The sequence below is a fragment of the Rhodococcus sp. WWJCD1 genome (assembly GCF_002258735.1).
Classification (GTDB): Bacteria; Actinomycetota; Actinomycetes; order Mycobacteriales; family Mycobacteriaceae; genus Rhodococcoides.
The window spans coordinates 57,672-288,357 of record NZ_NOXY01000028.1 but is presented as its reverse complement, the minus strand read 5'-3'; the positions used below and the strand labels follow the sequence as shown (position 1 = coordinate 288,357).

Here is a 230,686-nt window from a genome sequence, read left to right as displayed (position 1 = left end):
GCGAAGAAGTACGCCATCAAGTCGGTTCTCGAAACCGGCAACGCCGGTTTGAGGATCCAGCACCTCTTCGACTCCATCGTCGACGAGTTCGCCGAGAACGAAGATCTGCCGAACACCACGAATCCCGACGACTGGGCGCGAATTTCCGGTAAGAAGGGCGAGCGGATCGTCTACATCCGCACGTTGGTCACCGGTAAGAATGCCAGCGCGAGCCGGGCAATCGACACCGAGGCCAACACCGGCCAGTACCTGTAGATCCTGCACAGAACAACATCGGGGCGCGTCCGCACAGGGCGCGCCCCGTTCTGTGTCTGCGTGCCGTCTAGGCTCGACTCATGCAGCGCATCATCGGTATCGAGGTCGAGTACGGCATTTCTTCGCCCACCGAACCCACCGCCAATCCGATCTTGACGTCCACCCAGGCAGTGTTGGCCTACGCGGCCGCTGCAGGGGTACCGCGGGCCAAGCGCACACGATGGGATTACGAAGTCGAGTCGCCGCTACGTGACGCCCGTGGCTTCGACCTCGGACGCTTCAGCGGCCCTGCACCGGTCATCGATGCCGACGAGATCGGCGCGGCCAACATGATTCTCACCAACGGTGCCCGTCTGTACGTCGACCATGCTCACCCCGAATACTCGGCCCCGGAAGTACGGGATCCGTTGGACGCTGTGATCTGGGACAAGGCCGGGGAGCGCGTCATGGAGGCCGCCGCTCGCCACGCCTCCAGCGTGCCAGGAGCCCCGCGGTTGCAGCTGTACAAGAACAACGTCGACGGCAAGGGCGCGTCGTACGGCACTCACGAGAACTACTTGATGTCGCGCGAGACGCCGTTCTCGGCCGTCATCGCCGGTCTGTCGCCGTTCTTCGCATCGCGGCAGGTGATCACGGGATCGGGACGCGTCGGAATCGGCCAGTCCGGCGACGAGGCCGGGTTCCAGCTCTCTCAGCGAGCCGACTACATCGAGGTGGAGGTCGGCCTCGAGACCACACTCAAGCGCGGCATCATCAACACGCGCGACGAACCGCACGCGGATGCGGACAAGTATCGCCGCCTGCATTGCATCATCGGCGACGCGAACCTCGCGGAGATGTCGACCTACCTCAAGGTGGGCACCACCGCGCTGGTACTCGACCTCATCGAAGCCGGAGTGGATCTGTCCGATCTCCAGCTCGCCCGACCGGTGACCGCCGTCCACCAGATCAGCCACGATCCGACTCTACGCAAGGCAGTGGCTCTCGCGGACGGGCGCGAGCTGACCGGGCTTGCGCTCCAGCGCATCTACCACCAGCGGGCCGCGAAATTCGTGGCCGCCGAGGGGAGCGACGACGCGCGGGCCCTGGACGTGCTCGACAAGTGGGCCATGGTGCTCGACCTCCTCGAACGCGATCCGATGGAATGCGCCCACCTGCTGGACTGGCCCGCGAAGCTGCGTCTGCTGGAGGGTTTCCGCCAGCGCGAGGGCCTGGGCTGGTCGGCGCCGCGCCTTCATCTGGTGGACCTGCAGTACTCCGACGTTCGGCTCGACAAAGGCCTGTACAACCGGCTGGTTGCTCGTGGGTCGATGGATCGACTGGTCACGGAGCAGCAGGTACTCGATGCCGTCGGCAACCCGCCGGAGGATACGAGGGCCTACTTCCGCGGCGAGTGCCTCCGCAAATTCGGGGCCGATATCGCTGCGGCGAGCTGGGATTCCGTCATCTTCGACCTGGGTGGCGACTCACTGGTACGCATCCCGACACTCGAACCGCTGCGCGGTACCAAATCGCACGTCGGTGCGCTGCTCGAGTCTGTCGACAGTGCCGCCGAGCTCGTCGATCAGCTCACCAACTGAGAACCCGGCAACGCAGTCCGACTATTCGATGGTGTCTCGACGACCCGCGCGGCCGGTCTGTCGGTAGGGTAAAGGTCCGTGCACTTTCGGCGGAACGTTCGGTTGCACTTGCACATCCACAACGGTGCATCTCGGATGAATCGATGAACGTGCAGTAGATGTGTTCTCTCGATACACGGAGGAGGTCGGCGACTATGGCACAGGAGCAGACACGGCGCTCTGGCGGCGGCGACGACGATGAGGTCCCAGGCGACACCGGAGCCGGTGGGCAGGAGCGGCGCGAGAAGCTGGCCGAGGAGACCGACGACCTCTTGGACGAGATCGACGACGTCCTCGAGGAGAACGCCGAGGACTTCGTTCGTGCCTACGTGCAGAAGGGCGGCCAGTGACGGTGGATCGTTCGGACCCACGGTCGGCCGGTGACGGCATGACGATCCCGCTCGGATCGAGCAGTTCGTCGTTCTCCGACTACCTCCGTCAGCACGCCCCCCATCTGTTGCCCGAGAGCGGTCTGGCCGCAGACCTGGCGTCCCACGCTGCCAACGGCACCTCCGACAAGTCCGGCATCGCTCCGCACGGGACGACGATCGTCGCCCTCACCTACGCGGGTGGGGTCCTGATCGCTGGTGATCGGCGCGCCACTCAAGGCAATCTGATCGCCAACCGTGACATGCAGAAGGTCTACGTCACCGACGAGTACTCCGCTGCGGGCATTGCCGGAACCGCAGGCATCGCGATCGAGCTCGTACGGCTCTTCGCGGTCGAACTGGAGCACTACGAGAAGATCGAAGGGGTTCCACTCACCTTCAATGGCAAGGCCAACAAGCTGTCGTCGATGGTGCGGAGCAACCTCGGTGCCGCAATGCAAGGATTGGCCGCCGTCCCGTTGCTGGTCGGGTTCGACATCGACATCTCGGACCCGGACAGTGCCGGGCGCATCGTGTCCTACGACGTGGTCGGCGGGCGCTACGAGGAGCGCTCGGGCTATCACGCGGTGGGGTCGGGATCACTGTTCGCCAAGTCGGCACTCAAGAAGCTCTATCGCCCCGGAATGACCGAGGACGAAGCGCTTCGCGCAGCGGTCGAATCGCTGTACGACGCCGCCGACGACGACTCCGCCACAGGCGGACCTGACGTCACCCGAGGGATCTATCCGACGGCAGTGGCAATCACGAGCGTCGGCGCAGACGACGTTGCACACGACCGCGTGTCGGCCGCAGCGCATTCCGTTCTCGCGGAGCGGACCGAGAGTGCCGCGCACACCGGCGGTGCCGAGCATCACACCCGGTCCGGTCAGCAAGTGAGCGAAGGGGGTAGCGCACCATGACAATGCCGTACTACGCATCAGCCGAGCAGATCATGCGCGATCGTTCGGAATTGGCGCGCAAGGGAATCGGCCGTGGCCGGAGCGTCATCGCACTGACCTACGCGGACGGCGTGCTGTTCGTGGCCGAGAATCGCTCGACGGCGCTGCACAAGGTGAGCGAACTGTACGACCGGATCGGCTTCGCGGCCGTGGGGAAGTACAACGAGTTCGAGAATCTCCGGAAAGCCGGTATTCAGCATGCCGACATCAAGGGGTACACCTACGACCGCCGGGATGTGACCGGCAGGTCGCTCGCCAAGACTTACGCACAGGCGCTCGGCACGATTTTCACGGAGCAGCTCAAGCCTTACGAAGTGGAAATCTGTGTCGCGGAGGTCTCGCATCAGGACGAGCCGATCGCAACGCAGCTCTACCGCATCACCTACGACGGGTCCATCGTCGACGAACAGGATTTCGTCGTCATGGGCGGAACGACCGAGCCCATCGTCGCAGCGTTGAAGGACACCTACCGTCCCGGACTCGATCTGGCCGATGCGGTGCGCGTTGCGGTGGATGCACTCACCGCGGGACCCGCGGTACCGCCCGCTGCAGGCGGTGAGCCCGAGAAGAAGGTTCTCGAGGTATCCGCGCTCGAAGTGGCTGTACTGGACCAAGGTCGGCCTCGGCGCGCGTTCCGACGCATCGCAGGAGCTGCGTTGGAGGACATGTTGCCGGCTTCGGCACCAGCCGTACAGGCCACCACCGACACGGTCGACGGTGTGCCCGAGGTGGGTCCCTCGTAGCTGGTTCGCAGATCGCACCCAGACGGCCTCGTGCCCTACCGCTTCCGGTAGAGCGCGAGGCCGTTCTTGTCACTGGTGAACTCGAACCACGTTCCGTCGCCCACCACTTCGCCGTCGGCGGCGAGTGCAACGGGAGCGCCTTCCACCTCCACCGTCAGCTGCTTCACTGCTCGGCGAACGTAGGCCGGTGAGGAGCCCAGGGTGCCCGTCACCGTCGCCCACAGCAATCTGGTTCGCGACGCCTTGGGTTCGGAGGGAAGGAAACGAACGTCCAGGGTGCCGGTGTGAATGCTGCTGCGCGACATGGGAACTTGGTCGGTCGGCACGTAGTTGCCGTTGCCGACGAAGAGCATCCACACCGAATGCCCGGTGCCGTCGAGTTCGATGTTCAGCGGCTCCGCGGCGGCCAGTACCCTCGTCATCGCAACGGCTGCCGCAGGCCATTTGCCGATTCGGCTCTGGAGCTTCTGACGTAACCGCACCGAGTCGGGATATCCGCCGAAGGTAGCGGTGTTGACGAACGACACGCTGCGGCCGTCGATGGCCACCTGGGCAATATCGACCAGTTCGGCCGTGCCCGCCTCGACGGCTGCTGCGGTGTCTTCGACGGCGGTCAGGCCGGTGTCACGGGCGAAGTGATTGAGAGTGCCACCGGGGAACGCGGCGAGAGGCAACCCGCTGCGCGCTGCCGACGCGGCGACGCTGACCACCGTTCCGTCGCCGCCGCAGACGCCGAGTGCCCGCGGCGACGTATCCCGAATTCGTTGTTCGAGTTGCTCGTTGAAATCAAGTTCCGGATCCGGAACGAACAGATCTGCCTCGGGAAGTGCGCGACGGATCGCCTCGGGCACCGACTCGGAGCCATCACCCGACCCTGGGTTGACGAGCACGAGCAGCCCCCGTCCCCCCTGAAGTGGCGGGACCTCGACCGGTGAGCCCAGATCGGCGGGCTTTTCCGAACGCACGGCCCACCATCGGCGGGTGGACAGCGCGATGGCCGAGCCGAGGGCGGCACCTGCGATGACGTCGGTGGGCCAGTGCACACCGACGTGGACACGCGAGTAGCAGACAGCGGCCGCAACGGGTGCCAGAACAATTCCTGCCAGCGGAGATTCGATGGCAACGGCCGTCACGAAAGCCGCGGCAGAAGCCGAGTGACCGGACGGAAAAGATGAGGACACCGGTGGAGCCAGTACCTGACGCAGCACGGGCACCGACTCCGAACCGGGACGAGTCCGTGGGAACAACGGCTTGAGCAGACCGTTGGCGCTGGCACTCGCGCCCGCGAGCGCCACGAGTCCACGAACACCCCCTCGGCGTGCAGGCCCACCAGCGGCAACGAGCACAGCAGCAACGCCGAGCCACAGACGACCGTGATCGGCCGCGTTACTCAGCGCGCGCAGGCCCGCATCCGCTCGGCTGGACCGTAACGCTGCACTTCGTGCCACCAGCGAGAGGTCCCACGCATGAACGGCCGTCGAAACAGAGGTACGCGTGGGTGTCATGACACCCAGCCTAGGCACGCGCGGCAGCATCTTCACGGACGGACGACATCGGGGCGCTCCGGCACATCGAATCGCAGGTTGCGTTGTAGTGTCGAAGTGTGCAGCGACGAATTATGGGCATCGAGACAGAGTTCGGTGTCACATGTACTTTCCACGGACATCGACGCCTCAGTCCGGACGAAGTGGCTCGCTACTTGTTCCGCCGGGTGGTCTCGTGGGGGCGAAGCTCGAATGTGTTCCTTCGCAACGGTGCCCGCCTGTACCTCGATGTCGGCTCGCACCCCGAGTACGCGACGGCCGAGTGCGACAGCCTGCTGCAGTTGGTCACCCACGACCGGGCGGGCGAGCGTGTTCTCGAGGATCTGCTGATCGACGCCGAGCAGCGCCTGGCCGAGGAAGGCATCGGCGGCGATATCTACCTGTTCAAGAACAACACCGACTCCGCCGGCAACTCGTACGGCTGCCACGAAAACTTCCTGGTACAGCGAGCGGGGGAGTTCTCTCGGATTTCGGACGTTCTGCTTCCCTTTCTGGTCACGCGTCAATTGATCTGCGGCGCAGGCAAGGTCCTGCAGACGCCGAAAGCGGCCACGTTCTGCCTGTCACAGCGTGCCGAGCACATCTGGGAAGGCGTCTCCTCTGCCACCACTCGGTCGCGGCCGATCATCAACACTCGCGACGAGCCCCACGCCGACGCCGAGAAGTACCGCAGGCTGCACGTGATCGTGGGCGATTCGAATATGGCCGAGACCTCGACGATGCTCAAGGTCGGAACGGCGGCCCTCGTCCTCGAAATGATCGAGGCAGGAGTATCTTTCCGAGACTTCGCTTTGGACAATCCGATTCGCGCCATCCGCGAGGTCAGCCACGATCTCACCGGACGGCGCCCGGTGAGGCTCGCGGGGGGACGGCAGGCCAGCGCCCTCGATATCCAGCGGGAGTACTACGCCCGGGCCGTCGAACACCTGAAGACGCGGGAGCCGAACACTCAGGTGGAGCAGGTGGTCGACCTCTGGGGGCGGACCCTCGATGCCATCGAGACGCAGGACTTCGCGAAGGTGGATACCGAGATCGACTGGGTCATCAAGCGCAAGCTGTTCCAGCGTTACCAGGATCGGTACTCGATGGAGCTCTCCGATCCCAAGATCGCTCAACTGGACCTGGCCTACCACGACATCAAACGCGGGCGTGGAGTGTTCGACCTGCTACAGCGCAAGGGCTTGGCCAAGCGAGTCACCGAGGACGAGCAGATCGACGAAGCGGTCGACCTCCCTCCGCAGACCACACGGGCCAAACTGCGAGGTGAGTTCATCACCGCCGCGCAGGAGGCGGGTCGCGACTTCACGGTCGATTGGGTGCACCTCAAGCTCAACGACCAGGCGCAGCGAACCGTGTTGTGCAAGGACCCGTTCCGTTCGGTCGACGAGCGTGTGGAGAGACTGATCGCGTCGATGTAAGCCCGGTGGATATACGGCAGCTCGGGTCGCTACCGCTCCGACGACTCGGGTCGCTACCGCTCCGGCACCAGTTGAGCAACTAGGCTCGACAGTCGTGGCCACCACCAAAGTCGAACGCCTGATGAATCTTGTCATCTGCCTGCTGTCGACGCGTCAGTTCCTCACCGCGGAGTGGATCCGTGACAGCGTGGCCGGATACGACGACTCGTCCAGCCACGAAGCTTTCAGTCGAATGTTCGAGCGGGACAAGAACGAACTCCGTGACCTCGGCGTTCCCTTGGAAACCGGAGCGGCAACCAGGTTCGGCGGCGTCGAGGGCTACCGCATCAATCGCGACGCGTACGAGCTGCCCGACATCGACCTCACCAGCGAGGAGTCGGCCGCTGTCGCTGTCGCCGTCAAACTCTGGGAATCACCCGAGCTCACGTCGGCGGCTCAGAGTGCGCTCCTCAAACTTCGCGCCGCGGGTATTCAGGTCGACCAGAACGAGTCCGCGGCGGCGGTGACCGCGGTTCCCGCACGGACCAGGGGCTCCGAACCTGCACTCGGTGCGCTGCTGGCCGCCATCGACGAGGGCAAATCGGTGCGGTTCGAGCACCGACCGTCGTTGACGGATCCGTTCACCACCAGAACCGTCCAGCCGTGGGGTGTCGTCACGTTCCGCGGCCGCTGGTACCTGGTGGGACACGACGTGGACCGAGACGACACCCGAACCTTCCGCCTCTCCCGCATCGGTGACGAGGTCAAATCGTTCGGCTCGCCGCAGAGTGTCCGCAAACCCGACGGTATCGACCTGCAGGACATCGTCCGTCGCGTCGCAGGGACGTCCTCGGTGTCGGGCACAGCACGAGTCTGGTTGCACGATGGCAGGGCACTGGAGCTACGACGGATGGGAACGATCGTGGGCGCGCAGAGTCTGGGCACCCGGAGCGGCACGGTCGTCGAGGTTCCAGTGCGGTCCTGGGATTGGATCTCGCGGTTGATCGCGGGCCACGGGGCTGATGCGGTGGTGCTCGAACCCGCGGAATTGCGGGCCGATGTGATCTCGACTCTTCAGACGGCAGCCGACGTGGAGACCGAGCGATGAGCGCGCGTCTGTCGGTCCGTTTGGCCAGGCTCCTCAACATGGTGCCGTTCTTCATGGCGAATCCGGGGTTGAGCGCCGAGGAGGCCGCACGCGAGCTGGGTGTGTCGACGGCAACGCTGATGGCCGATCTCAACCAACTCTGGATGTGCGGTCTACCCGGCTACGGCCCGGGTGACCTCATCGATCTCTCGTTCTCCGAGGAGAGCATCGACGTGACGTTCTCCGCGGGGATCGATCGTCCACTACGCCTGACGTCGACCGAGGCCACGGCCCTGTTGGTCGCGCTCCGATCGCTGACGTCGATGCCCGGTATGGTCGATCCGTCCGCCGCGCAGCGAGCGATCGCGAAGATCGAAACCGCGGCGGGCTCGGCGGCGGCCAACGTGCCACTCTCGTCCGATCACGACAGCGTCGGCACCGAAGAGGGGGCGGTCTCGAGCACCGTCCGGTCTGCTTTGCGGCACCGGCACGCACTCGACCTGACGTATTATTCTGCGTCGCGAGACGTCGTCACCGAACGAACTGTCGACCCGATCAGGACGGTCGTGGTCGACGACAACAGCTATCTGCAGGCGTGGTGCCGAGGAGCCGAGGGCGTTCGGCTTTTCCGGTTCGACCGCATCGACTCGGCTGTCGAACGGAACGAGCCCGCTGCACCGCCGGAGTCGGTTCAGGACGAGGACGCCTTCGAGATCTTCAACGACGACCCCTCGCTGTCGCAGGCGCGACTGAAGGTGTCGCCCACCTACACCTGGATTCTGGACTACTACCCGATGACACAGGTCGCAGCCGATTCCGACGGATCGATCGAGGTGACGATGCGATTTGCAACTCTGCAGTGGATGACCCGTCTGACACTCGGGTTCGGCGGCGGCGTCACGGTACTTTCACCTGAATCCTTGGTGAACTCCGTCCGCGAACGCGCACGTTCTGCGCTGGACGTGTACTCCGAGCTGGACTCGACCAGCGCAGACGGCACCGTCACGACATGAACGCAGGGCAAACCGCTGCTCGCCGCTGCTGAAGGTGTCACCCGTAGTCGGGTACGCTCGATTCATCTGATCTCAGGAGGTTCACATGGGATTCACCAGTCCCTGGCACTGGGCGATCGTTGCGGTGGTCGTCATCATTCTGTTCGGTTCCAAGAAGCTGCCCGACGCTGCTCGTGGACTCGGCCGCTCGTTGCGCATCTTCAAGAGCGAGGTGAAGGAGATGCAGAACGACGGCAAATCCGACACCGATACCACGACGGCACAGCAGCCGGCCGCGCCTGCTCAGCTGCCTCCGCCTGCGCCCGTTGCCCCTACGAACGTCGACGCACAGCACGACGCGAAGTCTGCCTGAGCGCAGACCGCTCAGCACACCTTCGGTGCCACGTGGGCACCGAAGGTTCACTGCTGTCGGTGACGGCCCGGCGCCGTCGGCCGACCGAAGAAGGCTGACCGTACAACACCATGCGCATTCCGTTCGATCCGCGGCGTAGCAAGCGCCGAGTCAATCCCGACGGCACGATGTCGTTGGTCGATCATCTGTACGAGCTGCGGACGCGGCTCCTGTGGTCGCTCGTTGCCGTCGCCGTCACCACGGCGTTCGGGTTCTTCTGGTACTCGCACACGATATTCGGCGTCGAAAGTCTCGGTGACCTTCTTCGAGGTCCGTACTGCACACTCGATCCGAACCTCCGCGCGAACTTGAGCAACGACGACCAATGTCGACTGCTCGCGACCGGACCGTTCGATCAGTTCCTGCTGCGATTCAAGGTCGCGTTCACCGCCGGGGTCGTGCTTGCCTGCCCCATCTGGCTCTATCAGATCTGGGCGTTCATCACGCCTGGCCTGTATGCCAACGAACGTCGATACGCCGTCTCCTTCGTCACCGGCGCGGCTGCACTGTTCGTCACCGGTGCCATCCTGGCGTACTTCGTGGTGGCCAAGGGGCTGCACTTCTTGCTGTCGATCGGCGACAACGTACAGATCACTGCACTGAGTGGCGATCAGTACTTCGGATTCTTGATCAACCTCCTCATCATCTTCGGTGTCAGCTTCGAGATTCCGCTGCTCGTGGTTGCTCTGAATTTCGTCGGCGTGCTGACCTACGAACGACTCAAGGCGTGGCGTCGCGGTCTGATCTTCGGTCTGTTCGTCTTCGCCGCCATCGCGACACCGGGGCAGGACCCGTTCTCGATGTTGGCGCTGGCGTTGGCGTTGACGGTCCTCTTCGAGATGGCAGTGCAGATTGCGCGAATTCACGACAAGCGTAAGTTGCGCAAGAGAAGAGACGAATGGGGTGATGTGTCAGATGACGAAGCAACACGTATCGAAGGCGCAAGTACGATCGAGTCCCCACACGCTGTCGCTCCGACACCGCCGCCCAGCGGATTCGGTGCTGCAACCCGAACCCAGTCACAGTACGACGACACCATCTGACCTCGGCCGATGCGTGGGGACCAGCGCATGACGGACACTACGACGGACGTCCATCCGAGTCCGAAGCCCACTGAGCTGCAACGTTTCTCGGCAGAGCTGGGTTTCCCGCTCGACCGGTTCCAGGTCGATGCGTGTACCGCGTTGGAGAACGGACACGGCGTCCTGGTCTGTGCCCCTACCGGTGCAGGCAAGACTGTGATCGGTGAGTTCGCCGTCCACCTGGCCCTCGCAGCCGGGCGAAAGTGCTTCTACACCACACCGATCAAGGCGCTCAGCAATCAGAAGTTCGCCGAGCTGACTGCACGGTACGGCCGCGACACGGTGGGCCTGCTCACCGGAGATTCGTCGATCAACCCCGATGCCCCCATCGTCATCATGACGACGGAGGTTCTGCGAAACATGCTCTACGCATCGTCGGACGCGCTTCGCGGACTCTCTCATGTCGTGATGGACGAGGTGCACTACCTGGCCGATCGCTTCCGGGGGGCAGTGTGGGAAGAGGTCATCCTGCACCTGTCCGACGATGTTCGCCTGGTGAGTCTGTCGGCCACGGTCAGCAACGCCGAGGAGTTCGGCGCGTGGATGAGCACGGTTCGCGGTGACACCACCGTCGTGGTGGACGAGAACCGACCGGTACCTCTCTCTCAGCACATCATGGTGGGACGCCGGTTGTTCGACTTGTTCGACACCAGGGCGCAGTCACCCGACGGCAGCCAGAAGGTCGTGGTCGACCGCGAACTCGTTCGGCACGTCAAGCAGCGCCAGTCTCTCGACTCGATGGACCGCTGGCACGCGCCGCACAGCCGAGGCCGGGGCGGTCGAGGGGGCGGAGGAGGCCGCGGTGGCGGTCAGGGCAGCGGGGCCAACAACCGGCCGCTTGCCCGACCCGATGTGATCGCCAAACTCGACGAAGAGGGTTTGCTCCCCGCGATCACGTTCATCTTCAGTCGCGCCGGGTGCGACGGTGCACTCACTCAATGCATGCGCTCGCGTCTGGTGTTGACGACGCCCGAGCAGGCGGAAGAAATTCGGTACATCGTCGAGAAGCACACCTCGGAACTTCCGCGGGAAGACCTGGAGGTTCTGGGCTTCTGGGAGTGGCGCGATGCACTCGAGCGTGGCTTCGCCGCCCATCACGCCGGTATGTTGCCGGTCTTTCGGCACACCGTGGAGGAATTGTTCGTCAAGGGCCTGGTCAGAGCGGTGTTCGCCACCGAGACGCTGGCGCTCGGCATCAACATGCCGGCCCGAACGGTGGTGCTGGAAAAGCTCGTCAAGTTCAACGGTGAAACGCATGCCGAGCTGACCCCGGGGGAGTACACCCAGTTGACCGGTCGAGCCGGGCGCCGCGGTATCGACGTCGAAGGCCATGCCGTCGTGCTGTGGCAGCCGGGCACCGAGCCGACCGAAGTCGCCGGGCTCGCGTCGACCCGTACTTTTCCGCTGCGCAGTTCGTTCGCGCCGGCGTACAACATGTCGATCAACCTGATCGAGCAGTTCGGTGCAGCCGATTCGCGTCTGCTGCTCGAGCGATCCTTCGCTCAGTTCCAGGCCGACCGCTCCGTCGTCGGCATGGTCCGGGGTATCGAGAAGAACATGCAGACGCTGGACGCGCTCGGTGCACGCCTCGGCGGACCCGACGGCGAATACTTCGAGTATGCGCGGCTGCGCGAACGACTCAAAGATCGCGAGAAGACCCTCGAACGCCAGAGCCGCTCCGATCGACGAGACAAGGCTGTCGATTCGCTGCGCGCCCTGCGCCGCGGCGATGTGATCTCGGTGCCGACCGGTCGCCGCAGCGGCCTTGCCGTCGTGCTGGAACCGGACGACGACCGGGCCGATCCGCGTCCGCTGGTGCTGACCGAGGACAAGTGGGCGGGTCGACTCTCCGCAGCGGACTTCCCCTCGCCGGCAACGTCACTGGGAACGATGCGGCTACCGCGGTTCGTCGACCATCGCACCGCGAGGACCCGGCGCGATCTCGCGGCAGCACTGGTCACGCGCGGAATATCGCAGCCGTCGGACCGCATCCGACGAAAGTCGACAGCAGCGGACGACAAGGAGCTGGCCACCCTTCGCCGAGCCATTCGATCGCATCCGGTGCACGCACGACCCGATCGTGACGAACTCGGTCGTACCGGTGAGCGCTACAACCGGCTTGCCCGCGAGACCGAAACGATGCGTCAGAAAGTATCGGCGACGACGAACTCTCTTGCTCGCACCTTCGACCGCATCCTGGCTCTACTCGCCGACCGCGGGTACGTGACGCCGGGTAAGGATCCCAAGGTCACCGACGACGGTGCCAGGTTGAGCCGGATCTACTCGGAGTCCGACCTGCTCGTGGCGGAATGCCTCCGCGGTGGTCTGTGGCAGGGCCTGTCACCTGCCGAGTTGGCAGCGGTCGTTTCGGCCGTCGTCTACGAGTCGAGGTCGGAGGGGGACATCACCCCGCACGGTCCGACGGGTCCCATTCGACATGCACTCACCGAGACGGTCCGGGTGTGGCACGAGCTTCGTTCGGACGAAGTTCGGCACAAGCTCCCGCCGACGAGAGAGCCCGACATGGGTTTCGTGAAGGCCATCTACAAGTGGGCGTCCGATCACTCGTTGGTCGACGCCCTCGTCACGGCCGGGGACAACGGCAAAGCTCTCTCGGGTGGAGACTTCGTGCGGTGGTGCCGACAGGTGATAGATCTGCTCGATCAGGTTCGGCTCGCGGCCCCGGAGCCGGAACTGTCGCGAACGGCGGCGCGCGCCGTCGCAGCCCTGCGCCGCGGCGTGGTCGCCGTCGACGCCGCGTGACAGGAGCGGTGTGATGGAGTGGCCCGGTAGAGATGAACCCGACGCAGTCGCAGCGAATCGGACTGCCGGGTCGGTACAGCGGGACGTCGTACAGTCGGGCTACTGTACCCCCGACGAATCCGAAATTTCAGTGGAGGCGAGATGAGCGGCCCATACGGTCCGACCGACCCCGACAACAGTTGGTCGCGCACACCCGACCAGCAGGACGGTGCCGCGAAAGATACTCCCGAATCTCCTGGTCATTCCGCAGGCTCCACTCCAGCGTCTCCTGGTCATTCCGCAGGCTCCACTCCTGCGTCTCCTGGTCATTCCGCAGGCTCCACTCCTGCACCGGATTCGCAGACCCCGACACCATCCGCATGGGGCCAGTACGGGCAACCGCCCGTAGCGCCGACCACTCCGTACGGAGAGTCCACGCCGGGCGCGTACGGGCAGAATTCACCGCAGCCGAGCGGTCAGTACCCACACGGCCAGTACCCACCGACCGGGTATCCGCAGGGCCAGTATCCGCAAGCGGGCTACCCCCAGGGCCAGTACCCGCAGGGCCAGTATCCACAGGGCGGTTATCCCCAGGGCCCGTACCCACAGGGGCAATACCCACAGGGGCAGTTTCCCGAAGGCCAGAATCCACCGGCCTCGGCGGGTCAGAATCCCACCGCGCAGTACCCGGCCGGCCAGCAGTACGGCGCGCCCTATCCCGGGACGGGCACACCGCCGTCGGGTGATCCGGCTTATCAGAATCCCTATGCCCCACAGCAATTCGGTGGTGGTCAGTACGGTCCCGGCCAGTACGGGCAGCAGCCGTGGAACCCGAATCAGCAGTATCCGAATCAGCAAGTACCCGGTCAGCAGGGCCCCCGGCCGGCCGGATCGCAGTCGAAGAAGCCATTGATCATCGTGGGTGTCGTCATTGCGGTCGTCGCGGTGATCGCATTGGTCTCGTTCTTGGCATTCGGCCGCTCGACCACGCTCGATACTGCGGCCGCCCAAGAGGGCGTCCGTAAGGTGGTCACCGAGTCCTACGGCGCGTCCGATGTCTCCGGGGTGTCGTGCCCCCAGAACATCGAGGTGAAGAAGGGCGCAAGCGTCGATTGCACCCTGACGGTCGACGGGGCGTTCAAGAAGGTGACGTTGACTTTCCTGGACGACGACGCCAACTACGAGGTCTCGCTACCAAAGTAGATCTGCTCGACCGTCGTGTCAGTTCTTCGACGCCGTGGCCGCCATCGCAGTGACGAGGCGGGCCACGGCGTTCTCCACTCCGAGGGTCTCGGCAAGTTCGTTCAGTGCGTCGACGTCGGCGGGCTCGGCCGGGATCTCGTCCGACTTCGACAAGACGACGTCGGCGTCGGTGACCACTCGGACGACGGGAAGGGCCGCATCGAGGTAGTCGCTCGCGTTGGCCAGCTTCGCCCGGATTCCCTTGGCCATGTCCGACGACGGATCGAGTGCCGCGTCACGCAATGCAGCGACCGACTCGTACTGGAGCATCAGGGTGGAGGCCGTCTTCTCCCCGATACCCTTCACTCCTGGCAGGCCGTCCGAGGCGTCGCCTCTGAGTAGTGCGAGCTCGGCGTAGGCCGCGCCTGCGCGGTGCAGAGGAACTCCGTAGCGTTCGGAAACCAATGCGGGGTCGAACAATTCGGCCTTGGCCAACCCTCGCCCCACGTACAACACCCGAACCTCGTTCGGTTCGTCCGCCGCGACCTGCAACAGATCTCTGTCCCCGCTGACCACGACCACCGGGTCCTGTCGCTCGCGCGCAGCCAAGGTGCCAAGCACGTCGTCTGCCTCCAGCCCCTCCGCGCCTGCGGTCGCAATACCCAGCGCGGCGAGAACGTCCATGATCATGTCCACCTGAGGAGTCAACGTCTCCGGAACCTCTTCGCTCTCGGCGACCTCCGGGGCAGCCTCGGCCACACGGTGCGCCTTGTAGGACGGCACGAGATCGACTCGGAACTGCGGCCGCCAGTCCAGATCGAGGCACACGGCCAGCCGACTGGGTTCGGTTCGTGCGATCAGCGCCGAGATCATGTCGAGAAAACCACGGACTGCGTTGACGGGTCGTCCGTCGGGGGCCGTAATCGACTCGGGCAGTGCGTAGTAGGCCCTGAACCACAGGCTCGCACCGTCGAGGAGCAGCAACGGCGACTTTCCGGGGGCGGTCATGGGGCTCATCTTGCCGTACGGCATTAGCCTGGAGGCATGAGTGTCGATTCTTCGGTCAGTTCCTCACGTTTCTCCAGTGACGTCTACGCGTCGCGGCTCGCGCGAGCCGCGCGTCTGACGTCGGATGCGGCATTGGATGCGCTGCTGATCACGCCGGGCCCGGATCTGCAGTATCTGATCGGCTCGAAGGCCAGTTCGTTCGAGCGTCTCATCGCCCTGGTCGTGCCGGCCGACGGCAGCACTCCCAGTATTGTCGTGCCGCGGCTCGAGCTGGCCGCGCTGGGCGATTCCGCGGCTGCGGATCTGTCGCTGAACCTCGTCGATTGGGTGGACGGCGTCGATCCGTACGCGCTGGTGGCTGCGGCGGTTCCGACCGGAACGAAGACTGCCGTCGCCGACGCGATGCCCGCACTGCACTTCGTGCCGCTGGCCGAGGTGTTCGGAACTGTGCCGGTGCTGGCCACGGATGTGCTCCGCGAACTTCGGATGGTCAAGGACGAGGCCGAGATCGACGCGTTACGGCGAGCCGGGTACGCCATCGATCGAGTGCACGCCCGTATGGGGGAATGGCTTCGCGTGGGCCGAACCGAAGCGCAGATCGCTGCAGACATTGCCACGGCCATCGTCGAAGAGGGGCACACTGCACCCGAATTCATCATCGTCGGGTCCGGCCCACACGGTGCCGATCCGCATCACGAGGTGTCCGATCGTGTCGTGGAGGCAGGCGACATCGTCGTGATCGACATCGGCGGGCCCGTTGCACCGGGATACAACTCCGACTCGACCCGCACCTACAGTCTCGGCGAGCCGACAGCGGAGATCGCGGGCCTCTACGCGGTGCTGGAGCGGGCGCAGCAAGCAGCTGTCGACGCGGTGGTGCCGGGGGTCACGGCGCAGTCCATCGATGCGGCTGCCCGCGACGTCCTGGTGGACGCCGGGCTGGGCGAGGCGTTTCTGCACCGCACCGGTCACGGAATCGGACTGTCTGTGCACGAGGAGCCATACATCGTTTCCGGCAACGACATCACCCTGACCGAGGGGATGGCGTTCAGCATCGAGCCGGGAATCTACTTCCGAGGACAGTGGGGTGCCCGTATCGAAGACATCGTCGTCGTTACCGCGGACGGGTGTGAATCGGTCAATCTTCGGCCCCACGGTCTGGCCGTCCTCCCGGTGTGACAACTGTGCGCGAGACCGAGTTCGTGTCGGTCGTAAGGGCCAATCCTGCTGTGGCCGAGATACTTCGACGTGCCCCGCAACTCGGGCTTCCCGGGTGGTACCTGACGGCGGGTGGCCTCTTCCAGACTGTCTGGAACCACCTGGCCGATCGAGATCCACAGGCGGGCATTCGTGACTACGACTTCTTCTACTTCGACGACTCCGATCTGTCCTACGGCGCCGAGAACGAGGTGATCGAGACCGCGGCCTCACTGTTCGCCGACCTCGGGGTGGACGTCGAAGTGCGCAACGAAGCACGCGTACATCTGTGGTACGAGAAGCACTTCGGCAGTCGGATCCCACCGTTCCACAGCACCGAGGACGCGATCGACCATTTCGTTTCCACCACGTGCTGTTTCGGAATCACCACCGATGCGGACGGTGGAGATGTCGTCTACGCGCCACACGGTTTCGAGGATCTGTTCGCGGGAATCGTGCGGCCCAATCCGCGCGTGCCGATGCAGCATGTGTACGAGGCCAAAGCCGCCCGCTGGACGACGGAATGGCCCGACTTGACCGTCCTACCCTGGCCGGCGGACCTCGCCTGACGCGGGAGCCGACTGCGCTTCAGCGGCTGAGTAGCGAACGACTCCCGAGTACCCGTCGCACCTGGATCTCGATGACCACTCGGGTCGGATTCTCCCGCGGAACGCGGTAGCGCTTGGCGTAACGGTTCTCGGCGTCGACGACGGAATCTCGATCGCTGCGGACCGAAGCCGGTCCCTCCATGGTCATCCAGCGGGCGCCGTCGATCTGAGTGACGGCGGCGTAGGCACCGCGGCCGGCGTTGATGGCCTTCTGTGACACGTCGTTGGTGATGACCCGCGCAATTCGAGCATCGGAGTCGTACGTGAAGCCGACTGCAACAACGTGCGGCGTCCCGTCCGGTCGAAGCGTCGTCAGTGTGGCGAGATGCCGCTCGGTGAGGAATTCGAGCGCGTCGTCGGTGAGGGCAGTCGCGTCTGCGGGGGTTGCGGCCATGACCCGACTGTAGTGACGTGCCCCGACTGCCACGAGCTGGGTTCGATCGGCCAGACTGATCGGCGTGAGCAGACGAGCAGAACCCGCACCCGGAACGCTGTTGCTGTTGGGCGGACGAAGCGAGATCGGGCTCGAGGTGGCCACCCGACTGGCACCGGGGCGAACCGTCGTACTGGCCGCGAGACGTAGCAACGAGCTGACAGCAGAACAAGTCCGGGTGCAACGGGCAGGCGCGGGCGCAGTCCACACTGTCGAATTCGACGCGAACGCGATGGACACCCACGCCGAACTCCTGCGGGCGATGGCCCGAGAACACGGTCCGATAGGCATCGTGGTTCTCGCCTTCGGCATCCTCGGCGACCAGGCGCGCGCCGAGAACGACGCCCAGCATGCGCTCGACGTCATCACCACGGACTTCCTGGCGCAGGTCTCCGTACTCACTCACGCCGCGACACTTCTTCGGGCGCAGGGCACCGGCGACCTGATCGTGTTCTCGTCGGTGGCGGGTGTACGAGTGCGCCGCGCAAACTATGTGTACGGGTCCGCGAAAGCCGGCCTCGACGGATTCGCGAGCGGACTGAGCGATTCGCTGCACGGCAGCGGAGTGCACCTGTTGCTCGCCCGCCCCGGGTTCGTCATCGGGTCCATGACCGAAGGAATGGACCCGGCTCCGATGTCGAGTACCCCTGATCAGGTCGCCGACCTCGTGGTGTCTGCACTGAACAAACGACGGAACAGCGTGTGGATCCCCGGCATTCTTCGCCCGGTCTTCTTCGCCATGCGTCTACTGCCACAATGGCTCTGGCGCAGGATGCCCCGCTGATGACGGTTCCGATGCCCCGGCCGATAGTCGTCGTCGGAATCGGCGCGGACGGCTGGGACGGACTGCCTGCGACCTCCCGCGGGGCTGTCGAGAAGGCCGATGTGGTGTTCGGTTCGGTACGCCAGATTGCGAGTGTCCGGCCGCATTGCACCGAGACCAGGACGTGGCCGAGCCCGTTGCTACCGAATCTGCGGTCGATGCTCGACGCCTACGAGGCGTCGAACGTCTGTGTGTTGGCCAGCGGGGATCCGATGTTCCACGGCATCGGGGTGACGTTGGTGCGCGAGTTCGGTGCCGAGCGACTGCGCATGCACCCGGCACCGTCCTCCGTGTCGTTGGCATGCGCGCGGCTGGGGTGGGCACTGCAGGACACCCCGACGGTGTCTCTGGTGAACACGCCGATCGAGACACTGTTGCCGGACTTGGCCGACGGTCGCCGGGTGATCGTGTTGAGTCGGGGGAGCAGTACACCGGGTGAGGTGGCGGGGCTGTTGTCCGGCAACGGGTTCGGAGACTCCGCGATGACTGTGCTCGAACAGCTCGGCGGACCGGCCGAACGAATTGTCCACGGTCGAGCGCGAGATTCGACGTTCGAGGGCACCGACCCGCTCAACGTCGTTGCGCTGGAGTGCGTGAGAGATCCCGACGCACCCCGCCACGCTCGCGTACCCGGCCTGGCCGATTCCGCATACACCGGTGACGGCCAGATGACCAAGCAGGAGGTTCGAGCACTGACCCTGAGCGCGTTGGCACCTGCGCCCGGAGAACTGTTGTGGGACATCGGAGGCGGATCAGGAACCATTGCCATCGAATGGATGCGTACCGACAGATCCTGCCGCGCAGTGACGTTCGAGAGTTCGCAGGCGCGGCGTGATCAGATCGAGCGCAACGCTCGGCACCTGGGAGTTCCGGGACTTATCGTGCACAACGCGGCACCCGAGAGCTTCGGAGGCGTCTCGGCCGTGAACGCGGTGCCCGACGCGGTGTTCATCGGTGGTGGATTGACCGGTGCCGACATGCTCGAGGCGTGTTGGAACGCGGTGCGCACAGGGGGGCGTGTGGTCGCCAATTCGGTGACTGCAGAATCGGATTCGTTGTTGCTGACCGCGGCGGCGAAGTACGGCGGAGAGCTCCGCAGATTCCAGATCTATCGCGGTGAGCCGTTGGGCGCGTTCACGACGTGGAGGCCACACTTACCGGTTACTCAATGGAGTGCGATCAAACCGTGAAGGTTCTGATTCTCGGCGGTACCACAGAGGCGCGGGCACTCGCGGCGGCGCTGGATCGGGTTCGGGACGTCGACAGCGTCACCTCACTGGCCGGGCGGGTCACACAGCCGATACTGCCCGTCGGTCGGACCCGAATCGGCGGGTTCGGTGGACCGGATGCCCTTGCGATGTGGCTGCGAGACAATGCGATCGACGTAGTGGTGGACGCGACACACCCGTTCGCATCCACCATCGGAGCGCACGCCGTGCATGCCACCGAGGCAACGGGAGTCGCACTCCTCGTACTGACGCGGCCACCGTGGACCGAGGGCGAAGGCGATCGGTGGACCACGGTTCCCTCGCTGCCCGACGCGGCGTCGGCGATCACCCCCGGCAGCCGGGTGTTTCTCACGACAGGCAGGCAGGGCGTTCACCATTTTGCGAGGGTCGATCACTCGTGGTTTCTGGTAAGGACGATCGATCCTCCGACCGGTCCGGTACCACCGCACATGACGCTGCAGCTCGGTCGCGGTCCGTTCGACATCGACCACGAGTCGAAGGTGCTCGCAGACAACCGAATCGACCTGTTGATCACAAAGAACAGCGGCGGCGACATGACTCGAGCCAAACTCGATGCGGCGAGGGCAGCATCGATCCCGGTCCTCATGATCGCCCGTCCCGAGGCACCGACCTCGGCACCGATCGTGTACGAGGTGGATTCCGCCGTGGACTGGTTGACGAACCGGCTACGCGTCTACTGACGGGTACCGTCGGGAGGTGAAGACTTTCGGACCGCTTCCGGTCTCCACCACCGTGGTCATCGAGGATCCGATGATGAGCAGGCACCGCATATCGATCGACTCGGGGTCGAGTTCTCCGAGCGTCACAGTGCACACCGATTCCTGCACACTGCCCACCGCGCGTCCGATCACCACCGGCGTCTGTGGTGAACGATGCTCGAGCAGTAGATCTTTCATGGCTGCAACCTGCCAGGTTCTCGACTTCGAAGCGGGATTGTAGATCGCGATCGCCATGTCGGCTGCGGCGACCGCCGACAGACGCCCGGCCACCACGTTCCATGGCTTGAGTCGGTCGGAGAGCGATATCACGGCATAGTCGTGGCCGAGGGGTGCTCCCACCCGGCTCGCGACGGCGTTCGCGGCGGTCATTCCCGGTACCACTCGTACCGGCACCGAACTCCACTGTTGTTCGGCTGCAACCTCTATGACCGCTGTCGCCATCGCGAAGACCCCCGGATCGCCCGAGGACACCACGGCTACTCGCCGTCCTTGTTTGGCGAGGTCGAGGGCGAACGCCGCACGTTCGGATTCGACCTTGTTGTCGCTCGCGTGCCGTATCTGCCCGGGCCTCGGCGGTACCCGGTCGATGTAGGTGATGTAACCGACGAGATCGGTGGCGGCGGCCAGTTCGGCCCGCACCTCGTCCGTCGTCCATGCTTCGTCGCCTGGACCGAGGCCGACGACGACCACTTCGCCCGTGCTGGTGGGTGTTTCGGCTCGGTTGGAGGGGCTCGGCACCACGATCATCGAGAAGTACGGGACGTCGTCCGCGTCGGCGGCATCGAGGACGCGTTGATCGGGTGTACTGGCCCGCTCGACGTATCGCGCCTCGTCCAGTCTGCCCGATCGTTCCAGTGCGTCGAGCACTGTCGGATAAGTTCGCCCGAGTTTCATGATGACCGCGGCGTCGGTACCGCGTAGTCGGCGTGTGAGTTCGTCGGTAGTCAGTGTTCCGGGCAGGACGGTCAACACCTCGTCGCGCTCCACCAATGGAGTTGCCAGCGCCGCCGACGCAGCACTGACCGAGGTCACGCCGGGAACCACCTCGACCTCGAACCGGTGCGCCAGGCGTTTGTGCATGTGCATGTACGAGCTGTAGAACAGCGGATCGCCCTCGGCCAGAAGCGCAACCGACCGACCGGCGTCGAGATGAGCGGCGAGCCGTGCAGCAGCGGACTCGTAGAACTCGTCGATCGCACCTTGATACCCACCGGGATGAGCCGTCGCCTCGGTGGTCACCGGGTACACCAGGTGCTCCTCGAGTTGACCGTCACGCATGTACCCGGCCGCGAGGGCGCGCGAGATGCTGCGGCCGTGTCGAGCGCTGTGGAATGCAACAACATCGGCCTCGGCGATCACACGAGCAGCCTTGACGGTCAACAGCTCCGGGTCACCCGGGCCGACGCCGACTCCCCACAATTTTCCGACAGCGGTCATTCCTGTTCGCTCGCAATGGCATTGACTGCGGCGACGGTGATGGGGCTGCCACCACGTCTGCCTCGGACGACCAGATACTCCACGCCGAGGTCGGCTGCGATCAGATCTTCTTTCGACTCCGCTGCGCCGATGAATCCTACCGGGCCGCCGACGATGGCTGCGGGCTTCGGGGCTCCGGCCGCGAGCATCTCCATCAGGTGGAACAGTGCGGTCGGCGCGTTTCCGATGGCGACGACGGCGCCGCCGAGCTTCTCGCCCCACAACTCCAGCGCGGCAGCGGTTCTCGTGGTGCCCATACTCCGAGCCAAATCCGGTACCCGAGGATCGGACAGGGTGCACAGAACCTCGTTGTCGGCCGGAAGACGGCGACGAGTGATGCCGGCGGCGACCATGTTGGCATCGCACAGCACCGGTGCGCCTGCGCGCAGGGCGGTTCGAGCGGAACCCACCACGTCGGGCGTGAATCCGATGGTCTCGGTCAGGTCGATCTCACCGACAGCGTGGATCATGCGTACGACGACCTGGGCAACATCCGGCGCGAATCGAGACAGATCTGCTTCGGCTCGAATGGTTGCGAAAGACTGGCGATAGATCTCCGCGCCGTCGCGGACGTAGTCGTGCATGCGTGTCACGATAGGGGAGAGGGACCCCTCGTCCGGAAGCCGGTCTCCCGGTGCTCAGGACACCTGGTAGCCGATTCCTGTCGCGATCACGTCGGTGACCTCACCTTTCGGTCGCCCACAGCGCCGCTCGCACCCGGACCAGTGTTGCCGCTCGTCACGCGGAGTCATTCGGGCTTCGACGGCCGCCTCCAGGTCGGATCGGACGTCGGCCAACGACTTCGCACAGCCCGGCGATCCGGTACACGCGCTCACCCGGATCCACGGTGATTCCGCGTCGAAGATCAGGCCCATCGGGGCCAGCACCCGGACAACTTGTTCGGCGGGCTCCTCGTCCAGATCGCACACGATCAGCGACCTCCACGGAGTCACGATCACCGGTCGGTCGATGGCGGCGAGGAACTCGGCCAGTCGTGCGCCGATAACGCCGTTGGCAAGTCCTGCGGCCAGGGCCACCAGTCCGTCGTCCTGGTCGAGCCAGCCGATCGGTGGTACCTCGACAGGTGTGGGCAACGGCAGCGCAGTGCCCGCAGAGAGCCCGAGCAGTTCGACGATTCGATCGACGCCGTTGTCGACTTCGGCCAACCGCCATTCGGATTCTCGCAGTTCCGCGAAGGCTGCGGCGCAGTTCAGCAGCGTCGGCACCACGCTGTCTCGATCCACTCGAACTCCGCTGTCCCGGCCTGCGAGCAGCAGCGCGTACGACCCGTCGGACTGGGCGTAAGCACCGAAATCCGGTTCGAGTCCGCCCATGTCGCCGCGCCCGTCGTCGAGGGCGAACAGCGTTCGCCCGGGCAGTTCGGCCAGGTCGCGACGCGCGCAGAGCCCTTCGTCCAACTCGCGGACGAGCGCACGCACGTCGGTGAGACCGCCGACCCGTCCCGAGAGTGGTGAGGCGAGGATGTTGCGCACCCGCTCGTGCGTTGCGGACGGTAGCAATCCGGCCTCGGCCAACCTGCTCGCCAGGGCGACCGGGTCCGAGACCGCCCGCAGCTGAACGTTGCCCCGGGACGTCAGCTCCACCGTCCCGTCGCCCAGTTCCTCTGCAGCCCGCGCCAGGACCTGCATCTGTTTCGGCAGCACCAGGCCACCCGGCAGCCTGATCCGCGCAAGCGGACCGTCCGCAGCGAGGTGCGTCGTCAGCGCTCCTGGGCAGCCGTCGGGCACCGATCTGTCAGGCGAACTCATGTTCACCAGGCTACAAGCGCGACGGGTGGACCGATGTGCCGCTCGCACCGGTAGCATTCTGTCGACACGGCTCAGGCCGAGAGGAAACCGGCGAGAATCCGGTACGGTCGCGCCACTGTAACGGCCCTGCACTTCGGGTGCACGGGCCGGAGTCAGACCCTCTCGCCGACGAACCGAAGAGAAGATTCACCTAGTTCAGGGGCGCGAAACCCCCGAGGAGGGCGTTACCCGTGTTCTTGTTGCTGTCCACATCGGACACAGATCTGCTCAGTGCCCGTGCCAGTGGAGCCGACTTCACCTGGGGCAACCCATCTCGCCTTCTGGCGCAGGACATCCCGTCGATGGCCGAATCGGCCGAGCTGATCATCGTGCGCATTCTCGGATCGCGCCGCTCGTGGGAGGCGGGCATCGGCGCCGTGCTCGCCACCGGGCTTCCGGTTGTCGTTCTCGGCGGTGAGCAGGCACCGGATGCGGATCTGATGGAGATCTCGACGGTGCCGGCCAACGTCGCCGCGCAAGCACACAACTATTTGGCCGAGGGCGGGTCGGACAACCTGCGCCAGCTGTACAACTTCCTCTCCGACACCGTGTTGCTCACCGGTCACGGTTTCGATGCTCCGCGGCACCTGCCGACGTGGGGGCACCTCGAACGGAACTCCACCCCGCACTCCGACGGTCCGACGGTGGCGATCCTCTATTACCGCGCCCAGCATCTGGCCGGAAACACCACGTACATCGATGCCCTCGCCGCCGCGGTCGAGAACGCCGGTGCCACGGCCCTTCCGATCTACTGTGCGTCGTTGCGCACGGCGGAGTCAGACCTGCTCGAGACGCTGAAGTCGGCCGATGCCCTGATCGTGACGGTGCTTGCAGCGGGCGGGACGAAACCTGCCGGGGCGTCGGCAGGTGGCGACGACGAGGCCTGGGACGTCGCCGAACTCGCGGCTCTCGACGTTCCGATCCTGCAGGGTCTGTGCCTCACGAGCTCACGCGCGACGTGGTCCGAGAACGACGACGGGCTGTCGCCACTGGACGTGGCCACACAGGTTGCCGTCCCGGAATTCGACGGCCGTCTCATCACGGTTCCGTTCTCGTTCAAGGAGATCGACGACGACGGGCTGACCACGTACGTTCCGGATCACGAGCGAGCAGCGCGCGTCGCCGGCATCGCCGTTCGCCATGCACGGCTACGACACATCCCGGCCGCCGACCGCCGAATCGCCCTGATGTTCTCGGCGTATCCCACCAAACATGCCCGCATCGGCAATGCCGTCGGCCTCGACACTCCGGCCAGCGCCATCGCGTTGATGTCGGACATGCGCACTGCCGGCTACGACCTCGGGCCGCTCGACGGCCCGGATTCGGTGCCCGGTCTGGCTGCTCGCGACGGTGATGCACTCATCCACGCGCTGATTGCCCGCGGTGGCCAGGATCCGAACTGGCTCACCGACGCTCAGCTCGAGGGCAACCCCATTCGCATCTCGGCGGCGCGGTATCGCACCTGGTTCGAGCAGCTCCCGTCTGATCTGCGCGACGGCGTGATCGAGCATTGGGGCCCGCCACCGGGCGATCTCTATGTCGATCGCTCTGCCGATCCGAACGGTGAGATCGTCATCGCAGCAATGCAATTCGGCAATGTGGTCATCATGGTTCAGCCGCCGCGCGGGTTCGGGGAGAAGCCCGTCGCGATCTACCACGACCCGGATCTTCCACCGAGCCACCACTACCTGGCGGCCTACCGATGGATTTCCGCTACCGAGACAGACGGCGGTTTCGGTGCCGATGCGATGGTTCATCTGGGCAAGCACGGCAATCTCGAATGGTTGCCGGGTAAGACGCTCGGCATGTCCGCCTCCTGCGGAACCGATGCGGCCCTCGGCGATCTGCCGCTGATCTATCCGTTCCTGGTCAACGATCCGGGGGAGGGGACGCAGGCCAAGCGCCGAGCACACGCCACTCTCGTCGATCACCTCATTCCCCCGATGGCGCGCGCGGAGAGCTACGGAGACATCTCGAGGCTCGAGCAGTTGCTCGACGAGCACGCGAATATCTCGGCGCTCGATCCAGCCAAGCTGCCCGCGATTCGTCAGCAGATCTGGACGCTCATGACCGCGGCGCAGATGCACAAGGATCTGGGGCTCGAGGAGCGCCCCGACGAGGAAGTGTTCGACGACATGCTGCTCAACGTCGACGGATGGCTGTGCGAGATCAAGGACGTGCAGATCCGCGATGGGCTGCACATCCTGGGCCAGGAGCCCGTCGGCGATGCCGAGGTCGAGTTGGTGCTGGCGATGCTGCGTGCTCGGCAGATGTGGGGAGGCGAGCAGACGGTCCCCGGACTTCGCGAAGCTCTCGGGCTCAGCGAGGACGGCGACGAGGAACGCACGCGCGTCGACAGCATCGAGGCCGTGGCGCACGGTCTGGTCGCAGCCATGCAGGCCGCGCAGTGGAATCCGGACGAGGCCGAGCGCGTTGCAGGCGAACACGGTGACGTGGTCGCGGAGATCTTGAAGTTCGCCGCCGCCGAGGTGGTACCGCGTCTGCGCGGAACCGCACGCGAGATCGAGCAAGTGCTGCACGCTCTCGACGGCGGGTTCATCGCGGCGGGGCCGAGCGGTTCACCGCTGCGCGGACTGATCAATGTCCTACCTACCGGGCGCAATTTCTATTCGGTCGACCCGAAGGCCGTGCCGTCGAAACTGGCATGGGAGACCGGTCAGGCGATGGCGGAGTCATTGCTCGCTCGATACCGTCAGGATCACGGGGAGTGGCCGAAGTCGGTGGGCCTGTCGGTGTGGGGCACGTCTGCGATGCGGACCTCCGGCGACGACATCGCCGAGGTGTTCGCGCTGCTGGGCGTGTCGCCGGTATGGGACGAGGCCTCACGCCGGGTCACTCGGCTCGAGGTGATCGATCTCGGCGAGCTCGGTCGTCCTCGTATCGACGTCACGGTCCGGATCAGCGGCTTCTTCCGCGACGCGTTTCCCCACGTGCTCGCCCTGCTCGACGACGCGGTACGGATGGTCGCCGCATTGGACGAGGAGCCCGATCAGAACTACGTCCGCGCACACGCGCAGGCCGATCTCGCTGAACACGGTGACGAAAGACGCTCCACAACAAGAATTTTCGGATCCAAGCCGGGTACCTATGGTGCCGGGTTGCTCCAGTTGATCGACAGCAAGACCTGGCGTAGCGACGACGACCTGGCTCAGGTCTACACCACATGGGGCGGTTTCGCGTACGGCCGCGGCCTCGATGGCGTCCCTGCGTCGGACGATATGCGCACCGCGTACAAGCGCATCGCCGTTGCCGCCAAGAACACCGATACACGCGAGCACGACATCGCCGATTCCGACGACTACTTCCAGTACCACGGCGGCATGGTGGCGACTGTGCGCGCGCTGACCGGAAAGTCGCCCGAGGCATACATCGGCGACAGCACGCGTCCGGAATCGGTACGCACCCGCACCCTCTCGGAGGAGACCGCCCGGGTGTTCCGTGCGCGCGTGGTGAACCCCAAGTGGCTCGAAGCCATGCGCAGGCACGGCTACAAGGGCGCGTTCGAGATGGCGGCCACGGTGGACTACCTGTTCGGCTACGACGCCACCACGGGAGTCGTACAGGACTGGATGTACGAGAAGCTGGCCGAAACCTACGTGCTCGACGAGCAAAACCAGAAGTTCATGCAGCAGTCGAATCCATGGGCACTGCACGGCATCGCCGAACGCCTGCTCGAGGCGGTGGAACGGAAGATGTGGGCCGAGCCGAACGAGCAGGTTCTCGACGGGTTGCGCCAGATCTACCTCGAGACCGAGGGCGAGCTCGAAGGGGAGTAGCGACGTACTCTGAGCGGTATGGCCGCCACGTTCGAAGACATTGCCAAGGGCAAGTACGTACTGCTGACGACGTTCAAGAAGGACGGCACCGGGGTGCCGACGCCGCTGTGGGGTGCGCTCGACGGTAACCGACTACTCATGTGGACGGTTGCCGATTCGTGGAAGGTCAAACGCATTCGCCGCAACCCACAGGTGACGATTGCGGCGTGCGACATGCGCGGCAATCCGCAGGGCGACGCAGTGAGCGCCACCGCCGAGATTCTCGACGCGACCGGCACCGCGAAGGCCCGCGCAGCTGTCGCGTCGAAGTACGGAATCCTGGGCTGGCTCACCGTGAAGGGCAGCGTGCTGCGTCGAGGAAAGAGCGGCTCGGTCGGGCTGTCGATCACCGCAGCCTGAAATCGACACATCGGCACCATCGCTCGCATGCGCGGTTCCGAATACTTCACGAGGCAGCTTCCCCTGCTGCCGGAATGGAGTATCACGTGCCTATCGCAGTGACCGACTACAACCACGTCCGTCTCACCGTTCGCGACATCGAGCGATCGAGGTCGTTCTACGACTCGGTGTTCGGCTTCGAGGTCGCATACGCCTGGGATCCCGACGCCGACGAGGAGACCAAGAAGGCGCTATGGTTCCTGTTCGGTGGAGTCATCTACAAGTTCGGCGGGGGACTGCTCGGCCTGCGTCCGGTCGCACCGAGCGACGACACTTTCGGTGAAGACCGCTGCGGGCTCGACCACTTGAGCTTCACGGTGGACACGCGAGCCGCACTCGAAGACGCCGTCAAAACGCTCGACGATCTCGGCATCGCCCACGAAGGCATCAAGGACGCAGGGCCCGGGCTGTCCATCGTGGAGTTCCGCGACCCGGACAACATCGCGCTCGAGCTCTCCGGACCCGATAAGTAGCCCGGACCTACCTCACTGAGCGGCGCTGACCGAGGACATGTGAAAATCGGGAATGCGCAGCGGCGGCATCGCCGTGCGGGTGAACCAGTCCTTCCACTCGCGCGGCAGTGTCGCTTCCGTTGCACCCGCTTCGGTGACGCGACGCAACAGATCCAGCGGGCTCTCATTGAACCGAAAGTTGTTCACAGCACCGGTGATTCGACCGTTCTCGATGGCGTAGACGCCATCCCTGGTCAGTCCGGTGAGTAGCAGTGAGGTCGGATCGACCTCACGGATGTACCAGAGTGTCGTCAGGATCAATCCGCGTTCGGTGTCGGCCACCATCTTGTCCAGACCGATGTCCGTGCCGCCCGTGAGAACGAGGTTCTCGCCCGGCACCGCGACGGGAGCTCCGTACTTCTCGGCCGACGCGCGCGGATAGGCCAGAGCCGAGACCGATCCGTCCCGTACCCAGTCGACGCGCTCGATGTCCATGCCGTTGTCGAATACCGACACCGAATCGCTGGACGATCCCGCCACCACGAACGGCGCGTACTCGAGACCGTCAGCGCGCGGATCCGAGTACAACGTGAGCGGGAGAGCTGTGAGCTTCTCGCCCACTCGTGTTCCGCCTGCGCCCGAAAGTGCAGTGCGACCTTCCTGCGCGCCACGCCCCTCCATGGTCCACATCAGGTAGATCATCAGATCCGCCACGGCCGACGGCGGTAGCAGCGTCTCGTATCGCCCTGCCGGCATCTCGACGGTGTTCTGCGCCCAGCCGAGCCGAGTGGACAGCTCGTCCAACATGTTCTGGGCCGACACATCACGAAAGTCCGTGGTGCCGGTTCCGACCCAGGCGCTGGCCCCGGATCTTTTGCCGTTGATCTCGACCGATCCGGTCGGCTGCGTGAAAGTTCGACGCAGGCCGGTCGAGGTGCCGAGCCAAACGTTGTCGACCCGATGCTGAGCAAATCCGTACAGGGCGTCGCGACCGTCGAACCCGACGTTCAATTCCGTTGCCAGTGAGCCGAACACATCGATCGACGTGTGTTGCGCTCGGCGGTCCCAGTCTCGAGGATCCGAGTCCGACTCTCGAGGCAGCAAGGGCATCGCGTCGTCGGCGGGCTCCGCCGATCGCGCCGCCGCTTCGCTCGCGCGTACCACGCCCTCGATGTCGTCCGGTTCGACACTCGTCGACGACACAGTGCCCACTCGTGCGGATGTCGAGTCTCGCACGACGGAGATCACCTCCCAGCGCCGCGAGGTCGCAATTCCGTTGGTGGTCATGGAGTTTCCGGCCCACCGCAGTGTTGCGTCGCTGGAGTCGGTGACGATCACAATGGTGTCGTCGACACTCGCGCAGGCGAGTGCACGTTCGATCACGAGCTGCGGCGCGATCATCGACCTGCCTCCGATCGGGTGTTGAGGACGTTGACGCCGCGGAACAGCGCTGACGGGCAACCGTGGCTGACGGCGGCAACCTGGCCGGGTTGCGCCTTGCCGCAGTTGAAGGCACCGCCGAGCCGCCAGGTGGACGGTCCGCCGAGCATCTCCATCGAACCCCAGAATTCGGTGGTGGTCGCCTGATACGCAACATCGCGCACCTGGCCGTCGAGCACGCCGTTGCGAATGCGGTAGAAGCGTTGACCGGTGAACTGGAAGTTGTACCGCTGCATGTCGATCGACCAGGACTTGTCGCCGACGACGTAGATGCCGTCCTCCACCGCACCGATGAGGTCGGCAGTCGTTCGATCGGTGTCCGGGTCCGGCTGCAGCGACACGTTCGCCATGCGCTGGATCGGAACGTGATGTGGAGAATCCGCGTATGCGCACCCGTTGGACCGCTCCAGCCCGAGCCTAGGGGCGAAGACGCGATCGAGTTGATAGCCGACCAGTGTCCCGTCGCGGACCAGATCCCACCGTTGCGAGGCCACTCCGTCGTCGTCGAAACCGATGCTGGCCAGGCCGTTGACTTCGGTCCGATCGGCAGTGACATGCATGATGGGCGATCCGTAGCGCAACGTGCCCAATTGGTCCGGCGTCGCGAAAGACGTGCCTGCGTATGCCGCCTCGTAGCCGATGGCTCGATCGTATTCTGTTGCATGCCCTATGGATTCGTGAATGGTCAGCCACAGGTTGGTCGGGTCGATGACGAGGTCGGTCGGTCCGGCCACCACGGTCGGTGCCTTCACCTTCTCTGCCAGCCATTCGGGAATTCGGGCCAACTCGTCGGCCCAGTCCCAGGTGCTGGTTCGGCCGAGGTATTCCCAACCGCGTCCCACCGGTGGCGCGAGGGTGCGCATGGTTTCGAAAGCACCGACGGACCGGTCGACGGTTGTTGCCTCGAACTGGGGATGCAGTCGCACCCGCTGCTGGGTGATGCTGCTGCCTGCCAGATCGGCGTAGAAGGATTGCTCTTTGACCTGTAGCACCGAGGCGGTGACGTGGTCCACGCCGTCCGACGCGGCCAGGCGGGACGAGTACTCCGCGAGCAACCCCACCTTGTCGGCAGTGGGTACCTCGAACGGATCGATGTCGTAGTCCGATACCCAGGTCGCGTCCAAGTAGACCGGCTCGAACGCGAGCTCGACCCGTTCGCGATTGAGCGCACGCAGTGCCGTGGCCACTTCGACTGCTTGACGGGCCGTCTCGGCAGCCGCGTCGGTGCCGAGTTCGGCATGGGAGGCGAACCCCCAGGTCCCGTCGACCACCACCCGCACGGCGAGGCCGATCTCACCGGCATCGACCGAGGATTGAACCGAGCCGTCGCGCAGCGAGATCGACTGCGTCGTCAAACGCTGCACGCGCACATCGGCATGGGTGGCTCCGGCCGAGCGTGCTGTGCTCAGTGCGGCATCCGCGAGTTCCCGCAGGGGCAGGGCGAGGAAGTCGGCGTCGACCGACCGATCCGGTTGTCTCGTCACACCACCGACGCTAGCCGAACTGTTGCCAGCCGAGTCGGAGAACCATCCCCACCACGACGACGAGCAGGACGATTCGGACGAATCCGGCCCCTCTGGCCACCGCTGTTCTGGACCCGACTACCGCCCCGAGGACGTTGCACACCGCCATGGCAGCTCCGAGTTGCCAGTACACGCTGCCGGTGGCGGCGAAGAATCCGAGGGCCCCGACATTGGATCCGACATTGATCACCTTGGCCATCGCAGCACTGCGCACGAATTCCGTTCCGAGCATCGTGGCGAACACGATGATGAGAAACGTGCCGGTTCCGGGCCCGAGGATTCCGTCGTAGAAGCCGATTCCCGCGGCCGCGAGACCGACGACGATCAGAACTTTGCGATGCGTCGGCGGCGACGACGCCACGGTTCGACCGATGGTAGGGCGACACGTCACGAGTACTGCCACGCCGACGAGAACGACCATGATGATCGGGATGAACAGCTCGCGGTCGATCAGCGAGACTGCGGCAGCACCGGCCGCCGAGGTCACCGCGGCGAGGACACCGGCCGGGACCAGGACTGTCCAGTTCAGCGAGACCTTCCGAGCGAAGGTCACGACTGCAGCGACGGTACCGAATACCGCCGTCGCCTTGTTTGTCGCGAGCGCCGCCTGCTGCGTCATTTGTGGTGCCACGAGCAGGATCGCGGGCAACAGGATCAGGCCGCCTCCACCGACCACGGCGTCGACCCAGCCAGCGGCTGTCGCAGCCACCATCAGCAGTCCCCAGTCCGCGGCAGTCATACGGCAAACTCAATCACATGCGTCGTTTCAGCCTGTGGCTCCGTGGGCAGCCCTTCGTAGCCGATGCATTGCTGGCGGCAGGACTGTTCGTCGTCGAGATCTTGGTGTTCGTCAGTTCTGCCGATGGACTGAACGGGCCGTTGTTTCTCGTGTTCTCGGTCGTGTTGGCGGTACCCGTTGCGTGGCGGCGACGCTTTCCCCGGTCGATCGCGGCTTTCACTCTGGTGGCCACGGGCATCTGCGATATCGCGGGCGCCATGGTGGGCGACGCCGTCAACGGTCACCCGGCGACGCTGGCCCTGCCGATCATGCTGTACACCCTGGTTGCGTACGTAGGACGAGTTCAGGGTGCCGTCTACGCCGTTGCTCTCGCGGCGTATTCGGTAGCGTCCATGCTGCTGTTCGACCAGCCGATCTTCACGACACTGTTGTTCGGTGCGCTTCTCTACGCGCTGTCCTGGCTCGCGGCAGAGTTTCTCGGTGCTCGGCGGGCCTACGACGAGGCGACTCAGGCTCGACTGGTCGTCGCCGAGTACGACCGAGACCGCCGCGCCGAGGAAGCCGTGATCGCGGAACGTACGCGCATCGCGCGTGAACTTCACGACGTCATCGCCCACAGCGTCAGTGTCATGGTGGTTCAGGCCGACGGCGCCTCGTACGCCATCCGGCGCAATCCCGAGCGCGCCGAGCAGGCTGTGGCCAACATTTCCGCGACCGGTCGGCTTGCGCTGGCAGAGCTGCGCCGAACCGTCGCACTGATGCGGACCTCCCCGGACTCGGACGACATGCCTCACTACGGCACAGCAGGCCTCGCCCGGGTGGTCGAGATGATGGGCCGCGCCGGGTTGTACGTCGAGCTCGAGCAGACCGGAAATCTCGACGACATCAGCCCGGCAATCAGCCTGGGAGTGCACCGTGTGGTGCAGGAATCGCTCACCAACGTTCTACGGCACGCCGGCCACGCCCCGCGCGCCGTGGTCAAAGTGGTCCGGGAAGAAAATGTTGTCACCGTCGAGATCTCCGACAACGGCACCGGCACCGGCGCGGTCTCATCCGTGGACGGCGGCGGACACGGACTGCTCGGGATGCGGGAGCGGGTGGCCGTGCTGCAGGGCACGCTGCACGCGGGCCGCACCCCGCACGGCAGCTGGCTCGTGCGAGCGACGCTGCCGATCGAGTGAGGGCTAGGTGAACTTTACAGCTAGGTTGGATCGGTGCCGATCACCGTTGTCGTCGTGGACGACCAAGAGCTCATGCGCATGGGATTGAACATGGTGCTCGAGGCCCAGGACGACATCGAGGTGGTCGGTGAGGCATCCGACGGTGCCGGTGCCATCGAGGCCGTGGACAGGCTGGCACCGGCTGTGGTGTTGATGGACGTCCGCATGCCCGGCATCGACGGTGTGTCCGCCACTCGATCTATCACTGAATCCGGTTCCGATACAAGGGTTTTGGTGATGACGACATTCGATCTCGACGAGCATGTCCTGGGAGCGCTTCGGGCGGGCGCAAGTGGATTCCTGCTCAAGGACACACCACCAGAGGATTTGGTATCCGCAATTCGCAGCGTGGCCGCAGGCGATGCCGTCGTCTCACCGAAGGTCACAAAGCGGCTGCTCTCGCGGTTCGTCGCCCAGTCCGTTTCGACCACCGATGCGTCGGTTCTCGACGCACTGACCGGTCGTGAGCGGGAGGTACTGGTGCACTTGGCGACCGGTCTGTCCAATGCCGAGATCGCGGCGGTACTGCACCTGTCCGAGGCGACGATCAAGACGCACATCGGGCGGATTCTGACGAAATTGGACGTGCGCGACCGAGTACAAGCGGTCGTTCTGGCGTACGAGACCGGTCTCGTACGACCGGGTTCCTGAGAATTTCTCGGCAAACAGGGCACTTCGGGAGCGATTTCGTCGGCTCGAGCGTTGTACCGGTGAAGCGAAGAAAGGACCGTCATGCTCGCTCTGTTCGTACTTTATGTCGTCGTCGAGGTCGCCGCACTGGTCGCCGTCTCGAGCGCGCTCGGTGTGCTGTGGACCGTGGTGTTGTTGATCGGTGGATCGCTGATCGGCTCGCTGCTGGTGCGATCGCAGGGTAGACGCGTATTGGACGGTCTGCGGAGAGCATCGCGCGGTGAGCGGTCGGCCGGCGGCGCAGTGGCCGACGGCGCTCTGTTCGCGGCGGGGTCCGTGGCGATGTTCGTTCCCGGCCTGGTGACCACGGTGATCGGTTTGCTGCTGCTGATTCCGCCGACTCGGTGGCTGTTGCGCCCGGCGGTGATGTGGGCGGCTGCGCGCTGGCTGCCGCAGGTCGCCACTGCGACGCGGCGCATGCGTCCGACCGTCATCGACGGCGAGATCCTCGACGATCGCGTCGAAACCACGGGCACAGCGTCGTCGGCGGCGGGTTCTGCACTCGTCCTCGAAGGTCAGGTGATCGAGGCGGACCGTGACGATCGGCCGACCGGGGATTTCCGGAAGCCGCATCGGTAGGGGCAGACTGGTCGTTCGTGACCACCGAATTGTTCTGCGGCGGACGGATCTACAGTCCGATGGCCTCCGACGCCACCGCCATGGCCGTGACCGATGGAGTCGTCAGTTGGATCGGTGAGGATCGCACCGGCCGTGCGCTTCATCCCGGAGTGCCCGTCACCGACCTGGCCGGCTCCTTCGTGGCACCGGCTTTCGTCGACACACACGTACACGTCACCGATCAGGGGTTGTCCCTGATCGGACTCGATCTGTCTCACTGCCGATCCCTCGACGACTGCATGCGCGCACTCGCCGAGTTCGCAGCGAAGACGTCCGACGCGCTCGTGTGGGGGCACGGCTGGGACGAATCGGAGTGGATCGAACGGCGGTCACCGACGACGTCCGATCTCGATGCAGCAGCTCCGGGCCGGCCGGTGTACCTCACGCGAGTCGATTCGCACTCGGCTGCCGTCTCGACGCCGTTGCGGGCGGCGGCGTCGGGTATAGACACCGCCACGGGGTTCTCGCCACAGTCCCCGCTCACCGCCGACGCACACCACCTCGCGAGGCTGGCGGCTCGCGCCATGCTCACCACGGACACCCGCACCCGGGCCCGTAAGGCGGCGCTGGACGACGCAGCAGCCAAGGGAATCGTCGCCGTGCACGAATGCGGGGGCCCGATCGTGTCGGGAATCGACGACTTCCGTGAACTGATGGCTACCGCACACGGGGTGGAAGTGCGCGGCTACTGGGGCGAGCCGGTCGACACGGCCGAGCAGGCACGGCAGCTGCTCGCTGACACCGGCGCGCACGGCCTGGCCGGCGACATCTTCGTCGATGGCTCGCTGGGGTCGCGAACCGCATGGTTGTCGTCTCGCTATGCCGACGGCCCAGGAACGGGAGTCTCTTACCTCGACGTCGACGCGATCACCGCGCACATCTCGGCCTGTACCGCGGCCGGGGTCCAAGCCGGCTTCCACGTCATCGGAGACGCCGCGGTCACGGCCACCGTCACTGCCTTCGCGCGTGTGGTGGCCGAACTCGGCACACCTGCCGTTGCTGCATGCGGACACCGGCTCGAACATCTGTCGATGGTGACACCGGAACAGTCCGATCTCCTGGCCTCGTGGGGCGTGATCGCCAGCGTGCAACCGCTGTTCGACTCACTGTGGGGCGGTTCCGAAGGACTCTATGCGGCACGGCTCGGTGCCGAACGCGGCGCCGCACTCCATCCGTTCGCCCGATTGGCCTCGGCCGGCGTTGCCCTCGCTTTCGGTTCCGACGCACCGGTCACGCGCCTCGACCCATGGGCGACGGCGAGGGCCGCCGTCAACCACCACACGGCGGGCAGTGCCGTTTCACCCCGAGCTGCGTTCTCCGCAGCGACGCGGGGAGCGTGGCGCGCGGGGGGAGTCCGAGATGGCGTGGCGGGCACGCTGGTGCCGGGTGCGCCTGCATCCTTCGCGGTGTGGGACGTCGACGAACTCGTTGTGCGGGCCCCCAAAGACAGCGTCCAACGCTGGTCGACGGACCCACGTGCCGGGGTGTCACCGCTGCCCAGCCTCGACGCGTCGGCCGAAAGCCCGCGTTGTTCGATGACCGTGCATCGCGGCAAGGTCATCCATGAACAGTGACAGAGTTCCGGCGGTCGCGACGACGCAGTCACGGGGTGATCGTCTACGCAGGGCCACCGTGTCGACCCTGCTCTCGGTCGGTGCCGGTGTACTGATCTTCGCAAGCTTCCCTCCTCGGACCCTGTGGTTCCTGGCACCGATCGGCATTGCGGTACTGGCGCTGGTGTTGACCGGCTTCGGCGGTCGACGATCGGTGTCACTGAAGGCAGGCTTCGGCTACGGGTATGCCGCCGGCCTCGGATTCTTCGTTCCGCTGCTGCCGTGGATCGGTGTGTACGTGGGGCCGATGCCGTGGTTGGCGTTGGCTGCCGCCGAGTCCGTCTTCGTCGGATTGTTCGGGGTTCTCGGTGTGGTTGCAGCGCGAAGTGCCTGGTGGCCACTGTCGTTGGCGTTGGCGTGGAGTCTGACCGAATGGCTGCGGTCGAGTGTTCCGTTCGGCGGCTTCCCGTGGGGTCGGCTGGCTTTCGGGCAACCCGAGGGTTGGTTGCTGCCGTTGGCGAGCGTGGGAGGCGCGCCGCTGCTCACTTTCGGGGTGGCCCTGACCGGAACCGGCCTGGCAGCGCTGATCCTGGCGAGCTGCCGTCCGCGCACTGTGCGATCCTTCGTCGTTCCCGTGGCCGCGACGACGGTCGCGTCCATCTTCGCGCTGGCTCTGCTACCGACTCTGCACACAAACGACGCGGAGGACGGCGAACGCACGGTCACCATCGCGGCCGTGCAGGGGAGCGTTCCGCGATTGGGTCTGGATTTCAACGCACAGCGCCGCGCAGTTCTGGACAATCACGTCCGGGAGACCATGACACTGGCCGCCGATGTCGAGGCGGGCAGACAACCGGCTCCGGATCTCGTGGTGTGGCCGGAGAACGCGTCCGATATCGATCCGTTGCGCAATCCCGATGCTGCGACTCTCATCACTCGAGCATCGGTTGCGGTCGGCGCGCCGATCCTCGTGGGCACGGTGCTCGTCAATGCCGATGGCACGAACTCGAATTCCGTCATTGCCTGGAACGGTGACGACGGCCCCGGCGAGAGGCACGACAAGAAGATAATTCAACCGTTCGGCGAGTACTTGCCCTACCGAAGCTTTTTCCGTTTGTTTTCGGAATATGCCGACCGGGCGGGATATTTCGTCCCCGGCAGTGGTAACGGCGTGGTGCACGCCGCGGGAATAGCCGCCGGAATAGCGACGTGCTACGAGGTCGCATTCGATCGCGCCCTCGAAGAATCGGTCAGGTCCGGCGCGGAATTCATTGCCATCCCCACCAACAACGCGACCTTCGGCGACACCGAAATGACCTACCAGCAACTTGCGATGTCGCGAGTACGAGCCGTCGAACACGGAAGGACTGTCGTGGTGGCCGCGACGAGTGGGGTCAGCGCGATAGTCTCGCCCAACGGCGCCGTGTTGCAACAGACGCCGCTGTTCACCCCCGACGTACTCGTTTCGAGTGTTGCACTGCGTCGAACGCACACCGTCGCCACTCGGCTGGGCTTCGGATCAGAGCTGATCCTGTGCCTTTCTGCTGTCGGTGCACTCGGTGCGACCCTGCTGATCAGGCGGCGCGAGTTGCCACACAAACAAACATGAAGTCGGTAAATGCGGCATTTTACCGATCGCTGCGCCGGATAAATACCGGGACGTGACGCCCCTTCCTCTCGAGAAGTCATTCGTTCGATCGAATAGGGCACGTTCGAGTGGCGAACACGGTCACTCCTGTAACAGGCTGGAAGCGGTCGTCGATGCTTCTTATGACGACTGCACAAAAGGCTCCCGCCAATGTTGTATCTTTGTAAGCCGCTGGAGGTGTTGGAGGCCGATTTTCGGGTGCGGCTTCAGTGGGTGGACGGGCTGGACAGCTCCGGCCACACGTTGTAATGGGATCGAAGGGTCGGCATCGACGTTGCGTTCGTGCCGGACACCTGTTCGGGGAGGGGAAGCTCGTGTCGCAGACACTTATCCAATCGGTCGTCGTCTCACGCTCGTCCTGCGAACTCACAGTTCGGTCGAAGCGGTAGAACCAGGGAGCCGCCCCGTTTCAATCCGGTCGGCGATGCGCGACGAAGCAATACGAGCCCTTTCAGTACATCGAGCGTGTGTGAACCGACACGAACGCAGACCAGAACGGAAGCCAGAATTGCTCAATCGCGCGCACCAGCCGCCGCGGCTCGACACCCCGAACCGGACCGAAACCTTCGAGCCGATGAATTCGGCGTCGGATTTCGCCACCGCGACCGTGCCGCCGAAGGGCAAGTGAATGCGTGCAACAACAACCGGTGGGTCTCAGACGCCCCCGACCGGCACCGGTTTCGAAAACGGCTTCCCACTCTCGTCCGCCCAGCGGGGAATGTGGTTCGCTCAGCAGCTCGCCCCTGATGTTGCAGTCTGCATCGCCCAGTACGTCGACCTGCGAGGCAACCTCGACATAGCAGTGCTGCAGGAAGCGTCGGCTCAGGCCGGACACGAGTTCCAGTCCGCCTACCTCCGTCTGGCCGAAGTCGACGGAGAGGCCGTTCAGCTGGTCGATCACTCCATCGACCAATCCGTGAACTACCTGGACCTGCGCGGCGAAGACGATCCCATGGCCTCGGCGCTGCGCTGGATCGACCACAACTACGTGCAGCCGGTCGACATGGAGAACGATCCGCTGGTCGAGAGCTGGATCATTCAGGTCGAGGACGAGCGCAACCTCTGGTACAGCAAGATCCACCACGTGGCCCTCGACGGCTACGGTGCCATGACCCTCGTCAACCGCACCGCAGCGCTGTACACAGCCGCCGTCGAGCACTCCGAACCCGAGCCCAACAAGGCGGCCGAGTTGCGCCGTCTGTACGAGCTCGATCAGGAGTATCGGACGTCGACACGCTTCGAGTCCGACAAGGAATATTGGGTCGCCCGCGCCGCCGACATTCACGACGGAGCAACTCTGTCGAACACGGACGGCCGCACGATTGCCGCCAGCAAGTTGCGCAGCATCGCTCTGCCCGCCGACGTCGTCACCGCTCTCGAAGACTCCGACTCCACCAAGGGCGGAACCTCGGCCGCGGTGTTCATCGCCGCGTTCGGCTGCTACCTCTCGCGAATGACCGGACGAGACGACGTACTGGTCAACATTCCTGTGTCCGCCCGAACCACGGCGTTGCTCCGCCGATCCGGCGGAATGCTGGTCAACGTCGCACCGATTCCGATGCACGTCCGAGAGGACGCCACCGTCGGTGAACTGGTACAGCAGGTCCAGCTCGAGTTGATGGGCGCGCTTCGGCACCAGCGGTTCAGCATCGAGGACATCCGGCGCGAGCTGGCGGCCTCGGGCAGCGACAAGCAGCTCACCGGGCCGATGGTCAACATGATGCTGTTCCACCAGCAGATCAACCTCGGTTCCATTGTCGGCGAGTTCAACATCGTCACGTCGGGGCCGGTGGAGGACCTTCTGGTCAACGTGTACCAGAGTGGTTCACCTGCAAGAACATTCGTCGATTTCAGGGCGAACCCGAACCGATACGACGACGACGACCTCACGGCGCACCATTCGAGTTTCGTGGATATGGCCGAAGCATTCATTGCGGCCGCCCCCGATGTCGTTGTCGCCGAAGTACATCCGGGCAGCGCCGACGAAGGCCGTCGACGCCGACGCGCCGCCGCTCAGCTCGCCTACTGGACGGATCGACTCTCCGATTCTCCGGACCTGATCGGCATCCCCACCGATCGAGTCCGTCCTTCGCGTATCGGCCATGTTCGCGCATCGCACGAAATCACCCTCGGATCCACGTCCTGGGCCGCAGTCGAACAACTGGCCGCCGACCGGTCGACAACGCCGTTCGTGGTGTTCGAATCCGTTCTCGCCGTGCTTCTTTCACGCCTTGCCAGCACCGACGACGTCTCGATCGCCGTGCCCGCCGACAGCGGCGAAACCGTCGTTCTGCGTACCAACCCGAACGGACGGCAGTCTTTCGGCGACTTCGTCGCTTCGACCGAGGTCGATTTCGACGCTGCACTCGCACACGGTGACGTGTCGTTCGAAGACGTCGTCGACGCGCTCGGTCTGTCTCGGTCCGGCTCGCACAGCCCGTTGGCTCAGGTTGCGCTTCGATTCGGTCCCGCGGCTCTGCCGCACGACGGGGTCGACATGGATCTGGTCGTCACCGTCAACGAGTCCGATTCGGTCGGTGTCGTTTTCGATTACGCCACAGAACTGTTCGACGCCGCGAGCATGTCGCAATTCGGCCGCCGAGTGGTCCGGATTCTCGACGCGCTCACGGATGCACCCGAGCTGCTGATCGGGGACGTGGACATTCTGTCCGCGGCCGAGCGTGCTCGACTGGCTCCGGTTCGTGGGCCGCGGTCTGTGGTGGGTGTGGTGTTGCCGGAGTTGTTGGCTGGTGCGGTGGGTGTGGCTGGTGTCGGTGGTGTTGCGGTGGTGTCGGGTTCGCGGGTGCTTTCGTATGGTGAGTTGGATGCGGCGTCGTCGCGGTTGGCGCGGATGTTGATGTCGTGTGGTGTGGGTCCGGGGTCGTTCGTGGCGTTGGCGTTGTCGCGGTCGGTGGAGTCTGTGGTGGCGGTGTGGGCGGTGGCGAAGGCCGGTGGTGCGTTCTTGCCGGTGGATCCGAATTATCCGGTGGATCGGATCGAGCACATGTTGGTCGATTCGGGTGCTGTGGTGGGTGTGACGTTGGGTGCTCATGTGGGTGCGGTGTCGGGTGTGGGTGGGGTGTCGTGGGTGGTGCTCGATGATCCGGATGTGGTGGCGGATCTGGCGTTTCGGTCGGCTGCTCCGGTGTTGGATGCCGAGCGTTCGGGGGTGCTGCGTCTCGATGATGCGGCGTATCTGATTTATACGTCGGGGTCCACTGGTGTGCCCAAGGGTGTGGTGGTCACTCATCGTGGTGTGGGGAACTTGGCTGCTGAGGAGCGGGTTCGGTTCGGTGTGGGTCCGTCGTCTCGGGTGTTGGCGTTTGCGTCGCCGAGTTTCGATGCGTCGATTCTCGAGTTCGTGTTGGCGTTTTCGGGTGGGGCGACGATGGTGATTGCTCCGCCGTTGGTGTTCGGTGGGGTGGAGTTGGCGTCGTTGTTGGCGCAGGAGCGGGTCTCGCATGCGTTCGTGACGCCTGCGGCGTTGGCGTCGGTGGATCCGGGGGGGTTGGATTCGGTTCAGGTTGTGGTCACCGGTGGTGATGTGTGTGCGCCGGAGTTGGTGGCGCGGTGGGCGCCGGGTCGGCGGATGTTCAATGCGTACGGTCCGACGGAGGCGACGATTTTCTCGTCGATTTCGTCGGCGTTGGTGGTGGGGGAGCCTGTCGATATCGGTTCTCCGACTATCGGTTTCGCGGAGGTGGTGTTGGATGCGCGGTTGAATCCGGTGCCGGTGGGTGTGGTGGGTGAGTTGTATCTGGCGGGTCCGGCGTTGGCTCGTGGGTATCACGCTCGGTTGGGTTTGACGGCGGAGCGTTTCGTGGCCAATCCGTTCGGTGGTGCGGGTTCGCGGATGTATCGCACCGGTGATGTGGTGCGGTGGAATGCGTCGGGTGCGTTGGAGTATGTGGGGCGTAGCGATTTTCAGGTGAAGGTGCGTGGTTTCCGGATCGAGTTGGGTGAGATCGATTCGGTGTTGGCGGCTGTGCCGGGTGTCGATTTTGTGGTCACTGTGGGGCGTGAGAGTGCGGCCGGGGCGACGGTGTTGGTGTCGTACGTGTTGCCCGTGGCCGGGACGGTTCTGGATGCGGCGTCGTTGCGGGAGCATGTGGGGTCGGTGTTGCCGGCGCATATGGTGCCGTCGGCGTTGGTGATGCTCGAGTCGATTCCGTTGACTCCGGCAGGCAAACTCGACCGAAACGCACTACCCGAACCGGAACTCGGATCGCACGGTGCGTTCGAGGCCGCGCAGACGGAGTACGAAGCCGCTGTGGCAGCTGTCTTCTGCGACGTTCTCGAGGTCGATCGGGTCGGTGTGACCGACAGCTTCTTCGATCTCGGCGGAAACTCGCTGGTGGCAACGCGATTGATCGCGCGAGCCAATTCTGCCCTCGGAACCGATCTGAAAGTTCTCGACCTGTTCGAGGCATCGACGGTGCGCACACTGGCAGAACGTGCGGAGGCAAAGGGTGCCTCGTTGCACCGCCGCCCGGCACTCGTGGCTGTCGAACGACCCGAGTCCGTTCCGCTCTCTCTCGCTCAGCAGCGAATGTGGTTCATCAACCAGTTCGACGTGGCCTCGCCCGCGTACAACATTCCACTCACCGTCCGTTTGACGGGTCGCCTGGACGTCACCGCGATGTCCGCGGCCATCGGCGACGTGCTGTCGCGCCACGAATCTCTCCGGACGGTGTTTCCCACCGTGGGAGATCTGCCGAACCAGGTCATCACCCCGGTCGAGGACGTCACCGGACCCAACCTCCCACTGGACTTCGTCGAGGTCGACGCCGCGTCGGTAGACGCACTCGTCCGCACCTCTGCAACAACAGGATTCGACGTCACGGTCGATCTTCCATTCCGGGCCGTGCTGTATCGGACCGGCGCGGAAAGTTTTGTGCTCGCCATCGTGGTACACCACATTGCTGCCGACGGTGCCTCGATGGCACCGCTGGCGCGCGACGTCATGGTCGCCTACGGCGCCCGGTCTGCGGGATCGGCTCCGATGTGGGATCCCCTGGCCGTACAGTATGCGGACTTCGCCTTGTGGCAACATGCCGTCCTCGGCAACGAGAACGACCCCACATCCGTGGCATCGCGGCAGATCGACTTCTGGCAGTCGGCACTGGCAGATCTACCCGACGTGTTGCCGATGCCGCTCGATCGACCACGGCCCATTCGGCAGTCGATGCGTGGCAGCGTCACCCCGTTCACCATTCCGGCCGACGTCGCCGCTCGATTGTCTTCGGTTGCGGCCGAACACGAGTCGACGCTGTTCATGGTGGTCCACTCCGCGCTCGCTTTGCTGCTCGCCCGGTTGAGCGGCACCCGCGACATCGCTATCGGAACCCCGATCGCTGGCCGAGGGGATGCAGCCCTCGACGATCTGGTCGGTATGTTCGTCGGCACGCTCGTGCTGCGTACACAGGTCGAACCGCACGCGACTTTCGGCGAGTTGTTGGCCGGTACCCGACGATCCGATCTCGCTGCCTTCGACAACACCGACATTCCGTTCGAGCGACTCGTCGATGTGCTCGATCCGGCGAGATCGACCGATCATTCACCGCTGTTCCAGGTTCTCCTCGAATTCCAGAACAACGCCGCAGCCACGCTGGAACTGCCCGATCTCACCGTCGAGTTCGAGGAAATCAGCACCGACACAGCGAAGTTCGACCTGCAACTGCGTGTCGATCAGAACCCCGCCGACGAGTCCGGTGCGTTGTCGGCCGCCTTCACCTACGCCACGGATCTGTTCGATCCCGACACCATCGATCGATTCGTCGACCGCTTCCTGCGAATCGTCTCCACCATCGGCACATCGACGGACGTCCGGACCGGCGACATCGACATCCTCTCCGCCGCAGAACGGGAACTCGTTCTGTTCGAATGGAACGACACCGCACGACTGATCGAGTCGTCCTCGGTCCACCAGCAGATCCCGGCCGGAGATAGCGGCATCACGCTGAGCAGCTTGTTCGACCGGCAGGTGCTTCGCAGTCCGTACTCGACCGCGCTGGTGTTCGAGGACGAGCGCATCACGTATCTCGAACTGGACGAGCGTGCCAATCAGCTCGCTCGGCACCTCATCTCGCTCGGCGTGGCTCCGGAATCCCACGTCGGCCTGGCAATGCGACGATCGATCGACCTGCTCGTGGGTATGTACGCCATCGTCAAGGCCGGCGGTGCATATGTTCCGATCGACCCGGACCATCCGGTCGAGCGGTCGTCCTACGTGCTGTCGAGTGCTCAACCGGTGTGCATTCTCACCACGAGCCGCGACTGGATCAACATTCCGGTGGCAACTCCCGTTCTCGCCGTCGATCTGTTGGACGTCTCCGATCGCGATCACTCGTCGATCACCGATGCCGATCGACTGGGCAGCCTGGGTGGCTCGAACACCGCCTACGTGATCTACACCTCCGGTTCCACCGGCCGGCCCAAGGGCGTGGCAGTCACGCACTCCGCCATAGTGAATCGCCTGCTGTGGATGCAGCACGAGTATCGTCTCGAGCCGGCCGACACCGTTCTGCAGAAGACGCCCGCCACCTTCGACGTCTCGGTGTGGGAATTCTTCTGGCCACTTCAGGTGGGTGCCAAACTCGTGGTGGCAGAACCCGACGGACACCGCGACCCTGCGTACCTCTCCCGCATCATCGCCGACGAGCACATCACCACCGTGCACTTCGTACCGTCGATGCTCGCTGTGTTCGCTGCCGGTGCCCGGGCTGCGGAGTGCACATCGCTGCGGCTGGTCTTCTGCAGTGGCGAAGCACTTCCGCCTGCCACCGCGGCACAGTTCGCTCAGTTCTCCCTCGCGGAGTTGCACAATCTCTACGGTCCGACCGAAGCCGCAGTCGATGTCAGCTACTACCACGTGACCGGACGGGATCCGGTCTCCATCCCCATCGGCGCACCGGTGTGGAACACCCGATTGTACGTGCTCGACGCGTCGTTGCGGCTGGCACCGATCGGCGCACCCGGCGAGCTGTATCTCGCGGGTGTCCAACTCGCACGCGGTTATGTAGGGCGCGGCGATCTGACTGCGGATCGCTTCGTCGCCGACCCGTTCGGGGAACCGGGTGAGCGGCTCTACCGCACAGGCGATCTGGTTCGCTGGCGCGCCGACGGTGAGCTCGAGTACATCGGCCGTACCGATTTTCAGGTCAAGTTGCGCGGCCTGCGCATCGAGCTGCCCGAGATCGAAGCCGTCCTGCTGCGGTCCGAGTCGGTCGCTCAAGCGATCGCATTGGTACACAAGGACCCGAACACCGGTGAGACGCTGGTTGCTTACGTCGTGGGCGCACACGGTGCTGCCGTCGACCCCACCGATCTGACGGCCGAGGCCGCGCGCCGGCTTCCGGCCTACATGGTGCCCTCGCATGTGGTGGTGCTCGATTCGCTGCCGGTCAACGCCAGCGGAAAGCTCGATCGAAAGGCGCTGCCTGCACCCGAGTTCACCGTCGCCGCTTCGGAATTCGTCGGTCCCGAGAACCCCGTCGAAGAAATCGTGGCCGGCATCTTCGCTGACCTGCTCGGCATTTCCCAGGTGGGCGTCACGTCGAGCTTCTTCGAGATCGGTGGCAACTCACTGATCGCGATGCGATTGGTAGCGCGGGTCAATGCCGCACTCGGAAGCAATATCGGTATCCGGGATCTGTTCGACGCGCCCACCGTCCGTGCATTGTCCGCAGGCATCGACATCCGCGAACACGACGCCGACGCGGCTCCGCGACTGGTTCCGCAGGAGCGGCCAGACGTAGTCCCGCTGTCGCTGGCGCAGCAACGAATGTGGTTCATCAATCAGTACGACACCGAGTCGGCTGCCTACAACGTCGCGTTCGCGATGCGACTGAGCGGTGCCCTCGACGTCGACGCGATGCGATCGGCCATCGGCGATGTGCTGACGCGGCACGAGTCTCTTCGCACGATGTTCCCGCTGTCCGACGACGGCCCTGTGCAATCGATTCTCGACGTGGCGTCGGCACTGCCGGATCTGACTCCGATCACTGCGGACGACGACCGGCATGTGCACGAACTGATCGGCGATGTCGCCGGCTCGGGCTTCGACGTGGTGGCGGACGTTCCGTTGCGCGTCCGACTGATCCGGGAGCGCGAGAACGAGCACGTACTCGTCATGGTGGTGCACCACATCTCCTCCGACGGCTTCTCCAGCGCCCCGCTGGCCCGCGATCTGATGGTGGCGTACAGCGCCCGTGCCGCAGGGCACGCACCGAGCCAGGAACCGTTGCCGGTCCAGTACGCCGATTACGCACTGTGGCAGCGTCGATACCTCGGCACGGAGTCCGATCCCGAGTCGCTGATGGCACAGCAATCGACCTACTGGGTCGACACACTGTCCGGCAGCCCCGAGGTTCTGCCCCTGCCAACCGATCGCCCCCGACCGGCGGTGGCGTCTCTGCGCGGCGACTCGGTCTCGTTCGAGATCGACGCGGCCGTCCATGCGCGGCTCGCAACTGTTGCTGCCGAGCACAATTCGAGCTCGTTCATGATCGTGCACGCCGCATTGGCCGTTCTTCTCGCCCGACTGTCCGGCACCGAGGACATCTCGGTGGGAACGCCGATCTCGGGTCGAGGGGATGCTGCGCTCGACGAGCTCGTCGGCATGTTCGTCAATACCCTCGTGCTACGCACCCAGGTGCCGGGCTCCACTCGTTTCGAGGATCTCCTCTCGGACGTGCGTGCCACCGACCTTGCGGCGTTCACACACTCGGACATCCCGTTCGAGCGCGTCGTCGATGCGGTCGATCCCGCGAGATCGACCGCCCATGCGCCGTTGTTCCAGGTGATGCTCGAGTTCCAACACACCGACCGACCGACGGTGACGTTGCCCGGCCTGTCGATCGAGGGCATCGAACTGCCCAACCACATCTCCAATTTCGACCTGCAGTTGACGGTCTCGGAAGAATTCGACAAGTTCGGGGCACCGGTCGGCATCGATGCCGGTTTCCGCTACGCCACAGAACTGTTCGATGCCGACACGGTCCGAGTCCTCGCCGACCGCCTCGCGCGAATCCTCGATGTCGTGACGACGGACCCGTCCGTCCGGATCGGGGACATCGACATTCTGTCGAACGACGAATACGCCTCCCTGGCTCCGGTTCGTGGTCCGCGGTCTGTGGTGGGTGTGGTGTTGCCGGAGTTGTTGGCTGGTGCGGTGGGTGTGGCTGGTGTCGGTGGTGTTGCGGTGGTGTCGGGTTCGCGGGTGCTTTCGTATGGTGAGTTGGATGCGGCGTCGTCGCGGTTGGCGCGGATGTTGATGTCGTGTGGTGTGGGTCCGGGGTCGTTCGTGGCGTTGGCGTTGTCGCGGTCGGTGGAGTCTGTGGTGGCGGTGTGGGCGGTGGCGAAGGCCGGTGGTGCGTTCTTGCCGGTGGATCCGAATTATCCGGTGGATCGGATCGAGCACATGTTGGTCGATTCGGGTGCTGTGGTGGGTGTGACGTTGGGTGCTCATGTGGGTGCGGTGTCGGGTGTGGGTGGGGTGTCGTGGGTGGTGCTCGATGATCCGGATGTGGTGGCGGATCTGGCGTTTCGGTCGGCTGCTCCGGTGTTGGATGCCGAGCGTTCGGGGGTGCTGCGTCTCGATGATGCGGCGTATCTGATTTATACGTCGGGGTCCACTGGTGTGCCCAAGGGTGTGGTGGTCACTCATCGTGGTGTGGGGAACTTGGCTGCTGAGGAGCGGGTTCGGTTCGGTGTGGGTCCGTCGTCTCGGGTGTTGGCGTTTGCGTCGCCGAGTTTCGATGCGTCGATTCTCGAGTTCGTGTTGGCGTTTTCGGGTGGGGCGACGATGGTGATTGCTCCGCCGTTGGTGTTCGGTGGGGTGGAGTTGGCGTCGTTGTTGGCGCAGGAGCGGGTCTCGCATGCGTTCGTGACGCCTGCGGCGTTGGCGTCGGTGGATCCGGGGGGGTTGGATTCGGTTCAGGTTGTGGTCACCGGTGGTGATGTGTGTGCGCCGGAGTTGGTGGCGCGGTGGGCGCCGGGTCGGCGGATGTTCAATGCGTACGGTCCGACGGAGGCGACGATTTTCTCGTCGATTTCGTCGGCGTTGGTGGTGGGGGAGCCTGTCGATATCGGTTCTCCGACTATCGGTTTCGCGGAGGTGGTGTTGGATGCGCGGTTGAATCCGGTGCCGGTGGGTGTGGTGGGTGAGTTGTATCTGGCGGGTCCGGCGTTGGCTCGTGGGTATCACGCTCGGTTGGGTTTGACGGCGGAGCGTTTCGTGGCCAATCCGTTCGGTGGTGCGGGTTCGCGGATGTATCGCACCGGTGATGTGGTGCGGTGGAATGCGTCGGGTGCGTTGGAGTATGTGGGGCGTAGCGATTTTCAGGTGAAGGTGCGTGGTTTCCGGATCGAGTTGGGTGAGATCGATTCGGTGTTGGCGGCTGTGCCGGGTGTCGATTTTGTGGTCACTGTGGGGCGTGAGAGTGCGGCCGGGGCGACGGTGTTGGTGTCGTACGTGTTGCCCGTGGCCGGGACGGTTCTGGATGCGGCGTCGTTGCGGGAGCATGTGGGGTCGGTGTTGCCGGCGCATATGGTGCCGTCGGCGTTGGTGATGCTCGAGTCGATTCCGTTGACTCCGGCAGGCAAACTCGACCGAAACGCACTACCCGAACCGGACTGGTCCGCTCAGGTCACCACGGGCGGCCGCGATGCCGACAATGCGGTCGAGAAGACGCTGGCCGGATTGTTCGCCGAGGTCCTGCGGCTGGACCGCGTCGGCGTCGACGATTCGTTCTTCGCGCTCGGCGGCGACAGCATCATGTCCATTCAGTTGGTCTCGCGCGCCAAGGCCGCCGGCCTCGCCCTCTCGCCGCGAGATGTGTTCGAGCACAAAACAGTTGCCGCGCTGGCCGAGGTGGTCGCAGCCGGTGACGGAACCGCAGCGCTCGTGCTCGAAGAACTGCCGGGCGGCGGTGTCGGAGACGTACCGCTGACCCCGATCGTGGCATGGATGCTCGATCGCACGGCAGTGCTCGACAAGCACACCCAGACCGCTGTCCTGACGCTTCCAGCGGACATCGAACTCGACGTTCTCGAAGCCACTGTCCAGACGGTTCTCGATCACCACGACATGCTTCGCGGTGTGCTGCATCGCGGTGAACACCCCGCGATGGAGGTTCTTCCCGTCGGATCGGTGTCGGCGCAGTCGGTTGTCCACCGAGTCTCGTCGACAACCGTTCACGGGGCGGAGTTCTCGGAGCAGGCCAGAACCGAGGCCGCGGCAGCAGTGGCCCGCTTGGCACCTGATTCCGGTGTCATGATCCAGATGGTGTGGTTCGACGCAGGCACCGAGGGGAGCCGTCTGCTGGTTGTCGCCCATCACCTGGTGATCGATGGTGTGTCCTGGCGGATTCTCGTTCCGGATCTCGCGTCGGCATGGGCCCAGATCATCGGCGGAAACACCCCGGAACTGGCTCCGGTCGGCACCTCGATGCGCCGTTGGTCTCACGGTTTGCGTGAGGTCACCGCGACCCGCGCCGACGAGCTGGAAATCTGGCGATCTGTTGTGGCGCAACCCGATCCGCTCATCGGATCCCGTGCACTCGATCGCGAGATCGACGTGTACCGGACCGTGGACAAGATCGAGACGACTCTGTCGACCGACGTCACCGAGGGACTGCTCACCGCACTGCCCGACGCGTTCCACGGCAGCGTCAACGACGGTCTTCTCGCAGCTCTGGCCCTTGCCACCGCCGTCTGGCGACGAGGTCGCGGCGTGGTCGTCGACGACGCGCTGATCTCCCTCGAGGGTCACGGTCGTGAGGACCACGTCGTGCCCGGCGCTGATCTCGGCCGCACCATCGGTTGGTTCACCACGATCTACCCGCTCAGATTGACCCTCGACGGTATCGATCTGGACGACGCTCTCGCAGGCGGCGCCGATGCAGCGCGCCTGATCAAATCGGTCAAGGAGCAGTTGCTGGCCGTTCCGGATCACGGCATCGGCTACGGCATGCTGCGATACCTGGACGAGACGGGTGCCGCTGCGCTTCGCGACTTCCCGGCTCCCCAGATCAGTTTCAACTACCTCGGGCGCTACAGCACCGACATTCCGGACGAGCTTCGCGGGCACGGCTGGTTGCCGGTCGACGATTCCGGTGTCGGTGATTCGCAGGACGACGATCTACCCGTCGCCGCTGTGCTCGACATCAACGCCGTCACCACGGCTACACCGACCGGCCCACGACTGGAAGCCTCGTTCGCGTTCCCGACAGGCGTTCTCGACGCGGCCGAAGTCGCAGAGCTGGTCGAACTGTGGCGACAGGCACTCACCGCGCTGACTCTGCTTGCACAGCGGCCCGGAGCCGGCGGTTTCACTCCGTCCGATCTCGAGCTGGTTCGGCTCGACCAGAGCTCGATCGACGACCTCGAACGCGTCTATCCGACACTGGACGACATCTGGTCGATGACGCCTCTGCAGGCCGGTCTGCTGTTCCACGCCGAGCTGTCGGATCAGTCCGTCGATGCATACATCGTTCAACTCGTGTTGGAACTGCGCGGACACGTCGACGAAGCTCGGTTCCGACGGTCTGCTCAGGCGCTGCTGCGTAGACACGCAAACCTACGTACCGCCTTCGTGCACAACACCGACGGCGAGTCGATCCAGATCGTGCATCACGAGGTGGACGCACCGTGGTCGTCGATCGACCTCACCGGTCTGGACGTCGACGATAGGGCCGCCGAGCTCGAACGCATCGAACACGAGGACCGAGCCACCCGTTTCAACATGGCTCAGGCTCCGCTGTTGCGCTTCATGCTGATCACGGTGGCGCCGGGCGAGTGGCGTCTGGTGATGACCAACCATCACATTCTGCTCGACGGTTGGTCGACGCCGCTGCTGCTCAAGGACCTCTTGACTCTGTACGTGGTCGACGGCGACGAGACCGTGCTCCCGCGCGTCCCCGCCTACCGCGACTACCTGTCGTGGCTCGCAAAACGTGACCGTTCGTCGGCAACTGCGGCATGGACCGACGCGCTCGCAGGACTGTCCGAACCCACTCTGTTGACTCCGGTCGAAAGTCGGCGCCAGGAATCGACGTTGGCCGGCCGTGCGCTGATCTCGTTGGACACCGCACAGACCGACCGACTGCGGGCCGTCGCCCGAGCACGCGGCGTGACGATGAACTCCATGGTGCAGGCGTCGTGGGCCATGGTTCTCGGCACCTTGACCGGACGCTCCGACGTGGTGTTCGGTGCGACCGTGTCCGGACGACCGCCCGAGGTGTCCGATATCGAGTCGATGGTCGGCTTGTTCATCAACACCCTGCCGGTCAGGATCGTGCTCGATCCATCCGAGACACTCGGTGAATACCTCGATCGGGTGCAGGCCGAGCAGGCTGCTCTGCTCGATCACCACTACCTCGGACTCACCGACATTCAGCGCGCCGTGGGACCGGCCGTCGCCTTCGACACCCTGACGGTGTTCGAGTCCTACCCGATGGACCGTGCAGGACTGTCGGCCGAGACCGACCTCGCCGGCATGCACGTCCACGACGTCCACGACGGCAGCGACACGGCGCAGTATCCACTGACTCTGGTCGCGATGGTCGACGACCGCCTGCACATCGAAGCCAAGTATCTGCCAGAACTGTTCGAGGACAGCGTCGTTCGAGCGACAATCGACAGGATCGTCCGGGTACTGGAGGCCATTGCCACCGATACCGATCGGCGCGTCGGATCGCTGTCACTGCTGTCCGAGGACGAACTGGGTCGACTGGCCCCGGTTCACGGCCCGGCGTCGTCGGGTGTTCGTCTGCTCCCCGAGATCTTCACCGGTGCAGCGGCGACGAACACCGACGGCCTCGCTCTGTGGAGCGGGGACGGCAGCCTCGGCTACGCCGAGCTGGACGCGCGGTCCTCCGCTCTTGCCCGCGCGCTCATCGCCCGCGGTGCCGGACCGGAAACTGTTGTCGCACTGGCTCTACCGCGCTCCATCGATTCTGTTCTCGGTATCTGGGCGGTCGCCAAGACGGGCGCGGCATTCCTGCCCATCGATCCGAGCTACCCCCGCGATCGCGTCGAGCACATGTTGGTCGACTCGGGTGCCTCCATCGGCCTCACACTCGCCACGCACGTCCCCGCTGTCGACGGTCTCGGCTCGGCCCGGTGGACCGTCCTCGATCAGGACGAGACACGTGCCGAGCTAGCCGATCTCTCGACCACCCCGGTGCGCGACGACGACCGAACGCGTCCGATGCACGTCGATCAGGTCGCCTACTTGATCTACACGTCGGGCTCGACCGGTGTGCCCAAGGGCGTCACCGTCACCCATCGCGGTCTTGCGAATCTGGCAGAGGAAGAGCGAAGCCGTTTCGAGGTGACTCCCGATGCTCGAGTTCTGGCTTTCGCTTCGCCGAGCTTCGATGCCTCCATCCTCGAACTGGTCATGGTCTTTTCCGGCGCTGCGACAATGGTCATCGCACCGACCTCGGTCTACGGCGGCACCGAGCTGGCCGCACTGCTCGCCGAGCAGAACGTGACGCACGCGTTCGTCACGCCTGCCGCACTGGCATCGGTCGACCCCGAAGGCCTCACCGAGCTGCGCGTCGTCGCCACCGGTGGAGACGTGTGTCCGCCCGAGCTGGTGGCTCGCTGGGCTCCGGGTCGTCTGATGTTCAATGCGTACGGACCCACCGAAGCGACCATCTTCTCGTCGATCAGCGATCCGCTGAGCGTCGATTCCTCTATCGACATCGGTTCGCCGACAATCGGTTTCAGCGAGGTCGTTCTCGACACACGGCTGCATCCCGTTCCGGTCGGAGTTGCGGGAGAGCTGTATCTCGCCGGGCCCGCGCTTGCCCGGGGCTACCATTCCCGATTCGGTCTGACAGCAGACCGATTCGTTGCAAATCCCTTCGCCGAGCCGGGTGCGCGGATGTACCGCACCGGAGATGTCGTGCGGTGGACCGAATCCGGGACACTCGAGTACGTCGGGCGCAGCGACTTCCAGGTCAAGGTGCGTGGGTTCCGTATCGAACTGGGCGAGATCGACGCTGTTCTGACCGACGATCCGACGGTCGAATTCGCCACTACGGTCGGAGTCGACGGTCCGGCGGGAAACACGATTCTGGTCGCCTATGTTCTCCCGCGACCGGGTCGGCAGATCGACGCCGCCGCCTTGCGGACCCATGTGTCGAGTTCGCTTCCCACACACATGATCCCGACGGCCTTCGTCGCGCTGGAGTCGATTCCGTTGACCCCTGCCGGCAAGCTGGATCGAAAAGCACTGCCTGCTCCCGATCTCCATCTCGGAAGCGATTCACGTGCTCCCCGAACCGAGACGGAGCGGATCATCGCCGACATATTCGGCGAGGTGCTCGGAATCGAGGCAGTCGGTATCGATTCGAGCTTCTTCGATCTGGGCGGCGACTCCCTCAGCGCGACCAGACTCACCGCGCGAGTCAACACTGCCCTGGACACTGCGATCAGTGTGCGTGCCCTGTTCGAGGCTCCCACTGTCGAGTCGCTCGCAGAGCGCGTGGACAGCAACCCGCTCGGCACGGTTCGCCGCCCCGCACTCGTCGCGAAGCCGCGGCCGAGTTCGATTCCGTTGTCCTTGGCTCAGCAACGGATGTGGTTCATCAACCAGTTCGACGTGACGTCGGCGGCGTACAACATCCCGCTCGCGGTTCGTCTGACCGGTCGTCTCGATATCGCTGCGATGAGCGCGGCCGTCGGCGACGTTCTGGAACGACACGAGTCGCTGCGCACGGTGTTCCCCACCCAGGGAGAGCGACCCGAGCAGAAGATTCTCGACGTCCGGACTGCATCGACGGAGCTCGACGTCGTCGATCTCGACGCCGGCGAGGTCGTGGCGGCCGTGTCGGCAGCTGCGGCACAGGGATTCGACGTCTCGACCGAGCTGCCCTTCCGCGCGGTTCTGTATCGGTTGGCACCGGACGAGTTCGTGCTCTCGATCGTCGTGCATCACATCGCCGCCGACGGAGCGTCCATGGCACCACTGGCGCGAGACGTGATGGTGGCCTACGGAGCCCGTGCCGCAGCCACAGTTCCGATGTGGGTACCGCTCGAGGTTCAGTACGCCGACTTCGCGATATGGCAGCGCGATGTTCTCGGCGACGAGTCCGATCCGTCGTCACTCGCCGCACAGCAGCTGGACTTCTGGAAAACCGCCCTGGCGGACCTGCCCGAGGTTCTCCCGCTGCCGTTGGATCATCCCCGCCCGGCCCGTCAATCGTTGCGCGGCAACAGCGTTCGTTTCGAGATCGACCGCGACACCCATGCATCACTGGTCGACGTCGCACGCGCCAACGAGGCAACCGTCTTCATGGCCGTACATGCTGCATGGTCGGTCCTGATGGCGCGACTGAGCGGCACCGAGGACATCGCGGTCGGTACCCCCATCGCAGGCCGCGGCGACGCCGCACTCGACGATCTGGTCGGCATGTTCGTAGGTACGCTCGTTCTGCGCACCGACGTGGCACCGCAGCTCTCGTTCACCGACCTGCTCCGTGCCACGCGCACAGCCGATCTGGCTGCGTTCGACAACACCGACGTCCCGTTCGAGCGGTTGGTCGACGTACTCGACCCGACGCGTTCGACCGACCACTCGCCGCTGTTCCAGGTACTGCTCGAATTCCAGAACAACACCTCGGCGACGCTCGAGCTGCCGGACCTGACCGTCCGAGCCGTCGACATCGACGCACACGTGGCGAAGTTCGATCTACAGCTGACCGTTGCGGAGAATTTCGACGAGACCGGTGCGCCGTCCGGGATGACCGCAGCGATCACGTATGCGGTCGATTTGTTCGAGGAATCGTCCGTCCAGGAGTTCTCCGCACGCTTCGGTGCCGTTCTCGATGCAGTCACTGCCGATCCTGACAGCGCCGTAGGCGACATCGATCTGCTTCTCACCGGCGAACTCGATGCGATGACGCACGAGTGGAACCACGCGGGTCTCGAGGCAGACGACTCGACCTTGGCCGACCGATTCGCCGCTGCTGCAGCACGATTCCCGGATTCGCGTGCCGTCGTCTTCGGCGATCGATCGATGACCTACGCCGAGCTGGACGACCGTTCGAGCCGCCTGGCCCGCGTTCTCGTCGGTCGCGGCGTGACGTCCGAATCGCTCGTTGCGGTCGCAATGCCACGTGACGAGCAGCTGATCGTGGCGCTGCTCGCCGTGATCAAATCCGGCGGCGGGTATCTGCCGATCGACGTCTCCTACCCAGCTGACCGACTCGCGTTCATGCTGGAGGACGCCTCGCCTGTCTGCGTCATCTCCACCGTGGCCGACAGCACTGCGGTTCCGGCCTCCGACGTCGATGTTCTCCTGGTCGATTCGCCGGAACTGATCGCGGAGCTGAAGGACGTCTCCGGCGCACCGCTGACCGATGCGGACCGCTCGGGCAGGACCGGTGCAGATTCGATCGCGTACGTCATCTACACCTCGGGTAGTACCGGTCGCCCCAAGGGCGTCCAGATCGCGCACCGCAATGTGGCGACACTGTTTGCGAACACCGCGGATCTGTTCGATTTCGACAGCCGCGATGTCTGGACGATGTTCCACTCGTACGCGTTCGACTTCTCGGTGTGGGAGCTGTGGGGCCCGTTGCTGCACGGCGGAGCCCTCGTCGTCGTCGATTACTACACGGCACGTTCGCCGGAGCTGTTCCGCGAGTTGCTGGTGCGCGAGAAGGTCACGGTGCTCAACCAGACACCGACGGCGTTCTACCAGTTCGCTGAGGCCGACAGGGTTGCCACCGCTGCCGTGGGAGCTGCCGATGACTCGGCAGACCTCTCGCTGCGTTACGTCATCTTCGGCGGTGAGGCACTCGATCTCGGACAGTTGGGCCGTTGGTATGCCCGACACGACGAGTCCGCGCCGACCCTGGTGAACATGTACGGCATCACCGAGACGACGGTCCACGTGAGCCACCTGGCCCTGACCGAGGAGTTCGCCGCCTCGGCGTCCGCCAGCGTCATCGGTCAGGCGATCCCGGCCCTGAACGTTGCCGTTCTCGACGCGCGTCTGAAGCCTGTGCCACCCGGCGTGACCGGCGAAATGTACGTCTCCGGGGCACAGCTCTCGCGCGGCTACCTCGGACGGGCCGGCCTGTCGGCAACGCGTTTCGTGGCTGATCCCTCGGGTCGGGCCGGACACCGGATGTACCGCACCGGTGACACTGCGCGATGGAACCGCGACGGGGCGCTCGAATACCTGGGCCGCAGTGACATGCAGGTACAGCTGCACGGGTTCCGCATCGAACTCGGTGAGATCGAGAGCGCTCTGCTCGCATTCGACGGTGTCGCGGCCTCCGTGGTCTCGGTACGAGACGACGGATTCGGTGACCGATTGATCGGCTACGTCGTTGCCGAGTCCGGTCGAACCCTCGACCATTCCGCCGTTCTCGATTTCGTGGGCACCACGCTGACGTCCTACATGGTGCCTGCCGCGCTGATCGTGCTGGACGAGCTGCCCCTCACCGCCAACGGCAAGCTCGATCGACGCGCCTTGCCGGCACCGGACTTCTCGGCCAATGTCACCGAAAGTCGCTTGCCTGCAACAGAAGTCGAGTCCATTCTCGCCGGCCTGTTCGCAGACGTGCTCGGACTGGACACCGTCGGCGTCGACGATTCGTTCTTCGCACTCGGCGGCGACAGCATCATGTCGATTCAGCTGGTCTCCCGCGCCAAGGCGGCCGGCCTGGTGCTGGCTCCACGCGACATCTTCGAGCGCAAGACCGTGGCCGCGCTGGCCGAGGTGGTCGTTCTCGGAGGCGACGTCGTCGTACTGGAGGAACTCGACGGCGGGGGAGTCGGCCCACTACCCCTGACACCGGTCGTTCGATGGATGTTGGATCGCAGCACCGACTTCGGTCGCTACACCCAGACCGCTCTGCTTCAGCTCCCGGTCGGTATCGACACCACCACGCTCGAGCGCACAGTCCAGGCCGTGCTCGATCGTCACGACATGCTGCGGTCGCGTCTGTTCCAGGACTCGGACGGCACGTGGCACGAGGAAGTCTCTCCGATCGGGACCGTGTCCGCCGCGTCGGTCATCCATGCCGTCTCGGTCGATTCCGTGGACGGTGCCGAGTTCTCCTCCCGCGCCGCAACCGAACTCGACGCCGCGGCGGATCGACTGATCCCCGCCGACGGGGTCATGGTCCAGATGGTGTGGTTCCAGGGCCCGAACGGATCCGGTCGACTTCTCGTCGTCGCACATCACCTCGTCATCGACGGCGTGTCGTGGCGCATCCTCGTTCCGGATCTGGCCACGGCATGGAGCCAGATCGTCGCGGGCGACGAGCCTGTGCTGGCACCGGTCGGCACGTCGATGCGGCGCTGGTCGACCGGATTGACCGAGGTCACCGCGAGCCGCGCCGACGAGCTCGGGTTGTGGCGACGCATCCTCGACGGCGACGATCCGACCATCGGCTCGCGTCCGCTGGACAAGCGGGTGGACGTCGACGCCACCGTGCAGCGCATTCGCACATCGCTGCCGGTCGAGGTCACCGAGCGACTGCTCACGACTGTGCCGAATGTCTTCCGGGGCAGCGTCAACGACGGCCTGCTGGCCGGGTTGGCTCTCGCGCTCACGGCATGGCGTCGCGAACGGGGAGCCGCTGTCCGCAGTGCGCTGATCACGCTCGAAGGCCATGGCCGTGAAGACGCCGTGGTTCCCGGAGCCGATCTCGGCAGAACCGTCGGCTGGTTCACCACGATCTTCCCGGTGCGCCTCGACCTCGGTTCCGTCGACATCGCCGACGCGTTGTCCGGCGGGGACTCCGCAGGCACGCTGATCAAGGCCGTCAAAGAGCAGCTGCTCGAGATCCCCGATCACGGCATCGGCTACGGCATGCTCCGGTACCTCGATCCCGCAGGAACCGAAGCTCTGTCCGATCACGCCGCTCCGCAGGTCAGTTTCAACTACCTCGGGCGCTTCTCGACCGGTTCGTCCGAGGGCATGGAAGACGTGGGCTGGATTCCCGTGGCCGACGCCGAACTGGGCGACGCGCAGAACCCGGACATGCCCGTGCCGGCCGCGTTGGACATCAATGCCGTCACGACGTCGACACCCGCCGGCCCGCAGCTGGACGCCACCTTCGCGTTCCCGTCCGGGATCCTCGGTGCCGACGAGGTCGATCGACTGATCGAGCTCTGGACGCAGGCACTCACCGCGATCACCGAGCACGCCTCGGCCGACGGTGCGGGTGGTCTCACTCCGTCCGATCTCGAGCTGGTCGACATAGATCAGAGGTCCATCGAGGTACTGGAGAACAGATTCCCGGACCTGGACGACGTGTGGTCTATGTCGCCGCTGCAGGCTGGTTTGCTCTTCCACGCGCGCCTCGCGGGCGAGGTCGGCAGCGACTCTGCGGGCGTCGACGCCTACATGGTGCAACTCGGCCTCGAGTTGCGTGGCACCGTCGATTCCGAGCGGATGCACGCCGCAGTCGACAAGCTCGTCTCACGTCATCCGAATCTGCGGGCAGCGTTCGTCCACAACAGCTCCGGCGAATCTCTGCAGATCGTGCAGAGTTCGGTCACGGTTCCGTGGGCCGAGATCGATCTGCGCGGTGAAGCCGATGTCGAGGCTGCACTGGAAGGAGTCCTCGAAGCCGATCGCGGTGTTCGGTTCGAGATGGACTCCGCGCCGCTGCTTCGATTCACGCTCATCACCCTCGCCGACGATCATTGGCGACTGCTGCTGACCAACCACCACATTCTGCTGGACGGGTGGTCGACGCCGCTGGTCGTCAAGGAACTCATCACGCTGTACGTCACCGAGTCCGACGACTCGATGCTGCCGCGGGTGCCCGCGTACCGGGACTACCTGACATGGATGCGGCAACGCGACGTCTCGATCTCGACCGCGCAGTGGGTCAGTGCGATGGCGGGCGTCGAGGAGCCTACGCTGCTGGTCACCGGCGATCGAGGGCGGCAATTGTCCACGGTCTCTCGCGAATCCGAACGCTCGTTGTCGATCGAGACCACCGCTGCCCTACGCGATTTTGCGGCGCGCCGCGGGTCGACTCTCAACACGCTCGTCCAGACCGCGTGGGGCGTCGTGCTCGCGACACTGACCGGCCGAGACGACGTCGTGTTCGGTGCCACCGTGTCGGGACGTCCACCCGAGGTCCCAGGTATCGAAGGCATGATCGGGCTGTTCATCAACACGCTGCCCGTTCGGGTCACGCTCGATCCGAGCGAGACGCTGGGCGCTCTGGTCGATCGTGTTCAGTCCGAGCAGGCGTCGTTGCTGGACCACCACTACCTCGGACTGACCGACATCCAGCGTGCGGCTGGTGCCGGGGTCGCATTCGACACGCTGACGGTGTTCGAGTCGTACCCGGTCGATCGCGCCGGTGCCTCTGCGGCAACGGATTTCGCCGGTATGCAGGTGACCGACATTCTGGGGACCGACGCCGCACACTATCCGCTGACTCTGGTCTCGTCCGTGGACGAGCGCCTGAATCTGAAGGCCAAGTACCTGCCCGAACTTTTCGATGTCGAGGACGTCGATGCCATCGTCGACCGAGTCGAGCGGGTGCTCGGCGCAGTGCTGGCAGACGAGCAGCAGCCTCTGGCCCGACTCAGCCTGCTCGATCAGGCCGAATTCGACTCCCTGGCACCGGTATTCGGAATCGAAGGCCGCTCCACGCGTTTGTTGCCGGAGATCTTCTCCGACGCCGCAGCCATCGATCCGGACGCCATCGCGCTGCGCAGCGTGGACGGAGAGCTGACGTACCGGGAGCTGGACCGACGGTCGAACAGACTCGCTCGGATCCTGCTGAGCCACGGCGTGCACACCGAGACGTTCGTCGCGCTCGGTATCGCGCGGTCCATCGAATCCGTTCTGACGGTGTGGGCGGTCGCCAAGTCCGGTGCCGCGTTCGTTCCGGTCGACCCGAACTACCCCGCCGATCGCATCGAGCACATGCTGGCGGACTCGGGCGCGAGTTTCGGCGTCACCACCCGTGCCCATCTCGACGACCTGCCCTCGACCGTGGCATGGATCATTCTGGACGATCTCGCCACGGACGGCCCGAACGGCGTAGGCGACGAGCCGATAGCCGACAGCGAACGTCACGGTCGCATCACCCTGGACAGTGCTGCGTACACGATCTACACGTCGGGTTCGACGGGCGTTCCGAAGGGCGTCGTGGTCACCCACTCCGGCCTCGACAACTTCGCGACCGAGCAGCGCGAGCGCTACGGCGTCTCGAAAAAATCACGGACACTGCATGTTTCGTCGCCGAGCTTCGATGCCTCCGTGCTCGAATATCTGCTCGCATTCGGTGCCGGAGCAACCATGGTGATCGTGCCACCGACGGTGTACGGCGGCGAGGAGCTCGCGTCGTTGTTGGCATCGGAGGCAGTGACTCACGGATTCATCACTCCGTCTGCCCTCGCGTCGGTGGACCCAACAGGTCTCGACACGTTCGCCGACGTCGTCGTCGGCGGCGAGGCCGTTCCGGCCGAGTTGGTCGGCAAGTGGGCCCCCGGGCGCAACCTGTACAACGGGTACGGACCGACCGAGGCCACGATCATGTCCAACATCAGTGCACCGATGGTCGCCGGCGAGCCGGTGTCGATCGGTGGGCCGGTGCGCGGCGTGCACGAGGTGGTCCTGAACTCACGGCTGCAGCCGGTTCCTGTCGGTGTCGCAGGAGAGCTGTACCTCGCCGGTGTCGGTCTGGCCCGCGGCTACCACGACCGAATGGGCCTGACGGCAGAGCGATTCGTCGCCGATCCGTTCGGTGCACCCGGTTCGAGGATGTATCGCACCGGAGACGTGGTGCGGTGGTCACCGGATCTGACCGTCGAGTACGTCGGTCGGAGCGACTCCCAGGTCAAGGTTCGCGGCTTCCGCATCGAACTCGGCGAAATCGACGCGGCGCTCTCCGCGCATCCTGCGGTGGACTTCGCGGCGACCTTCGGCACTCCGGGGCCTTCGGGGGCGACCGTGCTCGTTGCCTACGTGCGTCTGGCAGGGGAGGCAGTCGACACCTTCGACACCGCTGTGCTGCGCGATCATCTCGCCGCTGCACTGCCGTCTCACATGGTTCCGAGCGCCATCGTCGTGCTCGAGACCATTCCGCTCACCCCCGTGGGCAAGCTCGATCGCGCTGCCCTGCCGATACCGGAGTTCGGTGCGGCCACGTCGTACCGCGAGCCGACCACCCCGGCCGAGCTGACCGTCGCTGCGGTGTTCGCCGAAATCCTCGACATCGACCGAGTCGGTGCCGACGACAGCTTCTTCGAGCTGGGGGGCGACTCGCTCAGCGCAACTCGGGTGATCGCGCGTGTCAACGCCGAATTCGGTACTGCGATCGGCGTTCGCACGATCTTCGAGACGCCGACGGTATCGGGTCTGGCGAACGTGGTCGGTACTGCGGACACCCGATCGCATCGTCCGGCCCTCGTCGCAGTTCAGCGTCCCGAGCACATTCCACTCTCGCTCGCTCAGCAACGTATGTGGTTCATCAACCGGTTCGACACCTCGTCGGCGGCATACAACGTGCCGCTGGTCGTCAAACTGACCGGGCAGCTCGACACTGCGGCACTGGCCGCCGCGGTCGTCGACGTTCTCGAACGCCATGAGTCGCTACGCACGACCTTCCCCGAGGGTCCGCAATTCCCGGTGCAGCTGGTGCATCCGGCCGGCGATGTCGCGCCGACGGTCGAACCCGAACGGATCGATGCCGGGGTACTGACCGATCGCGTGGCCCTGTTGGCGGGTCGAGGGTTCGACGTCACCACCGAGATCCCGGTGCATGTCGAGCTGTTCCAGGTGCTCGACACGACCGGCTCGGCGGCGGACGATCAGGTCTTCGTTCTCGCCATGGTGGTGCACCACATCGCAGCCGACGGCGCATCGATGGCACCGCTGGCGCGCGACGTCGTACTCGCATACTCGGCTCGCAGTGCAGGGCGCGCGCCGGATTGGCGGCCGCTACCGGTGCAGTACGCCGATTACACGCTCTGGCAGCGTTCGTTGCTCGGCGACGAAAAGGACGAGTCGAGCGTGGCTGCGGCACAGCTGAAGTACTGGACGACAACGCTCGCAGGACTGCCGGATCTGTTGCCGTTGCCCACCGATCGCCCTCGGCCCACCACTCAGGATTTCCGGGGTGGCCGGGTGCGATTCACCGTCGACGCCGAGATACACCGGGCACTCGTCGAGGTGACCCGCGAGCAGAACGTCAGTATGTTCATGGTGCTGCACGCCGCGTTCGCCGTGGTGTTGGCACGACTGAGCGGTACCGACGACATCGCGATCACCACCCCGGTGGCAGGGCGCGGCGACGCGGGACTGGACGACCTCGTCGGGATGTTCGTCAACACGTTGGTGTTGCGCAGCCGGGTCGTCGACTCCACCTCGTTCGTGGATCTGCTCACCCAGGTGAAGGCACAAGATCTCGATGCCTTCGATCACACCGAGATGCCGTTCGAGCGCATCGTCGAGGTGCTCAATCCCACCCGGTCGACGGCGTACGCTCCGCTTTCACAGGTGGCGCTGTCGTTCCAGAACAACGAGAAGGCGTCACTCGAGCTCCCCAACCTACGGGTGGAGGGCTTCGATTTCGACGTACCCGTCGCCAAGCAGGATCTGCAACTCCTGGTGTCCGAGAATTTCGGGGACGACGGGCGACCGGCCGGCTTCGAGGCAGCGTTCGATTACGCCACATCACTGTTCGACGCAGCCACCGTCGACGCCATCGCGGCGCGTCTGGTTCGCGTGCTCGACGCCGTCGGGAACGATCGACTCACAGCGGTGGGGGATATCGATATTCTCGGTGCCGACGAGAAGCAGGCTTTGGCACCGGCCCGCGGTTCGGCGGACGTCGCGCTGCGGACATGGCCGGAAATGCTCGCCGCGTCGGTGGCACTCGACCCGTACGCGGTCGCCGTCACCTATCGAGGCGTGAGCCTGTCCTACGCCGACCTCGACAGCTGGTCCAACCGCATTGCTCGGATGCTCATCGACTACGGCGTCGGCCCGGAAACGTTCGTCGCCCTGGCACTGCCTCGGTCGATCGAATCGGTCCTGTCGGTGTGGGCGGTCGCCAAGACCGGCGCAGCTTTCTTGCCGGTCGACCCCAACTACCCGTCCGACCGCATCGCGCACATGCTCGAAGATTCCCGCGCTGCAATGGGATTGACCGATATCGACAGTAGGGAGTCGCTACCCGACACCGTGCCGTGGCTCGTGTTGGACGATCCCGAGACGTCCTCGGAACTGTCTCGTTACCCCGTGGATGCCGTCACCGACTCGGAGCGCACGGCGACGCTGCACCTCGACCACCCGGCATATTTGATCTACACGTCGGGTTCGACGGGTCGGCCGAAGGGCGTCGTGGTGCGACACCGAGGCATGGCCAACTTGCAGGCCGAGGTGATCGAGCGATTCCGACCCACCCGAGATTCGCGGGTGTCTCACATCGCTTCGCCGAGTTTCGACGCGTCGGTGTACGAGCTGACGATGGCATTCGGCGTCGGTGCCACGGTCGTGATCGTGCCGCCGGGTACGTTCGGCGGCAGCGAACTTGCCGACCTGCTCGAGTCCGAACACGTCACGCACGCATTCCTGACACCGGCGGCGTTGTCGTCGATCGACGAGACCCGCCTCGGCACTGTCCGCGTCCTTGCAGTCGGCGGCGAGGCCTGTACTCCGGAACTGGTGGCGAAATGGGCACCTGGCCGCAAGATGTTCAACGGCTACGGTCCGACCGAGACCACTATCCAAGCGAGTGTCGGTGGGCCGTTGGTGCCCGGCGGCACGGTGGACGTCGGCAGCCCTGGGACCGGATTCCGGTTCCTGGTGCTCGACGCACGCCTGCGACCGGTCCCGGCAGGTGTGTCAGGCGAGCTGTACATTGCCGGCCCAGGCACTGCACGTGGGTACCTACGGCGATTCGGACTGACGGCCGAGCGGTTCGTAGCCGACCCGTTCGGTACTCCGGGCGAGCGGATGTACCGCACCGGCGACGTCGTGCGCTGGGGGAGTACCGGTGCTGTCGAATTCGTCGGACGCAGCGACTTCCAGGTCAAGGTGCGCGGCTTCCGAATCGAACTCGGTGAGATCGACTCCGCCCTCACCGAGCACGAACAGGTCGGATTTGCCGCCACGATAGGACACACCGCGGCGTCCGGGGACACGGTGCTCGTGTCGTATGTCCTGGCGGCAGACGGCGAGACGGTCGACACCGAGGCGCTGCGAGATCGAGTAGCCAAAGTGCTTCCACGCCACATGGTTCCGTCGGCGATCATCGAACTCGACGACATTCCGCTCACCCCGGTGGGCAAGCTCGATCGTCGGGCATTGCCGATACCGGAGCTGACGGTCTCGACAACTCCGTACCGAGCACCGAGTACCGACGTGGAGGCTGCCATCGCCGACGCCTTTGCTCAGGTTCTCGGAGTCGAGCGTGTCGGTATGGACGACAACTTCTTCGAGCTCGGCGGCACCTCGCTGGTGGCCACGAAGATCGTGCCGGCCATCGAAGGCGCCATCGGAGTACGAGTGCCGCTGCAAGCGTTGTTCGTCGACCCCACACCGGCCGGGCTGGCCGCACGGGTTGCGTCCGACGCCGATGCCGCGGGTGCCGATCTCGATTCGGTATTCGGAGTGATGATTCCGCTGCGTGGTACCGGGGCGAAGGCACCGCTGTTCTGCGTCCACCCGGGAATCGGGCTCTCGTGGGGATACGCCGGTATCGTCTCGAAATTGACCGACGACCGTCCCGTGTACGGCCTGCAGCTGCCGAGCATCGTGGAAGGTACTACGTTCGGTTCGATTCGTGACCTCGCGCACCGATACGCCGACGAGATCCGCACTGTCCAGCCGGTCGGTCCGTACCACCTGCTCGGTTGGTCGCTGGGCGGCTCGCTCGCTCACGCGATCGCTGTGGAATTGCGCAGCACCGGCAGCGAAGTTCGCACACTCGCGTTGCTGGACAGCTACGTCGACGGCCACGACGACGACAACCTCGACGGAGCGTTGAGCGTCGAGAATCTGCTCGGAGGCCTGGGTCTCGACCTGACGGCGCAGCCGTCGGCCGAGCCGCTGACCTACGAGCGGGGCGTGGAACTGCTGGACGAATCCTTGGGTCAGACGACCGGCGTGACTGCCGATCATCTGCGAAGAATCAACGCAGGATTCGAGAATTCGACAAGAATCATGGCCGAGTTCGTGCCGGACGTCTTCGACGGAGATGTTTTGTTCTTTTCCGCAACGAAGGGTGCGAGCGACGGGATTGTCAGATCACCGCAGGAATGGCGACCGTACGTGACAGGGGATATCGTCATCCACGACGTCGAGGTTTTCCACAACGAGATGACAAATGCCGATGCGGCCGATGTAATCGGGCCGATCGTCGATTCTCATCTGGGTAATACAGCTGAATAACGTTTGGCGTGTTCTTCACATCGAGGAGCACCTGTACGAATACCATCGGCGTTCGGTACCAATGCGGTCGAATGCTCGTCACTACCAACCAGGGGACAGAAGTGAAACTGATCAGAACAGCTACGGTCGCGGTGGCGTTGACCGCTGCGGTAGCCACCGGAGCGGGCCACGCCGTAGCAGATCCGTCGTCGGACACGGTTAACTACCAGACGTCGGTCAACCCGGATGGATCCGTCAAGACCATCCTCGACGCCGGGCTGTTCCGGGTCGATGCGACGAGCGAGACAGTGTCGATCATCGATCAGTCCGGTGCCACGCTCGCATCGGTTCCGCTGGAGTACACCATCAACGGCACGGTCTACTCGATCGCACCCCTGATCGGTGCCGAGGGTCGCGAGCTGACCTTGACTCCGCAGACTGTTCCCGTCGCCGACGCTGTGGGCCCTCGTACCAAGCAGCAGGCGTTCGACAACATGGTCAACCAGCTGGCAATCGGCTGGAACAACGGCGGCGGCGTCGGTACGGCAATCGGTGCAGGCCTCGGCTTCGCCATCGGCTGCGTGTCCATCTTCCCGAACTTCATTTCCGGTTGCATCATCGGAACTGTGATCGGAACCGTCGCCGGCGCGGTCATCGGAACGGCCAACGGCAACCCGCAGGCACAGCCCGCGGTCTTCGAGTACTTCACCACTCCGTAAGACGCGACAAGCGCTTACAGACGCACACGACACGGAGGGTAGGGCGGCAAGCGCCCTACCCTCCGTTTTACGTTCGGCCGGTCAGCGCCCGGCGCATGGACACGGCCTTGACCATCGTTTCCTCGAACTCCTCATCGGGATCGGACAGTGCCACGATCGCACCGCCGACCCCGTAGGTCACCTCGTGCTCGGTGGCGACGATCGTGCGGATGACGATCGAGAAGTCCGCAGTGCCCGTGATCGAGAAGTAGCCGATGGCACCCGAATACACTCCGCGCGGGCCGTCTTCGAGCTTGTCGATGATCGCCATGGTGCGGATCTTCGGGGCCCCGGTCATGGATCCACCCGGAAACGCAGCGCGGATACAGTCCGCCGCCGACGCGTCGTCACGCAGGCGACCGCGAACCGTCGACACCAATTGATGCACTGGGGCATAGGTCTCGACATCGAACAGCTTCGGCACATGCACCGAACCAGGAATACACACCTGAGCCAGATCGTTGCGGACCAGATCGACGATCATGAGGTTCTCGGCCTTGTCCTTCTCGTTCGCGACGAGGTCGGCCTTGAGTGCGTTGTCCTCTTCGGAAGTCGCTCCGCGTGGACGAGTTCCTTTGATGGGCTTGGACTCCACGATGCGGTCTGCGTCGATTCGTAGGAAGCGCTCGGGTGACGCGCTCAAGACCGACACCTCGGGAAAATTCAAGAACGCACTGTACGGAGTCGGGTTGATTTCCCGCATGAACGAATACGTTGCCGCAGGGTCGATCGAACCCGCCAACGTAGCGGTGTTCGTCAAACAGACCTCGTAGGTCTCACCGGAGCGGATTTCGGCGAGGCACTGGGAAATCAAATCGAGGTAGTGGGCGCGATCGTGCCGCAGTCGCGGTTCGAGCGAGTGCTCTGCTCCGAGCAAAGGAGTACCGGACGCGCCCATGTCGGAGCGGGCCGCCTGTGCGGATCGACCGGACAGGCCGCGCAGTGTGGCGGTTGTCGAGTCGAACCACTGCGCCAGGACGGGGTCACCGGGCGTGGTGGCCAATCCCATCAGATAGAGGGTGCCGGCCTCGTGGTCGAAGACCAACGCGCGATCCGCGAAGACCATGGAGGCATCGGGGGTTGCAGCTGTATGCACCAATTGTCCGCCGGTGTCGGCCTTCAACTCGTAGCCGAGATATCCGACGTAGCCGAGTCCGAAGGCAAACGGAAGGTCGTGGCGAGGGGGAGTGGCGCGCTCGCGCAATCGATCGTCGATGTAGTCGAAGAACGTGGAGTGAACGCGCTCCTTCGTACCGTCGGCACCCTGCACGGACACCATGGTCTCGGCAACGGAGTAGGTCACGTACTCGGCGTGCGGCCCCGAGCAATCGCCCATGACGGTGAACCTGCATTCGGGCTCGAGTGCTGCGCTGCCGTCCAGCCAGAAACTCTTCTTACCGTCGGCGTAGAGCGTGGCGAAAACCTGCTCGGGATCGAAAGCCTCGTCGAGAGAGCGAGTTTCGATGGTGAACATCGAATCCTGGGTACCTGCAGCACTCGATGCGTTGGACTGCGCCAATGTCAGGTCTCGGAAGTTGGCGAGCAGCTCGCGTCCGTACTCGGTGCTGATGGACTCGGGATGGAATTGCACTCCCCACATCGGCTTGCTGCGATGCCGAACGGCCATCACCAAGCCGTCGGGTGTCCATGCGACTTCCTCGAAGTCGGCGGGTGTGCGTGTCACGACCAGTGAGTGATACCGAACCACCGAGTAGGGAGACGGGATTCCGGCGAAGAGATCGACACCGGTATGAGTGATATCGGTGATCCTGCCGTGCATCGGTGCCGGTGCGAGATCGACACTGCCACCGAACAGGTGGCACAGCCCCTGGTGCCCGAGGCATACACCGAGAATCGGCAGACCGGATTCGGTGATCACTCGACTGCTGATGCCGAAGTCCTGCTCCAGATCAGGGCGTCCGGGCCCGGGGGAGATGACGACGTTGTCGTAGGCGTCGAAGTTCAGAGACGTCCATTCGACGTCGTTCTTGACCACTGTCGGCGGACGGCCGTTGACCTCGGCCAGCAGGCTGTACAGGTTGTAGGTGAACGAATCGTAGTTGTCCACGAGGAGTGTGTTGATGGTCATCGACGTGCTCTACCGTTCACTCTCGGGGCCGAGCCCGGCAGCCGGAGAGTCGATGATCAAGTCCTCGACACGACATGCTTCGGCAATCATCGATCGGTACAGCTCTTCGAGGAAGTCGGGGGACAGGCCATTTGCGGACGCGAATTCTCGCGCGCGTTCGGTCACCAAACCGACGCGACCGGGTTGCATCATCGGAATGGAATGTTCGCGCTTCACGTGTGCAACTCGGACACACACATCGATACGGTCTCGAATTGCAGCGCGCAGAACTTCGTCTATTCCGTCCAACTCACGCCTCAGCTCGGCAAGCTTCTGCTCACCTGCAGCGCGATGACCTTCGGATTTCGCCTCGGAGGCAGCTACGCGCAGGGCGTCGTTGGAGCGTTGATCAGAATCCTGGCTCACGAGTTACTGCCCCCTGATGTTTCGACTCCAGTGGTGATGATTATCGGAATGCACCGACAATTGTTACGGCAGCCATTGCCGATCTACGTCCTGCGCGGTAATCGATGCTCGATCATGACACCTCGCGCGGTTTCACCGCCACTCAACAGTATTGGAACCCGCGAAAGCGCGACGACAAACACACCGCCCTCATCCGGAACGTACGTCGAGTTGGAATAGCACAAAAAAACTGCACCGCCGGATTGTTTCCAATCAGGCGGTGCAGACGACGATTCTCATGCTCCGCGGCGCTTGACCTTCAACAAATCCAAGCGCTCTTTGAGGAGTTCTTCCAGCTCGTCCACCGAGCGCCGTTCGAGCAGCATGTCCCAATGGGTGCGCGGCGGCTTGACCTTCTTGGCCTCCGGCGCGGTTCCCTCGATCAGCGACCCTTCGAGACCGTTACGGCAAGCCCAGGTGCCGGGGATTTCCGCGTCGTCGGCGAAGGGGACGTCGAACTCCTCACCGTTGTCGCATCGGTAGCGTGCAACGCGGCGAGGCGCCAGGTCGTGATCACGATCGGTCTCGTAGCTCACGGCTCCGAGTCGGCTACCTCGAAGTACACGATCTGCCATGGTGAAGTCCTCTCCATCGATAGTAGGTACGCGAGTCGGTGTCATCGGTCGACACCGAGCTACACCGTCTACCCACTGATCTACAACGTCGCCGCGCGTCGGTTCGTTCCCCGGGCCGATGAGCCCCGGTGCGATGCCATCGGCGCAGCTGGTGAATGCATCCTACCTTCCTGTCGCAGTAGGCTGAACGACCATGTCCGTCAGAACTCGCCGTGACCAGACGTGCACGTGGTGCGGACGCCCTGTCGCCGACTCCGGAACCGGACGCAAGCGACGGTACTGCCGTCAGTCGTGTCGCCAACGTGCCTACGAGCAGCGCAGTGCGATGAAGGAAACCTCGATTCCCGACGACGCCGTCATCTTGACGGCCGAAGAGGCGTCGGCGGCGGCCGATCGCGCGTTCGAGGTCCGCTGCGCCGCCGAGGACGTGAGCACCGCGGTCACAGAAGGTGCCGACATCCCGGAGTTGCACCGCTTGTGTGCCGAGCTGTTGACCAAGGCGCGCGATGCGGAGCGGCTGCGCTGAGTAGAACAGCAGGGTACGGCTGGTGAAGCGCCCTCACCGAACTGTGGTTCCATCCTCGTTCACCGGCACCGTGGACAATGGACGGGGTTCGCGCATGCGCGCGGATGAAAGAACACGAAGAGGAGCTCCATGGCGTTCTGGGATCAACTCAAGTCCAAGGCACAGGAACTGAACGGGCAGCTGCAAACCAAGACCAGCCAGTTCAAGAACAAGGAATTTGCCAACGGCAGCATGGCCATGTGTGCGCTCATCGCGGCAGCAGACGGCACCATCGATCCTGCCGAGCGTCAGAAGACGGCAGCCCTGATCGCCGGTAACGAGGCCCTGCGGGTGTTCGAATCCGACGAACTTCGTCAGAAGTTCGACTGGTACTGCGACAAGCTGCAGGGCGATTTCGACTTCGGGAAGGTCGAAGCAACTGCCACGATCGGCAAGCTGAAATCGAAGCCCGACCAGGCGCGAGCCGTCATTCAGATCGGCATCATCATCGGCGGTGCCGACGGTCATTTCGACGATCACGAGAAGGCTGCCGTCCGCAATGCATGCTTTGCTGTGGGAATCGATCCGGCCGAGTTCGAGCTCTGAGACCTTCCGACCGATAGAGGACGAACACTCGATCGCAGCAACGGCGATCGGCGAAGGTGCACCTTCGCCGGTCGCCGTTGTCGTCCGCGGACTGTGTGCGCTGTGAAATAGCCGGAATGCCGGGATACTTGGGTCACTCCGACTGCATGTGCCGATGTCGTCGATCCGTTGGAGATCCGGTTGCGACCCACCAGCAGAGAGACCGTGCATGACAGTTGCCGCGATCTACCTCGTCATCGCCTTCGGCTTGGGCGGACTCGCCATGGCTGTCCGGCTACCTCCACTGGTCGGCTTCCTGGCGGCCGGCTTCGTCATCAATGCTCTCGACGTCGGTGAGATGCCCCAACTCGAACTGATGGCAGACCTCGGTGTCACATTGCTGCTGTTCGCGATCGGTCTCAAGCTGGACGTGCGGATTCTGCTGCGCCGAGAAGTGTGGCTGACGACGTCGATACATCTGATTTTCAGCGTCGTGCTCGGTACCACCGTCCTGTGGCTCGCGGCCGTCGCCGGAATGGCCATGCTGTCCGGGCAGAGCACAACGACGATTGCGTTGCTCGCCTTCGCCATGTCGTTCTCGAGCACTGTATTCGTCGTCAAAGTTCTCGAAGAACGAGGTGAATCGCACGCTCTCTACGGTCGTGTGGCCATCGGAGTGCTCGTGATGCAGGACATCGTTGCCGTGGTGTTCCTTACCGTCACCAGCGGCACACTGCCCAGTCCGTGGGCGGTGACTCTCGTACTCCTGTGGCCCCTGACACGAATCCTCCGGAGGGTGTGGAGCGGGCTTGGCCACGGCGAGATGCAGTCGCTCTTCGGCATCGTGATGGCCCTCGTTCCGGGTTACGCCTTGTTTTCCGCACTGGGGCTCAAAGGAGACCTGGGAGCGTTGATCATCGGCGTTCTCCTGGCGTCGCATCCGGCTTCCTCCGAGCTGTCCCGATCGCTGTTTCATATCAAGGAACTGCTGTTGGTCGGCTTCTTCGTTTCCATCGGCCTGTCCGGTTTGCCCGATGTTCCCAGCCTGGGCGTCGCCCTGCTGATGGTGCTCCTACTGCCGCTCAAATCGGTGCTGTACCTGGCGCTGTTCGCCATGATGAAACTGCGGTATCGAACCGCGCTGCTCGCGGGACTGAGCCTGATGAACTATTCCGAGTTCGGTCTGATCGTCGTCTCGGTCGGAGTGACGACCGGGCTGCTGGCACCGGCCTGGCTGGTGGAAATGTCGATTGCCGTGGCGTTGAGCTTCGTCGTGTCGGCCCTGGTGAACGGTCGGGGACACCTGATGGTGGAGAAGATCGCGGCGCGATTGCCCGATCAGGACGATCAGAGCCTGCACCCGGAGGAACGCTCCGGGGACGCGGGCGACGCCGAGGTCGTCGTGATCGGAATGGGGCGTGTCGGCTTCGCGGCGTATCAGCGACTCACCGAGCATTACAGACTCAGCGTGGTGGGGGTCGACTACGACGGTCCTCGGATTCGTCGACTCGCCGAACAGGGTCTGCGAGTGTTGGAAGGGGACGCAACCGATCTCGATTTCTGGAATCAGCTGCGGCACTCGGAGTCGGTGCGGATCGCGGTGCTGGCAATGCCACGTCACGGAGCCAACGTCACAGCACTCGCCTGTCTCCGCGAATCCGGATTCAGCGGAACCGTCGCGGCCGTCGCCCGCTACGACGACGAAGTTCAGTGGGCCAAGGAACACGGTGTGGACATCGCGTTCAACGTCTATGCCGGTGCCGGATTGGAATTGGCAGATCAAGTGGGACACGGTGCACCAGATCCCGTGGGCGACGCGGTCGACCCCGAGTCCGACAAGCCCCGCCGTCCGGACAGCGTGACATGACCCAGGGGAGTGAGCCTGTTGCGACGAGTCGATGGACCCGCCCGCATGTACGTGCCGGCAATCCCCTTGGCAGCAATGTCCGACGACAACAGGCCTTGTGGGTCGACACACTTCATGTGACGTCGGTGCTCGTGACCTGCAAGGCCAGCCAGGCTATGGCGAAACGTCACAGTGACGTAATAAGTTCTTCACAGGGGGACTATCGCGGCGACAAAGCAAGAGTGAAGCATCAGTGCGATTACAGCGAAATAGACAACGCAGGCGACTGAAGAACATCGGGTCGGTAGTCCGCAAGCATTCATCGGTACCCACGGACCCACGGACGCACGGACGCACGGACGCACGGACGGTCACCGGGCAAGTCCACGGATGTAGGACGAAGAACCCCAGAGCATTGATGGTGGATCGAAACCGTGAACTCGACGATGATCGACAACGTCGACCAGCTACGTTGTTTTGCCGATAATCAACATTATGTCAACTTAGGCTGACCGATCGTACAGTTCGCGCCCTTACTGGCCTGCCTAGTTTCCGTGCGAGTTCCAACCTTCCCCTGGCACTGCCTCTTCCGTGTCGGTTGCGAGAAGCCCGTCGTCAACCGTGTTGGAATCGGGCCGCGAGTCTTCGATCAGCTCACGGGTCGACGTTGGTTCATCGCCGTCGATGGCGGGTTCTTCCAGGCCGGTGTCGTAGTCGTCGTCTGTCGAGGGGTTTCGATCGCTCACGGTGATGGTCTCCAAGTCTGTTCGTAGGTCTGACGTATCCAAATCGACATGGCCCGACAGGAAACTCAATGACACGGAACGCTACCCCGCTCGCGTTTCCGGGAGACGCGTCGCCGGCGAAATGCAATGGCCCTCAATGAATAAGCAAGTCAACACTAGCGGCGAGGCAACATTTATGTCACTCTGTTCGTATGACTACCGGAAAGGCTGACACAGCCTCCATCGCGTGAGCGCCGTGCGGATCCCCTCGACTTCGTCGTCGCACGGGACATTTATCGAAGACCCCCATTCAGAACTCATTCGCAGTGTCATGTCCAAGCGCGACACCTATCTCGGTTACGGAATGCGCGCCGGACCATCGGATCGACACTCTGCCGAATCTGCTGTGGCACAGTTGTATCGACATGCCGACCTCCCCGTTCCCCGCTTCGTATGGGAACTGTCTCCGGCTGCTGCAGCGGCTCGCATCGCCGAGGACAACCTGGCTTACGCTGCAACCTTTGCCGTCGAGGGCCCCACCTGTGCATCGGCTCGCATCGCGACACTGCTCTCCATTTCACGGTCCCGAATGGACGCATGCATTCGGTTGCCGGTGAGCGAACGGCCACCGCCCCGGTGGCCGATGACGATCCGGTCTCAGGCGCTCAGAGCAGCCCAAGGTCGCACAGCGGCTGCGGTACGAAATCAGCCACCCGAAATGTCGGTCCGCGCGGGCATCGGACTCAACCCGATCATCCGATCGACAGTGTGGGACTCGTTGCGCACCAGCTTGTTCGACGGCGTCGCAGCAGCAATCAGGACACTGATGCCGCCCCTTGTCGGCGGAATCCCCTGGTACGGCCAGCAGGAAGCACACCGCATCGCCTACTACGACATATACCGCCGCCTCGGCCTCGCAACCTTCCAACCACAGGACAACGACCTGCTCGACGCACTTGTTGCCCTGACCGAATCGACGGGATGGTGGTGGGCGTTCGACGACGTCTGCGTCATGTCCGAACGACCGACCGCGCTGCACTCCGAACCCATTCCCGATCGAGTACACGGTGAACGACGGCTGCACCACCACGACGAACCGGCGCTCCAATTCGCTGACGGCAGTGCGGCATACGTCCTGAACGGCACAATTGTGCCGGATTGGGTGGTGCTCGACCCGAGCGTCGAACGCATCACCGTCGAACGCAACGTCGAGATCCGCCGCTCCGCAATCGAACGCATCGGGTGGGACAACTACATCGACGCTGCAGGACTCGCGCTGGTCGACAACTCCGACGATCCAGGCAACGAGGGCTGCATCCTGCAGCTGTTCGCCACCCCCGCCGGCTGGGGAGGCGAGGGTCGAGTGCTTCTCGCTGTCAATGGGTCTCGCGAACGTGACGGCCAGCGCAGACGCTACGGCCTCTACGTTCCAGGTGAATTCTCCTCGGCCCTCGACGCCGCAGGCTGGACCTACGGCCTCAGCGGAGAAAACTACGCCCAATTGCGCCGCCGAACCTGAACCTACTCTCACACAAGGTGACTCAGATGAATCAGAACATGACTCTGTCCGCATTGACATCGATGACCGGCCTCGATGTCTTCGACTATCTCGACAAGGAGATCTCGGTGCCGATCATCGACGGCATGCAAGCCCAAGGCGACCTCATCGTCGTTCCGTATGCGCTGCTCGAAGGCGTCGTCTCCACCGGGATTTGGACGCGCATCGACGCCGTGCCCCTGTCCGGAATCGAGTTGCTGCGCAGCGCAGCGGGCGGAAATCCCCACAGCCTCGTAGCCGACGGCGGCCGATGCACGTGGTCGACACCGGTGAGCGATACGCGGCGTCTGGCACTCGGAATTCTCGACAACACAGTGACCGCCTACCTGATCCACCCCGAACACGGAGCCATCGGAATTGCCCCGGGCCGCTACGTCATCGGCAGACAACGTGAGCGTGCTCGAGGTGGGTACTTCGAGTCGACGCAGTTGGTCGCCGACTGAGTGCGGCTCGGCCGCGCTGCTCCTTGCCCATTCGGAAATACGGGTGGGCAGGGAGCCACGACCTCAACGTCCGGCAGGGCCGCGTACCAGGGTTCTGCATACTGCGATTCTGAGATGATTGCCCGATGCATCGAATCCGGCAGATCTCCGCGCTCGTCGCGCTGACACTGCTCGCGGCAGCATGCGCCGACGACCCTCCACCCGAGCCGACACCGGTGGTCGTGGCCTTCGACGACGGATGGGGCCAGCTGTTCGTCATGAACATCGACGGCTCCGGCTTGCGTCAGGTCACCCCGACCGTGGGCGAAGACAGCCGCGACCCGAACTACGGGAACGACGCCGCCCTCTCCCCCGATGGCGAGCAACTCGCGTACGCCCGAGGCCGGTTCATCGAGATCCTCGACCTCGAGTCGGGTGAATCGAGGTCGGTGCACGAAGGTGGCTACGAACCGTCTTTCTCACCGGACGAATCCAAGATCGCATTTACCTCGAACGGCAGCATCGACATCATGAACGTGGACGGATCCGACGCACACGTCATCGCGCAAGAAGAGTCGGCCTTCGGAGCGACATTCTCCCCGGATGGTTCACGGGTCGTCTACGTCACCGGCGGCTACCTGAACGAAGTGTCTGTCAACGGCGGAGAATCGACAGTGCTTCTGCGCGACCAGTTCTGGAACTCCGACCCGGCCTTTTCGCCCGACGGGTCGACACTCGTCTTCTCCAGTAACCGAGGCGGTAACAACGGCTCCGAGATCTACGCAATGCCCTCCGGCGGAGGGGAGATCACTCCCCTCACCGATACCTACGCCGTACATCCGAAGTTCACGCCCGACGGCTCGCGCATACTGTACGACCGGGCGGTCACACAGGCGGGTGAACTGGTGACCGACGTCGCTACCGGCTCTCAGCCTGAGATTGCATCGATGAACCCCGACGGGTCCGACCAGAAACGGCTGACTCCACGCTCTCTGAGCGGTCAGATGCCGACCGTGGGCGGGGGGCGTTGATCCGCGAGCGACAATCGCTGTTGCTGTGGAGTGACGATGGGCAGGTCGTCGAGGACGACCTGGCCGTCATCACCGTTGGATCGGTCAGTCAGTGCAGCGGACAGGCGGTATCGAATGTGTAATCGGCGAGCTCGGTCAGGCGGGGAAATCCGCGCTACGAGAAAGCGTTTCGTTCGACCGGATGTCGCCCAGGTTCTGTTCCAGCGCGTCGATCACGGCGTCGTACCCGCTGTTACCCAGGATCAGCCGGCGTGGCGGCGGGTCTTGGGCCATCGCTGCGATCACCGCACGGGCACCGCGACGCGGATCGCCCGGTTGCACCCCGTTCATGCCGACGAAAGCGGCACGGACCTCGTCCAGCATGTCGTGGTATTCCGGAATCGCTTCCGCGACGGGCTCGTCGGCGAATCCGGTGTAAGCGTTCGTGCGGAAAGCCCCTGGTTCGACCGCCAACACGGAGAGACCCTGCCCGGCGACCTCCTGGCGCAGCGCGTCGGTGATGGCCTCGATCGCGTACTTCGTGGCGCTGTAGTAGCCGAATCCGACCGCCGCCAGAAGCCCGGCCACCGAGGACACATTGACGATCCACCCGCTTCCGCGGGTGCGCATACCTGGTAGCACTGCTCGCGTGACGGACAGTACTGCAAAGAAATTCAGCTCGAACATCGCCCGAATCGAGGTTTCGTTCATTCCCTCGATCGATCCGTACCAGCCTCGGCCTGCGTTGTTGACCAGCACGTCGATGCCGCCGAAATGCTCTTCGGCTGTTCGTACGGCCCGCAGTACCTGTGCCGCGTCGGTGACATCCATGGGCACGACGAGAATGCTGTCACCGTACTTGTCGGCCCACGAGGCGAGTTCCCCTGGACGCCGGGCGGTGAGTACCACGCGGTCCCCCGCCTCCAGCGCCACCTCGGCGTACGCCATACCGAAGCCGCCTGGTGTGCCACCGGTGATGAACCATCGTCTGCTCATGGCTCGATCACCAACCGGTTGATCAGTGCGCCGTCCAGGGTGAAGCGATAGTGCAGATCGACAACTCCCCCTGGGAAATTTCCTTCCAGGTGCTGCGTGACGTCGACAGTGTTGCCGGTCGTGGTCGCTCCGGTGAACTCTGTTGTGTAGGTGTACTCACTCTCACTGACCGAGGCGGTCAGCCAGGCCTCGATCTCGTCGCGGCCCGAGTGGTCGTGGCCCTCATCGGTCACCACGGCATCTGCGGTGAACACGGTGAGGGCTCGGGTGCCTTGGCGGGCGTCGAGTGCGGTCATGAACTTCTGTACGGTGTCCGGGAGTCCATCCCATTCTGTGGTCATGACATCACGGTGACGCCTCCCCCAGGGGGAAGGTCAACACTGGGTCGGCACACCGGTGAACTTGCCCGACACTCGCCTTCACGTGCCCTGGGAAACACTCCCCGCGGTTGCCGGGACAGACCGCAGAAAACAACGAGCGGACTCCAGCCGATCGGCGTCGTAGTGATTCCATTTCGCGGCAGGGACATCCTGGCGTCCCACTTCACGGAATCCCCGTCGGCCGAAGAAAGCTGCAGCCTCACCGCTGACGGTCACTGCGAACAGGTTCGCGATCCCCCGCTCGCGACAGAGATCCATCAATCCGTCGATCAGTAGGCCCCCAGCGCCGAGACCGGAAAACTCTGCGACCGTGATCAAGCCCGACACCTCGCCGAATCCTGTCCCGGCGTATCGGTCCACCTCGAGTCCGACGATGCCGGCCAGGTGCCCAGTGCGCAGAACCCGAGCACCGAGCCCTCCGGCAGCCATCCTCGCGATCTCGATTCGGCTGCGCCGCTTGAGAACCCCTTCGCGGACTCCCTGCGCGACCAGCGCCTCGATTGCTGGAAAATCGTCCACCTGAAGCGAGGCCAAATGGAGGTACCGCCCCTGGGTCAGGACGGTGCCGCGGCCGTCGAAGGTGAACAGCTCGAATTCGAGATCTTCTGCACGGCAGAGGTTTACGCTGTATGCACCGCCTGCAAGCGCGTCCTGTGCCGCGTACGGGAAATCCTCGAGCCCTCGTTCGGCCAGGTGACTGGACAAACGTTCGCGGTGCACGTCGATATCCGCGAAGCTTCGAGGTGGAGTCCCCCAGCCGCCGCCCGGATCGGTGAGCACCATCTTGGATGCCCGAACGCTTGCAGCTACAGACCCGGCCGTGCGCGCGACGTCGGAAGCCTCGGTCCCGATCACGACGCATTCCGAGTCCGCGATAGCGAGCCACAGACGGGCAACTGCCTCGTCGGTCCACGCCGTCGAACCGTCCATGGCCAGACCACCGATCGCAGTGGCGGTCTTCGAAACGCAGTCGGAAGGAACGACAAAAATGAACCGCGTATCCCCCGTACCGAACTCACCCACCGTGCGGCTGACTGCTTGCAGCCCAGCGGCGCTCACGACGGGTAAGGCAACCACGATGGTGACCCCACGGAACTCTTCGATGAAGAAGTCACGCTCGGAAACAGGTACGCCACTGGACGTCAGTTCGACCGCAGCCTCCAGCGGTGCAGTCCGTCTCGTCCTCACTGTGCGCGGATTTGCTCGAAAGTCGTCGTTCGTCATGATTGCTTCAGTCTGGACTGTTCCCAGTGCACCCCGCAACGCGTCCGAATCTCGGTACCTCTTAGGCGGAGTCGACCGAAACTGATCAGCGATCGTTGGACGGGGCTCGACTCGCCGCAGCGGACGTCGCTTGTGTGCCTGGTTCCGGTGACCAGTACCCGTACCGCAGCGCCTGGGCGTAATTCGTCAGCGCCCACCGGCCGTTCTGAAGGGGCTCGTCGGCTATGTGGTTCACCGCCGTTTCCAGAAGGAGAGCAACGGCAGGCACCGCCTTTCCGGCGCTGGTGAGGGCAAGCGCCAGATATCAGGCGACGAGTGGGTCGTCGGGTCGGTCGTGGCGGGCCTCGCCAGAACGTCGATCGCCTCATCGAAATTCGACGAAAGCTAGATTTCGCGAACGTGTTTCATCGCAAGAGGACGTGACCGCGACTGCCGGGCGTCCGACGGAACAGTCTCCGCTCGAGTCGACGAGAACCCGTGTCCATCTGCGTCATATCCGTTCTGAGCCATCCTGCGCCCTCGTACACACCGACGGCACGTTCGTTGTCGTCGATTACCCACAGCTCGCAGGTATCGCATCCGACGGAACCGGCATGAGTGTCGACCGCGTGCAGCAAGCATGTGGCGATCCCCCGCCCCCACATTTCCGGATCGACTGCCAGATAGAAGACTTCCAGAACGTCGCCCTGAACGGCGCACAGTACGAAACCGACAATGTCGCCCGCGCACTCGGCCACGAGAGCACGGGCATCGTCCAGTTCGATCCTTCGCCGAATGCCGTCCACCGCCCGTGACACGCGTGTCGGTTCCGCGCATCCGTCGCGCAGGTCAGTCGAGCGAACCCAGATCGACGCCAATTTCTGCGGATCATGTACGTCCTTGGCGTCGACCGAGCGGATGACGACGTCGACGGACTCCATGGAATCAGGATATGTGCCGCCGATGCCGCGTGCGCGATATTCTCGGCCCATGGCAACCGACCCCGCAGTCAGAGTCTCACGGCTGCGAACGTTGATCGACCACCCCCGCACAGGCAGCTCGGAACGGGACACGGCGCAGCGCATGCTGAATCGGATACTTCGCACCTCGCGGCCGATCACCGACACTCATCGACAGTACGGTTCGAGCCACGGCCGTCTCGGCCGACATTCGGGACTTGACAGCATCGCCGAGATGATTCGCGACGACATCACGATGGCCCGCATCTACCGTCCCTCCGCTACCGAATCCTCCGGGATCACCCCAGTCGATCCAGTTCGCGACGCACCCAAAGACATTCGGATCGAAGTCGAAGTACACCACGGTTGCGAAATCGTCGTCACGATCAGCTGCATTCCACCCGCTTGGGGCTGGTTCCGCGACAGCGGAATCGATATCTACTCCCCTGCGCTTCGCGCTCTCGTGGACGAGCTCGCATCGATCGTCGCCGGCTTCGACCATTCCGGGGACGACATCACGAACAGATTCTTCGGTCGAGTTCGCGTCGAAGACACCACTGTGGTGTGGTGACACTTCCGTAACTCCCGGAAGTTCTGAGAGGCGAACGACCACATGACAACGCTATCCACCCGAGCGGGGGCGGCCCCGTACACCAAGCTTGTCCTACGACTGTACGACCTGTGGGTGATCCGACTGTCGAACAGTTTCGGATGGCGTTGCAACAGAGCTCATTTCGTCGATCTCTACCGTCGGCACATCGGCCACCGTCACCTGGAGGTCGGCCCTGGATCCGGCTGGGCCCTCGCCAACATCGACCTGCCCACCGATATCGACCTCACCCTCCTCGACCTCAACGCCAACTCGCTCGATCACACGGCATCCCGACTGGATGTTCCGCTTACGCTGATCGAACACGATGTTCTGGTGCCATTGGACAAGAGCATCGAAAAGTTCGACTCGGTGTCGATCAATTACGTTCTGCACTGCCTCCCCGGCGACTGGTCCACCAAGGCTGCTGCCCTGACAAACCTCGCGGAGAAGCTGACGCCAGAGGGAGTGCTGTTCGGATCGACCGTGATCGGTGCGGACCAGAGCTTCACCGTCCTCGGCAAGGCGCTGATGTTCGCCTACAACCAAACCGGCGTGTTCGGAAATCGCCAGGACGATCTGCCCGGCCTTCGCCGGTCACTGTCCGAAACATTCGAGCAAGTCGAGGTGACTATGGTCGGCAATGTCGCGATCTTCGTGGCTCGACAGCCTCGCACACGACCGTAGACCCCGAAGGACCGTCGGCGCGCCTCCGAAGCCGCAACCTTTGCCATCAACTCCGCCTGTGCACGAGTGTTGTCCACTACGCCGGCCGCCGCTCGGTTTCATGCGTGTCGAGCAGATAGTTCGGGGCCCGTCGTGGCAATCGTGCACACGCACCGCACCCGCCGAATAGCATTGGCTCGGCAGTGCTCGGATCACGGGCGAGCCGGATCGGAGGACCGGTGAACGATCTCACGGGCGATCCGGTGAGCCTTCGGTCGTTTCTCGATCGATTCCCGGACTTCGCTTCCTTGTCCGATTTCTCGGGAAAAATCCTCTATATCAATCCTGCAGGCTTGGAACTGATCGGATCGACGAGCCTATCCGCTGCCATGGAGTTGAGTGCGCTCGAATTCCTCACCCCGGGTGGGCTCGATCTCGCGGCAGATATCGGTGACGGTCTGCGCATCGACGGAAGATGGGAGGGATACTGCGAATTACGCCATCAGGTGACCGGTGCCGCAATTCCGGTGATGGTGACCGCCTATTCGATCGATTCCGGCGACGGTGGGCCCGACTTGGTTGCATCCATCATTCGTCATCGTCACACCGCCGAACAGCGCAATGCTCGGATGGCCGCCGATGTCCTCCTCGCAGGTCGGCATGCTCGAGAGCAGAAGGCTCTTGCCGATCTCAGCAGATTCGCCGTCATCGCAGACCTACCGACACTGCTCACCGCCGCCACCGATACCGCCGCAACCTTGATCGGTGTCGGAAACTCGGCGATTTCCCATCTCGAACGCCCGGACGATCCTTACCTGACCATGGACGCAGCAAGCGGCACACTCGGTATACGGCACGATGTTCCACCGGGAGACGGGTCGCTGATGGGGTTCGTCCTGGCGAACTCCGAGCCGGCCGTGTGCAACGACCGCACTGTCGAGACGCGTTTTCGCACCGAGACGATGGCTGCTTTCGGGCTGCGCAGCGGAGTGGGAGTTCCGATCTTCGACGTTGCCGGCGCCGCCTGGGGTGTGCTCACAATCCACAGCGTGGAGGCCCGTCTCTACCGCGACGAGGAGGTGTCGTTTCTCGGGTCCGTCGCTGGGATCGTCTCCGCGGCAATGAGAAGGATCGATCTGGAACGCCAGCTGAGACGACGCAGTACACACGACGCACTCACCGGTCTGCCGAACCGAACGCTCGCCTACGACGTCATCGACGCTGCGCTGGTTCGCGCGCGGCAACAGTTCGGCACGGTTGCGCTGCTGTTGCTCGACATCGACGACTTCAAGATCATCAACGACAGCCTGGGCCACGATGCCGGTGACAGGGCGCTGGTCAAATTCGTCGATCGACTTGCCTCGGCAATTCGGGAAGCCGATACAGTTGCGCGCCTTGGCGGAGACGAGTTCCTGATCGTGTGTGAGGGAGTGGACAGCGTCGAGCATGCGAAAGAACTCGCGCGGCACATCTCGAGTTCGATCGCGGTGCCGTTTTCTGCCGTCGACGTTCCGATTCCCCTCAGCGCGAGTATCGGCATCGCTGTGTCCGACCGGAATTCGACGCGACAGGAGCTCATTCACCGTGCGGACCTGGCCATGTACCGCGCGAAGGACAGCGGTACTGGCGGCCATGCCGTCTTCGATCCAACCGATCTCTACGACGCCGATCGCATCAGGTCACTCTCGATAGATCTCAGGGCGGCCTTGAAAGCGAACGAACTCACGCTGGCTTATCAACCGCTGGTGGAGATCGCGACTCGGAAGGTCGTTGCGGTCGAGGCGCTGGCTCGCTGGAATCACCACCACCTCGGACCGATAGAACCCAGCGAATTCGTCAGCGTCGCCGAGAGAACGGGCCTTGCAACGCCATTGGGCACCTGGGCTCTTCGCACCGCGTGTGCCGCTGCGGCACGATGGCGCACGTTCTCCGACATCGTCGTTCGCGTCAACGTCAGCGCACTCCAGCTTCGAGATCCGGATTTTCCGAAAGAGGTTGCGTCCGTGTTGGCAGACACGGGACTTCCCGCTTTCGCCCTCGGTTTGGAGGTCACCGAAACCGTCTGGGTCGCGGACACCGAACGAGTCGCCGACACCGTCTCCACGCTGCATTCGATGGGTGTCACTCTGCTGCTCGACGACATGGGAAAGGGACACAGTTCCATGTCGTATCTCGACCGCTATCCCATGTTCGAGAGTTTCAAGATCGACAGGTCGTATATCGCCCGGCTGCCGGCCCCACGCGCCTGCGCCATCATCTCGGCGATCGTCGCACTCGCCCGGGCATTCGATGTCACCGTCGTCGGGGAAGGGGTCGAGACCGAGGAACAACTCGAGGCATTGGCCGCTGCCGGATGCGATTTCGCCCAAGGGTTCCTGTTGGGACGACCGGTCGATGCCGACGCGATCGCAGATTTGCTGCTCACCGATCCATGAGTGGCGAGCAGCGACCACGTTCGTGATAACGTGCCGAAGCAGAGCTACTCGCATAGCCACCCCAGCTGCAGCAGGCACCCGCGTCGCCTCCGCCAGCGCTCGACGGGCAAGGTCTTTTACGGATCTGCGATCGAAGACCTTTTTGTTCGTTGCTGCACGCCGTGTCCTCGACCTCCGACCGGTGCAGTGGTGCCGCGGGGCCGCTGCACAGAATTCGGAACTACGGTGACCAAGAACCACGCCGAGAAGCGAGCAGCACGAGCCTACGCACAATCGCACCTGCTCCCCTACCGTCAGGCTCTGACGTCGGTGAGAGCGGCCCGTGCCGATCGCGCATCGTTGTCGCCTTTCGCGGAGCGCCTGCTGATCGAGGCCGTGGAGGGATGCGGAATTCGCCACTGGGCGCGTGTCGAGGAATGGGACGGCGTCGCTCGGGCGGCGATAACCGACCTCGGCGGCGAGCGGTTCGTACTCACCGTCGACAGCGTGCTGATCGTGCTGCGTGAACACCTCGACAACAATCCGACACTGCAGCCGAACGACATCGACAGCTACTTCGCCGACGAGACCGTGCAACGCATCCTGTTCGGCGCAATCATCTACCGACTCGAACTTCATCGCGGCAGAGGTCTCGTAGCGTAATCCTCGAATCGTATGAGTTGTCTCGCAGTCTCTTCGATGATGTTCGCTGCAGACGACGTGTAATCCTGGATTTCCGCGCGGGTTGAACTGCGCCAGCGGCAAGCAAGCCGGTTCCAGCCAAAGGAAGACATCCAGGCAGTAGCACAGACGTGCGATCGGGCCATGGGTTCGGAAAGCGAGGATCACCTCTTTCCACTTTCAATGTATAGCGCACCCCGGGGCTTGCGGCAAGACCCCGTACAGGGCTCAGAATGGCTCGCTACCGTCATGAATCAGTCGATCGGAGTTCTGTGAATCCTGTGCGCCCACGCGTCTTCGACCTGCCCGATAGTCTCTCTCGCAAGCGCGATCCAGAGCTGATCGAGGTTGATCAGCAACACTTTTCAGAAATCTGTTCGAGTATCGAGACGTCTCGATCCGATACGACGGATCGGCTGAACACCATCCAGAAGTCGTCGGGCCGGATGGGCCAGGAGGTGATGGAGCGAGACTTCGAGGTCCATCGTCTGCGCGGGCGTCTTCGTTCACTACATCGCTACGGGATCGATCTGTGCCTGGGTCGCATCGTGCCCGTCGACTCGGACGAGCCCGTCTACATCGGGCGCCTCGGACTGTTGGGGAACTCGGGCGAGCAACTTCTGGTGGACTGGCGCTCCCCCGCTGCCGAGCCCTTCTTCGGTGCCACCCACGCCAACCCCATGGGGCTCCAGAGTCGCCGACGCTATCGATGGACGAACGGCGTCATCACGGATTACTGGGACGAGGTCTTCGACTCGACGGGGATCGACTCCGATGCGGCGCTCGACGATCAGTCGGCATTCATCGCCAGCTTGGGTACCGAACGTTCGGCGCGGATGCGGGACGTACTGGGCACAGTGCAAGCGGATCAGGACGCGATCATCCGAGCAGATGCGCGCGGAGCTCTCGTCGTCGACGGTGGGCCGGGAACCGGGAAAACGGTTGTCGCTCTTCACCGTACTGCCTATCTTCTGTACACGGATTCACGCATAGGACACAACCGGGGCGGAGTTCTGTTCGTGGGCCCGCACGAGCCGTACCTCGCCTATGTCTCCGACGTCCTGCCGAGTCTCGGCGAAGACGGTGTACACACCTGCACCCTCCAGGACCTCGTTTCAGAAGGAACGAACGCAACAGAAGAGCCCGATCCTGCTGTGGCGCAACTGAAGTCCACTCTCGGAATGATCGACGCAATCGCCGCGGCCGTCGCGTTCTACGAGCAACCGCCCACCCAGAACATGATCGTGGAAACAGAATGGGCCGACCTGAGACTCACCCCGGACGATTGGATCGAAGCGTTCGGGGCAGCCGAGCCCGGTACTCCGCACAACGAGGCACGAGAACAGATCTGGGACCTACTCCTCACAATTCTCACGGAGCGATACGACGGCGACGAGTCCACCCAGGAAGTACGACGGTCTCTGCAGCGCAACGAGCATCTACGTCGGACGCTCGAAAGATCATGGACAATCATCGAGGCCGCCGACCTCGTTGCCGACTTGTGGAGCGTGCCGGCGTATCTCCGTCGATGTGCACCCTGGCTGAGTGCCGAGCAGGTGCGCATGCTGCAACGAACCGATCCGACGCGATGGACACTGGCCGATCTACCCCTGCTCGACGCTGCGCGCATGCGGCTCGGAGATCCCGAGCATGCGCGGCGCACGCAACGCCGCGAGGCAGCGTCGGCAGTCGAGCGGACGCGGATGGATCGCGTCGTCGACGAACTCATGGCTGCCGACGACGACGACATGATGGCTGCACAGCTTCGCCAGGACGGAATTCGCGATGCGCTCGTCGATCGAGCCGGATTCGAGGAGATCCCCATCGACCCACTGGCCGGACCGTTCGCACACATTGTCGTGGACGAGGCTCAGGAGCTGACGGATGCGCAGTGGCACATGGTGTGTCGCCGCTGCCCTTCGGGCAGCGTCACTGTCGTCGGAGACCGCGCGCAGTCGCGTCGTGGGTTCTCCGAATCCTGGCTCGAACGGCTCGGACGAGTGGGGATCGACCACATCGACGTTGCCACCCTCGGCGTCAACTACCGCACCCCGCGAGAAGTGATGGCGGTGGCCGAGCCGGTGATCCGTGCAGTGTTGCCGGACGCCAACGTCCCGGTATCGATTCGCAGCAGCGGTGTGCCTGTCGAGTACGGCAACTCGGCAGATCTGTCGTCGATCCTGGAAAGGTGGATGGAATCGAACGCCAGCGGAATCGGCTGTGTCATAGGCGATCCTACGTTCGCGGGATCGGAACGCATACGCTCACTGACGCCCCAACTGACCAAGGGACTCGAATTCGACCTGGTCGTCCTCGTCGACCCGGAGTCGTTCGGGTCCGGAATCGCCGGTGCTGTCGACCGATACGTGGCAATGACACGAGCTACCGGGCGGCTGACAATTCTGACCTCTCAGCTCGAGGCCGGGTTCAGGACGTCCAGTACCGCGTGAATTGCGGGGCTCGCATTCGCACTGTGCCTCCAAGCCGCCTGCACCTCACGTGTGGGAGTGCGTGCCGGTGACACTGCAACGAGGTCGGCGCTCAGAACCGGCCGTGCGAGACGAGGAACGAGCGCAAGAACGTCGTCCCCTTCGACCAGTGCGAGCTGGGTCGAGAAATCATCGACGAGATGGCGAACGACTACGTCGGTGGGTGTGTCGGCGAACAGTCGACGGAACCACTGATGGCACACCGTTCCCGCCGGGCTCGTCACCCACGGGTAGCGGGCGAGTTCGGAATGGGTCAGCGCAGACTCGCGACCGGCGAGTGGATGAGTACGTTTCATGATCACGTCGCCGTAGTCGGTATGGATCGGTCGTCGGACGATCGAGGGCGGCGCCGCTGCCGGTACACCGTCGGCGTCGTGCACCAGCGCCAAGTCGGCGGCACCCGCGTGGACGCTGTGCAGGGCGCGATCGGGATCTTCCTCGCTGATGTGGACGGTCAGATCGGGATACCGCCGGTGAAGTCGGCTCAGCGCAGGTGCCACCAGACCGCGAAGGGCGGTCGAGAAGCCGACGAGGCGCACGACCCCACGAGCGACGCCTTCGTCGGCGGAGCGCGCCGACTCAACGCAGCGCTCGAGGGCATGGAACACCTCGTCCGCAGAGTCGACCACCGCTCGACCGGCCGGGGTGAGTACGACGCCTCGGCCGGCCTGCGCCAGCACCGGCGTCCCGATCTGCCGTTCGAGCCGCTTGATCTGCTGGGAAATGGCCGACGAGGTGTATCCGAGCTCGTCGGCCGCCCTGGCCAGGGTTCCCGTGGCAGCGACCGCGCGCAGGGCATGGAGTGCGTTCACATCGATCATGAAGCAACACTACGCAATAATGCCGATAATCCATCGCTGGACCGTAGGTGTTGGGCGGACCACACTCACCTGGTGACCAATTCCGCGCCTTCTTCCTCGTCGATTTTCGGTACCAATGTCGTCGCCATGGTGACGCCCATGCACCCGGACGGAACTATCGATCGCGTCGGCGTCGATGCACTGCTCGTGCACCTGCTGTCGACCGGATGCGACGGAGTCGTCGTCGGCGGCACCACCGGTGAAGCACCGACACTGACCTCCCACGAGCTGTCGGGGCTGATCACGCAGGCCCGAGAGCACTCGAACGATGCCTTTCGGGTGATCGCCGGACTCGGTACCAACGACACGGCGGCGGGAATGGACATGGCTCGGTCCGCTGCAGCGGCCGGTGCCGATGCACTACTGATCAGTGCTCCCCACTATTCGCGCCCCACCCAGGCGGGCATTGTGGCGCACATCGTCGACATCGCCGGAGCAGGTGGGCTTCCCGTCATGGTGTACGACGTCCCGGCGCGCACGGGCATCGCCATCGAGCAGGCGACGTTGATCGAACTGTCCCGGCATCCCTCGATCAGGGCTGTCAAAGACGCAAAGGGCGACCTCTACGAAGCCATGACCGTCATGGCCTCGACGGAGCTTGCCTACTACTGCGGAATCGACGAGCTTGCCCTCGCTTATCTCTGCTGTGGCGCAACAGGATTGGTCAGTGTCACCGGCAACGCCGTGGCCGACCGGTACGCCGAGATGATCGAAGCCGTCCGGACCGGCGACCTGGATCGGGCAAACGCAGTACAGCGGGCACTGTTGCCGCTCACCGACGCCGTCATGCGTACGACGCAGGGAGCCATCATGGCCAAGGCTGCACTGGTCAGGATCGGTGTGCTGTCCGACGCAACCGTCCGCCGTCCACTTCTCGAATCGTCGACGACCGACCTGAGGCGATTGGACGCGGCACTGCGCGCCACCGGAATCGATCAGGAATCGAGAAGCGTGGGCATTCCGGTGCGACTAGCCTGACTGCTCATGGCGACGAAGAAGGTCACGCAGGTCTCGGAACCGCACGCTGCCGATAGTCACGATGTGATTCGTGTACAGGGAGCACGGCAGAACAACCTTCAGGACATCGACGTGGACTTGCCCAAGCGACGGCTCACCGTGTTCACCGGTGTGTCGGGCTCCGGCAAGAGCTCACTGGTCTTCAGCACTATCGCTGCGGAATCGCAGCGGATGATCAACGAGACCTACAGCGCCTTCGTCCAGGGATTCATGCCGACACTCGCTCGACCCGACGTCGACGTCATGGACGGGCTCACCACGGCCATCATCGTCGACCAACAGCGCATGGGTGCCAATCCGCACTCCACCGTCGGTACGGCCACCGACGCCAATGCCATGCTTCGCATTCTCTTCAGTCGAGTCGGTAAACCGTATATCGGCTCAGCACAAGCTTTTTCGTTCAACGTTGCATCGGTCTCCGGCGCAGGCGCCTACAAGGTGGACAAGGGTGGCCGTCAGACCACCGAGAAGAAGTCCTTCTCCGTCACCGGCGGCATGTGCCCACGCTGCGAGGGCCGAGGTTCGGTCAGCGACTTCGATCTCACCGCCCTGTACGACGCGAGCAAGTCCCTCAACGAGAACGCCATCACAATTCCCGGCTACAGCATGGAAGGCTGGTACGGCCGAATTTTCCGTGGCTGCGGTTACTTCGACCCGGACAAGCCCATCGCGAAGTACACGAAGAAGGAACTCGACGATCTGCTCTACCGCGAGCCCACGAAGATCAAGGTCGAGGGCATAAATCTGACCTACTCGGGACTCGTGCCTCAGATCCAGAAATCGTTCCTGTCCAAGGACGTCGAGGCAATGCAGCCGCATATCCGCGCCTTCGTCGACCGCGCGATCACCTTCACCACGTGTCCCGACTGCGACGGCAGCCGACTCAACGAGGGAGCTCGATCGTCGAAGATCAAGGGCATCAACATCGCCGACGCCTGTTCGATGCAGATCAGCGATTTGGCCACATGGGTTGCAGGCCTGAAGGAACCGTCGGTGGCACCATTGTTGACGACGCTGAGCGAGACCCTGGACTCGTTCGTGGAGATCGGGCTCGGATATCTGAGCCTGGATCGTCCCTCGGGGACGTTGTCCGGTGGAGAGGCCCAGCGTACCAAGATGATTCGCCACCTCGGCTCCTCGCTGACCGACGTGACGTACGTGTTCGACGAGCCCACGACCGGCTTGCACCCGCATGACATCGAACGGATGAACAACCTGCTGTTGCAGTTGCGAGACAAGGGAAATACGGTGCTGGTCGTCGAGCACAAGCCCGAGACGATCTCGATCGCAGATCACGTGGTGGATCTGGGTCCAGGTGCCGGCAGCGCGGGCGGGCACGTGTGCTTCGAGGGCACGGTCGAGGGATTGCGACACAGCGACACGGTCACCGGTCGGCATTTCGACGATCGAGCGTCGCTCAAGGACTCGGTGCGTGGGTTCTCGGAAGTACTCGAAATTCGCGGTGCGAACTCACACAATCTGCGCGACGTGGACGTCGACGTTCCACTCGGAGTGCTGGTCGTCGTCACCGGCGTCGCAGGCTCGGGCAAGAGCTCGCTGATTCACGGGTCGCTCTCGGGCACGGACGATGTGGTGTCGGTGGACCAGGGTGCCATCCGTGGTTCACGGCGAAGCAACCCCGCGACGTACACCGGATTGCTCGAACCGATACGGAAGGCTTTCGCCAAGGAGAATGCCGTCAAGCCGGCTCTGTTCAGCTCCAACTCCGAAGGCGCGTGCCCGACGTGCAACGGAGCAGGCGTCATCTACAGCGACCTCGCGATGATGGCCGGGGTGGCCACGACGTGTGAGGTGTGCGAGGGCAAGCGGTTCCAGGCTTCGGTACTCGAGTACCACTTCGGCGGTCGCAACATCGACGAGGTGTTGTCCATGTCGGTCGCAGAGGCCGAGGAGTTCTTCTCCGACGGCGCAGCCAAACTGCTCCCAGCGCACAAGATTCTGCAGCGCTTGAACGACGTCGGGCTCGGCTACCTGAAGATCGGACAGCCACTGACGACGCTGTCGGGTGGCGAACGCCAACGCCTCAAGCTCGCCACACACATGGCAGGCAAGGGTGGGGTCTACGTGCTGGACGAACCCACCACCGGACTGCATCTCGCCGACGTCGACAAGCTGCTCGGGCTCCTCGACAGACTGGTCGACTCGGGCAAGTCGGTGATCGTGATCGAGCATCACCAGGCGGTGATGGCACACGCCGACTGGATCATCGATCTGGGCCCCGGTGCCGGACACGACGGCGGACTCGTGGTGTTCGAAGGAACGCCGTCCGATCTGGTGGCGGACGGTTCCACACTCACCGGCCGACATCTGGCCGCGTACGTCGGGAGCTGACGTGCAGGCAATCGGACGAGACATCTTTCGGAAGGAATTACCGTGACCACCCTGCCCCACCGACCCGCGACCGCGCTGGTGATCATCGACGTGCAGAACGACGTGATGGTGGGCGTGCACGAGCGAGAACGAGTGATCACCAACATCGTGTTCCTGGTGACCCGCGCACGGGAGACAGGTACGCCGGTGATCTGGGTGCAGCACTCGGCCGACGAGGAACTGCACTTCGGGACGGACGGGTGGAAGCTTCTCGAGGCGCTACCTGTGGTTCCGGGCGATCCGATCGTGCACAAGAAGCACGGAGACGCCTTCGAGGACACGACGTTGGAGGACGAGCTGACAGCGGTCGAAGCCGGGCATGTTCTGATCGCAGGCGCACAGACCGATTTCTGCGTGCGATCCACCCTTCACGGCGCTCTGGTGCGCGGATACGACGTGACGCTGGCGAGCGACGCTCACACGACGGAAGACCTGACGAAATGGGGAGCTCCCCTGCCCGAGCAGGTCATCGCACACACCAATCTGTACTGGGACAACCAGACCGCGCCCGGACGTACCGCGGCGGCAGTGGCGACGAAAGATATCGACTTCACCTGACCGATACCCTGAACCTTCCATGGTGACTTTGCTTCTCGCACTCGTCGGCTTTGCGATACTCGATTCGCTCGATGTCTTGCTGATCGGCGTCACTGCCGCTATTGCGGTGCACTCGAGAACCACTCGGCGGTCGCCGTTCCGAGCCGGGCTGGCCTTCGTCGGCGGAGTGTTCACGGCGACGACGGCCTTCGGCATCGTCACCGTTCTCGGCATCGACTTCGTCACGGATCTGTTCGACTTCACCGTCACTCCCACGGTCCGATATCGCACGGAGTTCGTGGTCGGGCTGGTCCTGATCAGCCTCGGCGCGCTGCGCACCGCCGAGCGTCGCCCACCGGCATGGGCCGCCCGAGCCGGCTCCAGCATTCCCGTGGTCGCCCTGACAGGGTTGACGATCGGTCTGGTGCAGGGCCCGACGGCAGTGCCGTACCTCGCCGGGCTGACGATGCTCTCGACCTATGTTCCCCGCCCGCAGTGGTGGCCGGCCATAGTTGTCGTCTACTGCCTGATCGCACTGATTCCGCCGATCCTCGTCCTGATTCTGGCGTCGAGGAAGAGTCGACGTTCCAGGCGGGCGTTCGTCACCACCGTGCGTGGCTTGACGCGGTACGGCCCGCCGACGGTGCGCGTCATCTTCGTCGTGCTCGGTGTCGCATTGCTCGCCGACGCTCTGATTCATGCTCGAGACCTCCTGTAGGTCGTCGCCTAAGCTTCTGCGCATGGCACTCGATCACGGCGACCCCGGTGACGCTCCGTCCGTTCCCCCTCCCCTGTCTCCCGTGGTCGCCGACCGTCGTCCCTCGGCGGCCGAGGAGGCGCGCACGATCGCCGCGTCCACCAACATCGCGACCCTTGCGAGCCTGACCGCGGACGGCGATCCCTGGGCATCGTTCGTCACCTACGGATTGCACGGCGGCGCTCCGGTTCTGTGTGTCTCGCGGATGGCCGAGCACGGGCGCAACCTCGCCGGCGATCAGCGCGCGAGCCTGTCGATCGTGGCACCGCAATCGCAGACCGATCCGTTGGCGTCGGGCCGAATCACTCTGGCCGGCGTGGTCGAACGGCCCGAGGGAGACGAGCTGGCGGCTGCCCGCGAGGCGCATCTCGCGGGGGTGCCCGCGGCGAAGTACTACCTCGACTACAGCGACTTCACGCTCTGGGTCATGCGCGTGCATCGGGTCCGCTGGGTCGGTGGATACGGGCGGATGGATTCGGCAACTGCCGAGGACTACGCCGAGGCCGCACCCGATCCGGTATCGCCCACCTCCGCGTACGCGATCGAGCACCTCAACGCCGACCACTCGACGTCTCTGATGGCGATGGCCCGCGAACTGGGTGGCTATCCCGATGCCACGTCCGCCGAATGCACCGCCGCAGACCGCTACGGGCTCGACCTGAAGGTGCTCACGCCGCGCGGAGTCGCGTACACCAGGGTTGGCTACGCGGCCCCGATCGACTCGGCTGGGGAGCTACGGGCCGCGACCGTGGAACTGGCGAAGCGAGCGGTAGGCGGGCGGTAGTTTCCGCTGCACTCCCCGCTCTGGACCGGTACAGCCACCTTGCCGAGACGCCGAGAACGATGGCGGCTACCGTTGTGCTTACATCTCAACGTCTAGGGAGCAGGTAATGAGCATCCAACCGGTCGAATCGAAGCGTCATCGTGTCGTCGTCATCGGTTCCGGGTTCGGAGGTCTGTTCGGCGTCAAGGCGCTCAAGAAGGCCGACGTCGACATCACCCTCGTCGCCAAGACGACGCACCACCTCTTTCAGCCGCTCCTCTACCAGGTAGCGACGGGCATCCTGTCCGTCGGCGAGATCGCTCCCACCACCCGCGTCATTCTCCGCAAGCAGAAGAACGCCGAGGTGCTGCTGGGCGACGTGTTGAACATCGACCTCGAGGCCAAGACGGTGACGTCGAAGCTGCTCGAGCGCATCACCGTCACTCCCTTCGACAGCCTGATCGTCGCAGCCGGCGCGCAGCAGTCCTACTTCGGCAACGATCACTTCGCCGAGTTCGCGCCCGGCATGAAGACCATCGACGACGCACTCGAACTGCGTGGACGCATTCTCGGCGCGTTCGAGCAGGCGGAACTCTCCGACGATCAGGAGGAGAAGGACCGCCTCATGACCTTCGTCGTCGTCGGGGCAGGCCCCACCGGTGTTGAACTTGCCGGGCAGATCGCCGAGCTCGCCGATCGCACCCTCGACGGAGCTTTCCGCAACATCGATCCTCGCGACGCCCGCGTGATCCTGCTCGACGCAGCGCCCGCCGTACTGCCGCCGATGGGCGAGAAGCTCGGCCGCAAGGCCGCGGAACGACTCGAGAAGCTCGGCGTCGAAATCCAGCTCAACGCGATGGTCACCGACGTCGACAACGACGGCCTGACCGTCAAGGAGAAGGACGGCACGACGCGTCGCATCGAGGCGCAGTGCAAGGTCTGGTCGGCAGGCGTTCAGGGCAGCCCCCTCGGCAAGCAACTCGCGGATCAGTCCGGTTCGGAGACCGACCGCGCCGGACGTGTGCTCGTCGAACCCGATCTGACCGTCAAGGGCCACCCGAACGTGTTCGTGGTCGGCGACCTCATGTCGGTCAAGGATGTACCGGGCATGGCGCAGGGTGCCATTCAGGGAGCGACGTACGCCGCCAAGCGGATCAAGGCATCGGTGAAGGGCGAGGACGACCCCGCTCAGCGTGCGCCGTTCAAGTACTTCGACAAGGGCTCGATGGCAACGGTGTCGCGGTTCAACGCGGTCGCGAAGGTCGGCAAGCTCGAGTTCGGTGGATTCATCGCATGGCTGATGTGGCTTGCGTTGCACCTGTACTACCTCGTGGGCTACCGCAGTCGAATCACGACCGTCATCTCCTGGTTCGTGACCTTCCTCGGTCGCGGTCGCGCCCAGATGGCATCGACCGAGCAGCAGGTGTTCGCGAGGTTGGCCATCGAACAACTGAATTCCCTCGAACGCGCGGGTGCCGTCGAGACGGACACCGCCGAGACGGAACAGGAACGCGCGAAGGCAGCGGGCTGACCCACCGCTGACCCCAGCTTTCCGACATCGCATCGGCCGACGGGAAACCGTCGGCCGATGCGATGCGTCGTTCGGCGTACCGCTCTCACGTACTCGAATCACTGGGCGGCAGGCGGCGACCCACCGAGGTAGTCAGTGAGCCGCCTCCTGCCAAAGCAAGCCGAACGCTTCCGCCGCGCAGATCGACCTCGGACGCACGATCATCGGGGTACTGCAACGTACTGGACATCGACAGCGGAGCCGACAACGCGTCGTGCGAGATCGATCCGTTGCCCAGTTCCACCCGGTGGCGCAGCAAAGGACTGTCTCCGACGTCGCATCGCATCGCACTGGTCCACCGACCCGACGCCTCCTCGAAACGCCCGATCTGCGTCCGCTCGCGCAACCACAAGGTTGAATCCTGTTGCAGCGCAATAGTATTGACCACCGAATGCGATGCGTCCGACACGACGACCATGGGCTCGGGATCGAAGATCAGAGATGCACCCGCACCCACCTCGACGTGCCACTGCGCCGACGAATGACGCTGCTGCCCACCGGGCATCGCCAGTGACGCCGCGACGCTGCGGACTTCCAGGTGTGCGCCGGCCGCCACAGAGATTCTGACGGTGATAGTGTCACCGCCGAGTGGCGTTGCGGCGGTTCCGATCAGGTGGACCGTATCCGCCCCGGTCTGGCGGCCGGCAAGTCCGCCCACCGAGGTGATGCGTGGGCTGCGATGCAGGCTCGCATCGATGCAGAGCTCGGTGTGCATCGACGCTCAGTGCGTGTGAGCATGCGCGTCGGCGTCGGCAACGACCTCGAGCTGCTCACGAATCCACGCGAGTACCGTGGTCGCGGCCGGGTCGTCGGTGAGTGAGATCAGCGCAGTCGGTCGGCCCTCGCGCACCTGTGCCGCATCGCGTTCCATCACACCCAGATCAGCCCCGACGTATGGGGCCAGATCTGTCTTGTTGACCACCAACAGATCGGAGAATGTGACACCGGGACCACCCTTGCGCGGCACTTTGTCGCCGCCTGCGACATCGACGACGAAGATCTGCACATCGATGAGACCGGACGAGAACGTCGCGGTGAGATTGTCTCCGCCCGACTCGACCAGAATGAGGTCCAGGGGCGGATTGTTCTCGATCAAGTCGTCGATGGCGTCGAGATTGGCGGTGATGTCGTCGCGAATGGCTGTGTGCGGGCAGCCACCTGTCTGTACGGCCGTGATGCGCTCGTCCGGCAGCACCGCATGCCGACGCAGGAAGTCGGCGTCCTCGGTCGTGTAGATGTCGTTGGTCAGAACAGCAAGCGACAGCTCGTCACGAAGCTGGCGACACAGGGCAGCCACCAAAGCGGTCTTTCCGGAACCGACCGGTCCACCGATTCCCACTCGCAGCGCCTCGCCCGCCTCCCGCGCGCGTTTCGGACGATCCAGTCCGTGGTCGTGGGGCTCACCGTCGATCAGGTGCGGGGGCATGACATCTCCTTCGTCGTTCGAGAACAGTCGGTCGAAACAGTGGATCGGAATCTCAGGATACGAACAACGGACGATCGCGGACGGCGTGGGCTTCGGCGAACATGTCCAGCAACGGATCCGACAACTCCATCAGCTCGGGTAGGCACTCGCACACCGAGGCAGTCACATCGTCACAGAAGTCGCCCAAGCGGATGGTGCATGCGGCAACCTCGGCCGGATCGAGCGCCAGCAGACGCTGCGCCGCGATCGCCGACCCGGTCATGGTGATGTACACCTGCACAGCCGCTGCGTCGGCAACCGACAGCCCGCACGCGAGCCCCACATGCCCTGCAGCCACGGGGAGGTGCGGCTTACGGCCGATCGATGTCCAATCATGATGCGGCCAAGCCGATTTGGCCAATCGAAGCAGACCGCGACCCTGTGCGCGTGACGCGGATCTGGCCGCGGGGGACGGCGTCCGAGCGTCACACTCGGCGTCGGCACCCTCCGTGCCGAGAGAGCCGTGGACGATCGCTGCCGCCACCGACGCCATGGTGGCACCGGAGGTCCTTATTCGACGTCGCAAGAAAGCCTCGAGTGTCGCGATGTCTCGGACGAAACCCGATGCGATCGCCTCCTCCACTCCACCGGAATGCACGTGTCCACCGGTGGGCAGACGTGAATCGGCAAGAGAGAGAAGCGTTGTCACCTGCAGACGAGCAGCCGTCATCAGAAAAGGAAGTATCGCTGCGCCATCGGCAGTTCGGTTGCCGGCTGTTCTTTCCACACGTCGCCGTCGATGCGCACCGTGAACGTGTCCGGATCCACCTCGATGTCGGGCATGGCGTCGTTGAGAGCCATGTCGGACTTCCTGATGCTGCGGACGTTCTTGACCGGAACGAGCCGGCGATCGCAGTTCAGGCGGCCGGCAAGTCCATCTTCGATTGCCTGGGGAGCGACGAAGTGCAGCGATGTCGCGGCAGCTGCTTTGGGCGAGGCCCCGAACATCGGACGCGGAAGCTCGGGTTGCGGAGTCGGGATGGACGCGTTGGCATCGCCCATAGCCGCCCAGGCGATCATTCCGCCCTTGACGACCATGTGCGGGCGGACGCCGAAGAACGCCGGGTCCCACAGCACCAGATCGGCCAATTTTCCCGGCTCGATCGAGCCGATCTCGTCGTCCAGCCCGTGGGCCACGGCCGGGCAGATCGTGTACTTGGCGACGTACCGCATGACGCGGTTGTTGTCGGCCCCGTTGTCTCCGGAGAGGAAGCCCCGACGAGATTTCATCACGTGTGCCGTCTGCCAGGTACGCAGAACGACCTCGCCGATCCGGCCCATTGCCTGCGCATCGCTGCCGATCATCGAGATCGCACCCATGTCGTGCAGCAGATCCTCGGCCGCAATGGTCGACGGCCGGATACGACTTTCGGCGAAGGCCAGATCCTCCGGAATGGACGGACTGAGGTGATGGCACACCATCAGCATGTCGAGATGTTCGTCCAGGGTGTTGACGGTATGGGGACGCGTCGGGTTGGTCGAGCTCGGCAGCACGTGCCCTTGCGCGGCCACGGTGATGATGTCGGGTGCGTGCCCGCCGCCCGCGCCTTCCGTGTGATAGGCGTGAATTCCACGGCCGTCGATCGCAGCGAGAGTGGTCTCGACGAAGCCGGCCTCGTTCAGGGTGTCCGAGTGGAGCGCGGCCTGCACACCGGCGTCCTCACACACTCGCAGGCACGCGTCGATCGCAGCAGGGGTCGAGCCCCAATCCTCGTGCAGCTTGAATCCTGACGCGCCTGCGCGCAATTGCTCCCACATGGAGTCGGGGTTGACCGTGTTGCCCTTGCCGAGGAGCACGATGTTCATCGGCCAGTCGTCGAGAGCTTCGAGCATCCGGGACAGGTGCCATGCACCCGGGGTGACCGTGGTGGCCTTGCTTCCTTCGGCGGGTCCGGTGCCGCCGGCGATCACGGTGGTGATGCCTCCGCCGAGAGCTTCCTCCTTGATCTGCGGGCAGATCAGGTGGACGTGACAGTCGATACCGCCGGCCGTGACGATCTTTCCGTTGCCCGCGATGATCTCGGTCGAGGGTCCGATCACGAGATCGGGATGGACTCCGGTCATGGTGTCGGGGTTGCCTGCCTTGCCCAATGCCACGATGCGCCCGTCGCGAATACCGAGGTCGGCCTTGATGATTCCCCAGTAGTCGACTACAACCACCCCGGTGATCACCGTGTCGGGAGCTCCGTCTGCGCGGGTAGCACGCGATTGACCCATCGATTCGCGGATCACCTTGCCGCCGCCGAAGACCGCTTCCTCCCCCGCGTTGCCCGGTCCGCCGCTGCGGTCTTCGGTGACCTCGATCAGAAGATCCGTGTCTGCCAGGCGAATTCGATCGCCCGTGGTGGGCCCGAACAACTGGGCGTAACGACTACGGCTCAGACGCGCCATCAGCTGTCCAACTTTCCGGGAGGTGTCATGCTCAAACCGTGGACCTCGCGCGTGCCACCGAGAGGCACGAGCCGAACTGTCTGTTCGATTCCGGGCTCGAAACGTACCGCTGTGCCCGCCGGAATATCGAGGCGGTGGCCGTGTGCACGCTCACGATCGAACTGCAGGGCGGCGTTGGACTGTGGGAAGTGCACGTGTGAGCCCACCTGAACCGGCCGATCTCCGCCGTTCACGACGACCATCGTGATCACCTCGGCGCCCTCGTTGATCTCGATGTCCCCTGCGACGGTGATGATCTCGCCGGGAATCAGGTGACCGTCACCTCGCTTGGGTGAGATCGGCTCGTGCACGGTGATCAATTTCGTGCCGTCGGGAAAGGTCGCTTCGACCATCACCTCGGGAAGCAACTCGGGAACCCCACCGAGGACATCGTCGGCAGTGAGGATTTCGCGCCCCGAGGACATCAGGTCTGCAACGGATCGCCCGTCCCGGGCACCCTCGAGAAGGTGATCGGTGATGACCGCGATGGCCTCGGGATGATTGAGCTTCAAGCCTCGAGCCTGACGACGCCGCGCGAGCTCGGCCGCATAGCTGACGAGCAGTCGATCCTGCTCGTGCGGAGACAACCGCATTGGAGTTCTCCGTCCCGATCGGTGATGGTGCTCGGCAATTCTGACACGCTCGAGGCAGCCCGGCAGCGGAGCGCCGGTTCGCGCCTCACCCGAGGGGCACGGTCACCGATCGATCGAGCAGTCCCCGCAGGACGTCTCGGTCGATTCCCGAAGCAATTGCCTGCAGTTCGGCGAGGCCGAACGCACCCGCGTCGAGGCCTCGCACCAGCACGCCGGCCAACGCTTGCGCGGTGGCGGGTTCGTCCATCACCTCACCGCCCTGACGATCGAGGTAGCCCCCGAGTCGAGCAGCCGCGACCGGCATGGCGTGGCGGAAGAAACCGAAGGTGGCCAGCCACCGCGTCACCAGATGCCCGGGATGCATGTCCCAGCCCTGGTAGAAACCGCGTTCGAGGGACCTCGTCACCAGATCGAAGTGCCGCCGCGCCGACGCCGAAACCTGCTCCGGGCTGCCGGTGGGAACAACCTGGGTCGAGCCGTCGCACACCCACACTCCGGTCTGCGCGGCTGCCACCAGCATGACGTTCTTCGCGTGGTCCGCCACCGGATGTGCCAGCGACTGCTGCGCGGAAGTGATCCCACACGCGGCGCTGTAATCGTAGGTTCCGTAGTGCAGTGACGTGCAGCGACCGTCCGCGCGAGTGATCGCCCGCGCGAGAGTCGTCGTGCCGTCGGCCCCGATGACCGCCTGGGGACTCTCGATCTGCAACTCGAATCGAAGGGCACGATCGGGCAGGCCGTGCGCGTGCTCGAGTTCCTCACACAACGCGACCACTGCCGCCACCTGCGAGGTGGCCCGCAGTTTGGGCACGGTGAACACGAAACCGTCGGGCACTCCCCCGGCCCCGTCCAGAACGAGCTCGAGGGTGCGAATCCCGCGCCGACGCTCGTGTGCTGCAAGTCCTTTGGAACGAATACCCAACCAGGTCGGACCATCGGCATCTTTCGCCAAGGCTGCCAACGCTGCACCCGCGGCCGTTGCATGACGGTCTTCGACGACGTCCGACCGCCATCCGTACCCGTCCTCGAAATCGATTCGGAGGTCCTGGATGGGGGCCGTGCTCAATCGCTCACGAACCAGGGGCAGAACGTTCGCAGTGTCGAGTTCGTCGAATGCCTCGGGGTGAGCGTCCAGAATCGCCGAGGATGCTGCGCCCCACTCGGCGGGCACGTTCGCCGAGGCGTCCGCCGCCGAGACGTACACGGTGTGGGAAGGCTGCCCGCCGATGCGGTCCCCGGGATAGTGCCGCGCCAGATCCTCGTCGATGGGCCCGAAGAGTGTCTCGAGGCGATCGAGAGCGTCGGGAGTCAGCGCGGTGACCGGTGAATCTGGATGCTGGTTGTGGCCCGTCATGGGCATCACTGTCCCAGATGTGCAGTGTTTTCGATATTTGCCAGTCGGACTCTGCCCTGAGCTACCAAGCGTCCGGTCTCGTCGGCGATGTCCACCTGCCACAGCTGCTGGGTGCGTCCACGATGAATCGGATGTCCGTGTGCGGTCAAGGTTCCCGATCGCGTAGCTCGCAGGAAGTCGGTGTTGTTGTTGGCGCCGACCACGTGTCCACGTGATCCGAACCAGGCCGATCCGCCGATGCTGGCCACCGATTCGACCACCGCGCACAGGACGCCGCCGTGCATGATTCCTGCGGGTTGATGGAGCTGTGGGGTCACTGTCCACTCCGCGCGCACGTCCTCGCCGGACACCGCGAGGTATTTCAGACCGACGACTCCGTCGAATCCACGGTGGCACAGCTCGGTCAACTGTTCCGGCGTCAAGGCGTCGAAAGGCGTCTCTTCCGTGGTGCCGTTCGAGTCCGTCATTGCACTGCCTCCGGTTGCGTCGAAACATGTGAGCCGACTGTGCAGCCGACTTTCCATCAGAATTACACGACGGTCGACCCACGAAAATCGGTGGGCCTCCCGTTCGTGAAGAACGAGAGGCCCACCGTGGCAAGGACCGGGAGTCACTGCAGCCCTCAGGACTCCGGCGCGGTCCGTTGGTACGTGGTCAGCATAGGCAAACCTTAGTAACGGCGCAAGAGCTTCACGACACCCGAAGTCTCGCTCGTCCGGGAACCCCGGCGCGTGACCGGACGGGAGCGCCTGCGTCGACCATGGCGTCGAGCAGCATTTGACCTCGACGAGCTCCGTCGGACGCGCTCGCCCCGGCCAGAATCGGAACGTACGTGGACGCGCCGAGAATCGCATCCCCGACCAGGGCCCAGAAGACTCGAACATCGAGCGGAGCGCGCTCCGATATCGCGCGAAACACCGCACCGAGCGACGTCGTGCAGCGATGCGCGGTCCAGACGAGCAGAGCCTCCTCGCACGGAAGGGTGACGGTGCCGGGCTCACCCGCCGAGGGATCCTCCGGCAGCACCCTCAGGATCGGCGACGCGACACCCGCCCAGTCGATTCCACCATCACTGTCCATGTGGATCCACATGTTGTCGATGCCCGGATCCCACGCCCGGGCCTCCAGGACCAGCAGCGCAGATACTCGGCCGACCACAGCGTGAATCAAGGCAGTGGCCACCTGAACCGCAGCAGCCTCCGGCACATCCAGATCCTCGAGCGAACGGCTGTACATCCGCTCGACACGTCCGTCCGTGAGCCCGACGGCCAACTGCCACCACCGGCGCTTACCTTCGTTCGCCATGGCAGCCACCGCGTACATCCGCGGGTAATCGGGATTGAGCGCGCGAAGAGTCTCACACGAGTCGGCCAACTGGGCCGTCCCATCGGATCGGTTCGAGAATCGATGAACATCGGCCCAGCTGGAGAATGCCGCCGTTGCAACTGACACCTGATCGCTCCTTGAAGTTCGTGGCGGGTGGATGCGTCGCACCCCGACTCGTTATGTAGGTTAGCCTAACCAGATAATTTTGGGAATCAGGTACCGCTACCCTTACCTCACCTCACATTGAAAGCAAGGGTTCCGTAACCTAAACGAGTCCCTTCGATACAGCGAGGAGTCACGACACTGTGACCACAGCTCCGCTACTCGGCCCGCACGGCGCTCGCCGGTCTCCCGATGAGCAGTACGGGACCGAGAACGTGCCCGACGGCCCGCCGCCGCGAAGCTCCTGCATCGCGGCAGGCGCTATCGACGCCCTGATCGTGGTGGTCCCGTTGTTCGTCGGATGGTCGATCGTCGACGCGCTGCGTGACGACAACGGAGGCGGACAAGCGGACCGATTCGTATTCGGTGCGATTTCGGTGTGTGTCGCTCTGGCTCTGTTCGTCTGGAACCGCGGGTACCGCGACGGCAACGACGGCCAGAGCACCGGCAAGCGATGGCTGGGGCTGACGCTGCGAGACACCGTCACCCACGGCCCGATCGGCGCACGTCGAGCGCTGCGTCGCCAGTTTCGGATCGGCTCTGCGTCGTCGGAGGTGGTGCGCGAAAAGGTCGCTGCAGCAGAAGGATTCGAGCCCATTCCCAAGGACGGTTCGGTCGCTGCCATTCGGCGCCGGAGATTGCTGGGCTTGGCCGTACTCGTCGCCGCTCTCGTGGCCGGAATTCTCGCCAGCATCGCCATCGGCGCTCGACCCCTGACCTTCGCCGAGATAGCCCACGCCCTGCTGAATTCGACGGGCACCGACACCGACATCATCGTGCGCACGCTGCGAGTTCCCCGCACTGTGCTCGCACTGGTCGTGGGTATCGCGCTCGGCATCGCAGGCGCTCTCATCCAAGGGCACACACGCAACCCGTTGGCCGACGCCAGCCTGCTCGGCCTCAACTCGGGCGCGGCGTTCTTCGTCGTGATGGCCATCTACCTGTTCCGGTTCACCTCGCCGAGTCAATACCTGTGGTTCGCGTTCGCCGGTTCGGCGGTGGCGAGCGTCGTCGTGTTCGGACTGTCGTCGATCGGGTCGGGCAGATCGAGTCCGGTCAATCTCGCGTTGGCCGGGGCCGGCGTCGCATTCTTCCTCTCGGCGATGACCAACGCCGTCGTCCTGCTCGATCAGACCAGTCTGGACGGCTACCGCTTCTGGGTGGTCGGATCCGTCGCCGGACGCGGCCTGGACGTGTTGTGGCAGGTATTGCCGTTCCTGGTGATCGGCGTCCTCATCGCAGTCGCGAGCACTCCCGGCCTGAACGTCATGAGCCTCGGTGAGGATGTCGCGCGCTCATTGGGGACCAACATTGCGGTCACCCGTACCGTCGGGATCCTCGCTATCACCCTGCTGACCGGGGCAGCGACCGCAGCATGCGGGCCGATCGCCTTCGTGGGTCTCGTCGTACCGCACATCGCCCGAGCGGTGACCGGACCCGACTACCGCTGGCTCGTCCCCTATGCAGGCCTCATGGGCGGTGTGATGCTCATGATCGCCGACGTCGTCGGACGGGTCGTCGTGCGCCCTGGCGAGCTCCAGGTGGGCATCGTTCTGGCCCTGATCGGCGCGCCGTTCTTCATCGCTCTCGTTCGGCGCCGGAAGTTGGTCGGCCTGTGACAACCGATCTGCAGTCGACACCGCCGTCGTCCGACAAGGGCGTCGTTCGCGCCCGGCCCGCGTTTCGTCTCGGCCCCATTTCTCTGGTCCGGCGACCGCTGATGGTCATCGCCACCGTCCTGCTGGCGGCAGCCCTCGTGCTGGTCATGTGCATCAACATCGGACGTGGTGACTTTCCTCTGTCGATCGCACAGGTTCTCGACGTACTTCTCGGAGGCGGCTCGAGGATCGAGCGCTTCATCGTCATGGATCTGCGGTTGCCTCGATCGCTCACCGGCCTACTCGTCGGAGCTGCCCTCGGTATCTCCGGAGCCATCACCCAGTCGATTTCCCGCAACGCACTCGCCAGCCCCGACATTCTCGGTATCACCGCCGGTTCCAGTGCCGCAGCCGTTGCACTGATCGTGCTCGGCGGAGGAGGCAGCTTCAGCGGTCTACTCGCTACTCTGGGCCTGCCGCTTGCGGCACTGATCGGCGGTGTGCTCACCGCAATCGCGATCTACACCCTGGCCTGGCGAAAAGGTGTCGACGGTTTCCGGCTCATCCTGGTGGGAATTGCGGTCAACGCCATGCTCACTGCCGTCATCGGATGGCTACTGATCAGCGCCGACATCAACGACGTCTCGCGCGCTCAGGTCTGGCTCAACGGCTCGCTCAACGGTGCCAACTGGGCGTCGGTCTGGCCGGTCGCGGCCGCTGTCGTACTCGTCGGCGGTGGCACCGTCATCGCGACGTTCACCCTGGGCGCGCTACGCCTGGGTGACGACAACGCCCGATCGCTCGGAGTACGCCTGCAACACAGCCAGGCCATGATGCTCTTGGCCGCCGTCGCTCTCGCCGCCATCGCGACCGCCGCGGCCGGACCCATCGGATTCGTTGCACTGGCAGCGCCGCAGATCGCACTCCGAATCCTGCGCACGCCTGGTCCGCCCATCATTGCGTCGGCGCTGCTCGGTGGATTGCTCGTCGTGGCAAGCGATCTGATCGCTCGAACGATCCTGCCGGTCGAACTTCCGGTCGGCATCGTCACCTCGGCCCTCGGCGGACCGTTCCTTCTGTACCTTCTCGTTCGCAGTAATCGAAAGGCTTCCGTATGACCACCAGCCACCCCTCGCGTCTGATCGCGCAGGATCTCAGCCTCGGTTACGGCGATCGCACCATCGTCGAGCATCTCGACCTCGAAATTCACACCGGAGTCATCACCACGGTCATCGGACCCAACGGCTGCGGGAAGTCGACGCTCCTGCGTTCGCTAGGTCGCTTGCTCAAGCCCAAGGCCGGCAGTGTGATGCTCGACGGCCGAGCGATCTCCTCGATGAAGACCAAAGAGGTTGCCCGGACTCTCGGAATGCTGCCGCAGGCCCCGACCGCCCCCGAAGGTCTGACTGTCGCAGACCTCGTCTCACGTGGTCGTCATCCCCACCAATCGTGGATAAGGCAGTGGAGCTCCGACGACGAGGCCGAGGTGGCGAACGCACTCGAGTTGACCGGAGTCGGCGACCTCGCCGACCGACCCGTCGACGAACTCTCGGGCGGTCAGCGTCAGAGAGCGTGGATCTCCATGGCGCTGGCCCAGGGCACCGACATCCTGTTGCTGGACGAGCCGACGACGTACCTCGACCTCGCACACTCCATCGAGGTCCTCGATCTCGTCGATCGACTGCACGCCGAGCTCGGACGGACGATCGTGATGGTGCTGCACGATCTCAATCTGGCACTTCGCTACAGCGACCGGTTGATCGTCATGAAGCAGGGGCAGATCGTTACTTCCGGCCGACCTCAGGACGTCATATCGGAGCAGTTGTTACTCGACGTCTTCGGCCTCGAGGCCGCCGTGATCGAAGACCCGATGTCCGATCGACCTCTCATCGTTCCGATCGGGACCCGGCACGTGTACGGGTCGGTCGGAGGGCCTGTCAGGTCCGCGGACGACTCTGCCGCGGGCCCATCCACAGCCGTCTAGCCGCCGTCACCGCTCGATCATGGTGCGTACCAGCTTGAACCCTTGACCGATCGACACGTCGGGCAAGTAGGCCCGACCGATCGCGTTACCGATACTGGGCAGTGCTGCCGGATCTGCGAACGTCATGTGCATCGGTTCGTAGCGAGGCTGGAACTTGGATTTGAATGCCAGGAGAGAACGGAATCCGTAGACGGGTTCGAGTGTGCGTCCGAGCACGTCGAGCAACCGTTCCAGTAGTCCCGACAGCGTCGACTGCTCGGCGCTGGAGACGTGTTCGGGTTGCTTCTCGTCGACCTTTGCCAGCGGTGCGCCGGACAAACTGAGGAATCTGGCACCCTCCTGCTCGAGCAACAGAGCAGCCGACGCAATGAGAAATTCCATCGTCGGCCGGAAGCCCTCCGAACGACGACGCATGAAGTCGAGCGTCCATCCGACGATGACGCCGTTCTCGTACACCGGCATCCACGAGGTCACGCCGTGCACGGTCCGATGCTCGTCGACCGCGATCAGGCAGCGGACGTTCTCGTCGTCGACCTCCTCCAGACCGCCGAGGGTGAACCCCATCTCGGGCATGCCCTTGTCTGCTACCCATTCCTCCGAAATCGCGGTGATCTGATCGGTGATGGCCAGTGGTGCCGACGGGAAACGAATCCATTCGGCTACGACACCCGCCTTCTTCGCCCGATTCAGTGCCGTGCGCACGTCTTGGAAACGCTTGCCGGTGAAGGCAATTCCGTCCAGGTCCAGAACCGTCTCCTCACCCACTTGGATTCCGCCCCAGCCGAGAGAATCGGTGATGCGGCGAACATCGGGGGTGACGGAATAGAAACACGGTATCCAGCCGTTCTTCGACGCGAACTCGGCGAATTCGACGACGTTGTCCCGCAACGACTCTCGCGGACCCACTGGATCGCCGGTGGTCAGAGCTACACCCGAAATGACGCGGTAGGCGACGTAACTGCGGCCGTCGGGACCGAACCAGTACTTGTTTCCGCGCCAGGTCGTCATCCACGACAGCGCCGAACCGCTGCTCGCCATGAGCAGTCCGCGCGCGCGTTCGGTCGCGTCGGTCTCCGTCCCGTACACCGGAGTCAGGAAGGTGCTCGCAGCGAAAACACAGACCACCGACCAGAACACCACGCCGGTCCACTCGAACAGCAAGGTGGTGGGAATGCTCTGCGGCAACAGAGCGGGTTCGAGCCATTGCAGGTAGACAGGCGGAATAAGGCGCTGCGGGAAGTCCAACAGCAAACCGCCGAACGTCGGCGAATCGGCAAAGCCGCCGCGAGCAAGGTACCCACCGATCGTGTAGACCACGCCGAGTCCCACTCCGACCCCGATCACCGACGCCGCCCACCGCCGGTAGGTGCCCGAGGGCGCCGACACGTCGAAGAACTTGCGCGTGACCAAGAGAACCACCAACACGATCAGTGGTAGCAAGAACGGCACCGCGGTTCGATACGCGGTCGGCGATTCGAGCCCGTAGAACAGCGACTGGTCGTCGCCGGCCTCCAGGAACCGAATTGCGAAGTTGGCCACCGACAGTGCGAGCAGGATCAGCTGGGAGACCATCGCCAGAGCCCACGCGAAACGCCTGCCACGCCGAAGGCCGTCGCTGATCACCAGCAAGAACAGGGAGGGCATGATGCTCAGAATCGTCGGACCGACGCCGCCGAGCCTGAGATCGAGCAGACCGCGACGGCACTCCACCGGATCGGTGGTCGCATCGGCACAAATCTCGCGCACCTCGGCTGCCGTGTAGGGAACTCCGCGAACCACATCTCGAAGGACGGCGAACGGACCGACAGCGTTGGGGCTCAGGGCCGCCAGCACCGGACCCAAGGCACTGGCAGCAACGATGAGCGCAACCAGCACGCGGCCTTCGCGTTGGGTACCCGCCAATCGAGGGCCACGCGCCGATCGACCGACGATCCACGGCCCCGCGACGAGACCGATCACCGCGGCGGCCAGTCGAACCACGTCCTGCAGGTGCCCACCGAACAGGGCCAACGTCACCAGCAGTGCCAGCACGCCGACGCGGATCCGTCTGCGCCACAACGTATCCATCCGCGAGGTCGCAACCAGCACCACGCCGAATATCCAGGTCGTCGGGCCTACCGCGGTTCCGACGTGCAGCCGGAAACCCCAATCGGCATCGAAGGTCTTGGCCAGAGCGGCGAGACCGAGACCGAGTAGCGAACCGGCTACCTGGGTGACGAACGCAGCGATGGCAAAGCGACGGGACCCTGTCCGGCGCTCGATAGGCGCAGCGGCGAGCAGAACCGCAACGGTCGCCACCACACAACCGGCGATATTGGGAGCCGTCAATCCCGAGGTCAGTGGGGTCCACAGGTGCCAGTGCTCGAACGGCATGATGCCCACGGCGAAGTACTTGTCCAATTCGCCACGATCGTCGAACACGGCCGCAGCGATACCGGTCAACCACACGATCGCAAGCAACGTGAAACTGACCGGGGCCCCCACCGCTCCGAACACGATGAGCGACCACAATCTGCGAATCTGACGCATCGCTGCGGACGATCCCAACTTCAACGCCTTGGTTCGCTTCGATATCCACGAAGGTCCGGCGACGTCGCCTGCGTCGGCCTCTGCCGACGACGAGGTGGCTGTCGCGGGTAGCTCCGGCTCGGTCACATTCACGAAGTCAGCCCTGTTCTCGTTGCCAGCCATGGGAGTTCACGACGCAGGCCTTCCGACCACACTGCGAAGCTGTGTCCGCCAGGTACTTCCACGTACTGCACATCCATTCCAGCGGCCTTCGCCGCGTCGTACATCTCTTGTTGACCCGGTTTGTAATCCTTGTCGTCCGCGCCCACGACGAAAATACCGGCCGAGTCGGGGTACCGACGCGATTTGAGCAGGTCGAGCGGGTTGATCGCGGTGAATGCCGCAGAATTTCCGCCGAAGGCCTGCTGCACGGTTCGATCCCGATCCCCGAGGGTGGGCTCGCGTTGACCCGACAGGTCGAGGAAGGTGGGATAGACGTCGGGGTGATTGGTCGCCATCTGAATGGAGCACGTGCCACCGTAGGACAATCCACCGATCGCCCAGTGAGCGCGATCGCGGTCCACCTGCAAGGTGGCGTCGATCCAATCGGGAACGTCCCGGGACAGATACGTGTCCACGTTCCCCAGCGGCGAATCGACACAGAGTGGATTGGCGATCGATGACCCGGTGCCGTCCGCGACCACCACAACGGGCGCAAGACCGGCATGGTCACGGGCAAAGTTGTCCATGGTCTGGGCGAGCTTTCCGCCGTTGAGCCAGTCCTCGGGCGCACCCGGCTGACCGGCGAGCAACACCAGGACCGGCAGCAACGGGCGAGGATCGGCAAAGTACGCAGGCGGCAGATAGATCTCGGCGTCCCGGGCAGAGAAGTTGGACGCGGTGGCCGGAATGGGTGCCGAGGTGACTCGTCCTGCGGCCGCCAGATCAGCAGGTGCGGTCCACACCGAATCCAAGGGCGTACCGCTGACGGTCTGTGCCACTGCGGCCGGCACATCCGAGAACTGAATACGGGCAGCGGACTCGACTCCGAGGGCATTGCCCACGGTGGGATACGCATCGAACTCCAGGTTGACGTGCAGCGCCGCAGCTGCGACCACGAGGACCGCTGCCACCACCGTCGTCAGTTTGCCCAGCACCCCACGAGCTGCAAGCAACCGGGAAACCACCGCGAACAGTGCGGCGAGACCCACGCCGATCCAGACGTAGATCGAGGTGGCTATCGGATCCGGAAACGGTCGCCATACCTTCTCGACCACCACGTAACCGACAGCCGTGACAACGATCGCGACCGTCGCCGCGATCGGCAGTGCGCGTCTCGAGTATCGCCGGGACGACGAGACGACCAACCACACTCCACCGAGCGCGCCGAGAACGGACACGATCACCGGTACCGGGCCGTCGATCAACGACAGAGAATCGAACCACTCCACTCTTGCGTCTCCGCTCACTTCTCGAAGAGTCGGGCCGCGGGGCGGCACGATCACGTGAGAAGGATATTCGCCCCGAGGCGCTCCCCGTGGAGACCCGTCGATTCGAGACGCCAGGACTATGACCGAACCCACACTGCCGGGACGGTAGGTACTACCACGGGTAGTACGCATCAGCGTCGGAGTAGCCGTAGAGTACGAAGAATGGCTGGTCTTGGTGAACTAGAGCGCGCAGTGATGGACCATCTGTGGGAGTCGACGGATCCCCAGACCGTCCGACAGGTACACGAAGCACTCGCGACGCATCGCGAGCTCGCGTATACGACGGTGATGACGGTGTTGCAGCGGTTGGCGAAAAAGAAGCTGGTCGTTCAGCAGCGCGACGACCGAGCTCACCGGTATGCGCCCCTCCACGGACGAGACGAGCTGGTTGCCAGCCTGATGGTCGACGCGTTGTCGCAGGCACCTGCGTCCGGTGGACGCGCTGCCGCACTCGTCCACTTCGTCGGACAGGTGGGGGCCGACGAAGCCGCCGCACTCCGTGAGGCACTCGCCGCTCTGGAAGTGGCACAATCGACGAGAGAGTCCCCTTCGGCTGGAGAAGGCCGTCCGACGGACTGACGCTCGCCGTAGTAAGTGAGGACATGAACTCGACGACTGCGTTGGTATTCGCGGTACTCGCGCTGATTCTGGCGGGGCCGGTGCCAGCCGTGCTCGCTCGCGCCAGTTGGCCGTATCGGTCCCCGCGTGCGGCGCTGGTTCTGTGGCAGGCAATTGCACTGGCCGCCGTGCTCTCGGCATTCAGCTCAGGTCTCGCCATCGGCGGACTGCTTCTGGTTCCCGGCCCGGACGGTCGTCCCACCACAGCACCCACCGACGAAATCGACGCGCTCGGCCTTCCCCTGTGGATCCTGTACGTGGTCGTACTCGCGATCACCCTCGGCATCGGTGCCAAGCTGATGTTCTCGGTTGTTCAGGTGGCGGTCCGAACCCGTCGTCGCCGCTCTCGACACCGCATGCTCGTCGACCTGCTGGATCGAAACAACCTGAACGAGAATCCCTTTCGCAGCCTGCGCGATGCGGATATCCGCGTACTCGATGCTGCCGAGCCGATCGCGTATTGCCTGCCAGGTCTGCGTCAGAGGGTGGTACTGAGTCGCGGAACGCTCGCCAATCTCTGCGAGGCCGAAATCACCGCCATCCTCAGCCACGAACGGTCGCACCTTCGTGCCCGCCACGACTTGGTCCTCGAAGCATTCACCGCGGTAAACGAGGCATTCCCGAGAATCGTGCGAAGCAAGTCGGCTCTGGGCAGCGTGCAGTTGTTGGTCGAGCTGTTGGCCGACGACTCGGCGGTCAAGGTGACCGGACCCACCCCGCTGGCTCGGGCACTGGTCGCGTGCGCAGGGTCCACCGCACCGCGAGGTGCCATGGCGGCCGGAGGACCACACACCCTCATCCGGGTGCAGCGATTGAGCGGTCCCGGCAGCGATGTTCGCATCGCCGCGGTTGCATACGCGACCGCTGTGGTGATCCTCGTACTTCCGACGATCTACGTGGCGATGCCATGGCTAGAGGAACTGAGCAAGCTGGTCGGGTGAGCTCTCGGCCGTTCGGCGTCGCACAGGTCACATCGACTCGGGGTGAACAATTCGCGATCCATCCCGTAGAGTGGACCTCGGTCGCCATCGCGACCTAGCAATCGAAATGGCACAAACAGCCCCACTTTATGCGGTTCTCATCCGCATATCGATGGCCAGGTGACAGTGCCCTGGCTCGTATCAATGTGTTCTGGCTGTTTTTCGTGTTTCCCTTCTCGTTCGGGTGCTCTCAGCTTCGGGCTTATTGGCGTGCCCGTAATCCGGAGAGGCTTTACTGCGTGACCCACGCTGTTTCCAACACACCCGTTTCCACCGCTTCCGACACCACGGCAGTCCCGACGCCCGTAGCGGCACCGGCCTTCACCTTCGCCGAGCTCGGACTGCCCGAGGCTGTCGTCGCCGCACTGGCGCGTAACTCGATCACCGTGCCGTCCCCCATCCAGGAGAAGGCTCTTCCCGACGCCATCGCCGGCAAGAACGTTCTCGGCCGGGCACAGACAGGTTCGGGCAAGACCCTCGCCTTCGGCCTGCCGATCCTTCAGCGCCTGTCGCTGCACACCGATCGACCGGCCGCCAAGCGCCCGCGTTCGCTCGTACTGGTTCCCACTCGGGAGCTTGCGTTCCAGGTCGTGGAGTCCCTTGCTCCCTACGCCAACGCGCAGGGCCTGCGCGTCATGCCTGCCGTCGGCGGCACCCCGTTCAACAAGCAGGTCGAGCAGCTCCGACGCGGAGTGGACGTGCTCGTCGCCACGCCCGGCCGCCTCGCCGATCACCTTCGTCAGGGCACCTGCATCCTCGATTCCATCGAGATCACCGCACTCGACGAAGCCGATCAGATGGCCGACATGGGCTTCCTGCCCGAGGTGCGTGCCGTCCTCGCCGACACTCCGGCAGACGGACAGCGCATGCTGTTCTCGGCAACCCTCGATCGTGAAGTTCAGTCGCTGGTCCGCCAGTTCCTGCCCGACCACGTCGAGCACTCCACCCAGGACGGCAAGGCCAGCGTCCGGACCATGGACCACTACGTCCTCATGGTCGACCGGGGTCAGAAGGATCTGGTTCTCTCCGAGATCGGTGCCCGCGAAGGCGGCCGCACCATCATGTTCGCGCGTACCAAGCTGGGCTGCGACGGAATAACCGATCGCCTTCGTGCGCTCGGTATCGCCGCGGAGTCACTGCACGGTGGCAAAGCACAGAATCAGCGCACCCGCGTTCTCGAGCGCTTCAAGAACGGCCGTACCCCCGTCCTCGTCGCCACCGACGTTGCCGCTCGCGGAATCCATGTCGACGGTATCGACCTGGTCGTTCACGTCGATCCGCCCGCAGACCACAAGGACTACCTGCACCGCGCAGGACGTACGGCACGCGCCGGCGAGAAGGGCACCGTCGTCGCGATCGTGCTCCCCAACCAGCGTCGTCAGGTTCTGCGTCTGACCGGTATGGCCGGCGTCAAGGCCACTGCTGTCAACGTCTCGCCCGGTTCGGCCGAGCTCAACAGCATCACCGGCGCGAAGAAGCCCACCGGTGAGCCGTTGCGCGCCGAGTCCTCGCCCCGCGATCGCAACAGCCGTCCCGGCTACCAGGGCTCGAATCCGCGCTCGAGCGGCGGATACCAGGGCTCCAATCCCCGCAGCGGCGGCGGATACCAGGGCTCCAACCCGCGCTCGAGCGGCGGATACCAGGGCTCCAACCCGCGCAGCGAAGGCGGCTACCAGGGCGACCGCCCCCGCACCGGATACCAGGGCTCGAACCCGCGCTCGAGCGGCGGATACCAGGGCTCCAACCCGCGCAGCGAGGGCGGCTACCAGGGCGACCGTCCGCGTCGCACCGACTCGAGCTCGTACCGCGGCTCCGAGAGCCGGGGCTACGAAGGACGCGGCTCCGACAACCGGGGCTCGGAGAACCGTCGCCCGGCATCCGCTCCCCGCCAGGACGAGCACCGTTCGGGTGGCTTCCGCAGCCGCACAGAACGTCGCTCGTACGACGGTTTCGACGGTCCGGCTCGTAGTCACTGATCAATGCGCAGCCACTGATCGGTTCGTAACCGTGCGGTCGTGAATCGACCGGAGCATATTTCGACGACATAAGGTGTCGCATTCTTCGCGAATGCGGCACCTTTTGTCGTTGTCCACGGCCAGGTTTGAGTTCTGCTGGGGGGTTGGCTCGCGCGACGCCGCTCGGCAGGGAAAGCTGTCTGTATGACCTCAGCAGCAGAACCGACAGAACTGGCTCAGATCGGAGTCACCGGACTCGCCGTCATGGGCTCCAACATCGCACGCAACTTCGCTCATCACGGGCACACCGTCGCGTTGCACAACCGTAGTGTCGCCAAGACCGATGCGTTGATCGCCGAGCACGGCAGCGAGGGAAACTTCATCCGTACCGAAACCATCGAGGAGTTCGTCGCTGCGCTCGCGAAGCCGCGTCGGGTCCTCATCATGGTCAAGGCGGGCGACCCGACGGACGCGGTGATCGAGGAACTCGCGGGCGCGATGGAAGAGGGCGACATCATCATCGATGGTGGCAACGCGCTCTACACCGACACCATCCGTCGTGAGGCTGCCATGAAGGAGCGCGGCCTGCTCTTCGTCGGTGCTGGAATCTCCGGAGGCGAGGAGGGCGCTCTCAACGGCCCGTCGATCATGCCGGGCGGCCCGGCCGAGTCCTACAAGGCACTCGGTCCGCTGCTCGAGTCCATTGCGGCACAGGTGGACGGCACGCCATGCTGCACTCACATCGGACCCGACGGCTCCGGCCACTTCGTGAAGATGGTGCACAACGGAATCGAATACGCCGATATGCAGCTCATCGGCGAGGCGTACAACCTGTTCCGCGACGCCCTCGGTTACACCCCGGCGCAGGTCGCCGACGTGTTCACCGAGTGGAACAACGGTGACTTGGAGAGCTATTTGGTGGAGATCACCGCCGAGGTGCTCCGCCAGGTGGACGCCAAGACAGGTCAGCCGTTGGTGGACGTGATCGTCGACGCCGCCGAGCAGAAGGGCACCGGCCGCTGGACCGTCAAGGCCGCACTCGATCTGGGTGTTCCCGTCACCGGTATCGCCGAAGCAGTCTTCGCCCGGGCGCTGTCGGGGTCGCGGGCGCAGCGCAAGGCGGCCGTCGGGCTGGCCTCGGGTGCCCTTGCGGACAAGCCCACCGACGCGGAGCAGTTCACACACGACATCAGCCGAGCGCTGTACGCGTCGAAAATTGTCGCCTACGCACAGGGCTTCGACCAGATCGCCGCGGGAAGCGCCGAATACGACTGGAATCTGCATCCCGGCGACCTGGCCACGATCTGGCGAGGCGGTTGCATCATTCGCGCTCGGTTCCTCGACCGCATCAAGGACGCGTACGACGACAACGCCGAGCTGCCCAGTTTGATCCTGGCACCGTACTTCCGTGACGCCATCGAGAACGCCATCGACAGCTGGCGTCGGGTCGTCATCACTGCGGCCTCGCTGGGCATTCCAGTCCCCGCGTTCGCGTCGTCTCTCTCGTACTACGACGCGTTGCGGGCAGAGCGTCTGCCTGCGGCATTGACTCAAGGGCAGCGTGACTTCTTCGGTGCCCACACCTACGAGCGAACCGACTCGGAAGGAAAGTTCCACACCCTCTGGAGTGGCGATCGCTCCGAGATCGAGGCCTGACCGACCCTCGTCCTCCGGTGGCGCAGCGTCCTTCGCGCGGCGCCACCGGTTCATGGACGACTGCAGTCAGTAGGGCAACGGACCGAGCACCGGTTGGACCACCGTCGAGGGAATGCCCTCCCACGGCAACGAACCGTCGCAGCCCTTCCACACGGCCTGAACGGCGCTGAAGCACCCCTTGCCGTACACGTCCGATGCCGCGTGGAGGATGTCTGCACAATCCGGTACGTCGATGGTGAAGAGCTCGAATCCTGCTGCCCAGCAGCCGATTCCAGATTCGACCTCCAACAGCCCCGATGCTACCGAAGTGCCGAGCGCATTCAGTATTCGTGAAGACTCGTTCGGGTCGCGACCCGTCACGACGATCTCCGGACTGCCGAAACCGGTGAGACCGACGGTGTAGCAGAACGCCGGATGGATACCGTCCCGGTCGACCTCCGATTCGACGTACTGCAAGGCCCATCCGAATCGATCGATGGCGCTCTTCACATCTCCGATGTACTCGTCGACGCCGTAGCCGTCACACATCCTGCACATAGCTCCCCCACTCGGCGAGCGGTCGCCCCCACGGCAACCGCGATGTCGAACGCATTCGAACGTGCGTTCTACGGCAGAGTATTGCGCGCGGCACCGACAAGAAGATTCCATGCGCGCTCGACGCGGCGGTAAGGTCACAGCTATGCCGGGTCAATCACCGAAGGGGCGTTCCGCAGGCTCCACTCCACCCGCTTCATCGTTCGCAGACCTGGGGCTCCCGGTGGTTCTCGTACATTCGCTGAAGAATGCGGGTGTGTCCCACCCCTTTCCGATCCAGGTTGCTGCCGTCCCCGACGCACTTGCCGGCCGGGACGTACTCGGACGCGCCCCGACCGGATCGGGGAAGACGCTTGCGTTCGGACTACCACTGCTCGTACGGCTGGCAGGTCGTCGAAGCGAGCCGGCGGCACCGCGTGGGCTCGTGCTCGCACCGACTCGGGAACTCGCACTTCAGATCCACGAGGTCCTCGACCTGCACGGTGCCACGTTCGGCCTGCGCACCGTCTGTGTCGTGGGCGGTGTCCCCCTCGAACGAAACGTTCGCGAGATTCAACGCGGTGTCGACATCGTGGTCGCGACCCCCGGCCGTCTCAACGACCTGCTCGAGCGACGTTCCATCGCGCTGAATCGCGTCGAGACGACCGTAATCGACGAAGCCGACCGAATGGTGGACATGGGGTTTCTGCCCCAGATCGAATCGCTGCTGGCCGCGACTCCACCCGACGGCCAGCGGTTGTTGTTCTCGGCAACCCTCGACCAGGACACCGACCGCCTGGTCGAGAGGTTCATGGACGATCCGGCGGAGCACTCCACTGCCGAATCGGTGAGCGTGCCCGACATTGCGCACTACGTGTTCGAGGTCGATGGCGCGCACAAGACCGAAGTAGCAGCCGCACTTGCCAACAGAGACGGTCGAACGCTGCTGTTCGTCCGTACCACCCACGCGGTCGATCGACTCACCGACGAGTGTCGCCGACTGGGCGTACCCGTATCGTCGTTGCACGGCAACAAGACTCAGGCACACCGCACGCGTTCGCTGGCCGCCTTCGCGGACGGCAGCTCGGCCGCTCTCATCGCAACCGACGTCGCGGCTCGCGGTGTGCACGTCGACGACGTCACGTTGGTGGTGCACGTCGACCCGCCGATGGATTCCAAGGACTACGTGCACCGCGCAGGCCGAACCGCGCGAGCCGGGGCCAGCGGAACCGTCGTGACCTTGGCTACCGACGATCAGTTGGCTCGGGTGCGTGCGATGGCAGACGAAGCGGGAATCTCGGCCACCGTCGTCGATACCGAAGCGGACCCGGTCTCGTGGCGCCGCATGACCGGCGCTCGCACCCCCATCGGCAGACCACTGTCGAATCCGGCCGACACGTCCGGATCCGTTCGCGGTGATCTGCCGGAGCGTGGGGCCCGGCGGGGGGCCGCACCCGCGCGGCACGAACGACGGGGGCGAACCGGAGGCAGTCGGGGCACCGGCCGAGGACGACGCGGGTGACCTCGCCCTGGTTGTCGGTCGTACTCGCTCTGATTTCGGCATTCCTGTTCGCGTGCGCGGCGGTGGCGCAGCAGAGCGCCGCTGCGTCCGTTCCAGAGGGAACGTCGCTGGTGTCTGCCCTCGTTCGTAGTCCCCGTTGGTGGATGGGCGTGGTCGGAGACGGGGGTGGCTATGCGGTACAGATCTCGGCGCTCTGGGTCGGTTCGGTCCTCGTCGTGCAGCCGCTGCTGGTCACTGCCCTGTTGTTCGCGCTGCCGATGTCGGCGAAATTCGCGCGCCGCTCCCTGCCTGGGTCGAGCTGGGCACTCGCGTTTCTCCTCGCCGCCGCTCTCGCGGTCTTCATCGTGGTGGGTGACCCGAGCGAAGGCACAACCGACGCTCCTCTCGCAGCGTGGATCGTGCCTCTGATCGTTGCCGCCGTCGTGATCGGCGGCGCGGCAGTGGGCGGCCTGGTGCTGTCCTCCCCCGGCCTGCGGGCCCTGCTTCTCGGAGCTGCAGGAGGTCTGTTGTTCGGACTTGCTGCAGCTCTCACCAAATTCGTGACCGATCTCGTCGACGCCGATCCACTTGCAGCACTGACGGCATGGCAGACCTACACCCTGATCGGATCCGGTGTTGTCGGTTTCTACTTGCAGCAACGCGCGTTCCAGGTGGGGCCGCTGTCCGCATCGATGCCGGCCGTCACGATCTGCGAACCCCTCGGTGCAGCGTTCATCGGAGTGACGGTCCTGGACGAGCGAATCAGAACCGAAGGCGCAGCCCTGGCGACGATCGTGGTGGCGGTGGCCGTCATGATCGTCACCACCGTCCTCCTGTCGCGAACTCAGGCGGCGAACACTGCCGATTCGACGGCGTCGGACCGGGCGTCGAACACAGGAACTTCACCCGACCGGTAGTCTCGATCAACGTGCAGTTCCTCGATGGTCACCAGCCGCCCTACGATCTCACCTACGACGACGTCTTCCTCGTCCCCAACCGAACCGATGTCACCTCGCGTTTCGACGTCGACCTGAGCACGGTGGACGGCTCGGGAACGACCATTCCGATCGTGGTGTCGAACATGACGGCAGTATCGGGTCGACGAATGGCCGAGACCGTCGCCCGACGCGGTGCCATCGCCGTCATCCCACAGGACTTGCCGACCGAGGCCGTCGCCGACACCGTCGCATTCGTCAAGAGCCGTGACCTGATCGCGGACACACCAGTGGTGCTCGGGCCGAACGCATCCGTGTCCGACGCCTTGGCGCTGGTACACAAGCGAGCTCACGGATCGGTCGTGATCGTCGAACACGGCAAGCCCATCGGAGTCGTCACCGAGAGCGCCTGCACCGACGTCGACCGATTCGCCCGGCTCAGTTCCGTGGCGTCCGCCGACTTCGTGCGCGTTCCCCGCCACGCGTCGCCCAAGGAAGTGTTCGAGAAGATCGAAGCGGCACATGCACACCTGGCTGTAGTCGTGGAGGACGACGGCTCGCTGGCGGGTGTCGTGACGAGAACCGGCGCGGTTCGGACGGGCATCTACGCCCCTGCCGTGGACGCATCGGGGCGCCTGCGGATCGCCGCGGCCGTCGGCATCAACGGCAACGTGGCGGAGAAGGCGACCGCACTCGTCGAAGCCGGTGCCGATGTTCTGGTGATGGACACAGCCCACGGACATCAGGAGAAGATGCTCGACGCTCTCGCTGCAGTACGCGCTCTCGATCTCGGAGTGCCCCTCGCTGCCGGGAACGTGGTGTCTGCGCAAGGTACGCGCGATCTGGTGCAGGCCGGCGCGGACATCGTCAAGGTCGGTGTCGGTCCCGGCGCGATGTGTACGACGCGGATGATGACCGGCGTCGGGCGCCCTCAGTTCTCGGCAGTGGCCGATTGTTCCGCTGCAGCAGCAGAACTGGGAGCATCCGTGTGGGCCGACGGCGGCGTGCGGCACCCCCGTGACGTTGCGCTCGCCCTGGCCGCAGGAGCCGCGAACGTCATGATCGGCTCGTGGTTCGCCGGAACCTACGAGTCGCCCGGAGACCTCCGAGTGGACGCGTCGGGCAATCGATACAAGGAGAGCTTCGGCATGGCGTCCAAGCGGGCGGTCGCCGCACGTACCGCCACCGACGGTGCGTTCGACCGAGCCCGTAAGGCTTTGTTCGAGGAGGGCATTTCCAGTTCTCGGATGCGCCTGGATCCCGATCGCCCCGGCGTCGAAGATCTGATCGATCACATCTGTGCCGGAGTTCGGAGCACCTGCACCTACGCAGGGGCCCGCAGTCTTCCCGAGTTGGCCGAACGCGCAGTTCTGGGAGTTCAGTCCGCAGCCGGATTCGCCGAGGGGCGCCCCCTGCCGTCCGGGTGGTGACCCCGGTTCACGGTTAGACTCTTCAACAGCAATCACAGTTGTCCGCGCTCGCTGTGCGCCCGAGGCCGATCACGTAAGTGCCTGGGTGCCGTCGAATCGTAGGTCCCGCACGGGTGGGGTCACAGCGCGGACCATACAGAAGGGAATCAGGTGCCCGAGGCACCCACTATTTCGGTTGCCGGTCCGGCAACTGCAGAGCAGCACGACGAGAGTTCCACTTCGGAGGGATCCTCTATCGAGCCGGGAGAGAAACCCGGCGACACCGATTTCAGCAGCCGCGCGCAGTCCGGCGGCGCGATGCTCCTGTCTCAGCTTCGACGGCCCCGGCTCGGACGGAGTTGAGACATGGCGACTCTTCTCACCATCGTCAGCCTTCTCGGCTTCGTCGCACTGACGGCCGGTACCGCATTGTTCGTCGCGGCCGAGTTCTCCCTCACTGCCTTGGAACGCAGTGCGGTCGAGTCTCAGGCCGAGAACGGCGACATGCGTTCGCGCCAGGTTCTGCACGCCCACAAGACCCTGTCGTTCCAACTCTCCGGTGCTCAACTGGGCATCACCATCACAACTCTGATCACCGGCTATCTCGCCGAACCGGTGTTGGCCGGCTTCATCCGGCCGGTGGCCGACGCGCTCGGCGCGTCCGAGACGCTCGCGTCGGGCATCTCACTTGCCGTGGCACTGATCCTGGCCACCTCGTTCTCGATGATCTTCGGTGAACTGGTCCCGAAGAACATTGCGATCGCGAAACCGATGTCGACGGCCCGCGTCACCGCAGGTGCCATGGCGGGGTTCTCGCTGATCTTCAAGTGGGCGATCAACGGGCTCAACGGCTCTGCCAACTGGCTCGTTCGACGGCTCGGAATCGAGCCGGCCGAGGAACTCAGATCGGCTCGGTCGCCACAGGAGCTGGGTTCGCTCGTGCGCACGTCGGCACGGCAGGGTTCGATCGACGAGAACACGGCTCGACTGGTGGATCGGTCGTTGCAGTTCGGCGATCGCACAGCCGAGGAGCTGATGACACCACGAGTCAAGATCGAGACGCTCGCCACCGACTCGACCGTGGCCGATCTGATAGAAACTGCGGCGCGCACCGGCTTTTCACGCTTCCCGGTGGTCGACGGCGATCTGGACGACACCGTCGGCGTCGTCCACATCAAGCATGCGTTCACCGTCGCCGGAGCGCTCCGTCGTACGACAACGGTCGAGTCCCTGGCACGCGATGTCCCCGTCGTACCGTCGAGCCTCGACGGCGACGCGGTGATGGAACGGGTGCGGGCCGACGGCATGCAGGTGGCGCTCGTCGTCGACGAGTACGGCGGTACCGCAGGCATGGTGACGATGGAAGACCTCATCGAGGAGATCGTCGGTGACGTGCGCGACGAACACGACGAGCCGGAACTCGATGTCTCGCGTTCCGGCGAGGGATGGGACTGCGCCGGCCTACTCCGTATCGACGAAGTGGCGTCGGCCACAGGCTATTCCGCCCCGGAGGGCGAGTACGAAACCATCGGCGGTCTGGTTCTGTCCGAGTTGGCACGTATCCCGAGCGAGGGGGACGCGGTTCTCCTGCCGCCGCCGGCGAGCGAAGATCCGCTCGACGGAGACGGCGGCTGGGTGGCACGGGTGATACGGATGGACGGTCGTCGGATAGATCGGGTGTTGCTGTTGCCCGTCGACGCCGCAACGGTGGCTCGAATGAGATCGGAGGGAGAGATCGATGGGTGACCTGTTCGGAGTCGGTCTCGCCGTTCTCCTGCTGGCCGGAAATGCATTCTTCGTCGGAGCCGAGTTCGCGTTGATCTCCGCTCGGCGCGATCGACTCGAAGCGCTGCTCGCGCAGGGGAAGAAACGCGCACAGAGTGTCATCGAGGCCGGTCAGAATCTGTCGCAGATGCTCGCCGCTGCCCAGCTCGGCATCACGATCTGCTCGATTCTTCTCGGCCGGGTAGCCGAGCCGGCGGTGGCGCACCTGATCGAGGTCCCCCTCGACGCCGTCGGAATCCCCGAGTCGTTCCTGCACCCGATAGCCTTCGCCATCGCGCTGACGCTTGTGGTCGTCCTGCACATCCTGGTCGGCGAGATGGTTCCCAAGAACATCGCGATCGCGGGCCCGGAGAGCACCGCCATGATTCTGGTGCCGATCCACCTCGTGTTCATCAAGGTCGCGCTGCCGCTGATCTCGTTCTACAACCTGTGCGCCAACCTGACACTCCGGATGCTGCGTATCGAACCCAAGGACGAGCTGAGTTCTTCGGTCTCGGCGGTGGAGTTGTCGCAGATGATCGGCGAATCACGGTCCGAGGGACTGATCGACGCCGAGGAGCACCGAAGACTGCGGCAGGCTCTCGAGACGTCCGGTCGGACGGTCGGCGAGGTGTTGATCCCTTCCCACCAGGTTCGCAGCATCGAGTTGTCCGGGCCCGATCACACTCTCGGACCCACATTGGGCTCGGTCGAACGCGCCGTCATCGAGACCGGTTTCTCGCGCTACCCGGTCCGCGACGCAGCCGGCGCGCTGGTCGGCTACCTGCACCTCAAGGACGTTCTCGACGACATGGCCGACGAATCGGCAGGACCCGACACGGTCATCCCACGGAGCGACGTTCGAGCACTGCCCGTCGTCTCCATCGACACGGTGCTCGACGATGCACTGACCAAATTGCGACGCGCCAGCAGCCATCTCGGGGCCGTGCACGACGCGACGGGGGCCACGGTCGGGATCGTCGCACTGGAAGACTTGGTCGAGGAGTTCGTCGGTACCGTTCGAGACGGCACCCACCGGGTGGCCGGTCCTCGGCCGGGTCAATCTGCATCGAGCTCGTCGAGCACTCCCCCGCGGAACGCGTAGATGTCCGGCCCGGTGTCGCTGACCGAAGCGGAGTGGACCACCAGACGGGGTGCGCACACGGCGCGGGTCGAGAACCTCGTCGGTGATTATCTGACCGACCGAGGACGTGGCAACACCCATCCGGTGCTGGATTTCCTGTTCACTTATTACAGTCACCGCCCCGGTCAGCTACGGCGGTGGAATCCGGGTCACGGCATCGTCCTGACCGGTGAACGTGCACGCGAATATGCCGAGTTCGCGTCCTACGAACAGGTACAGACCGACCGGGGCGTCGGTTACCGGGTGCGGTCCGATCTCGTCGAGCGCCGTCGCGCGAGTATCGAATTCATCCTGGGACTGCTGACCGCCACCGCCGAGCGAGCACCCCTGCTCGGCTGCTTCGGCCTGCACGAGTGGGCGATGGTCTACCGCGGAGGAATCTCGGCCCAGCGGCACGAGCAGGTTCCACTGCGCCTCGGCCGTGACGGAACCGATGCTGTTGTCGATTCGATGTCGTTGCGGTGCACACACTACGACGCCTTCCGGTTCTTCACCCCCGACGCCGCACCGCGCAACGCGCTGACGCTCTCACCGGAATCGCGCCTGGGGTCCGAGCAGCCCGGGTGCATTCACGCCTCCATGGATCTGTACAAGTGGTGCTACAAGCTGGGGCCGTTGATCGATTCGGAGTTTCTGACGGACTGTTTCGAGCTGGCGCTGCACGCGCGCACGATCGATATGCGGGCAAGTCCCTACGATCTGAGCGACTACGACCTCGAACCCATTCGGATCGAGACCGCGGCCGGTCGAGCAGAGTACGTGCGCGCGCAGGGGGAACTGTCCACCGAAGCGGCACCTCTACGCTCGGCGTTGATGGCTCGATGCCAGAATTTACTGATCGGCGGCGAGTTCGGCGACGGACTTACTGCCGAGTAACATCGACATCGTTGTCGTGGGGACACCGTCTTCGGTGTCCGAGACCGGAAAGAGTGAGGAATTCATGACCGATCGTGTGCAGGCTGGTGGACTTCAGGTCGCCAAGGTCCTATTCGATTTCGTCGAGAAGGAGGCGCTGCCGGGTACCGATGTAGATTCCGACGCCTTCTGGTCCGGTGCCGCGTCGGTGATCGCCGATCTCGCTCCCAAGAACAAGTCTCTGCTGGCCGTTCGCGACGAGATCCAGGGCAAGGTCGACGCCTGGCACGGCGAGCATGCGGGTCCGAACTACGACCGCGCCGCATACAAGGCCTTTCTGAAAGAGATCGGCTACCTGTTGGACGAGCCGGCGGACTTCCAGATCACCACGGCTGGTGTGGACACCGAGATCACCACCACAGCCGGTCCCCAGCTCGTGGTGCCGGTGCTCAATGCCCGGTTCGCGATCAACGCGTCCAACGCGCGATGGGGATCGCTCTACGACGCCCTCTACGGAACCGATGCCATTCCCGAGGCAGACGGTGCCGAGAAGGGATCGAGCTACAACAAGGTTCGCGGCGACAAGGTCATCGCCTTCGCTCGTGACTTCCTGGACGAGGCGCTACCGTTGAGCTCCGGCTCGCACGTCGGCACCACCGGCTACGTCGTCGACGCCGCCTCGTTGACGGTGACGCTTGCCGATGGCAGCACAGTGGGTCTGAAGGAGCCGGCACAGCTGCTGGGATACCAGGGCACACCCGACGCGCCGACCGCAATTCTGTTCGTGCACAACGGATTGCATTTCGAGATCCAGATCGACCCCGAGAGCCCGATCGGCAAGACCGACGGAGCGGGCGTCAAGGACGTGCTCCTCGAGTCGGCGGTCACCACGATCATGGACTTCGAGGATTCGGTCGCCGCAGTCGACGCCGACGACAAGGTTCTTGGTTACCGCAACTGGCTCGGACTGATGAAGGGCGATCTCACCGAAGAGGTCTCCAAGGGCGGCAAGACATTCACTCGCGCGCTGAACAAGGACCGCACCTACACCTCGGTCGACGGTTCCGAACTGACGCTGCACGGACGCTCGCTGTTGTTCGTCCGCAACGTCGGTCATCTGATGACCTCCGACGCGATCCTCGACGCCGACGGCAACGAGGTCCCCGAGGGCATTCTCGACGCGCTGTTCACCTCGCTCGCGGGTCTGCATTCGCTGACCGCGGACAACGTCCTGTCCAACTCGCGCACGGGTTCGCTGTACATCGTGAAGCCGAAGATGCACGGACCGGACGAGGTCGCCTTCACCGCGGAGCTGTTCGGCCGTGTGGAGGAGGTTCTGGGACTGCCTGACAACACGCTCAAGGTCGGCATCATGGACGAGGAACGCCGCACGACGGTCAACCTCAAGGCGTGCATCCAGGCCGCCTCCGAGCGGGTCGTGTTCATCAATACCGGCTTCCTCGACCGCACCGGCGACGAGATCCATACCTCGATGGAAGCAGGACCTGTCGTCCGCAAGGGAGCGATGAAGGGCGAGAAGTGGATTGCCGCCTACGAGGACTTCAACGTCGACACCGGCCTGGCTGCTGGCCTCGAAGGCAAGGCCCAGATCGGTAAGGGCATGTGGGCCATGCCCGATCTGATGCACGACATGCTCGAGCAGAAGATCGGCCACCCCAAGGCCGGTGCCAATACGGCGTGGGTTCCCTCCCCCACCGCAGCGACCCTGCACGCTTTGCACTACCACAAGGTCGATGTGTTCGCCCGTCAGCACGAGATCGCTCAGGCCAAGCGCGCCACGGTCGACGATATTCTCGAAATTCCTCTCGCACCGTCCACGGACTGGACCGACGAGGAGAAGCAGAACGAACTCGACAACAACTCGCAGTCGATCCTGGGCTACGTCGTGCGGTGGATCGATCACGGCGTCGGGTGCTCCAAGGTTCCCGACATCAACGACATCGCACTCATGGAAGACCGTGCGACGCTTCGCATTTCGAGCCAGTTCATCGCCAACTGGCTGCGGCACGGCATCGTTACCGAAGAGCAGGTGCGCGAGTCGCTGAAGCGGATGGCCCCGGTGGTGGACCGTCAGAACGAATCGGATCCGACGTACAAGCCGTTGGCTCCCGACTTCGACTCGAACATCGCATTTCAGGCCGCCAGCGACCTGATCTTCCAGGGCACGAGCCAGCCCAACGGCTACACCGAGCCGATCCTGCACCGCCGCCGACGGGAGTACAAGGCCGTCAACGCCTGACGGACTTGTCGAGCTCGTGGGTGAACATCGGAACACAGGGCGCGGGCGGTCCATAGCCGCGGGACCCGTGATCGTCGTGATCGCGATCGCGTTGATCGTTGCGGCCGTGTTCGGTTGGTTTCAGCTGCGAGATCGGATTTCCGATCAAGGGGTCGAAGCTGCGAGCCAGTGTGTGGAGGGGTCGGCGGTGCTCACTGTGGCCGCCGATCCCGACATATCCGGTCCTGTCGAACAGTTGGCCGAGCGGTTCAACGACACCGCTCCGGTGGTGCGGGATCACTGTGTGACAGTGCAGGTTCGAGCCACGTCCTCGGACGTGGTGCGGTCCGCTCTGAACTCCGGTATCGACTCGTGGGATGCCGGTGCGCTCGGCGACCGACCGGGCCTGTGGATACCTCAGTCCACGGCCGACGTCGAGGCCGTGACCGCACGCGGATCCGTCGACGGCACTCCGCGGTCGCTGGCGTCGAGCCCGGTGGTACTCGCGGCACCGGCCGCCGTCGCCGACGCCGTCACCGCTGCGGGCTCGAGCTGGGCCGACCTGGTCCGGCTGCAACGCGACCCACAGGCTCTCGGATTGGGTGAATGGGGCGGGCTCCGTCTCGCTGTCCCGACGGGTTCCGACACCGGTGCAACAACTCTCGCGGTGGCTGCGATCGCAGCCGGCGTACGTGGCGACGAGACGACGCCGCTGACCGTCGAGCAGGTCTCGTCGAGAGAGCTGATTTCGGCGATGTCGGAGCTGGCCTTCACCGATACGAACACCGCCGCGCTGTCCACGTCGACGACGTACGACGCCCTGGCCGGCCTCGAGAACGCAGCGGGCCCGCAGGCCCCTGTTCATGCAGTTCCGGTGACCGAACAGCAACTGGCGTCGACCGATTCGTCGACATTGACCGCGGTCAGACCGCAGGGTCCGACGCCTGTCGCCGATCATCCAGCCGTCGTCCTCACCGGCGACGAGACGTCCACCCGAGCCGCTGCGACATTCGTCGAGTTCGTCCGTCAGGCAGACGGCGCGCAGACACTCCGAGATGCCGGGTTCGACGTCGACGAAATCGAGTCCGCCGGGGTCGTCGCCCCACCGTCGGGACCGGTTGCCGACGCACTGCTCGCCGTGCTGCGCAATCCCGTCCTGCCGCGACGCGCCACCGTTCTGCTCGACGTGTCCGAGTCGATGGGTACGGCAGAAGGCGGCGCGACAAGATTGCAGAACACCGTTCGCGCCCTGGGCGAGCAGTTCGAGCGTGTGCCCGACGCCACCGAGCTTGGTCTGTGGAGCTTCAGCGAAAATCTGAACAACTCGCTGCCTTTCCGAGTGGACGTTCCGACCGGACCGATGACGGTTCCGGTCGGAACCACCCCCAGACGCGCTGCACTCGATTCCACCGCAGCCGCGTTGACCCCGGCAACCGGATCGTTCACGTATGCGTCCGTACTGGTCGCATATGTCGACGCCGTGGCCGGCTACGTTCCCGGCCGCGTCAATTCCGTCGTGCTGATCACCGACGGACCGGACGACTCGTCCTTGTCCACGGAGGAACTGCTCACCGACCTGACCGCCGCGGCCGATCCGGCGCGTCCGGTGGCGGTGAACATCGTGCGTATCGGAGACAACTCCGATGCCTCCTCGTTCGACGACATTGCCGCCCGGACCGGCGGAACTGTGGAAGCAGTGTCGACATCGGATTCACCAGACCTCATCGATCGACTCGGAAAGTTGCTGTACTAGAACATGTCTCGTGTAATTTTTGTCGGCGTCTTCCTGCTACTCGTCACCCTCTTTCTCCATTGGCGATTCTTGTCCGTCACCGGAGCGCCGACTCGGCTGAAGCGGCCGGCGGATGTGGTGTTGCTACTTCTGTGGCTGTGCGCGCTGATCGGGTTCGGCAGCGGTGTCGTGTTCGATCCATCCTGGGCTCGTGGTCCGGCGTTCGTCGGACTCACCTGGCTCGCCGTTGTGCTGTACCTGTTCCTCGGAACGGTGCTAGTCGGGCTCGTCTGCACCGTCGTTCGAGTTGTCTTCGCGGTGATGCGCCGCGATTCGGCCGCTGCGCGGTTGCGGGTGTCGAGGGTCGGCTCGGCGATCACTGCGCTCGTCAGCATTGCCGCAGTGGGGTACGGACTCGTCGAGGCTGCGACTCCGCGCGTGACGAACACTACTGTCGAGATGGACAGGCTACCGGCCGAATTCGACGGGGTACGAGTGGCGTTGGTGTCCGACATCCATGCCGGGCCGTCCCGCGGTGCGGACTTCGTGCGCCAGGTCGTCGATTCGGTCAACGCCCAGAATCCCGATGTCGTGCTGCTCGACGGCGATCTCATCGACGGCACGGTTGCTTTGGTGGGAGAAGATCTCGAGCCGCTACGCGACCTCGAAGCGCCGCTGGGAGTGTTCGCCGTCAGCGGCAATCACGAGTTCTACGCGGGCGACGGCGGCGAATGGCTCGACTTCTGGTCCACGCTCGGCATCGACGTACTGCGAAACGAACGCACGACGATCACTCGTGACGACGCTGCAATCGATATCGCCGGCATCAACGACGCCACCGCACCGGCTCCGTACGAACCCGATCTCGCTGCGGCATTGGACGGGATCGATCCCGATAGATTCGTACTACTGATGGCACATCAGCCGAAGCAGGCGTTGGAGGCATCGGACTTCGGAGTCGACATGCAGGTGTCCGGGCACACGCACGGTGGCCAGATCTGGCCGATCCGCTATCTGGTGCCGCTGCAGCAGCCCAGTGTCGAAGGGCTGGACACGATCGGCAACACCACGCTGTACACCACCCGCGGTGCGGGCGCGTGGGGTCCACCGGTGCGGGTGGCCGCCCCGCCCGAGATCGCGATGCTCGAACTCACGCGGGGCTGAGGCCTCCGACGCGAATACGACAGAGCCCGCCACGTCGATGTGGCGGGCTCCGTACTCGGCTCAGGCGAACGCCTCGATCGGCGGGCACGAGCACACCAAATTGCGGTCGCCGTGTGCGCCGTCGATGCGCCGCACCGCCGGCCACACCTTCGGACGGTCGTAACCGGCAGGGTAGGCCGCCAGCTCCCGTGAATACGGGTGATCCCAGTCCACTACCAGACACTGGGCAGTGTGGGGCGCTCCCCGAAGCGGGTTGTCGTCCACGGTCCATTCGCCGGATCCAACGCGATCGATCTCGCCTCTGATTGCGATCATCGCATCGCAGAACGCATCGATCTCCTCGAGGTTCTCGCTCTCGGTGGGCTCCACCATCAGGGTTCCGGGAACCGGGAAGCTCATCGTCGGCGCGTGGAATCCGTAGTCCGCCAGTCTCTTCGCCACATCGTCGACGGTGACGCCGGTGTCCTTCGTCAGACCCCGCAGATCGAGAATGCACTCGTGGGCGACCATGCCGTTGTCACCGGTGTAGAGCACCGGGAAGTACTCGTCGAGGCGGCGAGCGATGTAATTGGCCGACGCGATCGCCGTCAACGTCGCCTGCCGGAGTCCCGTCGCGCCCATCATCGCGATGTACGCCCATGTGATCGTCAGGATAGAAGCGCTGCCGTACGGGGCTCCGGACACCGTCGGTCCCGAACCGAGCTGCGGGGCAAACGGATGGCCCGGCAGGTGGGGCTGCAGGTGCGACCGAACACCGATGGGTCCCACTCCTGGCCCGCCGCCACCGTGTGGGATGCAGAACGTCTTGTGCAGGTTCAGGTGACTGACGTCGCCACCGAATCGGCCGGGGCGCGCGAGTCCGACAAGGGCGTTGAGGTTGGCACCGTCGACGTACACCTGACCACCCGCGTCGTGCACCGCCGCACAGATCTCGGAGATCTCGTGTTCGTAGACGCCGTGTGTGGAGGGGTACGTGATCATGATCGCGGCGAGCGTGTCGGCGTGCTCGGCGATCTTGGCACGCAGGTCGTCGACATCGACGTCGCCGTTCGGGCGGCAGGCAACGACCACAACACGCATGCCCACCATCACTGCCGACGCCGCGTTGGTGCCGTGGGCGCTCGACGGGATCAGACACACGACACGCTCGGCGTCGCCGTTGGCGAGGTGGTATCGACGAATGGCCAGTAGCCCCGCGTACTCGCCCTGACTTCCCGCGTTCGGCTGCAGACTCACTGCGTCGTAGCCCGTGATGTCGACGAGCCACCGTTCGAGGTCGTCGATCACGCGCAGCAGGCCGGGCACGTCCGAAGACGGAGCGAAGGGGTGCTGGCGGGCGAACTGCGGCCAGGTGATCGATTCCATCTCCGCGGTAGCGTTCAACTTCATCGTGCACGAACCCAGCGGGATCATGCTTCGGTCGAGAGCAATGTCCTTGTCGGACAGTGCGCGCAGGTAACGGAGCATCGCCGTCTCGGTGCGGTAGCGAGTGAAAGCCGGATGCGTGAGGTACTCCGACGTGCGAGCCATGTTCGCCGGCACCGCCTCGGCACCGGAGCCGGCGGGCTCGGCACCGAACGCAGCGAGCACGTTCACGATCGTGTCGGACGACGTCGCCTCGTCGCACGCGACTGCGACGTGATCGGCATCGACCAGTCGGACATTGATTCCGCGCTGCTTGGCATCGTCGGTGACGGCCTTCGCCCGACCGGGAACCGCTACGAGGACGGTATCGAAGAAGTCGGTGTGCACCACCTCGACGCCTGCCTCCTGCAGGCCGGCGGCCAGGGATCGAGCGTGCATGTTGACCCGGGTTGCTATGGCGCGCAACCCGTCTGCGCCGTGGTAACTGGCGTACATTGCGGCAACGATGGCCAGCAGGACCTGAGCGGTACAGATGTTCGACGTCGCCTTCTCGCGGCGGATGTGTTGCTCACGGGTCTGCAGCGCCAATCGGTAGGCCCGGTGGCCGTCCGCGTCGAGCGAAACCCCGACGAGTCGTCCGGGGAGCTGACGGGAATGACCGGAACGCACCGCCAGGTACCCGGCGTGCGGCCCGCCGTATCCCATCGGAACCCCGAACCTCTGGGTGGTGCCGAAGCAGACGTCCGCGCCGATCTCACCGGGCGGAGTCACCACGGTGGCCGCCAGCAGGTCCACGCCGACGGCAACCAACGCACCCCGCTGGTGTGCGGCCTCGATGGTGGCCGTGTGGTCGACCAGTCGGCCGGACGCACCGGGTAGCTGGGTCAACACCCCGAAGAACTCTCCGTCCGGCAGGCCGTCGGCCAGATCGGCGTACACCACCTCGATGCCCAGCGGCTCTGCACGAGTGGCGAGAACGGCGGCCGTCTGCGGGAAGATGTCGGAATCGACGAGCAGCCGAGGCGACTTCGACGCTCTGTTCGCGCGTCGCATCAGAGTCATGGATTCGGCTGCGGCAGTGGACTCGTCGAGCATCGACGCATTGGCCACATCCATGCCCGTGAGATCGGAGACCATGGTCTGGAAGTTCAGCAACGCCTCGAGCCGACCCTGGCTGATTTCGGGTTGGTACGGCGTGTACGCGGTGTACCAGGCCGGGTTCTCCAAGATCCCTCGGGTCAGCACCGGTGGAGTGAGTGTGTCGTAGTAACCCAGGCCGATCATGGACGTCGCGACGGTATTCTGCCCGGCGAGGTCGGCCAACGCAGCCAGTACCTCGTGCTCACTCAGAGCCGGCGGGAGCGTCGCCAATCCGTCGGGCACGCCGTCGACCACGGTGTCGAGGATCGAGGACGGCACTGCTTTACTGGCCAGCTCGTCCAGGTTGTCGACGCCGATGGTGTGGAGGATGCGAACCAGTTCGGTCGCGTCGGGCCCGATGTGTCGATCGACGAAAGTGTGTGCGGACGAGGCAGTTCGGTCGGTCACGATGTTCTCCCAGGTGCCGGAAAGACGAGGCGTCGGACGACCGACGCATACGCGCCGGCCGCTCCTCCCCCTCTGTCGTGTGCCCGCTGACGCGTGCGCCTGAGAGATTCGGTCGGACACGGCGCGTCATGTCGACTGCGCCGGCACCTTTCCCCTTGGGCGGGTGGGTACTCCCACCACTTTCCAGAGTTGTCGAAGCCCACACGGTCCGTGTGCCTGAGAGATTGACGGGGAGGTATTGCTCCTTCGGCGTCCGAGACTGGCTGCCTCGGAACTCTCCCGCACGGGCGCGACGAGGAAAGTCTAGCCGGTCTTGCGGCTCGCGCGATTCTTGCGGCGTGAGGCCAGCTCGTCTTCGGGACTCGGCTGGCTTTCACCGCCATCGGCTCGTTCGGCCGGGAAGTCGGCGATGGTGCCGGTGAGCTCGCGCATCGCGCCGTTCACGGCGATACCGAACACGCCCTGACCGCCCTGCAGTAGGTCGACCACCTCTTCGGCGGACGTGCACTCGTACACGGTCGTGCCGTCCGAGAACAGGGTGATGTTGGCGAGGTCGCCCACCCCGCGCTGGCGTAGGTGATCGACGGCGACGCGGATGTTCTGCAACGAGATACCGGTATCGAGCAGCCGCTTGACGATCTTGAGAACCAGCATGTCCTTGAACGAGTACAGCCGCTGACTGCCTGAGCCTGCTGCGCCGCGAATGGACGGGACGACCAACCCGGTGCGGGCCCAGTAGTCGAGCTGACGGTAGGTGATGCCGGCGATCTGGCAGGCACTGGGCACTCGGTAACCCACGAGCTCGTCCGGCACCGAATCATCGGGGAACAATCCCGGCTGGATGTCCTGAGGTGTCTCGACCCGGCCGTTCGACGCCTGGTCGGGGGTGTCGACCCGAGCATCGGAGACGGACGCGTCCTCGGTCCGGCCTGCGGCTTCGGACTCTCGACTGCCGTGATGCTGCTGCGGCTGATCTCCCACTGACTGCTCCCTCTCGGATGTCTCACTGCGTTCGGATCGAGTCAGTACTGCGATCCGTCCGGGGCACCTGAACGCCTCGGTGTACTCGCGTGAAGTCATACCGTGTACCAGGCCAGAGTACGCCTCGCCAGGTCTGCGAGAGGCGCGAAACTGCACCGAATCCGACCAGCGGCGGCGATGAACTTCACTGGCACGAACGTTATGGGGGCAACCGCGCAGATTCAACGCAACGCGCCGTAAACCTGAACCTAAAGTTGAGGTTGAGACTCTTCTGTTACCCGTCGGTGGCCTTGAAGTCGTCCGGCGACACCGATTCGAGGAACTCCTTGAACTTCTCGACCTCGTCCTCACGCTCGTCGGGCATGATCAGGCCGGCCTCGGCCAACACAGGTTCCTCGGCAAAGATCGGCACCCCGGCTCGCAGTGCAATGGCGACAGAATCCGACGGACGAGCAGAAACTCGGACATCTTTGTCGAACACGAGATCGGCGTAGAAGGTGCCCTCCTGAAGGTCCACGATCCGCACCTCCTTGAGCTCGCGACCCAATGCCGAGATCAGGTTCTTGACGAGATCGTGGGTGAGCGGTCGGGCAGGCTGGACACCTTGTTGCTCCAAAGCTATTGCAGCAGCCTCGGTTTGACCGATCCAGATCGGCAGGTACCGGTCACCATCGGCCTCACGCAGCAGCAGCACGGGCTGATTCTGCGGCTGTTCGACACGAATACCGACCACACGCATCTCACTCATCGTGTCTGCCTCTCACCTCGAGAAATCCGGGCTGCACTTCGTTCGTTCAGCTCGTCGCAGCCGAGTCTATTGGAAGTCGAACCGACGCGAGCGAGCGTTACCGGTCGAGTGCACCGCGCACCGCCGCTTTGACCAAACAGGTGTGCAACGTCAACGACAACGCCGCGAGCTCTCGAATCATTTCTTCCGCGCGATCACGCGCACCGGCGTCGCGGCCCTTGGCGACCGGTCCGGCAATCTGTGCAACCAGACCGGCCTCGCGGTCCGCCGCGAGTTTGAAGGCACGGAGATGACGCACTTCGAGACCGAACTGCAACATCGCGTGTGCCGTGCGTGCAAGCGTCACGGCACCGTCGTCGTAGAAACCGGCCTGCCCGGGAGTGATCAACCCGCTCCGCAGCAACTCGGTCAGGAACGCATCGTCGATACCGGCCTGCGCCAGAAGATCTGCTTTGCTGATCCGCACCTCTCGGTCCGGCAAGAACTCCTCGGGCGACACCTCGCCCGCGGCGAGCGTCAGAGACCGCGGCCGTTTGACCGATGCGTCGGCTCGCTCGACAGTCGCAACACCGTGATCGATAGCTTCGAGTTGCTCCTTGATCACCTTGAGCGGCAGGTACTGGTCACGCTGGGCGGTCAGAACGAATCGGAGCCGTTCGCAGTCTGCAATGGAAAACCGTCGGTATCCCGACGGCGTACGTTCCGGAGAGATCAGACCCTCGGCTTCGAGAAATCTGATCTTCGAGATCGTCACATCCGGAAAGTCGGGCCGAAGTCGATCGAGGACGGAGCCAATCGACATCCCCCCGTTGGACTGCTGCCCGACGGCGGTCACTGGCTTCCTGCACCCGCAGACGCGTCGCCGACCTGAGATCCGTTGCCGCCCCGCGGTCCGGTCAGGAACACCAACCGGAACTTACCGATCTGCACCTCGTCGCCGTTGGCCAGAACTGCGGAGTCGACCGGCTCCCGATTGACGTAGGTGCCGTTGAGGCTGCCGACGTCGACGACCTGGAAGTCGTCCTCGTCCTGCCGGAACTCGGCATGCCGACGACTGACGGTGACGTCGTCCAGGAAGATGTCGCTGTCGGGATGCCGTCCGGCGGAGGTGGTCGGCTGGTCGAGCAGAAACCGCGATCCGGCATTGGGGCCGCGCTTGACGACGAGCAGAGCGGCACCGACAGGCAGCCCCTCGACGCCCGAGACCGGAGCTTCGGTGCTCTGGGCGGCCGCGGAGTTGTCCAGCTCCTGGAGGAAATCTGCGCGGAAGACCGAGGTGGTCTCCGCCGGCGACTCCCCGTAGTTGCTGTCGTTGTCGTTCTGGCTCACCGTTACTCCTTCTCAGTCCGTTCACCCGGGCAGTAAACGCCGCGGGTAACGCAGTACATGGTCTTCACATCTGGTATTGCGTTGCGCCTGGTTCTATTTACGCCTGTACAGCTTGCTGGACCTTCGCCCCGACAGGGTATTCGCTCGGTGTCGACCGTACCCTGCGCAGTGTGGACCGTGTGGCCGGTTGGCAGGTGTCGACAGCCGGCCGATCACTCGGCCGTGATGAGAGCATATCCGGCAGCGTCGAGCATCTGCGCCAGTGCCGCGTCCAACTCCTCCGGCGACGAAACCTCCAGATCGATCAGCCAGCCCCCGGTGTACGGTCCCGAATTCACCTTCTCCGGTTCGCCGTCCAAATCCTGGTTCACACCAATCACTTTCGCGGTCAGCGGGCTGAACACGTCGGACACACTCTTGGTCGACTCGACTTCTCCGAGAGACTCACCCGCGGTGACGGTGTCGCCGACAGCCGGAAGCTGAACGAACACCACGTCCCCCAGCTGAGACTGCGCGAAATCGGTGATACCGATTCGCACTGCCGCCGGGCCCGTGCGCTGCACCCACTCGTGCTCGGGCGTGTAGTACAGATCAGCTGGTGTGTCGATGTCGCTCAACGCGGCATTCCCTTCGATCGTGGCCCGGGCGGTCGGGCAGTCAGTTACCTGGCTGAGCGTATTGACGCGGGCGCGGATCCCGCAAGGCGGAGACCGTGACCTGGTCCGACTGCGTGATGTTCGAGGACGCCCCGTTGCGAGTGACGGTGTCCACCACGCCCCCGGGGATGTTCAGCGCCGACGCCAGCGTGGGCGAGTCTCCGATTGCCGTGAACGTGTACGGGGCTCGCAGTTCGCGGCCGTCGACCACCACCCGACCGGCGGGCCCCGCGATCCACGAATCGACGCCGATGCGGACGGCACTACCGCCACCCTCGATCTGGAGTGCCTCGGCACCGGCGGCACGCAACTCCTGCATGGCGTCGAGCAACACCTCGGACCCGACGCCCGAATTCGGGTCGTCGACGACCACGGTCACGCCCGGGCCCTGGGCCGCAACCGTACCGACTTGAATCGACAACGCGGACAATCGTTCCTGCGCCTCTGCCACTGCCGCCTCCGATCCCGAGCCGGACTGGCGCAGAGTCGCCAACGTGGCCTGCAGTGTGCTGATCTCGTCGCGAATCGACGCCTCGCGCCGGGTGAGGGTGTCCAACACGACCAACAGGTCCTCCGGCCGGGAATTGTCCAGATTGTCGGAGGTACTCGTCTCTCGCACCTGCGTGGCGATACCGATTCCGAGAACGCACAACAGGGCGAGCGCAAGAATGCCGAACGCCGTTCCGCGCCTGCGTCGATCTGTATCGAGGGCACGGGCGCGCCAGCCGTGCCGCCCGGTTCGTGCCGTCATCTCCTACGCACCGAACAGACGGCGGCGCAGAGCCGCCGCATTGCCGAAGATACGAATTCCCAGAACGACGACGATGGCAGTGGACAGCTGGGTTCCCACACCGAGCTGATCACCGAGCCACACGATCAGGGCGGCGACGAGGACGTTGAAGACGAACGAGACGACGAATACCTTGGCGTCGAAGATTCCGTCGAGAAACGCACGCAGACCACCGAATACCGCATCGATCGCAGCGACGACGGCGATCGGCAGATAGGGCGCGACGACTGCAGGCACCTGCGGTCCGGCAACCGTGCCGATGACCACTCCAGCGATCAGGGCAGCGAGAGCGGCCACGGCGTATGCCCCGTGAGTGGTGGTGATCGGGGTGTCCACGGTTGTGTCGGCACCTGTTGCCTCTCCGTCCTGCTCGACCGGTACGGCCTTCGTCGGGTCGTGCTCCATCATCGTGGGCCTGCCTCCTCTGCCTCGAACGACTCTCTCACAGCGGCTGGACCGAGTTCGAGATCATCGGCAGGGCGCACCGAGAACCCGACGCCGTACAACTGCGCAACAGTGCTCATTCGGAGATACGCGTCGCTGACGACGAATTGGACTTGGATACGTTGCGGGGGTCCGATCGCGTGAATGTCATAGGGCGAGTCGATCGGGCGGTTGTCGAGCAACATGGCCCCTCCGGCCTGCCTGATGGTCACGTTCGGGCCGACTCGAACGCCGTCCACGGACACCGCCTCGGCACCGCTGGCCCACAGCGAGTTGACAATTGCGGCGATATCTCGATCGAGCACCGCAGCGCCCGAACCCGTGCGAGCCGACGAACCGCTCGCACCAGTGGGCTCCGTGACGACCACGGACAGTCCCGGACCCGAGACCGTGTCGATACCCGCCGCGGATTCGACCGCACTCAATCGGTCCAGCAGTGCACTGCCCGCGGCGTCGGACTGCAGGGCTCGATCGCGTTCGGTCGACACCTGCTCGGCCAGTTCGTCTCTCGTCGATTCCAGGTCGGCGCTTCGGCCCTGGGCGGCTCGGACGGCTGCCGACGCATCGGCACCTGCGCGATCGACCGCGGCAGCACCGGATGCCAACTGGGAGAGAGCGACACCGAATATCAGACCCACCACGACAGCACCGGTCAGCAACCACAAGGCAGCAGGTACTCGCGGCTTACGTGTGTGCTGCGCTGTGCGTTCGGCTGCCGCGGCTGCGTATCCCGGATCGAGGTGGTCGGTCAGCAACGAGGTCAGCAACGACGGGACAGGATTCCTCCTGACCCGAGCCCCGGGTCGTTCCGCCGGCTCCACTCCTGCCCCCGGTCGTTCCGCAGGCTCCACCGTCAGGTGCCGGCCACGGTCGGATCGACCGCCCTGGCGACCGCGATAGCCTTACCGAGATACAGCAGACCGGTCCAGGTGTACAGCGCGGTGCCCCAGATGAGCAGGGCGTACCCGAGTGGCCCTGCCGCGTCGGCTACCGAACTGGTGCCTGCGGAGACCAGCAGCACCGGTAGCGCGATCATGACGACGAAGGTAGCGGCCTTCCCGAGGTAGATGACGTCCGGAGGAGGTAGAGATCGACGTCGGTAGACGAACATCGTCAATCCCAGCACGGCATCTCGCCCGATCAGTATCGCTGCCACCCACCACGGAATGATGCCGCGCAGAACGAAGGCGACGAGGGTACTGACGACGTACAGCCGGTCGACCAACGGATCGAGTACGGCACCCAACTTCGATGCCTGTCCGAGCATGCGAGCGAGTTTGCCGTCCAGCCAATCGGTTCCGCCGCTGACGAGCAGAATGACCAGTGCCCACCCGTCAGCTTCCGGGCCGAGCAGGAGATACAGGAACAGCGGAACGCCGGCGAGCCGGATGGCGCTGAGCAGGTTCGGAACGGTCGCAATGCGATCGGATACCTCGAGCTCACGGTTGTCCGTCACCGACGATCACCTCCTGTCGTTTCTGCTCGTCGTGCGTTCGGTCCGAGCCTTCGGCCACGTTAGCGCCACGCGAACACGGGCTGCTCGAAGTCCGCGACTCTGGTGTGTCGACCGTGCATCGCCACCTCGCGAAATTGATGGACGATCGCGCCGGTCGGAGCATGGATGGCTCCGGTTCGGTACGGCCATCGAATCACCGGGCGGGACGATTCGGGAATCGATACGAACTGCGCATCGACGTCGAGTTCGTCGACGGTCACCTCGAACACCTCGGATACCTCGTCCTCGTTGGGACGCAACGTGGACGAGTAGTCACCCACCCACACGACGAACGGGGTGATGACGTAGCCGGATCGGGTGACGTAGTCGTCCAACCTGCCGAGCACGTCGGCCGACCCAGCACTGATCCCCAACTCCTCGTGCAATTCCCGTAAGCACGCCTGCATGGCGGATTCACCTGGATCCACGCCGCCGCCCGGCAGGGCGTATTGGCCCGGGTGCGCGCGCAATCGACTCGGCCGCTTCGTCAGCAGCATGCGCCGGTCCCCCGGCGCTCCGCCGAGAGCGACGGCCACCGCAGCGGCGCGCAGGCCGTCGGCTTCGGCGGCGCGGTAGGTGAAACGTGCGAGTTCGCGCGCAACGGAATGCCGATCGAGCAGGTCCTCGGCCGACTCCGCGGAAGTATCGTCACTCACAGCACGAACACTAGAGCCCCGGCGATGTCGGCGGGCGATGTCGGCGGGCGGCGGGCGGAAGCAGGTCGTCGGCGGCAACCGGCCAGCCGAGCGGGTCGTCGGCAAGAATCGTCAATTGTTCCACCTGCGTTCGACACCAGGGTGATACGTCGACGGTTCCGTCGAGCACGCCGGCAGAGAATTCCGACCACGACACCCACCGGGTCTCGTCCACCTCGAGTGGGTCGGGGTCGAGCGTCGCGCTCTCGTCCACCCGCACGCGGTACACGGGACAGATCTCGTTCTCCACGATGCCGTTGTCCATGACGGCCCGGTATCGAAAGTGCGGGAGAACCAGTTCGGCCGAGCTTGCGCGGAGCCCCAACTCTTCGCCGATCCGGCGCAGCACCGCATCGGCGAGGTCTTCTCCGGGGGCAGGGTGACCACAACACGTGTTGGTCAGCACGCCGGGCCAGGTCGTCTTGCTCGACGCTCGCCGCGTGAGCAGTACCGCACCGTCCGATCCGACCACATAGCTGGAGAACGCCAGATGCAGCGGCGTCTGCAGCGTGTGCACGGTCGTCTTGTCCTGTGTGCCGACGGCGCGGCCTTCGTCGTCGAGCAGCACCACGTGCTGCGCCGGTGATCGATCCATCGTTCCATGGTCCCACGGTCGAATTCCCGGTCTACTGTCGAACCATGGGACGCACAGAGAACGCCGGCGACGAGACACCGACCGACAACAAGGAATCGACCACGTCGGATTCGCCGAAGGGTGGGCGACCCGGACCCGTGGACGGCGGGGGCGGCGGCGGGATGGCGACACGTGAGAATGCGCCCGAGATCGCCGAGGACTCCGACTGAAATTTCCACATCACTGCTGTTTGAAAAACTTGGTTCGCGTCAATACCCCCGATGTTCTCGCGCCGCGCGGGCACACGAACCTCCACGACCGGAAGGATCTCGATGAGCATCAACGACGACGACATCACCACCACGGGCGGAGCCGCAGGCGAAGGGCCTGCTGACGGCGGATCCAACCCGGGCGGTCACGACGGTGGAGCAGACGGCCCCGCCGGAGCAGGCGAAGGCCCGGCCGACGGCGGATCGAACCCCGACGGCCATGACGGCGGAGCAGACGGCCCCGCCGGAGCAGGCGAAGGCCCGGCCGACGGCGGATCCAACCCCAACGGGCACGACGGCGGTGCGGACGGCACCGCTTGAGCACTGCGCTGAGCGGCGAGCGCGGATCGGATCACCGGTCCGCGCTCCGTCGTCTCACCGGTATCGACCTCGGGACGTTCTCGGATCGGTTCTGGGGCGTTGCTCCCAAGCTGACCAGATCCGTTGATCTCTCGGACTCGTTCGACGATCTGATGACGCTCGATGCGGTCGACGAGCTGATCTCCGAACGCGGAGTACGCACTCCGTTCGTGCGAATGGCCAAAGACGGCCGGCTGCTGGACAAGTCGCAGTTCACGTCGTCCGGCGGTTTCGGTGCCGAGGTGACGGACCAGGTCGACTCCGCAGCGGTGCTGGCAGCCTTCGCGGCCGGAAATACGCTGGTACTTCAGGGCCTGCATAGACTGTGGCCCCCACTGATTCATTTCGTCGATGACCTCGTTCGCGAGCTGGGCCATCCAGTCCAGGTGAATTCGTATGTCACACCGGCTGCGTCGCAAGGCTTTTCACCGCACTACGACGTGCACGACGTGTTCGTCGTGCAGATCGCAGGGACCAAGCGGTGGAGCATTCACTCGCCGGTGCACGTGCATCCACTCAACAATCAACCGTGGTCGGACCGACGGTCGGCCGTCGAGGACCACGCATCGAACACTCCGGAACTGGACATCGTCCTCGAGCCCGGCGATGTGCTCTACCTGCCGCGCGGGTGGATCCACTCGGCGCAAGCGCTCGGCGACACCACCGTGCACCTGACCATCGGCGTCGCGTCGTACAACGACTACGACCTCGCCCACCATGTACTGAAGTCGCTCGGCGACGTCGAGAGTCTGCGTGCTCCCCTCCCCGCCGGCCTGGACCACTCCGACCCGGAGTCCCTCGTTCCGCATGTACACCGAGTTGTGGACGCCATGCGCGCCGCGCTGGACAAGATCGACCGAGACCCCGACGCGGTACGTCGACTCGCCGAACGCGTCGCAGATCGTCACGACGACCTCGTCCGACCGGAACCGGTGCGCCCACTGGCGAGCGTCGCCGCGATGGGCGCGCTGCGGGGCGAGGATTCGATTCGATTGCGGCCCGGCATCTTCGCGCGGATCGCGCACACGAAGGACGGCGTCTCGATGGTGCTTCGGAACAAAACGGTCACGCTGCCGTCTCAGTGCGCCGACGCGATCGAGAGCCTGATGAAGGGCGCTTCGTGCCGCCTCGATTCGATGCCGGGCCTCGACCTCGACGATGCGCTGGTGGTTGCGCGCAGACTCATCCGCGAGGGAATTGCAGTGACGGCAGCGCCGTAGCAGCCGTCAGGTGATCGTGACTCCACCGTCGACCGCGATGGTCTGACCCGTCACGTATCCCCCGGCGTCGGAGGCGAGCCAGATCGCGGTAGCGGCCAATTCCTCGGAGTCACCCTTGCGGCCCAGGATCATTCGAGGAGCCATCGAATCGAGGTACCCGGGCTGGTAGGAGTCGGTCATCTCGCTCTGGAAGAAGCCCGGCGCAATCGCGTTGACCCTGATCCCCTTACGCGCTCCCCACTGCTGCGCGAGGTCGCGGGTGAGCCCGACGATGGCGGCCTTGCTTGCGCTGTACGCAGCCTGCGGTAGGCCCGCAGTGGTCAGCCCGAGCACGCTGGAGATGTTCACGATCGAACTGCCGGGTGCCATTACTCGTCCGCACGCCTGGGCTGCCCAGTAGGACCCGTTCAGGTTGATGTCGATCACCGAGCGAAACTGCTCGGGAGTCTCGCGGGTCGCCGGGAAGGCTGTGCCGACTCCAGCGTTGTTGATCAGCACGTCCACCTTGCCGAACTCTGCCACTGCGGCCTCGACCATCGCGGTGCACTGGTCGGGATCGACCACATCGGTTGCGACGGAAATCGAACGTCCTCCGACACTGTCGATCAATCGTGCGGTCTGCGCCAACTTGTCCACGCGGCGTGCGGCGAGAACGACGTCCGCCCCGGCCTCGGCAGCTGCTTTCGCGAACGCAACACCCAGACCGGAGGATGCGCCGGTGACGATGACTACTCGACCGTCGAGGCGGAATTTGTCCAAGATCGACATGTACGTGAATCTCCTTGTAGGGCGTGATCAGAACCAGGCGGGTGAGATATCGAGGGTGGTGCGGTCCAGTCGCGCCAGCAGGTCGAGCTGAGCCTTCACCTTCGGCAACTCGTAGACGTAGAAGTACTGCGCTGCAGAACGCTTCCCGTCGTAGAAGTCTCCGGACTTCGCGCCGACGGCCAGCAGCTGTTCGAGCCACATCCAGGCAATGACGATGTGCCCCATGGCTTCGAGGTAGGCAGTGGAGTTCGCCAAGGCCAGAGCTGCGTCACCGGTCCCCCACACTGCCGCGGTGACCTCGACGATTCTCGCGAATTGGATCTGCAGTTCCGCACCGAAGGTGGCCGCGTGACCGCCGGCAGCGTCTGCCCGCGCGACCGTCTCCGAGATCTGTTCGCTGAGCAGTGCCAACCCCGCGCCGCCCTGCATCACGACCTTGCGCCCCAGCAGGTCCAACCCCTGGATACCGTGCGTGCCTTCGTGAATCGGATTGAGCCGGTTGTCACGGTAGTGCTGTTCGACGTCGTAGTCGCGTGTGTATCCGTAGCCGCCGTGCACCTGGATGGCCAAACTGTTGGCCTCGAGGCACCACTGTGACGGCCAGCTCTTGGCGATGGGAGTCAGGACGTCGAGCAACAGAGTCGAGCGCGCCGCTTCGGCGTCGTCGGACGCCGAGTCCTGGAGGTCCACCAGACGTGAGCAGTAAAGTCCGAGCGCGAGCGCACCTTCGACATAGGACTTCTGGGCCAACAACATTCGGCGAACATCGGCGTGTTCGATCAGTGCGACGGGAGGAGCTGCTGGATCCTTCGCGCCGAGCGGTCGCCCCTGGGTGCGCGTCTTCGCGTATTCCACCGATTTCAGGTAGCCGACGTACCCGAGCGCGATGGCCAGGAAACCGACACCGATACGGGCCTCGTTCATCATGTGGAACATGTAGGACAGTCCGCGGTTCTCCTCGGCGACCAGAAACCCGACTGCCCCGGGTTTCCCTGCGGGGGAATGGGTTCCGTCGCCGAACGCCAGGAGGGTATTGGTGGTCCCGCGGTTTCCCATCTTGTGGTTGAGGCCGGTCAACACGATGTCGTTTCGCTCACCGATACCGCCGTCCTCGTTCGGGAGGAACTTGGGCACGATGAACAGCGAGATCCCCCTGACGCCGGGAGGGCCTCCCGGTGTCTTCGCGAGCACCAGGTGGACGATGTTCTCGGTCAGTTCGTGATCGCCGCCGGAGATCCACATCTTGGTACCGGTGACACGAAAGCTGCCGTCGTCCTGCGGTACCGCTTTGGTCGTGATGTCCGCCAGCGACGACCCGGCCTGCGGCTCCGACAGACACATGGTTCCGAACCACCGACCGTCGAGCATGGGCCGCACGTAGTCACGCACCTGCTCCGGCGTGCCGTACGCCGCGATCAAATTGGCGTTGGCCATCGTGAGGAACGGGTACGAGGAGGTCCCCGCATTGGCAGCCTGGAAGAACGCCATCGCGGCCCGAGAGACGGTCGCGGGCAGCTGCATCCCGCCGATCGACTCGTCGAACTGCCCGGCGATCAGACCTGCCGAGGCATACACGTCGAGCGCTTCCTTGACCTCGGGGATCAGCTTCACCGAGCCGTCCGGATTCATGGTCGGTTCGTGAGTGTCGGCCTTCTTGTTGTGCGGCGCGAAGTGCTTGCGGGCGATATCTGCGCTGAGGTCGAGTACTGCGTCGAAGGTCTCGCGCGAGTGTTCGGCGAAGCGGGGACGAGTGGTCAGGCCGGCCACGTCCAACCACTCGTACAACAGAAAATCCAGGTCGCGGCGCGAAAGGACGTCCGACATTCACTTCTCCGATCGCGAGGGGTGACACGCGCGCACGATGGATGGGCACTGTGACGCACATGACTGTGGACTCACCATACAAGTCGCGTTCTCCGGCGCTCACCGAGTACCCACGCGATCCGTCACCGCCGATCCTCGTTCGCCATCCAGGCTTCAAAAACGCAGCCAGGCAGATATTTACGACTTATCGGACTATGAGGAGCGTCACGATTGGTGCAGACCTCGACGGCATATACTTACCTTTGATAACGATATGAAGCGGACAATCGCGAGGCGCTCCGGACAACCGGTGCGTGTCGTCGGAGGGAGTCGAGCATGACGCACACACTGGCCGTCGACAGCCGACAGGATCGAGAGAGCAGGCAACGCAGTCGGTTCCAGGAGCTGCACGAGTTCGACAAGGAGTTTCGAGCCGCCGAACCGGAGAGCTCGGTGGCGGACGCCGCCCAGGAGTTGTCGCCCAACCTCGCCCGCGTGGTTGCCGAGATCATGACGCGCTACTCGGACCGACCGGCCCTGGGTAGTCGGGCTCGCGAAATCGCCCGAGTCGACGACGCAAACACCCTTCGCCTGCTCCCGCGCTTCGATACCGTCACCTACGGGCAAGCCTGGAAGAACGCCGGTGCACTGGCCTCGGCTCTGACTCACGACTCGTTCGGAATCGCTCCCGGTGACTTCTTCGCAACCCTGGGTTTTGCGAGTGCCGACTATGTCATCGCGGAATTGGCCACGATCCGGCTCGGCGCAATCGCCGTTCCGTTGCAGGCCGGTGCCTCCGCGGGCCAGCTCTCGGCCATCGCCGACGAAGTCGAACCCGTCGTCCTCGCAGCCGACGTCGACAATCTGTCCGTCGCGGTCCAGGTTGCCACGCAGTGCCGGTCCATTCGGCGAATCGTCGTCCTCGACTACGACGCTGCCATCGACGTGCACACACGGATCATGAAGTCCGCGCACAACGATGCCGAACAGGTCGGGGTCGTCATCCGGCCCCTCACCGAGCTGGTTCGCGACGGCGAGAAACTACCGGAGGTTCCGCTACCCGATGCCGAAGATCCCGACCGACTCGCGACACTGATCTACACCTCCGGCAGCACCGGAACTCCCAAAGGGGCGATGCACACCGAACGAATCGTCTGCGGAGCCTGGACCGGAGCCTGGCACCACACCGGAGCTTCCTCCGAATCCGTTGATCGGCCTGCTTTCCCCGTGATCACACTCGACTATCTTCCGATGAGTCACCTGGCCGGCCGTGGCCTCGTGTTCTCGGCGCTCGCTGCCGGCGGGACGGTGCACTTCGCCGGTTCCAGCGACCTGTCCACACTGTTCGAGGACTTCGCGCTCGCTCGGCCCACGATGGCACTGTTGATCCCCCGAGTGTGCGAGATGATTCGACACAACGTTCTCGCCGAGATCGACCGAGAGGTCGAGCGCTCCACTGGTGTCGACGAAGATCGTGTACGGCGAGAGGTTCTGGAGCGCTACCGGAACGAGCAATTCGGCGGACGCATCCTGGCGGCGATGGTCGGCACTGCACCGATCGCGACGGAGGTGAAAGATTTCGTCACCGAGCTGCTCGGTATCCAGGTTCGCGACAACTACGGCTCCACCGAAGCCGGAATGGTGCTGCACGACGGCGTCATCGCGCGCCCCCCGGTGATCGAGTACAAACTCGACGACGTACCCGAGCTCGGCTACTTCTCCACCGACACACCGCATCCGCGCGGCGAACTCCTACTCAAGACGTCGTCCATCATTCCCGGGTACTACAAGCGCCCGGACGTCACCGCGGACGTGTTCGATTCCGAGGGCTTCTATCGCACCGGAGACGTCGTCGCCGAGATCGAGCCGGACCGACTCGCCTATGTCGACCGCCGCAAGAACGTTCTCAAGCTGGCCCAGGGTGAGTTCGTGGCCCTGGCCCGTCTCGAGGCAGTGTTCGGTACCAGCGAACTCGTCGACCAGATATTCCTCTACGGCAACAGCCAACGCGCGTATCTCCTGGCCGTCGTCGTCCCGGCTCAGCCGGATACGACCACCGCCTCGATCATCGAATCGCTGCAAGAAATCGCTCGTACGGAATCGCTGAACTCGTACGAAATTCCGCGTGACGTGACGATCGAGCACCAGCCGTTCACGCAGGAGAACGGGCTGCTCTCGGGTGCAGGGAAACAACTACGGCCGAAACTGGTCGAACACTACGGCGCCGATCTCGAGCGTCGCTACGCAGAACTCGAGTCGGGTCAGAACGAACGCCTACGCGAGCTTCGACGCAGCGGTGCCGACGCCCCGGTGCTGACCACCGTCGGCGATGCCGCGCAGGCACTGCTGGGATGCGACGGATCCGATGTCCGACCCGACGCCCATTTCAGTGATCTCGGTGGAGACTCGTTGTCGGCGTTGACGTTCTCGACGCTCCTGCGAGACATCTACGGAGTGGACGTGCCGGTGGGAGTGATCACCGGGCCGGCCATGGATCTGTCGGCCTTGGCCGACTACATCACCTCGGCCCGGGACAACGATTCCGACACAGCAACATTCGCATCGGTACACGGACGCGACGCCACCGTCGCGCACGCCTCCGACCTGCGCCTGTCTGCATTCCTCGACGAGACACTCCTCGATACCGCTCATCACGTTTCGGGCCCTCGCACCCGAACCGAAACGGTGTTGCTTACTGGTGCCAATGGTTACCTCGGCCGCTTCCTCTGCCTGGAATGGCTCGAGCGTATGGCCGAGGTCGGCGGAACGGTGGTGTGCTTGGTTCGCGGACGCTCCGATTCCGACGCGCGTTCCCGACTCGATGCAGCGTTCGACAGCGGGGACGCAGAGCTGTCCGCTCACTACCGAGCTCTGGCAGACTCTGCCCTCGAGGTCGTGGCAGGAGATCTCGGCACGCCTCGATTCGGCTTGGACCACGACGAGTTCGCGGCTCTGGCCGAGCGCATCGATCGCATCGTTCACCCCGCTGCGCTGGTCAACCACGCTCTTCCGTACGAGCACCTGTTCGGTCCCAATGTCGTCGGTACGGCCGAGGTGATCCGGCTCGCGCTGACCGACCACGTCAAGCCTGTGACCTACCTGTCGACGGTCGCCGTCGCCGTGGGCGTCGACAATTTCCGGGAGAACGGCGACATCCGCACCGACAGTCCGGCGCGAGCTGTAGACGATTCGTACGCCAACGGCTACGGCAACTCCAAATGGGCCGGTGAAGTGTTGTTGCGCAACGCATTCGACGAATTCGGTCTGCCGGTGTCGGTCTTTCGCTCCGATATGATCCTCGCGCACAGCACGTGGTCGGGCCAGCTCAACGTACCGGATGTGTTCACGCGTCTGATCCTCTCGGTCGTGGCAACCGGCCTGGCTCCCCGGACGTTCTACGCGACGGGAACCGGTGCGCCGACGGACGAAAGTGGGCGTCCCCTAGCCCATTACGACGGGCTTCCCGCCGACTTCAGCGCCGGTGCCATCACGACGATTGCCGGTGCCGACGTCTCGGGCTACCGAACCTTCGACATTCTCAACCCGCACGACGACAACATCTCGCTGGACACGTTCGTCGATTGGATCCGTGAGGCGGGTCGCGACATCGAGATCGTCGACGACTACGACGAATGGTTCGAGCGTTTCAGCGCTGCAGTCGAGGCTCTTCCGGAGAAGCAGCGCTCGCACTCTCTGCTTCCCTTGATTCAGTCGTACGCACAACCGCAGCAGCCGTCGTCGGGTGCGATGTTGCCGGCGGACGAGTTCGCTGCGGCCGTCGGGGAGATTCCACACCTCGGGCGTGGACTGATCGAGAAGTATCTGTCCGATCTCGTGGCCCTCGGACTCGTCGGCGAACGCTGAAGCATCTCCCGATGCGGGCCGAGCGGCCCGCATCGGGAGCGCTACTCCCCTGGCTCACCGACCGGTTACGGCTCGTCCGTCCGCTTCGTACCGGGAATCAGCCGCGAGTACGCCAGACACACCAGCCCGAAGAACAGGTAGCCCAGGGCCACTTGGGGATTGGCGGCCCATCCCACCTCGTGAGAGTGAATCAAGCCGACCCAGGACAACGCCGCGGCAACCCCGCCTGCTGCACCAGCTGCAACAAATCGTTTGTCCAGAACGAACGTGACGATGGTGCCCAACATCAGTCCGGCGAGCACCGCGCCCGACCCGAACGTCTTGAGCCCCTCGTACACGACGCCCGCCTGGCCGAGCGCCTCGTCACCGACCTCCGTCGCCGATGTACCGGCAGCACTGAGTGCATTGTCGATCAACCCCACTGCCCATTCGGCCAGGTTCGGTAGTAGCGCGACCACCACCGCGATGGCGTGGAGCTTCGGCACCGATTGGAACGCCTGAGCACCGATGAGCAAGCCGATGTACAGCAGAATCGGGACGATCGCTGGAATCGGCAGCAGCGTTGCCAGTAATCCGAAGAGCCCGAGGAAACACATCAGTCCGATCGCGATGCCCGACGCGAGCGAATACCCGGTTCGGCCGCCCGCGTCTTTCCAGCCCGGGTGGCCGATGTACACCGCAGGAGGGAACGGCGAGCCGAAGGCCGAGCCGACGATCGCACCGAATCCGTCGGCGAGCAGCACACTGCGGAGGTTGTAGTTGTCTCCCGCGGCGGATGCGCTTTCGACGTTGCTCATCGCCTCGGTGAAGTTGTAGACCCCCAACGGAATTGCGGTAGCGAGCAGAGGGGCCAGATTACCGAGACCGTCGAGAAGGAGATCGAGGCGCAGATCGGGTAAGCCGAGTGCGATGTTGCTCGCTGCCTCGGTCACGTCCGGCACCGACATGTATCCGCCGATCCAGCCGATCGCCGTGCCTACCAGCAGCGCTGCGAGACCGACCGGGATGTTGCCGGGTAGCCTCACGTCCGTGAAGAAGCCGATCAGAATGATTGCGAGAACGGGCAATCCGATCCAGGCTGCCTCCCACATCTGAGCGGCCGGACGCATGGCGATGAACGTGATGGAGATGCCTGCAAGGGTGCCCAGCATGGCAGCGCGCGGGGTGATCCTTCGAATGTACGGCCCGACGAATGCGCCGATCATGACGATGATGCCGATCATGAACGCCCAGGCCAGCCCCGCTGCCCACGCCTGCAGCGCGTCGCCCGTTGCCAGATAGACCGGCAACATGACCACGAACACCACGATGAACATGTGCGGAACGCTCGGCCCGTAGGGCAGCGCCGTCACGTCGGTTCGGTTCTCGCGCTTGGCCAATCGACGGGCGAGAACCATGTAGTACAGGTTTCCCAGAATCAATGCGATACCGAGGGCGGGGAGCAGGGTCCCGAGGACGTCACTCGACGGAATCCCGACCACGGCGATACTGAGTGTCGTCAGAGTGAGCACATTGACGAGGATGTTGAAGCCGAGTCCGAAGAACGCGTTGGTGTCTCCCTTGGTCCACCACGAAAGAGCGAACGGAGACGACGGGTCGGCAGCGGGTGAATCTTTGACGTCCATGGTCATGTCCGAGGTCCTATCGACTCGCCGAGGTGGGGACGAAAGCAGACAACGCAGCCACGACGTCCTCCGACGACGCGGTCCACCCGAAAATTCCACCTTGAGCCGAGATCATCTCGAGGCCCACGCGCTGGAATTCCGGAAAATACGAACCGACGCAGTCCGTCACCACGAGACACTCGTATCCGCGATCGTTGGCTTCACGCACTGTCGTGTGCACGCATACCTCGGTCGTCACGCCCGTGACGAGCAGCGTGGTGATTCCGGCGGCGATCAGAATCTCGGCGAGTTCGGTTGCGTAGAACGCCCCCTTTCCAGGCTTGTCGATGACGGTCTCGCCGTCGATCGGTGCCAGTTCGTCGACGATGTCGTGACCGTACTCTCCGCGAATCAGGATGCGGCCGAACGCTCCTGGGTCGCCGATGCGCTGCGACGGGGTGCCGCGACGCAGCTTTGCCGGTGGACAGTCGGACAGATCCGGTAGATGACCCTCTCTGGTGTGAATCACGGGTATCCCGGATTCCCTGGCTGCCGAGATGAGGCCCGCGAGTGGTTCGATGACGCTTCGCAGTAGGCCGACGTCGTTGCCGAGGCTCTCCCCGAACCCTCCGGGCAGCAGAAAATCCCGCTGCATGTCGATCACGAGTAGTGCCGTCCGTGCGGCATCGATCGTGAACTCCGATGGTGATGCAGTCGCAATCGTCGATTCGGGTCTGTGTGTCGAGGTCATGAGATCTCCTGTGCTGCCGTGGAAGTGTCGTGGGCGGAAGTGATCGCCCGGGAATATGCCCGCCAGCCACCGAACTCGCTGATGTCGTCGACGGTGTGACGCTCCGCGCCGGTCTGGACAGTCGCGTCGCAGACGTAGCCGAGAACGTCGGAACCGTCGGCCAGCAGTACTCGTCCCAGAGCGAGCACCGCCGGCAGTCTGCCCGCGAGTACCGCAAGAGAAGTGGCGGGCAGACGCCACCTCTCCACGTCGATTACGCTGCCGCCGAATGGAACTCGCAGCAAGCCGGGTGTCGGATCGGCGGTTCCGATCCGAAGCAGTGTGTACGTCGGTGCGGTGGTCGTCGCCTCCACCAGGGTTCCGCCCAGCTCGAGCAGCTGCGGATTGGCCCGCTCCCCTGACAGATGGTGCCCCGCGACGACGATGTCGACAGGCGATTCTTCGGCCGGATCATGCGCCGAGACGATCCGTCGTTCGCCGATGATCCTGGCCGCGACCGCCAGCACCGTGTCGTCGGCAAGCGCGGGCCCGATCACCATGAGACTGGTCGGTCGACCGTCCTCGGTGAGCCCCGCGGGGACCGCCACCGCCGTCAGGTCGAGAAGGTTCCCGAAGTGGGTGTAGTGACCGAGCTTCGTGTTGCACGCGATGGGGTCTGCGAGTACCTCCGGAACGGTGAAGGTGGTGCCGATGGTCGGCACGATCATCACGTCCATCGACGTCCAGAGCTGCGCGACGCGAGCGCGAAGGTCTTGCAGCGTCTGCAGGGCACGGAAGGCATCGACTGCGCTGTACTGGCGCCCGCCCAGGAAGATCTCGCGGACGACGGGGACGATGGAATCTGGATTCTCGGTGAGGAATCCATCGAACTCGACCAGTCGCTCGGCAACCCACGGCCCTTGGTACAGCAACGAGCCGGCATCGAGAAACGGCATGAGATCGACTGTTGCCGTACGCAGTCCGTACGAGGGCAACGATTCCCGCGCAGCCGAATGCGCGTCGGCCATGGCCGCGTCGCCGAAGAAGTCCAGCTGCTGCAGGTCCGGTAGTCCGACGGTGATCTCTCGCCCGTCGTACCTTCCTCCGCGCGGACGTGACCAACCGTCCGCCGGGTCCTCGGCACACATGACGTCGAACACGAGGTCGAGGTCCTCGATCGTGGTAGCCATCAGGGTGATGCAGTCCAGCGACTTGCACGCGGGGACGAGTCCGACGGTACCGATCAGGCCACGTGACGGTTTCCATCCGACGATTCCGTTGAGCGCGGCCGGTACTCGACCGGATCCGGCGGTGTCGGTGGCCACACAGAACGGCACCTGCCCGAGGGCGACGGCCAAGGCCGATCCGGAGCTCGATCCGCCCGAGATCATGTCGTTGCCGTACACACTGCGCGGAACGGTGTGTGGTGTTCGAGTGCCGTTCAGACCTGTCGCGAACTGATCGAGACTGGTCTTGCCGACGAAAATGGCTCCGGCGTCGAGCAGCGCCTGAACTGCGGGTGCCGTCGAATCCGGCGTGTAGGCGTAGTCGGGGCAGGCCAGGGTGGTGGGGTACCCGGCCACGTCGATACTGTCTTTCACCCCGAAGGGAATGCCGAACAGCGGAAGCAAATGCGCGTCGGATCGTGCTTCCAGAGCTGCGGCCGCAGCGGAGAGTTCCGCGAGTCCGACGACTGTGATCCATGTGCCGTCATCGCCGCGCGACGCGACGGCGGCCGAGAAGGCTTCGACGACACTCGATGGAGTCTTCGCGCCCGTTCGGTACGCCTCGAGCATCTCTGCAACGGTGGGTCCACACACCGGACCACGGTCTGGATTCATACCGTCGATTGTCGACAGTTTGCTGTTTCAGCAGGTTGTCGCCATGTTTCGAGTCTGTTAGGAAATTCTCTCGAGGTGGAGGTACGTGAGTTCGCCGTGCTGCTTCAGCGCAGCGAGCGCCACCGACACGTCGTTGGATTCGATCGCATCGAGCAACCACTCGTGACGCCTGATCCCGTCGACCGGATTCGCAACCCGCGCTTCTTCTCTGAGGTTGCGGGCCATCGGTAGTTGCAACTTCAGCAGGATCGGCGCATACGCGACGTCGAGCTGCCGACTGCCCGCCAACCCGACTATGGCTTCGTGAAAGCGACGATGAGCATCGTCCTTCTCCAATGTGTCTCCGCGGGCATCGGCATCGCGCATCTCGTCGAGGGCCGCACGTACCGGAGCGAAAGAATCGAAGGACGAGGACGCAACCGGGAGTGCGCGTCTGAGCGCGTGCTGCTCGAGGACCTGACGCAGCTCGAACAGTTCGAGAATGTCCTCTGCGGACCACACCGTCACCCGAAACCCGCGGCGAGGAAGATGTTCGACGAGGCCCTGCTGAGCCAACAGTCGCAGCGCCTCCCGCACCGGTGCCCGGCTGATTCCGAGTCGCGAGCACAACGTCTCCTCGACCACCCGAGATCCGGGCTCCAGCTCACCACTGAGCACCTCGGATCGCACCTGGCGGGTTGCCATTTCGACAAGGCTCGGCGGCAAGGATCCGTGTCCATCCCGCGCAGCCATGAGGCCAGTGTACGAACACGAGCGTCGAATGGTGTGCATCCACGGCCATCGCGGGTCGAGAGCACTCGGGTGCCGCCGGCACTACACTGGCAGGCCTATGTGGATTGGATGGATAGAATTCGACTTTCTTCTCGGCGATGTGCACTCACTCAAAGAGAAACGCTCCGTTGTTCGGCCGGTGATCTCCGAGATGCACCGCAAATTTGCGGTATCGGTCGCAGAGACCGACCATCGTGAACTTCATCGGCGAGCAGGTATCGGCGCTTCGGTCGTGGCCGGCGACCTCGATCACGTCACCGATGTTCTCGACCGGCTCGAGCGCGTTGCAGCGTCCCGGCCCGAGCTCCAACTCGTATCGGTTCGCCGGCGCACCATCCGAAGCGACGACGTCTGAGCCCTGCCCGACGGACTAACGGCGAACGTCGAAAACTTGCTTCTGGATTCCGTTTCCGTACACCTCGTGTTCTACCAATTCGAGATGCGTGGTGTCCTTGTCCGCCGCACTGAACAGCCGCTTTCCTGCACCGAGCAGGAGCGGGAATACCAGTAGGTGGTACCGATCGACCAGACCGGCATCGGCAAGACTCCGGCCCAGTGTGGCGCTACCGTGCACGGAGATGGGCCCACCGTCGGTGTTCCTGAGCTCCGCGACATCGTCGACACTGCGCAAAATGGTTGCGGGCCAACGTGAATCATCCTGCTCCAGCGTGGTCGACACCACATATCTGGGCATGGCATTGTATTCGGCGAAATCGTCCATCGTCGGCCAGATCGGTGCGAAGGCCTCGTACGAGGTGCGGCCGAGTAGCAGCGCCGACGCTTCGCTCTGCTCACGGCCCTTGATTTCGTAAGCCGCCGGGTCGAACTCGATGTCCTGGAACGTCCACCCGGAGTTGCGGTAGCCCGCTTCGCCACCGGGTCCTTCCATCACGCCGTCGAGCGAAACGAACGCGGTCACGATCAGAGTGCGCATTGGCGGTCCTCACAGTCAAGGGTGTCGGGTGCCGGAATCGTAAACCATGCAGTGCCGGTCGACGGATACCATCGTCGGCATGATCGGCACCGTCCCCATCGACATGTCCCGTCCGGCGTGGGACGACGATCCCGCGGTGTCCGGTTGGCGGGGCTTGCCCACGTTGGACGGCGACTGCTCTGCTGACGTCTGCGTCGTCGGTCTCGGCGGTTCGGGCCTGGCCGCTGTCGCTGACCTGCTCGGCCGCGGCCTCGACGTCGTCGGGATCGATGCAGGGCGAGTCGCAGCCGGTGCTGCGGGTCGAAACGGCGGCTTTCTGCTGGGCGGCCCCGCAACGTTTCTGCACGCCGCACTGTCGATGTGGGGGCCGTGCGCCGTCGATCTCTATCGTGCGACCCTCGCCGAGATCGATTCGTTGGAAGCACTCCTCGGATCGTCCGTTATCCGGCGCACCGGGTCCATCAGGCTTGCGGGCGTCCCGGATACGCAGGCCGACCCCGCCGATGCGCGGGACTGCGCGGAATTGGTGAAGTGCCTCCGCGAGAACAACATTGGCGTCGAAGAGTATTCGGGCGAGCTGGGAGACGGCGTCTTCCTGCCCGACGATGCGGTGATGAATCCTGCCCGTCGTGCAGTCGGAATGGCGGCGGCCCTGGCCGGTCGCGCCAGGCTCCACGAGTACACACCCGCGGTTGCCATCGAACCCGGAGCGGTGACGACGCCGACCGGGGTGATCCGCTGCGATCTGATACTGGTCGCCGTAGACGGTCGCCTCGAACGCGTACTCCCCCAGCTCGACGGTCGAGTTCGGACGGCCCGCCTGCAGATGCTCGCCACCACTCCTGTCTCGGCGGGTCGGTTGCCGTGCCCCGTGTACGGACGGTGGGGGTACGACTACGCACAGCAGGACGCGTCGGGACGCCTGTACGTCGGGGGTGGCCGCGACTTGTTCGTCGAGGAAGAGTGGACCTTCTCCAGCGAGCCGACGGCCCGAGTGCAGAACTACCTCGACTCGCTCGCCGAGTTGTTTGCCGGTGAACACGTCTCCGTGAACGCACGGTGGGCAGCGTCGGTGGGGTTCACCGCGGACGGGCGGCCGTTGTGTGGTTACGTCGATGACGGAGTGATCGCGTTCGGTGGCTACAACGGAACCGGCAATCTCGTCGGGCCGGTGGCCGCTCGCGCTGCTGTGGCCCTCGGACTGGACGCGATCGAAGTTCCGAAGTACCTGAGCAGCTGACCCATGGCAGTGTGGACTCATGGCTGACGAACCGGAACACACCGAAGACGGTCACTACATCGTGATCAAGGGCCGACGTTGGCGCGCAACGGATCCTGACATACCCGAGGATCGGAACGCAGAACTGCGGTCGATCCTCATGGCATGGCGCAGGGAGGTCAAACGCACGTCGGGTGCCCCGGAATCTCGCGCAGGTGTGCAGGCGACCAAGGTCGCTCTCGGCGAACGGGGAACACCGTGGTGGGAGCAGTCCGACGACGAACGACGGGCTAGATGGGAGTCCGAAGTACCCACGCCGGGAGATACCGATACCTCCTCCTCCGGTGACTTTTCGTCGTAGCGCCGGTCTACCGTTTCGACGGATGCCGTCGGTGTACATCAGCGAAAAGGAGCCTGCCATGTCCATTCTCAATCCGTATCTTTCGTTTCGAGACAACGCCCGCGAGGCCATGGAGTTCTACCGGTCCGTCTTCGGGGGCGAGCTCACTGTCACCACGCTCGGCGAGGCCCACGCCAGCGAGGATCCCGCCGATGAGAACAAGATCATGCACGGCCAGTTGACCACTCCCAACGGATTCACCCTGATGGGTGCCGACACGCCGTCCTCGATGGAACACACTCCCGGTAGCGCAATGAGCGTCTCGCTCAGCGGCGACGACGAGGACGAATTGACGGGCTACTGGAACAAGCTGGCCGTCGATGCGCAATTCACGATGGGCCTCGACAAGGCTCCGTGGGGCGATACGTTCGGCATGTTGACCGACAAGTTCGGTGTGCAGTGGATGGTGAACATCGCGGGATCCACGCCCGGTAGCTGAGCGCCGACGCAACCGTCCCTAGCCGGCGAAGGTCTTCGGAGGGACGACCTGCCGGAGACCTTCGGGGCCCCAACCCCGGTCGAGCGCGACAAGCAATGCTGCACAGCCGATTCCGGACAACACCAGGGCAGAACCGAACATCGCTGTGTAGCCGAACAGGTCTCCCACCACACCGGCTGCGATTCCTGCCGCTCCTTGCGCGAAGACGACCGCACAGGCCATCAACGTGTAATCGCTTCCTGCGAAACGCTTCTCCGACGCGTCCATCATGAGAGCGAACACCGCGACCGTGGCCGCCCCGCCAAGCACGTGCTCGGTGATGTTCGCCGTGATCAGTAGTGGAAATCCACCGATGCCGAGGGAGGCGATGACGTACAACGCGAGGCTCATGGTCTGGCTCACTCCGCCTATCAGCAGCGCCCGGCGACGTCCGTGCCGGAAGGTCATCCACGCCCCGAGGGCCGCACCCCCGAGCGCGGCCACCGAGGAGAGGCCACCCTCGACCAGCGCGATCTGAGGCAGGGACAAGCCACTGTCCGACAGGAACGGGCCCACCATTGCCGATCCCATCGAGTTTCCGAATTTGAACCCGATGATCAGCAGTATGAACGCCACCATGCCGGGCCTGCGGAGCCTGGACCACCAGGCAACAGCAAGCCGTGCCGGCGATTCCGACTCGGTGTGCCGATCGGAGGCAGCATCCGCCGCGTCGAGTTGCCTGCGCATCCACCACACCGGGACGGTCGTCAATGCGATGAGCAATGCCATCGCGACGAACAGCACCCGCCACCCGGCAAAGGTGAACAGCCACAACAGCAGTCCACCGCCGCACACCATTCCGATTCGGTAGGCACCGACTTGGAGGCCGTTGCCCAGCCCTCGCTGCGCCGCGGTAAGCGTTCTGACCGCGATGCCGTCGGTCGCGATGTCCTGCGTGGCCGAGAGAGCGTTCATGACGAAGATGCCGACGAACAACCAGCGCAACGTAGACGACAGGTCGAGGAACGACAGCGCCAGAGCCACCACCGCAGCCGAACACTGCAGCGACAGCAGCCACCGCCGTCTGGATCCGTAGCGATCGACGTACGGCGCCCAGAGAAATTTCAGCGCCCAGGGCAGAAACAACACACCGGTGGCACTGATCTTCACCAACGAGAATCCCGACTCCCGCAGCACAACCGGGAGTGCCTGGGTGAAGAATCCGAACGGCAGTCCCTGCGCAAAGTAGAGAGCCCCGAGCAAGGTGAGGGTTCCGGCCGTGAACGAAGCCGGACGCACCGCATTGGTCATGTCGGCCATCGTGTCAGAGCGTCGTCGACCCCGCTGAACGCACAACCGGTTGACGGAGAATCGTTCGGAGTTTCGCTGGCTCGACCCGACGCGGATCGCTCAGGTAGATCTCGTGGTGTCGGCCGGTCATCGTCAGTCCGGAACCGGGGATGTACCGATCGTGAAGTTCGGCCAGCACCGGCGTCTCGTCGTCGTATGACCCGATGTGCAACGTCTGCACGCAGAGTCCCTCGTTCAGGGTCTCCAACCGAACTCTGGTCGACGCCTCGGACGTGCCTTTGGCGCCGGCCGACGCCACCGCCGCCTCGAACAGCGTTCGATCGATCCAGTCGGGCACCATGATCATGACGGTCCAGTTCCACTCGGCCTTGTTGCGGGCCGTGGTGAACGACAACATGTTCTCGGCCCACCACAGCGCCTCGAGCGGCGGGACGACGTAGTCCCGGTCGAGGTTCTTCTTACTGGCGAACTTCAGCGCATACGCCACGGGGTACAGAGCGGTGAGCGCGTCCGCATACTGGGGCGCGGTATTCGGGTCTCCGTGCCCGTCGATCATCAGATAACTCAGCGGCGGCACAACGAGACTGCGAAAGACGTTGTGCCGCGCGGAGTACGCGTCGAGCGTCTTCTTGAAGTCGATCTTCACTCGTCCCCCTCCGTCAGGGATGAGCCAAGCACATTCTGTGGTTCGACGCCGATCCTTCGTGTCGAAGATCCGCCGTTTCTCAGACCTCGGCGTCGACCTTCTCCTGCTCGCCGCGACGCATCGCCAAGTACTCGGACAGCTCACGCTTGACCACAGGCAACAACAAGTACAGACCGGTGATATTGACCAGTGCCAGCAGGAACAGAGTGGCGTCGGCGAAGTCGAGAACCGAGCCGAGCGAGAGCACCGTTCCGATGACGGTGAACACGCAGAACATGATGTTGAAGAAGCTGCGCGAGAGACGGCTACGGCCGAACAGCGAAGTCCAGGCCTGCAGCCCGTAGTACGCCCACGTGATCGCCGTCGACAGCGCGAACAGCGCCACCGCAAGCGTGAGCACGTACGGGAACCACGGCAAAACGGTCTCGAATGCATCCGAAGTCAGCGTCACGCCGCCGGCAGGTAGTTCACCGGTCTCGGCGACGATCGCCCGCTGATCCTGCCAGGACACGGTGTTGGCGATGACGATGGTCAGCGCGGTCGCGGTGCAGATGACGACTGTGTCGATGAAGGGCTCGAGCATTGCCACGAAGCCCTCGGTGACCGGGTGCCTGGTCTTGACGGCCGAGTGTGCGATCGCCGCTGACCCCAGCCCGGCCTCGTTGGAGAATGCGGCCCGCTGGAATCCGATGATCATGACACCCAGTACGCCGCCCGCCACACCCTCGGGCGAGAACGCACCCTCGAAGATTGCGACGAACGCGGTCGGGACGGAACGGAAGTTGACGGCGATGACCACACCACACGCGACGATGTAGATCAGGGCCATGGTCGGTACGAGCTTCGCGGTCACGGCGGAGATCGACTTCATGCCGCCGATGATGACCAGTCCGATGATCAACGCGACGACGACACCGAACACCGCCTTGGCCCCGTCGGAGCCGAGGAACCCGTCCTCACCGCCGGTGACCGAGCGAACCTGAGCGTAGGTCTGATTGGCCTGGAACATGTTCCCGCCGCTGATGGCGAAGAACGTGATGATGATGGCGTAGAAGACGGCCATGACCTTGCCGACCTTGGCAAGTCCCCGCTCCGCCAGGCCCTTGGTGAGGTACTTCATCGGGCCGCCGGAGACGGTCCCGTCCTCGTTGATGTCTCGGTACTTCACACCGAGCGTGCACTCGACGAATTTCGACGCCATGCCGAGCACGCCCGCGAGAATCATCCACAGCGTGGCACCTGGGCCACCGAGCGTCACTGCTACCGCGACACCTGCGATATTGCCGAGTCCGACGGTTCCGGACACTGCGGCCGTCAGGGCCCGGAAGTGGCTCACTTCCCCCGGCGCATCGGCCTCGTCTTCCTTTCCGCTCACCAGGATCAACGATCTCTTGATCCCGCGGAACTGGATGAATTTGAAGGTCACCGTGAAGATGACGGCACCGAGGATCAGCCACAGCACGATCAAGGGAACAGCGGCACCACCGATGTTCACGGTGAAGAACACGAAGTTGGACACCGCAGCGGAGATCGGATCGAACGCGTTGTTGATCGCAGTCTCGATGGAGCTGAGTGTGCCTCCATCCGCGGCCAGAAAGTCGCTGTCGAGGGGGTGAGAGCTCATACATACGAGTGAACAGCACCGGGAGCGCAATCGAAGCCGTTTACCTTTTTTCCAGTGAATGTTTACCTGAACTTGACTGAAGGGATCAGGCAATCATGGCGTGAGCCGAGCAGGAATTCGCCTGAGAAGCACTGTGGCCGCGTCGAGTACGACGTCGCGGTCGTAGGTCAAGCGGTAGTCGTAGAGCGTCGCGCCATCGTGCGTGACACCACATTCGACAGCGATCAATGCCGCGCTGGACATCGGTGCCACGATCACTGTCGAGCGCTCCAGCGCCAACGGCTCGTTCTCCCCCACCGGCACCGACCGAAAGTGGTGCTGCATCAGCGCTGGATCGGAGCCGAAAACTGCCACGAGAGCGGTGCGCGCAGCCAGCTCGTCGAGGACGGCGGCACGTACGGGCGTCAGCCGGTTCGACACGTTCACTGTTGTCAACACGACCGTCGACGGTCCGGTGCCGAACGCACTGTTCAGCAGGCTGTTCTCGACAGCCTCGAGAAACGTTGTCTCGGCGTGCCTGCGGGCACCGAGCTGGTGGGTGAGACCGAAGGGTGTCACCGCGACCGGAGCGCGGACGGTGACTGTCGCATCGAGCTCGAGCGATCCAACAGCGTGGGATACGTCGCCGAAGTCCGGCAGTGGCCCCGGAGCGCCGTAGAAAAACCCTTGCCCCAGAACGGCACCCATGTCGCGTGCGCAGCTCTCGTGTGTGTCGGTTTCGATTCCCTCGGCCAACACGAGGGCACCGGTGCGTTCGGCCTCGGCGGCGACGGCAGCGACGATGGCGGCGGTCTGGTCGGTCGAACGCTCTTGCACGAGAGCCATATCGAGCTTGATCACGTCGGGACGCAACAACGGGATCAACGCCAGACTGGACGAGTCTGCACCCACGTCGTCGATTGCGACCCGCCAACCCATATTTCGGGCGTGCTCGGCCGCCCTCAGCAGACCGGCCGGATCGCCCATCAGGTCTCGTTCGGTGATTTCGACGGTGATCGACAGCCGCGCCGCCTCGGCGATCAGCGGCAGGAGGTCTCCGGGTGGCGGCGTGTCGAGTGCGGTGGGTTCGGCATTGACGAACAGCGCCAGCTCATCGGGATAGCCGGCCTCGACGGCACCGTGCAGGGCGCTCGCTCTGCACCGCCAGTCGAAGTCGGTAGTCACACGCTGCTCTCGTGCAACGCGCAGGAGTTCCGGCGGAGCAATGGACGGACCGTCTCCGCTCGTCCGCACGAGGGCCTCGTACCCCACCACGGCGCGGTCGTCCAGAGAGACTATCGGCTGGTAGGCCGACGTGATGTCGATCGACATCGGCGAGATCTGCGCATTCGTCGATTGGGGACGCATGGGTAGGACCTTCCTCGACGCCTGCTCGGTCTGTCCCCCACCCGGTGAATCATCATGCCCGACGGAACCTCCGTGTCGAGAACGGACTGCACTCCGAACGACGATCGGTTGGCTATAAGGTGCTCGGAGTAGTCGACGAACGGCGGGTGAATCACGATGGAGGAGGATGCCCGTTCTCGCGCTGCTCAGGATCGTCTGTTCGCGGGTCGATATCGACTGGGCGCAGTTCTGGGGCGCGGCGCGATGGCCGACGTGGTGCACGCAGAAGACCAGGTCCTCGGCAGGTCCGTGGCAGTGAAGATATTCCGCCACGGCGAGCCGGTGGACACGGTTCAACGGATCGACGCGGAGATTCGAACCCTGGCGTCGCTGTCGCACCCGGGCCTGGTCACGTTGTACGACGCCGGGACTGCGCCGGACGCCACAGGAATTCCGTCGCCCTATCTGGTGATGGAATTGATCGACGGACCGACACTGAACAGCTTTCGCCGGAACAGGGCGATGCACGCCGTCCACGTCGCGCGCATCGGAAGCGAGATGGCGGAGGCGCTCGCGTACATCCACGACCGGGGTGTGGTGCACCGAGACATCAAACCAGCCAACATCCTGATCGCGCACGCCCCGGACTCAGGTACGGGGCAGTGCGCCAAACTGGCCGATTTCGGCATCGCCCGCATTGTCGACTCCGATCGACTCACCGAGCACGGCACCACAGTGGGCACCGCGCACTATCTCAGCCCGGAACAGGCGACCGGTACGTCTGCGGGACCGCCGACCGACATCTACACGCTCGGCCTCGTTCTCATCGAGTGCCTCACCGGCACAATGGTATTCGAAGGTAGCGCGGTGGCCGCCGCGGTAGCGCGGCTGCACCGTGATCCCGCCGTTCCCGAGGAGCTCGGGCCGGAGTGGCACTCGCTACTGACGGCCATGACGTCTCGGCAGCCGGAGGACCGCCCGGACGCAGCTGCGGTCGCGCACCGACTGCGCAGGATCGTCCGAAGTGCAACCCCGCTCCCCCCGACTGCCGTCACACCTGTCGAGCGCACACACGTGGTTGCGGCTGCTGACCCGGTCGGCACCGCACACCGTCCTCCGCGTCGACGGTGGATGGTTCCTGGGGCGGCGGCCGCGCTCGTCCTTGCGCTCGGAGCGGGAATCGTCTGGATCGCGTCCAGCGCGGGCGAGGACCCAGGTCAGGTGCCTGCTACACCGACACCGAACGAGTCGCCGATCGCGGTGCCCACGACGCAGGTGCCTGAGCCTTCGGTAGCCACCGCCCCGAACCCGACCGACGCCGAGATGACGCCATCGTCGAATCCGGTGCTGATCCAACCCGCTGCACCTGCCGCACCACAGCAGAACGAAAGCCCCGGCAACGGCAACGGCAACGGCAATTCGAGCCCCGGCAACGAAGGCCCCGGCAACTCTGGCAACGGCAACTCCGGCAACGGCAATTCAGGCCCGGGAGACGGTAATTTGGGCCCGGGGAACCCCGGCAACGGCAATTCAGGCCCGGGAAACCCCGGTCGAGGAAACTGAGCAGGCCCACCACGTGATCGGAGCAGCTATGACCCATTTCGACACGATCGTGGTGGGAGCCGGAATATCCGGTGCTACCGCAGCCAGGATTCTGCATCGTACGGGTCGGCGAGTCGTCGTTCTCGAGGCTCGCGATCGCGTGGGCGGTCGTGTGTGGACGGTGCGCGGCGACGGCGACACCCTCGACGTCGGTGCGTCCTGGATTCACGGGATCGACAACAACCCCGTCGCCGACGCCGTGCGCGCTTTCGGTATGAGCACAGCGGAGTTCACCGTGGGCAGCTATCAACCGGATGGTCGACCGATCGCGTACTACTCCCCCACCGGTGCCAGGTTGAGCGAGTCAGCCGCCGCACGGTTCGCCGCCGACGTTCACGACTTCGACGAACGGTTTGCCAGGACCATTGCCGAGTCCCCTCCACGGACGTCGTTCGGTGATGCGGTGGAAGCGACTCTGACTCGACTGAATTGGGACATCGATCGCCTGGACCGAGTGCGCGAATTTCTGGGCCACCGAGCCGAGGAACAGCTGGGGGTAGCCCAGGGGGATCTCGACGCACACGGTTTGGACGACGACGCCATCGACGGCGACGAAGTTGTGTTTCCCGACGGCTACGACGAACTCGCCGTCTGTCTCACCGAGGGATTGGACGTTCGACTCGAACATGAGGTCACGCAGGTCCGCTGGGGCGACGAGGGAGTGGTCGTGACAACCGCAGAAGGCTCCTTCTCGGCTGATCGCGCCGTGGTGACAGTACCGATCGGAGTACTGAAGTCGCCGAATTTCACCGTCGAACCTCCGCTACCGGAACCTGTCTCGGTTGCTCTCCATCGGCTCGAAATGAACGCCTTCGAGAAAGTGTTCCTCCGATTCCCGGTGAAGTTCTGGGACGAGAACGTCTACGCAATACGGCAGCAGGGCGAAGCCGGGCGCTGGTGGCACTCGTGGTACGACGTGACCCAGCCGAATGGCAGGCCCACGCTGTTGACCTTCGCCGCGGGTCCCTGTGCACAGCAGACCCGACATTGGTCGGACGAACGTATCGGGGACTCGATTGTCCACACGTTGCGTGGCATATACGGCGACCGAGTCGTCCCGCCGGACCGTGTGTATGTCACACGGTGGCAGGACGATCCGTTCTCGTATGGTTCCTACTCCTACATGACGGTCGGTTCGCAGACGCGTGACCACGACGATCTCGCCACGCCCATCGGCGGCGTACTGCATCTCGCGGGTGAGGCCACCTGGACCGATGACCCGGCAACGGTCACCGCAGCAATGAAGTCAGGACATCGCGCCGCAGAACGCATTCTGGGCCGCACCGTTCCGTTCAGCCACGTCTGGAGCCGGTCGGACAGGTAAGAAGTCTCGCAAAAATCGGGCGCTATGGGTCGTTCGCGCCGAGTTGTCGGCTGTCGAGAACCGAGTTCGGCCGATTCCACCCCCCGAAACCGTGCACCGGGATTAGCATAGCGATTTCATCCAGGCGGATGACCCGTTCCAAGAGCTCGCCGCCATCCCCTGGTCGGTGCTGATGCGACGTTGTCGTCCGCCTCGGCGGGTACAGGGGTGGGGAATGGTTTCGGACGTCATCGACTGCAAGGTTGTGTTCGCACACGACGTCGAGCAGGTATGCGAGGTCTTGAGCGCGGTCGAGTTGTTCCCACGCTACTTCCCCGGTCTCGAATACTGCACGTTGCGTGACACCGCCACCGGGTATCGATGCGGCGTCGGCGGCGTCGAGCACAACCTCGAGTTCGTCGTGAACCGGCGCAATCAACCGATCATCACCATCGAGCACGTCGAGTCCGGTGGCTTCATCAGATTCACCCTCACCAGACGATCGGCCGGCGAGACGAAGATCGATGTCACCGTATTCAAGGCTGGTCTCGGCGGCGCATATGCACCCCAGCCCGAACACAACCGCGCGGTCGTCGACTGGGTCATGGGAGGCCTTCGCAGACTGGAGAATTCTCTTTCCGGCACCGCTGACTCCATTGTCTCGAACAGCGGCGACTCCCGGTCGCTGCAATTGGCGATCCTGAAGACGATGGTGGGAACGGGCGTCGTCCGTGCCGCACGTCCCGACCGCGCGTACCGGCAGCTGAACTCGCTGGCGAAGTGGGGCTTCACATTGGGAGGCGGATTCGCGGCCGCTACGGCGAAGTCACCGGACGAGATAGCCGTTGTCGACGACCGAGGGACCCGTACGTTCGCGGAGATCCACCACCGGTCACACCGCATCGCAGCAGGTCTCGATGCATCGGGGATTCGTCCCGGGACTACGGTCGGAATTCTGGCCCGTAACCACTCGGCCATGATCGAATGCACTGTCGCGTGCGGCATGCTCGGAGTCGAGGTCGTGCTTCTCAACACCGGCCTCGCGGCGCGTCAGATCGAGACGATTGCCGCCCGCCATGAGCTCCGAATGCTGTTCGTCGACGACGAATTCGACTCGATGGTTCGCTACTTGCCTGACGACGTCACCCGAGTCAGTCTCTCTTCTCATACCGCCGTTCCGCGGCGGCGCACCCTCGAGCATTTCGTCGCACCGCCGTCCGCCACCTTCGCACGGCCGGATCGCCCTGGGTCGGTCGTCGTGTTGACATCAGGGACCAGCGGGTCGCCCAAGGGCGCGCTCCGTCCCACCCCGAGGGGTTTCGGCACCATCGCCGCCATGTTGTCTCGGATGCCTCTCAAGACGAACGAGCGGATGCTCATAGCAGCACCCATGTTTCACAGCTGGGGGCTCGCAGCCTTGCAGATCAGCACTTCGTTGCGAGCCACGGTGGTGCTCCAGGATCGATTCGATGCCGAAGACTGCCTGCGTGCAGTCGAGGAGAATCGATGCACCTCGTTGATAGCCGTACCCATCATGCTGCAACGAATACTCGATCTGCCCGAATCGGTGCGATCCCGTTACGACACCTCCAGCCTGCGCGTCGTCGCCTGCAGCGGTTCGGCGTTGACCGCGTCGACAGTCAGCCGGTTCATGAACGTCTTCGGCGACATTCTCTACAACTTCTACGGGTCCACCGAGGTCTCGTGGGCCACGATCGCCACACCCGATGACCTGCGCGCGTCACCTGGCACCGCCGGACGTCCGCCGCTCGGCACGACCATCGCTGTGCTCGACGCCGAGGGCACCGCCGTGCCGGTGGGAAGCCTCGGCCGCATTTTCGTCGGTAACGACATGCTGTTCGACGGTTACACCAACGCCGAACCTCCGCCCACCGCGTCTGCACGTGGAGCCTCGCTGATGGACACCGGAGATCTCGGGTACATCGACTGCAACGGGCGGTTGTTCGTGTGCGGTAGGGACGACGAGATGATCATCTCAGGTGGTGAGAACGTCTTTCCGGGACCGGTCGAGGATGCGATTGCCAATCTCCCTCAGGTCGGCGAGGTCGCAGTTGTCGGTGTGCCCGACAGCGAGTACGGACAACGTCTTGCAGCCTTCGTCGTCGGCCGCGGTGCGGCAGGCCTCGATGCAGACATGGTGCGTGCCTACATTCGAAACCGGCTGAGCCGCTTCTGCGTTCCCCGCGACATCACGTTCCTCGACGAACTCCCCCGAACTGCGACCGGCAAAGTGATCAAGAGAATGCTGATCGAACCCCCGACCGCCGCCGGAATGTGAACCGGGTGGGCATACGACCGACCGGATTCGCCTCCTGATTGTCGTCCGAACAGTATCCCGATGCCGGCGAGGTGCGGGCTCCTTGTAGTTCGGGTTCGCCTTGTACGAGTGGGTTCGTTGATTGGGCACGTCAGGAATCGAGTGGAAACGCTGTCCTCCAGCAAGTGGGCACGATCGAATCTGCTACGAACAGCATTCCTCGACCCCCGTGGCGTACCACGCCGAACCCGGCAGTCCGTCCGCAGACGCCGAACAGCGGTAGTCGATCGATTCTCCTCGACGCGTGGGTACTATCTCAGTTGTTTGACTATTCAGAATCTGAGACTGTTTGCCGGAGTCAGTACTGACACGAGTTCTCCGCACAGCCGATACGGGAGGGACGCGAATCGAAATGCCTCAGCAATCCGAAGAGCCTCAGGGAAACCCGACCCAGAAACGCCGCGAACATTCGTCCTTTCTCCAGCTGTTCCTCGAAGCCACTCGCGAGGAACGCTCGACCTGCGACAACGGGTCCACGCACGGCGACGGACCGACTGGTCGTCGCTGATCGGATCGGCAGCGTTCTCGACCCCAACACATCCGCAGGCGTTTGACAGTGGCGCGCTCATGGCCGACGGTGGGGAGTACGGACGAACAGGGAGGCACCGATGGACACCGTATTGGCTCTCGTCGCCGTCGTCACGGTTCTTGTTGTCTTCGTCGCGATAGCGCGCTTACTTCGCTCCAGGATGCGGAGCGGACGCTTTCACGGAATCGAAAGCTCGGTCGGCGGTTCGGCGTTCATGGGAGCTACACGCAAACCGGGTATCGCCCCACCTGATCGTGGCGATTCACTCACTGACACCAGTCGATCCGAGGCGTCGCCGAAGTAGGTCACCCCAACGGAACGGACGCAGCGGCCAGGCCCGGTGTGATGATTCCACCGCACCTGACGAGGCAGCCCCACCCACCTTCTTTGCCGCCGGTAAGTCCGACCGTGCCGGCCTGCTCTCCGACGACAGCAAGAGTTGCGCAAACAGCAAGTCTACGAACAATTTTTATGCGAACAACCTCCGATAGCTTCGGTGAGCAAGTCTGTTCGATCCCCCACCCCCGCACTCGGTCAGGACAAGGTTTGCGATCGAATCGAGACCCCATCATCGACGCCTGACATGATCTGACGACATCACGGCAGACGAGAGGCAGCAGCATGATCGACGACGAGTTCACCACAGACGACAAAGGTCCGCGCTTTCGGGACGGACTCGCCGTTCGACAAGACGTGATGGGTGAAGAATTCGTCGAGCGGGCCTTCGCCGATGCCGAGCACACCGACTCCGCTGCACTTCAAGCTTTCGTCACCGACACCGTGTGGGGAGGTGTATGGACACGCCCCGGACTCGATCACCGCAGCCGCAGTCTGCTCAACCTCGGAATTCTCATCGCGTTGCGCGCGCACGAGGAGCTCGCGGGCCACGTGCGCGGAGCGCTTCGCAACGGACTCACCAGAACGGAAATCACCGAAAGCGTCATTCACACAGCGGGTTACTGCGGAGCACCGGCCGCGCTGGCGGCGATGCGCGTGGTGCAGAGAGTGCTCGACGCCGAACTCGGACCGCTCGATACGGCGGGCAAGTCGAACAACCGATGACGGCACATCCTGTCGCTCGAGGTGTATCTCGATCCGACACAATAACGACGTGAGCTTCGAATTGTGTGAAAACGCGTCGGCCGGTCAGTGGCTGCTCGATCAGAATCTCCCCTGGTATCACTTGGCCGGTCGGGGTCCGATCGGGTTCGAGAAGTACGCGCGGGTGTTGTTCATACCCGATCCCGACTTTCCGGGGCAATCCACCGGCGACGTCGAATTCGAACAGAAGATCAGCGAACTGGCGCAGGTCGGCGTGGCACTCGACGTCCTGTCTGGCTACACGACCACGCCGGACGAGTGCTACTTCGCTCTATGGGACGGATGGAGTTCGATCGACATCGCCTCACAGCCGAAGTTCAAGGTCCCCAACCGTGACTACTTTCTCTTTCGAGGTTCACTCGCGGACTACGAGAATTGGAGCAGTGACGATCCACTCCTCTGGCCGTATGGCGACTCACCAGATCCCGCGTTCATCTGGCCTGCCGACCGTGCGTGGTGCATCACCAACGATGTCGACCCTCACTTCGCCACGGTTGCAGGCAACGCCGAGGCTGTCGATCGTGTTCTGGCCGAGACGGCCATAGATACCGTCACCGACCACCCCGACATCGAGCCGTCCTACTGGGACTGACCCACTCTGATCGGCCCGCCGCGCTTACTGCTCACGAATTGGGTACCCCGGATCCATGCCCGAACTACCCGAAGTCGAAAACGCCCGACAGGTCGTCGAAAAAGCCCTCGATCGTGTCATCGTCGACATCGATGACACCGACTCCTTCGAGTGCCGACCGCACATGCCAGGCGATATTGCCCGGGCACTGACGGGCGGGAAACTCACCGAGGCGCGTCGACAGGGCAAGGCGATGTGGTGCGAAACCGTCACGGCCGACGGCTCGAGCGGCCCGACCCTGGGCATTCACCTCGGCATGGGTGGCCGTGTCATCGTCACCGCTCCCGACGGGGCGCGGACGTCGCAATACGGAGGTGGCGATCCCCACGTCGGTGAGCGCCCGACAGACAAACCGGAGTGGACGCGCTTCTCCATGACGTTCGACGACGGTGGGCAGCTTCGACTCTTCGACAAGCGCCGTCTCGGCCGGGTTCGACTCGAACCCGACATCGACGCTCTCGGACCGGATGCCGCGGAGATCACCCGCGACGACTTCCGTGACCGAATCGGTTCCAGCGGTGCGCCTCTCAAAGCACGACTGCTCGACCAAGCGGCACTAGCGGGAGTCGGCAATCTACTGGCCGACGAGGTGCTGTGGCAGAGCCAGCAATCCCCGTCCAGGCGCGCCAAGACGCTCACGACGGAGGAACTCGACGAACTGCGCGTTGTTCTGCGCCGCGCGATCAGATCAGCGATAAAGAAGGGTGGTGTGCACACCGGGGAAATCATTCCGTTCCGAAAAGCGGACGCGGCCTGCCCTCGCTGTGGTGCGCCGATGGCTCGCGGAACGGTGGGTGGCCGCACGACGTGGTGGTGTTCGCGCGAGCAATCCTGATCCGGTCCATCGCGTGGATCATTCTCGATGGCACTGTAGGACAGTAATTTTCGGAAAAGTCAAGCTGATTCCGGATGCGGCACAATGCCACCGGACGGCGTACGGTGTTGGCAGCTTCGGACCCAGCCGAGGCAGCGAACTTCGCCGGAGGGTGCATGCTTTCGACCGCCGACACAGACCCAGATCCGCACGTTACCTACTTGCCGCACCGTCATTGTTTCGCTGTCTGGCACAGCACGCCCGAAGCGACGCTTGTCGGAGAGTCCACTCCCATCGAGCTTGTGGTCCCCGGCGCGGATGGAACCGTTGCCGTCCGCACTGTGGAAGCGCAACTCATAGCCGCGAACGGTGGTGAGCTGCGAACCGCAGCCGGCTCTTCGGGAAGTCCTTCGGCACGGGGATGGTCGTCGATCTTGCACCACATCGAGCACAACCCTGACCTGAATCTGGTTCCTCCAGCGCTGGTCGACGCACTTCCGCCTGCCGCACATGCAGTTCCCAATGCCGGTGGCTCCAGTGTGCAGACTGCACACGGTGCCGCTGACGCGCTCCGCGCCAGCCTGCGCATGCAGAACGATCTGACCGAGAGTGCGTCGACGTTCACCCCGAGGCCCTATCAACTGCACGGTGCGTCCTGGGTGCCGACGGTTCAAGAGGTCGGCGGCGGCGGAATCCTCGCCGACGAGATGGGGCTGGGCAAAACGCTCCAGGCCATTTCGCACATGATCGTCGGAGCGCGGCAAGGCGAGGGCAGCTATCTGGTCGTCTGCCCGACGTCGCTGATCAGCAACTGGCGACGAGAAATCGAGAACTTTTCCGACGGCGAATTGGTCGTCAACGTGTACCGCGGCCCATCCCGCACCCTCGAGCAATGCGCCGACGCAGGCTCGGTGACGGTCACCGGGTACCCCACCCTGCGCACCGACACAGACCGATTGAGTGACATCTCCTGGAGCACTGTGTTTTTCGATGAGGCACATGTCATGAAGAACTCGCGGACCAAAATCGCTCGCGCCGCGCGTCGGCTGAAGTCCACCACTCGGATCGCCCTGACCGGCACGCCCGTGGAGAACCGAATGGACGAACTCTGGGCACTGATCGATCTCACCAATCCCGGACTGCTCGGAACTCGGGCGCGGTTCACCCGCCGGTTCTCTGCACCCATCGAGCAGGGAGGCTCGGCGGCCGCACTCGCTCAACTGTCGAGCGCGATCGCGCCGGTCGTCCTCCGCCGAACCAAAGCCGAGGTTGCGACAGATCTGCCGCCGAAGCACCACATCGATGTTCTCTGTCCGATCTCGAACGAGCAAGCGTCACTGTACAACTCGGCCGTCGAGGAAGCATTCGATACCGGCTTCGGCTCGAACCGCGCACGAGGGACAGCGGTGTTGGCGCTACTGACCTCGCTCAAACTGATCTGCAACCATCCTGGGCTCGTCAACGGCGACTTGTCTCGATTGGCCGATCGCTCCGGCAAACTCGACAGGCTCACCGACATCGTCGAGGAACTCGCTGAATCCTCTCGAGCTGCGCTCGTGTTCACTCAGTACCGTCGGACCGGAGAGATACTGGCGGAGCATCTCGAAGGCCTCACCGGTGCCCCGATTCCGTTCTTTCACGGCGGGCTCGACGTGGACAAGCGCGACAAGACGATCGACGAATTTCAGAACAGCGACCGATCCCCCGTCATGGTTCTCAGTCTGAGGGCGGCGGGGTACGGCCTCAATCTCACCCGCGCCAGCACGGTGATTCACTACGACCGATGGTGGAACCCCGCGGTCGAAGCGCAAGCCACCGACCGGGCTCACCGAATCGGCCAGAAGTCTCGCGTGACAGTCATTGCACTGACGACGGAAGGAACATTGGAGGAGCACATCGCATCACTCCATACACGCAAGAAGGCGATCGCTGGTTTGACCGAGAGCAACAACGAGTTGGCCCTGGCGGCGCTCGACGACTCGACGTTGCGAGAAACGCTGTCGCTGCGGGCGGTGGCGCGCTGATGGCTACAACACCGCAGCCTGCGGCCTTCGGCTCGACGCCGTGGGGCAAAGATTGGATCCGGCGAGTCGAACCCATCACCGTCACCCGGCCGAACCCGATGCTCCCGCGGGCGCGCAGCCTGGTGCGCAATGATTCAGTCTCCCTGAACCACAACAACATCGGCGAGTTTCGCTGCGTCGTGTCCGCGGGCAAAAGGAGCGAGACCGCCGTGCTCTCACTCCCCCGTTATTCGGCAACCGAACGGAAGTCGGTGCTGCGCATCCTTGCCCGCCACACGCGAGGCGGTACAACCAGCGGTGACCTCCCCGATGAGGTCCACGCCGAACTTGTCGCGAGTAAGCTGTCGCCGGTCCCAGACAACACCGAAGCATCGTGCACGTGCTCCGGGCGAATCGACCCGTGCCTCCACGTGACGGCCGCTACCTACGCCATCAGTCTGATCGTCGATCAGATGCCGACGTCGGCGTTGGCCGTCCGTGGAGTCGATCTGTTGGCCGCGACTACGTCGAAGGAAGTTCCTCGACGCTGGATGCCGGTCGACAGTCTCGACAGCACAGCGTTCTTCGGATGATCTGAGATCTGCGGCCCGAAATCAGGACGTCGCTTCGACTGCCAATCGAGCAAGCGTGTCGTTCAGCTGATCCTCGGTGACCAGAGGAAACTTGATCTGCTCGAGCAGCTTCTTGTCCGTGACCTTGGACCAGTCGTAGGTGTGGCGGACCAGCGTCTCGTTGGGGCCCTGAGACTCCAACTCCCACAACCACTCCCAGCCGGGAGGCTCGTTACCGGCGGGAGCGGTCTTCCAGGCGAGCAGCTTGTCCTTGATGTAACCGCTCACCACGTTGTCGGTCTGGTACTCGCCGCCCATGTGATCGCCCTGCATGTTCATCGTGAACTTCTCGCCGACCTTCTGAATCCGGTCGGCGTGGTCCACGCTGCGCACGAAGCCTGATCCATCGAGCGCCTGATGCCGCTCGGGATTGGACAGGACGTCGAATACTGCGTCGACGGGTGCTTCGATGGTGCGTTCGACTGTGAGCTTTGCGTTGTCGGTCATATATTCTCTGTGCCCAGTCGACGGGCTCCCCAATCATGGCTACGCCCGAAAGTCGATGCACAGTGCAGCCTGCCTGGTGAGGAACCTCCGATGGCGCGGTCAGTCGGCCATGGTCTCGGCGGATACTGCTTCCGGTGCCGAGGGGACCCATCGCTTCAGAGGTTGCACGACGTCCCGATAGAACGCGTCGAGACCGTCGGTCACACTTCCGATGAAGCTAGCTGCGGATCCCGAGCGCTTGCTGCCCATCTTGGTCGGTGACGTCAGCGTGAAGTACTGCAGTTCACTGGTCCGGCCTGCGGTCAACGATTTCGTATCCGCTCGCACGGTCGCCAGGTTCTCGCACGAAACTTCGCCTGGGTCTGCGAACACGGCCTCGACCAGGATGTCGGCGGGCGCGTTCTTCAATTGCTTGAGTAGCCACGACGCTCTCCGAAGAGCAGTCCCGTCGGTCGGCGCGTCTATCGCGGTACTGCACTGAATCTTGTTGGTGCGCATGTCGGCTTCGACGGTGACATCTCCGGCTGCATCCGGGATGCGCAACGTGGCCGAGAGGCAGCCGGAGGCGACGAGCTGCTCGACGATGTACTCGTTGCGCGCCTGGGGGTCGGCACTGAACTTTCTGGGGAGGTGGTGCTTCACCGGAACGCCGAGGTCGGCCGTCATCCGCAGCGCCAGATGCCTGGAGAGCGATGCCCATGTATTCGCCACCGACATGGCTTTGACATCACTCGACCGGAGGGTTCCGGCGGTGACGGAGTCACGAACTGCCACCCAGTGGCGACCCATGTCGACGAACTCCGTCGCGCCGGACTTCGGGTGCGTCAGATATCGGACGAACTCGCTCAGAATCCATACCTGCAGTGAGTCGGCAAGGTCGCCGTGTGACAACAACATCCGAGCCTCGTGGATAACCTCGGACCACGAGATATGCCGCAGCGATACCTTGTTCAGCTTGGTCTTGTTCACCTGGACCGGGAGCTCACCGGCGGAGGCCGGTATGTCGTTGGACAAACTCAGAACGGTCTCGTATCTGTGACGCTTCGCGACATCGAGGTAGTTCTCGAGCTGCTCCTTCTGGAGCTTGCCGGTGCCGGTCTTCACTTCCAGCAACGCGGTCCACACTTGGCCCGCGCGCGATACTCGGAACACACCGTCGGGAATGACCTTGCCCTCGCCCTTGACGAACTGCACTTCGAGATAGCCCTCGAATGGACCGGACGGCGCTCCGGCGTGTGCGCAGATTGCGCGGGCGAACGGACGAACCGCCTGCATCGTCGCGATCAGTGCCGAGGTGGCCCTCTTCTCCTGCTCCTCACCGGATCCGACACCGGAAACGGAGAACAGGCGAGCCGTCTGCCACCCTTCTCCCCCGGCCAGGGTGAACTGAGGCGGCGCGATCTTCTTGGCAATCGGCTTCTTGGTGCGAACGCCGCGTTTCGGGGGTTCGACATCGACAACCGAGACGTCGACGATCTCACCGGTCGTGTCGACGGCTTGCACGTGCGAGTCCGCGACCTCGACAACGACCACATCGTTCACTGACGCTTCAGGCTCACTGTCGTCGACGTCTACGCCGAAGTCTTGTGCCAAACCACCCAATCCGGATTCCCAGCCCTGCCCGACCGCTCGTAGTTTCCACGCTCCGTTCCGCCGATACACCTCTCCGAACACCAACGCACGTTCCGACGACGCATCGGCGGTCAGGAACTCCCCCAGTACCGAACCGGTCTGATCCCGCACCTGCATCGACAGTTTCCCGAAGTCACCCAACGGAACATCGTCGGAGCTGCCCGCGATGACCACCTTGTCGACTTCGGCTGCGAGAGAATCGAGATGGATCGATACTCGTTCTTGTTTTCCTTCGTCGGTGCTACTGCTCCCGCGGTAGCGCACGGTCGCGTCCTCGGACTCCGGCTGGTTGTAGAAGACGAAGTCTGCATCGGACCGAACGTGTCCGCTCGAATTCACCAGCAGCGTAGACGCATCGAGATCTCGCTCCGGGTCGACCCAGGACACGATGACATCCAACTCGGTCACGTCGTCTGGTAGGGAGATGTTTTGGCCCTTGACGAGAATGGGTGAACTCACGCTGACACGCTCCTGTCGGACAAAACGGACTCGAACCGTGCAGCTTATGCAAAACCGCTTCGGCGATAGTCGTCCTCGCTCGACAATTCATTCATTCGACCTACCGACCGCCCGGCGCAATCTGGGCCGAGCATGGAAATGGGTCGCAACTGCGCGGGTTCACAGAAACTCGCGGACGATAGCGGCGCAACTCGCGCGTGGGTGGAGCATCAACCCCTGAGGGACAACCGCATTCGCAGACTGGCGACCATCAAACGCCTCCTGCGGCCGCCAGCACAGCCTCGCGTTGGATCCGGCAAAACCACTGCCGTCTACCGATCGGCTCCGGCCCACCCCTTCCCTCATACCCCCACGGGTACTTGCATACCCCCCTAGGTATGTGTCACAGTAGTGATGTACCCGCCAGAAAGGACCGCCATGTGCTACCCCGTCCCGTGCCCGGCATGCGGTAAGACCACCTGGGCTGGCTGCGGTCGACATGTCGACAGCGTCATGAAGAACGTTCCGCGGTCGCAGCAGTGCTCCTGCTCCATGGAGACACCCGCCCCAGCTACACGCGACAACTTCTTTCGTTCCCTGTTTCGTCGCTGACCCCCACCCCAACAGCACTCCACTGCATTTCGCAGGAATCTCTGGGCGTCTTCAACACTTCTGAATACCCCCACCCGTATTAGGAGAAGCAATTGTGACCAAGCCCGCTACCGCGGCGGCCACCGGCCGCCACGACCGCCATCGGCCACCGGCACCCGGCGCACTAGGCCGCCTGGGAAGCACGATGGTCGCCCGCCGCCGGTGGGTGTTCGGCATCTGGCTGATCGCCCTCGTTGCACTGGGATCGGCTGCACCATCGGTGTTCTCATCCTTGGCCGGGGCCGGCTGGCAGGCCAACGGTTCCGAATCCGTCCAGGTCCGCGAGCTCGCCCAGCAGCATTTCGGCGGCAATTCCTCTGCAGCAGTGCAGGTGGTCGTTCACTCCGACACCGCCACGATCGAAGACGCAGCGATGCAGCAGACACTCACCGACGTCGCGGCCGTATTCGACGGTGACACTCGCTTCGGTGAGGTCATCGCCCCCCAGCCGGGCATGACGATCAGTCCCGACGGTCACACCGGCATCTTGATCGCCGGCGCAAACGCGAGTACCGACGACATGGTCAAGGCCGTCGACGAGGTGAAGGGCGAGCTGACCGAACTCTCCGGCGACGGCATCGAGGTCTACCCGACCGGATCCTCCGCACTGTGGTCGGACTTCAACAAGGCCAACCACGACGCCATGATTCAGGCCGAATTGTTCTCCTGGCCGGTCACTTTGGCGATCATGGTGCTCGCGTTCGGCTCCCTCGTCGCCGCGGGATTGCCGCTGCTACTCACCGTTGCCGGCCTGGTCGCATCCGCAGGCGGACTCGTTCTGCTCAACGGCGTCACGCCGATCTCGGTGTGGGCGATGAACTTCGCGATGATGTTCGCCCTCGCCCTCGGAATCGACTACGCCCTGTTCATCGTCGCCAGGTTCCGCGACGCACTGCGCAACGCCGATCCACGTGCCGCGGTCGCCGAAACCATGGACACCGCAGGCAAAGCCGTGGTCCTGTCCGGTCTGACGGTCTTGGTGAGCCTCTCGGCCGTCCTGCTCGTTCCCGCACCGGCGGTGCGCACCATGGCCGTCGGCATCATGCTCGCCGTGACCTTCGTGCTGATCGCCACCATGACCCTGCTCCCCGCAACCCTGGGTGCACTCGGTTCCAAGGTCAACGCCGCCTCCCTGCCCTACGCCAAGCGCCAGCAGCACCGCTCCCCGAAATTCGCAGCCTGGGGTGAACTGCTCCACAAGCACCCCTGGCCGTTCGCTCTGGTCTCCGTCGGCATCCTCATTGCGCTGGCCCTTCCGGTCCTCGGACTGAAAGTGGCGATGCCCTCGATCGCCGTCGTCCCCGAAGACGCACCGGTTCGCCAGGGTTACGAGCTCGTCCAGGCCCAGTTCGGTGCCGGCGCACCCGGCGCACTGCAGATCGTCGTCCCGTCCGCGGATGCCGCCGCGACCGCCACGGCAGCCAGTACCGTCGACGGGATCTCGATGGTCACTCCGCCCCAGCCTGCCGCGGACGGCTCAAACTACTCACTGCTACAAGCACTTCCCACCGTTGACCCCTCGGACGAGAGAATGGGCACCATCCTCGGTGACCTGCGCGCCGAACTCCCGGAGTCGGCGTTGGTCGGCGGTGCCCCAGCGGAGAACCTCGATCTGCAGCAAGCACTGAACGACTACCTACCGCTGGTGATCGGTATCATTCTGGCGCTCGGTTTCATCCTGCTGCTCGTCGCACTCCAAGCACCGCTGATCGCGATCCTCGGCACCGCAGTCAGTCTGCTCTCGACCGCCGCAGCGTTCGGGGTCGCGAAGCTGATCTTCCAGGACGGGCACGGCGCATCACTGCTCGGATTCACCCCGCAAGGCTTCCTCGACGGCTGGGGTCCGGTGTTCTTCTTCGCGATGATCTTCGCCATCGCCATGGACTACACAGTGTTCCTGCTCGCCACCGCGAAAGAGCACTACGAGAAGACCGGGGACCCGAAAGCCGCTCAGGTCGACGGCCTCGCCCACTCCGGCCGGGTCATCTTCGCCGCCGCCGCGGTCATGGTCGCAGTGTTCTTCACCTTCGCACTCTCCGATCCGCTCCCACCGAAGGAGATGGGCATCATCCTCGGCGTCGCGGTACTGCTCGACGCCTTCTTGATCAGGCTGATCCTGCTGCCGGTCCTGCTGCGTTTGAGCGGACACGCCGCATGGTGGTCACCGGCCTGGCTGCGCAAGGTGTTGCCCTCGATCAGCTTCTCGCACTGACCACCCTTACAACCCGAACGGAGCAATCATGATCGATCCGAACACCACTCGCTCGTCCGCGTTCGCGGGCTGGCCGATCGAACGTATCGTCCCCGCCCTCGCCGCCGGCGTCACCGCCACCGGCCTGGCCCTCGGCGAACTCCACGCACCGCAGTGGCGACTGCTCAGCGCGTTCGCTGCCGCGAACCTCGCCCTTTACGCAGCGGTCGGCTGGTGCCCGGCCAGCGCGCTTCTCACCAGGGTGGGCGTGCCGAGTATTCGCCAGCCCCGAATCGGGTAGGCCCAGATCACCGCAGTTCGACGACCGAAAGGAACTTCCCTTATGAACATCGCACTCTCGACCACTCTGACCGACACCGACTTCGACACCGCAGTCGACGCCGTCAAAGCCTCCCTCGCAGATCAGGGCTTCGGTGTTCTCACCGAAATCGACATGCAGGCCACGTTGAAGGCCAAGCTCGGCGAGGACATGGAGCAGTATCTGATCCTCGGTGCCTGCAATCCGTCCCTCGCGCACCGCGCCGTCGGGGTCATGCGCCAGATCGGCTTGCTGTTGCCGTGCAATGTCGTCGTCCGCGCCGACACCTCCGCTTCCGGATCGGTCATTGTCGAAGCGATGAACCCCGACATCATGGTCCAAGCGACCGGCGAGCCAGCACTGTCCGACGTCGCGGCCGAGGCCACCACCAAGCTCCAGGCCGCCATCGACGCACTCGGTGGCCAGGACGCAGCCCACAGCTGATGACCCTGACGCTGGCACTGGTCCTCGGCGTCGCCGTCGGCATCCTGCTCGGTCTCCTCGGAGGCGGCGGGTCGATCCTCGCCGTCCCGGTTCTCGTCTACGCCCTGGGAATGGACCTGTCGGAGGCGATACCGACATCGTTGCTGGTGATCGGTGTCGCCTCGGCGACCGGGGCCATCCCCAAGGTGCGGGCGAAGCTCGTCGAATGGCGACTGGCGGCGATCTTCGCGGCCACCGGTATCGTCGGCACGCTGGTCGGCAGCGTCCTGGGCAGGCATCTGCCCGAGGCCGCAGTGATGATCGGCTTCGCGATCGTCATGATCATCGCCGGGGCGCGGATGCTGCGCAGCACCGACGATGTCGGAACCGCTTGCAAGACAGGAAGTTCCGGGATCGATTGGCGGCGATGCGCACCACGGTCCATACCGACCGGGTTCGGGGTCGGTGTCCTCACCGGACTGTTCGGCGTCGGCGGAGGATTTCTGATCATCCCCGCTCTGGTGCTGTTGCTGGGAATCGAGATGAGTGTCGCTGTCGGAACGTCGCTGGTGGTCATCGTCGCCAACTCCGCCGCCGGACTGATCGCTCAGGCCGACGGGCTCGGCGGGAACTGGCCACTGACAGCCGCGTTCGCCGGTGCGGCGATCGCAGGCTCGCTGGTCGCCGGAAAACTGAGCACACGCATCGACACCGACAAGCTGCGCACGTGGTTCGCCTACCTGGTGTTCGCCGTCGCGGGCTATGTACTTGTCGACACCCTCGTTCTTTCATGACCGACTGCACACACCGAACCGATGCCCCCGGGGGTAATCTGGAAGGACTACCACCATCACACACCCTCAGGAGACCGCAATGATCGGCGACGAAGACAGCATCGCATTGGTACTCAACCGTCTGCGCCGCGCACACGGCCAACTCGCCGGTGTGATCGGCATGATCGAGAACGGACGCGACTGCAAAGACGTCGTCACTCAACTCGCCGCCGTCTCCCGCGCCCTCGACAAAGCCGGATTCAAGATCGTGGCCACCGGCCTTCGTGAATGCATGACCGGCGACACCGCAGACAACAAAGAGCCCATGACCGAAGCAGAACTGGAAAAGCTCTTCCTCGCACTGGCCTGAACGAGGACGTTTCACGTCAGAAACGAGGCCGACCCGATTACACCGTAGGAGTACCCCGTGAGCACCACCGATCCAGACATCGCCATCATCGAAACGTCGAGCCTCGGCGACCGCAGCTACCTGATCAGCCACGACGGCATCGCCGTCGTGATCGATCCCCAACGTGACATCGACCGCGTCCTGGCACTGGCCACGGAGAAGAACGCCGCGATCACCCACGTACTCGAAACCCACATCCACAACGACTACGTCACCGGCGGACTCGAACTCGCACGCGCCACCGGAGCCGAATACGTTGTGCCCGAGGGTGACCCGGTCGAATTCGAGCGACGGGCAGTGGGGGACGGCGATGTCGTCGACGCGGGATCGGCGACGTTTCAGGTCATGCACACCCCGGGCCATACACATCATCACGTCAGCTACGTACTGCAACTCGGAGACGAACCGATCGCGATCTTCACCGGCGGCTCGATGCTCTACGGATCCACCGGCCGCACCGACCTACTCGGCTCCGAACACACCGACGAGCTCACCCATGCCCAGTTCCACTCGGTCCGTCGAATCGCCGCCGAACTCCCCGCCGACGTCGAGGTCTACCCCACCCACGGATTCGGTAGCTTCTGCTCCGCGACCCCCACCAGCGGCGACTCGTCGACCATCGGTGAACAGCAACAGTCCAATCCCGCGCTGACCCAGGACGAACAAACCTACGTCGACGAGTTGATCGCAGGACTGTCGGCCTACCCCGCGTACTACGCCCACATGGGCGTCATCAACACCGAAGGCCCCGCACCGATCGACCTGTCCACCCCAGAACCCGTCGACCCCGACGAACTACGCCGCCGCATCGACGACGGACAATGGGTCGTCGACCTCCGCGCACGCACCGCCTTCGCTGCCGGACATCTCGACGGTTCCCTCGGCTTCGAGCTGTCGACGACATTCGTCACCTACCTCGGCTGGCTCTACCAGTGGGGTGCGCCGCTGACCTTGATCGGCGACACATCCGATCAAATCGACGAGGCCACAAGGGAGTTGGCACGTATCGGCATCGACCACCCCTCCGGCTCCGCTGTCGGAGAGATTCATTCGCTCGCCAGCGACGGGCGCGTACGGTCCTACGAAGTGTCCGACTTCGCCGGACTCGCCGCAGAGGACTCGGACATTGCAGTGCTCGACACCCGTCAACAGTCCGAATACGCGGACGGCCACATCCCCGGTGCGATCAACATTCCCCTCCACGAACTGCCGCACCGACTCGCAGAAGTTCCCGACGGCAAAGTGTGGGTGCACTGCGCCTCCGGCTATCGCGCCTCGATCGCGGCCTCACTACTCGACCGGGAACATCGCAGCGTGGTGCTCATCGACGACGACTACAACCGCGCAACAGATCTCGGACTCGACACCTCGAAGACATGACGAAATGCTTCGACGACCGAACGCGACGAGACAGGCGTACCCCCAGGGGGTATATGTTGGTATCATCGGCCGCATGCACTCAGTGAATCGGCACGGTCGACGGGGCACAGCTCCGACGGCAGCTTTACTGATTGCACTGACGGTGTTCGGTGTCCTGTTGATGCATTCGGTGACACCGATGTCGATGCCCGTGACCGGCTCGATGTCCACATCGATGAGCGGCGGCCATGCCTCGTTCGCAGCACCGTCCCACACGGACGCCACGGTTCCGGTGATGACCGGGGAACATGACTGCCCGTCGGGGCACCAGATGATGCATCCCTGCGTCGGCACGACGGTGTCGTGGCCCGCGCTGACGGTCCCGGCGATGAGCGCAGCCCTCGACCTGGCGCCGACATCGGTGAACCGGATCATTGGACGGGCCGACTCCACGCTTGAGCGTGCGCCGCCGTGGACGTTATGGGAGTTGGACAGATCGGTGACCTTGCGAGTGTGACAGGGAGCCCGGCAGACGCGTGTCTGTCGGCGGATCGAACGACATCCAATTCTCTGCACTACCCACTCTTGCAAGGAGTTTCCTCATGCGTACCAAAGTCATTGCCTCGATCGCTGCTGCCGCCGCGAGCGCGTTCCTCGTCGTCGGCTGTAGCGACAACGCGGCCGATTCGTCGATGGACGGCCATGCGATGGGATCGATGTCCTCGGCACCGATGTCCTCGGCCCAAGCAAGCGCGTCCGCAGAGTTCAACGATGCCGACGTGATGTTCGCGCAGATGATGTACCCGCATCACGCCCAAGCAGTCGAGATGGCCGACATGGCGAACGGCCGCACCGACAACCCGGAGGTGCTGTCGCTGGCATCGGCGATCGCCGCCGCGCAACAGCCCGAGATGGACCAGATGACCACCTGGCTCACCGAGTGGGGCCAGCCCATGCCCGACATGGACAGGGGTGACATGGGTGACATGGGTGACATGGGTGACATGGGTGACATGGGCGGGATGGACCACAGCTCCGGCAGCGGCATGATGACCGCTCAGGACATGGACGCGTTGATGGCAGCGTCGGGACCGGAATTCGACCGCCAGTGGTTGACGATGATGATCGCCCACCACACCGGCGCCATCGAGATGGCCAACACCGAAATCGCAGACGGTTCCAATCCTGACGCCCTGGAGATGGCCCGCACCATCGTCGCCACCCAGCAGCAGGAAATCGACACCATGCAGCGGCTGCTCGGCTGACCCGGCCCGCTATAGACAACGATGGCCGCATCCTCTCCGGCGGAGAAGGTGCGGCCATCAACGTTCCACAATTGTCAGGGCTGCGTTCCCGGTACGAGATCAGCTCTCACAGTGACGGTGTGCGCTGCGACGGAGGGTTGGAACTCCCCTCGTTCACCGCTCCGGTGATGGTGTCGGGTGTGAGGTCGAGTCGACGCAGTAATTGTGCGTTCGCAGCGACGATGATCGTCGACAGCGACATCAGGATCGCGCCGATCGACATCGGCAGCACGAACCCGACCGGCGCGAGCACTCCTGCCGCGAGCGGAACCGAGATGAGGTTGTATCCCGCTGCCCACCAGAGGTTTTGCTTCATCTTTCGGTACGAGGCGCGCGAGAGTTCGATCACCGACAACACCGACCTCGGGTCGTCGCTGGCGAGGATCACTCCGGCCGATGCGATTGCGACGTCGGTGCCGGCCCCGATCGCGATACCGACATCGGCCTGCGCCAGAGCCGGGGCGTCGTTGACTCCGTCGCCGACCATCGCCACCGTACGGCCTTCGCTCTGGAGTTCAGCGACGTTGTGCGACTTGTCTTCCGGTTTCACCCCGGCGAAGTAGCGGTCCACACCGAGCTCGGTGGCGACGGACTTCGCGACGGCGTCGGCATCACCGGTGATCATCACGACCGCGATTCCTCGCGCGTGCAGCGCGTCTACCGCAGTGCGTGACTCGGACCGGATCTCATCGGCGAGCGCGAGGGCACCGATCACGGCCCCGTCGGCGAGGACGTGCAGGATGATCGCCCCGTCCCCGCGCCACCGGTCGGCGACAGCGAGTTCGGATCCGTGTTCCTGCTCGAGCAGTGCCGGCCCGCCGACCTGGATCCGGACGCCGTCGACGTCGGCTGCGACCCCGACGGCGGGGGACGACTGAAAGCCGGCTGCAGCCGGGACCGTCAGGTTCCGCGCGCGTGCGGCCTCGACGATGGCACGGGCGAGTGGATGTTCGGAATCTGCTTCTGCGGCAGCGGCCAGCGCGAGAACGTTGTCGGCGGTGCGCCCGCCGGTCACCTCGACTGCGGTGACGGTGGGTTCACCCTTGGTGAGGGTCCCGGTCTTGTCGAAGAGCACGGTGTCCACCGTGCGCATGGTTTCGAGTGCGAGCCGGTCCTTGACCAGAACACCGCCGCGGGCGGCGCGTTCGGTGGCGATGGAGACCACCAGCGGAATCGCCAGTCCGAGTGCGTGCGGGCAGGCGATGACCAGCACGGTGATGGTGCGGATGACGGCGTCGTCGGGCATCCCGACCAGAGTCCACACCGCAGCGGTGATGATCGCGGCACCGAGAGCGAACCAGAACAGCCAGCCAGCGGCGGTGTCCGCGATGCGCTGAGCGCGCGAGGTCGAGTTCTGGGCGTCGGCGACCAGGCGGCCGATGCCGGCGAGGGCGGTGTCCTCCCCTACTGCGGTGACCTTGATGCGGAGACCGGAGTCGGTGGCGACAGTGCCGGCGACGACTTGGTCGCCGTCGCTGCGGCGGACGGTGCGTGATTCGCCGGTGATCATCGATTCGTCCATGCTCGCCGATCCGGAGACGATGGTGCCGTCCGCCGGTACGCGGCCACCGGGGCGCACGACGACGACATCACCGAGCTGCAGCTCGGACGGCGACACCTGCACTACGTCGTCGCCCTCGACGCGTTGTGCGGTGTCCGGGAGCAGTGCTGCCAGCGAGTCCAGGGCGGAGGTGGTCTGCGCGAGGGATCGCATTTCGATCCAGTGCCCGAGCAGCATGATCACGATCAGCAGGGCCAGTTCCCACCAGAAGTCGAGCTGATGATCGAGCAGGCCGAGGCTTGCTCCCATCGACGCGACGAATGCGACGGTGATCGCGAGGGCGATGAGCAGCATCATTCCCGGTGCACGTGAACGGATTTCGCTGACTGCTCCGGAGAGGAACGGGGAACCGCCCCAGGCATACATCACCGTTCCGAGCACCGGGGAGACCCAGGCGATCCACGATGAGTCGGGCAGTGAGTATCCGAGGAGCATCGCGAACATGTTCGAGGCAACGATCACCGGAAGGGCGAGGACCAGCATGATCCAGAACAGACGACGGAACATGCCGACGTGGTCCCCATGACCGGCGTGGCCACCGTGACCGGTATGGCCTTCGTGACCGGTATGGCCTTCGTGTTCCTTCTCGCCATGGCCGGAGTGGGCTGCGCTGTGTTCGGATGCATCGTGGCCCGGCAGCGTGCCCGCTGTCTCGGCTCCGCCAGCGTCGGCATGTGTGTGGTTGTTCATCGCGGGAAATCCTTCTCTCCACCAGGTTCAGCGGTTACGCGGTGCGCGAATCTTTGGGTTGCGGTTCGACTGTGTATCCAGCCTCGCGGACAGCTGCGATGACACCGGCGTGGTCGGGCACGTCAGCACTTGTCACCGTCAGAGTTCCCGCAGCTGCAGATGCCTCGACCGTGTCGACTCCTGCAACGGTGCTTACTTCCTCCCGGACTGCCGCTTCGCAGTGACCGCAGGTCATGCCCGTGACTTTGTAAACCGTGGTGATCATGTCGCGCTCCTCTGGCTGCTTAGATACCCCATGGGGGTATCTCGATGACATGTCGACCATACCCCCTCCCCGTATGTTTCGGAAGGCCGTTGGCTGCGTCGAGTGGCTTACGAACCTGCGGCGAAGACCAGTCCGTTGGCCGAACTTCGGATCGAGTCATGGTGCGGTGGGGTCTACGTCGAATCGGCCTGGGTGCGCAGTCCTGACATAGCGGACCGCAGTGGTGGTGCCGATACCGAACACGGTCATCAGGGCAACTGGGTCGCCACTGTGGGCGGCCTCGTCGAGGATGCGATCGACACGCAGTTCGCGGGCGGTGATGCCGAGGTCACGGAATGGCCGGGTGATGTAGTGGCGACTGCCCGGCAGTGCGGTAGGCGCAGTTATCCGGGTGATCAGCAAGTACGGATTCGTGCTGGTCGGCCACCGCAGCTGACGGTAGATCAGCCAGTCGCGGAGCACCTCAGCGGTGAACTCGTCCAACCAGAACGTGTGGCGGGTGTGCGTACGGGTGACGGTTGCTCGTCCTGCCGAACGGTCGAGATGGTCGAGTCGGAAGCCGATGACCTCTTCGATCGTCAGCGCGTGGACCGCGACGAGCGCCAGAATCACCCGGTCATCGGGCCTGCTCAGCTGATCGAACAGCCCATGCACGCGGTCGGACGGCAACGGTCTGAGGATCCTGCGGCTGTACCGACCAGCGACCTCTCGGGCAGGGTCGGCGAAGATGCGACGTTCGCGTTTGAGTCCGCGGAAGAGCGACCTCAGGGCCGTGTGCACGTTGTGTCTCGACTGCCCTGAGTGACGGCTCAGCGCGCGCTCGATGTCGACAGTTTCGACAGATCGCAGGCTTTGGTGTGTCTCAGCCCATTCGTGCAAGACCGGTTGCGCGAAATTGAGATAGAGGGCAATGGTCACTTCCGTCAGCGGTCTGGACTTACGTCGACCGCGGCCGCCCAACGCAGTGACCCACGCCTGCACGTCGTCGCGGAACTGCGCGGGTGTTTGCTCGATCATCCGTATGGTGCGCTCGGTGTGCCGGGCGGCATTACTTGCCGCCACCCCATCGGCAGGGTTTCGTTCCGACATCAGTTGGGAGGTGGGACGCGGCGGGCTCCGCGCTTCCTGGTCCCGGTAGCGGGTGCGGCCGGGCCCGACCGATCACCGATTGCGCGTGCTGGAGCTGCGTCGAGATCCACGCTGTGAACAGCTTCCGCCAGCATCAGATCACCGACAGTGCAGTTCAACGCCGCACAGATCTTGTCCAGGTCATCGAGACGGATCGTGACCGGCGCCGAAGACCACAGGGCCGCAGTCTTGCTCAGTGACGGGTGGAAGTCGACCTGCTCGAATGCTTTGAGTAGCTGCGTCGGACGCCAGATGTCGCGTTGCGCCGCGACCATGCGCAGGTTCCATTTCATCTTCTAATTCTCCGTACTCAAGCGCCGCACGGCGCGTTGTGTCGACTCGATGACAGACCGTTCCGGGTCGGCTCCGGCCGACGCCAAATAGCCCACAGTGGTGCTCGCCCATTCGTGGCCGAGCATCTTCTGCACATCCCACAAGGGCATGCCTTGTTGGTAGTTGTGGGTGGCGCAGGCGTGACGCAGCAGATGGGGGTAGAGCTCCCGCACCGGGCCGTTCAGATGAAGGTGCGACGCAGCTTTGAGATTGCGGCGGAAAGTCGAGGGCTGAATCGCGGGTGCAACGGCGAGGTTGAGCGCCGCGACGGCGGTCGGCAAGCGTTCCGATGGCCACAACGGTGCGCCCGCGTCGGTCGGGTCGTCGCTGAACTCGCCCCGGATCTGTTCGAGATACCACCACAGCAGCTCTCTCCCCTCTTCGAAGAGAAACGCTTGCCGTTCGCGTGGACCCGATCCGCGAGCGCCCTTACCCACGACGACGAAGCGGCCCCACTGTCCCGCTTCCCAATGAATGTCGCCGATCCTCACCGCACACAGCTCCGACGCGCGCGCACCGGACAGGTACGCAATCTTCGCCATGGTGTAGTCGCGCGCGCTCACGTGGTACTTGCGTGAGCGCGGCAGGGCCTCTCTCCACTCGGCGAAGAACGCTGTCATCGCTCGTCGAGTGGGAGGAATCCGCAGCGCGAAATCACCCCTGTGTCTCGGCCGGTTGAACGGGTCGACCGGCGACTCGACACCGACACCGAACGCTCGGAGCAGCTCACCGGCGTAGCGGTGCTCGAGGAATCGGTAGTAGTTGTCGATCTGAACTGTCTTCTTCCGGATGGTTGCGTGACTGCGCTTACCGGGACCGGCAAAGTACTGATCGAACTGCTTCTGGGTCAATCGCCATGGCACACAATCGAAGTAATCGCATATCTCGATCACGGGATACATGATTCTCTGCAACGTCGCCGGGCTCAGACCCGCCACATCTCTGGCCCATCCGTATTCGACCAGCGTGTTACGGAAGAAGTCGTGTTCGTCGTCCCCTGACGCCGACGCCAGCCGCTGCAGCGATTCGACGTCCGCAAGTTCCCCACTGCCGACCCGCGCGGCACTCGATGCGCCGTCGGCAGCGATACGTCGCTGCCGACGAGTAGCGAAATCTGACACGAACAGTGAACTTATGCGAGGAACTCGCAGAATCTACGAGTAACTGATGAAATTTGAGCGACCACGGAATGAAGAAGAATCGTTGCTCTGACCAGGGAACCTGGGCTTACACCGGTTCCTGGCAGCCGATCGAACCCGTGCGGACTCCAGTGGGCCAGGCCCCGGGTCCCGCAGTACAGTCCCCGCTCATGAACTATCAGCAGTGGGAGCGAGCAACCGAATGGCCGCTTGCCGTATCAGCTTTGACGTTCCTTGCGATCTACACATGGACTGTGCTGAGCCAGCCGACAGGCACGGAGGCACACGTCGCCGAATACGCGATCCTCGGGATCTGGGCATTGTTCGGGATCGACTACCTCGTGCGACTTGCCCTTGCGGAAAAACGCACGCGCTGGTTTCTTCTGCACCTACACGAACTCGCAATCGTCGCGCTGCCGGTACTGCGTCCGCTGAGACTGCTAAGGCTCCTCACCTTGGTCAGTTTGCTGCAACGCTCGATCGGAGGCGCTCTCCGTGGTCGGGTAGTCACCTATGCCGTCGCCGGAACCTTGATGCTGGTTTTTGTCGCGTCACTCGCGATGTTCGACGCCGAACGCGCCGCACCGGCCGGCAGTATCAAGACCTTCCCCGATGCCCTGTGGTGGGCAACTACGACTATCACGACGGTCGGCTACGGAGACTTCTCACCATCAACAGCGACGGGCCGATTCATCGCCGTCGGGCTGATGGTTGCGGGCATCGCATTGCTCGGATTAGTCACGGCAACCCTGGCGTCGTGGCTCGTCCAGAAGGTCGCCGAACAGGACGACGCGAACCAGGCTGCGACCCAGCAACAGGTTGCGGACCTGACCTCTCAAATTGCAGCGCTGCGAATCGAACTCGCGTTGCGACCCGACAGACGATGTTCGGCAGAGTCTTCGGCACCCGAAGGCACAGTGTCGTCACAAAACCGCTGATCGAAGAACGTCGAGCTGCAGTCGTCGCGAAGTCTCGAAGCCGCTCCGCTGAGCGGAGTTTCGGCGGCTCAAACCGAGACGAAGTCGCGGATGTAGTTCAGTCCATCAACTCCGGATGCTGCGCGACAATTCGGTCGTACATCGGCTGAAACTGGAACCACCCCGCGTACTCGAGACCCACCTGGTTGTACGTCAACTTCGCCGTCACGTCATCCAACGGTTTCGGTTCACCTGCTGCCATGGCGATGAGCTGCGCCTGACTGGATCGCTCCATTGTGATGAACCACCACGCCGCGGAGTCCACGGTCCGACCGACCGTGAGCAGACCGTGGTTCGACAGCACAATCGCCTTGCGCTGACCGAGTGCTTCACCAATTTTTCTCCCCTCTTCCAACTCGGCAACGACACCCGTGTAGTCGTCGAACACGGCGTGGTCGTCGTAGAACGCGCAAGCGTCCTGAGTCAGAGGTGCCAGCCCCATCCGCAGGCTCGAGAGCGCCTTGCCGTACAAAGAATGTGCGTGTGCGGCCGCAACCACGTCCGGTCGAGCCGCATGCACCTGGGAGTGGATGACGAAAGCAGCACGGTTGACCGGACGGTTACCTTCGACGATCTGACCGTCGTGATCAACCAGGATGAGATCGCTTGCTTTGATCATGCTGAAATGCATACCGAAGGGGTTGACCCAGAAGTGGTCGGTCTTCTCTGGGTCACGAGCGGTGATATGCCCCGCCACCCCTTCGTCGAAGCCGCACTGACTGAAGAGCCGGAAAGCGGCCGCAAGTCGTTGCTTTCGGTGCTGCCTTTCGTCGTCCACCGACTCGAACACCGGCGGAGCGGGTACGTCGATTCCTGGGCGGGTCTGTGCCAGTTCGGACATCGTGTTCCTTCGGGCGCTGGTGTCGTTTCCGCGCACGACCTCGGGGCATGGTCGACGCGTAGCGGACGGTCCGCATGACAACCCTCGCAGCGAAACATCACTGCTCGGTCATACTTCAGTTCTACACCCGCGAGTCGCACCTTGAATCGCGAAAGCCCGTATGCAATGCGATGTGCCTCGTGCTGTCGCCGGAGTGATGGCATTCGCGACGGCTCGTAGCTTTCAGTCGCTGTGTCGCCGGCGACGTCCGGTCAGCGCTTGGCAATCGACCGATGACATCAGCCAGATACCGTCACGAGGTATTGCCACTGTTCCGCCTGTGCACCAACAGTTTTGCCGGAGCCGACCTAGAGTTTTTCACCACCTCCGGGACGGAGTCGAACCACCGGCACCACAATCAGCAGGCCGCAGGGTCAACGGCCGTCCACCACGCGGAGCTGTCCGAACGGTTCGTTGCACCACCTGCAGCTCGCGTTAACGTAGTCGTGGCCGTCTTCACGTTCGCACTCATCCACTGCGCATCCGCTGCCGCAGGAGAGCATCTGCCCACATCGGCACCGCTCGCCGTCACACCCAGGGTGGTGAAGCGCTCCCGGCGGGGTGCCACAGTCGTGACACTTTCTCCTTCCGTTCGGTATTCGACTGGGTCGCCAAGTGCAACCCACCGAATCGAGCATTTCCAGATCGCACGCCATGCAGATCGCCATGCCGTGCAGAGTCGCACAGGGCACCGACAGCAAAGGATTCTCGCGCTCGAAATTCTCGACGTCTCGGCATAGCTCACACCCGTCGAGTTGCAGAGGAATCATCCAGACCGACCGGTGACAGTCGCGCGTCACGCAGACAAAAGAGGCGGTTCCAGATTTCTCCGGAACCGCCTCTGAACTGCAATCTGTCGGGCTGACAGGAATTGAACCTGCGACCCCTTGACCCCCAGCTAGATCGACCGACTTTCGATGGTCCCACCGGGACCCACCGCACATCCCCTGAGCAGCGTTTTCCGTACACACTCGTACATCCAGGTTCACCCTTGGTTGCACCGAGTAGTGACACGCTCGCGGCACTGTCGACTAGCCGAGAACACCGCGGGGAACTACTGGCAACGGTGGAACCGGCACCTCGGGCAATGACGCACGATTCAGTACCCAGAGCAAGTGAGACAAGTTCAAACAGTGGCAGTTGCTCACTGTTCGCGACCACGCTCACCCGTTCCCCGTTCTGACCGACGCCGATCCGCGCGAAACTCGAAGCTCGGGATGATTATCCGCTGGATTGCGTGCATGACTTCGAGTTCGGCGACCTGTCCGGACGCGGCCAGGGCCCGCAGAGGACCGGGTCGGCACTCATATCCGGCGACTCCGGCACCTACCGACTGACGTTCTCGAAGACAGCAGCAAGACCCTGTCCGCCACCTATGCACATCGTTTCCAGTCCATACCGGGAACCACGCCGCCGCATTTCGCGAAGGAGAGTCGCGAGAATCCGGCCTCCTGTGGCACCGACCGGGTGGCCGAGTGAAATGCCCGAGCCGTTCGGGTTCAGCCGCTGATCGTCCGGCTCGATCCCCCACGTTCGCAGGACTGCCAAAGTTTGTGCGGCAAAGGCTTCGTTCAACTCGATGACGTCCATATCGGCCATGGTCAACCTTGCACGCCCGAGAGCCTTCTCGGACGCCGGGACCGGTCCGATTCCCATCGTCCGTGGCGCTACACCGGCAACGGACCAACTCACCAACCGCGCGATCGGACGTAGCCCGAGCTCGGCTGCGCGCTCCGGAGTCGTCACGATCGCGAGCGCAGCACCGTCGTTTTGACCGCTGGCATTACCTGCTGTGACGGTCGAGGCCGGATCGATCTTCCCGCGCATCGGACGTAGCTTCGCCAGACTCTCGGCAGTGGTGTCGGCACGCGGATGTTCGTCGGTGTCAGCCACAATCGGATCACCGCGCCGCTGCGGAACCGGCACTCCCACAATCTCTTCAGCGAACACTCCGTTCTTCTGCGCGGCAACTGCGCGCTGATGCGACTGGACGGCGAGCTCGTCCTGGTCCTCACGGCTGATCGAAAACTCTGCTCGCAAATTCTCGGCGGTTTCGATCATTCCGCCGGGAACAGGAAAGTTTGTCCCGCCTGCAGTGACACGGGCTCGGGCCAGTCGATCGCTCAGCCCCACCGATTCGGCCTTGATCCCCCATCGCATTCCGGTTGCGTAGAACTCGGCCTGACTCATACTTTCCGCACCACCGGCGAGCACCAGATCGCTACCGCCCGTTTGTACTTGCATGCACGCCTGTAGGACGGCCTGCAGTCCGGATCCGCACCGACGGTCGACCTGTAGACCTGGAACCTCGATACCGAGGCCTGCATCGAGTGCGGCGACCCGTCCGATTGCAGGTGCTTCGCCGTTCGGCGAGGCCTGTCCCAGGATGACGTCGTCTATGGCACCGCCCTCCAGTCCGGTACGCGCGCACAGTTCTTTGATCACCACGGCGGCGAGCTGCTGCGGTGACGCATCGCGGAGCACTCCCCCGAATCCACCGACAGGTGTGCGTAGCGGTTCACAAATGACAGCGTCGGGCATGAAGTTCCTTATCAGGGCGGGATGGGATTACGAGGGGACGATCGATCGCTACATGTAGCGCCCGCCGGTAACCTCGGAGACGGTGCCGGTCATGTAGGACGACAGGTCGGACGCGTAGAACAGAGCTACCGATGCCACTTCCCGCGGATCCCCGGCACGCTGCATCGGTATTTCCGCCATCTTCTGGTCCCACGCCTTCTGCGGCATGGCCTCGGTCATCGCCGTCTTGATCAGTCCCGGCTGAATGACATTGACCCGAACACCCAGGTGTGCAACTTCTTTCGCTGCCGCTTTGGAGAGTCCCACAATTCCGGCCTTGGCCGCCGAGTAGTTGCTCTGCCCTACGAAGCCGACCTTGGCCGAGATCGACGACAGGTTGATGATCGATCCACCGCCGTTCTCACGCATGACGCCTGCTGCGATTCTCGTGCCGTTCCAGCAACCCTTGAGATGCACGTCGATCACCTGATCGAACTGCTCCTCTGTCATTTTCCGCATGGTCGCGTCGCGAGTGATTCCCGCGTTGTTGACCATGATGTCGATAGACCCGAACGATGTGACGGCAGTGTCCACCAGGGCCTGTACGTCGGAGGCGGACGTGACATTGCAGCGAACGCCGACTGCAGGGGTGGGTAGAGCGTCTGCGGCTTCCTTGGCCTTGGACTCGTCGAGATCACCGATGACGATGTTCGCGCCGTTCTCGGCGAACATCGTGGCGATGGCCAAACCGATGCCCTGAGCGCCACCGGTGATGACGGCTGTACGACCTGAAATCATGAAATGTCCTGTTCTGTGGTGGTGCCGACGGTCATCGTGCGAAGTACGCATCGAAGGCTGCGTTCTGCACGGCAATACCCTGGCGCAGAATGCCGTCCGCTTCGTCGGGGCAGCAACCGGATTCGATCAGCAGTGCGCGGGTGTGTTGACCCAGTGCTGGAACATCGCCCATCGGAGCTTCGTGATCAGCGAATGTAGCCGGAGGCAGCAGCGCCTGTGCTGTGGCGTGTTCGGTACCGACCGTGCGCCAACGGTCACGTTCGACAAGTTGAGGATGGGAAACGACCTGATCCATCTGTTTGACCTGGGCCGCAGGAATACCGGCCGACGCCAGTTTCGCGTCCAGCTCGACTGTCGTGAAGAGCGATGTGCGGGCGGCGACGACAGCGTCGCATTCGGTGCGGTTCTGTACGCGCAGCACGTTCGTCGCGAATCGAACATCGTCCACCAACTCGGGGACGCCCAGTACCTCCGAGACGAGCGTGTACCAGCCACGGTCGTTCTGTACACCGATCAGGATTTGACCGTCGCTCGTCGGATAGGCGTCGTACGGCGCGATGGAACTGTGGCTCACACCCATACGCTGCGGTTGCGTGCCGGTGTACATCTGTGTGTACATCGCGTGGCCCATCCACTCCACGGTCGAATCGAGCATGGACACGTCGATGGTCGCGCCTTCGCCAGTTCGTCCGCGCCGCAGCAACGCCGCGAGAACCGATTGTGCGCAATACATTCCGGTGGCGATGTCGGCGGTGGGTATTCCGGTCTTGGCCGGCTCGTCCGGTGTTCCGGTGATGGAGATCAAGCCCGACTCGGCCTGGATCAGCATGTCGTAGGACTTACGATCCTGCATAGGACCACCCCTGCCGAACCCGGACATATTGACGACGACCAAATGCGGATTCGCCGTGCGCAATTCGTCGGCACCCAAGCCGAGACGCTCTGCCGCACCAGGAGCAAGGTTCTGCACGAACACATCGGCTCGGTCGATGAGTTCTCGAACGATGTGGCGTCCCTGCACCGACTTCAGATCGACCGCAAGCGATTCCTTACCCCGATTGAGCCACACGAAGTGCGCTCCGGTGCCGTGAACGGCGTGGTCGTAACCCCGCGCCAGGTCTCCGCCGTCGGTGCGTTCGATCTTGATGACACGAGCACCCAGATCGGCGAGATTCCTGGTGGCGAGCGGAGCTGCGACGGCCTGCTCTATCGCGACGACGGTGAAGCCTTCGAGTGGTGCGTTCACGAGTTGCGTTTCTGTTCGGCCCGAATCAGGCCGCCACCGACGATCAGTCGCTGAATCTCGCTGGTGCCCTCGTACAGTCGGAGCAAGCGCACATCACGGTAGATGCGCTCGACCGGCACCTCACGCATGTATCCGGCACCGCCGTGAATCTGGACCGCGAGATCGGCGACCTTGCCGACCATCTCGGTGCAGAACAACTTCACCGCAGACGGCGCAATACGGCGATCGGTCTCCTGCACCCACGCCCGCGCAGCCTCACGCACCATCGCCCGGCCCGCCATGACACCGACCTGCTGATCGGCGATCATCGCCTGCACCAGCTGGAAACTGCCGATCGGCTCGCCACCCTGAGTGGACGCCGCGGCATACGACACCGACTCGTCCAAGGCACGCTGCGCCTGACCGACGGCCAGCGCGGCAATGTGCACCCGCCCCCGGGCCAGCGAGGTCATCGCCGCCTTGTAGCCGATGTCGCCGTTCCCGCCGACCAGTGCGTCGGCCTCGACGCGTACGTCGGTGAAGTTCACATCGGCCGTGCCGGAGCCCTGCTGCCCCATCTTCGCGTCCTTGACGCCCACCACGATCCCGGCGGTGTCGGCAGGGACCAGGAATACTGCAATGCCGTTGCCGCTCTGCGGTTTCGGGTCCAATTTCGCGAAGACGACGAACATGTTCGCGATCGGTGCATTGGTGATGTATCGCTTGCTGCCGTTGATGACCCACCCGGTGCCGTCGACTTTCGCGGTGGTCCGTAGCCCCGCCGGATTGGACCCGGCCCCGTCCTCGGTCAGCGCGAAGGACGCGACGATGTCGCCGGATGCCATGCCCGGCAACCATTTCGCCTTCTGCTCCTCGGTACCGAATCCCACGAGCACCTGGCCGGCGATCCCGTTGTTGGTGCCGAACATCGATCGCAGCGACAGCGAGGTGTAGCCGAGCTCCATCGCGAACTCGACGTCCTGGATCAGGTTCAGGCCGAGCCCGCCCCACTCCTGCGGGATCGCGTAGCCGAACAGCCCCATCTCTGCGGACTGTTTCCGCAGATCGTCGGGAATCGAATCGGTGTTCATGATGTCGAGTTCACGCGGCACCACACGTGAGCGCACGAAGTGGGAGATCTGCTTCAGCACGTCCGCGAAGACGTCGTCCGGTACATCGGGATTCAGCGTATCCATGGGACAACTATCGGTTACTGCATTACTATCAGTCCAATACTTAATTGGTACTTCTGTTTTGACAATTTTGGCAATAAAGGAGGGTAGGTGGACGTCGAGCAGCTCCGCGCGTTCCTCGCGGTAGCCGAGGAGCTGCACTTCGGCCGTGCCGCCGCGCGCTTGCATGTCGCGCAGCCGCCCTTGAGTCGCACGATCAAGCAGCTCGAGAAGCACCTCGGTGCCATCCTGTTCGACCGAAACACCCGCTCGGTGAAATTGACTGCCAGCGGTCAGGCCCTGATAGACCCCGCCCGCGCAGTGCTCGAAGCGATGCGCACCGCCGAGAACGCTGTCCTATCGGCCGACGGCGGCGAGACCGGCCTCGTCCGCATCGCGTTCGCGGGTGTGTCGACGCATCGCATGGTCGCGAGACTCGCTCGACTCGTTCGGTCTCAGCACCCGGGTATCGAACTCGAACTCTCCAGCCAGAACTTCGCCCAGCCGGCCATGAAACGGCTTCTGGGTGGAGACACCGACATTGCACTCGGCAGATGGGACGTCATTCCGTCCACCGTCGAGTCCCAGGTCGTGATGCCAGATCATCTCGTCGTCGCAATCGCCGACACACATCCGCTGGCCGACGCACGGCACGTCGGAATCGGGCAGCTGGCACAGGAACACTTCGTATCCCTGCCACTGCACGAAGGATCGGTACTCCCCGATCGACTCCGCCGATTGGCGGACGCGCACGGCTTCGTCCCCGACGTCGTTCAGATCGCTCCCGACACTCAGACTGCCCTCGCCCTGGTATCCGCCGAGGTGGGGTGCCACCTGACCCTGGCCTCGGTGGCCAGCAACGTCACCGACCCGCACGTCGTGTTCGTCCCCCTGGACGACACCACAGCAGATGTGGACATGAGAGCCGCGTGGCGCCGAGACAACACCAACCCAGCGCTGCGCGTGGTACTCGACAAGGTCGTCGCTCTCGACGAGAGCGGCTCGTGAGCGGCACCTACAGCGACGCCTCACCGTCGTCCAGACCGAGCTGACGTAAACGGCGGTAGAGGGTAGTTCGGCCGATCCCGAGGAGCTCTGCTGCCATCGACTTGTTGCCACCAGCGCGGTCCAATGCCTCGACGATGGCATCACGCTCGGCCGATTCCATCATCGTCATCTTCCGACGTGACGGCGCTCGTTGGAGGTGTTCGGGCAGGTGGTGACGCTCGATCACCGACGCAGTCACACTCGACGCAAGGGTGGTCACGGTCGCCGTCAACTCTGCGATATTGCCGGGCCATTCCCACTGCATCAACGACTGCAGAGCTGTCGGAGACATCGAATGCCGCCGCGTTGTATCCACCTGATCGAGAATGCTTCGGACGAGCCCCGGAATGCGATCCGGGGCGGCGGAGAGAGCTTCCGTTCTGGCGTCGATACCCCAATGATCGACCAGTGCAGCGACTTCCGGTGAGGATGCCTCGGCACAGCTGGTGATCAACAGTTGATTCCGCCTACCGGCTGCAACAGCCGCGCGGTGTTCCCGAACCAGGGTTGCGACCACCACCCCTTCGTGGTCATGCACCGACTCCAGTCTTCGTACCAGGACATCTCGGCCGCCCTCGAGCAGGTCTGCCACAGCAGACCAGGGCGTTGCGGTGTCTGTCGACAGAACGACCACCTCGAGTTCTCCGCCTTCTCCTCGACCGGCGCGTGCATCCAGCGCCCGCGATGCACGACCGGATCCACGAGGACCGTCGATCACCGTCACCGCCGCCTGTGCCGCCTCTCGCGAAGCACTGTCTCCGTGTGCACTGGGACCGATGGGGGCGGCCGTCGGCACCTCGTCTCGAGGAACGGGAGCGAAGTGCAGCACGTAGTAGTCGCGGGCTCCTTCGACGACTCGCCGAGCTGTCACCGCCACCGCGCCTGACTCGATATCCCAGCGGGCCGTGCTCGCGACCGCCCAGTTGTGTGCGCTGAGGCGATCCCACAGGAGCACGTGCGAGTCGACGCTCACATAGGGCAGTCCGGGTGTATTCGCCAGCAGCGACTCGCGATCCATGATGACCGTGGGACGACGAGAGTTGGCGTAACGCATGAACGACATTGCCAACGCGAGGTCCTGCGGTCGTGCTGCCGCCTTCAATCGTTCTTCGATCTGCTGACCGATTTCCTTGGTGAGGGTGACCATCAGAGAATTCGCAATGGCCAACGGTCCCCCGAGCGAGACCGATCCGATCACCAGGCCCGACGGCGTGTAGACCGGAACGGCGGCACACGCCAGCACGGACAGCGACTCGTTGAAGTGCTGGCTGCCTTCGATGTACACCGCTCGGCCTTCGACCATCGACGTACCGAGACCGTTGGTCCCGATCGAGTCTTCCGAATAGTCGAACCCTTCGGCCGCGTTCACTCGGTCCAGTTTTCGCTGCAATCCTCGATCGCTAGCGCGCCTCGCCACGATGCTGCCTGCGCGGTCGCTGAGAAACAATGTCGTGCCGGTGTCCACCAGCTGGTCCTGCCATCGGTCGAGTACCGGATCTGCTGCGCGGCGCAGAATCGAGTCGGTATCGATCGCGTCGAACTTCTGCGATGGCAGCGTGCTGTCCGCGCTGTTGCCTATCGAGCGACGCCAGCTGCGCAAGATCAGGTCCGGAACCACCCCCTCGTCGGGAGCACCGGACAGCAGGCCTGCGCGCATCAGGTGCCGCTTCGCCTCGCGCACCGCATCACTCATAGGTTCTCGCCCTCTAACCAGTTGTTCATCCGCCACCCTGAACACTCACAGGTCGCAACAATCACTATTCCATTACTGCCATACGCGCATAACTGCAGTTCAGCACAGTCATATCCGGGTGTTCCAGATTGGTACACACCAGACACCTGTGCTCCACCTCACCATTGTGACCAGAGGAAGTGAACTACACCACACAGGTCGCAAGACCGGAGGAGCAATCACATGGCGTCACACGAACCCGATCAGATCCGTGAGATCGACGCACTCGTCGTCGGATGCGGCTTCGGCGGGATCTACATGCTTTACAAGCTACGGCGTGAACTCGGACTGACCGCCATCGCTATCGACAAGGCCGCCGGTGTCGGCGGTACCTGGTTCTGGAACAAGTACCCGGGGGCCCTGTCGGACTCGGAGAGCTTCGTCTACCAGTACTCGTTCGACCGCGATCTGTACGACCAAACCACCTGGAACACGAAGTTCGTTCGCCAGCCCCAGATCCTGGAGTACCTCAACGGCGTCGTCGACCGCTACTCGCTGCGCGAAGACATCGCGCTCGAGACCACCATGACCGCGGCCCGATTCGACGAGGTTGCCGGAACCTGGACCGTGTCCACCGACCGTGGAATCACCTACAAGGCCAAGTATCTCGTCAACGGCCTCGGCCTCCTGTCGGCGACGAATGTGCCGAATTTTCCGGGCATCGAGAACTTCGCGGGCCGGTTGGTGCACACCGGCGCATGGCCCGAGGATTTGGATCTGACCGGCAAGCGAGTCGGAGTCATCGGCAACGGGTCCACCGGAGGTCAGGTGATCACCGCGGTCGCGCCGATCGCCAGGCATCTCACCTCGTTCCAGCGCACCCCTCAGTACAGCGTTCCTGCGGGCAACCGCGTGTTGTCCAACGAGGAATTGGCACGGCAGAAAGAGAACTTCGAGGCCAACTGGGACCAGGTCCGCAATTCAAGCGTCGCAATGGGATTCGTCGAAAGTGAGATCGAGACGTTCAGCGTCTCTGCCGAGGAACGCCAGCAGATCTTCCAGCGGACGTGGGACGAGGGCGGCGGGTTCCGCTTCATGTTCGAGACGTTCTGCGACATCGCTACCAATCCCGAAGCGAACGAGGAAGCGGCGAAATTCATCCGTTCCAAGATCGCCGAGATCGTCAAGGATCCGGAGACTCGACGCAAGTTGACGCCCACCGATCTCTACGCCCGCCGACCACTGTGTGATTCGGGCCTGTACGAAACGTTCAACCGGGACAACGTCTCTCTGGTTCACGTCGGCGAGAACCCCATCCGCGAACTGACAGCCGAAGGCATCGTCACCGAAGATGGGGAACTGCACAAGATCGACGTACTGATTTGCGCCACCGGCTTCGACGCCGTCGACGGCAACTACGTCAAGGTCGACATCCGCGGACGCAACGACGAAAGCCTCAAGGAACACTGGCAGGACGGGCCGACCAGTTACCTCGGAATGGCCACCACCGGGTTCCCGAACATGTTCATGATCCTCGGACCGAACGGACCCTTCACGAACCTGCCGCCGTCGATCGAGACACAGGTCGAGTGGATCTCGGACACCATCGGGGCCATCGAGAACAACTCCATGGGCTGGATCGAGGCCAAGCCGGACATCGAAACAGAATGGACCGATATCTGCGCCGACATCGCCGACCAGACGTTGTTCCCGAAAGCTGCGTCGTGGATCTTCGGTGCCAACATCCCCGGCAAGAAGCGCACGGTCATGTTCTACCTCGGCGGCATCAAGGAGTATCGCTCGGTGCTCGACAACGAGAAGGCATCCGGCTACCCGAGCTTCCTGACGCAATCGGACGCGCTCGAGCCTGCCTGACCCTTCACTCGAGGACACTGCATCGATCACGCCGGCCGGGTGACCTACACCGGTCGCCCGGCCGGCGTCCTGCAACGAAAGACATGCCGATGAGCAAGTACGCAAGCACCGATCCCACTACAGGCACCATCGTGGCGAAGTTCGAGACCGAGTCCGACGAGCAGGTGATGGCATCGCTCTCCGCCGCCGACGCCGCGTACCGAACATGGCGGACCGCCGAAGTGGCCGAACGCGCTTCGGTTCTCCAGCGGGTCGCCGATCTGCATCGCGAACGCGAAACCGAACTCGCCGAGTTGATGACACTCGAGATGGGCAAACCGATCGCACAGGCCCGAGGCGAAGTGAAACTCTCCGCGTCGATCTTCGAGTACTACGCGACCAAGGGTATGGACCTGCTCGCGGACGAGGAACTCGACATTGCCGGTTCCGGACGAGCATTGGTGCGTACGGCACCCATCGGAGCACTCGTCGGCGTCATGCCATGGAATTTTCCCTACTACCAGGTTGCCCGATTCGTAGCGCCGAACCTGTTGCTGGGCAACACGATTCTGCTCAAGCATGCCAGCAACTGCCCGCAACAGGCGTTGGCCGTCGAGGCGATGTTGCGTGATGCAGGAAGCCCCGAGGGTGTGTACCGGAACATTTTTGCCTCCAGCGACCAGATAGCCGATCTCATCGCCGACCCCCGAATTCAGGGGGTCTCGCTCACCGGATCGGAACGCGCGGGCAGCATCATCGGACAGCTCGCCGGCAAGTACATGAAAAAGGCAGTACTCGAACTCGGCGGCTCGGACCCGTTCCTCGTGCTCGCCGGCGCCGACCTCGATGATGCTGTCGCCGCGGCTGTCCCCGGTCGATTCGGCAACGCAGGCCAAGCATGCACCTCGTCCAAGCGGATGATTGTCGACGCCTCGGTGTGGGACGAGTTCCTCGACGGGTTCGTTTCGGCGGCGCAGTCGTGGTCGATGGGTGACCCGACGGATCCCGCTACGCGACTGGGTCCGATGTCGTCCATCGGCGGACGCGACGAAATCGCAGAGCAGGTCGCGGACGCCGTTTCGAAGGGTGCCACGGTGCACCTCGGTGGAACCGTCCCCGACGGCGACGGTGCCTACTACCCCGCGACCGTGCTTTCCGGTGTCACGCCGGATATGAGGGCATACCGGGAAGAACTGTTCGGACCGGTTGCGGTGCTGCACAAGGTCGACTCGACCGACGCCGCCATCGATCTCGCCAACGATTCCCCGTTCGGTCTCGGCAGTGCCGTGTTCACCACGGACGACAGCGAAGCTGCGTACGTCGCCGACCGCCTCGACGTCGGCATGGTCGGCATCAACACCACCATCAAGAGCGCGCCCGACATGCCGTTCGGCGGAGTCAAGACTTCCGGCATCGGCCGAGAGCTCGGTCGATTCGGGCTCGACGAATTCGCGAACAAGAAGCTCGTTCGCACCCTCTGACTCGTCAACTGCATCAACTCATCTCAGGAGAAGAACCATGCGCGCAGCTGTGTACTACGGCAATCACAAGGTAGAGATCGAAGACGTGCCCGAGCCCGAAGCCGGTCCGGGGCAGGTCAAGATCCGCGTGTCCCGTAACGGTATCTGCGGCACCGATCTTCACGAGTTCTACGACGGTCCTATCTTCATCCCGCCGTCCGACCCGCATCCATTGACTCACAAAGCCATGCCGGTGGTTCTCGGGCACGAGTTCTCGGGCATTGTGACCGCTGTCGGAGCGGGCGTCGACGACGTCGCCGAGGGTGACGCGGTCACTATCGAACCCATCTACCGCTGCGGCGAATGCCGCCCCTGTCGCAACGGCCAGTACAACCTGTGCAAGTCGATCGGCTTCCACGGATTGATGGCCGACGGCGGGATGGCCGAGTACACGGTGGTTCCCCGCAACCAGGTTCACAAGCTTCCGGATTCGATTCCGGTCGAGATGGGCGCGCTGGTCGAACCCATGTCGGTGGCCTATCACGCAGCCGTACTGGGTGAGGTCGGCGACCAGAGCCGCGCGCTGGTCTACGGTGCCGGCCCCATCGGCATCGGCATCTGGTTTGCGTTGCGCGGCATGGGATTGACCGAGATCGACGTCGTCGAACCGTCGGAGACTCGACGCAAGTCCATCGAAGCACTCGGGGCTCGCACCCTCGATCCGATGTCGGTCGACGTTCCCGCCCTCATCGCCGATCGAACCGACGGAGACGGCGTCGACGCCGCGTTCGACGCAGCCGGCGTAGCTCCCGCAGTCGAGTCGGCACTGGATTGTGTCGGCGAGCGACGCCCCTTGATCAGTGTGGCGATCTACGACAAGCCTCTCTCGACACCCCTGATCAACCTCGTTCTTCGGGAGCGGCGCATTCAGGGCACCATCTGCTACACCGGTGATGATTACCGCTCGGTGATCGACCTGATGGCCAAGGGCCACTACGACACCACCGGTTGGGTCGACACGATCGCTCTCGGAGACGTCGTCGACGGCGGGTTCGAGGAATTGCGGGCCGGACGCAAGATGAAGCTCCTCGTCGATCCGACAGCCTGACATCCACCACTTCACAGCTCACACAACATGACTCAGGAGACGACCATGACCGTCGCACACATCACCGGCTCGGCACGCGGAATTGGCAAAGCCATCGCGCTGCGCCTCGCACAGGACGGACACGACATCGCACTGTCCGACCTGCCCTCGATGTCGGAAGAGCTGGAGAAAACTCGGACCGAGGTTGCCGCACACGGAGTGAAGACCGCCGCGTTGACCGGCGACGTCAGCGATCCAGATTCGGTGCGGGCGCTCATGACCGACACCGCCGAACAGCTGGGATCGCTCGACATCCTGGTCGCCAACGCCGGGATCGCCCAGACGAAGGCACTTCTCGACGTGACACCGGAGGACTACGACCGCCTCCACGCTGTCAACGGCCGCGGAATCTTCCTCTGCTACACCGAAGCAGCGCGTCAGATGATCAAGCAGGGGCATGGCGGAAAGATCATCGGAGCCTCGTCCATCGCGGGCCACAAGGGATTCGCGTTGCTCGGCATCTACAGCTCGACCAAGTTCGGAGTCCGCGCCCTGACCCAGGCAGCTGCGCAGGAGTGGGCGGAACACGGCATCACCGTCAACGCCTACTGCCCCGGCATCGTCGATACCAACATGTGGGTCGAGGTGGACCGCGACCTCGGTGCCATCAACGGCGTCGGAAAGGGCGAGTCGATGAAGGCAATGGCTGCCGGCATCACCCTCGGACGCGTCTCGACCGGCGACGACGTTGCGGCGTACGTCTCGTACTTGGCCGGACCCGACTCGAATTACATGACAGGACAGTCCGCCCTCATCGACGGCGGCATGCTGTTCGTTTGATGTTCGCCTTACTCAACGTGGAGGAATGATGAACTCGCTCAACCCAACTGCTTCGCACTACCAGGTTCCGACCTTCGGTCTGTGGTACGACTTCCGCAATCCGGCTCAATGGCGGAAACCATTGGGTTCTCTCTATCGTGAATCGGTGGACCAGGTCGTCTGGGCCGAATCACTCGGTTTCGGGTCAGCTTGGTTGAGCGAGCATCATTTCGCCGAGGACGATTACGCGTCGTCTCCTCTGGTCGTTGCCGCGGCAATCGGTGCTCGCACGAAGACCATGCGCATCGGTACCAACATCATCGTGGCGGGACTACACGAACCGATGCGTCTGGCCGAGGATGCGGCAGCGCTGTCGTTCCTCACCGACAACCGTTTCGAGCTGGGACTCGGCCTCGGCTACCACGAGAAGGAATTCGCCGCGTTCGGGCGAAAGGTCAAGCAGCGCCCCAGTCTTCTCGAGGACGCCATTGCCGTGATTCGGCACGCCTGGGCCGGCACCGGTGAAGCCTACGAAGGCAAGCGGTTCTCGGTACCTGCGTTGCCGGTGACGCCGCTACCCGAGACGCCCCCGAGGATTCTGATCGGAGCACAGTCTCCGGTGGGAATCGATCGCGCCGCTCGACTGGCAGACGGTGTCATCACTCTGCAGAACGCCCACTTCACGGACTACCAGCAGTCGATCGAGCGGCACGGGAAGAACGTGGACGATGCCCGCATCTACGCCAGCCAATGGACGCTGGTGGCCGACGATCCGGAACGCACGTGGGCCGAGGTCGGCGAACACGCGCTCTACCAGATGAACAAGTACATCGAATGGGGCTCATTCGAGGGCCCCGATCAGCCGTCGTCGTTCGACAGCCCTCAGCACCTACTCGATGCCGGTGCCTACAAACTCATGGACGCCTCGATGGCGATCGACGAACTGGTGACCATGGCCACCGAGTTCCCCCAGATCCGCGACTTCCACTACTGGGCTCAACTCCCGGGCGAGTCCGTCGAATCCGGTTCCGCTCGAATCCAATACATTGCCGACAATGTCATTCCCGAGGTCACCCGCAAGCTCGGTGGTTGATCACTCCGGAATCTGCAGGACGACTCTCGACCGAGTGCCCGCGTCGACTCGGTCGTGAGCGTCGGCGATTCGGTCGAGAGGCAGCGGGTCGTCGACGGAGATGGACAGTGCTCCCACGGAAGCGGCGTCGGTGAGGTCGCGGGCGGCCGTCATCTTCACTTCCTGCGAGAAGTCGTCGCTGCCCAGCAGCCGAATGGTGATGTTGTCGAACAACATCGGCCAGAACGGCAGGCTCGGGCGCGCGTCCCGTGTGCCGTATGCGGCAATAATGGTGTCGTTCTTTGCCACTATCGCATCGAAGTCGATGTTGTCCGAGAACGACACTTCGACGATGCGGTCGACACCGCCTCCGGCGAATTCGCGTACCTGGGTTTTTGCGTCGGGATCGTCCAGCGCGACTGCGAATTTCGTTCCTGACGCCCGGGCCTGTTCGAGGTCCGCAGCGGTACGCACCGTTCCGATCACGGTCGCGCCTTTCCACCGCGCGAGCTGAGCAGCCAATGAACCCACACCGCCCAGTACTCCGTGGACCAGAACAGTTTTTCCCTCGACACTGCCGTCGCCGAACACGGCGCGGTGGGCGGTGATACCCGGAATCCCCAGGCAAGCGCCCACTTCGGGCGCTACGGAAGCCGGCAGCGCAACCGCTTGCCACTCGGGCACGACGGTGAATTGCGCAGCTGTTCCGAATGCGCGATACGACTGGGCACCGAACACCCAGACGCGCTCCCCCACCCGCGATTGTTCGACACCCGACCCGACAGCGTCGACGAACCCTGCACCGTCGCTGTGTGGCACGACTCGCGGATAGGACATCGATGACCCGAGCCATCCGCGTCGCTTCTTGGTGTCACCGGGATTCACCGAAGTAAGCTGCACCCGTACCCGGACCTCTCCGGGCCCTGGCTCGGGCGTCGGCAGCGTTCCGACCTCGAGAACCTCGTGCGCCGATCCCTGCGAGTCGTACCACGCGGCGATCATGCTGTTGCGGTCTGCGCGAGAACGTCTGCGGTGGTCGCGAACTCGGAAATATTGGTCAGTGCGAAGCTTTCGGCGGCATGCTGCCATTCCTGACTGAGGCTCGAGGTCGCATCGGTGACGAGGATCGGACGGTAGCCGTGGTCGGCCGCATCGCGAACGGTGTGCTCGACGGCCATGTTGGTCCAGACGCCCGCGACCAGAACATCCTTGATTCCGAGGTTACGAAGAAGTGTGTCGAGCATGGTGCCGTTGAAGGCGCTCATGCGGTTACGAATCAGGACCGGCTCGTCTTCACGCGCTTCGAGACCGTCGAGTGCTCGAGCTCCCCACGAACCCAATTTGAGCGAGTCCGGTCCGATCAGCTTGAAGATCGGAGCGTTGCTTCCGCCGAACGGTCGGCCGGGTAGAGACACGATGTGATTGTGGATCACCGGGATGGACTTCTCGCGAGCGAAGGCCAGCAGCTCGCGCACGTGCTCTTCGAGGTTCTGGTGTTGTGCGTGGTCGGCCGCTCCGAACGAGGCATACGCGCCGTCCGCGTGGACGTTGTCGTTCTGCAGATCCACAAGAACCAGCGCGGTGCGTTCGAGATCGAAACTGGTAGTCATCGAAACCCTTACAGAGGAGGAGAGGAAATTCGCCGGTACCCGACCACAGTACCTCGGTTCGATGTACGCATCGAACCGAGGTAGTTCTGACACAATGGCCACATGTTGGAACTCACCATCCTCGGGTTTCTGTCCGAAGGCTCCCTGCACGGATACGAACTCAAGCGCCGGGTCGCGCAGCTGACGGGATATGCCAGGCCGGTGAGCGACGGCACCCTGTATCCGGCGATCAAACGCCTGCATCGGGATGGATTGCTGGAACGACGTGCCGAACCCGGCGCGGGCCCGGCACGGTACGTGCTGACCATCACCGACGACGGGCGAGATGCGTTGGTGGCACGGCTGCGAGATCCACAGGCCAACGAAGTCTCGGATTTCTCGCGGTTCATCGTGGTGTTGACCTTCTTGTCCCTCGTACCGTCGGTCGAGGAACAGCACGCAGTGCTGCGCCGACGACTGGACTTCCTGGAGCAGCCGGCCAGTTTCTTCTACGACGAGGATCGAACCGTTCGAGCCGAAGAGATTTCGGACGTCTACCGGCGTGGCCTGTTGCTCGTCGCGCGCGAAACGAGCCGCGCAGAACGAGCCTGGCTCACATCGATACTCGAGGGCTCTGCTGCGCGTCGCTGATCCGTTGCCTCACAGCCACCGAGGCGGTTCGTCGATCGCGCCGTCGACCGTCGAACCGATCGATCCACGCCCTGCCGCCCACCTGGTCACTGCCTCGAGTCCACCGCTGACGGTCGTGGTCGTCGCCTCGTCGGTCACTGCGATGGGCTCACGCCCGTCCACTGCCAGGACCAACCCACTTCCTTCACCCTTCTTGCGCCACATCCCGACGATGTCGGTGAGCAAGCCCTCGTTCACCACCTCGGGAAAGTCCGCGAACCGCCCACCGTTGCCGAGATCCACCGCGTGGATCCACACTTCGCGAGTCCGCATCCAGATCGTTTCCGACGCTGGGACCGTGCGGCCCTGAGCCGTCCTGACCTCGGCCGCCCACGCTGACTCGGACGCAGTTCGCCACTTCTCGTCGAGCCGCGCGACCGTGTGGTCGAACAGGTTTCGAATGGCTGCGGCCGACAGCGTGGAACCCTCGTCGATCTCACGGCCGCGCTGCTGCGGTGACTCGTACATCGGCGTCTCCTCACCCGACGACGCCCAGTCCATCAACCTGCACAAAGCCGCAGCGTTGTAGCCGACGTGCGCAACCAGGTGGCGCCCGGTCCATCCCGCCAGCAGAGTCGCGCCGTCGAGTTCGGAATCGGTGACCTCGGAGAGCCGCTGCGCGAAATACGAAGTACCGCGCCGGGCGATCAGAAGCCGCTCGACGAGCGACATGTCGTGAAAGGTCACCTCGAACGCGCCTTACTTGACAATGGTCTTGTTGCGGACCGAGCCGAGACCGTCGATGGTCACCTCGACGGTCTGCCCGTCCTGGATGTAGACGCCAGGCTTGCGGGCATGTCCGACGCCTCCCGGGGTACCGGTGATCACGACGTCTCCCGGCTGCAAAGTCACGATGTGCGAGATGTACTCGACCAGCTTTGCAGGCGTGAACACGAGGTCGTCGGTGGTGGTCGTCTGCATGACTTTCCCCTCCAACGACGTCTCGAGCGTGCCGCCGAAGGTGTACGAATCCGTCGTGGTGAGGAAGGGGCCGAAGCCGCTGGTCCTCTCGAACGTCTTGCCCTGGTCCCACTGCAACGTGCGGTACTGGTAGTCGCGCATCGTGTAGTCGTTCATGATCGAGTAGCCGGCAATGTATCTCTCGGCCTCGGCCTCGGCCACCTGGTAGGCCTGCTTGCCGACGACGAAGGCCAACTCGCCCTCCCAATCCAGCTGTGCTGCTGCGTAACTCGGGACCACGACGTCGTCGTACGGGCCCGTCAGCGCTTCACGGAACTTGGCGAACAGCGTCGGGTACTCGGGAAGATCACGGCCCATTTCTTTGATGTGGTTCGCGTAGTTCAGCCCGACACAGATGATCTTGCCCGGTCGCGGAACCACGGGAGCGTAATCCGCATCGGCCAATCGGAGCTGTTCTCCGTCCGCGTTCTCGGCCAGTTCACGCCAGTTCCCTTCGTCCAGGAGGGCGGACAAATCGACGTAGCCGTCGATGACGGTGGCAGAATCGTCGCTGTCGACGCGCACTGCGGTAGTGGTGCCGTTTCGGCGCAGAGTAGCGAGTTTCATTGAGGTCAAGCTCCTTCGGAAAATACGGTGCGGGCAAAGTGCAGCTTCTCGACGATCGGTGCATCCGAGAACGCGAAGAGATCGAAGTGTGTGTCGGCTTCGATGGACCATTCCGTCCATGACGGGACGACGATCATGTCGCCCTTCGACACCGAACGCTGTTCGCCGGCGAGAACGAACCGACCACTCCCCTCGAACACCTGATACACCGTCGAGCCGACATCACGTCGGGGTCGGGTGTGCGCACCCTGACGAAGTCGGTGGAACTCGGCTCGGATCGTCGGCATGACGTCACCGCCATTGGTGGGATTGGTGTATCGAACCGCGGCATGCCCCGGTTCGGTGGTCGCCGCGAACCCCTCGTCCTCGAGGTCCAACTGTGCCTTCAACGCCGCGTCGGTGTGCTCCCACCGATACGCGGCGATCGGCGAACTGGATTTGCTGTCGAGCCCGACGAGCGGGCGCAGGCCCGGATGAGCCCACAGACGCTCGGACCGAGAGATGTCCGGTGTCGAATCGTCGGTGACGTTCTCGGACCCGAACTCGAAGAAGCCGGTGTCGGTGTAATGAACGAACGGAATGTCGAGTCCGTCGATCCAGGCCATGGGCTGATCGGTCTCGTTGTGGTGCCCATGGAAGTTCCAACCCGGAGTGAGCAGGAAGTCGCCGCGCCGCATGGCGACGGGGTCGCCGTTGACTACCGTCCACACCCCTTCACCCTCGACGACGAAGCGGAACGCGTTCTGCGCGTGGCGATGTTCCGGTGCGACCTCTTTGGGGCCGAGATACTGGATCGCTGCCCACAGCGTGGGAGTGATGTACGGGACCCCCGCCAGGCCGGGGTTGGCGAGCGCGATGGCACGGCGCTCGCCACCTCGACCGACGGCAACGAGATCGCCTGCGCGCTGCGCCAGCGGGTACAGCGTCGACCACTTCCACACGAAGGGAACAGCTTTGGATTTCGGTGACATCGGCATCAGGTCGCCGAGCTGGGTCCACAGCGGCATGAGATTCTCGGACTCGAAGTCGCGGTAGAGCTGCTCGAGTGCTGGGTCCTCGGGGTGCACTTCGGTGTCGGTCATCGGTTGCCTTCCTGATCTGCGTCGAGTCGTGTGCGGATGTCCTCACGCATGGCCTTTTTGTCCAACTTGCCTACTTTCGTGGTGGGTATCGCATCCACGACCACCAACCGCTCGGGGAGTTTGAACCGAGCGACACCGGCGGAATTCATCACCGCGAGAACGTCGTCCAGAGTCACGTGGGCACCCGCGGCAACGGAGACGTACAAGCACAGGAGCTCGCCCAGGACTGGATCCGGCATTGCCACGGCCGCAGCCATCTCGATGCCGTCGACCTGGTAGGCGAAGTTCTCCACTTCCTCGGCCGAGATCTTTTCGCCACCCCGATTGATCATGTCCTTGTCGCGACCTGCCACGACGAGGTTCCCGTCGGGTCGGCGGATCACGATGTCGCCACTGGCGTACCACCCGTCCGCAGTGAAAGCGCGAGAGTTGTGGTCGGGCGCGCGGAAATAGCCGCGTGGGGTGTACGGACCGCGGGTCAGTAGCGCTCCGGGAGTTCCGTCGTCGACCGGCTCTCCGAGCTCGTCGACAACGGCGATCTCGTCGGCCTCGCTGACCGGCCGCCCCTGGGTATTGGTGATGACCTCGAGGTCGTCGTTCAATCGGGTCATGTTGATCAGGCCCTCGGCCATCCCGAAGACCTGCTGAAGACGTGCGCCCAGGACCGGTTCCACTCGCGCCGCCAATTCGTCGGGCATCCGGGAACCACCGACCTGGAGAACCTTCAGGCTGGATCCGGTCAACGTGCCATGCTCACGTTGGTACTCGATCCAGGACTGAGCCACCGCGGGTACCACCGTTGCCACGGTCACCGACTCGCTGTCGATCGCGAGCAATACCCTGTCCGGTCTCGCCGACGGAAGCATCACCGTGCGTCCACCCGCGAACAGGGTGCCCAGAATTCCTGGACAGGCCAACGGGAAATTGTGACTGCTCGGCAGCGCACCGAGGTACACGGTGTCCGAGGTGATTTCGGAGATCGCGTTACAGCGAATGATGTTGTAGGCGTAGTCGTCGTGTGTACGAACGATCAGCTTGGGAAGCCCGGTCGTCCCACCGGACAGCAGGAAGCACGCAACATCCTCGCCCGCGGGGTCGTAGTCGGCATCGGAAAACGAGGGAATCGTCGTCGAGGCGTCCGCCAGGCTGAACTCGGGAGTCGACGTATTTTCCCCGGAGCTCAGGTCACCGTGGACCAACACCGCCCGCACGGACACAACCTCGGCCGCAACCTCTTGCGCGGTGGACCTCAGGTCGGTGTCCTTGTCGGTGTCTGCGACCACGATGGCCACGGCGTCCGACAAAGCCGCCAGGTGCGTCAGCTCGTGTCGTCGGTGAGCAGGCAGCGCCATCACCGGTACGGCACCGATGCGGAAGCACCCCAGGGTGAGAGCAACAAATTCCCACGAATTGGGAAGCTGCAGAACAATTCTGTCGCCAGGTTCGACATCGAGATTCAGAAGCGCTTGCCCCATCGACGCCGACCGGTCCCACAGTTGGCGGTACGTCAACCTGATCGAGCCGTCGACCAGCGCCTCGGCGTCTGGATGCAGTTCGACCTGCTCCACGATGTGCGAGCCCAACGATCGACCGCTCCAATACCCGGCTTCGCGATAACGGCGAGCATCGTCGGCAGGCCACGGCACGACACCGTCGATCGAGACGGGGGTCCGAGTACTCATCACCGATCTCCTTCTGTAGCAGTGTGTCCGGCCCCGACGACGACGGCGTCGAGCGCGATCAGACCGTCCGAGGTCAGTCGCAACGGATTGATTTCGAGATCGCCGATCTCGTCGTGATTCGAGACGTAGGCCGCCAACGCGACAGCTGCGCGGCCGAACTCGTTTCGGTCCAGCCTCGGTCCGCCGCGCCATCCATGCAGGACAGCGGCCGTGTGGAGATCGTCGAGCATCGTCGTCGCAGCGGACAGCGTGAGCTCACCACTGCGGATGGCCACGTCGCCGATCGCCTCTGCTGCGGTTCCACCCAAACCTGCCACGACGATCGGTCCGAACACTGAGTCTCTCCGCACACCGAGGAAGAGATCGACGCCGGAACCGGCCATGGTCTCGAGCAGGTACGCCGGTGCCCCGATCGAATCGAGGGCGTCCAACGCGGTGTCCAGTTCCTCTGTCGTGCGAACGAACAGGTGGACTCCGCCGATTTCGGTCTTGTGCAGAACCGACGCGTCGAGAATCTTGACTGCGACGGGATGCTCGAGTTCCGCGAGCGCTCGGTGCGCATCCTCTCGGGCGTGGGCCACACGCCGATCGGGCGTACGAATACCCAACGCGTCGAGCAAGTCCTTGCCTCTTGCCTCGTCGACAGGAAGCTTGATGGAAGGTCCGGCGGGAGGAACGAACGCCTCGGTATGCACCCGACCGTAACGGAGCTTTGCATCTTCGACGAGGGCGCGCACGCCGTTGGCCAACGACGTAGGGCTCGAGAGGACCGGCAGATCGAGGAGCGCGGCAGAGACGGTTGCTGCGGACACCGCCTCTCGTGGTCCACCGATACCGAGCACGACGGGCAGCCGCTCGTGCACCGAGGACGTCCCGACGGCGTCGGCGAGGTCGATCGCGTCGGGTTCGGCAAGGGCATACACGGCAAGCGCGTCGACTTCCGGGTCGTCCGCCGTCGCCCGGAGGACGTCCGCGAAGGTGGCCGCGGGCCTGCCGGTGTCGACGGGATTTGCCTGATAGGTCAACGGTGGCAACAGATCGGACAATCGACTCAGCGTGGCGTCGGACAGCGTCGGAACACGTACCCCACCGGCCAGCAGTGCATCGAGAACCATCAATCCGGGACCGGCCTGTGCGGTGACTAGGCCTATTCCCGGAGATGCGGACGCGGGTAGTCGCGTACGGCAGAGTACGGCGAGCGCATCCACGAGGTGGTGTTCGTCGTCGACGACCACGGCACCCGCTTCGGTGAGCAGTGCGCGCGTAGTCCGCCACGACGTGGCGAGCGCACCTGTGTGGGACTCCGAGAACGCGGAGACATCACTTCGACCCACCACGATGGCCACCACTGGCTTCACTGCAGTCACGTCTACGACCGCCGACAACAGCGCGCGGCCTTCTTCGACGGACTCGACGTGCAATGCGACTGCTGTGATCGCATCGTCATGCTGGAGGTAGCGCAGCACGTCGACATTCGTGACGTCCACGCTGTTACCGAGACCGACACCGAGGCCCACACCGACGCCGTTCTCGGACAAAAGGAACGACAGCGCATGGTTCATGCCCCCGCTCGCTGCGACGACGGCGACCGTACCCGCGGCGATGTGCTCGACAGTCGGGACGAAGCTGACCGTGGAGTGACCGGGACGGAAGAACCCGGATGTATTGGGACCGAGCAATCGGATGCCGGTTTCGGACGTGATGTCCCTCAGCCGCCGTTGCAGCTCGATGCCGTCGTCGCCGGCCTCGGCAAAGCCACCGGAACAGATCAACGCTGCCCGCACTCCGGCGTCGGCCGCTTCCTGCAGCGCTGCGGGGGTCGCGGCGGCTGGAATGCACAGAACCGCCAGATCTATTGCTGTGCCGTGGGATCGAACTGCGTCCGCGATCGACGTGCTGAATCCCTCGGCGGTACCGCGTGGATTGATTCCGTACGTAGTGACAGCGCCGCGGCTTCCTCTGTCGATGGCGGCGAGCATCACCGAGCCGAGCTTTTCAGGTGCACTCGAGGCACCGAACACCGCAATGGACGTCGGACTGAACAGCGCGGAGAGGGAATCTGCAGCATCTTCCGCGCCCGGGACAGCCAGCGGAACGTGAGTCGTTGTCATAGTTCCGACCTCGACGGTGCCGCGGCGCTCTCGGATTCGTCCAGCTTGTCGAAAGCGACCGCATCAGCGCGGCCGGACAGGACCAGTGTTGCTGCACAATCTCTTCGGTCGACAGCGCGGCGGGAACGAACAGACGATTCCTGCTCGATCACAATCGCTGCGACGTGGTGTCGCAGGCGTACGTACTCCGAGGCCAGTACCCGCGACAGCTCGGTCCCCCCTTTGATGATCACGGCCCCCGGTCCGCCAGCACACAGCTCGTCGAGGCGTGAGAGAGAGTCTTCGTCCAGAGCGGTGCGGTCGGAGTCGGGTGCCGAGAACAGTGGCTCGGCTTCGTGCGCAGCCTGGTTCGCAACGAGAATCGACGTGCCGTCGGTGAGTGTCACGGAGTTTGCCGTGCCAGCGGTGACAGAGAGAAGCCGCGAGTCGAGCGCGACCGCCCCTGCTTTCAGAGGAGTCTCGAGCGGTGCGGCACCATGCTGTTCGTGCCAGGCGAGTTCGGCAACCTCGACGAACTGCGGGTCTCGAACTCGTATCTTCTCGGCGGAGATGGACCGCGTGAAGAAATGGAACCCGAACTGCCACGGTTCCAGTTCGCGGTAGTACTCCCCGAAGTGGTCCCACCACGCAAGGCTGGGAACCGACGAATTCTGGACCTTGGCCACCTGGGGACGCCGGATCTGCTCGAACTCCGACAGAGCCGCATCGAGATCGGGCGCGTGTTCGGCGACGGTCTGCGCAAGAACGGCTGCATCCTCCATGGCCATCTTCGTTCCCGATCCGACCGAGAAGTGGGCCGTGTGCATGGCGTCGCCGAGGAACACCACAGGTGTGCCGCGGTCGGTCCGGCTGTGCCAACGCGCGGTGCGGCGAGTTTTGAAATTGGCCCAACGCGAATTGTTCGCTACCAGCCTCGCACCGTCGATAAGGTCGGCGAACAATTCTTCGAGGTAGCGCTGCGAGACGGTATCCGACTCGCCGGGAGGGGACGACATGTCGAACCCGTCCAGACCGGCTTTGCGCCAGGTGTCTTCGTCCGTCTCGACGATGAAGGTACTCAGATCGGATCCGATCGGGTAAGCGTGTACGGCGAAGTTTCCATGCTCGGACTGCTTGTGCAGGAAGGTGAGTCCGTCGAATTGGAATGTCGTGCCGAACCAGATGAATTTCACGGTCGCTTCCTCGACCGAATGGTCCAGATCCGCCGCGAACGAGTCTCGGGAAGCGGAGTTGGTGCCGTCGGCTGCGACGATCAGGTCGTACCCGCCGTCCTCGTCGAGTGACTGCACGGATGCAGTGGTCGAGTAGTGCAGTTTCGCGCCCAATTCGAGAGCACGGTGCCGAAGTGCCCCGAGCAACACCCGACGATGCACGGCGGACATGCCGTTGCCACCGGCCGCAGTGACCTCGCCTTTGGCGTGGACTTCGATGCTGTCCCAATGGCGGCCGTGATCGGCAAGAGTGTCACGCAGAACGGGGTCGACTCGGTCGATGTTGTCGAGCGTGGCATCGGAGAACACGACACCGAAGCCGAATACGTCGCTCTCGTGGTTTCGCTCGAAAACCTCGACCGTTGCGTCGGGTGCACTGTGCGCCAACGCGATTGCGGTGAAGAGACCGCCTGGGCCGCCTCCGATGCACGCAATTCGTAGCGGCGTCGAAGTGGCTGTTCGGTGTTGTTCTGGGATGGACATCGATGTCGGCCCCTAGCGTGGAATGAGGGCCCGGATCTCGGGCGACCAATTTATTGTGTGTCATAAATCTATTCAAAGTCAATCTTTTTGTTACATATAAGCCGTCTAGGGCTTCGCCGTCGGCGCATCTCCCGAGGCCTCGAGCACGAACGCCTCGGCACTCGTACGCAGTTCGTCGTGACACTCGGTGAACACCTCGTGCGCAGCACGGCCACGCCAACCCGGAGGCAACAGAGTGTCCGGCAGGTCGGGATCGCGGAACGGGTAACGACGGTAGTTCTGAATCAGTTTCATTCGTTCGACCAGCGCCTGCCGGCCGCCGAGCCCACGACGGAAGCCCGCCAATCGCGGCTGGAACTCCTCGATGAAGGCCTGGTACTCGCCCCCCAGTTCGGCGAGGTCCCAGCAACGATCGGCTATGGAGCGATCGTTCGTCAGCCCGGATGTCTGACTCCGCAGGAATTGGATCCGTAGCTCGTCTTCCCCGCTGAGCATTTCGCGTAGCTGCTTCTCCCTGTCATGCGGCGAGAACCATGTCGCAGAACCGTATTCGCCGAACCCGTACCAGTTCAGGGCCGTCTCGATGCGCTTGCGCTGCTCTCGCCCCAGCCCTTCCTCATCGACCAAGGCCTGCGTCCACGTGCGGTCCCAGTCGTCGAAGTGCCGCTCGAAGATGCGAGCCCGGCCGTCGTCGAGCAGCCGCCAACTCTTTTCGTTGAGCAGGTAGGACACCTCTCGACCACTCTTGGTCGAGTCGAACCACCCCTCTTTGCGCAGCCGCGCCATCACGACGCGCACCGTCGCCGATTCGATACCGAAGACCTCCATCAACTCCGTCAGAGTGCCCAACTTGGCCGCTCCGCCGGTGTAACGGAAGTACTCCCCGTACAGGTCGAACACCAGAGCACGTGGTCGCATCGACCCCTCCTCTCACCTGTGTCGATCACCGATCGACTTACATGTGTCATTCCTCTTGACTTTAACGACCATTCTGTCACATAGTGACTGTACTCACATAGCCGACTCGCACATTTGGGGTCATCCGAATCTGCGCGAGATCGCATCGGCCGGTGTTCGAACACCTATCATCGGAGGAATCAGGTGAATCCCCTGGCCACGAATAGGCCAAGCCCGTCGGGCGCCCGCCGTTCCAGCTCGACCGTCGTAGCTCTCTGCTTCGTGATCATCGTCTTCGACGGCTACGACCTGGTCGTCTACGGAACCACTGTCCCGTCTCTTCTCGCGTATCAGCAATGGGAACTGACACCGGGCCAGGTCGGCACCATCGGTAGCTATGCGCTGATGGGAATGCTCCTCGGCGCCCTGCTGTCCGGCTGGCTGGCACCCCGAGTCGGAGCCCGCGCGATCATTCTGACCTCGTTGATCTCGTTCTCCGTTCTCATGGGTCTGACCGCGCTGGCCCCCAACCCGGAGATCTTCGGTCTTCTCCGCTTCCTCGGCGGGCTGGGACTAGGCGGTGTCGTTCCGACTGTCATCGCGCTGACAATCGAGTACTCGCCCCCTGCTCGTCGCCAGTTCAACAACGCTCTGATGTACAGCGGTTACTCGGTGGGCGGCGTGCTCGCCGCGCTGTCGGCCCTGGCATTGCTTCCCGAAAACAGTTTCCGCGTCATGTACGCGCTCGGTTTGCTTCCGCTCGTCACGATCGTTCCGCTGACGTGGCGCTACCTTCCCGAATCGGCCGCATTCCTTGTAGGCAAGGGCAGGATCGACGAAGCCCATGCTCTCGCCGAGAAATTCGGCATCACTGCCGCCCCGGCCACTACATCCGAGAGCCGCGGCACCATGGCATCGTTGTTCACCGGGGCACGCAGAGTTCCGCTGGCGTTGCTCGTCGTGGCATCTTTCTGCGGTTTATTGCTCGTCTACGGCGTCAATACCTGGCTACCGAATATCATGCGCCAAGCCGGTTACTCGCTCGGCAGTTCACTGACATTTCTTCTCGTACTCAATCTCGGTGCGATAGCCGGCGCTCTGATCGCCTCCCGAATCGCAGACCGATTCGGAAGCAAGCCGGTGACCGTGACCTCCTTCCTGCTCGCCGTCCTCGCCGTACTCTCCCTGAGCCTCGGATTGCCGCTCTACGCCGCCATGATCGTGGTCGCCATCGCAGGACTCGGCACTGTAGGGACACAGATACTCGTCAACGGTTACGTTGCAACGTATTTCGGTGACAGAGATCGAACGTCGGCTCTCGGATTGTCCCTGGGCCTCGGACGCGTGGGCGCGATATTCGGGCCGATTCTCGGAGGATGGATCGCATCCTCGGCATTGGGCGTCGACTGGAACTTCTACTCGTTCGCAGCATTCGCCGGAATCGGTTGCCTCGCTGTCCTACTCGTCAGTAATCGTCACTCCGCTACCCGGCAGCCCGCCGACCATTCCACCGCAACCACTGTGTCGCCCGCTGTGCGGGTGGACACCGAATCGAAAGAAGCACACTCGTGAGCACCACCGTTACTGCCGCTGTAGCACGCGCCACCGGCGATCCTCTCACCATCGAGAAGCTCGAGCTCGACGACCTCCGAGCCAACGAGGTACGGGTCCGCATCGTCGCGTCCGGCGTGTGCCACACGGACGCCATCGTCAGGGACGGCATCTACCCGACGCCCCTGCCCGCCGTCCTCGGGCACGAGGGTGCGGGCGTCGTCGAAGCCATCGGCTCCGATATCACCACCGTCGAGATCGGCGATCACGTCGTCCTCTCCGCCGCCTACTGCGGCAAGTGTGTGCAGTGCCGATCGGGACGAGTTGCCTACTGCGAGAACTTGTTCGCCGAAGATTTCGGAGGTGCGCGCCGCGACGGCTCGACCTCACTGTCCGCTGGAGAGGAGGCCATTTCCTCGCACTTCTTCGGGCAGTCCGCATTTTCCACCTACGCCAACGTGGTGGAGACCAGCGTGATCAAGGTGGACAAGAAGGCCCCGCTCGAGATCATCGCGCCGCTCGGCTGCGGCTTGCAGACCGGCGCAGGCGCGATACTCAACGACTTGCGGCCGGCACCCGGCACTTCGATCGCAGTATTCGGCACCGGTGCCGTCGGATCTGCCGCCATCATGGCCGCCCAGATCGCAGGATGCACCACGGTGGTGGCGATCGATCTGCACGACTCGCGACTCGAACTGGCCAAGACCATCGGAGCCACTCACACCATCAACGGCAAGAGCGAGGATGTGCTCGCCGAACTGGACAAGATCACCGGAGGCAAGGGGCTCGACTACGCGTTGGACACCACAGCGGTTCCCTCGGTGCTGCAGCAGGCGGCGGCGTCCCTGGGGATCGGAGGAACTGTGGCGCTGGTCGGTGCTGCAGCACCGGGTACGGACGTCACGTTCGAGATCGGCGCGTCACTGGTCAAGGGATGGACGTTCAAGACCATCATCCAGGGGAGTTCGGTTCCCCAGCAGTTCATTCCGCGGCTGGTTCTTCTCTGGGAGCAGGGACGTTTCCCCTTCGACAAGCTCATCAAGAACTACACGCTCGACGACATCAACACCGCGTTCGCAGATTCCGAGAACGGATCGACCGTCAAACCCGTTGTCGTCTTCTGATTTTCGTCACCCTCACGTCGCACAACAACCAGGAGAAACGCACATGACCACCATGAACGACCTGCTCACTGTCGGCCATCTCATCGACAACGAATTGACCGATTCCGATCGGTACGACGACGTCGTGGATCCGGGCAGGTTGAGTGACGTGGCCGCCCGCGTCGCCGTCGGCACGCCCGACGATGTCGATCGCGCAGTGAAGGCCGCGCACCGCGCGTATCTGTCCTGGCGCAACGTCGACCCGGCGGAACGCGCACGCCTGATGCTCGCTGCTGCAGATGCGTTGGCGGGCAGCGGTTCCGATCTCGCAGCGCAGCTCGTGCGCGAGCACGGAGGAATGCTGTGGGAAGCCCAGACCGACTTCGGCCTCGGCACCGGCGTCATGCAACATACTGCCAGCCTCGTCGACGGATTCTTCGATCCCGTCCAGTTCGACGACGACGAAAGCTTCATCAGTGTCGAGCGGGTGCCCCGCGGCGTCGTCGGTGCCGTCGTTCCGTGGAACATGCCCGTGGTGCTGACCATGATGAAGCTGGCTCCCGCGCTGGCCACAGGGAACACGATCGTCATCAAGCCGTCGCCTTTCGCGCCGGCCGCACTGACCGTGGCATTGTATCGCATGGCCCAGACCCTCCCCGCCGGCGTCATCAACGTCGTTCACGGCAATGCCGATGTGGGACAGGCTCTCACCTCCCATCCACTCGTTCGCAAGATCGGCTTCACCGGGGGTACGGCTACTGCAGGCCGGGTGATGGCGGCAGCTGCGGGGACCATCAAGAACCTGACCCTCGAACTCGGCGGCAACGACCCGGCCATCGTGCTCGACGATGTCGACATCGACGCCGCCCTGGACCGGATGCTCAAGGGTGTGTTCACTCGATCAGGCCAGATCTGCTTCGCCGTCAAGCGAATCTACATTCCACGCGCCTTGTACGGCACATTTGCCGACGCCTTCTGCGAGCGTGTGAACCAGTACTCCGTCGGCCACGGCCTCGACGAAAGTGCCAGCTTCGGGCCGATGAACAACAAGACTCAGTACGACTCGGTGAACGCACTCATCGAAGAGACGAAGAATTCCTCCGCGAAGATCGTGCAGCTCGGACGTAAGCTCGATTCTGCATCCGACGGTTACTACATTCTTCCTCACGTGGTCCGCGACGTGGAACACTCCGCTCCGGTCAGCAGCTGCGAGCAGTTCGGACCGGTCATTCCGTTGATCGCGTACGACGACGAGAACCAGGTCGTCGAGTGGGCAAACGATTCCGAGTACGGGCTCGGCTCCTCGGTATGGACCACCGATCCCGATCGTGGTCTGGCCATTGCGCGTCGAATCGAAGCGGGCAGCACGTTCATCAATACTCACGCCTTCGAGTCACTCGATCTGCGGATGCCGTTCGGCGGAGTGAAGCAAAGCGGAATCGGCCGTGAATTCGGTGAAGCCGGAATGCGCGAGTACGTCGACGAGCACTCGATTCGGCTGCTCAAGTGACCGCCCCCCCGTATCCAGTTTCGACCTCGATGATGGGAGTGTGTTCATGGCGCAGCCTGATTCACCCGTAGACGACATCACCACCGAGATGGTCACGTCGGCCGATGGAACCTCGCTGGGGGTACATTGCCTCGGATCCGGTTCGCCTGTCGTGATTGTGCACGGCAGTATCTCGACAGCGGAGTCGTGGCTGCAGGTAGCCTCACATCTCGCTGTCGACCACCGGGTCTTCGTTCTCGATCGCCGAGGACGAGGTCTGAGCGGGGACGCACCGGAGTACACGCTCGAGACCGAGGCCGCCGACATCGCAGCTGTCCTCGCCCTGGCGGCCGAGTCGACCGGAGGAGTACCGACCCTGGTCGGTCACTCTTACGGTGCGATCTGCACCCTCGAAGCCGTTCGACGAGGTTCGCAGGTGGCGTCCCTGGTGTTGTACGAGCCGCCACTACCGGTGGACGGGCCGGTCGCGGGGCAGCATCTCGCCCCGTATGCGGCAGCGATCGCAGCGTCCGACAACGACGCGGCGATGCGAATCGCCATGGAGCATTTCATTCGAGCACCTGCAGCCGAGACGGAAGCCATTTCGGCGACACCGTTGTGGGGATTGTTTCTCTCGCTCGCACCCACCTGGACTCGAGAGTTGGCCGAGATCGACGCGTGTGTCTCAGTGATGTCGGAATATGGCGAATCGACAACCAGGACTTTGCTTCTCGTGGGCGAACATAGTCCGAAGCATCTCGTCGGTGCCTCTGCCTACTTGGCCTCCAAGCTCCCGGACGTCACGAAACAGGTACTGGCGAGTCAGAGCCACTTCGCCAACCTGGTGGACCCTGGTTCGGTGGCGGCGGCGATCGACGCCTTCTCGGATCGCTAGCAACACGCAAGTCCGTCACATCGTAATTCCCCAGGACTCGGCGAAATCCGGTGCTGGGGAATTCATGTGTGACTGTCGACTCGGGGGTATCCGGAGAGCCACTGTTCGGCGTCCCGGAATCATGCATGCTCGTCGAAGACTGTCCGGGAAAAGCGCCCTGGACGCGGGCCTGCGAGGCGAACGCCCATGGACGTCGAAAAATCTCCGAGGAAGTAGCAGTGGCGAGGCACCATGTTTTCGGCAAAAAAGGCGGTTCCAGATTTCTCCGGAACCGCCTCAGAACTGCAATCTGTCGGGCTGACAGGAATTGAACCTGCGACCCCTTGACCCCCAGCTAGATTCGGGATGCTTCGATGGTCCCACCCGGACCCACCGCATAGCCCCTGAGCAGGCCTTTTCATCCATATCGGTTCACGCGAATCCACCCCCAGTTACACCGAATAGTGGCACGCTCGAATACCAATCGATCCGTGCAGAGTCACCTCGATTCGGAGAGGATCATGTGGGTCCACGAGCCTGCTAAGCGACAGATCTGTCTACTTGCAGAGCAACCCAACCGCAACACGTGAGCACACGTATCTCGTACCGAACCTACGCCGCCGATCGACGGAGAATCACTCAGAACTTTTCTGCAAACAACTCGAACGCCTTCTGCCGTCGTGCGAGGAGCTTCGCAAGCGTTGCGCCAGCCCATTTCTGCGTGCCCCCCCCCGCACATGCCAGCCACACCGTTGCTCAGGAGTCTGCTTGCAGGTACGGCATCGAGTTTCATGTCGCAGAAACTTGGACCGCGACATCGCGCCGTGCTTCCGGAATCAACCATGCTGCGGTGCCGGATCGTTCTTCCTTGCCCCCTGCCCAGTGGCGACAGTCGATCCGGTAGCCACAAAAGGCGGAAGGAACGCCGCGAGTGCCAGTGCAATGATCGCGGCAAGTGCGGCCAGAGCCATGGTGACCCGGAACCCGTCCTGTGCAGGCAGTTCGGTCGATCCGAGTGTGATGGTAATCTGCGCCAGGATGACGCCTGCGACGGCGCTGGCCATGGAGGTGCCGAGCGAGCGCATCAAAGCATTGAGGCCGTTCGCGGCAGCGGACTCCGACGGCGGTACGGCTCCCATGATGAGAGCGGGCATAGCGCCGTACGCCATTCCTATTCCAGCGCCGATGATGCACGAGATCGCGACGAGATGCCAGACTGCGCTCATCGTGACAACGCCGAAGATGTACCCGGCCGCGACGATAACCGCAGCGATCATCAGCGTCGTCTTGGGACCGCGGGTGGTCGTAATTCGCGACGACAGCGGTGCGATCAACATCATGACGATTCCCGACGGTGCCATCACCAGCCCGGTGACCAGCATCGACCGGCCGAGACCGAACCCTGTCTCGGTCGGCATCTGAAGGACCTGCGGGAACACCAAAGTCATTGCGAACATAGAGAATCCGAACACGACCGAAGCGAGGTTGGTCAACAAGACCTGACGACGGGAGGACACACGCAGGTCGACGAGTGGCTGTCTGGTGCGCAGTTCCCACCAACCCCAGAAGAAAAGCGACACCACTGCCAGCGCTATCAATCCCAGCGTTATCGAACTGCTCCAGCCCCACACAGATCCCTTGGAGATGGGCAAGAGCAACGCGACGAGCGCTACAGCAAGGCCGACAGCTCCGACTGCATCGAACGCTCCCCCTGTTCGCACCTCGGATTCTGGAACCGTGAATACGACCAGTCCGGCCACTACGAGGCCGAGCACTGCCGAGATCCAGAAAAGGATGTGCCAGTCGGCGTATTGGGCGATCAGAGCGGCAGCGGGCAAACCGAGTGCGCCACCTACCCCGAGTGATGCACCCATGGTGGCGGTTGCACCCGCAACTTTCTCGCGCGGGAGAGCATCGCGAATGATGCTGAGCCCCATGGGAATGACACCTGCTGCTAGCCCTTGTAGGGCGCGGCCGATGATCAGAGGGATCAGTGAATCGCTGAGAGCACCGGTAATCGAACCGGCAATCAGTAGGCCGAGGCTGATGAGAAGCATCAGACGTTTGCCGAACATATCGCCGAGTCGGCCGACGACGGGCACCGCGACGGCACCGGCGAGGAGGGTAGCGGTGACGGCCCAGGCGGTGTCAGCAGCTGACGCGTCGAGAAGGGCAGGAAGTTGCGGAATCAGCGGAATGATCAAAGTTTGCATCAACGAGACAACGATTCCGGTGAGGGCAAGCACGGCCACCACCACGCTGGTATCGACTGTCCGTGTATGGCTGGTCTCGGATGTTGGCGTAAACATGCTGTGGTCCTCCATTGGGCTTGTTCCGGAAATGGGTGAAGCGGGCGCGCCGTGTCCTTGCAGGCAAGAGACCATCCAGCGCTCGACGTCATTGAGCGGGTTCGAGCCGCTATCGCTTCGCAGTTGATGTTGGGCGTCCGCTGGACGTCGACCAGAGAGATGGTCTGTGACCTCACTGATTCAGGTATCGAGAACCTGAATTGGTTTCACACCGAGGTGTTCAGGAAAGTAATCGAAGTGGACCGGCGGCGGACCCACCTCGACCAGCGAATCTGTTAGTCGGTGAGTTGCCGTGCCGCCAACTCCGCACAACCCTCGCCGTGTGTACCAACCGAGAGGAGAAAGCCAAGTGCATCGAGTATCGACCTTGTGGCGGCAAGGACCATGGATCGAAACCTACTGGCGGACCGATGGACTCTGCGAGTGCGGCGAGGGCCGTTCGTGGTGACGGCACGTGCCATCAGCTCAGAACGCGGCCTACGAATGCGTCGATGTTGTCTCTGAGCGTCGCGGTGCGGCTCTCGACGTCGAAGTCTTCCTTGAATTGTCGCCCCAGTGCGGGGGTCTTCTTTTTACGTGCATAGAGCGAGCAGGCGAGATCCGAGCAGATGTAGGTCCCGACGGTGTTGCCGCGCCGCCCTGATTCCCCGGCTTTCGCTGCGGCCATCAGAGATACACCGCCGTTGGCGTGTGTAGTGAGGCAGATGCTGCACATCTGCGCTTTACGTGGACCACCGGCCTTGAAGCGCATCGCTATTCCGAGCAGCCGGACTTGTTGCCGTACAACAAGATAAGATCTCCCCAATAGCTTGGGGTCGATCCAACCCAGGAAATCGATATCGCCCCACGAAACTGAGTCGAGTGCGGCAGGGAGGGTGAGCCGGGTGGCGTCGCCCTTGGTCGAGTTGATGAACGACGATCTGATGTTGGGTCCGGACAAGGGTTCCACTGTCATCGCCTCCATTGCTGTAGAAGAGTATCGATTCCATCGAGAATGCGTGTCCATGACTGCTGTGAGTCCGGACTACTGTGGCTGAATGCGCCGGATGCATCGAGAGTGGCGTATCCATGAAAGATACTGCCCAACAATCTGATCGCGTGGACCTGGTCGGTTTCGTCGAGGTCGTATCCCCGCAGAATTGCCGTCATCATCGCCGAATGGCGTACGCCGGCACTGTTGATCGCAGTCTCGTGATCGAGTGGGAATTGGGTTGCCGCGTACCGGCCGGGATGCTCACGCGAGTAGTCGAGGTACACATTCGCTACAGCGACCAACGCATCTTTGCCGGCCCGGCCCGCCAACGCTTCCGAAACCCGGTCGGCGAGTTCTTCCAGCGCCAACAATGCGATGCCGACGTTCAACTCGTGCGCGCTTGTCAGATGCGAATACAAACTGGCGACCTTGACGTCGAAGCGCCGGGCCACCTCGCTCGCAGTCACCCGATCGAAGCCGACTTCGTCGGCCAGATCCGCTGCAACGCGAACTATGCGATCCACTTTCAATCCAGCGCGAGCCATGTCGGCCTCCTTGTCGATTGAGGAGAACCGTACAGTTACCTAATACCTTTAGGCAAATACCTACATCAATTCGATGAGGGGCGGCAGGCTCACAGGAGACTTCACCGCCGCTGCTCGTTTCGCACGACAACCATGTTGGGCGCTGGGCACCCTTGTCCGCACAACGTTCTGTACGCACGCCAGCCGGACCTTTTCTGCGAAACCAGTTCGGTGAATCTCGACGCGAATCACGGCAATCTCGAGCCACGACACGCCGCAGCTACCAGATCGGCCGCTTCGCCGCCCTGACCTGGCGTTCGCTTACATCTGCGCCTTCGTACGAAGACGAAACACACTCGAAGGTGAACCCAAACCGCATCGGGGTCCTCACGCCCAAAAGAATTGCCCCTGCCTCAAAATTACGATGTCGAAGCGGATGGGCTGTCAGGGTCTGCTCGACCGAAGAATTCGAGGTCAACCGGTCGCAGGCTCGGTGAGTTGCGTTCCTGCTGCGGCTCGTTTGCGCAGTGCGGTGACGTACAGGAACAGGACGAGGACACTCGTTGCACACTCCGAACAATCATCCAGCTCGCATGTGTTGCCAAAGCAGCCGCCGAGTCACCTTCCAGCCATTCTCACCATGACCGACGTCATTTTCACTGTGTCACTGCAAAATTGGGGAAGGCGTAGGGTGCGCCCATGAGCATGACAGCAACACCCATCACCCCCGATTTGCTGCGCGGCGCTCTCGACCATGAACACACCTCCAAGGGGTTGGTGCCGCATCGACTCCCGGAATGGGCACGTGAGCGCCTTCCCGACGTGCAATTCGCGGTGGCACAGGGACATCCGTCCGGTGTTCGTCTGATGTTTCGTACGGCCGCCGCTCACATCGAACTCACCGTACTCCCCACCAAGCGGGCGTATCTCGGACTACCCGCACGGCCCGGCGGCGCATACGACATGGTGGTGAACGGGGAATTCCGCGAAAGGGCCGTCGCGATCGGGGGCGACACGATCGCGATCGATCTGAGCACAGGAGCCGAAGAGTTTCGGCCCGGAAGCCCCAGCACTTTGACGTTCGAACCCGGCGATATGGGCGTCGAGAAGAGCATCCAGATCTGGTTGCCGCACAACGAGAGAGTCACCCTGATCGGAATGTCCACCGACGCTCCGGTCGAACCGGACCCTGCACCCCCGAAAACGTGGCTGCACTACGGAAGCTCGATCAGCCAAGGTTCCAACGCATCAGGCCCGAGCGCAACGTTCCCAGCTCTCGCGGCCTCGACCCTCGGTCTCGATCTGGTAAACCTGGGATTCGCGGGCAGCGCCCTCCTGGATCCGTTCGTCGCACGCGTCATACGCGACACAGCGGCCGATCTCATCAGCCTCGAAATCGGCATCAACCTAGTCAACACCGATGCCATGAGCCTCCGCGCCTTCGTCCCTGCGGTAGAGGGTTTCCTGGACACGATCCGTGAGGGACATCCGACTACCCCAGTTATCGTCGTATCGCCGCTCTACTGTGCAATCCACGAGAACACTCCCGGCCCGGGTGCCTTCGATCCAGCAGCGCTCACGGTCGGTGAAGTCCGTTTCATAGCGACCGGAAAGCCTGCCGCAGGGAAGCTGACACTGACCGTTGTCCGGAGCACGCTGACAGAAGTCGTCCGACGACGTTCGACAACGGACCCCAACTTGTACTACCTCGACGGACTCGACCTGTACGGCGAGGACGACTTTGCCGATCTGCCTCTGCCCGACGGATTGCATCCCGACGCCGAATCTCACCTCAGGATCGGAACACGTTTCGGCGCAGCCATATCCGCGATCTTTCCGTCAGAGTTTGGAAAGGAAATTTGTAGCAGTTCTACTGGCGCACAACAATTTCCGACTCCGAGGTGACGCGACATCATGGGGCAAAGAGGTGTCTACCGAGTTTGTCGATGATATGGACGGGTCGCGCATCGCCGACGGATCAGGGGAGACAGTTGAATTCTCAGTCTCCGGGGTCGATTACGTCATCGATCTCAAGAGCTCGAACGCGACCGAGTTCCACCGAAAACTCGATCGCTACATCAAATACGCCACCCGAGTGGGCGGTCGCAGGCGCAAAACGCTCACGGCCGGCGCACGGACACCCATCCCAACGATCGTGGTGGAAGTCGAACCGGGTAGAGGCAAGGCGGTTCGGCAATGGGCCGCTGCTGGCGGGTATGACATCAGCCGTCGCGGCCGAATCTCCTCGGAAATCAAAGAGGCATACAACGCAGCCCATTGATGTCTCGCTCGGGGATCCCGTAGCTGCGCTACGGACTCGGCGAAGTCGTGGCTCTAGCACTGAACGACGGAACCAGAACCGATTCGCCAGCTGTTCAACGGATTGTGTTTGCTTGTCACAGCTCGCGGTGACCGCCCACGACGGTGTCGACCAATCGGGCCGCGAGATCCTTGATCCGGGTGTTTTCGCGTTGCGACTGTTCCGACAGCGCGGCGAACGCAGCGTCCGGGGATATTGCCCGCACCGCCATCAGAATTCCCTTGGCCTGGTCGATGGTCGAACGGGTCAGCATCGCAGTGCGCAGCCCCTCGACCTCGGCCAGAGCTTCAGCCAGCAGCCTGGAGTTGTACACCGCCGTTTGCGCCGCGGTCACGAACATCATCACCAGCACTTCGTCGATATCGTTGAACCCGTGCTCGTCGAAGCTGTAGAGGTTGAGTGAGCCCGCGTGCTCGGTATCGACCGCCAGCGGCGCAGACAGATAGCTTCGCACTCCAACATCTGCTGCCTTGGAGGCGAATTCGGGCCAACGGGACCGAACGTGCTCGACTCGAACGCACACAATCCGGCCGGTTCGCGCTGCCTCCAGGCCGGGACCTTCGTCCGTGAGATATTGATCGGATTCGATGGCGACGACCCGAGAATCGCTGCACGCGACCGTCGCCGGACCTCGTGGTTGATTTTGTAGAAGGCTCACCCCGACCATGTCCGTACCCGGGACGACGGCAGCTACCCGCTCACACAGTCCCTGCAAAAGGCTCTCGACCGAGCTGTGCGAGAGCAGCAGTTCCCGGAATTTCCCGACCGACTCGAGGGCGCTGTCGGGATAGTAGCGCGGCGGGACTATCGGTGGTAGCAGCGTTCGAGTCGGTACCGACATTGCAGCCGACACCTCGGCATCGAAACTGGTGGCCACTGCCGATTCCATTGCAATTCCAGAAGGGTCGATCATGGGAAACGCGTCCCTGACTGTGCAACGTTCACACCTGTTGACGTGCGCGAGAAACTCAGCAACTACGACCCCCGACGGGCACAGGTGACCGTACGCGCATCACCGAGTCAACGAGCCTTCGCCTCCTATCGTCAGGTTCCTACACGCCGAGAAAACCGCCGGGGACGACACAAGAAAGTAGGTCCGTGGAAAGCAGGCAACGCAGGCGAGTCAGATCCAGCCGAACCTGCGCGCCTTCAACGCAGCCTCGTACCGGTTGGACGCACCCAGTTTGCCCATCGCGGCCGATAGGTAATTGCGAGTCGTTCCGGTCGACAAATGTGCACGGACAGCGATTTCGTCTATCGACGCACCGTCGATGGCGTACTCCAGCACGTCCGCTTCGCGGCCGGTCAGGACGGTGTCGCCGGTGCTGATCGCCTCGGCCGCCAGCTGCGGATCGACGTGGCGTCCGCCCGCCGCAATGGTGTGGATCACCTCGGCCAGCGTTGCCGAGGAAATGGTCTTCGGCAGAAATCCTCGCACTCCCGCAGTGAGAGCACGCTTGAGATAGCCGGGACGACCATGGCTGGTGACGATCAAGATGCCGGCCTTGGGAGTGATCGCCAACAGCTCGATTGCCGTGTCGATACCGTCGATTCCTGGCATCTGCAGATCGATCACCGCGACTGCAGCGCTTTCCCCACGGTCGACACGACGCCGCCAGATTGCTATCAGGTCTTCACCCGACTCGACGTCGGCGATCACATCGATATCTGTTTCGAGATCGAGCATGGCCGCCATTGCCGTCCGCACCAGGTTCTCGTCGTCGGCCAGCAGTACCGGTATCATGCTGTGTTCCAATGGACTTCGAGCAGGAACCCGTCCCGATTCGAGGTCGTGTCGAGGCCGGCATCGACCGATGTCAGTCGCTCGGCCAGTCCACGGAGTCCCGTCTGCTGGGACTGATCCCGCGATGTGTGGGACGACGCGAGAACTCCATTGTTACGCAATGACATTCCAGCCTTCCCGAGAGTCATCGTCGCCGACGTGGCCGTGGAGTGCTTCACGATATTGGTCGTCCCTTCCCTCACAACCCACGCCGACACCTCGTGGAAGCGCGCCGGTACGTTCGACGGATCGCCTTCGATGGCGAGTCGACATCCTGCCGCCGCGAGCAATGATCGGGCACCGGCGACTTCTCCGTCCAGGTTGATGTCACGGTACCCCCGAACGAGTGCTCGCATCTGTTTCATGGAATCGACCGCTACGCTTCTGACCTCGTCCATCTCGGTGCGAGCGCGGTCGTGTGCGCCGACTTTGGCCAGTGTGGCGGCAAGTTCACTTTTCACCGCGATGGCCGAGAAACTCCGCCCGACGACGTCGTGGAGGTCGCGAGCAAAACGAAGTCGTTCTTCCGCGACCTGTAATCGCGCCTCGACAGTCTTTGCGCGCTCGAGCTCTTCCACTATCTGGAGCCCCCACCGCGTCAGAAGGGTGCTGGAGAGTAGGACACCCGAGATCAGACCGGTCAGTGCCATCAACTGGACCACCTTGCCGGTAGTTGCTCCGAGGACCGCGCCGGTAGCGACGCTCATCCCGAGAAGGACCCACCACCGATGTCGAACGAACGGGACTATCGACTGCGCTGCGAACAGCGTCGCTGCGAATCCCGTTGCGCGAACCGCAACCACGCCCGACGTATCGGTGGTCAGCTCTGCTGCGATGGCACAGGAAACCCACACCACGGCCAGGGCTATCGCTCCCACCGGCAACCCCCAGCGTCGCAGCGCGGGGGTCGACCCGGCGAACAAGTCCGCCCGGCTGAGCAAGGCTGCCAGCGAGGCGAGCCCTGAGATCGCGACCGTCGCCGTCGCCCAGAGGGCACCGGCGACGGTGATACCCGCGAAGACGGTGACCGAAGCGATAGCCGCCAGGAGCGTGACCTGTGCGTAGAGCCGGTACTTGGCCGGCTCCGACAACTCACGCCACCCGGAGGCCGTCTTTGTCATCCTCGGTCGTCCCAACGAAAGCTTGTCTTCACGATCCACAGCGTCAGCAGGGTCCATAGCCCCAAAGTGGCGAGCGGCTGACCCATCTCGGCGAAAGTTCCCATGAAGTTCGCGGCAACTGCTCCTTCGGGGGCTGTTGCCGGTAACCCTGCCGAGCCCAGCGAGATCAGGTCGGACAACGCGGCGAACGGTGTCCAATCGACCACAGAACCGAGGCGATCGGGCAGCAGATTACGGATGGAATCCTGGCCGACCATCGCGATGATCATCACCGGCAGTGACGTGATCTGAGCAGCCTCGGCGTTCTTGGTGACCGCGCTGGTCGCCAGGGCCAGCAGTGAGAACACGATGATTCCGCCGAGCAGCGCAAGAACGAGGACGATGGCATTGACGGGGACCGGAGAGCCGGCTCCGTAGATCACCCCTCCGACGATGACGGCACCGATGAGGGTGAGTAACGCCCCTGGCACCGCGGGTGCCACCTGAATCTGCCAGTCGGCAGCTTCGCCCGTTCGTAGCCGCTTCAGTACGCCTTCGCCGCGCCGGGTCGTGACCATCGATAGCACCGAGTAGTACATCACGAACAGCAGCGCCATCAGCGCGAACATTTCCAACCCGGTGGTGGCCACACCGACGGTAGCCCCGGAATTATTGCGTGCGATGAAGAAGGTCGCGAGGGGAATCGCCACCGGAAACAGCGTGCCCATGACAACGAGAGTCTTGTTGCGGATGAACTGTCGATATTCAGCGACGGCCAGGGAGGACAGCGGGCGCCGACCGAACCCCACGGAGGGCGGCGCGGTGGTCGTGGTGGTCATGATGCTCCGATCAATTCAGGGGTGGACGTCGGCGACTCGCTGTGGTCGGCGGCAATGTCGAGGAATACCGATTCGAGTGACGCGGCTCGTGCTTCGAGACCGGTCAACTGCACGCCGTGGGCACCGGCCCAGGCCAGCAGCTCGGACAGATGTCGTTGCAACTGGTGGGTGTAGACCGTGACCCGCGCGCCGGCGTCGACCGTCGCACCGTCCCACGACGGCAACATCAGACCGGGGTGGTCGAAGACGATCCGAGCTGGATGCTCGTCGACGATGTCCCGAAGTGTGCCGCGGCGCGCGATCTCACCCTTGTGCATGATCGCGATCGTGTCGGCGAGGGCTTCGGCCTCGTCGAGGTAGTGCGTCGTGAGAAGAATCGTCACGCCGGATGCCTTCAGACCGGCCAGCAACTTCCATGTGGCTCGGCGACTTTCGGGATCGAGGCCCGTGGTCGGCTCGTCCAGGAACAGCAACCGAGGTTGGCCGAGCAATGCGCACGCGAGGTCGACTCGACGCTTCTCGCCGCCCGACAGTGACCCCACCCGAACATCGGCCCGGTCCGTGAGGTCGACCTGCGCCAGGACCGCTGCGGTTGTGGTGGGATTGCTGCAGGTACCGCGCCACATCTCCAGGGTCTCTGCGATAGTCAACTCGGCCGGCAATCCGCCGGATTGCAGCATGATGCCGATCTGCGGGCGGACCTTCTTGCGTTCCAACCGAGGATCGTGGCCGAAGACTTCCACCTCCCCCGATGTCGGTGCCAGTAGGCCTTCCAAAAGGTCGAAGGTCGACGTCTTGCCTGCGCCGTTGGTCCCGAGCAGCGCGAAGACCTCCCCCTCTGCGACGTCGATGTCGATGCCCTTCACCGCTTCGAATGCGTCGTCTCCCGTTCCGTACACCCGGCGCAACCCGCGGGCTGCGATCACCGCGCTCATCGCTGGCCCCACTTGCGGGTTCCGACGATCCAGCGGACTGCGAAGATTGCCACACCGGCTCCGGCGGCGACCGCGGAGACGATGACTCCGGGCTGCAGCACACCTAGCACGATGCCCAGCGCTACGACGGCTCCGATCGCGGCAACAGCCTCCCTGCCACGAGTGGGGGCGGGACCGAAGCGCATGCCGTCTGCGATGAAGTTGCCGAGAGTGATTCCGTGCGAGCTTGTTTCGCGACGGTCGGGAGGACTGTTCGGATGGTTCATTCCTGTTCTGTTCATGACTAGAAGCCTGTCCGAAGGGGGACGCGGCTACCAGTGCACCCGCGCATCGAAACACACCGTTATCTGCATGAGCGAACCATGACCGATGTCATCGACCGGCCACTGTCGTTGCGAAACAATGCGATTCCGCAGCGCACAGCCCGCTATGCAGGCGTGGTGTGCGACCGAGCGAATTGCCACGACACCCGCGAGGCATCTATGCCTGCAGCGTCGGTGAACAAGCCCGCGCCTGGACCGGGCCAGACGTGACCCATGCCTTCGACGAGGTAGGACTCGATGGCCGACGGACGCCCGTCATCGTCGCCGTATCGGGTGTACGTGTACGGGTATCGGTGCGGTTCTTCGACCCGAGTGGATTCGATCGTCGACGCCGGTTGACCCAGTGCCTCACCGATCGCCAGCCACTGCGCGGTCAGTCGTTCGGCCATGACCGGCCGCACGACGTCGTCACGGTCCCCCTGAACCACCAGCAGCGGAACGTATTTCGCACGATCCCCCATTTCTTCCACAGCCAGGCTTGCGGTGTACTCGGGAGAGACGCGGTCCAGATCGTGCTGGGCCTTGTCGTAGCTGTACTCGCCGCCGGCCGCCGACGTCACCGTTGCGAACACGTCGGGGTACGTCACGGCAAGTGCAACAGCGAGACCTGCACCCGACGACGCACCGGAGACATGGACGTCTCTGCGGTCGCCGTTGTACCGGTCGATCACCGATTCCGTGATTCCGGCGATCATTGCGGGTTCGCCGACACCACGGCGTTGATGGGCCGGTTCGATTGCGTTCCAACAGAGCTGGGGGCTTCGGTCGAAGCTCTGCGTCGGGTAGACGACGATGAAGTCTTCTTCGTTCGCGACGACGTCGAACCGGGTCGTGTCCTTCATCGAGTTGATTCCGTACCCCGTCATGCCACAACCGTGAAGCGCAACCATGATCGGTGTCGGAGAGGATGGGTCGTAATCGGTCGGAAGATGCACCTGATAGTCGACGACGCCTGCGTCGCCGACGTACTGACCGTATTCGTCACGGTCATTGGACGACACCTCTGCTGTCGCCGTAGTCAGAGTCGAGCTGCCGAGAGTCGCGGCGAGAGCAACGACCAGAAAGCTCTTTCCCGCAACCGACTTCAGGTTCACTTCGCCATCTCTGTCGAGGGAAAATACTGCGCAAGCCAGGCGAGAACAGTCTGCATGGTCTCGGGGTCGAGGCGCGTGCCCGGCTCGTTGTATCCGCTACCTGGCGACGCGGCGATGTCCGCCGGCGTGCGCAGGTCTTCCTTGAACACATGATTCGCATTGGTCGGGAAGGCGAAGGTCACGTTGCTCATCCCGGCGGCGGCCTGTTCGAGAGGGATGCCGTCGGCGTGCATGTCGATCTGGACGTCCTTCGCACCGATGAGCACCAGTGCGGGAATCTGCACCTTACCGAGCACATCGGTCGCGGACTCGACCCACAGCTCTCGGATGAACGGGAGATTGGCTGGTGCCTCCAAGCCTGCGAGCACCGACTTCACGCTGTCCGGCAAGCTCGGGTCGGCATTCATCGGCTGCCCGGCCGTGTAACGCGCAGCAGCCTCCTGCACCCTCGTCATCACTTCGGACCCGCCGGGAATCTGGCCGCTCTGACGCGCCAGTTGCGAG

General features: G+C 63.8%; 185 protein-coding genes and 1 riboswitch (2 of these 186 only partly in view). Of the genes, 100 read left to right on the top strand and 85 right to left on the bottom strand.

Annotated features, from left to right (window positions below):
- The 5 genes from arc to prcA form a co-directional block, all read left to right on the top strand.
- On the top strand, positions 1 to 255 hold the 3' end of the coding sequence (gene arc / locus CH286_RS21840) for a proteasome ATPase (protein ID WP_032403683.1). 1,509 nt of this gene lie to the left of the window's left edge; the window shows 255 of its 1,764 coding nt (coding positions 1,510-1,764); its start codon lies off the left edge, out of view; its stop codon occupies positions 253 to 255.
- Between the two features lie 80 nt (positions 256 to 335).
- Positions 336 to 1,835 carry a depupylase/deamidase Dop gene (dop, locus tag CH286_RS21835; RefSeq protein WP_032403417.1) on the top strand — a complete coding sequence of 500 codons (1,500 nt, stop codon included), beginning with the start codon at positions 336 to 338 and terminating at the stop codon, positions 1,833 to 1,835.
- A gap of 194 nt (positions 1,836 to 2,029) precedes the next feature.
- Positions 2,030 to 2,224, top strand: coding sequence for a ubiquitin-like protein Pup (locus tag CH286_RS21830; RefSeq protein WP_008716348.1), 195 nt, complete (start codon positions 2,030 to 2,032; stop codon positions 2,222 to 2,224).
- Positions 2,221 to 3,162: a proteasome subunit beta gene (prcB, locus tag CH286_RS21825; protein ID WP_094610363.1), complete on the top strand. Its 942-nt coding sequence runs from the start codon at positions 2,221 to 2,223 to the stop codon at positions 3,160 to 3,162. The genes CH286_RS21830 and prcB overlap by 4 nt, the downstream gene beginning before the upstream one ends.
- On the top strand, positions 3,159 to 3,944 hold the full coding sequence (gene prcA, locus CH286_RS21820) for a proteasome subunit alpha (RefSeq protein ID WP_032403419.1): 786 nt from the start codon (positions 3,159 to 3,161) through the stop codon (positions 3,942 to 3,944). Before prcB ends, prcA begins: the two co-directional genes overlap by 4 nt.
- Positions 3,945 to 3,979: 35 nt before the next feature.
- Here prcA and CH286_RS21815 read toward each other — a convergent pair whose 3' ends face one another.
- Complete coding sequence (locus CH286_RS21815; protein ID WP_094610427.1) at positions 3,980 to 5,449, bottom strand: bifunctional phosphatase PAP2/diacylglycerol kinase family protein; 1,470 nt, start codon at positions 5,447 to 5,449, stop codon at positions 3,980 to 3,982.
- Positions 5,450 to 5,547: 98 nt separating this feature from the next.
- On the opposite strand from CH286_RS21815, the gene pafA reads away from it, so the two are divergent.
- The 7 genes from pafA (at position 5,548) to CH286_RS21780 (ending at position 14,403) form a co-directional block, all read left to right on the top strand.
- Entirely contained in the window at positions 5,548 to 6,906 is a 1,359-nt protein-coding gene (pafA, locus tag CH286_RS21810) for a Pup--protein ligase (RefSeq protein WP_170944814.1), read from the top strand.
- A 94-nt stretch (positions 6,907 to 7,000) separates the two neighbouring features.
- The gene (locus CH286_RS21805) at positions 7,001 to 7,993 is read left to right on the top strand and encodes a helix-turn-helix transcriptional regulator (protein WP_032403420.1); all 993 of its coding nucleotides are present in this window, start codon (positions 7,001 to 7,003) and stop codon (positions 7,991 to 7,993) included.
- Entirely contained in the window at positions 7,990 to 8,985 is a 996-nt protein-coding gene (locus CH286_RS21800) for a helix-turn-helix transcriptional regulator (RefSeq protein WP_032403421.1), read from the top strand. The genes CH286_RS21805 and CH286_RS21800 overlap by 4 nt, the downstream gene beginning before the upstream one ends.
- An 85-nt stretch (positions 8,986 to 9,070) precedes the next feature.
- A complete protein-coding gene (tatA, locus tag CH286_RS21795; RefSeq protein ID WP_032377888.1) occupies positions 9,071 to 9,337 on the top strand; it encodes a Sec-independent protein translocase subunit TatA in 267 nt (88 codons plus the stop codon).
- A 110-nt stretch (positions 9,338 to 9,447) separates the two neighbouring features.
- Positions 9,448 to 10,419 carry a twin-arginine translocase subunit TatC gene (gene tatC / locus CH286_RS21790; RefSeq protein ID WP_032377889.1) on the top strand — a complete coding sequence of 324 codons (972 nt, stop codon included), beginning with the start codon at positions 9,448 to 9,450 and terminating at the stop codon, positions 10,417 to 10,419.
- A 27-nt stretch (positions 10,420 to 10,446) separates the two neighbouring features.
- Positions 10,447 to 13,221: a DEAD/DEAH box helicase gene (locus CH286_RS21785; RefSeq protein ID WP_052058382.1), complete on the top strand. Its 2,775-nt coding sequence runs from the start codon at positions 10,447 to 10,449 to the stop codon at positions 13,219 to 13,221.
- A gap of 141 nt (positions 13,222 to 13,362) precedes the next feature.
- On the top strand, positions 13,363 to 14,403 hold the full coding sequence (locus CH286_RS21780) for a DUF4333 domain-containing protein (RefSeq protein ID WP_080737256.1): 1,041 nt from the start codon (positions 13,363 to 13,365) through the stop codon (positions 14,401 to 14,403).
- Between the two features lie 18 nt (positions 14,404 to 14,421).
- Here CH286_RS21780 and CH286_RS21775 read toward each other — a convergent pair whose 3' ends face one another.
- On the bottom strand, positions 14,422 to 15,399 hold the full coding sequence (locus CH286_RS21775; protein ID WP_094610426.1) for a 5'-3' exonuclease: 978 nt from the start codon (positions 15,397 to 15,399) through the stop codon (positions 14,422 to 14,424).
- 27 nt (positions 15,400 to 15,426) lie between these two features.
- On the opposite strand from CH286_RS21775, the gene CH286_RS21770 reads away from it, so the two are divergent.
- Both CH286_RS21770 and CH286_RS21765 read left to right on the top strand, forming a co-directional pair.
- Entirely contained in the window at positions 15,427 to 16,569 is a 1,143-nt protein-coding gene (locus CH286_RS21770; RefSeq protein ID WP_094610362.1) for a M24 family metallopeptidase, read from the top strand.
- Positions 16,566 to 17,156: a nucleotidyltransferase family protein gene (locus CH286_RS21765; RefSeq protein ID WP_255182739.1), complete on the top strand. Its 591-nt coding sequence runs from the start codon at positions 16,566 to 16,568 to the stop codon at positions 17,154 to 17,156. The genes CH286_RS21770 and CH286_RS21765 overlap by 4 nt, the downstream gene beginning before the upstream one ends.
- A 19-nt stretch (positions 17,157 to 17,175) precedes the next feature.
- Here CH286_RS21765 and CH286_RS21760 read toward each other — a convergent pair whose 3' ends face one another.
- The gene (locus CH286_RS21760) at positions 17,176 to 17,589 is read right to left on the bottom strand and encodes a TIGR03618 family F420-dependent PPOX class oxidoreductase (protein WP_094610424.1); all 414 of its coding nucleotides are present in this window, start codon (positions 17,587 to 17,589) and stop codon (positions 17,176 to 17,178) included.
- Between the two features lie 64 nt (positions 17,590 to 17,653).
- Between CH286_RS21760 and CH286_RS21755 the strand changes: the two genes are divergently transcribed.
- Genes CH286_RS21755 through CH286_RS21745 form a run of 3 tightly spaced genes read left to right on the top strand, consistent with a single transcriptional unit; the run spans position 17,654 to position 20,381 of the window.
- Complete coding sequence (locus CH286_RS21755) at positions 17,654 to 18,412, top strand: SDR family NAD(P)-dependent oxidoreductase (protein WP_032403425.1); 759 nt, start codon at positions 17,654 to 17,656, stop codon at positions 18,410 to 18,412.
- Positions 18,385 to 19,641 carry a precorrin-6y C5,15-methyltransferase (decarboxylating) subunit CbiE gene (cbiE, locus tag CH286_RS21750; RefSeq protein ID WP_230592492.1) on the top strand — a complete coding sequence of 419 codons (1,257 nt, stop codon included), beginning with the start codon at positions 18,385 to 18,387 and terminating at the stop codon, positions 19,639 to 19,641. The genes CH286_RS21755 and cbiE overlap by 28 nt, the downstream gene beginning before the upstream one ends.
- Positions 19,620 to 20,381 (top strand): cobalt-precorrin-6A reductase, encoded by a 762-nt coding sequence (locus CH286_RS21745; RefSeq protein WP_094610361.1) that lies wholly within the window; start codon positions 19,620 to 19,622, stop codon positions 20,379 to 20,381. Before cbiE ends, CH286_RS21745 begins: the two co-directional genes overlap by 22 nt.
- Here the strand turns inward: CH286_RS21745 and CH286_RS21740 are convergent.
- From CH286_RS21740 to cobG, 3 genes are read right to left on the bottom strand one after another with little or no spacing between them, the layout of a single operon-like run.
- Entirely contained in the window at positions 20,367 to 21,857 is a 1,491-nt protein-coding gene (locus CH286_RS21740) for a precorrin-2 C(20)-methyltransferase (RefSeq protein ID WP_094610360.1), read from the bottom strand. The genes CH286_RS21745 and CH286_RS21740 overlap by 15 nt on opposite strands.
- Positions 21,854 to 22,480, bottom strand: coding sequence for a precorrin-8X methylmutase (locus CH286_RS21735; protein ID WP_032377897.1), 627 nt, complete (start codon positions 22,478 to 22,480; stop codon positions 21,854 to 21,856). Before CH286_RS21735 ends, CH286_RS21740 begins: the two co-directional genes overlap by 4 nt.
- 54 nt (positions 22,481 to 22,534) lie before the next feature.
- Positions 22,535 to 23,665, bottom strand: coding sequence for a precorrin-3B synthase (cobG, locus tag CH286_RS21730; protein ID WP_094610423.1), 1,131 nt, complete (start codon positions 23,663 to 23,665; stop codon positions 22,535 to 22,537).
- A gap of 230 nt (positions 23,666 to 23,895) precedes the next feature.
- On the opposite strand from cobG, the gene cobN reads away from it, so the two are divergent.
- From cobN to CH286_RS21715, 3 genes are all read left to right on the top strand, one after another.
- Positions 23,896 to 27,501, top strand: a complete 3,606-nt coding sequence (cobN, locus tag CH286_RS21725; protein WP_094610359.1) for a cobaltochelatase subunit CobN — start codon at positions 23,896 to 23,898, stop codon at positions 27,499 to 27,501.
- An 18-nt stretch (positions 27,502 to 27,519) separates the two neighbouring features.
- Positions 27,520 to 27,900, top strand: coding sequence for a PPOX class F420-dependent oxidoreductase (locus tag CH286_RS21720; RefSeq protein ID WP_094610358.1), 381 nt, complete (start codon positions 27,520 to 27,522; stop codon positions 27,898 to 27,900).
- An 86-nt stretch (positions 27,901 to 27,986) separates the two neighbouring features.
- On the top strand, positions 27,987 to 28,412 hold the full coding sequence (locus tag CH286_RS21715) for a VOC family protein (protein WP_032403691.1): 426 nt from the start codon (positions 27,987 to 27,989) through the stop codon (positions 28,410 to 28,412).
- A 12-nt stretch (positions 28,413 to 28,424) separates the two neighbouring features.
- Here the strand turns inward: CH286_RS21715 and CH286_RS21710 are convergent, their stop codons facing one another.
- The 3 genes from CH286_RS21710 to CH286_RS21700 are packed head-to-tail and all read right to left on the bottom strand — an operon-like array spanning position 28,425 to position 32,093.
- Positions 28,425 to 29,792: a metallopeptidase TldD-related protein gene (locus CH286_RS21710; protein WP_037150432.1), complete on the bottom strand. Its 1,368-nt coding sequence runs from the start codon at positions 29,790 to 29,792 to the stop codon at positions 28,425 to 28,427.
- Positions 29,789 to 31,315: a TldD/PmbA family protein gene (locus tag CH286_RS21705; RefSeq protein WP_094610357.1), complete on the bottom strand. Its 1,527-nt coding sequence runs from the start codon at positions 31,313 to 31,315 to the stop codon at positions 29,789 to 29,791. The genes CH286_RS21710 and CH286_RS21705 overlap by 4 nt, the downstream gene beginning before the upstream one ends.
- A 10-nt stretch (positions 31,316 to 31,325) precedes the next feature.
- Positions 31,326 to 32,093 carry a TSUP family transporter gene (locus tag CH286_RS21700; protein WP_032403433.1) on the bottom strand — a complete coding sequence of 256 codons (768 nt, stop codon included), beginning with the start codon at positions 32,091 to 32,093 and terminating at the stop codon, positions 31,326 to 31,328.
- 17 nt (positions 32,094 to 32,110) lie between these two features.
- On the opposite strand from CH286_RS21700, the gene CH286_RS21695 reads away from it, so the two are divergent.
- The 8 genes from CH286_RS21695 (at position 32,111) to CH286_RS21665 (ending at position 65,917) form a co-directional block, all read left to right on the top strand.
- Positions 32,111 to 33,274 carry a sensor histidine kinase gene (locus CH286_RS21695; RefSeq protein ID WP_037150427.1) on the top strand — a complete coding sequence of 388 codons (1,164 nt, stop codon included), beginning with the start codon at positions 32,111 to 32,113 and terminating at the stop codon, positions 33,272 to 33,274.
- 33 nt (positions 33,275 to 33,307) lie between these two features.
- Entirely contained in the window at positions 33,308 to 33,964 is a 657-nt protein-coding gene (locus CH286_RS21690) for a response regulator (protein WP_032403435.1), read from the top strand.
- A gap of 81 nt (positions 33,965 to 34,045) precedes the next feature.
- Positions 34,046 to 34,582 carry an FxsA family protein gene (locus tag CH286_RS21685; protein ID WP_032403436.1) on the top strand — a complete coding sequence of 179 codons (537 nt, stop codon included), beginning with the start codon at positions 34,046 to 34,048 and terminating at the stop codon, positions 34,580 to 34,582.
- Between the two features lie 17 nt (positions 34,583 to 34,599).
- The gene (locus CH286_RS21680) at positions 34,600 to 36,195 is read left to right on the top strand and encodes an amidohydrolase (protein WP_032403437.1); all 1,596 of its coding nucleotides are present in this window, start codon (positions 34,600 to 34,602) and stop codon (positions 36,193 to 36,195) included.
- Positions 36,185 to 37,783, top strand: coding sequence for an apolipoprotein N-acyltransferase (gene lnt, locus CH286_RS21675; protein WP_094610356.1), 1,599 nt, complete (start codon positions 36,185 to 36,187; stop codon positions 37,781 to 37,783). Before CH286_RS21680 ends, lnt begins: the two co-directional genes overlap by 11 nt.
- A 508-nt stretch (positions 37,784 to 38,291) precedes the next feature.
- Positions 38,292 to 38,450, top strand: coding sequence for a hypothetical protein (locus tag CH286_RS27910; RefSeq protein WP_155289297.1), 159 nt, complete (start codon positions 38,292 to 38,294; stop codon positions 38,448 to 38,450).
- The gene (locus tag CH286_RS21670; protein ID WP_094610355.1) at positions 38,451 to 65,219 is read left to right on the top strand and encodes a non-ribosomal peptide synthetase; all 26,769 of its coding nucleotides are present in this window, start codon (positions 38,451 to 38,453) and stop codon (positions 65,217 to 65,219) included. It abuts the gene before it with no gap.
- 101 nt (positions 65,220 to 65,320) lie between these two features.
- The gene (locus tag CH286_RS21665) at positions 65,321 to 65,917 is read left to right on the top strand and encodes a hypothetical protein (protein ID WP_032377910.1); all 597 of its coding nucleotides are present in this window, start codon (positions 65,321 to 65,323) and stop codon (positions 65,915 to 65,917) included.
- 67 nt (positions 65,918 to 65,984) lie between these two features.
- Here the strand turns inward: CH286_RS21665 and pabB are convergent, their stop codons facing one another.
- From pabB to CH286_RS21650, 3 genes are all read right to left on the bottom strand, one after another.
- Entirely contained in the window at positions 65,985 to 68,045 is a 2,061-nt protein-coding gene (pabB, locus tag CH286_RS21660; protein ID WP_094610354.1) for an aminodeoxychorismate synthase component I, read from the bottom strand.
- 9 nt (positions 68,046 to 68,054) lie between these two features.
- Entirely contained in the window at positions 68,055 to 68,450 is a 396-nt protein-coding gene (locus CH286_RS21655) for a chorismate mutase family protein (RefSeq protein WP_176458310.1), read from the bottom strand.
- 275 nt (positions 68,451 to 68,725) lie between these two features.
- A complete protein-coding gene (locus tag CH286_RS21650; protein ID WP_027497120.1) occupies positions 68,726 to 69,064 on the bottom strand; it encodes an RNA polymerase-binding protein RbpA in 339 nt (112 codons plus the stop codon).
- A 193-nt stretch (positions 69,065 to 69,257) separates the two neighbouring features.
- On the opposite strand from CH286_RS21650, the gene CH286_RS21645 reads away from it, so the two are divergent.
- The 3 genes from CH286_RS21645 to CH286_RS21635 all read left to right on the top strand — a co-directional run bounded on the left by CH286_RS21645 (position 69,258) and on the right by CH286_RS21635 (position 72,021).
- Positions 69,258 to 69,590, top strand: coding sequence for a hypothetical protein (locus tag CH286_RS21645; protein ID WP_032403441.1), 333 nt, complete (start codon positions 69,258 to 69,260; stop codon positions 69,588 to 69,590).
- A 129-nt stretch (positions 69,591 to 69,719) separates the two neighbouring features.
- Positions 69,720 to 70,175 (top strand): tellurite resistance TerB family protein, encoded by a 456-nt coding sequence (locus tag CH286_RS21640; RefSeq protein ID WP_027497122.1) that lies wholly within the window; start codon positions 69,720 to 69,722, stop codon positions 70,173 to 70,175.
- 208 nt (positions 70,176 to 70,383) lie between these two features.
- Entirely contained in the window at positions 70,384 to 72,021 is a 1,638-nt protein-coding gene (locus tag CH286_RS21635; RefSeq protein ID WP_032403442.1) for a cation:proton antiporter family protein, read from the top strand.
- Positions 72,022 to 72,545: 524 nt separating this feature from the next.
- Here the strand turns inward: CH286_RS21635 and CH286_RS21630 are convergent.
- On the bottom strand, positions 72,546 to 72,746 hold the full coding sequence (locus tag CH286_RS21630; protein WP_141215883.1) for a hypothetical protein: 201 nt from the start codon (positions 72,744 to 72,746) through the stop codon (positions 72,546 to 72,548).
- A 226-nt stretch (positions 72,747 to 72,972) separates the two neighbouring features.
- Between CH286_RS21630 and CH286_RS21625 the strand changes: the two genes are divergently transcribed.
- The 3 genes from CH286_RS21625 to CH286_RS21615 all read left to right on the top strand — a co-directional run bounded on the left by CH286_RS21625 (position 72,973) and on the right by CH286_RS21615 (position 75,736).
- Positions 72,973 to 74,244, top strand: coding sequence for a DUF6745 domain-containing protein (locus tag CH286_RS21625; protein WP_094610352.1), 1,272 nt, complete (start codon positions 72,973 to 72,975; stop codon positions 74,242 to 74,244).
- Positions 74,245 to 74,270: 26 nt separating this feature from the next.
- A complete protein-coding gene (locus CH286_RS21620; protein ID WP_094610351.1) occupies positions 74,271 to 74,726 on the top strand; it encodes a hypothetical protein in 456 nt (151 codons plus the stop codon).
- Positions 74,727 to 74,851: 125 nt separating this feature from the next.
- On the top strand, positions 74,852 to 75,736 hold the full coding sequence (locus CH286_RS21615) for a PD40 domain-containing protein (RefSeq protein ID WP_094610350.1): 885 nt from the start codon (positions 74,852 to 74,854) through the stop codon (positions 75,734 to 75,736).
- A 135-nt stretch (positions 75,737 to 75,871) separates the two neighbouring features.
- On the opposite strand, the gene CH286_RS21610 is transcribed toward CH286_RS21615, so the two are convergent.
- The 4 genes from CH286_RS21610 to CH286_RS21595 form a co-directional block, all read right to left on the bottom strand.
- On the bottom strand, positions 75,872 to 76,711 hold the full coding sequence (locus tag CH286_RS21610) for an SDR family NAD(P)-dependent oxidoreductase (RefSeq protein ID WP_094610349.1): 840 nt from the start codon (positions 76,709 to 76,711) through the stop codon (positions 75,872 to 75,874).
- Entirely contained in the window at positions 76,708 to 77,052 is a 345-nt protein-coding gene (locus tag CH286_RS21605) for a nuclear transport factor 2 family protein (RefSeq protein WP_255182736.1), read from the bottom strand. The genes CH286_RS21610 and CH286_RS21605 overlap by 4 nt, the downstream gene beginning before the upstream one ends.
- Before the next feature lie 78 nt (positions 77,053 to 77,130).
- Complete coding sequence (locus CH286_RS21600) at positions 77,131 to 78,315, bottom strand: GNAT family N-acetyltransferase (protein ID WP_094610420.1); 1,185 nt, start codon at positions 78,313 to 78,315, stop codon at positions 77,131 to 77,133.
- A 404-nt stretch (positions 78,316 to 78,719) separates the two neighbouring features.
- Complete coding sequence (locus tag CH286_RS21595) at positions 78,720 to 79,235, bottom strand: GNAT family N-acetyltransferase (protein WP_176458309.1); 516 nt, start codon at positions 79,233 to 79,235, stop codon at positions 78,720 to 78,722.
- 49 nt (positions 79,236 to 79,284) lie between these two features.
- On the opposite strand from CH286_RS21595, the gene CH286_RS21590 reads away from it, so the two are divergent.
- The 5 genes from CH286_RS21590 to helR all read left to right on the top strand — a co-directional run bounded on the left by CH286_RS21590 (position 79,285) and on the right by helR (position 86,053).
- Positions 79,285 to 79,824: a hypothetical protein gene (locus CH286_RS21590; protein WP_094610419.1), complete on the top strand. Its 540-nt coding sequence runs from the start codon at positions 79,285 to 79,287 to the stop codon at positions 79,822 to 79,824.
- 42 nt (positions 79,825 to 79,866) lie between these two features.
- Entirely contained in the window at positions 79,867 to 80,529 is a 663-nt protein-coding gene (locus tag CH286_RS21585) for a class I SAM-dependent methyltransferase (protein ID WP_094610347.1), read from the top strand.
- Between the two features lie 218 nt (positions 80,530 to 80,747).
- A complete protein-coding gene (locus CH286_RS21580) occupies positions 80,748 to 82,943 on the top strand; it encodes a putative bifunctional diguanylate cyclase/phosphodiesterase (RefSeq protein ID WP_094610418.1) in 2,196 nt (731 codons plus the stop codon).
- A gap of 225 nt (positions 82,944 to 83,168) precedes the next feature.
- Positions 83,169 to 83,585, top strand: a complete 417-nt coding sequence (locus CH286_RS21575) for a hypothetical protein (protein WP_094610417.1) — start codon at positions 83,169 to 83,171, stop codon at positions 83,583 to 83,585.
- Between the two features lie 290 nt (positions 83,586 to 83,875).
- Entirely contained in the window at positions 83,876 to 86,053 is a 2,178-nt protein-coding gene (helR, locus tag CH286_RS21570) for an RNA polymerase recycling motor ATPase HelR (protein WP_094610346.1), read from the top strand.
- On the opposite strand, the gene CH286_RS21565 is transcribed toward helR, so the two are convergent.
- Positions 86,014 to 86,913, bottom strand: a complete 900-nt coding sequence (locus CH286_RS21565) for a LysR family transcriptional regulator (RefSeq protein ID WP_094610416.1) — start codon at positions 86,911 to 86,913, stop codon at positions 86,014 to 86,016. The genes helR and CH286_RS21565 overlap by 40 nt on opposite strands.
- 72 nt (positions 86,914 to 86,985) lie before the next feature.
- On the opposite strand from CH286_RS21565, the gene dapA reads away from it, so the two are divergent.
- From dapA to CH286_RS21535, 6 genes are all read left to right on the top strand, one after another.
- Positions 86,986 to 87,930: a 4-hydroxy-tetrahydrodipicolinate synthase gene (dapA, locus tag CH286_RS21560; protein WP_037150386.1), complete on the top strand. Its 945-nt coding sequence runs from the start codon at positions 86,986 to 86,988 to the stop codon at positions 87,928 to 87,930.
- A 6-nt stretch (positions 87,931 to 87,936) separates the two neighbouring features.
- Complete coding sequence (locus CH286_RS21555) at positions 87,937 to 90,321, top strand: ATP-binding cassette domain-containing protein (protein WP_094610345.1); 2,385 nt, start codon at positions 87,937 to 87,939, stop codon at positions 90,319 to 90,321.
- Positions 90,322 to 90,363: 42 nt separating this feature from the next.
- The gene (locus CH286_RS21550; protein WP_094610344.1) at positions 90,364 to 90,918 is read left to right on the top strand and encodes an isochorismatase family protein; all 555 of its coding nucleotides are present in this window, start codon (positions 90,364 to 90,366) and stop codon (positions 90,916 to 90,918) included.
- 19 nt (positions 90,919 to 90,937) lie between these two features.
- Positions 90,938 to 91,615, top strand: coding sequence for a GAP family protein (locus CH286_RS21545; RefSeq protein ID WP_094610343.1), 678 nt, complete (start codon positions 90,938 to 90,940; stop codon positions 91,613 to 91,615).
- Positions 91,616 to 91,637: 22 nt separating this feature from the next.
- Positions 91,638 to 92,438, top strand: coding sequence for a HugZ family pyridoxamine 5'-phosphate oxidase (locus CH286_RS21540; protein ID WP_094610342.1), 801 nt, complete (start codon positions 91,638 to 91,640; stop codon positions 92,436 to 92,438).
- A 106-nt stretch (positions 92,439 to 92,544) separates the two neighbouring features.
- Positions 92,545 to 93,948: an NAD(P)/FAD-dependent oxidoreductase gene (locus CH286_RS21535; protein ID WP_032403457.1), complete on the top strand. Its 1,404-nt coding sequence runs from the start codon at positions 92,545 to 92,547 to the stop codon at positions 93,946 to 93,948.
- Between the two features lie 85 nt (positions 93,949 to 94,033).
- Here CH286_RS21535 and CH286_RS21530 read toward each other — a convergent pair whose 3' ends face one another.
- The 8 genes from CH286_RS21530 to CH286_RS21495 form a co-directional block, all read right to left on the bottom strand.
- Entirely contained in the window at positions 94,034 to 94,702 is a 669-nt protein-coding gene (locus tag CH286_RS21530; protein WP_094610341.1) for an urease accessory protein UreD, read from the bottom strand.
- 6 nt (positions 94,703 to 94,708) lie between these two features.
- On the bottom strand, positions 94,709 to 95,413 hold the full coding sequence (ureG, locus tag CH286_RS21525; RefSeq protein ID WP_094610340.1) for an urease accessory protein UreG: 705 nt from the start codon (positions 95,411 to 95,413) through the stop codon (positions 94,709 to 94,711).
- 52 nt (positions 95,414 to 95,465) lie between these two features.
- A complete protein-coding gene (locus CH286_RS21520) occupies positions 95,466 to 96,122 on the bottom strand; it encodes an urease accessory protein UreF (protein WP_094610339.1) in 657 nt (218 codons plus the stop codon).
- The gene (locus CH286_RS21515) at positions 96,122 to 97,843 is read right to left on the bottom strand and encodes an urease subunit alpha (protein ID WP_037150374.1); all 1,722 of its coding nucleotides are present in this window, start codon (positions 97,841 to 97,843) and stop codon (positions 96,122 to 96,124) included. Before CH286_RS21515 ends, CH286_RS21520 begins: the two co-directional genes overlap by 1 nt.
- Positions 97,843 to 98,475 carry an urease subunit gamma gene (locus CH286_RS21510; RefSeq protein ID WP_052058378.1) on the bottom strand — a complete coding sequence of 211 codons (633 nt, stop codon included), beginning with the start codon at positions 98,473 to 98,475 and terminating at the stop codon, positions 97,843 to 97,845. Before CH286_RS21510 ends, CH286_RS21515 begins: the two co-directional genes overlap by 1 nt.
- Before the next feature lie 85 nt (positions 98,476 to 98,560).
- On the bottom strand, positions 98,561 to 99,829 hold the full coding sequence (locus CH286_RS21505; RefSeq protein WP_094610415.1) for a DUF6986 family protein: 1,269 nt from the start codon (positions 99,827 to 99,829) through the stop codon (positions 98,561 to 98,563).
- Between the two features lie 5 nt (positions 99,830 to 99,834).
- Positions 99,835 to 100,296 (bottom strand): PaaI family thioesterase, encoded by a 462-nt coding sequence (locus CH286_RS21500; protein WP_094610338.1) that lies wholly within the window; start codon positions 100,294 to 100,296, stop codon positions 99,835 to 99,837.
- 223 nt (positions 100,297 to 100,519) lie between these two features.
- Complete coding sequence (locus CH286_RS21495; protein ID WP_032377936.1) at positions 100,520 to 101,281, bottom strand: hypothetical protein; 762 nt, start codon at positions 101,279 to 101,281, stop codon at positions 100,520 to 100,522.
- Positions 101,282 to 101,460: 179 nt separating this feature from the next.
- On the opposite strand from CH286_RS21495, the gene CH286_RS21490 reads away from it, so the two are divergent.
- From CH286_RS21490 to CH286_RS21480, 3 genes are all read left to right on the top strand, one after another.
- Positions 101,461 to 102,936 (top strand): iron chelate uptake ABC transporter family permease subunit, encoded by a 1,476-nt coding sequence (locus tag CH286_RS21490; RefSeq protein ID WP_080734371.1) that lies wholly within the window; start codon positions 101,461 to 101,463, stop codon positions 102,934 to 102,936.
- Between the two features lie 101 nt (positions 102,937 to 103,037).
- Entirely contained in the window at positions 103,038 to 104,033 is a 996-nt protein-coding gene (locus CH286_RS21485; RefSeq protein ID WP_230592516.1) for a FecCD family ABC transporter permease, read from the top strand.
- Complete coding sequence (locus CH286_RS21480) at positions 104,030 to 104,899, top strand: ABC transporter ATP-binding protein (protein ID WP_094610337.1); 870 nt, start codon at positions 104,030 to 104,032, stop codon at positions 104,897 to 104,899. The genes CH286_RS21485 and CH286_RS21480 overlap by 4 nt, the downstream gene beginning before the upstream one ends.
- A gap of 6 nt (positions 104,900 to 104,905) precedes the next feature.
- On the opposite strand, the gene CH286_RS21475 is transcribed toward CH286_RS21480, so the two are convergent.
- Complete coding sequence (locus tag CH286_RS21475; RefSeq protein ID WP_094610414.1) at positions 104,906 to 107,428, bottom strand: bifunctional lysylphosphatidylglycerol flippase/synthetase MprF; 2,523 nt, start codon at positions 107,426 to 107,428, stop codon at positions 104,906 to 104,908.
- A gap of 128 nt (positions 107,429 to 107,556) precedes the next feature.
- Entirely contained in the window at positions 107,557 to 108,858 is a 1,302-nt protein-coding gene (locus tag CH286_RS21470; protein WP_032403465.1) for an alpha/beta hydrolase, read from the bottom strand.
- Between the two features lie 201 nt (positions 108,859 to 109,059).
- Between CH286_RS21470 and CH286_RS21465 the strand changes: the two genes are divergently transcribed.
- The 4 genes from CH286_RS21465 to gndA all read left to right on the top strand — a co-directional run bounded on the left by CH286_RS21465 (position 109,060) and on the right by gndA (position 114,106).
- Positions 109,060 to 109,476, top strand: coding sequence for a BlaI/MecI/CopY family transcriptional regulator (locus CH286_RS21465; RefSeq protein WP_032377940.1), 417 nt, complete (start codon positions 109,060 to 109,062; stop codon positions 109,474 to 109,476).
- A 23-nt stretch (positions 109,477 to 109,499) separates the two neighbouring features.
- Positions 109,500 to 110,456 carry a M56 family metallopeptidase gene (locus CH286_RS21460; protein WP_032403466.1) on the top strand — a complete coding sequence of 319 codons (957 nt, stop codon included), beginning with the start codon at positions 109,500 to 109,502 and terminating at the stop codon, positions 110,454 to 110,456.
- 278 nt (positions 110,457 to 110,734) lie between these two features.
- Positions 110,735 to 112,471 (top strand): DEAD/DEAH box helicase, encoded by a 1,737-nt coding sequence (locus CH286_RS21455; RefSeq protein ID WP_094610336.1) that lies wholly within the window; start codon positions 110,735 to 110,737, stop codon positions 112,469 to 112,471.
- Positions 112,472 to 112,654: 183 nt separating this feature from the next.
- Complete coding sequence (gene gndA / locus CH286_RS21450; protein WP_037150360.1) at positions 112,655 to 114,106, top strand: NADP-dependent phosphogluconate dehydrogenase; 1,452 nt, start codon at positions 112,655 to 112,657, stop codon at positions 114,104 to 114,106.
- A gap of 66 nt (positions 114,107 to 114,172) precedes the next feature.
- Here gndA and CH286_RS21445 read toward each other — a convergent pair whose 3' ends face one another.
- Positions 114,173 to 114,634, bottom strand: a complete 462-nt coding sequence (locus CH286_RS21445; protein ID WP_052058377.1) for a DUF4262 domain-containing protein — start codon at positions 114,632 to 114,634, stop codon at positions 114,173 to 114,175.
- A gap of 262 nt (positions 114,635 to 114,896) precedes the next feature.
- Here CH286_RS21445 and CH286_RS21440 point away from each other — a divergent pair, with 262 nt between their 5' ends.
- From CH286_RS21440 to CH286_RS21400, 9 genes are all read left to right on the top strand, one after another.
- Positions 114,897 to 116,141: a DEAD/DEAH box helicase gene (locus tag CH286_RS21440; protein ID WP_255182735.1), complete on the top strand. Its 1,245-nt coding sequence runs from the start codon at positions 114,897 to 114,899 to the stop codon at positions 116,139 to 116,141.
- Positions 116,138 to 117,037, top strand: coding sequence for a DMT family transporter (locus CH286_RS21435; RefSeq protein ID WP_094610335.1), 900 nt, complete (start codon positions 116,138 to 116,140; stop codon positions 117,035 to 117,037). The genes CH286_RS21440 and CH286_RS21435 overlap by 4 nt, the downstream gene beginning before the upstream one ends.
- 11 nt (positions 117,038 to 117,048) lie before the next feature.
- Positions 117,049 to 118,485: a GuaB1 family IMP dehydrogenase-related protein gene (locus CH286_RS21430; RefSeq protein ID WP_037150357.1), complete on the top strand. Its 1,437-nt coding sequence runs from the start codon at positions 117,049 to 117,051 to the stop codon at positions 118,483 to 118,485.
- Positions 118,486 to 118,830: 345 nt separating this feature from the next.
- The gene (locus CH286_RS21425) at positions 118,831 to 120,210 is read left to right on the top strand and encodes a hemolysin family protein (RefSeq protein ID WP_037150354.1); all 1,380 of its coding nucleotides are present in this window, start codon (positions 118,831 to 118,833) and stop codon (positions 120,208 to 120,210) included.
- Positions 120,203 to 121,333 carry a hemolysin family protein gene (locus CH286_RS21420; RefSeq protein ID WP_032403473.1) on the top strand — a complete coding sequence of 377 codons (1,131 nt, stop codon included), beginning with the start codon at positions 120,203 to 120,205 and terminating at the stop codon, positions 121,331 to 121,333. The genes CH286_RS21425 and CH286_RS21420 overlap by 8 nt, the downstream gene beginning before the upstream one ends.
- Positions 121,334 to 122,248: a hypothetical protein gene (locus CH286_RS21415; RefSeq protein WP_032403474.1), complete on the top strand. Its 915-nt coding sequence runs from the start codon at positions 121,334 to 121,336 to the stop codon at positions 122,246 to 122,248.
- Positions 122,249 to 122,312: 64 nt separating this feature from the next.
- Positions 122,313 to 124,487, top strand: coding sequence for a malate synthase G (locus CH286_RS21410; protein WP_094610412.1), 2,175 nt, complete (start codon positions 122,313 to 122,315; stop codon positions 124,485 to 124,487).
- A gap of 67 nt (positions 124,488 to 124,554) precedes the next feature.
- On the top strand, positions 124,555 to 126,219 hold the full coding sequence (locus tag CH286_RS21405; protein ID WP_255182734.1) for a substrate-binding domain-containing protein: 1,665 nt from the start codon (positions 124,555 to 124,557) through the stop codon (positions 126,217 to 126,219).
- 3 nt (positions 126,220 to 126,222) lie between these two features.
- Positions 126,223 to 127,362 (top strand): metallophosphoesterase, encoded by a 1,140-nt coding sequence (locus tag CH286_RS21400; protein WP_037150351.1) that lies wholly within the window; start codon positions 126,223 to 126,225, stop codon positions 127,360 to 127,362.
- A gap of 60 nt (positions 127,363 to 127,422) precedes the next feature.
- Here the strand turns inward: CH286_RS21400 and gcvP are convergent, their stop codons facing one another.
- The 12 genes from gcvP to idi form a co-directional block, all read right to left on the bottom strand.
- Positions 127,423 to 130,275 (bottom strand): aminomethyl-transferring glycine dehydrogenase, encoded by a 2,853-nt coding sequence (gcvP, locus tag CH286_RS21395; protein ID WP_094610334.1) that lies wholly within the window; start codon positions 130,273 to 130,275, stop codon positions 127,423 to 127,425.
- Between the two features lie 194 nt (positions 130,276 to 130,469).
- Positions 130,470 to 130,567: riboswitch (glycine riboswitch) on the bottom strand.
- 11 nt (positions 130,568 to 130,578) lie between these two features.
- Positions 130,579 to 131,118 (bottom strand): MerR family transcriptional regulator, encoded by a 540-nt coding sequence (locus CH286_RS21390; RefSeq protein ID WP_157226114.1) that lies wholly within the window; start codon positions 131,116 to 131,118, stop codon positions 130,579 to 130,581.
- Between the two features lie 412 nt (positions 131,119 to 131,530).
- Positions 131,531 to 132,004 (bottom strand): bifunctional nuclease family protein, encoded by a 474-nt coding sequence (locus CH286_RS21385; RefSeq protein WP_032377953.1) that lies wholly within the window; start codon positions 132,002 to 132,004, stop codon positions 131,531 to 131,533.
- Between the two features lie 97 nt (positions 132,005 to 132,101).
- Positions 132,102 to 132,839, bottom strand: coding sequence for a transcriptional regulator FtsR (gene ftsR, locus CH286_RS21380; RefSeq protein WP_032377954.1), 738 nt, complete (start codon positions 132,837 to 132,839; stop codon positions 132,102 to 132,104).
- Positions 132,836 to 133,333: an oxoglutarate dehydrogenase inhibitor Odhl gene (odhI, locus tag CH286_RS21375; protein WP_032377955.1), complete on the bottom strand. Its 498-nt coding sequence runs from the start codon at positions 133,331 to 133,333 to the stop codon at positions 132,836 to 132,838. The genes ftsR and odhI overlap by 4 nt, the downstream gene beginning before the upstream one ends.
- A 212-nt stretch (positions 133,334 to 133,545) precedes the next feature.
- Complete coding sequence (gene gcvH, locus CH286_RS21370; RefSeq protein ID WP_032377956.1) at positions 133,546 to 133,950, bottom strand: glycine cleavage system protein GcvH; 405 nt, start codon at positions 133,948 to 133,950, stop codon at positions 133,546 to 133,548.
- 40 nt (positions 133,951 to 133,990) lie between these two features.
- Entirely contained in the window at positions 133,991 to 134,740 is a 750-nt protein-coding gene (locus CH286_RS21365) for a DUF881 domain-containing protein (RefSeq protein WP_094610332.1), read from the bottom strand.
- Positions 134,741 to 134,743: 3 nt separating this feature from the next.
- A complete protein-coding gene (locus tag CH286_RS21360; RefSeq protein ID WP_371828271.1) occupies positions 134,744 to 135,184 on the bottom strand; it encodes a small basic family protein in 441 nt (146 codons plus the stop codon).
- Entirely contained in the window at positions 135,184 to 135,990 is an 807-nt protein-coding gene (locus CH286_RS21355) for a DUF881 domain-containing protein (protein WP_255182733.1), read from the bottom strand. Before CH286_RS21355 ends, CH286_RS21360 begins: the two co-directional genes overlap by 1 nt.
- Before the next feature lie 86 nt (positions 135,991 to 136,076).
- The gene (locus tag CH286_RS21350) at positions 136,077 to 136,679 is read right to left on the bottom strand and encodes a CDP-alcohol phosphatidyltransferase family protein (protein WP_032403481.1); all 603 of its coding nucleotides are present in this window, start codon (positions 136,677 to 136,679) and stop codon (positions 136,077 to 136,079) included.
- Between the two features lie 59 nt (positions 136,680 to 136,738).
- Entirely contained in the window at positions 136,739 to 137,374 is a 636-nt protein-coding gene (locus tag CH286_RS21345) for an NUDIX hydrolase (RefSeq protein ID WP_094610331.1), read from the bottom strand.
- Between the two features lie 10 nt (positions 137,375 to 137,384).
- On the bottom strand, positions 137,385 to 138,008 hold the full coding sequence (idi, locus tag CH286_RS21340; RefSeq protein ID WP_032403482.1) for an isopentenyl-diphosphate Delta-isomerase: 624 nt from the start codon (positions 138,006 to 138,008) through the stop codon (positions 137,385 to 137,387).
- A gap of 44 nt (positions 138,009 to 138,052) precedes the next feature.
- Between idi and CH286_RS27905 the strand changes: the two genes are divergently transcribed.
- The 3 genes from CH286_RS27905 to CH286_RS21330 all read left to right on the top strand — a co-directional run bounded on the left by CH286_RS27905 (position 138,053) and on the right by CH286_RS21330 (position 139,836).
- On the top strand, positions 138,053 to 138,217 hold the full coding sequence (locus tag CH286_RS27905) for a hypothetical protein (RefSeq protein WP_165430220.1): 165 nt from the start codon (positions 138,053 to 138,055) through the stop codon (positions 138,215 to 138,217).
- A 102-nt stretch (positions 138,218 to 138,319) separates the two neighbouring features.
- Entirely contained in the window at positions 138,320 to 138,577 is a 258-nt protein-coding gene (locus tag CH286_RS21335) for a hypothetical protein (RefSeq protein WP_032398144.1), read from the top strand.
- Positions 138,574 to 139,836, top strand: a complete 1,263-nt coding sequence (locus CH286_RS21330; protein WP_255182732.1) for a cupin domain-containing protein — start codon at positions 138,574 to 138,576, stop codon at positions 139,834 to 139,836. The genes CH286_RS21335 and CH286_RS21330 overlap by 4 nt, the downstream gene beginning before the upstream one ends.
- A gap of 6 nt (positions 139,837 to 139,842) precedes the next feature.
- Here the strand turns inward: CH286_RS21330 and CH286_RS21325 are convergent, their stop codons facing one another.
- Positions 139,843 to 140,604: an SDR family NAD(P)-dependent oxidoreductase gene (locus tag CH286_RS21325; protein WP_094610330.1), complete on the bottom strand. Its 762-nt coding sequence runs from the start codon at positions 140,602 to 140,604 to the stop codon at positions 139,843 to 139,845.
- A 27-nt stretch (positions 140,605 to 140,631) separates the two neighbouring features.
- Positions 140,632 to 142,428 (bottom strand): acyl-CoA dehydrogenase, encoded by a 1,797-nt coding sequence (locus CH286_RS21320; RefSeq protein WP_094610329.1) that lies wholly within the window; start codon positions 142,426 to 142,428, stop codon positions 140,632 to 140,634.
- 315 nt (positions 142,429 to 142,743) lie between these two features.
- Between CH286_RS21320 and car the strand changes: the two genes are divergently transcribed.
- Positions 142,744 to 146,271, top strand: coding sequence for a carboxylic acid reductase (gene car / locus CH286_RS21315; RefSeq protein WP_094610328.1), 3,528 nt, complete (start codon positions 142,744 to 142,746; stop codon positions 146,269 to 146,271).
- Between the two features lie 65 nt (positions 146,272 to 146,336).
- Here the strand turns inward: car and CH286_RS21310 are convergent, their stop codons facing one another.
- The 4 genes from CH286_RS21310 to CH286_RS21295 are packed head-to-tail and all read right to left on the bottom strand — an operon-like array spanning position 146,337 to position 151,178.
- The gene (locus CH286_RS21310; RefSeq protein WP_094610327.1) at positions 146,337 to 147,902 is read right to left on the bottom strand and encodes a regulator; all 1,566 of its coding nucleotides are present in this window, start codon (positions 147,900 to 147,902) and stop codon (positions 146,337 to 146,339) included.
- A 10-nt stretch (positions 147,903 to 147,912) separates the two neighbouring features.
- Positions 147,913 to 148,626: a cysteine hydrolase family protein gene (locus CH286_RS21305; protein ID WP_052065069.1), complete on the bottom strand. Its 714-nt coding sequence runs from the start codon at positions 148,624 to 148,626 to the stop codon at positions 147,913 to 147,915.
- Positions 148,623 to 150,446 carry an allophanate hydrolase gene (gene atzF / locus CH286_RS21300; protein WP_094610326.1) on the bottom strand — a complete coding sequence of 608 codons (1,824 nt, stop codon included), beginning with the start codon at positions 150,444 to 150,446 and terminating at the stop codon, positions 148,623 to 148,625. The genes CH286_RS21305 and atzF overlap by 4 nt, the downstream gene beginning before the upstream one ends.
- Before the next feature lie 57 nt (positions 150,447 to 150,503).
- Positions 150,504 to 151,178 carry a GntR family transcriptional regulator gene (locus tag CH286_RS21295; protein ID WP_032378522.1) on the bottom strand — a complete coding sequence of 225 codons (675 nt, stop codon included), beginning with the start codon at positions 151,176 to 151,178 and terminating at the stop codon, positions 150,504 to 150,506.
- A gap of 97 nt (positions 151,179 to 151,275) precedes the next feature.
- On the opposite strand from CH286_RS21295, the gene CH286_RS21290 reads away from it, so the two are divergent.
- A complete protein-coding gene (locus CH286_RS21290; RefSeq protein ID WP_032377966.1) occupies positions 151,276 to 151,572 on the top strand; it encodes a DUF503 domain-containing protein in 297 nt (98 codons plus the stop codon).
- 15 nt (positions 151,573 to 151,587) lie between these two features.
- Here CH286_RS21290 and CH286_RS21285 read toward each other — a convergent pair whose 3' ends face one another.
- Complete coding sequence (locus tag CH286_RS21285) at positions 151,588 to 152,151, bottom strand: dihydrofolate reductase family protein (RefSeq protein WP_032377967.1); 564 nt, start codon at positions 152,149 to 152,151, stop codon at positions 151,588 to 151,590.
- 79 nt (positions 152,152 to 152,230) lie between these two features.
- On the opposite strand from CH286_RS21285, the gene CH286_RS21280 reads away from it, so the two are divergent.
- The 3 genes from CH286_RS21280 to CH286_RS21270 are packed head-to-tail and all read left to right on the top strand — an operon-like array spanning position 152,231 to position 154,209.
- Positions 152,231 to 153,391 (top strand): NAD(P)/FAD-dependent oxidoreductase, encoded by a 1,161-nt coding sequence (locus tag CH286_RS21280; protein ID WP_094610408.1) that lies wholly within the window; start codon positions 152,231 to 152,233, stop codon positions 153,389 to 153,391.
- Between the two features lie 19 nt (positions 153,392 to 153,410).
- Positions 153,411 to 153,731, top strand: coding sequence for a hypothetical protein (locus tag CH286_RS21275; protein WP_094610325.1), 321 nt, complete (start codon positions 153,411 to 153,413; stop codon positions 153,729 to 153,731).
- A gap of 58 nt (positions 153,732 to 153,789) precedes the next feature.
- A complete protein-coding gene (locus CH286_RS21270) occupies positions 153,790 to 154,209 on the top strand; it encodes a VOC family protein (protein WP_032378524.1) in 420 nt (139 codons plus the stop codon).
- Between the two features lie 18 nt (positions 154,210 to 154,227).
- Here the strand turns inward: CH286_RS21270 and CH286_RS21265 are convergent, their stop codons facing one another.
- From CH286_RS21265 to CH286_RS21250, 4 genes are all read right to left on the bottom strand, one after another.
- Positions 154,228 to 155,499, bottom strand: coding sequence for an MFS transporter (locus CH286_RS21265; RefSeq protein ID WP_094610407.1), 1,272 nt, complete (start codon positions 155,497 to 155,499; stop codon positions 154,228 to 154,230).
- 13 nt (positions 155,500 to 155,512) lie between these two features.
- Positions 155,513 to 156,145: a GyrI-like domain-containing protein gene (locus CH286_RS21260; protein ID WP_032403488.1), complete on the bottom strand. Its 633-nt coding sequence runs from the start codon at positions 156,143 to 156,145 to the stop codon at positions 155,513 to 155,515.
- 79 nt (positions 156,146 to 156,224) lie between these two features.
- On the bottom strand, positions 156,225 to 157,769 hold the full coding sequence (locus CH286_RS21255; protein ID WP_094610324.1) for an alanine/glycine:cation symporter family protein: 1,545 nt from the start codon (positions 157,767 to 157,769) through the stop codon (positions 156,225 to 156,227).
- 93 nt (positions 157,770 to 157,862) lie between these two features.
- Positions 157,863 to 159,116 (bottom strand): EAL domain-containing protein, encoded by a 1,254-nt coding sequence (locus CH286_RS21250; protein WP_094610323.1) that lies wholly within the window; start codon positions 159,114 to 159,116, stop codon positions 157,863 to 157,865.
- A 156-nt stretch (positions 159,117 to 159,272) separates the two neighbouring features.
- On the opposite strand from CH286_RS21250, the gene CH286_RS21245 reads away from it, so the two are divergent.
- The 9 genes from CH286_RS21245 (at position 159,273) to CH286_RS21205 (ending at position 170,009) form a co-directional block, all read left to right on the top strand.
- Positions 159,273 to 160,658 carry a serine/threonine-protein kinase gene (locus CH286_RS21245; protein WP_094610322.1) on the top strand — a complete coding sequence of 462 codons (1,386 nt, stop codon included), beginning with the start codon at positions 159,273 to 159,275 and terminating at the stop codon, positions 160,656 to 160,658.
- Between the two features lie 28 nt (positions 160,659 to 160,686).
- Positions 160,687 to 162,021, top strand: coding sequence for a flavin monoamine oxidase family protein (locus CH286_RS21240; protein ID WP_032403492.1), 1,335 nt, complete (start codon positions 160,687 to 160,689; stop codon positions 162,019 to 162,021).
- A gap of 214 nt (positions 162,022 to 162,235) precedes the next feature.
- Positions 162,236 to 164,299 carry an AMP-binding protein gene (locus CH286_RS21235; protein WP_037150333.1) on the top strand — a complete coding sequence of 688 codons (2,064 nt, stop codon included), beginning with the start codon at positions 162,236 to 162,238 and terminating at the stop codon, positions 164,297 to 164,299.
- Between the two features lie 647 nt (positions 164,300 to 164,946).
- A complete protein-coding gene (locus tag CH286_RS27900) occupies positions 164,947 to 165,171 on the top strand; it encodes a hypothetical protein (protein ID WP_094610321.1) in 225 nt (74 codons plus the stop codon).
- 317 nt (positions 165,172 to 165,488) lie between these two features.
- On the top strand, positions 165,489 to 165,929 hold the full coding sequence (locus CH286_RS21225) for a carboxymuconolactone decarboxylase family protein (RefSeq protein WP_094610320.1): 441 nt from the start codon (positions 165,489 to 165,491) through the stop codon (positions 165,927 to 165,929).
- A 49-nt stretch (positions 165,930 to 165,978) separates the two neighbouring features.
- Entirely contained in the window at positions 165,979 to 166,560 is a 582-nt protein-coding gene (locus CH286_RS21220) for a hypothetical protein (RefSeq protein WP_094610319.1), read from the top strand.
- A 55-nt stretch (positions 166,561 to 166,615) separates the two neighbouring features.
- Positions 166,616 to 167,434 carry an Fpg/Nei family DNA glycosylase gene (locus CH286_RS21215; protein WP_094610318.1) on the top strand — a complete coding sequence of 273 codons (819 nt, stop codon included), beginning with the start codon at positions 166,616 to 166,618 and terminating at the stop codon, positions 167,432 to 167,434.
- 155 nt (positions 167,435 to 167,589) lie between these two features.
- Positions 167,590 to 169,437, top strand: a complete 1,848-nt coding sequence (locus tag CH286_RS21210; RefSeq protein WP_094610406.1) for a DEAD/DEAH box helicase — start codon at positions 167,590 to 167,592, stop codon at positions 169,435 to 169,437.
- A complete protein-coding gene (locus CH286_RS21205; RefSeq protein WP_094610317.1) occupies positions 169,437 to 170,009 on the top strand; it encodes a hypothetical protein in 573 nt (190 codons plus the stop codon). The genes CH286_RS21210 and CH286_RS21205 overlap by 1 nt, the downstream gene beginning before the upstream one ends.
- 21 nt (positions 170,010 to 170,030) lie before the next feature.
- On the opposite strand, the gene CH286_RS21200 is transcribed toward CH286_RS21205, so the two are convergent.
- Entirely contained in the window at positions 170,031 to 170,495 is a 465-nt protein-coding gene (locus tag CH286_RS21200) for an SRPBCC family protein (protein ID WP_094610316.1), read from the bottom strand.
- A gap of 99 nt (positions 170,496 to 170,594) precedes the next feature.
- The gene (locus CH286_RS21195) at positions 170,595 to 172,586 is read right to left on the bottom strand and encodes a TerD family protein (protein ID WP_094610315.1); all 1,992 of its coding nucleotides are present in this window, start codon (positions 172,584 to 172,586) and stop codon (positions 170,595 to 170,597) included.
- Between the two features lie 775 nt (positions 172,587 to 173,361).
- On the opposite strand from CH286_RS21195, the gene CH286_RS21185 reads away from it, so the two are divergent.
- The 8 genes from CH286_RS21185 to CH286_RS21150 all read left to right on the top strand — a co-directional run bounded on the left by CH286_RS21185 (position 173,362) and on the right by CH286_RS21150 (position 179,955).
- The gene (locus CH286_RS21185; protein ID WP_027494152.1) at positions 173,362 to 175,428 is read left to right on the top strand and encodes an MMPL family transporter; all 2,067 of its coding nucleotides are present in this window, start codon (positions 173,362 to 173,364) and stop codon (positions 175,426 to 175,428) included.
- Positions 175,429 to 175,456: 28 nt separating this feature from the next.
- The gene (locus CH286_RS21180) at positions 175,457 to 175,708 is read left to right on the top strand and encodes a YgaP-like transmembrane domain (RefSeq protein ID WP_027494151.1); all 252 of its coding nucleotides are present in this window, start codon (positions 175,457 to 175,459) and stop codon (positions 175,706 to 175,708) included.
- Positions 175,709 to 175,750: 42 nt separating this feature from the next.
- Positions 175,751 to 176,170 carry a DUF302 domain-containing protein gene (locus tag CH286_RS21175; RefSeq protein ID WP_027494150.1) on the top strand — a complete coding sequence of 140 codons (420 nt, stop codon included), beginning with the start codon at positions 175,751 to 175,753 and terminating at the stop codon, positions 176,168 to 176,170.
- Positions 176,170 to 176,943, top strand: coding sequence for a sulfite exporter TauE/SafE family protein (locus CH286_RS21170; protein ID WP_027494149.1), 774 nt, complete (start codon positions 176,170 to 176,172; stop codon positions 176,941 to 176,943). Before CH286_RS21175 ends, CH286_RS21170 begins: the two co-directional genes overlap by 1 nt.
- A gap of 79 nt (positions 176,944 to 177,022) precedes the next feature.
- On the top strand, positions 177,023 to 177,292 hold the full coding sequence (locus tag CH286_RS21165) for a metal-sensitive transcriptional regulator (RefSeq protein WP_027494148.1): 270 nt from the start codon (positions 177,023 to 177,025) through the stop codon (positions 177,290 to 177,292).
- Between the two features lie 57 nt (positions 177,293 to 177,349).
- Positions 177,350 to 178,711: an MBL fold metallo-hydrolase gene (locus tag CH286_RS21160; protein WP_008720030.1), complete on the top strand. Its 1,362-nt coding sequence runs from the start codon at positions 177,350 to 177,352 to the stop codon at positions 178,709 to 178,711.
- Positions 178,712 to 178,784: 73 nt separating this feature from the next.
- Positions 178,785 to 179,207: a DUF6153 family protein gene (locus CH286_RS21155; protein ID WP_027494146.1), complete on the top strand. Its 423-nt coding sequence runs from the start codon at positions 178,785 to 178,787 to the stop codon at positions 179,205 to 179,207.
- An 85-nt stretch (positions 179,208 to 179,292) separates the two neighbouring features.
- Positions 179,293 to 179,955, top strand: a complete 663-nt coding sequence (locus CH286_RS21150) for a DUF305 domain-containing protein (RefSeq protein ID WP_094610314.1) — start codon at positions 179,293 to 179,295, stop codon at positions 179,953 to 179,955.
- A 106-nt stretch (positions 179,956 to 180,061) separates the two neighbouring features.
- Here the strand turns inward: CH286_RS21150 and CH286_RS21145 are convergent, their stop codons facing one another.
- The 5 genes from CH286_RS21145 to CH286_RS21125 all read right to left on the bottom strand — a co-directional run bounded on the left by CH286_RS21145 (position 180,062) and on the right by CH286_RS21125 (position 185,092).
- Positions 180,062 to 182,245, bottom strand: a complete 2,184-nt coding sequence (locus tag CH286_RS21145) for a heavy metal translocating P-type ATPase (RefSeq protein WP_094610313.1) — start codon at positions 182,243 to 182,245, stop codon at positions 180,062 to 180,064.
- 34 nt (positions 182,246 to 182,279) lie between these two features.
- Positions 182,280 to 182,510, bottom strand: coding sequence for a heavy-metal-associated domain-containing protein (locus CH286_RS21140; RefSeq protein WP_027494143.1), 231 nt, complete (start codon positions 182,508 to 182,510; stop codon positions 182,280 to 182,282).
- A gap of 156 nt (positions 182,511 to 182,666) precedes the next feature.
- Positions 182,667 to 183,527: a hypothetical protein gene (locus tag CH286_RS21135; RefSeq protein ID WP_052062047.1), complete on the bottom strand. Its 861-nt coding sequence runs from the start codon at positions 183,525 to 183,527 to the stop codon at positions 182,667 to 182,669.
- 71 nt (positions 183,528 to 183,598) lie between these two features.
- Positions 183,599 to 183,931 (bottom strand): helix-turn-helix domain-containing protein, encoded by a 333-nt coding sequence (locus CH286_RS21130; RefSeq protein WP_170949153.1) that lies wholly within the window; start codon positions 183,929 to 183,931, stop codon positions 183,599 to 183,601.
- Positions 183,932 to 183,934: 3 nt separating this feature from the next.
- Positions 183,935 to 185,092, bottom strand: coding sequence for a tyrosine-type recombinase/integrase (locus CH286_RS21125; protein WP_212669313.1), 1,158 nt, complete (start codon positions 185,090 to 185,092; stop codon positions 183,935 to 183,937).
- Positions 185,093 to 185,280: 188 nt separating this feature from the next.
- Here CH286_RS21125 and CH286_RS21120 point away from each other — a divergent pair, with 188 nt between their 5' ends.
- Complete coding sequence (locus tag CH286_RS21120; protein WP_094610404.1) at positions 185,281 to 186,048, top strand: potassium channel family protein; 768 nt, start codon at positions 185,281 to 185,283, stop codon at positions 186,046 to 186,048.
- A 97-nt stretch (positions 186,049 to 186,145) separates the two neighbouring features.
- On the opposite strand, the gene CH286_RS21115 is transcribed toward CH286_RS21120, so the two are convergent.
- The 5 genes from CH286_RS21115 to CH286_RS21090 all read right to left on the bottom strand — a co-directional run bounded on the left by CH286_RS21115 (position 186,146) and on the right by CH286_RS21090 (position 192,706).
- Positions 186,146 to 186,928 (bottom strand): class II aldolase/adducin family protein, encoded by a 783-nt coding sequence (locus CH286_RS21115; protein WP_094610403.1) that lies wholly within the window; start codon positions 186,926 to 186,928, stop codon positions 186,146 to 186,148.
- 1,365 nt (positions 186,929 to 188,293) lie between these two features.
- Positions 188,294 to 189,508, bottom strand: a complete 1,215-nt coding sequence (locus tag CH286_RS21105) for an acetyl-CoA C-acetyltransferase (RefSeq protein ID WP_094610311.1) — start codon at positions 189,506 to 189,508, stop codon at positions 188,294 to 188,296.
- Positions 189,509 to 189,556: 48 nt separating this feature from the next.
- Entirely contained in the window at positions 189,557 to 190,285 is a 729-nt protein-coding gene (gene fabG, locus CH286_RS21100; RefSeq protein WP_094610310.1) for a 3-oxoacyl-ACP reductase FabG, read from the bottom strand.
- 31 nt (positions 190,286 to 190,316) lie between these two features.
- Positions 190,317 to 191,531: a CaiB/BaiF CoA transferase family protein gene (locus CH286_RS21095; protein ID WP_094610309.1), complete on the bottom strand. Its 1,215-nt coding sequence runs from the start codon at positions 191,529 to 191,531 to the stop codon at positions 190,317 to 190,319.
- Complete coding sequence (locus CH286_RS21090) at positions 191,528 to 192,706, bottom strand: acyl-CoA dehydrogenase family protein (RefSeq protein ID WP_094610308.1); 1,179 nt, start codon at positions 192,704 to 192,706, stop codon at positions 191,528 to 191,530. The genes CH286_RS21095 and CH286_RS21090 overlap by 4 nt, the downstream gene beginning before the upstream one ends.
- 87 nt (positions 192,707 to 192,793) lie before the next feature.
- Here CH286_RS21090 and CH286_RS21085 point away from each other — a divergent pair, with 87 nt between their 5' ends.
- Positions 192,794 to 193,690 (top strand): LysR family transcriptional regulator, encoded by an 897-nt coding sequence (locus tag CH286_RS21085; RefSeq protein ID WP_094610307.1) that lies wholly within the window; start codon positions 192,794 to 192,796, stop codon positions 193,688 to 193,690.
- A 7-nt stretch (positions 193,691 to 193,697) separates the two neighbouring features.
- On the opposite strand, the gene CH286_RS21080 is transcribed toward CH286_RS21085, so the two are convergent.
- Positions 193,698 to 195,422: a sigma-54-dependent Fis family transcriptional regulator gene (locus CH286_RS21080; RefSeq protein WP_094610306.1), complete on the bottom strand. Its 1,725-nt coding sequence runs from the start codon at positions 195,420 to 195,422 to the stop codon at positions 193,698 to 193,700.
- A 222-nt stretch (positions 195,423 to 195,644) separates the two neighbouring features.
- On the opposite strand from CH286_RS21080, the gene CH286_RS21075 reads away from it, so the two are divergent.
- The 5 genes from CH286_RS21075 (at position 195,645) to CH286_RS21055 (ending at position 201,714) form a co-directional block, all read left to right on the top strand.
- Positions 195,645 to 197,276, top strand: a complete 1,632-nt coding sequence (locus CH286_RS21075; protein ID WP_094610305.1) for a flavin-containing monooxygenase — start codon at positions 195,645 to 195,647, stop codon at positions 197,274 to 197,276.
- 89 nt (positions 197,277 to 197,365) lie between these two features.
- Positions 197,366 to 198,736 carry an NAD-dependent succinate-semialdehyde dehydrogenase gene (locus tag CH286_RS21070; RefSeq protein WP_094610402.1) on the top strand — a complete coding sequence of 457 codons (1,371 nt, stop codon included), beginning with the start codon at positions 197,366 to 197,368 and terminating at the stop codon, positions 198,734 to 198,736.
- Positions 198,737 to 198,773: 37 nt separating this feature from the next.
- The gene (locus CH286_RS21065; protein ID WP_094610304.1) at positions 198,774 to 199,823 is read left to right on the top strand and encodes a 2,3-butanediol dehydrogenase; all 1,050 of its coding nucleotides are present in this window, start codon (positions 198,774 to 198,776) and stop codon (positions 199,821 to 199,823) included.
- A gap of 45 nt (positions 199,824 to 199,868) precedes the next feature.
- On the top strand, positions 199,869 to 200,642 hold the full coding sequence (locus CH286_RS21060) for an SDR family oxidoreductase (RefSeq protein WP_037150305.1): 774 nt from the start codon (positions 199,869 to 199,871) through the stop codon (positions 200,640 to 200,642).
- Between the two features lie 25 nt (positions 200,643 to 200,667).
- Positions 200,668 to 201,714 carry an LLM class flavin-dependent oxidoreductase gene (locus CH286_RS21055; RefSeq protein WP_369597546.1) on the top strand — a complete coding sequence of 349 codons (1,047 nt, stop codon included), beginning with the start codon at positions 200,668 to 200,670 and terminating at the stop codon, positions 201,712 to 201,714.
- Here the strand turns inward: CH286_RS21055 and CH286_RS21050 are convergent, their stop codons facing one another.
- Together CH286_RS21050 and CH286_RS21045 are read right to left on the bottom strand one after the other, a co-directional pair.
- Positions 201,715 to 202,695 (bottom strand): NADPH:quinone reductase, encoded by a 981-nt coding sequence (locus tag CH286_RS21050; RefSeq protein WP_094610303.1) that lies wholly within the window; start codon positions 202,693 to 202,695, stop codon positions 201,715 to 201,717. It abuts the gene before it with no gap.
- The gene (locus tag CH286_RS21045; RefSeq protein WP_094610302.1) at positions 202,692 to 203,303 is read right to left on the bottom strand and encodes an isochorismatase family cysteine hydrolase; all 612 of its coding nucleotides are present in this window, start codon (positions 203,301 to 203,303) and stop codon (positions 202,692 to 202,694) included. Before CH286_RS21045 ends, CH286_RS21050 begins: the two co-directional genes overlap by 4 nt.
- A gap of 102 nt (positions 203,304 to 203,405) precedes the next feature.
- Between CH286_RS21045 and CH286_RS21040 the strand changes: the two genes are divergently transcribed.
- Positions 203,406 to 203,933 carry a PadR family transcriptional regulator gene (locus tag CH286_RS21040; protein ID WP_094610301.1) on the top strand — a complete coding sequence of 176 codons (528 nt, stop codon included), beginning with the start codon at positions 203,406 to 203,408 and terminating at the stop codon, positions 203,931 to 203,933.
- A gap of 9 nt (positions 203,934 to 203,942) precedes the next feature.
- Here CH286_RS21040 and CH286_RS21035 read toward each other — a convergent pair whose 3' ends face one another.
- The 7 genes from CH286_RS21035 to CH286_RS21005 all read right to left on the bottom strand — a co-directional run bounded on the left by CH286_RS21035 (position 203,943) and on the right by CH286_RS21005 (position 212,986).
- Positions 203,943 to 204,659 carry a maleylpyruvate isomerase family mycothiol-dependent enzyme gene (locus tag CH286_RS21035; protein WP_094610300.1) on the bottom strand — a complete coding sequence of 239 codons (717 nt, stop codon included), beginning with the start codon at positions 204,657 to 204,659 and terminating at the stop codon, positions 203,943 to 203,945.
- Between the two features lie 12 nt (positions 204,660 to 204,671).
- Positions 204,672 to 205,499, bottom strand: coding sequence for a fumarylacetoacetate hydrolase family protein (locus CH286_RS21030; RefSeq protein WP_094610299.1), 828 nt, complete (start codon positions 205,497 to 205,499; stop codon positions 204,672 to 204,674).
- Positions 205,500 to 205,504: 5 nt separating this feature from the next.
- On the bottom strand, positions 205,505 to 206,581 hold the full coding sequence (locus tag CH286_RS21025; RefSeq protein ID WP_094610298.1) for a cupin domain-containing protein: 1,077 nt from the start codon (positions 206,579 to 206,581) through the stop codon (positions 205,505 to 205,507).
- A complete protein-coding gene (locus CH286_RS21020; RefSeq protein WP_094610297.1) occupies positions 206,578 to 208,263 on the bottom strand; it encodes a (2,3-dihydroxybenzoyl)adenylate synthase in 1,686 nt (561 codons plus the stop codon). The genes CH286_RS21025 and CH286_RS21020 overlap by 4 nt, the downstream gene beginning before the upstream one ends.
- A complete protein-coding gene (locus CH286_RS21015; protein ID WP_094610296.1) occupies positions 208,263 to 210,374 on the bottom strand; it encodes an acetate--CoA ligase family protein in 2,112 nt (703 codons plus the stop codon). Before CH286_RS21015 ends, CH286_RS21020 begins: the two co-directional genes overlap by 1 nt.
- Positions 210,371 to 212,068: an FAD-dependent monooxygenase gene (locus CH286_RS21010; protein ID WP_094610295.1), complete on the bottom strand. Its 1,698-nt coding sequence runs from the start codon at positions 212,066 to 212,068 to the stop codon at positions 210,371 to 210,373. The genes CH286_RS21015 and CH286_RS21010 overlap by 4 nt, the downstream gene beginning before the upstream one ends.
- Positions 212,069 to 212,173: 105 nt before the next feature.
- Complete coding sequence (locus CH286_RS21005) at positions 212,174 to 212,986, bottom strand: PaaX family transcriptional regulator (protein WP_037150285.1); 813 nt, start codon at positions 212,984 to 212,986, stop codon at positions 212,174 to 212,176.
- Positions 212,987 to 213,247: 261 nt separating this feature from the next.
- Here CH286_RS21005 and CH286_RS21000 point away from each other — a divergent pair, with 261 nt between their 5' ends.
- Genes CH286_RS21000 through CH286_RS20985 form a run of 4 tightly spaced genes read left to right on the top strand, consistent with a single transcriptional unit; the run spans position 213,248 to position 218,003 of the window.
- Positions 213,248 to 214,537, top strand: a complete 1,290-nt coding sequence (locus CH286_RS21000) for an MFS transporter (RefSeq protein WP_255182731.1) — start codon at positions 213,248 to 213,250, stop codon at positions 214,535 to 214,537.
- Complete coding sequence (locus tag CH286_RS20995) at positions 214,534 to 215,640, top strand: NAD(P)-dependent alcohol dehydrogenase (protein WP_037150283.1); 1,107 nt, start codon at positions 214,534 to 214,536, stop codon at positions 215,638 to 215,640. The genes CH286_RS21000 and CH286_RS20995 overlap by 4 nt, the downstream gene beginning before the upstream one ends.
- Positions 215,641 to 215,683: 43 nt before the next feature.
- On the top strand, positions 215,684 to 217,129 hold the full coding sequence (locus CH286_RS20990; protein WP_094610294.1) for an aldehyde dehydrogenase family protein: 1,446 nt from the start codon (positions 215,684 to 215,686) through the stop codon (positions 217,127 to 217,129).
- Positions 217,130 to 217,175: 46 nt separating this feature from the next.
- The gene (locus CH286_RS20985; RefSeq protein ID WP_052058398.1) at positions 217,176 to 218,003 is read left to right on the top strand and encodes an alpha/beta fold hydrolase; all 828 of its coding nucleotides are present in this window, start codon (positions 217,176 to 217,178) and stop codon (positions 218,001 to 218,003) included.
- A gap of 815 nt (positions 218,004 to 218,818) precedes the next feature.
- On the opposite strand, the gene CH286_RS20980 is transcribed toward CH286_RS20985, so the two are convergent.
- The 3 genes from CH286_RS20980 to CH286_RS20965 all read right to left on the bottom strand — a co-directional run bounded on the left by CH286_RS20980 (position 218,819) and on the right by CH286_RS20965 (position 221,809).
- The gene (locus CH286_RS20980; protein WP_094610399.1) at positions 218,819 to 220,291 is read right to left on the bottom strand and encodes an MFS transporter; all 1,473 of its coding nucleotides are present in this window, start codon (positions 220,289 to 220,291) and stop codon (positions 218,819 to 218,821) included.
- A 460-nt stretch (positions 220,292 to 220,751) separates the two neighbouring features.
- Positions 220,752 to 221,240, bottom strand: a complete 489-nt coding sequence (locus tag CH286_RS20970; protein WP_094610398.1) for an FBP domain-containing protein — start codon at positions 221,238 to 221,240, stop codon at positions 220,752 to 220,754.
- 2 nt (positions 221,241 to 221,242) lie between these two features.
- Entirely contained in the window at positions 221,243 to 221,809 is a 567-nt protein-coding gene (locus CH286_RS20965) for a TetR/AcrR family transcriptional regulator (RefSeq protein ID WP_094610292.1), read from the bottom strand.
- A gap of 678 nt (positions 221,810 to 222,487) precedes the next feature.
- On the opposite strand from CH286_RS20965, the gene CH286_RS20960 reads away from it, so the two are divergent.
- Positions 222,488 to 223,693 carry an SGNH/GDSL hydrolase family protein gene (locus CH286_RS20960; RefSeq protein WP_369597545.1) on the top strand — a complete coding sequence of 402 codons (1,206 nt, stop codon included), beginning with the start codon at positions 222,488 to 222,490 and terminating at the stop codon, positions 223,691 to 223,693.
- Between the two features lie 46 nt (positions 223,694 to 223,739).
- Entirely contained in the window at positions 223,740 to 224,069 is a 330-nt protein-coding gene (locus tag CH286_RS20955; protein WP_094610291.1) for a histone-like nucleoid-structuring protein Lsr2, read from the top strand.
- A 115-nt stretch (positions 224,070 to 224,184) separates the two neighbouring features.
- Here CH286_RS20955 and CH286_RS20950 read toward each other — a convergent pair whose 3' ends face one another.
- The 8 genes from CH286_RS20950 to CH286_RS20915 all read right to left on the bottom strand — a co-directional run.
- A complete protein-coding gene (locus CH286_RS20950) occupies positions 224,185 to 225,021 on the bottom strand; it encodes an ANTAR domain-containing protein (protein WP_094610290.1) in 837 nt (278 codons plus the stop codon).
- Between the two features lie 210 nt (positions 225,022 to 225,231).
- Complete coding sequence (locus CH286_RS20945; protein ID WP_094610289.1) at positions 225,232 to 225,852, bottom strand: response regulator transcription factor; 621 nt, start codon at positions 225,850 to 225,852, stop codon at positions 225,232 to 225,234.
- On the bottom strand, positions 225,849 to 227,012 hold the full coding sequence (locus CH286_RS20940; RefSeq protein WP_094610288.1) for a sensor histidine kinase: 1,164 nt from the start codon (positions 227,010 to 227,012) through the stop codon (positions 225,849 to 225,851). Before CH286_RS20940 ends, CH286_RS20945 begins: the two co-directional genes overlap by 4 nt.
- On the bottom strand, positions 227,009 to 227,830 hold the full coding sequence (locus CH286_RS20935; RefSeq protein WP_094610287.1) for an ABC transporter permease: 822 nt from the start codon (positions 227,828 to 227,830) through the stop codon (positions 227,009 to 227,011). The genes CH286_RS20940 and CH286_RS20935 overlap by 4 nt, the downstream gene beginning before the upstream one ends.
- Positions 227,827 to 228,765 (bottom strand): ABC transporter ATP-binding protein, encoded by a 939-nt coding sequence (locus tag CH286_RS20930; protein ID WP_094610286.1) that lies wholly within the window; start codon positions 228,763 to 228,765, stop codon positions 227,827 to 227,829. Before CH286_RS20930 ends, CH286_RS20935 begins: the two co-directional genes overlap by 4 nt.
- Positions 228,762 to 229,046 carry a hypothetical protein gene (locus CH286_RS20925; protein ID WP_141215882.1) on the bottom strand — a complete coding sequence of 95 codons (285 nt, stop codon included), beginning with the start codon at positions 229,044 to 229,046 and terminating at the stop codon, positions 228,762 to 228,764. The genes CH286_RS20930 and CH286_RS20925 overlap by 4 nt, the downstream gene beginning before the upstream one ends.
- A gap of 146 nt (positions 229,047 to 229,192) precedes the next feature.
- A complete protein-coding gene (locus CH286_RS20920) occupies positions 229,193 to 230,182 on the bottom strand; it encodes an extracellular catalytic domain type 1 short-chain-length polyhydroxyalkanoate depolymerase (RefSeq protein ID WP_176458307.1) in 990 nt (329 codons plus the stop codon).
- Positions 230,179 to 230,686, bottom strand: the 3' portion of a protein-coding gene (locus tag CH286_RS20915; RefSeq protein ID WP_094610283.1) for an alpha/beta hydrolase family protein. 488 nt of this gene lie beyond the right edge of the window; only the last 508 of its 996 coding nucleotides appear in the window; the start codon falls outside the window, past its right edge; it ends in the stop codon at positions 230,179 to 230,181. The genes CH286_RS20920 and CH286_RS20915 overlap by 4 nt, the downstream gene beginning before the upstream one ends.

Excerpts from the sequence above, each read along its gene's own strand:
- CH286_RS21320 (WP_094610329.1), bottom strand. The coding sequence starts at position 142,428 with ATGTCGGACGTCCTTTCGCGCCGCGACCTGGATTTTCTGTTGTACGAG.
- CH286_RS21295 (WP_032378522.1), bottom strand. The coding sequence starts at position 151,178 with ATGGCTGCGCGGGATGGACACGGATCCTTGCCGCCGAGCCTTGTCGAA.
- CH286_RS21830 (WP_008716348.1), top strand. The coding sequence starts at position 2,030 with ATGGCACAGGAGCAGACACGGCGCTCTGGCGGCGGCGACGACGATGAG.
- CH286_RS21175 (WP_027494150.1), top strand. The coding sequence starts at position 175,751 with ATGAACATCGCACTCTCGACCACTCTGACCGACACCGACTTCGACACC.
- CH286_RS21445 (WP_052058377.1), bottom strand. The coding sequence starts at position 114,634 with ATGTGTGACGGCTACGGCGTCGACGAGTACATCGGAGATGTGAAGAGC.
- CH286_RS21185 (WP_027494152.1), top strand. The coding sequence starts at position 173,362 with ATGGTCGCCCGCCGCCGGTGGGTGTTCGGCATCTGGCTGATCGCCCTC.
- CH286_RS21130 (WP_170949153.1), bottom strand. The coding sequence starts at position 183,931 with ATGAAATGGAACCTGCGCATGGTCGCGGCGCAACGCGACATCTGGCGT.
- CH286_RS21695 (WP_037150427.1), top strand. The coding sequence starts at position 32,111 with ATGCGTCGTTTCAGCCTGTGGCTCCGTGGGCAGCCCTTCGTAGCCGAT.
- CH286_RS20965 (WP_094610292.1), bottom strand. The coding sequence starts at position 221,809 with ATGGCTCGCGCTGGATTGAAAGTGGATCGCATAGTTCGCGTTGCAGCG.
- ureG (WP_094610340.1), bottom strand. The coding sequence starts at position 95,413 with ATGCCCCCGCACCTGATCGACGGTGAGCCCCACGACCACGGACTGGAT.
- CH286_RS21740 (WP_094610360.1), bottom strand. The coding sequence starts at position 21,857 with ATGACCGCTGTCGGAAAATTGTGGGGAGTCGGCGTCGGCCCGGGTGAC.
- CH286_RS21280 (WP_094610408.1), top strand. The coding sequence starts at position 152,231 with ATGATCGGCACCGTCCCCATCGACATGTCCCGTCCGGCGTGGGACGAC.
- cobG (WP_094610423.1), bottom strand. The coding sequence starts at position 23,665 with ATGAGTTCGCCTGACAGATCGGTGCCCGACGGCTGCCCAGGAGCGCTG.
- CH286_RS20925 (WP_141215882.1), bottom strand. The coding sequence starts at position 229,046 with ATGAACAGAACAGGAATGAACCATCCGAACAGTCCTCCCGACCGTCGC.
- CH286_RS21385 (WP_032377953.1), bottom strand. The coding sequence starts at position 132,004 with ATGAGTGAGATGCGTGTGGTCGGTATTCGTGTCGAACAGCCGCAGAAT.
- CH286_RS21640 (WP_027497122.1), top strand. The coding sequence starts at position 69,720 with ATGGCGTTCTGGGATCAACTCAAGTCCAAGGCACAGGAACTGAACGGG.
- CH286_RS21720 (WP_094610358.1), top strand. The coding sequence starts at position 27,520 with ATGGCCGCCACGTTCGAAGACATTGCCAAGGGCAAGTACGTACTGCTG.
- CH286_RS21415 (WP_032403474.1), top strand. The coding sequence starts at position 121,334 with ATGTCCGGCCCGGTGTCGCTGACCGAAGCGGAGTGGACCACCAGACGG.
- CH286_RS21425 (WP_037150354.1), top strand. The coding sequence starts at position 118,831 with ATGGCGACTCTTCTCACCATCGTCAGCCTTCTCGGCTTCGTCGCACTG.
- CH286_RS21055 (WP_369597546.1), top strand. The coding sequence starts at position 200,668 with ATGATGAACTCGCTCAACCCAACTGCTTCGCACTACCAGGTTCCGACC.
- CH286_RS21135 (WP_052062047.1), bottom strand. The coding sequence starts at position 183,527 with ATGATCGAGCAAACACCCGCGCAGTTCCGCGACGACGTGCAGGCGTGG.
- CH286_RS20935 (WP_094610287.1), bottom strand. The coding sequence starts at position 227,830 with ATGACCACCACGACCACCGCGCCGCCCTCCGTGGGGTTCGGTCGGCGC.
- CH286_RS21305 (WP_052065069.1), bottom strand. The coding sequence starts at position 148,626 with ATGACCTCGACACACAGACCCGAATCGACGATTGCGACTGCATCACCA.
- tatC (WP_032377889.1), top strand. The coding sequence starts at position 9,448 with ATGCGCATTCCGTTCGATCCGCGGCGTAGCAAGCGCCGAGTCAATCCC.
- CH286_RS21245 (WP_094610322.1), top strand. The coding sequence starts at position 159,273 with ATGGAGGAGGATGCCCGTTCTCGCGCTGCTCAGGATCGTCTGTTCGCG.
- CH286_RS21265 (WP_094610407.1), bottom strand. The coding sequence starts at position 155,499 with ATGACCAATGCGGTGCGTCCGGCTTCGTTCACGGCCGGAACCCTCACC.
- CH286_RS21145 (WP_094610313.1), bottom strand. The coding sequence starts at position 182,245 with ATGAACAACCACACACATGCCGACGCTGGCGGAGCCGAGACAGCGGGC.
- CH286_RS21150 (WP_094610314.1), top strand. The coding sequence starts at position 179,293 with ATGCGTACCAAAGTCATTGCCTCGATCGCTGCTGCCGCCGCGAGCGCG.
- CH286_RS21650 (WP_027497120.1), bottom strand. The coding sequence starts at position 69,064 with ATGGCAGATCGTGTACTTCGAGGTAGCCGACTCGGAGCCGTGAGCTAC.
- CH286_RS21460 (WP_032403466.1), top strand. The coding sequence starts at position 109,500 with ATGAACTCGACGACTGCGTTGGTATTCGCGGTACTCGCGCTGATTCTG.
- CH286_RS21290 (WP_032377966.1), top strand. The coding sequence starts at position 151,276 with ATGTGGATTGGATGGATAGAATTCGACTTTCTTCTCGGCGATGTGCAC.
- CH286_RS27905 (WP_165430220.1), top strand. The coding sequence starts at position 138,053 with ATGGGACGCACAGAGAACGCCGGCGACGAGACACCGACCGACAACAAG.
- CH286_RS21155 (WP_027494146.1), top strand. The coding sequence starts at position 178,785 with ATGCACTCAGTGAATCGGCACGGTCGACGGGGCACAGCTCCGACGGCA.
- CH286_RS21215 (WP_094610318.1), top strand. The coding sequence starts at position 166,616 with ATGCCCGAACTACCCGAAGTCGAAAACGCCCGACAGGTCGTCGAAAAA.
- CH286_RS21015 (WP_094610296.1), bottom strand. The coding sequence starts at position 210,374 with ATGACAACGACTCACGTTCCGCTGGCTGTCCCGGGCGCGGAAGATGCT.
- CH286_RS21335 (WP_032398144.1), top strand. The coding sequence starts at position 138,320 with ATGAGCATCAACGACGACGACATCACCACCACGGGCGGAGCCGCAGGC.
- CH286_RS21025 (WP_094610298.1), bottom strand. The coding sequence starts at position 206,581 with ATGACCGACACCGAAGTGCACCCCGAGGACCCAGCACTCGAGCAGCTC.
- CH286_RS21040 (WP_094610301.1), top strand. The coding sequence starts at position 203,406 with ATGTTGGAACTCACCATCCTCGGGTTTCTGTCCGAAGGCTCCCTGCAC.
- CH286_RS21520 (WP_094610339.1), bottom strand. The coding sequence starts at position 96,122 with ATGACGGCTGCTCGTCTGCAGGTGACAACGCTTCTCTCTCTTGCCGAT.
- CH286_RS21670 (WP_094610355.1), top strand. The coding sequence starts at position 38,451 with ATGCGTGCAACAACAACCGGTGGGTCTCAGACGCCCCCGACCGGCACC.
- CH286_RS20955 (WP_094610291.1), top strand. The coding sequence starts at position 223,740 with ATGGACGGGTCGCGCATCGCCGACGGATCAGGGGAGACAGTTGAATTC.
- idi (WP_032403482.1), bottom strand. The coding sequence starts at position 138,008 with ATGGATCGATCACCGGCGCAGCACGTGGTGCTGCTCGACGACGAAGGC.
- CH286_RS21065 (WP_094610304.1), top strand. The coding sequence starts at position 198,774 with ATGCGCGCAGCTGTGTACTACGGCAATCACAAGGTAGAGATCGAAGAC.
- CH286_RS21365 (WP_094610332.1), bottom strand. The coding sequence starts at position 134,740 with ATGACGGCACGAACCGGGCGGCACGGCTGGCGCGCCCGTGCCCTCGAT.
- CH286_RS21475 (WP_094610414.1), bottom strand. The coding sequence starts at position 107,428 with ATGCGTCAGATTCGCAGATTGTGGTCGCTCATCGTGTTCGGAGCGGTG.
- CH286_RS20980 (WP_094610399.1), bottom strand. The coding sequence starts at position 220,291 with ATGTTTACGCCAACATCCGAGACCAGCCATACACGGACAGTCGATACC.
- CH286_RS21165 (WP_027494148.1), top strand. The coding sequence starts at position 177,023 with ATGATCGGCGACGAAGACAGCATCGCATTGGTACTCAACCGTCTGCGC.
- CH286_RS21615 (WP_094610350.1), top strand. The coding sequence starts at position 74,852 with ATGCATCGAATCCGGCAGATCTCCGCGCTCGTCGCGCTGACACTGCTC.
- CH286_RS21275 (WP_094610325.1), top strand. The coding sequence starts at position 153,411 with ATGGCTGACGAACCGGAACACACCGAAGACGGTCACTACATCGTGATC.
- CH286_RS21180 (WP_027494151.1), top strand. The coding sequence starts at position 175,457 with ATGATCGATCCGAACACCACTCGCTCGTCCGCGTTCGCGGGCTGGCCG.
- CH286_RS21535 (WP_032403457.1), top strand. The coding sequence starts at position 92,545 with ATGAGCATCCAACCGGTCGAATCGAAGCGTCATCGTGTCGTCGTCATC.
- CH286_RS20930 (WP_094610286.1), bottom strand. The coding sequence starts at position 228,765 with ATGAGCGCGGTGATCGCAGCCCGCGGGTTGCGCCGGGTGTACGGAACG.
- CH286_RS21800 (WP_032403421.1), top strand. The coding sequence starts at position 7,990 with ATGAGCGCGCGTCTGTCGGTCCGTTTGGCCAGGCTCCTCAACATGGTG.
- CH286_RS21745 (WP_094610361.1), top strand. The coding sequence starts at position 19,620 with ATGGAGTGCGATCAAACCGTGAAGGTTCTGATTCTCGGCGGTACCACA.
- lnt (WP_094610356.1), top strand. The coding sequence starts at position 36,185 with ATGAACAGTGACAGAGTTCCGGCGGTCGCGACGACGCAGTCACGGGGT.
- CH286_RS21400 (WP_037150351.1), top strand. The coding sequence starts at position 126,223 with ATGTCTCGTGTAATTTTTGTCGGCGTCTTCCTGCTACTCGTCACCCTC.
- CH286_RS20960 (WP_369597545.1), top strand. The coding sequence starts at position 222,488 with ATGAGCATGACAGCAACACCCATCACCCCCGATTTGCTGCGCGGCGCT.
- CH286_RS21505 (WP_094610415.1), bottom strand. The coding sequence starts at position 99,829 with ATGACGGGCCACAACCAGCATCCAGATTCACCGGTCACCGCGCTGACT.
- CH286_RS21060 (WP_037150305.1), top strand. The coding sequence starts at position 199,869 with ATGACCGTCGCACACATCACCGGCTCGGCACGCGGAATTGGCAAAGCC.
- CH286_RS21635 (WP_032403442.1), top strand. The coding sequence starts at position 70,384 with ATGACAGTTGCCGCGATCTACCTCGTCATCGCCTTCGGCTTGGGCGGA.
- CH286_RS21235 (WP_037150333.1), top strand. The coding sequence starts at position 162,236 with ATGGTTTCGGACGTCATCGACTGCAAGGTTGTGTTCGCACACGACGTC.
- CH286_RS21200 (WP_094610316.1), bottom strand. The coding sequence starts at position 170,495 with ATGACCGACAACGCAAAGCTCACAGTCGAACGCACCATCGAAGCACCC.
- CH286_RS21465 (WP_032377940.1), top strand. The coding sequence starts at position 109,060 with ATGGCTGGTCTTGGTGAACTAGAGCGCGCAGTGATGGACCATCTGTGG.
- CH286_RS21710 (WP_037150432.1), bottom strand. The coding sequence starts at position 29,792 with ATGATCGCGCCGCAGCTCGTGATCGAACGTGCACTCGCCTGCGCGAGT.
- cbiE (WP_230592492.1), top strand. The coding sequence starts at position 18,385 with ATGGCTCTGGCGCAGGATGCCCCGCTGATGACGGTTCCGATGCCCCGG.
- CH286_RS21270 (WP_032378524.1), top strand. The coding sequence starts at position 153,790 with ATGTCCATTCTCAATCCGTATCTTTCGTTTCGAGACAACGCCCGCGAG.
- CH286_RS21785 (WP_052058382.1), top strand. The coding sequence starts at position 10,447 with ATGACGGACACTACGACGGACGTCCATCCGAGTCCGAAGCCCACTGAG.
- CH286_RS21050 (WP_094610303.1), bottom strand. The coding sequence starts at position 202,695 with ATGATCGCCGCGTGGTACGACTCGCAGGGATCGGCGCACGAGGTTCTC.
- CH286_RS21595 (WP_176458309.1), bottom strand. The coding sequence starts at position 79,235 with ATGGAGTCCGTCGACGTCGTCATCCGCTCGGTCGACGCCAAGGACGTA.
- CH286_RS21090 (WP_094610308.1), bottom strand. The coding sequence starts at position 192,706 with ATGGATACGCTGAATCCCGATGTACCGGACGACGTCTTCGCGGACGTG.
- CH286_RS21120 (WP_094610404.1), top strand. The coding sequence starts at position 185,281 with ATGAACTATCAGCAGTGGGAGCGAGCAACCGAATGGCCGCTTGCCGTA.
- CH286_RS21590 (WP_094610419.1), top strand. The coding sequence starts at position 79,285 with ATGGCAACCGACCCCGCAGTCAGAGTCTCACGGCTGCGAACGTTGATC.
- CH286_RS21205 (WP_094610317.1), top strand. The coding sequence starts at position 169,437 with ATGGCTACAACACCGCAGCCTGCGGCCTTCGGCTCGACGCCGTGGGGC.
- atzF (WP_094610326.1), bottom strand. The coding sequence starts at position 150,446 with ATGAATCCAGACCGTGGTCCGGTGTGTGGACCCACCGTTGCAGAGATG.
- CH286_RS21250 (WP_094610323.1), bottom strand. The coding sequence starts at position 159,116 with ATGCGTCCCCAATCGACGAATGCGCAGATCTCGCCGATGTCGATCGAC.
- CH286_RS21530 (WP_094610341.1), bottom strand. The coding sequence starts at position 94,702 with ATGCACACCGAGCTCTGCATCGATGCGAGCCTGCATCGCAGCCCACGC.
- CH286_RS21700 (WP_032403433.1), bottom strand. The coding sequence starts at position 32,093 with ATGACTGCCGCGGACTGGGGACTGCTGATGGTGGCTGCGACAGCCGCT.
- CH286_RS21030 (WP_094610299.1), bottom strand. The coding sequence starts at position 205,499 with ATGAAACTCGCTACTCTGCGCCGAAACGGCACCACTACCGCAGTGCGC.
- CH286_RS21075 (WP_094610305.1), top strand. The coding sequence starts at position 195,645 with ATGGCGTCACACGAACCCGATCAGATCCGTGAGATCGACGCACTCGTC.
- CH286_RS21140 (WP_027494143.1), bottom strand. The coding sequence starts at position 182,510 with ATGATCACCACGGTTTACAAAGTCACGGGCATGACCTGCGGTCACTGC.
- fabG (WP_094610310.1), bottom strand. The coding sequence starts at position 190,285 with ATGATTTCAGGTCGTACAGCCGTCATCACCGGTGGCGCTCAGGGCATC.
- CH286_RS21770 (WP_094610362.1), top strand. The coding sequence starts at position 15,427 with ATGAGTGTCGATTCTTCGGTCAGTTCCTCACGTTTCTCCAGTGACGTC.
- CH286_RS21620 (WP_094610351.1), top strand. The coding sequence starts at position 74,271 with ATGAATCAGAACATGACTCTGTCCGCATTGACATCGATGACCGGCCTC.
- pabB (WP_094610354.1), bottom strand. The coding sequence starts at position 68,045 with ATGACCATCAACACACTCCTCGTGGACAACTACGATTCGTTCACCTAC.
- CH286_RS21760 (WP_094610424.1), bottom strand. The coding sequence starts at position 17,589 with ATGGCCGCAACCCCCGCAGACGCGACTGCCCTCACCGACGACGCGCTC.
- CH286_RS21080 (WP_094610306.1), bottom strand. The coding sequence starts at position 195,422 with ATGAGTGATGCGGTGCGCGAGGCGAAGCGGCACCTGATGCGCGCAGGC.
- CH286_RS21645 (WP_032403441.1), top strand. The coding sequence starts at position 69,258 with ATGTCCGTCAGAACTCGCCGTGACCAGACGTGCACGTGGTGCGGACGC.
- CH286_RS21045 (WP_094610302.1), bottom strand. The coding sequence starts at position 203,303 with ATGACTACCAGTTTCGATCTCGAACGCACCGCGCTGGTTCTTGTGGAT.
- CH286_RS21605 (WP_255182736.1), bottom strand. The coding sequence starts at position 77,052 with ATGACCACAGAATGGGATGGACTCCCGGACACCGTACAGAAGTTCATG.
- CH286_RS27900 (WP_094610321.1), top strand. The coding sequence starts at position 164,947 with ATGGACACCGTATTGGCTCTCGTCGCCGTCGTCACGGTTCTTGTTGTC.
- CH286_RS21500 (WP_094610338.1), bottom strand. The coding sequence starts at position 100,296 with ATGACGGACTCGAACGGCACCACGGAAGAGACGCCTTTCGACGCCTTG.
- CH286_RS21565 (WP_094610416.1), bottom strand. The coding sequence starts at position 86,913 with ATGATCGATGTGAACGCACTCCATGCCCTGCGCGCGGTCGCTGCCACG.
- CH286_RS21545 (WP_094610343.1), top strand. The coding sequence starts at position 90,938 with ATGGTGACTTTGCTTCTCGCACTCGTCGGCTTTGCGATACTCGATTCG.
- gndA (WP_037150360.1), top strand. The coding sequence starts at position 112,655 with ATGACCTCAGCAGCAGAACCGACAGAACTGGCTCAGATCGGAGTCACC.
- CH286_RS21480 (WP_094610337.1), top strand. The coding sequence starts at position 104,030 with ATGACCACCAGCCACCCCTCGCGTCTGATCGCGCAGGATCTCAGCCTC.
- CH286_RS21285 (WP_032377967.1), bottom strand. The coding sequence starts at position 152,151 with ATGCGCACTCTGATCGTGACCGCGTTCGTTTCGCTCGACGGCGTGATG.
- CH286_RS21510 (WP_052058378.1), bottom strand. The coding sequence starts at position 98,475 with ATGCGGTTGTCTCCGCACGAGCAGGATCGACTGCTCGTCAGCTATGCG.
- CH286_RS21170 (WP_027494149.1), top strand. The coding sequence starts at position 176,170 with ATGACCCTGACGCTGGCACTGGTCCTCGGCGTCGCCGTCGGCATCCTG.
- CH286_RS21255 (WP_094610324.1), bottom strand. The coding sequence starts at position 157,769 with ATGAGCTCTCACCCCCTCGACAGCGACTTTCTGGCCGCGGATGGAGGC.
- CH286_RS21685 (WP_032403436.1), top strand. The coding sequence starts at position 34,046 with ATGCTCGCTCTGTTCGTACTTTATGTCGTCGTCGAGGTCGCCGCACTG.
- CH286_RS21610 (WP_094610349.1), bottom strand. The coding sequence starts at position 76,711 with ATGAGCAGACGATGGTTCATCACCGGTGGCACACCAGGCGGCTTCGGT.
- CH286_RS21310 (WP_094610327.1), bottom strand. The coding sequence starts at position 147,902 with ATGACCATGGACGTCAAAGATTCACCCGCTGCCGACCCGTCGTCTCCG.
- CH286_RS21005 (WP_037150285.1), bottom strand. The coding sequence starts at position 212,986 with ATGCGACCACGTGCTCTGGTGTTCGACCTGTACGGGGAGTACTTCCGT.
- CH286_RS21210 (WP_094610406.1), top strand. The coding sequence starts at position 167,590 with ATGCTTTCGACCGCCGACACAGACCCAGATCCGCACGTTACCTACTTG.
- tatA (WP_032377888.1), top strand. The coding sequence starts at position 9,071 with ATGGGATTCACCAGTCCCTGGCACTGGGCGATCGTTGCGGTGGTCGTC.
- CH286_RS21360 (WP_371828271.1), bottom strand. The coding sequence starts at position 135,184 with ATGGAGCACGACCCGACGAAGGCCGTACCGGTCGAGCAGGACGGAGAG.
- CH286_RS20985 (WP_052058398.1), top strand. The coding sequence starts at position 217,176 with ATGGCGCAGCCTGATTCACCCGTAGACGACATCACCACCGAGATGGTC.
- car (WP_094610328.1), top strand. The coding sequence starts at position 142,744 with ATGACGCACACACTGGCCGTCGACAGCCGACAGGATCGAGAGAGCAGG.
- CH286_RS21600 (WP_094610420.1), bottom strand. The coding sequence starts at position 78,315 with ATGACGAACGACGACTTTCGAGCAAATCCGCGCACAGTGAGGACGAGA.
- prcA (WP_032403419.1), top strand. The coding sequence starts at position 3,159 with ATGACAATGCCGTACTACGCATCAGCCGAGCAGATCATGCGCGATCGT.
- CH286_RS21515 (WP_037150374.1), bottom strand. The coding sequence starts at position 97,843 with ATGGCGCGTCTGAGCCGTAGTCGTTACGCCCAGTTGTTCGGGCCCACC.
- CH286_RS21105 (WP_094610311.1), bottom strand. The coding sequence starts at position 189,508 with ATGCCCGACGCTGTCATTTGTGAACCGCTACGCACACCTGTCGGTGGA.
- CH286_RS21815 (WP_094610427.1), bottom strand. The coding sequence starts at position 5,449 with ATGACACCCACGCGTACCTCTGTTTCGACGGCCGTTCATGCGTGGGAC.
- CH286_RS20990 (WP_094610294.1), top strand. The coding sequence starts at position 215,684 with ATGACCACCATGAACGACCTGCTCACTGTCGGCCATCTCATCGACAAC.
- dop (WP_032403417.1), top strand. The coding sequence starts at position 336 with ATGCAGCGCATCATCGGTATCGAGGTCGAGTACGGCATTTCTTCGCCC.
- CH286_RS21775 (WP_094610426.1), bottom strand. The coding sequence starts at position 15,399 with ATGAGCCCCATGACCGCCCCCGGAAAGTCGCCGTTGCTGCTCCTCGAC.
- CH286_RS21010 (WP_094610295.1), bottom strand. The coding sequence starts at position 212,068 with ATGTCCATCCCAGAACAACACCGAACAGCCACTTCGACGCCGCTACGA.
- CH286_RS21780 (WP_080737256.1), top strand. The coding sequence starts at position 13,363 with ATGAGCGGCCCATACGGTCCGACCGACCCCGACAACAGTTGGTCGCGC.
- CH286_RS21420 (WP_032403473.1), top strand. The coding sequence starts at position 120,203 with ATGGGTGACCTGTTCGGAGTCGGTCTCGCCGTTCTCCTGCTGGCCGGA.
- CH286_RS20945 (WP_094610289.1), bottom strand. The coding sequence starts at position 225,852 with ATGATACCGGTACTGCTGGCCGACGACGAGAACCTGGTGCGGACGGCA.
- CH286_RS20940 (WP_094610288.1), bottom strand. The coding sequence starts at position 227,012 with ATGACAAAGACGGCCTCCGGGTGGCGTGAGTTGTCGGAGCCGGCCAAG.
- CH286_RS21225 (WP_094610320.1), top strand. The coding sequence starts at position 165,489 with ATGATCGACGACGAGTTCACCACAGACGACAAAGGTCCGCGCTTTCGG.
- CH286_RS21735 (WP_032377897.1), bottom strand. The coding sequence starts at position 22,480 with ATGCACGACTACGTCCGCGACGGCGCGGAGATCTATCGCCAGTCTTTC.
- CH286_RS20950 (WP_094610290.1), bottom strand. The coding sequence starts at position 225,021 with ATGATCGACCCTTCTGGAATTGCAATGGAATCGGCAGTGGCCACCAGT.
- CH286_RS21115 (WP_094610403.1), bottom strand. The coding sequence starts at position 186,928 with ATGTCCGAACTGGCACAGACCCGCCCAGGAATCGACGTACCCGCTCCG.
- CH286_RS21325 (WP_094610330.1), bottom strand. The coding sequence starts at position 140,604 with ATGTCGATCTTGGACAAATTCCGCCTCGACGGTCGAGTAGTCATCGTC.
- CH286_RS21410 (WP_094610412.1), top strand. The coding sequence starts at position 122,313 with ATGACCGATCGTGTGCAGGCTGGTGGACTTCAGGTCGCCAAGGTCCTA.
- CH286_RS21240 (WP_032403492.1), top strand. The coding sequence starts at position 160,687 with ATGACCCATTTCGACACGATCGTGGTGGGAGCCGGAATATCCGGTGCT.
- CH286_RS21070 (WP_094610402.1), top strand. The coding sequence starts at position 197,366 with ATGAGCAAGTACGCAAGCACCGATCCCACTACAGGCACCATCGTGGCG.
- CH286_RS21020 (WP_094610297.1), bottom strand. The coding sequence starts at position 208,263 with ATGAGTACTCGGACCCCCGTCTCGATCGACGGTGTCGTGCCGTGGCCT.
- CH286_RS21485 (WP_230592516.1), top strand. The coding sequence starts at position 103,038 with ATGGTCATCGCCACCGTCCTGCTGGCGGCAGCCCTCGTGCTGGTCATG.
- CH286_RS21585 (WP_094610347.1), top strand. The coding sequence starts at position 79,867 with ATGACAACGCTATCCACCCGAGCGGGGGCGGCCCCGTACACCAAGCTT.
- CH286_RS21540 (WP_094610342.1), top strand. The coding sequence starts at position 91,638 with ATGGCACTCGATCACGGCGACCCCGGTGACGCTCCGTCCGTTCCCCCT.
- CH286_RS21555 (WP_094610345.1), top strand. The coding sequence starts at position 87,937 with ATGGCGACGAAGAAGGTCACGCAGGTCTCGGAACCGCACGCTGCCGAT.